The 220,816-nt window shown below is 67.4% G+C and carries 228 protein-coding genes, 1 tRNA gene and 3 pseudogenes (2 of these 232 only partly in view); 107 read left to right on the top strand and 125 right to left on the bottom strand.

Annotation, left to right across the window (positions count from 1 at the left end):
• Positions 1-427, bottom strand: the 5' portion of a protein-coding gene (locus tag A6E15_RS13595; RefSeq protein ID WP_076146979.1) for a hypothetical protein. Its footprint begins 107 nt before the window's first position; the window shows 427 of its 534 coding nt (coding positions 1-427); the start codon lies at positions 425-427; its stop codon lies off the left edge, out of view.
• A 61-nt stretch (positions 428-488) separates the two neighbouring features.
• Positions 489-1,061 (bottom strand): SprT family zinc-dependent metalloprotease, encoded by a 573-nt coding sequence (locus A6E15_RS13590; RefSeq protein WP_076146977.1) that lies wholly within the window; start codon positions 1,059-1,061, stop codon positions 489-491.
• A gap of 79 nt (positions 1,062-1,140) precedes the next feature.
• Between A6E15_RS13590 and A6E15_RS13585 the strand changes: the two genes are divergently transcribed.
• Positions 1,141-2,088 (top strand): phosphorylase family protein, encoded by a 948-nt coding sequence (locus tag A6E15_RS13585; protein WP_076146976.1) that lies wholly within the window; start codon positions 1,141-1,143, stop codon positions 2,086-2,088.
• 17 nt (positions 2,089-2,105) lie between these two features.
• Here the strand turns inward: A6E15_RS13585 and A6E15_RS13580 are convergent, their stop codons facing one another.
• Complete coding sequence (locus tag A6E15_RS13580; protein ID WP_084177371.1) at positions 2,106-2,708, bottom strand: poly-gamma-glutamate hydrolase family protein; 603 nt, start codon at positions 2,706-2,708, stop codon at positions 2,106-2,108.
• 184 nt (positions 2,709-2,892) lie between these two features.
• Between A6E15_RS13580 and A6E15_RS13575 the strand changes: the two genes are divergently transcribed.
• Complete coding sequence (locus tag A6E15_RS13575; RefSeq protein WP_076146973.1) at positions 2,893-3,843, top strand: cation diffusion facilitator family transporter; 951 nt, start codon at positions 2,893-2,895, stop codon at positions 3,841-3,843.
• Positions 3,844-3,996: 153 nt separating this feature from the next.
• Here A6E15_RS13575 and A6E15_RS13570 read toward each other — a convergent pair whose 3' ends face one another.
• The 4 genes from A6E15_RS13570 to trpC are packed head-to-tail and all read right to left on the bottom strand — an operon-like array spanning position 3,997 to position 7,804.
• Complete coding sequence (locus A6E15_RS13570; RefSeq protein ID WP_076146971.1) at positions 3,997-4,791, bottom strand: 2-amino-3,7-dideoxy-D-threo-hept-6-ulosonate synthase; 795 nt, start codon at positions 4,789-4,791, stop codon at positions 3,997-3,999.
• Between the two features lie 24 nt (positions 4,792-4,815).
• The gene (gene trpA / locus A6E15_RS13565; protein WP_076146970.1) at positions 4,816-5,685 is read right to left on the bottom strand and encodes a tryptophan synthase subunit alpha; all 870 of its coding nucleotides are present in this window, start codon (positions 5,683-5,685) and stop codon (positions 4,816-4,818) included.
• Positions 5,682-6,998 (bottom strand): tryptophan synthase subunit beta, encoded by a 1,317-nt coding sequence (gene trpB / locus A6E15_RS13560; protein ID WP_076146968.1) that lies wholly within the window; start codon positions 6,996-6,998, stop codon positions 5,682-5,684. Before trpB ends, trpA begins: the two co-directional genes overlap by 4 nt.
• A gap of 14 nt (positions 6,999-7,012) precedes the next feature.
• The gene (gene trpC, locus A6E15_RS13555) at positions 7,013-7,804 is read right to left on the bottom strand and encodes an indole-3-glycerol phosphate synthase (protein WP_076146966.1); all 792 of its coding nucleotides are present in this window, start codon (positions 7,802-7,804) and stop codon (positions 7,013-7,015) included.
• A gap of 187 nt (positions 7,805-7,991) precedes the next feature.
• Between trpC and A6E15_RS13550 the strand changes: the two genes are divergently transcribed.
• A complete protein-coding gene (locus A6E15_RS13550) occupies positions 7,992-8,462 on the top strand; it encodes an MGMT family protein (protein ID WP_076148363.1) in 471 nt (156 codons plus the stop codon).
• A 15-nt stretch (positions 8,463-8,477) separates the two neighbouring features.
• Here A6E15_RS13550 and A6E15_RS13545 read toward each other — a convergent pair whose 3' ends face one another.
• The 3 genes from A6E15_RS13545 to A6E15_RS13535 form a co-directional block, all read right to left on the bottom strand.
• Positions 8,478-9,068 carry an NUDIX hydrolase gene (locus A6E15_RS13545; protein ID WP_076146964.1) on the bottom strand — a complete coding sequence of 197 codons (591 nt, stop codon included), beginning with the start codon at positions 9,066-9,068 and terminating at the stop codon, positions 8,478-8,480.
• Positions 9,065-9,556 carry a DUF7109 family protein gene (locus tag A6E15_RS13540; protein WP_076146962.1) on the bottom strand — a complete coding sequence of 164 codons (492 nt, stop codon included), beginning with the start codon at positions 9,554-9,556 and terminating at the stop codon, positions 9,065-9,067. The genes A6E15_RS13545 and A6E15_RS13540 overlap by 4 nt, the downstream gene beginning before the upstream one ends.
• 132 nt (positions 9,557-9,688) lie before the next feature.
• Positions 9,689-10,807 carry a glycosyltransferase family protein gene (locus A6E15_RS13535; protein WP_076146960.1) on the bottom strand — a complete coding sequence of 373 codons (1,119 nt, stop codon included), beginning with the start codon at positions 10,805-10,807 and terminating at the stop codon, positions 9,689-9,691.
• Positions 10,808-11,058: 251 nt separating this feature from the next.
• On the opposite strand from A6E15_RS13535, the gene A6E15_RS21035 reads away from it, so the two are divergent.
• Positions 11,059-11,229 carry an HVO_0758 family zinc finger protein gene (locus A6E15_RS21035; RefSeq protein WP_006182537.1) on the top strand — a complete coding sequence of 57 codons (171 nt, stop codon included), beginning with the start codon at positions 11,059-11,061 and terminating at the stop codon, positions 11,227-11,229.
• A 114-nt stretch (positions 11,230-11,343) separates the two neighbouring features.
• Positions 11,344-12,363 carry a carbohydrate kinase family protein gene (locus A6E15_RS13530; RefSeq protein ID WP_076146958.1) on the top strand — a complete coding sequence of 340 codons (1,020 nt, stop codon included), beginning with the start codon at positions 11,344-11,346 and terminating at the stop codon, positions 12,361-12,363.
• Here A6E15_RS13530 and A6E15_RS13525 read toward each other — a convergent pair.
• From A6E15_RS13525 to A6E15_RS13515, 3 genes are all read right to left on the bottom strand, one after another.
• Positions 12,360-13,547: a DHH family phosphoesterase gene (locus A6E15_RS13525; protein ID WP_076146956.1), complete on the bottom strand. Its 1,188-nt coding sequence runs from the start codon at positions 13,545-13,547 to the stop codon at positions 12,360-12,362. The genes A6E15_RS13530 and A6E15_RS13525 overlap by 4 nt on opposite strands.
• A 53-nt stretch (positions 13,548-13,600) precedes the next feature.
• Positions 13,601-14,494: an SDR family oxidoreductase gene (locus A6E15_RS13520; protein WP_076146954.1), complete on the bottom strand. Its 894-nt coding sequence runs from the start codon at positions 14,492-14,494 to the stop codon at positions 13,601-13,603.
• A gap of 92 nt (positions 14,495-14,586) precedes the next feature.
• Positions 14,587-15,012, bottom strand: coding sequence for a DUF5791 family protein (locus A6E15_RS13515; RefSeq protein ID WP_076146952.1), 426 nt, complete (start codon positions 15,010-15,012; stop codon positions 14,587-14,589).
• 160 nt (positions 15,013-15,172) lie between these two features.
• Here A6E15_RS13515 and A6E15_RS13510 point away from each other — a divergent pair, with 160 nt between their 5' ends.
• The 4 genes from A6E15_RS13510 (at position 15,173) to A6E15_RS13495 (ending at position 21,374) form a co-directional block, all read left to right on the top strand.
• Positions 15,173-16,255, top strand: coding sequence for a tubulin/FtsZ family protein (locus A6E15_RS13510; protein ID WP_076146950.1), 1,083 nt, complete (start codon positions 15,173-15,175; stop codon positions 16,253-16,255).
• Between the two features lie 120 nt (positions 16,256-16,375).
• On the top strand, positions 16,376-18,298 hold the full coding sequence (locus A6E15_RS13505) for a glycoside hydrolase family 2 protein (RefSeq protein ID WP_076146948.1): 1,923 nt from the start codon (positions 16,376-16,378) through the stop codon (positions 18,296-18,298).
• A 313-nt stretch (positions 18,299-18,611) separates the two neighbouring features.
• Entirely contained in the window at positions 18,612-19,493 is an 882-nt protein-coding gene (locus A6E15_RS13500) for a coiled-coil protein (RefSeq protein WP_076146946.1), read from the top strand.
• 531 nt (positions 19,494-20,024) lie between these two features.
• Positions 20,025-21,374: a carboxylate--amine ligase gene (locus A6E15_RS13495; RefSeq protein WP_076146944.1), complete on the top strand. Its 1,350-nt coding sequence runs from the start codon at positions 20,025-20,027 to the stop codon at positions 21,372-21,374.
• Between the two features lie 122 nt (positions 21,375-21,496).
• On the opposite strand, the gene A6E15_RS13490 is transcribed toward A6E15_RS13495, so the two are convergent.
• Entirely contained in the window at positions 21,497-21,859 is a 363-nt protein-coding gene (locus A6E15_RS13490) for a hypothetical protein (RefSeq protein WP_245800580.1), read from the bottom strand.
• Between the two features lie 88 nt (positions 21,860-21,947).
• Here A6E15_RS13490 and sppA point away from each other — a divergent pair, with 88 nt between their 5' ends.
• The 3 genes from sppA to A6E15_RS13475 all read left to right on the top strand — a co-directional run bounded on the left by sppA (position 21,948) and on the right by A6E15_RS13475 (position 25,129).
• Positions 21,948-22,940, top strand: coding sequence for a signal peptide peptidase SppA (gene sppA / locus A6E15_RS13485; protein ID WP_076148360.1), 993 nt, complete (start codon positions 21,948-21,950; stop codon positions 22,938-22,940).
• Between the two features lie 105 nt (positions 22,941-23,045).
• Positions 23,046-24,356 (top strand): DUF373 family protein, encoded by a 1,311-nt coding sequence (locus A6E15_RS13480; protein ID WP_076146942.1) that lies wholly within the window; start codon positions 23,046-23,048, stop codon positions 24,354-24,356.
• A gap of 47 nt (positions 24,357-24,403) precedes the next feature.
• Entirely contained in the window at positions 24,404-25,129 is a 726-nt protein-coding gene (locus A6E15_RS13475) for a diphthine--ammonia ligase (protein WP_076146940.1), read from the top strand.
• A 153-nt stretch (positions 25,130-25,282) separates the two neighbouring features.
• On the opposite strand, the pseudogene A6E15_RS13470 reads toward A6E15_RS13475, so the two are convergent.
• Together A6E15_RS13470 and A6E15_RS13465 are read right to left on the bottom strand one after the other, a co-directional pair.
• Positions 25,283-25,932 (bottom strand): annotated as a pseudogene (locus tag A6E15_RS13470) (hypothetical protein).
• A gap of 127 nt (positions 25,933-26,059) precedes the next feature.
• Positions 26,060-27,031: a sugar phosphate nucleotidyltransferase gene (locus tag A6E15_RS13465; RefSeq protein ID WP_076146938.1), complete on the bottom strand. Its 972-nt coding sequence runs from the start codon at positions 27,029-27,031 to the stop codon at positions 26,060-26,062.
• A 134-nt stretch (positions 27,032-27,165) separates the two neighbouring features.
• Here A6E15_RS13465 and A6E15_RS13460 point away from each other — a divergent pair, with 134 nt between their 5' ends.
• Positions 27,166-27,456 (top strand): transcriptional regulator, encoded by a 291-nt coding sequence (locus A6E15_RS13460; protein ID WP_076146936.1) that lies wholly within the window; start codon positions 27,166-27,168, stop codon positions 27,454-27,456.
• Positions 27,457-27,641: 185 nt separating this feature from the next.
• The gene (locus A6E15_RS13455; protein WP_076146934.1) at positions 27,642-28,001 is read left to right on the top strand and encodes a DUF7344 domain-containing protein; all 360 of its coding nucleotides are present in this window, start codon (positions 27,642-27,644) and stop codon (positions 27,999-28,001) included.
• Here A6E15_RS13455 and A6E15_RS13450 read toward each other — a convergent pair.
• Positions 27,998-28,462 carry a Rieske (2Fe-2S) protein gene (locus A6E15_RS13450; protein WP_076146932.1) on the bottom strand — a complete coding sequence of 155 codons (465 nt, stop codon included), beginning with the start codon at positions 28,460-28,462 and terminating at the stop codon, positions 27,998-28,000. The two genes, A6E15_RS13455 and A6E15_RS13450, sit on opposite strands and share 4 nt — an antisense overlap.
• A gap of 96 nt (positions 28,463-28,558) precedes the next feature.
• On the opposite strand from A6E15_RS13450, the gene A6E15_RS13445 reads away from it, so the two are divergent.
• Entirely contained in the window at positions 28,559-29,686 is a 1,128-nt protein-coding gene (locus A6E15_RS13445; RefSeq protein WP_076146930.1) for a saccharopine dehydrogenase family protein, read from the top strand.
• 347 nt (positions 29,687-30,033) lie between these two features.
• The gene (locus A6E15_RS21440; RefSeq protein WP_245800579.1) at positions 30,034-30,195 is read left to right on the top strand and encodes a hypothetical protein; all 162 of its coding nucleotides are present in this window, start codon (positions 30,034-30,036) and stop codon (positions 30,193-30,195) included.
• 9 nt (positions 30,196-30,204) lie between these two features.
• On the opposite strand, the gene A6E15_RS13435 is transcribed toward A6E15_RS21440, so the two are convergent.
• Together A6E15_RS13435 and A6E15_RS20400 are read right to left on the bottom strand one after the other, a co-directional pair.
• Positions 30,205-31,077, bottom strand: a complete 873-nt coding sequence (locus tag A6E15_RS13435) for an aminotransferase class IV (RefSeq protein WP_076146928.1) — start codon at positions 31,075-31,077, stop codon at positions 30,205-30,207.
• A gap of 398 nt (positions 31,078-31,475) precedes the next feature.
• Positions 31,476-32,357, bottom strand: a complete 882-nt coding sequence (locus A6E15_RS20400) for a hypothetical protein (RefSeq protein ID WP_139326595.1) — start codon at positions 32,355-32,357, stop codon at positions 31,476-31,478.
• A 563-nt stretch (positions 32,358-32,920) separates the two neighbouring features.
• Here A6E15_RS20400 and A6E15_RS13420 point away from each other — a divergent pair.
• Positions 32,921-33,139, top strand: coding sequence for a HalOD1 output domain-containing protein (locus A6E15_RS13420; protein ID WP_076146922.1), 219 nt, complete (start codon positions 32,921-32,923; stop codon positions 33,137-33,139).
• Between the two features lie 19 nt (positions 33,140-33,158).
• Here A6E15_RS13420 and A6E15_RS13415 read toward each other — a convergent pair whose 3' ends face one another.
• The 4 genes from A6E15_RS13415 to A6E15_RS13400 all read right to left on the bottom strand — a co-directional run bounded on the left by A6E15_RS13415 (position 33,159) and on the right by A6E15_RS13400 (position 37,169).
• Positions 33,159-33,839 carry an anthranilate synthase component II gene (locus A6E15_RS13415; protein WP_084177370.1) on the bottom strand — a complete coding sequence of 227 codons (681 nt, stop codon included), beginning with the start codon at positions 33,837-33,839 and terminating at the stop codon, positions 33,159-33,161.
• Positions 33,832-35,427 carry an aminodeoxychorismate synthase, component I gene (pabB, locus tag A6E15_RS13410; protein WP_076146919.1) on the bottom strand — a complete coding sequence of 532 codons (1,596 nt, stop codon included), beginning with the start codon at positions 35,425-35,427 and terminating at the stop codon, positions 33,832-33,834. The genes A6E15_RS13415 and pabB overlap by 8 nt, the downstream gene beginning before the upstream one ends.
• 157 nt (positions 35,428-35,584) lie before the next feature.
• Positions 35,585-36,295 (bottom strand): helix-hairpin-helix domain-containing protein, encoded by a 711-nt coding sequence (locus A6E15_RS13405; protein WP_076146917.1) that lies wholly within the window; start codon positions 36,293-36,295, stop codon positions 35,585-35,587.
• Between the two features lie 70 nt (positions 36,296-36,365).
• Positions 36,366-37,169, bottom strand: a complete 804-nt coding sequence (locus A6E15_RS13400; RefSeq protein ID WP_076146916.1) for a shikimate dehydrogenase — start codon at positions 37,167-37,169, stop codon at positions 36,366-36,368.
• 398 nt (positions 37,170-37,567) lie between these two features.
• On the opposite strand from A6E15_RS13400, the gene A6E15_RS13395 reads away from it, so the two are divergent.
• Positions 37,568-38,512, top strand: coding sequence for a calcium/sodium antiporter (locus A6E15_RS13395; protein ID WP_076146915.1), 945 nt, complete (start codon positions 37,568-37,570; stop codon positions 38,510-38,512).
• Positions 38,513-38,599: 87 nt separating this feature from the next.
• Here the strand turns inward: A6E15_RS13395 and A6E15_RS13390 are convergent, their stop codons facing one another.
• Both A6E15_RS13390 and A6E15_RS13385 read right to left on the bottom strand, forming a co-directional pair.
• Positions 38,600-39,934 carry a DUF7344 domain-containing protein gene (locus tag A6E15_RS13390; protein ID WP_076146913.1) on the bottom strand — a complete coding sequence of 445 codons (1,335 nt, stop codon included), beginning with the start codon at positions 39,932-39,934 and terminating at the stop codon, positions 38,600-38,602.
• A 74-nt stretch (positions 39,935-40,008) separates the two neighbouring features.
• Entirely contained in the window at positions 40,009-42,447 is a 2,439-nt protein-coding gene (locus A6E15_RS13385) for a PAS domain S-box protein (RefSeq protein ID WP_076146912.1), read from the bottom strand.
• 152 nt (positions 42,448-42,599) lie between these two features.
• On the opposite strand from A6E15_RS13385, the gene A6E15_RS13380 reads away from it, so the two are divergent.
• Together A6E15_RS13380 and ftsZ are read left to right on the top strand one after the other, a co-directional pair.
• A complete protein-coding gene (locus A6E15_RS13380) occupies positions 42,600-44,042 on the top strand; it encodes a D-aminoacyl-tRNA deacylase (RefSeq protein ID WP_076146911.1) in 1,443 nt (480 codons plus the stop codon).
• Between the two features lie 158 nt (positions 44,043-44,200).
• Positions 44,201-45,367: a cell division protein FtsZ gene (gene ftsZ / locus A6E15_RS13375; protein WP_076146909.1), complete on the top strand. Its 1,167-nt coding sequence runs from the start codon at positions 44,201-44,203 to the stop codon at positions 45,365-45,367.
• Positions 45,368-45,471: 104 nt separating this feature from the next.
• On the opposite strand, the gene A6E15_RS13370 is transcribed toward ftsZ, so the two are convergent.
• On the bottom strand, positions 45,472-46,107 hold the full coding sequence (locus A6E15_RS13370; protein WP_076146908.1) for a rubrerythrin family protein: 636 nt from the start codon (positions 46,105-46,107) through the stop codon (positions 45,472-45,474).
• Positions 46,108-46,190: 83 nt separating this feature from the next.
• On the opposite strand from A6E15_RS13370, the gene A6E15_RS13365 reads away from it, so the two are divergent.
• On the top strand, positions 46,191-47,375 hold the full coding sequence (locus A6E15_RS13365; protein ID WP_076146907.1) for an MBL fold metallo-hydrolase: 1,185 nt from the start codon (positions 46,191-46,193) through the stop codon (positions 47,373-47,375).
• Between the two features lie 4 nt (positions 47,376-47,379).
• Here A6E15_RS13365 and A6E15_RS13360 read toward each other — a convergent pair whose 3' ends face one another.
• On the bottom strand, positions 47,380-47,715 hold the full coding sequence (locus tag A6E15_RS13360; protein ID WP_076146905.1) for a 2Fe-2S iron-sulfur cluster-binding protein: 336 nt from the start codon (positions 47,713-47,715) through the stop codon (positions 47,380-47,382).
• Positions 47,716-47,883: 168 nt separating this feature from the next.
• Between A6E15_RS13360 and A6E15_RS13355 the strand changes: the two genes are divergently transcribed.
• Positions 47,884-49,290 (top strand): geranylgeranyl reductase family protein, encoded by a 1,407-nt coding sequence (locus A6E15_RS13355; RefSeq protein ID WP_076146903.1) that lies wholly within the window; start codon positions 47,884-47,886, stop codon positions 49,288-49,290.
• A gap of 333 nt (positions 49,291-49,623) precedes the next feature.
• Complete coding sequence (locus A6E15_RS13350; RefSeq protein WP_076146902.1) at positions 49,624-50,418, top strand: DUF4397 domain-containing protein; 795 nt, start codon at positions 49,624-49,626, stop codon at positions 50,416-50,418.
• 13 nt (positions 50,419-50,431) lie between these two features.
• On the opposite strand, the gene A6E15_RS13345 is transcribed toward A6E15_RS13350, so the two are convergent.
• From A6E15_RS13345 to A6E15_RS13335, 3 genes are all read right to left on the bottom strand, one after another.
• Positions 50,432-51,616 carry a M48 family metallopeptidase gene (locus tag A6E15_RS13345; RefSeq protein ID WP_394329275.1) on the bottom strand — a complete coding sequence of 395 codons (1,185 nt, stop codon included), beginning with the start codon at positions 51,614-51,616 and terminating at the stop codon, positions 50,432-50,434.
• 171 nt (positions 51,617-51,787) lie between these two features.
• Positions 51,788-53,116, bottom strand: a complete 1,329-nt coding sequence (locus tag A6E15_RS13340) for an amidohydrolase (RefSeq protein ID WP_076146899.1) — start codon at positions 53,114-53,116, stop codon at positions 51,788-51,790.
• 164 nt (positions 53,117-53,280) lie between these two features.
• The gene (locus A6E15_RS13335) at positions 53,281-53,616 is read right to left on the bottom strand and encodes an uS10/mL48 family ribosomal protein (protein ID WP_076146897.1); all 336 of its coding nucleotides are present in this window, start codon (positions 53,614-53,616) and stop codon (positions 53,281-53,283) included.
• 179 nt (positions 53,617-53,795) lie between these two features.
• Here A6E15_RS13335 and A6E15_RS13330 point away from each other — a divergent pair, with 179 nt between their 5' ends.
• Complete coding sequence (locus A6E15_RS13330) at positions 53,796-54,233, top strand: bis(5'-nucleosyl)-tetraphosphatase (RefSeq protein ID WP_076146896.1); 438 nt, start codon at positions 53,796-53,798, stop codon at positions 54,231-54,233.
• Positions 54,234-54,390: 157 nt separating this feature from the next.
• The gene (locus A6E15_RS13325; protein ID WP_076146894.1) at positions 54,391-55,440 is read left to right on the top strand and encodes a DUF5787 family protein; all 1,050 of its coding nucleotides are present in this window, start codon (positions 54,391-54,393) and stop codon (positions 55,438-55,440) included.
• A 380-nt stretch (positions 55,441-55,820) separates the two neighbouring features.
• Here the strand turns inward: A6E15_RS13325 and A6E15_RS13320 are convergent, their stop codons facing one another.
• The 3 genes from A6E15_RS13320 to A6E15_RS13310 form a co-directional block, all read right to left on the bottom strand.
• Positions 55,821-56,324, bottom strand: coding sequence for a DUF5797 family protein (locus A6E15_RS13320; protein ID WP_076146892.1), 504 nt, complete (start codon positions 56,322-56,324; stop codon positions 55,821-55,823).
• Positions 56,325-56,395: 71 nt separating this feature from the next.
• The gene (locus A6E15_RS13315) at positions 56,396-57,559 is read right to left on the bottom strand and encodes an epoxide hydrolase family protein (RefSeq protein WP_076146891.1); all 1,164 of its coding nucleotides are present in this window, start codon (positions 57,557-57,559) and stop codon (positions 56,396-56,398) included.
• A gap of 87 nt (positions 57,560-57,646) precedes the next feature.
• Positions 57,647-58,936: an MFS transporter gene (locus A6E15_RS13310; RefSeq protein WP_076146889.1), complete on the bottom strand. Its 1,290-nt coding sequence runs from the start codon at positions 58,934-58,936 to the stop codon at positions 57,647-57,649.
• 748 nt (positions 58,937-59,684) lie between these two features.
• Between A6E15_RS13310 and A6E15_RS13300 the strand changes: the two genes are divergently transcribed.
• Entirely contained in the window at positions 59,685-59,993 is a 309-nt protein-coding gene (locus tag A6E15_RS13300; protein WP_076146888.1) for a transcription factor S, read from the top strand.
• A 25-nt stretch (positions 59,994-60,018) separates the two neighbouring features.
• On the opposite strand, the gene A6E15_RS13295 is transcribed toward A6E15_RS13300, so the two are convergent.
• The 4 genes from A6E15_RS13295 to A6E15_RS13280 all read right to left on the bottom strand — a co-directional run bounded on the left by A6E15_RS13295 (position 60,019) and on the right by A6E15_RS13280 (position 63,484).
• Positions 60,019-61,092 carry a phosphotransferase family protein gene (locus A6E15_RS13295; protein ID WP_076146886.1) on the bottom strand — a complete coding sequence of 358 codons (1,074 nt, stop codon included), beginning with the start codon at positions 61,090-61,092 and terminating at the stop codon, positions 60,019-60,021.
• Positions 61,093-61,259: 167 nt separating this feature from the next.
• Positions 61,260-62,036 carry a methyltransferase domain-containing protein gene (locus A6E15_RS13290; protein WP_175607263.1) on the bottom strand — a complete coding sequence of 259 codons (777 nt, stop codon included), beginning with the start codon at positions 62,034-62,036 and terminating at the stop codon, positions 61,260-61,262.
• Positions 62,033-62,413, bottom strand: a complete 381-nt coding sequence (locus A6E15_RS13285; RefSeq protein ID WP_076146883.1) for a nascent polypeptide-associated complex protein — start codon at positions 62,411-62,413, stop codon at positions 62,033-62,035. Before A6E15_RS13285 ends, A6E15_RS13290 begins: the two co-directional genes overlap by 4 nt.
• Positions 62,414-62,626: 213 nt before the next feature.
• Positions 62,627-63,484 (bottom strand): SDR family oxidoreductase, encoded by an 858-nt coding sequence (locus A6E15_RS13280; RefSeq protein ID WP_076146881.1) that lies wholly within the window; start codon positions 63,482-63,484, stop codon positions 62,627-62,629.
• A gap of 98 nt (positions 63,485-63,582) precedes the next feature.
• Between A6E15_RS13280 and A6E15_RS13275 the strand changes: the two genes are divergently transcribed.
• Positions 63,583-64,197, top strand: coding sequence for an HD domain-containing protein (locus tag A6E15_RS13275; RefSeq protein WP_076146880.1), 615 nt, complete (start codon positions 63,583-63,585; stop codon positions 64,195-64,197).
• A 35-nt stretch (positions 64,198-64,232) separates the two neighbouring features.
• On the opposite strand, the gene A6E15_RS13270 is transcribed toward A6E15_RS13275, so the two are convergent.
• Entirely contained in the window at positions 64,233-64,721 is a 489-nt protein-coding gene (locus A6E15_RS13270) for a PUA domain-containing protein (RefSeq protein WP_076146878.1), read from the bottom strand.
• Between the two features lie 114 nt (positions 64,722-64,835).
• On the opposite strand from A6E15_RS13270, the gene A6E15_RS21030 reads away from it, so the two are divergent.
• Positions 64,836-65,012, top strand: a complete 177-nt coding sequence (locus tag A6E15_RS21030) for a hypothetical protein (RefSeq protein WP_175607262.1) — start codon at positions 64,836-64,838, stop codon at positions 65,010-65,012.
• A gap of 36 nt (positions 65,013-65,048) precedes the next feature.
• Here the strand turns inward: A6E15_RS21030 and A6E15_RS13265 are convergent, their stop codons facing one another.
• Positions 65,049-65,546: a LabA-like NYN domain-containing protein gene (locus A6E15_RS13265; protein WP_076146877.1), complete on the bottom strand. Its 498-nt coding sequence runs from the start codon at positions 65,544-65,546 to the stop codon at positions 65,049-65,051.
• A 70-nt stretch (positions 65,547-65,616) separates the two neighbouring features.
• Positions 65,617-66,441, bottom strand: a complete 825-nt coding sequence (locus A6E15_RS13260) for a M48 family metallopeptidase (RefSeq protein ID WP_076146876.1) — start codon at positions 66,439-66,441, stop codon at positions 65,617-65,619.
• Between the two features lie 336 nt (positions 66,442-66,777).
• Between A6E15_RS13260 and dapA the strand changes: the two genes are divergently transcribed.
• The 5 genes from dapA (at position 66,778) to A6E15_RS13235 (ending at position 70,046) form a co-directional block, all read left to right on the top strand.
• On the top strand, positions 66,778-67,701 hold the full coding sequence (dapA, locus tag A6E15_RS13255; RefSeq protein ID WP_076146874.1) for a 4-hydroxy-tetrahydrodipicolinate synthase: 924 nt from the start codon (positions 66,778-66,780) through the stop codon (positions 67,699-67,701).
• The gene (gene dapB / locus A6E15_RS13250) at positions 67,698-68,465 is read left to right on the top strand and encodes a 4-hydroxy-tetrahydrodipicolinate reductase (RefSeq protein ID WP_076146873.1); all 768 of its coding nucleotides are present in this window, start codon (positions 67,698-67,700) and stop codon (positions 68,463-68,465) included. The genes dapA and dapB overlap by 4 nt, the downstream gene beginning before the upstream one ends.
• Positions 68,462-69,298, top strand: a complete 837-nt coding sequence (locus A6E15_RS13245) for a 2,3,4,5-tetrahydropyridine-2,6-dicarboxylate N-succinyltransferase (protein WP_076146871.1) — start codon at positions 68,462-68,464, stop codon at positions 69,296-69,298. Before dapB ends, A6E15_RS13245 begins: the two co-directional genes overlap by 4 nt.
• A 109-nt stretch (positions 69,299-69,407) precedes the next feature.
• Entirely contained in the window at positions 69,408-69,659 is a 252-nt protein-coding gene (locus tag A6E15_RS13240) for an AbrB/MazE/SpoVT family DNA-binding domain-containing protein (protein WP_076146869.1), read from the top strand.
• A 6-nt stretch (positions 69,660-69,665) separates the two neighbouring features.
• Positions 69,666-70,046: a type II toxin-antitoxin system VapC family toxin gene (locus A6E15_RS13235; protein ID WP_076146868.1), complete on the top strand. Its 381-nt coding sequence runs from the start codon at positions 69,666-69,668 to the stop codon at positions 70,044-70,046.
• A 151-nt stretch (positions 70,047-70,197) separates the two neighbouring features.
• Here A6E15_RS13235 and A6E15_RS13230 read toward each other — a convergent pair whose 3' ends face one another.
• On the bottom strand, positions 70,198-70,971 hold the full coding sequence (locus A6E15_RS13230; RefSeq protein ID WP_076146866.1) for a hypothetical protein: 774 nt from the start codon (positions 70,969-70,971) through the stop codon (positions 70,198-70,200).
• A 197-nt stretch (positions 70,972-71,168) separates the two neighbouring features.
• On the opposite strand from A6E15_RS13230, the gene lysA reads away from it, so the two are divergent.
• From lysA to A6E15_RS13215, 3 genes are read left to right on the top strand one after another with little or no spacing between them, the layout of a single operon-like run.
• Positions 71,169-72,530, top strand: coding sequence for a diaminopimelate decarboxylase (gene lysA, locus A6E15_RS13225; protein WP_076146864.1), 1,362 nt, complete (start codon positions 71,169-71,171; stop codon positions 72,528-72,530).
• A complete protein-coding gene (dapF, locus tag A6E15_RS13220) occupies positions 72,527-73,408 on the top strand; it encodes a diaminopimelate epimerase (RefSeq protein WP_076146863.1) in 882 nt (293 codons plus the stop codon). Before lysA ends, dapF begins: the two co-directional genes overlap by 4 nt.
• 13 nt (positions 73,409-73,421) lie before the next feature.
• Positions 73,422-74,591 carry a M20 family metallopeptidase gene (locus A6E15_RS13215; RefSeq protein WP_076146861.1) on the top strand — a complete coding sequence of 390 codons (1,170 nt, stop codon included), beginning with the start codon at positions 73,422-73,424 and terminating at the stop codon, positions 74,589-74,591.
• A gap of 39 nt (positions 74,592-74,630) precedes the next feature.
• Here the strand turns inward: A6E15_RS13215 and A6E15_RS13210 are convergent, their stop codons facing one another.
• The 3 genes from A6E15_RS13210 to A6E15_RS13200 all read right to left on the bottom strand — a co-directional run bounded on the left by A6E15_RS13210 (position 74,631) and on the right by A6E15_RS13200 (position 75,812).
• Positions 74,631-74,894, bottom strand: coding sequence for a hypothetical protein (locus A6E15_RS13210; RefSeq protein WP_076146859.1), 264 nt, complete (start codon positions 74,892-74,894; stop codon positions 74,631-74,633).
• A 79-nt stretch (positions 74,895-74,973) separates the two neighbouring features.
• Positions 74,974-75,390, bottom strand: a complete 417-nt coding sequence (locus tag A6E15_RS13205; protein WP_066302916.1) for an EamA family transporter — start codon at positions 75,388-75,390, stop codon at positions 74,974-74,976.
• Positions 75,390-75,812 (bottom strand): EamA family transporter, encoded by a 423-nt coding sequence (locus tag A6E15_RS13200; protein ID WP_076146858.1) that lies wholly within the window; start codon positions 75,810-75,812, stop codon positions 75,390-75,392. Before A6E15_RS13200 ends, A6E15_RS13205 begins: the two co-directional genes overlap by 1 nt.
• Positions 75,813-76,223: 411 nt before the next feature.
• Between A6E15_RS13200 and A6E15_RS13195 the strand changes: the two genes are divergently transcribed.
• From A6E15_RS13195 to A6E15_RS13185, 3 genes are all read left to right on the top strand, one after another.
• On the top strand, positions 76,224-76,817 hold the full coding sequence (locus tag A6E15_RS13195; RefSeq protein WP_076148356.1) for a DUF7344 domain-containing protein: 594 nt from the start codon (positions 76,224-76,226) through the stop codon (positions 76,815-76,817).
• Between the two features lie 11 nt (positions 76,818-76,828).
• Entirely contained in the window at positions 76,829-77,452 is a 624-nt protein-coding gene (locus tag A6E15_RS13190; RefSeq protein ID WP_076146856.1) for a signal peptidase I, read from the top strand.
• 113 nt (positions 77,453-77,565) lie between these two features.
• Positions 77,566-77,871, top strand: a complete 306-nt coding sequence (locus A6E15_RS13185; RefSeq protein WP_139326594.1) for a hypothetical protein — start codon at positions 77,566-77,568, stop codon at positions 77,869-77,871.
• Positions 77,872-78,012: 141 nt separating this feature from the next.
• On the opposite strand, the gene A6E15_RS13180 is transcribed toward A6E15_RS13185, so the two are convergent.
• From A6E15_RS13180 to A6E15_RS21025, 3 genes are all read right to left on the bottom strand, one after another.
• Positions 78,013-78,711, bottom strand: a complete 699-nt coding sequence (locus tag A6E15_RS13180; RefSeq protein ID WP_076146852.1) for a TasA family protein — start codon at positions 78,709-78,711, stop codon at positions 78,013-78,015.
• Positions 78,712-78,744: 33 nt separating this feature from the next.
• A complete protein-coding gene (locus A6E15_RS13175; RefSeq protein WP_076146850.1) occupies positions 78,745-79,287 on the bottom strand; it encodes a TasA family protein in 543 nt (180 codons plus the stop codon).
• A gap of 373 nt (positions 79,288-79,660) precedes the next feature.
• Positions 79,661-79,807: a hypothetical protein gene (locus A6E15_RS21025; RefSeq protein WP_175607260.1), complete on the bottom strand. Its 147-nt coding sequence runs from the start codon at positions 79,805-79,807 to the stop codon at positions 79,661-79,663.
• A gap of 208 nt (positions 79,808-80,015) precedes the next feature.
• On the opposite strand from A6E15_RS21025, the gene A6E15_RS13170 reads away from it, so the two are divergent.
• Complete coding sequence (locus tag A6E15_RS13170) at positions 80,016-80,837, top strand: hypothetical protein (protein WP_139326593.1); 822 nt, start codon at positions 80,016-80,018, stop codon at positions 80,835-80,837.
• An 82-nt stretch (positions 80,838-80,919) separates the two neighbouring features.
• On the opposite strand, the gene purB is transcribed toward A6E15_RS13170, so the two are convergent.
• Complete coding sequence (purB, locus tag A6E15_RS13165; RefSeq protein ID WP_076146847.1) at positions 80,920-82,305, bottom strand: adenylosuccinate lyase; 1,386 nt, start codon at positions 82,303-82,305, stop codon at positions 80,920-80,922.
• Positions 82,306-82,482: 177 nt separating this feature from the next.
• Between purB and purH the strand changes: the two genes are divergently transcribed.
• On the top strand, positions 82,483-84,114 hold the full coding sequence (gene purH / locus A6E15_RS13160) for a bifunctional phosphoribosylaminoimidazolecarboxamide formyltransferase/IMP cyclohydrolase (RefSeq protein WP_076146845.1): 1,632 nt from the start codon (positions 82,483-82,485) through the stop codon (positions 84,112-84,114).
• Between the two features lie 208 nt (positions 84,115-84,322).
• Entirely contained in the window at positions 84,323-85,651 is a 1,329-nt protein-coding gene (locus tag A6E15_RS13155; protein WP_076146844.1) for a glycerate kinase type-2 family protein, read from the top strand.
• A gap of 60 nt (positions 85,652-85,711) precedes the next feature.
• Here A6E15_RS13155 and A6E15_RS13150 read toward each other — a convergent pair whose 3' ends face one another.
• Positions 85,712-86,545: an amidohydrolase family protein gene (locus tag A6E15_RS13150; protein WP_076148354.1), complete on the bottom strand. Its 834-nt coding sequence runs from the start codon at positions 86,543-86,545 to the stop codon at positions 85,712-85,714.
• Positions 86,546-86,732: 187 nt separating this feature from the next.
• Between A6E15_RS13150 and thsA the strand changes: the two genes are divergently transcribed.
• Positions 86,733-88,277 carry a thermosome subunit alpha gene (thsA, locus tag A6E15_RS13145; RefSeq protein WP_076146842.1) on the top strand — a complete coding sequence of 515 codons (1,545 nt, stop codon included), beginning with the start codon at positions 86,733-86,735 and terminating at the stop codon, positions 88,275-88,277.
• 104 nt (positions 88,278-88,381) lie between these two features.
• Positions 88,382-88,753, top strand: coding sequence for a HalOD1 output domain-containing protein (locus A6E15_RS13140; RefSeq protein WP_076146840.1), 372 nt, complete (start codon positions 88,382-88,384; stop codon positions 88,751-88,753).
• Positions 88,754-88,763: 10 nt separating this feature from the next.
• Here the strand turns inward: A6E15_RS13140 and A6E15_RS13135 are convergent, their stop codons facing one another.
• On the bottom strand, positions 88,764-89,600 hold the full coding sequence (locus A6E15_RS13135) for an SAM hydrolase/SAM-dependent halogenase family protein (RefSeq protein WP_076146839.1): 837 nt from the start codon (positions 89,598-89,600) through the stop codon (positions 88,764-88,766).
• Between the two features lie 28 nt (positions 89,601-89,628).
• Positions 89,629-90,147: a nicotinamide-nucleotide adenylyltransferase gene (locus tag A6E15_RS13130; protein ID WP_076146837.1), complete on the bottom strand. Its 519-nt coding sequence runs from the start codon at positions 90,145-90,147 to the stop codon at positions 89,629-89,631.
• A gap of 286 nt (positions 90,148-90,433) precedes the next feature.
• Here A6E15_RS13130 and lonB point away from each other — a divergent pair, with 286 nt between their 5' ends.
• Genes lonB through A6E15_RS13115 form a run of 3 tightly spaced genes read left to right on the top strand, consistent with a single transcriptional unit; the run spans position 90,434 to position 94,042 of the window.
• On the top strand, positions 90,434-92,587 hold the full coding sequence (gene lonB, locus A6E15_RS13125; RefSeq protein WP_076146836.1) for an ATP-dependent protease LonB: 2,154 nt from the start codon (positions 90,434-90,436) through the stop codon (positions 92,585-92,587).
• Complete coding sequence (locus A6E15_RS13120; protein ID WP_076146834.1) at positions 92,588-93,667, top strand: CPBP family glutamic-type intramembrane protease; 1,080 nt, start codon at positions 92,588-92,590, stop codon at positions 93,665-93,667. It abuts the gene before it with no gap.
• 24 nt (positions 93,668-93,691) lie between these two features.
• A complete protein-coding gene (locus A6E15_RS13115; protein WP_076146832.1) occupies positions 93,692-94,042 on the top strand; it encodes a hypothetical protein in 351 nt (116 codons plus the stop codon).
• Between the two features lie 370 nt (positions 94,043-94,412).
• Here A6E15_RS13115 and rnhB read toward each other — a convergent pair whose 3' ends face one another.
• A complete protein-coding gene (gene rnhB / locus A6E15_RS13110) occupies positions 94,413-95,081 on the bottom strand; it encodes a ribonuclease HII (protein WP_076146830.1) in 669 nt (222 codons plus the stop codon).
• 106 nt (positions 95,082-95,187) lie between these two features.
• Between rnhB and A6E15_RS13105 the strand changes: the two genes are divergently transcribed.
• Positions 95,188-95,487 carry a ribbon-helix-helix protein, CopG family gene (locus A6E15_RS13105; protein WP_076146829.1) on the top strand — a complete coding sequence of 100 codons (300 nt, stop codon included), beginning with the start codon at positions 95,188-95,190 and terminating at the stop codon, positions 95,485-95,487.
• Positions 95,488-95,528: 41 nt separating this feature from the next.
• Here A6E15_RS13105 and A6E15_RS13100 read toward each other — a convergent pair whose 3' ends face one another.
• A complete protein-coding gene (locus A6E15_RS13100; RefSeq protein ID WP_076146827.1) occupies positions 95,529-96,902 on the bottom strand; it encodes a tRNA pseudouridine(54/55) synthase Pus10 in 1,374 nt (457 codons plus the stop codon).
• A 154-nt stretch (positions 96,903-97,056) separates the two neighbouring features.
• On the opposite strand from A6E15_RS13100, the gene A6E15_RS13095 reads away from it, so the two are divergent.
• The 3 genes from A6E15_RS13095 to A6E15_RS13085 all read left to right on the top strand — a co-directional run bounded on the left by A6E15_RS13095 (position 97,057) and on the right by A6E15_RS13085 (position 98,841).
• Complete coding sequence (locus tag A6E15_RS13095) at positions 97,057-98,172, top strand: S1C family serine protease (RefSeq protein WP_076148352.1); 1,116 nt, start codon at positions 97,057-97,059, stop codon at positions 98,170-98,172.
• 280 nt (positions 98,173-98,452) lie between these two features.
• Positions 98,453-98,644 (top strand): DUF7511 domain-containing protein, encoded by a 192-nt coding sequence (locus A6E15_RS13090; RefSeq protein WP_076146825.1) that lies wholly within the window; start codon positions 98,453-98,455, stop codon positions 98,642-98,644.
• A gap of 8 nt (positions 98,645-98,652) precedes the next feature.
• Positions 98,653-98,841: a hypothetical protein gene (locus A6E15_RS13085; RefSeq protein ID WP_076146823.1), complete on the top strand. Its 189-nt coding sequence runs from the start codon at positions 98,653-98,655 to the stop codon at positions 98,839-98,841.
• A 30-nt stretch (positions 98,842-98,871) separates the two neighbouring features.
• On the opposite strand, the gene A6E15_RS21020 is transcribed toward A6E15_RS13085, so the two are convergent.
• A complete protein-coding gene (locus A6E15_RS21020; protein WP_175607259.1) occupies positions 98,872-99,048 on the bottom strand; it encodes an HVO_A0556 family zinc finger protein in 177 nt (58 codons plus the stop codon).
• Positions 99,049-99,153: 105 nt separating this feature from the next.
• Here A6E15_RS21020 and A6E15_RS13080 point away from each other — a divergent pair, with 105 nt between their 5' ends.
• From A6E15_RS13080 to A6E15_RS13060, 6 genes and pseudogenes are all read left to right on the top strand, one after another.
• Positions 99,154-99,705: a metal-dependent hydrolase gene (locus A6E15_RS13080; RefSeq protein ID WP_076146822.1), complete on the top strand. Its 552-nt coding sequence runs from the start codon at positions 99,154-99,156 to the stop codon at positions 99,703-99,705.
• 82 nt (positions 99,706-99,787) lie between these two features.
• Complete coding sequence (trmY, locus tag A6E15_RS13075) at positions 99,788-100,390, top strand: tRNA (pseudouridine(54)-N(1))-methyltransferase TrmY (RefSeq protein ID WP_076146820.1); 603 nt, start codon at positions 99,788-99,790, stop codon at positions 100,388-100,390.
• 84 nt (positions 100,391-100,474) lie between these two features.
• Positions 100,475-100,547 (top strand) — tRNA-Pro (locus tag A6E15_RS13070).
• A gap of 294 nt (positions 100,548-100,841) precedes the next feature.
• Positions 100,842-101,069 (top strand): hypothetical protein, encoded by a 228-nt coding sequence (locus A6E15_RS13065; protein ID WP_245800578.1) that lies wholly within the window; start codon positions 100,842-100,844, stop codon positions 101,067-101,069.
• Between the two features lie 20 nt (positions 101,070-101,089).
• A pseudogene (locus A6E15_RS22050) lies at positions 101,090-101,179 on the top strand (DUF7692 domain-containing protein); the annotation flags it as partial.
• Positions 101,180-101,825: 646 nt separating this feature from the next.
• On the top strand, positions 101,826-102,638 hold the full coding sequence (locus tag A6E15_RS13060) for an ion transporter (protein ID WP_076146817.1): 813 nt from the start codon (positions 101,826-101,828) through the stop codon (positions 102,636-102,638).
• 75 nt (positions 102,639-102,713) lie between these two features.
• Here the strand turns inward: A6E15_RS13060 and A6E15_RS13055 are convergent, their stop codons facing one another.
• From A6E15_RS13055 to A6E15_RS13040, 4 genes are all read right to left on the bottom strand, one after another.
• The gene (locus A6E15_RS13055; RefSeq protein ID WP_245800577.1) at positions 102,714-102,962 is read right to left on the bottom strand and encodes a hypothetical protein; all 249 of its coding nucleotides are present in this window, start codon (positions 102,960-102,962) and stop codon (positions 102,714-102,716) included.
• Positions 102,959-103,186 (bottom strand): hypothetical protein, encoded by a 228-nt coding sequence (locus A6E15_RS13050; RefSeq protein WP_076146816.1) that lies wholly within the window; start codon positions 103,184-103,186, stop codon positions 102,959-102,961. Before A6E15_RS13050 ends, A6E15_RS13055 begins: the two co-directional genes overlap by 4 nt.
• Positions 103,183-103,611 carry a DUF5518 domain-containing protein gene (locus A6E15_RS13045; RefSeq protein ID WP_076146815.1) on the bottom strand — a complete coding sequence of 143 codons (429 nt, stop codon included), beginning with the start codon at positions 103,609-103,611 and terminating at the stop codon, positions 103,183-103,185. The genes A6E15_RS13050 and A6E15_RS13045 overlap by 4 nt, the downstream gene beginning before the upstream one ends.
• Positions 103,612-103,720: 109 nt before the next feature.
• On the bottom strand, positions 103,721-104,110 hold the full coding sequence (locus A6E15_RS13040; RefSeq protein WP_076148348.1) for a PPOX class F420-dependent oxidoreductase: 390 nt from the start codon (positions 104,108-104,110) through the stop codon (positions 103,721-103,723).
• A gap of 149 nt (positions 104,111-104,259) precedes the next feature.
• On the opposite strand from A6E15_RS13040, the gene A6E15_RS13035 reads away from it, so the two are divergent.
• The 3 genes from A6E15_RS13035 (at position 104,260) to A6E15_RS13025 (ending at position 105,736) form a co-directional block, all read left to right on the top strand.
• Positions 104,260-104,535: a hypothetical protein gene (locus A6E15_RS13035; RefSeq protein ID WP_076148346.1), complete on the top strand. Its 276-nt coding sequence runs from the start codon at positions 104,260-104,262 to the stop codon at positions 104,533-104,535.
• A 76-nt stretch (positions 104,536-104,611) separates the two neighbouring features.
• Positions 104,612-105,340: a hypothetical protein gene (locus A6E15_RS13030; protein WP_076146813.1), complete on the top strand. Its 729-nt coding sequence runs from the start codon at positions 104,612-104,614 to the stop codon at positions 105,338-105,340.
• Positions 105,341-105,481: 141 nt separating this feature from the next.
• Positions 105,482-105,736 carry a DUF7511 domain-containing protein gene (locus A6E15_RS13025; RefSeq protein WP_076146811.1) on the top strand — a complete coding sequence of 85 codons (255 nt, stop codon included), beginning with the start codon at positions 105,482-105,484 and terminating at the stop codon, positions 105,734-105,736.
• Positions 105,737-105,817: 81 nt separating this feature from the next.
• Here A6E15_RS13025 and A6E15_RS13020 read toward each other — a convergent pair whose 3' ends face one another.
• Complete coding sequence (locus A6E15_RS13020) at positions 105,818-106,093, bottom strand: PadR family transcriptional regulator (protein WP_006181375.1); 276 nt, start codon at positions 106,091-106,093, stop codon at positions 105,818-105,820.
• Between the two features lie 186 nt (positions 106,094-106,279).
• On the opposite strand from A6E15_RS13020, the gene A6E15_RS13015 reads away from it, so the two are divergent.
• Complete coding sequence (locus A6E15_RS13015; RefSeq protein ID WP_076146810.1) at positions 106,280-106,849, top strand: NUDIX hydrolase; 570 nt, start codon at positions 106,280-106,282, stop codon at positions 106,847-106,849.
• Between the two features lie 65 nt (positions 106,850-106,914).
• Here A6E15_RS13015 and A6E15_RS13010 read toward each other — a convergent pair whose 3' ends face one another.
• The 3 genes from A6E15_RS13010 to A6E15_RS13000 form a co-directional block, all read right to left on the bottom strand.
• Positions 106,915-107,949 (bottom strand): hypothetical protein, encoded by a 1,035-nt coding sequence (locus A6E15_RS13010; protein WP_076146808.1) that lies wholly within the window; start codon positions 107,947-107,949, stop codon positions 106,915-106,917.
• A 97-nt stretch (positions 107,950-108,046) separates the two neighbouring features.
• The gene (locus A6E15_RS13005; protein ID WP_076146806.1) at positions 108,047-109,351 is read right to left on the bottom strand and encodes an RNA-guided endonuclease TnpB family protein; all 1,305 of its coding nucleotides are present in this window, start codon (positions 109,349-109,351) and stop codon (positions 108,047-108,049) included.
• A 397-nt stretch (positions 109,352-109,748) separates the two neighbouring features.
• Positions 109,749-109,940: an HVO_0649 family zinc finger protein gene (locus A6E15_RS13000; protein WP_076146805.1), complete on the bottom strand. Its 192-nt coding sequence runs from the start codon at positions 109,938-109,940 to the stop codon at positions 109,749-109,751.
• Between the two features lie 105 nt (positions 109,941-110,045).
• Here A6E15_RS13000 and A6E15_RS12995 point away from each other — a divergent pair, with 105 nt between their 5' ends.
• From A6E15_RS12995 to A6E15_RS12985, 3 genes are all read left to right on the top strand, one after another.
• A complete protein-coding gene (locus A6E15_RS12995; RefSeq protein WP_076146803.1) occupies positions 110,046-111,941 on the top strand; it encodes a bacterio-opsin activator domain-containing protein in 1,896 nt (631 codons plus the stop codon).
• Positions 111,942-112,114: 173 nt separating this feature from the next.
• Positions 112,115-112,300 (top strand): DUF1328 family protein, encoded by a 186-nt coding sequence (locus tag A6E15_RS12990; protein WP_076146801.1) that lies wholly within the window; start codon positions 112,115-112,117, stop codon positions 112,298-112,300.
• A gap of 284 nt (positions 112,301-112,584) precedes the next feature.
• On the top strand, positions 112,585-114,510 hold the full coding sequence (locus A6E15_RS12985) for an aldehyde ferredoxin oxidoreductase family protein (RefSeq protein ID WP_076146799.1): 1,926 nt from the start codon (positions 112,585-112,587) through the stop codon (positions 114,508-114,510).
• A 91-nt stretch (positions 114,511-114,601) separates the two neighbouring features.
• Here the strand turns inward: A6E15_RS12985 and A6E15_RS12980 are convergent, their stop codons facing one another.
• Entirely contained in the window at positions 114,602-115,000 is a 399-nt protein-coding gene (locus A6E15_RS12980) for a winged helix-turn-helix domain-containing protein (RefSeq protein WP_076146798.1), read from the bottom strand.
• 197 nt (positions 115,001-115,197) lie between these two features.
• On the opposite strand from A6E15_RS12980, the gene A6E15_RS12975 reads away from it, so the two are divergent.
• Both A6E15_RS12975 and A6E15_RS12970 read left to right on the top strand, forming a co-directional pair.
• Positions 115,198-115,857 (top strand): helix-turn-helix domain-containing protein, encoded by a 660-nt coding sequence (locus tag A6E15_RS12975; RefSeq protein WP_076146796.1) that lies wholly within the window; start codon positions 115,198-115,200, stop codon positions 115,855-115,857.
• A 175-nt stretch (positions 115,858-116,032) separates the two neighbouring features.
• On the top strand, positions 116,033-116,182 hold the full coding sequence (locus tag A6E15_RS12970) for a DUF7560 family zinc ribbon protein (RefSeq protein ID WP_066300628.1): 150 nt from the start codon (positions 116,033-116,035) through the stop codon (positions 116,180-116,182).
• A 45-nt stretch (positions 116,183-116,227) separates the two neighbouring features.
• Here the strand turns inward: A6E15_RS12970 and A6E15_RS12965 are convergent, their stop codons facing one another.
• The 12 genes from A6E15_RS12965 to A6E15_RS12910 all read right to left on the bottom strand — a co-directional run bounded on the left by A6E15_RS12965 (position 116,228) and on the right by A6E15_RS12910 (position 122,345).
• Positions 116,228-116,680, bottom strand: a complete 453-nt coding sequence (locus A6E15_RS12965) for a pyridoxamine 5'-phosphate oxidase family protein (protein ID WP_076146794.1) — start codon at positions 116,678-116,680, stop codon at positions 116,228-116,230.
• Between the two features lie 94 nt (positions 116,681-116,774).
• On the bottom strand, positions 116,775-117,146 hold the full coding sequence (locus A6E15_RS12960) for a hypothetical protein (RefSeq protein WP_076146792.1): 372 nt from the start codon (positions 117,144-117,146) through the stop codon (positions 116,775-116,777).
• Positions 117,147-117,407 carry a hypothetical protein gene (locus tag A6E15_RS12955; protein WP_076146791.1) on the bottom strand — a complete coding sequence of 87 codons (261 nt, stop codon included), beginning with the start codon at positions 117,405-117,407 and terminating at the stop codon, positions 117,147-117,149.
• Between the two features lie 50 nt (positions 117,408-117,457).
• A complete protein-coding gene (locus A6E15_RS12950; protein WP_076146789.1) occupies positions 117,458-117,778 on the bottom strand; it encodes an AzlD family protein in 321 nt (106 codons plus the stop codon).
• The gene (locus A6E15_RS12945; RefSeq protein WP_076148344.1) at positions 117,768-118,550 is read right to left on the bottom strand and encodes an AzlC family ABC transporter permease; all 783 of its coding nucleotides are present in this window, start codon (positions 118,548-118,550) and stop codon (positions 117,768-117,770) included. Before A6E15_RS12945 ends, A6E15_RS12950 begins: the two co-directional genes overlap by 11 nt.
• A 73-nt stretch (positions 118,551-118,623) precedes the next feature.
• On the bottom strand, positions 118,624-118,833 hold the full coding sequence (locus tag A6E15_RS12940) for a hypothetical protein (protein ID WP_076146787.1): 210 nt from the start codon (positions 118,831-118,833) through the stop codon (positions 118,624-118,626).
• A gap of 56 nt (positions 118,834-118,889) precedes the next feature.
• The gene (locus A6E15_RS12935) at positions 118,890-119,168 is read right to left on the bottom strand and encodes a ubiquitin-like small modifier protein 1 (protein WP_076146786.1); all 279 of its coding nucleotides are present in this window, start codon (positions 119,166-119,168) and stop codon (positions 118,890-118,892) included.
• A gap of 65 nt (positions 119,169-119,233) precedes the next feature.
• The gene (locus A6E15_RS12930; protein WP_076146784.1) at positions 119,234-119,584 is read right to left on the bottom strand and encodes a hypothetical protein; all 351 of its coding nucleotides are present in this window, start codon (positions 119,582-119,584) and stop codon (positions 119,234-119,236) included.
• Between the two features lie 45 nt (positions 119,585-119,629).
• Positions 119,630-120,136, bottom strand: a complete 507-nt coding sequence (locus tag A6E15_RS12925) for a hypothetical protein (protein ID WP_076146782.1) — start codon at positions 120,134-120,136, stop codon at positions 119,630-119,632.
• Between the two features lie 146 nt (positions 120,137-120,282).
• Positions 120,283-120,669: a hypothetical protein gene (locus tag A6E15_RS12920; RefSeq protein ID WP_076146781.1), complete on the bottom strand. Its 387-nt coding sequence runs from the start codon at positions 120,667-120,669 to the stop codon at positions 120,283-120,285.
• A 94-nt stretch (positions 120,670-120,763) separates the two neighbouring features.
• Positions 120,764-121,327 carry a PadR family transcriptional regulator gene (locus A6E15_RS12915; RefSeq protein ID WP_076146779.1) on the bottom strand — a complete coding sequence of 188 codons (564 nt, stop codon included), beginning with the start codon at positions 121,325-121,327 and terminating at the stop codon, positions 120,764-120,766.
• Between the two features lie 175 nt (positions 121,328-121,502).
• The gene (locus A6E15_RS12910; RefSeq protein WP_076148342.1) at positions 121,503-122,345 is read right to left on the bottom strand and encodes a GNAT family N-acetyltransferase; all 843 of its coding nucleotides are present in this window, start codon (positions 122,343-122,345) and stop codon (positions 121,503-121,505) included.
• A 1,754-nt stretch (positions 122,346-124,099) separates the two neighbouring features.
• Here A6E15_RS12910 and A6E15_RS12900 point away from each other — a divergent pair.
• From A6E15_RS12900 to dpsA, 3 genes are all read left to right on the top strand, one after another.
• Complete coding sequence (locus A6E15_RS12900) at positions 124,100-124,564, top strand: response regulator (protein ID WP_076146775.1); 465 nt, start codon at positions 124,100-124,102, stop codon at positions 124,562-124,564.
• A complete protein-coding gene (locus A6E15_RS12895; RefSeq protein ID WP_076146774.1) occupies positions 124,561-126,264 on the top strand; it encodes a bacterio-opsin activator domain-containing protein in 1,704 nt (567 codons plus the stop codon). The genes A6E15_RS12900 and A6E15_RS12895 overlap by 4 nt, the downstream gene beginning before the upstream one ends.
• Before the next feature lie 211 nt (positions 126,265-126,475).
• On the top strand, positions 126,476-127,021 hold the full coding sequence (gene dpsA, locus A6E15_RS12890; protein ID WP_076146772.1) for a DNA starvation/stationary phase protection protein DpsA: 546 nt from the start codon (positions 126,476-126,478) through the stop codon (positions 127,019-127,021).
• Between the two features lie 81 nt (positions 127,022-127,102).
• Here dpsA and A6E15_RS12885 read toward each other — a convergent pair whose 3' ends face one another.
• The 3 genes from A6E15_RS12885 to arcS all read right to left on the bottom strand — a co-directional run bounded on the left by A6E15_RS12885 (position 127,103) and on the right by arcS (position 130,639).
• Positions 127,103-127,489, bottom strand: a complete 387-nt coding sequence (locus A6E15_RS12885; protein ID WP_076146770.1) for a metal-dependent transcriptional regulator — start codon at positions 127,487-127,489, stop codon at positions 127,103-127,105.
• Positions 127,490-127,807: 318 nt separating this feature from the next.
• Entirely contained in the window at positions 127,808-128,410 is a 603-nt protein-coding gene (locus tag A6E15_RS12880; protein WP_076146769.1) for an HdeD family acid-resistance protein, read from the bottom strand.
• A 477-nt stretch (positions 128,411-128,887) separates the two neighbouring features.
• Positions 128,888-130,639 (bottom strand): archaeosine synthase subunit alpha, encoded by a 1,752-nt coding sequence (arcS, locus tag A6E15_RS12875; protein WP_076146767.1) that lies wholly within the window; start codon positions 130,637-130,639, stop codon positions 128,888-128,890.
• Positions 130,640-130,789: 150 nt separating this feature from the next.
• Here arcS and A6E15_RS12870 point away from each other — a divergent pair, with 150 nt between their 5' ends.
• Positions 130,790-132,775 carry a hypothetical protein gene (locus A6E15_RS12870; RefSeq protein ID WP_076146765.1) on the top strand — a complete coding sequence of 662 codons (1,986 nt, stop codon included), beginning with the start codon at positions 130,790-130,792 and terminating at the stop codon, positions 132,773-132,775.
• A gap of 46 nt (positions 132,776-132,821) precedes the next feature.
• Here the strand turns inward: A6E15_RS12870 and A6E15_RS12865 are convergent, their stop codons facing one another.
• On the bottom strand, positions 132,822-133,184 hold the full coding sequence (locus tag A6E15_RS12865) for a TRAM domain-containing protein (protein ID WP_076146764.1): 363 nt from the start codon (positions 133,182-133,184) through the stop codon (positions 132,822-132,824).
• A gap of 127 nt (positions 133,185-133,311) precedes the next feature.
• Positions 133,312-134,790 carry a tRNA guanosine(15) transglycosylase TgtA gene (gene tgtA / locus A6E15_RS12860; RefSeq protein ID WP_076146762.1) on the bottom strand — a complete coding sequence of 493 codons (1,479 nt, stop codon included), beginning with the start codon at positions 134,788-134,790 and terminating at the stop codon, positions 133,312-133,314.
• 120 nt (positions 134,791-134,910) lie between these two features.
• Between tgtA and A6E15_RS12855 the strand changes: the two genes are divergently transcribed.
• Positions 134,911-136,011, top strand: a complete 1,101-nt coding sequence (locus A6E15_RS12855) for an archaeosine biosynthesis radical SAM protein RaSEA (RefSeq protein ID WP_076146760.1) — start codon at positions 134,911-134,913, stop codon at positions 136,009-136,011.
• A gap of 205 nt (positions 136,012-136,216) precedes the next feature.
• Here A6E15_RS12855 and A6E15_RS12850 read toward each other — a convergent pair whose 3' ends face one another.
• From A6E15_RS12850 to A6E15_RS12835, 4 genes are all read right to left on the bottom strand, one after another.
• The gene (locus A6E15_RS12850; protein WP_076146758.1) at positions 136,217-139,396 is read right to left on the bottom strand and encodes a PAS domain S-box protein; all 3,180 of its coding nucleotides are present in this window, start codon (positions 139,394-139,396) and stop codon (positions 136,217-136,219) included.
• 130 nt (positions 139,397-139,526) lie between these two features.
• On the bottom strand, positions 139,527-140,204 hold the full coding sequence (gene purQ / locus A6E15_RS12845; protein WP_076146757.1) for a phosphoribosylformylglycinamidine synthase I: 678 nt from the start codon (positions 140,202-140,204) through the stop codon (positions 139,527-139,529).
• A gap of 59 nt (positions 140,205-140,263) precedes the next feature.
• The gene (gene purS / locus A6E15_RS12840) at positions 140,264-140,515 is read right to left on the bottom strand and encodes a phosphoribosylformylglycinamidine synthase subunit PurS (RefSeq protein ID WP_076146755.1); all 252 of its coding nucleotides are present in this window, start codon (positions 140,513-140,515) and stop codon (positions 140,264-140,266) included.
• 129 nt (positions 140,516-140,644) lie between these two features.
• The gene (locus A6E15_RS12835; RefSeq protein WP_175607258.1) at positions 140,645-140,857 is read right to left on the bottom strand and encodes a HalOD1 output domain-containing protein; all 213 of its coding nucleotides are present in this window, start codon (positions 140,855-140,857) and stop codon (positions 140,645-140,647) included.
• Between the two features lie 277 nt (positions 140,858-141,134).
• On the opposite strand from A6E15_RS12835, the gene A6E15_RS12830 reads away from it, so the two are divergent.
• A complete protein-coding gene (locus A6E15_RS12830; protein ID WP_175607257.1) occupies positions 141,135-142,094 on the top strand; it encodes a formyltetrahydrofolate deformylase in 960 nt (319 codons plus the stop codon).
• Between the two features lie 105 nt (positions 142,095-142,199).
• Here A6E15_RS12830 and A6E15_RS22045 read toward each other — a convergent pair whose 3' ends face one another.
• Positions 142,200-142,367 (bottom strand): DUF7576 family protein, encoded by a 168-nt coding sequence (locus tag A6E15_RS22045; protein ID WP_449406651.1) that lies wholly within the window; start codon positions 142,365-142,367, stop codon positions 142,200-142,202.
• A gap of 189 nt (positions 142,368-142,556) precedes the next feature.
• On the opposite strand from A6E15_RS22045, the gene A6E15_RS12825 reads away from it, so the two are divergent.
• Positions 142,557-143,864, top strand: a complete 1,308-nt coding sequence (locus tag A6E15_RS12825; RefSeq protein WP_076146754.1) for an acetamidase/formamidase family protein — start codon at positions 142,557-142,559, stop codon at positions 143,862-143,864.
• A 324-nt stretch (positions 143,865-144,188) separates the two neighbouring features.
• Here A6E15_RS12825 and A6E15_RS12820 read toward each other — a convergent pair whose 3' ends face one another.
• The 5 genes from A6E15_RS12820 to A6E15_RS12800 form a co-directional block, all read right to left on the bottom strand.
• On the bottom strand, positions 144,189-144,989 hold the full coding sequence (locus tag A6E15_RS12820; RefSeq protein WP_076146752.1) for a hypothetical protein: 801 nt from the start codon (positions 144,987-144,989) through the stop codon (positions 144,189-144,191).
• A gap of 53 nt (positions 144,990-145,042) precedes the next feature.
• On the bottom strand, positions 145,043-145,315 hold the full coding sequence (locus tag A6E15_RS12815) for a MoaD/ThiS family protein (RefSeq protein WP_076146750.1): 273 nt from the start codon (positions 145,313-145,315) through the stop codon (positions 145,043-145,045).
• A gap of 95 nt (positions 145,316-145,410) precedes the next feature.
• Positions 145,411-146,706, bottom strand: a complete 1,296-nt coding sequence (locus A6E15_RS12810; RefSeq protein WP_076146749.1) for an MFS transporter — start codon at positions 146,704-146,706, stop codon at positions 145,411-145,413.
• A gap of 474 nt (positions 146,707-147,180) precedes the next feature.
• The gene (locus tag A6E15_RS12805; RefSeq protein ID WP_076146747.1) at positions 147,181-147,375 is read right to left on the bottom strand and encodes a hypothetical protein; all 195 of its coding nucleotides are present in this window, start codon (positions 147,373-147,375) and stop codon (positions 147,181-147,183) included.
• A gap of 126 nt (positions 147,376-147,501) precedes the next feature.
• Positions 147,502-148,566 carry a phosphoribosylaminoimidazolesuccinocarboxamide synthase gene (locus A6E15_RS12800; RefSeq protein WP_076146746.1) on the bottom strand — a complete coding sequence of 355 codons (1,065 nt, stop codon included), beginning with the start codon at positions 148,564-148,566 and terminating at the stop codon, positions 147,502-147,504.
• A 323-nt stretch (positions 148,567-148,889) separates the two neighbouring features.
• Between A6E15_RS12800 and cofH the strand changes: the two genes are divergently transcribed.
• Positions 148,890-150,269 (top strand): 7,8-didemethyl-8-hydroxy-5-deazariboflavin synthase subunit CofH, encoded by a 1,380-nt coding sequence (gene cofH / locus A6E15_RS12795; RefSeq protein ID WP_076146744.1) that lies wholly within the window; start codon positions 148,890-148,892, stop codon positions 150,267-150,269.
• Positions 150,270-150,433: 164 nt separating this feature from the next.
• Positions 150,434-150,859, top strand: a complete 426-nt coding sequence (locus A6E15_RS12790; protein ID WP_076146743.1) for a DUF7522 family protein — start codon at positions 150,434-150,436, stop codon at positions 150,857-150,859.
• Between the two features lie 151 nt (positions 150,860-151,010).
• Here A6E15_RS12790 and A6E15_RS12785 read toward each other — a convergent pair whose 3' ends face one another.
• Positions 151,011-151,652 (bottom strand): cyclase family protein, encoded by a 642-nt coding sequence (locus A6E15_RS12785; RefSeq protein WP_076146741.1) that lies wholly within the window; start codon positions 151,650-151,652, stop codon positions 151,011-151,013.
• A gap of 112 nt (positions 151,653-151,764) precedes the next feature.
• Here A6E15_RS12785 and A6E15_RS12780 point away from each other — a divergent pair, with 112 nt between their 5' ends.
• The 3 genes from A6E15_RS12780 (at position 151,765) to A6E15_RS21015 (ending at position 153,658) form a co-directional block, all read left to right on the top strand.
• Positions 151,765-152,523: an SDR family NAD(P)-dependent oxidoreductase gene (locus A6E15_RS12780; protein ID WP_076146739.1), complete on the top strand. Its 759-nt coding sequence runs from the start codon at positions 151,765-151,767 to the stop codon at positions 152,521-152,523.
• Positions 152,524-152,569: 46 nt separating this feature from the next.
• Entirely contained in the window at positions 152,570-153,028 is a 459-nt protein-coding gene (locus tag A6E15_RS12775; protein ID WP_076146738.1) for a nucleoside deaminase, read from the top strand.
• A 480-nt stretch (positions 153,029-153,508) separates the two neighbouring features.
• On the top strand, positions 153,509-153,658 hold the full coding sequence (locus tag A6E15_RS21015; protein ID WP_175607255.1) for a hypothetical protein: 150 nt from the start codon (positions 153,509-153,511) through the stop codon (positions 153,656-153,658).
• 75 nt (positions 153,659-153,733) lie between these two features.
• On the opposite strand, the gene cofG is transcribed toward A6E15_RS21015, so the two are convergent.
• From cofG to A6E15_RS12755, 4 genes are all read right to left on the bottom strand, one after another.
• On the bottom strand, positions 153,734-154,894 hold the full coding sequence (gene cofG, locus A6E15_RS12770) for a 7,8-didemethyl-8-hydroxy-5-deazariboflavin synthase subunit CofG (RefSeq protein ID WP_076146736.1): 1,161 nt from the start codon (positions 154,892-154,894) through the stop codon (positions 153,734-153,736).
• A gap of 59 nt (positions 154,895-154,953) precedes the next feature.
• Positions 154,954-155,625 (bottom strand): 2-phospho-L-lactate guanylyltransferase, encoded by a 672-nt coding sequence (gene cofC / locus A6E15_RS12765; RefSeq protein ID WP_076146735.1) that lies wholly within the window; start codon positions 155,623-155,625, stop codon positions 154,954-154,956.
• A 160-nt stretch (positions 155,626-155,785) separates the two neighbouring features.
• Positions 155,786-156,964, bottom strand: a complete 1,179-nt coding sequence (locus A6E15_RS12760; protein WP_076146733.1) for a tubulin/FtsZ family protein — start codon at positions 156,962-156,964, stop codon at positions 155,786-155,788.
• A gap of 241 nt (positions 156,965-157,205) precedes the next feature.
• Positions 157,206-158,126, bottom strand: a complete 921-nt coding sequence (locus A6E15_RS12755) for a complex I NDUFA9 subunit family protein (RefSeq protein WP_076146732.1) — start codon at positions 158,124-158,126, stop codon at positions 157,206-157,208.
• Positions 158,127-158,225: 99 nt separating this feature from the next.
• Between A6E15_RS12755 and tmk the strand changes: the two genes are divergently transcribed.
• From tmk to A6E15_RS12735, 4 genes are all read left to right on the top strand, one after another.
• Positions 158,226-158,831: a dTMP kinase gene (tmk, locus tag A6E15_RS12750; RefSeq protein WP_076146730.1), complete on the top strand. Its 606-nt coding sequence runs from the start codon at positions 158,226-158,228 to the stop codon at positions 158,829-158,831.
• Positions 158,832-158,900: 69 nt separating this feature from the next.
• On the top strand, positions 158,901-159,131 hold the full coding sequence (locus A6E15_RS12745; protein WP_076146729.1) for an Lrp/AsnC family transcriptional regulator: 231 nt from the start codon (positions 158,901-158,903) through the stop codon (positions 159,129-159,131).
• Positions 159,132-159,271: 140 nt separating this feature from the next.
• Complete coding sequence (locus A6E15_RS12740; protein WP_076146727.1) at positions 159,272-160,018, top strand: potassium channel family protein; 747 nt, start codon at positions 159,272-159,274, stop codon at positions 160,016-160,018.
• Positions 160,018-160,248 (top strand): Lrp/AsnC family transcriptional regulator, encoded by a 231-nt coding sequence (locus tag A6E15_RS12735; RefSeq protein WP_076146725.1) that lies wholly within the window; start codon positions 160,018-160,020, stop codon positions 160,246-160,248. Before A6E15_RS12740 ends, A6E15_RS12735 begins: the two co-directional genes overlap by 1 nt.
• Before the next feature lie 583 nt (positions 160,249-160,831).
• Here the strand turns inward: A6E15_RS12735 and A6E15_RS12730 are convergent.
• The gene (locus A6E15_RS12730) at positions 160,832-161,362 is read right to left on the bottom strand and encodes a DUF5813 family protein (RefSeq protein ID WP_076146724.1); all 531 of its coding nucleotides are present in this window, start codon (positions 161,360-161,362) and stop codon (positions 160,832-160,834) included.
• Positions 161,363-161,545: 183 nt separating this feature from the next.
• On the opposite strand from A6E15_RS12730, the gene A6E15_RS12725 reads away from it, so the two are divergent.
• Positions 161,546-161,734: a hypothetical protein gene (locus A6E15_RS12725; RefSeq protein ID WP_076146722.1), complete on the top strand. Its 189-nt coding sequence runs from the start codon at positions 161,546-161,548 to the stop codon at positions 161,732-161,734.
• On the opposite strand, the gene A6E15_RS12720 is transcribed toward A6E15_RS12725, so the two are convergent.
• The 5 genes from A6E15_RS12720 to A6E15_RS12700 form a co-directional block, all read right to left on the bottom strand.
• Positions 161,731-162,120 (bottom strand): DUF7522 family protein, encoded by a 390-nt coding sequence (locus tag A6E15_RS12720; RefSeq protein WP_076146721.1) that lies wholly within the window; start codon positions 162,118-162,120, stop codon positions 161,731-161,733. The genes A6E15_RS12725 and A6E15_RS12720 overlap by 4 nt on opposite strands.
• Before the next feature lie 167 nt (positions 162,121-162,287).
• Positions 162,288-163,580 (bottom strand): O-acetylhomoserine aminocarboxypropyltransferase/cysteine synthase family protein, encoded by a 1,293-nt coding sequence (locus tag A6E15_RS12715; RefSeq protein ID WP_076146719.1) that lies wholly within the window; start codon positions 163,578-163,580, stop codon positions 162,288-162,290.
• Between the two features lie 102 nt (positions 163,581-163,682).
• A complete protein-coding gene (locus tag A6E15_RS12710) occupies positions 163,683-164,693 on the bottom strand; it encodes a sodium:calcium antiporter (protein ID WP_076146717.1) in 1,011 nt (336 codons plus the stop codon).
• Between the two features lie 42 nt (positions 164,694-164,735).
• Positions 164,736-166,256: a 2,3-bisphosphoglycerate-independent phosphoglycerate mutase gene (gpmI, locus tag A6E15_RS12705; RefSeq protein WP_076146715.1), complete on the bottom strand. Its 1,521-nt coding sequence runs from the start codon at positions 166,254-166,256 to the stop codon at positions 164,736-164,738.
• Positions 166,257-166,432: 176 nt separating this feature from the next.
• On the bottom strand, positions 166,433-166,729 hold the full coding sequence (locus A6E15_RS12700; RefSeq protein ID WP_076146714.1) for a hypothetical protein: 297 nt from the start codon (positions 166,727-166,729) through the stop codon (positions 166,433-166,435).
• 92 nt (positions 166,730-166,821) lie between these two features.
• Here A6E15_RS12700 and A6E15_RS12695 point away from each other — a divergent pair, with 92 nt between their 5' ends.
• Positions 166,822-168,099 (top strand): DNA double-strand break repair nuclease NurA, encoded by a 1,278-nt coding sequence (locus A6E15_RS12695; protein WP_076146712.1) that lies wholly within the window; start codon positions 166,822-166,824, stop codon positions 168,097-168,099.
• A gap of 48 nt (positions 168,100-168,147) precedes the next feature.
• Here A6E15_RS12695 and A6E15_RS12690 read toward each other — a convergent pair whose 3' ends face one another.
• Positions 168,148-168,480, bottom strand: coding sequence for a DUF7113 family protein (locus A6E15_RS12690; protein ID WP_076146710.1), 333 nt, complete (start codon positions 168,478-168,480; stop codon positions 168,148-168,150).
• Positions 168,481-168,908: 428 nt separating this feature from the next.
• Here A6E15_RS12690 and A6E15_RS12685 point away from each other — a divergent pair, with 428 nt between their 5' ends.
• The 3 genes from A6E15_RS12685 (at position 168,909) to A6E15_RS12675 (ending at position 172,442) form a co-directional block, all read left to right on the top strand.
• Positions 168,909-169,535 (top strand): DUF7344 domain-containing protein, encoded by a 627-nt coding sequence (locus tag A6E15_RS12685; RefSeq protein ID WP_076146708.1) that lies wholly within the window; start codon positions 168,909-168,911, stop codon positions 169,533-169,535.
• A gap of 163 nt (positions 169,536-169,698) precedes the next feature.
• Positions 169,699-170,481, top strand: a complete 783-nt coding sequence (locus A6E15_RS12680; RefSeq protein WP_076146706.1) for a cohesin domain-containing protein — start codon at positions 169,699-169,701, stop codon at positions 170,479-170,481.
• Between the two features lie 56 nt (positions 170,482-170,537).
• Positions 170,538-172,442 carry an ATP-binding protein gene (locus A6E15_RS12675; protein ID WP_076146704.1) on the top strand — a complete coding sequence of 635 codons (1,905 nt, stop codon included), beginning with the start codon at positions 170,538-170,540 and terminating at the stop codon, positions 172,440-172,442.
• Positions 172,443-172,617: 175 nt separating this feature from the next.
• Here A6E15_RS12675 and A6E15_RS12670 read toward each other — a convergent pair whose 3' ends face one another.
• From A6E15_RS12670 to A6E15_RS12660, 3 genes are all read right to left on the bottom strand, one after another.
• Entirely contained in the window at positions 172,618-172,866 is a 249-nt protein-coding gene (locus tag A6E15_RS12670; RefSeq protein WP_076146702.1) for a hypothetical protein, read from the bottom strand.
• 258 nt (positions 172,867-173,124) lie between these two features.
• Positions 173,125-173,748, bottom strand: a complete 624-nt coding sequence (locus A6E15_RS12665; protein WP_076146701.1) for an alpha/beta hydrolase — start codon at positions 173,746-173,748, stop codon at positions 173,125-173,127.
• Between the two features lie 72 nt (positions 173,749-173,820).
• Positions 173,821-175,341 (bottom strand): peptidoglycan DD-metalloendopeptidase family protein, encoded by a 1,521-nt coding sequence (locus A6E15_RS12660; RefSeq protein ID WP_076146698.1) that lies wholly within the window; start codon positions 175,339-175,341, stop codon positions 173,821-173,823.
• Between the two features lie 123 nt (positions 175,342-175,464).
• Here A6E15_RS12660 and A6E15_RS12655 point away from each other — a divergent pair, with 123 nt between their 5' ends.
• From A6E15_RS12655 to A6E15_RS12645, 3 genes are all read left to right on the top strand, one after another.
• Complete coding sequence (locus tag A6E15_RS12655) at positions 175,465-176,334, top strand: DUF7351 domain-containing protein (protein WP_076146697.1); 870 nt, start codon at positions 175,465-175,467, stop codon at positions 176,332-176,334.
• Between the two features lie 99 nt (positions 176,335-176,433).
• Complete coding sequence (locus A6E15_RS12650) at positions 176,434-177,264, top strand: PspA/IM30 family protein (protein ID WP_076146695.1); 831 nt, start codon at positions 176,434-176,436, stop codon at positions 177,262-177,264.
• A gap of 111 nt (positions 177,265-177,375) precedes the next feature.
• Entirely contained in the window at positions 177,376-177,723 is a 348-nt protein-coding gene (locus tag A6E15_RS12645; protein ID WP_076146693.1) for a hypothetical protein, read from the top strand.
• A gap of 51 nt (positions 177,724-177,774) precedes the next feature.
• Here A6E15_RS12645 and A6E15_RS12640 read toward each other — a convergent pair whose 3' ends face one another.
• Entirely contained in the window at positions 177,775-178,284 is a 510-nt protein-coding gene (locus A6E15_RS12640) for an FxLYD domain-containing protein (RefSeq protein ID WP_076146691.1), read from the bottom strand.
• A gap of 211 nt (positions 178,285-178,495) precedes the next feature.
• On the opposite strand from A6E15_RS12640, the gene A6E15_RS12635 reads away from it, so the two are divergent.
• The gene (locus tag A6E15_RS12635) at positions 178,496-179,542 is read left to right on the top strand and encodes a hypothetical protein (protein ID WP_076146690.1); all 1,047 of its coding nucleotides are present in this window, start codon (positions 178,496-178,498) and stop codon (positions 179,540-179,542) included.
• Between the two features lie 175 nt (positions 179,543-179,717).
• Here the strand turns inward: A6E15_RS12635 and A6E15_RS12630 are convergent.
• The 3 genes and pseudogenes from A6E15_RS12630 to A6E15_RS12620 all read right to left on the bottom strand — a co-directional run bounded on the left by A6E15_RS12630 (position 179,718) and on the right by A6E15_RS12620 (position 182,769).
• A pseudogene (locus A6E15_RS12630) lies at positions 179,718-180,603 on the bottom strand (hypothetical protein).
• 103 nt (positions 180,604-180,706) lie between these two features.
• Complete coding sequence (locus tag A6E15_RS12625) at positions 180,707-181,753, bottom strand: dipeptide epimerase (RefSeq protein ID WP_076146688.1); 1,047 nt, start codon at positions 181,751-181,753, stop codon at positions 180,707-180,709.
• Complete coding sequence (locus A6E15_RS12620) at positions 181,750-182,769, bottom strand: DUF1611 domain-containing protein (RefSeq protein WP_076146687.1); 1,020 nt, start codon at positions 182,767-182,769, stop codon at positions 181,750-181,752. The genes A6E15_RS12625 and A6E15_RS12620 overlap by 4 nt, the downstream gene beginning before the upstream one ends.
• Positions 182,770-183,209: 440 nt before the next feature.
• Here A6E15_RS12620 and A6E15_RS12615 point away from each other — a divergent pair, with 440 nt between their 5' ends.
• Positions 183,210-183,395: a hypothetical protein gene (locus A6E15_RS12615; protein ID WP_076146685.1), complete on the top strand. Its 186-nt coding sequence runs from the start codon at positions 183,210-183,212 to the stop codon at positions 183,393-183,395.
• Here the strand turns inward: A6E15_RS12615 and A6E15_RS12610 are convergent.
• Both A6E15_RS12610 and A6E15_RS12605 read right to left on the bottom strand, forming a co-directional pair.
• Positions 183,392-184,312 (bottom strand): Vms1/Ankzf1 family peptidyl-tRNA hydrolase, encoded by a 921-nt coding sequence (locus tag A6E15_RS12610; protein ID WP_076146684.1) that lies wholly within the window; start codon positions 184,310-184,312, stop codon positions 183,392-183,394. The genes A6E15_RS12615 and A6E15_RS12610 overlap by 4 nt on opposite strands.
• 29 nt (positions 184,313-184,341) lie before the next feature.
• Positions 184,342-184,725: a DUF5802 family protein gene (locus A6E15_RS12605; protein WP_076146682.1), complete on the bottom strand. Its 384-nt coding sequence runs from the start codon at positions 184,723-184,725 to the stop codon at positions 184,342-184,344.
• A gap of 352 nt (positions 184,726-185,077) precedes the next feature.
• Here A6E15_RS12605 and A6E15_RS12600 point away from each other — a divergent pair, with 352 nt between their 5' ends.
• Positions 185,078-185,905: a hypothetical protein gene (locus A6E15_RS12600; protein ID WP_245800575.1), complete on the top strand. Its 828-nt coding sequence runs from the start codon at positions 185,078-185,080 to the stop codon at positions 185,903-185,905.
• A gap of 165 nt (positions 185,906-186,070) precedes the next feature.
• The gene (locus A6E15_RS12595) at positions 186,071-186,730 is read left to right on the top strand and encodes an ArsR/SmtB family transcription factor (protein WP_076146679.1); all 660 of its coding nucleotides are present in this window, start codon (positions 186,071-186,073) and stop codon (positions 186,728-186,730) included.
• On the opposite strand, the gene A6E15_RS12590 is transcribed toward A6E15_RS12595, so the two are convergent.
• Positions 186,727-187,353 carry a hypothetical protein gene (locus A6E15_RS12590; RefSeq protein ID WP_076146677.1) on the bottom strand — a complete coding sequence of 209 codons (627 nt, stop codon included), beginning with the start codon at positions 187,351-187,353 and terminating at the stop codon, positions 186,727-186,729. The genes A6E15_RS12595 and A6E15_RS12590 overlap by 4 nt on opposite strands.
• A gap of 78 nt (positions 187,354-187,431) precedes the next feature.
• Here A6E15_RS12590 and A6E15_RS12585 point away from each other — a divergent pair, with 78 nt between their 5' ends.
• Complete coding sequence (locus A6E15_RS12585; RefSeq protein WP_076146676.1) at positions 187,432-187,641, top strand: hypothetical protein; 210 nt, start codon at positions 187,432-187,434, stop codon at positions 187,639-187,641.
• Between the two features lie 93 nt (positions 187,642-187,734).
• Here A6E15_RS12585 and ppsA read toward each other — a convergent pair whose 3' ends face one another.
• Positions 187,735-190,077, bottom strand: coding sequence for a phosphoenolpyruvate synthase (gene ppsA, locus A6E15_RS12580; protein WP_076146674.1), 2,343 nt, complete (start codon positions 190,075-190,077; stop codon positions 187,735-187,737).
• Between the two features lie 219 nt (positions 190,078-190,296).
• On the opposite strand from ppsA, the gene A6E15_RS12575 reads away from it, so the two are divergent.
• Complete coding sequence (locus A6E15_RS12575; protein ID WP_245800574.1) at positions 190,297-190,932, top strand: hypothetical protein; 636 nt, start codon at positions 190,297-190,299, stop codon at positions 190,930-190,932.
• Here A6E15_RS12575 and A6E15_RS12570 read toward each other — a convergent pair whose 3' ends face one another.
• The 3 genes from A6E15_RS12570 to thiC all read right to left on the bottom strand — a co-directional run bounded on the left by A6E15_RS12570 (position 190,933) and on the right by thiC (position 194,735).
• Entirely contained in the window at positions 190,933-191,832 is a 900-nt protein-coding gene (locus tag A6E15_RS12570; RefSeq protein ID WP_076146673.1) for a PhzF family phenazine biosynthesis protein, read from the bottom strand.
• Between the two features lie 48 nt (positions 191,833-191,880).
• A complete protein-coding gene (locus A6E15_RS12565) occupies positions 191,881-193,215 on the bottom strand; it encodes an alpha/beta hydrolase family protein (RefSeq protein ID WP_076148335.1) in 1,335 nt (444 codons plus the stop codon).
• A 74-nt stretch (positions 193,216-193,289) separates the two neighbouring features.
• Entirely contained in the window at positions 193,290-194,735 is a 1,446-nt protein-coding gene (thiC, locus tag A6E15_RS12560) for a phosphomethylpyrimidine synthase ThiC (RefSeq protein WP_076146671.1), read from the bottom strand.
• A gap of 229 nt (positions 194,736-194,964) precedes the next feature.
• On the opposite strand from thiC, the gene A6E15_RS12555 reads away from it, so the two are divergent.
• Positions 194,965-195,663: a phosphoribosyltransferase gene (locus A6E15_RS12555; RefSeq protein WP_076146669.1), complete on the top strand. Its 699-nt coding sequence runs from the start codon at positions 194,965-194,967 to the stop codon at positions 195,661-195,663.
• A 97-nt stretch (positions 195,664-195,760) separates the two neighbouring features.
• Here the strand turns inward: A6E15_RS12555 and A6E15_RS12550 are convergent, their stop codons facing one another.
• The 5 genes from A6E15_RS12550 to A6E15_RS12530 all read right to left on the bottom strand — a co-directional run bounded on the left by A6E15_RS12550 (position 195,761) and on the right by A6E15_RS12530 (position 203,154).
• On the bottom strand, positions 195,761-197,197 hold the full coding sequence (locus tag A6E15_RS12550) for an MATE family efflux transporter (RefSeq protein ID WP_076146667.1): 1,437 nt from the start codon (positions 197,195-197,197) through the stop codon (positions 195,761-195,763).
• Positions 197,198-197,388: 191 nt separating this feature from the next.
• Positions 197,389-198,006 carry a hypothetical protein gene (locus tag A6E15_RS12545; RefSeq protein ID WP_245800573.1) on the bottom strand — a complete coding sequence of 206 codons (618 nt, stop codon included), beginning with the start codon at positions 198,004-198,006 and terminating at the stop codon, positions 197,389-197,391.
• An 87-nt stretch (positions 198,007-198,093) separates the two neighbouring features.
• On the bottom strand, positions 198,094-199,191 hold the full coding sequence (locus A6E15_RS12540; protein WP_175607254.1) for a segregation and condensation protein A: 1,098 nt from the start codon (positions 199,189-199,191) through the stop codon (positions 198,094-198,096).
• Complete coding sequence (smc, locus tag A6E15_RS12535) at positions 199,184-202,774, bottom strand: chromosome segregation protein SMC (RefSeq protein ID WP_076146665.1); 3,591 nt, start codon at positions 202,772-202,774, stop codon at positions 199,184-199,186. Before smc ends, A6E15_RS12540 begins: the two co-directional genes overlap by 8 nt.
• A gap of 74 nt (positions 202,775-202,848) precedes the next feature.
• Entirely contained in the window at positions 202,849-203,154 is a 306-nt protein-coding gene (locus tag A6E15_RS12530) for a DUF7518 family protein (protein WP_076146664.1), read from the bottom strand.
• A gap of 150 nt (positions 203,155-203,304) precedes the next feature.
• Between A6E15_RS12530 and A6E15_RS12525 the strand changes: the two genes are divergently transcribed.
• The gene (locus tag A6E15_RS12525; protein ID WP_076146662.1) at positions 203,305-204,438 is read left to right on the top strand and encodes a M48 family metallopeptidase; all 1,134 of its coding nucleotides are present in this window, start codon (positions 203,305-203,307) and stop codon (positions 204,436-204,438) included.
• A 3-nt stretch (positions 204,439-204,441) separates the two neighbouring features.
• Here the strand turns inward: A6E15_RS12525 and A6E15_RS12520 are convergent, their stop codons facing one another.
• Positions 204,442-207,471 (bottom strand): PAS domain-containing sensor histidine kinase, encoded by a 3,030-nt coding sequence (locus tag A6E15_RS12520; protein ID WP_076146660.1) that lies wholly within the window; start codon positions 207,469-207,471, stop codon positions 204,442-204,444.
• A gap of 196 nt (positions 207,472-207,667) precedes the next feature.
• Here A6E15_RS12520 and A6E15_RS12515 point away from each other — a divergent pair, with 196 nt between their 5' ends.
• Genes A6E15_RS12515 through A6E15_RS12495 form a run of 5 tightly spaced genes read left to right on the top strand, consistent with a single transcriptional unit; the run spans position 207,668 to position 212,626 of the window.
• The gene (locus tag A6E15_RS12515; protein WP_076146658.1) at positions 207,668-208,996 is read left to right on the top strand and encodes an ABC transporter substrate-binding protein; all 1,329 of its coding nucleotides are present in this window, start codon (positions 207,668-207,670) and stop codon (positions 208,994-208,996) included.
• Between the two features lie 28 nt (positions 208,997-209,024).
• Positions 209,025-209,945 carry a branched-chain amino acid ABC transporter permease gene (locus A6E15_RS12510; protein ID WP_076146656.1) on the top strand — a complete coding sequence of 307 codons (921 nt, stop codon included), beginning with the start codon at positions 209,025-209,027 and terminating at the stop codon, positions 209,943-209,945.
• Positions 209,942-211,084, top strand: coding sequence for a branched-chain amino acid ABC transporter permease (locus A6E15_RS12505; protein ID WP_076146655.1), 1,143 nt, complete (start codon positions 209,942-209,944; stop codon positions 211,082-211,084). Before A6E15_RS12510 ends, A6E15_RS12505 begins: the two co-directional genes overlap by 4 nt.
• A 1-nt stretch (position 211,085) precedes the next feature.
• The gene (locus A6E15_RS12500; RefSeq protein ID WP_076146653.1) at positions 211,086-211,859 is read left to right on the top strand and encodes an ABC transporter ATP-binding protein; all 774 of its coding nucleotides are present in this window, start codon (positions 211,086-211,088) and stop codon (positions 211,857-211,859) included.
• Positions 211,856-212,626 (top strand): ABC transporter ATP-binding protein, encoded by a 771-nt coding sequence (locus A6E15_RS12495; protein ID WP_076146651.1) that lies wholly within the window; start codon positions 211,856-211,858, stop codon positions 212,624-212,626. The genes A6E15_RS12500 and A6E15_RS12495 overlap by 4 nt, the downstream gene beginning before the upstream one ends.
• A 142-nt stretch (positions 212,627-212,768) precedes the next feature.
• Here the strand turns inward: A6E15_RS12495 and A6E15_RS12490 are convergent, their stop codons facing one another.
• Complete coding sequence (locus A6E15_RS12490) at positions 212,769-213,485, bottom strand: helix-turn-helix domain-containing protein (RefSeq protein WP_076146650.1); 717 nt, start codon at positions 213,483-213,485, stop codon at positions 212,769-212,771.
• Positions 213,486-213,710: 225 nt separating this feature from the next.
• On the opposite strand from A6E15_RS12490, the gene A6E15_RS12485 reads away from it, so the two are divergent.
• The 3 genes from A6E15_RS12485 (at position 213,711) to A6E15_RS12475 (ending at position 217,690) form a co-directional block, all read left to right on the top strand.
• Positions 213,711-214,568 carry an SDR family NAD(P)-dependent oxidoreductase gene (locus A6E15_RS12485; protein WP_076148330.1) on the top strand — a complete coding sequence of 286 codons (858 nt, stop codon included), beginning with the start codon at positions 213,711-213,713 and terminating at the stop codon, positions 214,566-214,568.
• A gap of 2 nt (positions 214,569-214,570) precedes the next feature.
• Complete coding sequence (locus A6E15_RS12480) at positions 214,571-216,595, top strand: AMP-binding protein (RefSeq protein ID WP_076146648.1); 2,025 nt, start codon at positions 214,571-214,573, stop codon at positions 216,593-216,595.
• A 120-nt stretch (positions 216,596-216,715) separates the two neighbouring features.
• Positions 216,716-217,690, top strand: coding sequence for a deoxyhypusine synthase (locus A6E15_RS12475; RefSeq protein ID WP_076146646.1), 975 nt, complete (start codon positions 216,716-216,718; stop codon positions 217,688-217,690).
• A 223-nt stretch (positions 217,691-217,913) separates the two neighbouring features.
• Here the strand turns inward: A6E15_RS12475 and A6E15_RS12470 are convergent, their stop codons facing one another.
• Together A6E15_RS12470 and A6E15_RS21010 are read right to left on the bottom strand one after the other, a co-directional pair.
• Entirely contained in the window at positions 217,914-218,666 is a 753-nt protein-coding gene (locus A6E15_RS12470) for a DUF7345 domain-containing protein (protein ID WP_076146645.1), read from the bottom strand.
• Entirely contained in the window at positions 218,663-220,552 is a 1,890-nt protein-coding gene (locus tag A6E15_RS21010; RefSeq protein WP_175607253.1) for a hypothetical protein, read from the bottom strand. The genes A6E15_RS12470 and A6E15_RS21010 overlap by 4 nt, the downstream gene beginning before the upstream one ends.
• 169 nt (positions 220,553-220,721) lie before the next feature.
• On the opposite strand from A6E15_RS21010, the gene A6E15_RS12460 reads away from it, so the two are divergent.
• Positions 220,722-220,816, top strand: the beginning of a protein-coding gene (locus tag A6E15_RS12460) for a DUF7345 domain-containing protein (protein ID WP_084177364.1). The gene runs 1,090 nt beyond the window's last position; the window shows 95 of its 1,185 coding nt (coding positions 1-95); the start codon lies at positions 220,722-220,724; the stop codon falls past the right edge of the window.

Genomic DNA, 220,816 nt, shown 5'->3' with positions numbered 1-220,816 from the left:
TCGTGAACTCGTCGGTCGCGTCGTCGTCGCGTCGCTTGCAGAACTTCACGAACGCCAGCAGGTTCTCGTAGGTGCCCGGCCGGGCGTAGACCACGTCGAGGTCGCCCTCGAGGCGCTCTTGCCAGTCGCCGATCACGGGCTCGACCTCGTCGCGGGGGCCCTGCATCCGCTCGGTCAGTTCCTCGGCGTCGACCGCGCCCTCCTCGATCATGCCGTCTAACACGTCCTGTAGCTCCTCGGACTCGGCCTCGAGTGCCGGGGCGTCGGCCTCGGCCGCGAGCAACTCCGCGAAGGCCTCGACCTCCGCGCGGCGGACCGCAACGGGGTAGACGAAATCGTGGGTTTCCTTCGGCAGCGTGTACGACTTGGCCGAGACGCCCTGTTCGCCCTCACCGGGACTGCCCAGCATGAGATCGAGTATTCCCATACCCGAAACAGGTAGTGTGAGTCGAATAAGCCTTCCGCGCTCGCGCCGGCTCGGGGCCTCGCTACCAGTCGTCGCCCAGCGCCGCCTTCGCGCCGCCGTAGCCGCCCGCGGTCGTCCACGTCCGACCGCTGTCGACGTGTTCGACCTCGTAGGACCCGCCACAGGCCCCACAACGGTAGCCGCCGGGCGATTTGACCGGCTTCGACGCCCGGTGGCGCTTCGCGCGCCAGTCACACCCCGGCTCGAGACACCGCAGGATATAGCGCGGGTCGGCGAACTCCTCGCAGTGCCGCGGTGCCTCGAGCGCGGCGGCCCGCTCTCGAAATCGGGGGCCGTGACCCGACTCGCCGAACCGCTGGAACTCCCAGGCGTGGACGAGCTCGTGCCTGACGATCCCAGCGAAGGCGGGCCAGTCGTACGCCTCGTAGGCCCGCCGCGCCAGCACGATCGTCGCCGTCTCCGTCTCGGCGTCCCACCGACACGCGCCCGCCCGCCGTCTGGCCCGCGTCGAGATCGCCCACTCGAGGGCCTCGAGCGCGACCGGCAGGTCGTACTCGGCGACGACCTCGCGGGCGTGAATCCGCGCCCGGGCGAGGATCTCGTCCGCGAGGGAGAGGTCCGCGTCGTCCGTCACGGGCCGACGGACGACCGGCGAGGCCGAAACCCTTCCGGAACGGCGAAATACTTGCGCCGCCGGCACTGAGTCGAACGCGATGAGCGACCGCGATCTCCCGACGCCCCGCGATCCCGATCCCGACGCGCCCGTCCGGCCGGCCGCGCTCGTGCTGCCGGCCGTCGCCGACCCGCCGCTTACCGAACGCCGCCCGTGGCTCGAGCGCGCCGAGATCACCGACGCCGTCGCGGTCCCCGGGACGGACACGCCGCTGTACGTGGCCGAGGACGGCGTCGCCGTCACGACGACCGGGATCGGCAAGAGCGACGCCGCGACGACCGTCACCGCCCTGCTGGCGGCCCCCAGCGTCGACCTCTCGTCGGCGTACGTCGTCTCGACGGGAATCGCCGGCGGGCCGCCCGCTCGGACCGCGCTCGGCTCGGCCGTCGTCGCCGACGCGATCGTCGACTGGGACCGGAAACACCGCTGGGACCGCGGCGACGGCGACGCGACTCCAGCGGCCGACGAGCCGGCAGACCGGCTCGACCTCCTCGCGTACCGGCCCCGCGACTACGTCCACCGCCTCGAGCCTCGCCTCGTCGAGCGCGCGCGATCGGCCGCCGCGACCGTCGATCTGCGCGAAGCCGACGACGTCCGGGCCTACCAGCGGCGGTATTCCGACGCGCCGAATGCGGGCCCGACCGTCGAGACGGGGACCAGCGTCTGCGGCGACGAGTTCTGGCACGGTCGCGAGCGCGCACGCGAGGTCGCGTGGCTCTGCGAGCAGTACGGCGTCGCCCCCTACCTCGCGACCCAGATGGAGGACGCGGCGACGGCGACCGCCCTCGAGCGGTTCGACCGGTTCGAGCGCTACCTGAGCGTCCGGGCGGTGGCCAACTACGACCGGCCGGCACCCGATCAGTCGGCCGCGGAGAGCTTCGACGGTAGCGACGCGAGCCTCGAGCTGGCGATCGACAACGCCGCCCGGGCCGCCGGTGCGGTCGTCGACGACCTCGTCGCCGCGGACCCGCTCGGACTCGACGGCTGACGCGACGCGCCCGACTCTCAGTCCGGTCGACAGCCGCCGTCTTCGACGAGGGCCTCGAGCGCGGCGACGACCGCCTCGCGCTCGCCGTCGCGGACCGCGGGCCCCTGCTCGAGCTGGAGCCCGCCCCGGTCCCCGTCGGCGAGCCAGTTGACGAAGTTGGCCGGACTGACGCCGGCGTAGGGACCGTCCGACGCCGCCTCGACGGGGGGAGAGACCACGTCCTCGAGGCGGCGGCGCACGCGTCGCTTGACGGCGGCGTCGATCCCGCCGCCGACGACGATCCGATCGTCGGCGAGCCCGTGGAGGCTGATGACGGTCTCGAAGCCGCGGCCGGCGATCGCCGACAACAGCGGGTAGTCGGCCGGTTCGATGGCCGACGAGGGCGGATGCCACGCCTCGAACGCGTCCTCCTCGTCGTAGCCGAGGCAGGCCCAACAACTGGCGTCGGGCAGCCGGGTCGCGAGTTCGAGGGCTTGCTCTCCGGTCCCCGGCTCGACCCCGCCGCCGTGGGCCGCACAGACCAACACGTCGTCGTTCGCGCCGTCGTCGTACAGCAGTTCCGTACAGTGTCCCGTCGCGGTTCGCGCTACGGGCCGCGTCGTGAGCATCGGGTCCGACACGGACGCGGGTTACGACGGGTTCCGGGGTAACTCTTGGCACGCTCGACGAGACCGGGCCCGCCCCAGACCGATCGACGGGGGATCAGTTACTAACTCAATCACAATAGTTTACTAATAATTGCCGTCGAAACGCCGTTTTATAGCAGCTGATTTGATAAGTCGCGCTCCCCGAGACTGACCTACGATGGGTCACAACGAGTCGACCCGCGCTCGCGACTCGAGTTCACACGCGGGTCACGACCACGATCACGGCCACGGCGGCGGTTCCACGAGCAGTCGCAAACTCGCCGCCGTCTCCGTCGTCAACGTCGTCGGTTTCCTCGTCGAACTCGCGGGCGGGCTGGCGTTCGGCTCGGTCGCGCTCGTCAGCGACGCCGTCCACATGCTGTTCGACGCGCTGGCGTACGTGATGGCCTTCGCCGCGGCCCGCGTCGCCGAGGGGTACGGCAACGGCGACCGCTGGTCCTACGGGCTCCACCGCCTCGAGCCGTTCGCCGCGTTCCTGAACGGCCTGCTCCTCCTGCCGATGGTCGGCTTCATTCTCTGGGAGTCCTATCAGCGGTTCCTCGAACCGGTCGCCATCGGGACCGGCCCGACGATCGCCATCGCCGTCGGCGGCCTGCTGATCAACGTCGGCTCGGTCTATATCCTCCACGACGACGCGATGAGCCTCAACGAGAAGGGCGCGTTCTACCACCTGCTGGGCGACGCCGGCGGCTCGATCGCCGTCATCGTCTCCGTCCTCGTGATCGAGGTCACCGGGGTCCGCGTCGTCGACCCCATCACCGCGGGGCTGATCGCGGCCGTGGTCGCGTGGTCGGCGGTTCGGGTCCTGCGGGGCAGCGGCGCGATCTTCTTCCTCAAGACGCCGCTGGCGAGCGAGGCGATCCGGGCGGACCTCGAGGCGATCGACGGCGTCGACCGCGTCGACGACTTCCACGCGTGGCAGATCTGCAGTCGGATCACGGTCGCGACGGTCCACGTCGAGACCGGCGTCGAGACGATGGCCGAGGCCGAGGCGGTCGTCGGGCGGGTCCACGACGAACTCGCCGGCCACGGCGTCGATCACGCCACTGTCGAACTGAGTCCGCGCTATGCCGACCGGGACGTGCATCTGGACACGCACTGTCACTGAAACTGCGCGTCGCAACCGGTCCGACCAGCGCTGTCATACGGATTATCGTCACTGTTTCCCGGTGTCCCCGCAGGACAGTCGCGGGTATACCGGTACTGCCTGACAGTAAACCGTCTCAGACGATCGGACGCGACGGGGAGAGAAAACCGAGAATCAGGCCTCGAGCGCCAGCCCCGCCTCGGCCAGCGCGTCGTCGACCGAGAGATCGTCGTGGACGACCCCCGAGACGGCCCGAGCGATGGCTTCGGGGTCCTCGTGCTGGAAGATCGATCGGCCCATGGAGATGCCGGCACCGCCGGCGTCGATCGTGCCGCGGACCATCTCGATCGTCTCGCGGTCGCTGCCCTTCGAGCCGCCGGCGATGACGACCGGCAGCCGGGTCGATTCGACGACGTGCTGGAAGCTCTCGGCGTCGCCGCTGTAGCCCGTCTTGACGAGATCAGCGCCGAGTTCCTCGGCGAGCCGAACCGCGTGCCCCAGCGCTTCGGGGTCCGTCGAGTCGACGCCGGGGCCGCGGGCGTAGGCCATCGCCAGCACCGGCATCCCGAGCTGGCGGGCCCGCTCGGTAACCTCCGAGAGCTGACTGATCTGATCGGGCTCGTGGTTCGAGCCGACGTTGATGTGGAAGGAGACGGCGTCGGCACCGACTCGGACCGCTTCTTCGACGGTCCCGGTCAGTCGCTTGTCCTGCTCGTCCGGCCCGATCGTCGTCGAGCCGTTGAGATGGACGATGTAGCCCTTCCCGTTTTTGTTCTCGTGAACGCGGGGCGCGATCCCCTTCTGCGTGAGGACGGCGTCGGCCCCGCCGCTGGTTACCCCGTCGATCGTCGATTCGATGTCTTTCAGCCCCTGGACGGGACCCATCGTGATACCGTGGTCCATCGGGACGATCACGTACGAGTCGTCCGTCCCGATTCGCTCGAGTCGTGCGTCGATTCCTGTGGTCATTGCGGGAGTGTAGCAAGCTATCGGTTATGGCTGTTCTGGTTCCGGTGCATCTTCCGGATCGATCGTGACGGTTTCCGCGCCACGGCGTGCGCCCCGCTTGAGTTCCCGGGCTTTGGCCTCGAGTCGGTCCACCGCCGCCTCGGGCGTCTCGCTCGAGGCTACGATGTCGACCAGCGCGCTGCCGACGATGACGCCGTCGGCCCCGGCCTCGACGATCTCCGCGGCGTGGTCGCCCGTACTGACGCCGAACCCGACTGCCTTCGGGACGTCGTACTCGGAGAGGCGCTCGAGGCTCTCGTGGGTCGCGCCCGAGACGTTCTCGCGTGCGCCCGTCGTCCCGAGTCGGGCCTGCACGTAGGCAAAGCCCGAGACGTGTGACATGATCCGATCCAGGCGCTCGCCCTCGGTCGTCGGCGCGATGATGAAGACGAGGTCGAGCCCGTTGTCGTCGCAGGCCCGCCGCAGCGGCTCGGCCTCCTCTGCGGGCAGGTCGGGGACGATGATCCCCGAGAGACCGGCTTCGGCGGCCCGCTCGACGAAGGGCCGAACGTCCGGCTCATCGCCATACTGGAGGATCATGTTATAGTAGGTCATCACCAGCAGCGGGGCCTCGGTCTCGAGGTCGTCGACCAGTTCGAAGAAGCCCTCGGGGGTCGTTCCGGCCGCCAGCGCGCGGTTGATGGCGTCCTGAATCGTCCGGCCCTCCGCGATCGGCTCCGAGAACGGCAGCCCGAGTTCGATCAGGTCCGAGCCGCCGCGATCGAGGGCTTCGACGTAGGCCTCGGTATCCTCGAGCGAGGGGTCGCCCGCGGTGATGTAGGTGATCAGCGCGGGATGGTTCTCGCGGATCGCGGCCTCGACGTCGCTGTCGTACTCGGTCGGCTCGTCGCTCACTGGTCGAACACCTCCACGTCCGGCGCGGCCTCGAGGTCGCGCTTCTCGGTCTCCTCGAGGACGGTCTCGAGGTCCTTGTCGCCGCGGCCGGAGACGTTGACGACGACGAGGTCGCCGAGTTCGTCGTTCGCTTCCGCTCGCGGCTCGTCGCCGCTCGCTCCGTCCGCGGCGGTTCCCGCCGCGCGCTCGAGGTACCCCAGCGCGTGACTCGACTCGAGGGCCGGGATGATCCCCTCGAGCCGCGAGAGCCGGTGGAAGCCGTCGAGCGCGGCCTCGTCGTCGACGTTCGCGGGCGTCACGCGCCCGGTCTCGACGAGATGGGACAGTTCGGGCCCGACGCCGGCGTAGTCGAGCCCCGCGCTGACGCTGTGGGACTCGACGATCTGGCCGTCGCCGGCCTGCAGGAGCTTCGTCATCGCGCCGTGGAGGACGCCGTCGGTACCCGTCGACAGCGTCGCGGAGTTTGGCGCGAGCCCTTCCGCCTCGTCGATCTCGAGGCTCGAGCCGCCGGCCTCGACGGCGACGAGATCCACATCCTCGTCGGGGACGAACGCGTGGAAGGTGCCCATCGTGTTCGAGCCGCCGCCGGCGCAGGCGACGACGCTGTCGGGCAGTCGCCCCGCCGTCTCCCGGATCTGCTCGCGGATCTCGTCGCCGATGACCGCCTGGAAGTCCCGGACCATCTTCGGGAACGGATGCGGGCCGACGACGGAGCCGATGACGTAGTGGGTCCGTTCGACGGTCGTCGCCCAGTCGCGCATCGTCTCGTTGATCGCCTCCTTCAACGTGGCGCTGCCGGCCTCGACGGGGGTGACCTCGGCCCCGTTCATCCGCATCCGGTAGACGTTCGGGCGCTGGCGGTTGACGTCGGTCCGGCCCATGTAGATCTCGCAGGGCATGTCCAGGTGGGCCGCGGCCATCGCCGTCGCGGTGCCGTGTTGGCCCGCGCCGGTCTCGGCGATGATCCGCTCTTTGCCCATGTACTTGGCGAGCAGGACCTGTCCCAGCGCGTTGTTGAGCTTGTGGGCCCCGCCGTGGAGCAGGTCCTCGCGCTTGAGATAGACCTCGCGGTCGTAGCGCTCGCTCAGTCGGTCCGCGCGCTGGAGCGGCGTCGGCCGCCCGCCGAAATCGCGCATCCGCTCGCGGAACTCGTCCATGAAGCCGTCCTCGTTCTCGAGGACGTACCGCTCGTAGGCGTCCTCGAGTTCCTGCAGGGCCGGCATCAACGCTTCGGGGACGTACTGGCCGCCGTAGTCGCCGAAGGTGCCCGTCCGTCCGGAGTCGCCGTCGTCGTGTTCGCGTTCCGTACTCATGTCTGTGTCACTGCTCATATCTGCTCCGTCTCCGTCGATTCCGCCCGCGCGAGCCGCCGCGTGTTCTCGGTCACGTCGCTGTCGCCCGCACCGTGGTCCATGATCGCGCTGCCGACCAGCAGGGCGTCGGCACCCGCCGCGCGCATCCGCCGGGCGTCGGCCGGCGACGAAATCCCGCTCTCGGCGATCAGCGTCACGTCGTCCGGTACCTCGGGCGCGACCGACTCGAAGGTTTCGAGGTCCACCTCGAGCCGCGCCAGATCGCGGTTGTTCACGCCGACGATCTCCGCGCCCGCGTCGATCGCCCGCTCGAGTTCCGCCCGGTCGTGGACCTCGACGAGCGGCTGGAAGCCCCGATCGCGGGCCGCGGCGACCAGCCCATCGAGGTCGTCGACGAACCGCGCGATCAGCAGGAGCAGGTCGGCGTCGACGACGTCCATCCCGTCCTCCTCGAGGACGAAGTCCTTGCGCAACACGGGGACGTCGACGGCTTCACGGACGCGGGTCAGCGCCGCCGGCGAGCCGTCGAAGTGGGTCGGCTCGGTCAGTACCGAGATCGCCGCCGCGCCGCCCGCGACCATCGCCCGCGCGAGTTCGACCGGATCGTCGGCGCGGGTACCCGCCGCCGTCGGACTCGTCGGCTTCACCTCTGCGATCACCGGGACCCGCCCGTCGGCTTCGGCCGCCGCCAGCGCGTCGGGAAGCGAGCGCGCGTCGACGTCGACGACGCCGTCCCCGCCCGACCGGTCCCGAGCGGCCTCGAGGATCGATCGTACTGCCGGGGCGAGTTCCGTATTGGAGTTCATTATTGTACATCGACGTACTCATATGTACATAAGGCTTGCGCCATCCCGACGGCGTCGACGGTCGATGGCGAACGGAACGGCGTCGAGGACGGAGGCGGGCCGGCGTCCGATCGACCGCGATGTCGCGACTCGGCTCCGATCGGTCGGGACCGGCGGCTATTCAAGCCCGGCTCGCCTACGGACGGCTATGGACGACGTCACGGAGGCCGGAATCTACGCGCGGGAATCGTCGTACCTCGATCGCTACGTCCAGCTCGGTGCCGCGAGCGGACGCGTCCTGAGCGTCTCGTTCCCCGAGATATCGGCCGACGACGCCGAGGACGACCACCCCGTCCTCGACCGGATCTTCGAGTACCTCGACACCGTCGAGCAGGTCTCCTTCGAGGACGTCCAGGTCGCGATGACGATGCCCACCGACCGGCGGGCGGTCCTCGAGAGCGTCCAGTCGGTCCCCTACGGCGAGCAGGTCTCCGTCGAGACGCTCGCCCGGATGACCTCGGGGCTCGACCACGAGGACGAGGACGACCTGATCCTCGTCCGGACCGCCCTCGACGAGAACCCGGCCCCGCTGTTGATCCCCGACCACCGCGTCCGCGACGGGCCCAGCGCCGCCCCGCCGGACGTCGAACAGAAGGTCCGCTCGCTCGAGGGCCTCTGAGCGTCGGTCGCCGTCTCAGAACTCCGACCGGTCGACCTTCTCGGGCGCTTCGAAGTCCGTCGCCAGCTCGAGCAGCTGCACCAGAATCCGGCCGGTCGCGCCCCAGACGGTGTAGCCGTTCACGTGGAAGTAGTGAATGACGATCTCGCCGTAGTAGGGATGTGAACGGCGCTCGTACTCGTAGTTCGAGCGGTCGAGCAGCCCCGACAGCGGGAGGACGACGATCTCGGCGACCTCGCTCTCCTCGCGGACGTACTCCCGGTCGGGGACGTGTGCGACGAAGGGGGTGACGGCGTACTCGGTGACCGTTCGGATGTCGTCGAGTTGGCCGACGACCTCGGCCTCGCTTCGCTCGAGGCCGATCTCCTCGTTGGCCTCCCGGAGCGCGGTGTCGAGGATCGTCCCGTCTTTGGGTTCGGCCCCGCCGCCGGGGAAACTCATCTGCCCGGGGTGTTCGCCGAGGTCGTCGGCCCGCCGGGTAAAGAGGAGGTGATCCTCGCCGTCGCGGTCGACGATCGGCGCGAGGACGGCCGCGTCGTACTCCTGATCGGTGATCCCCGTCGGCTCGTAGCTCGCGACCGGACCGAGGGTCAAACGCCGCGTCATTCCTCGAGTCGCGCCTCCAGTCGCCGGCGTTCGTCGGTGCAATCGATCGGGGCCCACGCCTCGAGGTCGTAGGTGACGTCGATCAGGGTCCGGATCCGTTCGGCGTTCTCCGCGTCGACGGCCGAATCGACGGCCTCGCGAAGCCGTTCGCCGGCGGCCTCGCCGAGCGGCTCGCGGTCGGGCCGTCGGCGATCGACCTCGAGGATGTGGGGGACGTCCTCGGCGTACTCCGGAACCGTCGGAAAGGCAGTCGGGCCGGCGACCAGCAGCGCCTCGCCGTCGGGTCCCACGTCGTCCCCGTCGGGCTCGTACCGCACGAGCGCGAACGACTCGAGGGCGTCCTCGATCGCCGTCTCGAGGGCCGCCGCCTCGATCGACCCCCCGTCGGCGCGGTAGGCGGCCTCGGCGAGCGCCCGCTCGAGTTCCGTGCGGGTCAGCCCGCCGAAGAGATCGACCACGCCGGCCAGTTCGTCGGCGGTCGCGTCCATACGGGGTGCAAGGAGCGGTGAGTGGATTAGTCTTGCGAGCGCGAATCGGTACGACGGTCCCGGTATCGTAGCCACTGACAGTCATTGCACACCAGATCGCACGACGCCGTCGCGATCGGCGTGGCAATCGTTTCAGTGGCTACGATAAGGACGGGCCGCTGCCAGCACGTCGGCCGGCGCGAACGGGGCCTCGGTCCAGCGCGGCAGCCGCGCGTCGGCCCCCGGCGGTGCGATCGACTCGGCGTAGCGGGCGAGCTGGTCCCGCTCGGCCGCGGGCTCGTAGTCGAGCCCGTTGAACGCCGCGTCGGCCCGATACTGGGCGATCAGTTCCTCGCCCGCGGCCCGGTAGCGCTCCGACAGGCTCCCGTAAGCGGGCTCGACGCCGTGGTCCTCGAGGACGCCGAGGAGCGTCGCGGCCACCTCCCTGCTCATCCCCTCGAGGCCGGCGTCGCCGGCGACCGCGCGGTGGTCGTGGACGTGCCGGCCCAGATCGACCTGCGCGGAGCCGTCGAACCCGGCGACTCCGAAGGCGTCGCCCAGCGTCCCGACCTCGAGTCCCCACGCCCGCGGGGCGCGCAGTCGGCGGGCCAGCGACGCGGTTGCGGCGAACTCGCCGGCCAGTGCGTAGCGAAACGCTCCGAGATAGTCGAGGATCGGGGCGTCGTGGGCGTCGGCCAGCGCCCGCACGAGCGGCGCGTAGAACAGCCGGAAGAGCCGCCCGTAGAGTCGCCCGTCTTCGACGCGGGCGTAGTACCCCTTCGCGAAGTCGAACTCCAGTTGCAGCGGCGCGAGCAAGCGGCGGACGTGTTCGGCCTCGTAGCTACGGGCGTCGGCGTCGTGGACGACGACCGCGTCGCCGACCTCGGCGGCGGGGCCAAGCGCCAGCCAGACGTCACGGCCCTTACCGAACCCGCCGTCGAGCCCCGCCTCGGCGAACAGCGTCTCCACGCCCGGTGCGTTACACCAGAGGAGCCGGATCGGCAGGGAAAACGAGGCCAGCCACTCCCGGAACGGCCCGATCCGGTTAGGCTCGGCGCGGACCGGAACGAAGACCGCGGCCGGCGCGGGCTCGAGGCGCTCGAGTTCGTCGAGGACACGCGCGGCGGCGGGGCTCTCCAGTTCGCGGCCGGCCATGGGGACGACGACGGCCGTCTCGGCGACCGCGTCGGCCGCGCTCGAGCGGGCCCCCTCGGCCGTCCCCGCCTCGCCGAACTCGTGGAGCGTCGCGATCCGCTCCTGGACGTACTCCATCGGTGAGGTCTTCGGCCGGATCGGTAAAACGGCCACGGATCCGGCCAGGTGTCGTGGCGCCACTGAAACGATTGCCACACCGATCGCGGCGCAGTCGTGCGATCCGGTGGGGAGTGACTCGCAGCGGCTACTATCGGCGAGTCGCGAGCGGGCGACGAACGCCGCCGTCGTCACGGTTTCCGAAGCGGTCGCCGCACCGACACTCGAGAAAGCACGGGTCTTTTTCTTCCCCACCTTCCTACAGGGCGAACATGAAATCTGTCCGGAAGGCACTCCGCGACGGCGAACTCGAGAAGGACACCTACGACCGGCTCGTCTGTGGCGAGTGCGAGAAGCCCCTGAAGACCGAAAACGACCCGGACGAGATCAAGACGGTCCGTATCTGTCCCGACTGTGCGGATGAGTGGAAAGAGATCCGGTAACGGCCGTCACGCGTGCCGTTGCGGCCGGTCCGCGAGGACCGGACGGGCCGCCGTTCGAACCGACCTTCGCCGCGCCGGCCGGTGTCTTTTGGCCGCGGGCGACGAGTTCCGACCGTGAGCGACGACCGTCGCGACCGTCCGGCAACCCTCGAACACGACGACCCCAGACGCGTCGTCGCGCTTCCCGACGGCAGCGTCGATCGCTGGTACGCGCTGGGTGGCTCGGGCGGCGACCGCTTCGAATCGGCCGACGCGTTCGCCGACCGGCTCGCGGCCGGCGACCGCACGTTCTCGCTCGAGCCGACGGCCGTTCGGCCGGGCGGGCAGGCGGTCAACGCGGCGCGGCAGGTACACGCCCTCGGCGATCGGGCGACGCTTATCGGCCACCTCGATCATCCGGTGTTGTCCGACTTTCCGTTCGAGACGCGCTCGATGGGATCGCCGGCGACGGTCCGCGTCGTCGACGTCGGCGGGGACGAACTCCAGCTCGCCGAACCGGGGCCGGCCGAGGACTGGGGACTCGCGGAGCTGCTCGCGGTCGTCGACTGGGACCGGCTCGTCGCCGCGGACGCGCTGTGCTGTACGAACTGGGTTTCGGTCCGGGGCCTCACCACCGTCTTCGACCGGCTGGCGGCGACCCCGCCCGCGGATCCGCTTCCGATCGTCGTCGATCCCGGACCGATCGAGACCGTCGACCCGGCCGCGCTCGAGGGGCTGTTCGACGCGCTCTCGCGGGTCGACCGGGCCGACGGCTCGCTCGAGGTGGTCCTGAGCGTGAACTCGACGGAGTTTCGGGCCGCCGCGCGCGCAGTCGACGTCGACGCCGACCCCATCGCCGAATCGCTGGCCGCGCTTCGCGCTGCGCTCGGTCTCACCGGCGTCGTCTTCCACGGCGCGGACGCGGCCGTCGGCGCGACGCGGGCCGAGACCGCCGTCGCGGAGATGTACGACACCGGCGAGCCGCGCCGAACGACCGGTGCCGGCGACCGGTTCTCGGCCGGGCTGACCTGCGCGCTGGCCCGCGGGTACTCCCTCGAGTCGGCGCTGTCGCTCGCCAACGCCTGTGCGGCACACTTCGTCGGGACGGGCGACACGGCCGACCCGGCGGCCGTCCGGGCGCTGCTCGAGGACTAGCGTTCGCCGGCCATCGCCGAGAAAAGACGTTCTTCGAACTCCTCGCGGCTGATCCCGTCGGAGGGGCCGATCCCGTTCATGTGATCGATCGAGAGCTGGCCGCCACCCATCCGCGCGTGGCCGCCCGCGCTCGCCATCGGAATGTCGCTGATGGCGTGACGAAGCGCCTCGCCCATGTGGACCCGGTCGTCCCGGGAGCGCCCCGAGAGGTGGATCGTGCCGTCGTGTTCGCCGTAGACGACGACGGCCGTCACCCCCTCGAGGTGCATGAGTTCGTCGGCGGCCTGCGGGATGGCGTCGACGTTGCCGATCTCGCCGACGTCGCAGACGGCGAAGGGGCCCTCGATCCGCTTTTCGGTGATCGCCGTCGCCTTGACCCGGAGGACGTCGTCGCTGACCTGCGGGTTGGCGATCCGATCGAGCAGATCCTCGTCGATCCCGGAAAACAGTGTCGCACAGGCGTCGAACTCCGCCCGCGAGCAGCCGTTGGTCAGGTGGTTCGTGTCCGACTGGATGCCGTAGAGCAGCCCGGTCGCGAGTTCCGGCGATACCTCGGGGCCGCTTCCGTCCTCGTCGCCCAGCGTCGCCCCGATCTCCTCTAGGTACTCGACGACGATCGTCGAGGCCGCGCCGTAGTCGGTCCGGACGTCGGTGAACTTCGTGCCGGCACCGTTGCCGGGGTGGTGGTCGACGACCGCGATCGGCTCGACGGTCTGGGCCCCGGTGAAGCCACGCGGCGTGTTGTGATCGACCAGGACGACCGGGTCCGCGGCGAGCTGGGAGCTGGCGTCGATCGCGTCCATCTCCAACTCGAGAACGGTCCGGAACGCCCGGTTCTCCTGATGGCGGATCTCACCGGCGTACTGCAGTTCGGCGTCGGTGTCGACCGAGTCCGCGATCGCCGCGACGCCCATCGCACACGACATGGCGTCGGGGTCCGGGTTCGGGTGCATCAACACCGTCACCTCGTCGTGGGTCGCGAGCAGCCGCTGTAGCTGCGCGCCCGGCGGCCGCCGGAACCACCGTACCACCCACCAACCGCCGACGGCGAGCCCGACGACGGCAAGCACCAGCAAGGAGAGAACGAGCGGCTCGAGGGAGCGGACCGAGTCGCCGATCGACTCGGTCGCGAGCGGTGTCGCCCCGACGACACCACCGTCGATCGGGGCGCTCCGATAGCTCATACCCGGAAATCAGATCGAACCCTCAAGAATTTTCCCCCGATTCCGGCGCGTTGTTACTCGCCGCCGCGATAGCGCTCGATCGCGTCGCGATAGCCCTCGCGGAAGGTCGGATACGCGAACTCGTAGCCGAGATCGCGCAGCTTCCCGTTCGAACAGCGTTTGCTCGTCAGGATCCGCCGCCGTCCCGCCTCGGAGAGATCGGCGTCTTCGAGCCGCTCGGCTTTCGTCCGCTTGGACGGCCGATCGACGCCGCACTCCTCGGCCAGCCAGTCCGCGAACGCCCACTTCGAGGCCGGTTCGTCGTCGACGACCTGGACGACCTCCCCGCGCGCGAGGTCCTCGGTGAGCAGGTACCGGACCGCGCCGGCGGCGTCGTCGCGGTGGACCATGTTGAGATACCCCTCCGTTACCGGTCCCTCGAGGTAGCGCTCGAGGCGATAGCGGTCGGGGCCGTACAGCCCCGCATAGCGGGCGACGGTACCGTCGAACCCGAACTCCGGGGGCAACTCGAGGGCGATCCGCTCGGCCTCGGCCAGTACCTCGGTCTTTGCGGTGGCGGGCTCGAGAGCCGTCTCCTCGTCGACCCAGTCGCCGTCGTGATCGCCGTGAACTCCCGTCGAGGAGGTATAGACCAGCCGATCCGGCGCGTCCTCGCGCTCGCCGAAGGCTTCGATCGCGGTCCGTAGCCCCTCGACGTAGACCTCGCGGGCGGCCTCGGCACCGCGACCGCCGCTGCTGGCGGCGAAGACGACGGCGTCGACGTCGGGCACCGCCGCCAGTGCCTCGGGGTCGGTGACGTCCGCCCGAACACCCTCGAAGCCGGCTGTCTCGACCCGCTCGATGCCCTCGGCCGACCGGCGAACGCCGATCGGCTCGTGGCCGCGGGCCACGAGCTGGCGACCCAGCTCGAGGCCGACGTATCCACAGCCCAGGATTGCGACTTGCATACCTCGACTCGCGGTCGGTCGTACATAATGTCACCGCTCGAGGGTACCCGTCCGTCGGACTGGAATTCTCGACCGAACGACCGCACGCCGAGCTACGGCGCGCCGTCCGCGATCACGTACTGGACGTGGACGAACTCGTCGAACGACATCGGCGCGCGACCCTCTATCTTCTGTTGGATTTCCTTGGCGTCTAAGTCGATCTCGAGTTCGCTCTCGACGGCGTCGACGTCGAGTACCGCCGTCGACATCCCCAAGAGCAGGTGTTCAAGTGCCATCGTCTCCGTCGTCTCGGGATCGGGCGCGCCCTCGGCCAGCGACTGGATCGCCGCGGCCTCCTCGAGGGTCAGTTCCGGCAGGTCGCCCGCGGCGACCGCCTCGAGTCGCTCCCGCTCGAGGCCGGTTTCGGCGGCCGCCTCGGCCGGGCCCCGTTCCTCGACGATCGACGCGAGGTCGTCCGCGTACTCGGCCCGGAGCGCGGCGGGCGAGTCGGGGACGGTCATCCGCTGTTCGTGGAACATACCCGATCCGACGGGAATGCCCCACAAATGTATTGTGAACTGCGGCGATCGGCCCGTCGATATCCCCCGTCTCGGGCGCATCGGTCGCGCGGTCGCCGCACTCCGATCCACGTCTCAAATTACCGGAACGTTAAACAGCCCCCTCCCATATGCAAATGATATGAAAGTAGCCCTGATCGGGGTCGGTCAGGCCGGTGGAAGGATCACCGAGCGGCTCGCGAAGTTCGACGCGAACATGGACTTCGGAGCCGTCCAGGGTGCCCTGGCCGTCAACTCCGCGAAACCCGACCTCCAGTCCCTCCAGTTCGTCGATACGAAGCTGATCGGTGCCGACCGCGTCAACGGCCACGGCGTCGGCGGCGACAACGAACTCGGCACGGACGTGATGCAGGCCGACGTCCAGCAAGTACTCGGCGCGCTCGACGGCCGCGTGACCTCGAGTGCCGAGGCGATCGTCGTCGTCGCCGGACTGGGCGGCGGGACCGGCAGCGGCGGCGCGCCGGTGTTAGTCCACAACCTCCAGCAGGTCTACGACGTGCCGGTCTACGCGCTGGGCGTGTTGCCCGGCCGCAACGAGGGGGCGCTCTATCAGGCAAACGCCGGCCGCTCGCTGAAGACGCTGCTGCGGGAGGCCGACTCGACGCTGCTGATCGACAACGACGCCTGGCACGAACAGGGCGAGAGCGTCGAGGGAGCCTTCGAGACGATCAACGACCGGATCGCCAAGCGGGTCGGCCTGCTGTTCGCTTCGGGGGAGGCCGTCGAGGGCGTCGGCGAAAGCGTCGTCGACTCGAGCGAGGTCATCAACACTCTCCGCGCGGGCGGGGTCGCGGCGCTCGGCTACGCGACCGAGGCGGCCAGCGACGACAGCGCCGAGAACGTAAACACCGCGATGACCGTCTCGCGGCAGGCGCTGTTGACGGGGACGAGTCTGCCCGACGCCACCACGGCCGACTCCGCGCTGCTGGTCATCGCCGGCCGGCCCGACGCCATCCCGCGCAAGGGCGTCGAGCGCGCCCGGCGCTGGCTCGAGGACGAGACCGGCAGCATGCAGGTCCGGGGCGGTGACTTCCCGCTGGACAGCGAGCGACTGGGCGCGCTGGTACTGCTCGGCGGCGCGGAGCGGTCCGACCGAGTGCAGGCGTTCATGGAACGTGCCCGCGAGGCCACGGAGGCCCAGGAGGCGGAGTCGACCGACCACGCCGAGGAGTTCGCCGACGACCGACTCGAGAACCTCTTTTGAGACGGCTCCCTGTACGGGTTCCGGCGCGATCCCGGAGGGTGGGTCGGGCCGGGACCGACCGACAGCGAACCGTCTGAACCGTCGGAACTGCTTTTTACTTCGGGTTCGCTGTCGGGGGTAATGACCGACGAGTGGACTGCCGGGGTCGTCACGGATGCCGGCGGTGGCGATCTCCCGACCGTCGAGGACTGGCGACCGGTGCCGGTCCCCCGCTATCCCGCCGCGTTCGTCGACGCCGACGGGCCGATCGCTTACCGAACGACGTTCGCGGACCCGCGCGTCGACGCCGCCGAACGGGCCGTCCTCGAGATCGGCGGCACGGACGGTCCGGCCGAGGTCTGGCTGAACGGGTCGCGGCTGGGCGCGAGCGACGTCGGGTTCGTCCCGGCCCGCTTCGAGTTCGAGCCCCGCCCGGAGAACGAACTCCTCGTCGTCTGCGAGCGCCCGGACGCGTTCGCGGGGATCCGCGGCACCGACGAGGTCCCCGACCGGCTCGCGGTGCCCGGGATCCGGCGCGGCGTCGCCGTCGAGTCTCGCCCCCGGACCTTTCTGCGGGAGTTCGACGTGCGGCCGCGGCTGGGGCCGGCATCGGAATCCGATGGCGAAACGGACGGGGACGCTCCGTCGGCCGCGAACGCGACCGCGGACGGCGCGGGTGCCGCGATCGACGTGACCCTCGAGGTCGATGCGGGCGCGGCCGTCGACGACGCGGTGACGCTATCGCTGCGGCCCGAGGGCTTTCGCGGTGGCGCGGCCATGGAACGGGTCCCCGTACAGGCCGAGGCCGGCGAGCGGACCACCGTCTCGCGGACGCTTTCGGTTCGGGAGCCGTCGCTGTGGTGGCCCCGCGAGTACGGCCCGCAGGACCGCTACACCGTGCGGGCGAAACTCGAGGGCGACACCCTCGAGCGGACGGTCGGTCTCCGCCACGTCGAGCGCGACGGCGACGGCCTGCTGGTCAACGGCCGGCGGGTTCGGGCCCGCGGGTTCACGCGGCTCCCCGGCGGCGATCCCCGCGCGGACGTCGACCGGGCCGTCGACGCGAACGCGACGCTCCTTCGCGCACGCGGGCACGTCCCGCCGCGGTCGTTCTACGAGGCCTGCGACGAGGCGGGGCTGCTGGTCTGGCAGGACCTGCCCGCGTGCGGCTCCGACCTCCCGATCGACCGGGGGATCGAACTGACGACGGCGCTGGCCGAGACGTACGGCCGCTATCCCAGCCTCGCGATGTACGGCGTCCAGGACCGGCCGACCGACCCGTACGCGGAGCCGGTGGGCAAGGGGCTGCTCGCGAGATTCGCCGTCAGGTACCGAGCGTGGCGGACGTCGGTCGATCGAGAACCTGCGGACGCAGTCGCCGAGCGTCTCCCCGACGACCTGCCGATCGTGCCGGTGGCGGGGCCGCCGGGAACCGACGCCGACGCGGCGCATCTCTTCCCGGGCTGGCGATACCTCGCGGCCGCCGACACCGACTGGCTGCTCGAGACGTACCCGTCGCTCGGTGAGGTCGTCGGTCGGTTCGGCGCTGGATCGCTCGCGGCCGACGACGCCGACCCGGCGACGGTGCCCGGGCTCGAGCCGGCGCTGCTCGCCGACGGGGCCGACGTCGAGGGCTCACAGCGCGAGCAGGCACGGATCCTGAAGACGGTCGCCGAGACGCTTCGCCGGCGAGACTGTGGCGTCCTCGCGGCGTCGACGCTTCGCGACCCCGCACCGGGCGGCGGCATGGGCGTGTACGCCGCCGACGGGGAGCCAAAGCGGGCCGCCGAAGCGATCGCGCAGTCCTACGAGCCGGTCCAGGCCGCCCTCGACGGGCCGCCGACGCCCGGGACCGTCGGGATCACGCTCTGTAACGACCGCAACGAGGCCCTCGAGACCACCGTCGGCTGGCGGGCCGGCGACGAGACGGCCGTGACGACGGTGGATGTCGGCCCACTCGAGACGACCAGCGCCGGGACTGCTCGGATTCCCGCCGACGCCGAACGGGTCGTCCTCGAGGTCGCCGTCGACGATCGGACGGTCCGTAACCGGTACTATTTATAAATACGTTCGTCTCTCCATGCCACGGGCTAACGGGGCGAGAAGAGGGCCCTGCGAACCGTTTTCAGGGGTTGGGGTACCGGTAGCTTTAAATTAGAGGCGACAGTAGTACCAGTCACCAGAACGCCACCGGGGCGCGTATCGCTCGACGATCGATGACAGGAAATCTTATTCACCGAGGTTTCGCAGATCGTGAGCAGTCGCTTCGAACGGCCCGCCGGCTACTGCCGAACCGATCGCCGAATCGCCGGCGATCGGCTCGGACGGCCGGCCGGTCGGCTTCCCGGTGCGGGTATGGCACAGAGGTTTGACTAACATGGTAGACGAATCGAAGAACATCGAACTGACAGAGGACGACCTAGAAAACAAATCGAAAGGACAGCTCATCAAGATGGCCGGTCAACTGCGAGACCGGCGCAACGAGCTGAACCAGATGGCTTCTGACCGGGCTTCCAAACGCGACGAGCTCAACGCGAAGACTCGCGAGAAAGTCGACGAGGCCCAGGAACACCGCGAGAAACGCGACGAGCTCAACGAACAGGTCCAGGAACACAAGGAGAGCCGTAACGAGCTCAACGCCGAGGCCAACGAACTGTTCGACAAGGTCGAACAGCTCAAATCGGACATGGAGCTCGACGAGGGCAAGGACCTCGAGGAACTCGAGGAGGAGATCGAAGACCTCGAGTTCAAACAGCAGACCGAGGTCCTCTCAAGCGAGGAAGAGCAGGAACTGATCGAGAAGATCGAGAGCAAGCGCGAGGAGTACGAGGAGCGCAAGCAGAAACTCGATCAGAACGAGGACTTAGAAGAACTCGTCGAGGAGGCCGAGGAAGTACGATCGGAAGCCTCCCAGCACCACCAGAAGGTCACGGAACTCGCCGACAAGGCCCAGGAACATCACAACCAGATGATCGAGGCCTATCGGGAGGCCGACGACATCCGTGACGAGGCCGACGAGATGCACGAGAAGTTCGTCGAGGCCCAGGAGGCCGCCGACCGCCACCACGAGGACTTCGTCCGCGTCCAGAAGCGCCTGCGCGAACTGGACAAGAAAGAGGAAGAAGAGCGCAAGTCCGAGCGCGACAAGAAGAAAGAGGAGGCCAAGGAAGAGGCCGAAGAGATCTACCAGAAGTTCAAGGAAGGCGAGACCCTCGACACCGAGGACCTGATGAAACTCCAGAAGACGGGACTGCTCTAACCCGATTCCGTCTACCCCGCGGTTTTTCCCCGAGTCTTCGGGGCTCTCGAGCCCATCGAGCGACGGCCACGGCGAGCCGCCATCACAGTTGGCGGTCGCTCGAGAGCGGTGCGAACGGAGCGGTCGAGTCGACAGCATCGCCGGAGTGCCACGAAACGAGTTCCGATCCAAACGCCGTGTGCGAGTAGCTGTCACTGGCCTGTGGTGACGGCGATAGCATCACCGTACCGTCGCTGTAATGCCGTCCTATAGTAGCCACTGAACGTCACTGTACACCTGATCGCACGCTGCCGTTTGGATCACGTGACTCGTTTCAGTGGCTACTATAGCCGGGTTCGTTGCCAGCCAGCCGCCGAGATCGGTGGGCCCGGCCGCGTGGCTCGCCATCGGCGTTCGAGCGAACTGCCCTCATCCTCGAAGGCGGGTAGTCGAGACCTACAGCCGCCGGGCGGGAATCGGTTCGACGGGGACGTCGTCCGAACACTGTACTCGATCTATAACAATGGAACCGGCCGCCCTCAGTCGTTTGTCATGCAACGTCACAGGGAAGACGCGGGCGTTCTCGTGCCGGGAATCGCCGCCCCGAGTACGGTTGCCTGTCTCCGCTCGCTTCGACCGCGCGGCGTTCGGACCGTCGTCGGCTCCGAGTCGCGATCGACGCCGGCAGCGACGTCGGCCTACCGCGACGAGTTCGTGGGGCTGCCCGACCCCGAGAGCGGTCTCACCGCGTACGGCGACGCCCTCCGCTCGCTCGCCGAACGGGCCGATATCGAGACGATCGTCCCCGTCCGCGAGGAAGACGTCTACGTCCTCGCGAACCGCAGGGACGAGTTCGCGACGGACGTCGCGACCCCGTGGCCGACGTTCGAGACGCTCCGTCGCGTCCAGGACCGGGTCGAACTCTTCGCCGCCGCCGACGCGGCCGGCGTCGCGGCCCCCGAGACCGCCCTCCTCGACGAGTGGGACGACTGGGATCGCGAGACGATCGTCAAACCACGTTACACCGTCGCAGCGCCGGCCTACCTCGGCTCGAGCGCGGCGCACGCGACGGTCGGCTCGACCGAGTATCAGCCCCCGAGGACGGAACCGGATCGAGAAGCGGAAATCGCCACTCGCGGGCACGTGCCGCTGGTCCAAGAGCGGATCCCGGACTCGCGAGAGTACGGGTTCTTCGCGCTGTACGACCGCGGCGACCCGGTCGCGACCTTCCAGCACTGCCAGCGACGGGGCTGGAAGTACTGCGGCGGGCCGAGCGCCTACCGGGAGTCGGTCCACATTCCCGAACTCGAGGACGCGGGGCGGGCGCTGCTCGACGAACTCGAGTGGCACGGGCTCGCGATGGTGGAGTTCCTGCGGGATCCGGCCGACGGCGAGTTCAAGCTGATGGAGGTCAACCCGCGGTTCTGGTCCTCGCTGCCGTTTTCGGTTCGGGCGGGCGCGGACTTTCCCTACTACTACTGGCAGCTGGCGACCGGCGAGCCGATCACGTCGGAGTCGACCTACGAGGTCGGAATGGGCGGCCATCTGCTGCGGGGAGAACTCAGCTACCTGCACAGCGTCGCCACCGAGGAGTATCCGCTGGTCGAGCGGCCGGCGCTCGGGGCCGCCGTCCGCGAGGTCGCGACGTCGCTCGTCGCCCACCCGCGGTTCGATTACGCCGTCGCCGACGATCCGGTGCCGTTCGTGCAGGACGGCGTCAACCTCGTTCGGACGTGGCTGGGGGATCGGTCGGCGACGGCCGAGGCGGGAGACGACGCGACGGAGCCGACCGGTTCCACGCCGACGATCGATCGCCCGGCGACGGAGCCGACGGAACCGGCCCAGACCGACGGCGGCCCGACCGGACCGCAGTCCGACAGTTCGGACGGCGGGACGCGGTGACCGACACGCCACCAGAACGAAACGTCGACGTAACTGCATCAGATCGGAAACACATCACAATCCGAACACGGTGTTCGTCGCTGACTCGAGTTCACGGTAAAATAGATCGCGAAGCGGGAGTCTCAGGAGTCAGTCGTGCTCGGTGACGAGTTCGAGCGCCGTACGTCGAGCACGTACAGCGTAATCATGACGAGTAAATCGCCTAAGAAGAACGCAAAAAGGAGTTCGGACCACGTTTCATCGGAAATGAGTACGCCTATCGTCCCGCCGGCTACGACTGCCCATATCGCTTTCAGGATCGGATTCTCTCGTGTGTACTCGATAAGAGCGCCGAGAGTTCCGAGTGCGGCCGCGACGAGTAAGTAATGCAATGGCGTCACGACTTCGACTATCTGCCCCGTAGCGATCGTATATAGCCCCGTTGCCACCAACCCGGATAAAATCACGGTGAACTTAGTGTTTATGTGTGGTGTGTGATCAGTCATCTAGGTTTAACTGACTGTACTTCAGTTTGGACCACCAACGCTTAACGGAGCGCACACGCAGCTATCAATATGACTCGAGGTGTTTCCCGTGGTCAGTAACGAGACCGAGCGACTCTTGACGGTCGCCCTCGGCGGGCTCGCGTCCGCGGCGGTCGCGGTCGCGCTGTTCGTCGTCTATCCGCAGACGCTGACGGATTTGTTCGGCGTGCTGTTCGCGATCGCCGCCGTCCTCGTGGGACTGCGATTCACGAGCAATATCGCCGGCTCGCTGTACCCGAGCTACGATGTCGCCGAGGTCGCCGTCGAGGGGCCGATCAGCCGCGACGGCGGCGGTGGGCCCCTGCCGACGAATCCGGGCGCGACGCCGGCCGACGACGTCGTCGACCAGATCGATCGCGCCGACGAGGACGACAGCGTCGACGCGTTGCTGTTGAAGCTGAACACGCCCGGCGGCGAGGTCGTCCCCAGCGACGACATTCGCCTCGCGGCCGAGCGCTTCGACGGGCCGACCGTCGCCTACGCGACCGACGTCTGTGCCAGCGGCGGCTACTGGATCGCCAGCGGCTGCGACGAACTCTGGGCCCGCGAGGGATCGATCGTCGGCTCGATCGGCGTCATCGGCTCCCGGGTCAACGCCAGTGATCTGGCCGAGAAAGTCGGTCTCTCCTACGAGCGCTTCGCCGCGGGTGAGTTCAAGGACGCCGGTACCCCCCTGAAGGACCTCGAGGACGAGGAACGCGAGTACCTCCAGGGGATCATCGACGACTACTACGACACGTTCGTCGAACGGGTCAGCGACGGCCGCGACTTAGAGCCGGAGTTCGTCCGCGACACGGAGGCGCGGATCTATCTCGGGGAACAGGCCCACGAACTGGAGCTGGTCGATCACCTCGGCACCCGCCAGGAGATCGAGGCCGAACTGGCCGACCGGCTCGATACCGACGAAGTCGTCGTCGAGGAGTTCGAGCCCGAACGCCCGCTAATGGCCCGCGTCGGCGCGGGTGCCCAGAAGGTCGCCTACGCCTTCGGGGCCGGTATCGCCGGCCTCGGTGACGGCCGTGGCTTCCGACTCCGAAGCTAACTGAACGGGTTCGCCCGCTCGAGGCCCCATCTCACGGTCGAGACGGGCCCGGGAGCGGTCGAACGAGTAAGTGGTTTTATCGTTGCACAGAATGCATCGGCTACCGTGACAACGCTGGTCGTCTGTCTCGACCGGACCGACGACGTGGGCCGCAAGACCGGCCTGCGCTCGCCGGTCGTCGGCTGGGAGGCAGTCCGCGCGCTCGTGACCGACGTCGGCCTCGCGGATCCGGAGGACTCGGGAGTCAACACTCTGCTCGAGTCGCTGCGGGTCGCCCAGGACTTGCGCGACGAGAACGAGGAGGTCGTCGTCGCGGTCGTCTCGGGGGACCACGAGTCGATGGTGTCGGCCGATCGGGCGGTCGCCGAGCAGCTCGACGACCTCATCGCGGACTACGACCCGGACTCGGCGGTCGTCGTGACCGACAGTGCGGAGGACGAGCGGCTGATCCCGATCGTCGAAAGTCGCGTGCAGGTCGATTCGGTCGACCGGGTCGTCGTCCGACAGGCCAGAGACATCGAGTCGACCTACTACCTGCTCAAGCAGTTCCTCGCCGACGAGGAACTGCGCCAGACGATCCTCGTCCCGCTCGGGCTGACGCTGCTGGTCTTCCCGCTGCTCGCGACGACCGTCGGTCCGGCGGAGGGCGCGGCCGCGATCACGACCGTCATCGGCCTCTTCCTGCTCTACAAGGGCTTCAACATCGACGAACGCCTGACCCGACTCGCCCGGGGGACCCGCGAGTCGCTGTACTCCGGGCAGGTGTCGGTCGTCACCTACGTCGTCGCGGCCGGGTTGACGTTCGTCGGTCTGTTCGTCGGCGCGCTCGGCGTCTCCGGACTCGAGGATACCTCCGGCGTGGTGATCCCGGCGACCCGGTTCGCGTTCGACAGCGTCCCGTGGCTGGCGATGGCCGCGCTGACGGCCAGCGCCGGTCGCCTGCTCGACGAGGCGATCGGTGACGATCCAATCCGCACCTCCTTTCTCAACCTCCCCTTCATCGTCGTCGCGGTTGGGCTGGTCGTCCGCGGGTTCTCCGCGTACTTCCTCGAGCAACAGGGACAGATGGAGCCTTTCGTCGTCCCGGCCAACGAGTTCCTCATCTTCTCGAACGAGCGGTTCGTGATGGGCGCGGGCGAACGCCTCGCGCTGTTCGTCGTCACCGCGATCGTCGTTAGCCTCGTCGGCGCACAGATCGCGGCCTCGCTCAGCGGCTCGAGCGACGAAGACGAACGCAACGACGGCGGCTCCGACGGGGGACCGCCCGACGGGGCGACGATCGACGCGGCAGACGGCGAGTCCGCGGCCGCGGCCCCCGATCCCGGCGCGGTCCCGGACCGGAGCGATCCCGAACTCACCGACGGCGGTGCGGACGCGGCCGCCGGCTCCGACTCGCCCGCCGATCGCGACCGCTGACCGCTCCGACTCGGTATCCATTTACCCGCGCCGGCCGACGACCGATCATGAGCGACGTAGACGGCGCGTGGGTGAGCCTCTTTTCGGGCGGCAAGGACTCCTCGTGGGCGCTGTACCGGGCCCTCGAGGCGGGACTGCCCGTCGAGCGACTCGTGACCGTCCACCCCGCGGGCGACTCGTACATGTATCACGTCCCCGCGACGGAACTGGCGACGCTGGCGGCCGAGAGCATCGGTATCGAACTGGTCGACGTCGAACCCGACGACTTCGCGGCCGAGGCGGCCACCGATTCGGGCACGCAGGGCGACGCCGAACTCGAACCGCTCGAGGCCGCTCTCGAGGACCTCGACGCCGATCTCCCCGGCGGGATCGCGGGCGTCACCGCCGGTGCCGTCGAGAGCGAGTTCCAGACGAGTCGCATTCAGGGGCTGTGCGACCGCCTCGGCTGTGACCTGTTCGCCCCGCTCTGGCAGGAAGACCCCCGCGAACTCGCCGACGCGATGCTCGAGGCAGGCTTCGAGATCGCGATCATCCAGGTCGCAGCCCGCGGGTTGGACGAGTCGTGGCTCGGGCGGACGCTCGACCGCGAGGCCATCGCGGACCTCGAGGCGCTGCACGAGGAGTACGGCGTCCACATTTTGGGTGAGGGCGGCGAGTTCGAGACGTTCGTCGTGGACGGACCGCACATGGACCGGCGGATCGACCTCGAGTACGAGCGCGAGTGGGAGGGAACGCGGGGCCGGTTGCGGATCACCGATGCGGAGCTGTCGTAAGTACCGCGAGCGAGCGAAGCGAGTGAGCGGCTTTTTGGTCCAGATTTTTTCGCGAGTGGTCAGCCTTCGGCTGACCCGAGAGGAAAAAGGTGGTCGAGCGAGATCCAGTCCGTAGCGGCGGTTCGACGGGGTTCAGCGCGACTTCCGTCGCTTCTACGGACGAGCGACCTCGAGGACCGCCTCCCGTTCGGCCGGTTCCGTCGCTCGCCACCACGCGATCCGATCGATCTCGAGCGGGCGATACCCCGAGACGACGGCGAGCCACTCACAGGAGGCGATCGTCCGCCGGGGCTCGCGGTGTCGATCGACGAGCGCTCGAGGTCGTCGATGGCCGACAGCAGGTTTTCGAGGGTCGGATCCGGTCGCGGGGTATCGACCCTCGCCAGTTATCGCAGGTACTGGAAGGTCCCGGGGCCGACGCCGGCGATCGACCCGATCGGGTCCGACTCGTGGCGGTAGTGATCCGCGGTTTCGGCCCAGTCGATCAGCGCCGCGAGGTCGTCTTCCGCCGGGGAGTCGGCGAGGACGGCCGCGATGTCACAGCAGACTGCGCGCGTGCGCCGAGCACCGAGGGCCGCCACGAGGTCGTCGCCATCGCGCTCGAGGGCGGCGAGGTCGGAAACCGCCGCGACTCGGCCGGTCGCGACGAACGCGTCGCGAAACCGCTCGACGGCCGGCTTGACCCCGTCGAGAAAACGCTGGCCGGTCGCGGCCGCGGCGGCCTCGGCGACGAGCAACGATTGGTCCGAGCCGGTCCAGCGCCGGAACTCGAGGAACGCGGCCGCGAGGTCCGCGGCCGGCACGCCGTCGGCGCGGGACTCGAGGGCTGCCCGAGCAGTCTCGTCGACACACGTGTGCGTTGATCACGGGTGACATACGGAACGTCAATAGATGTCTCGCCCGATTCTCGCGATCGGCGGCCGCCCGACGCTACGTGCCGCCGTTCGTGATCGTCGTGTGGGCTCCGATGAGCGCCCCCGCGAGGTCTAACTCCTCGAGGGTGGTCCCCCGATCGATGATCGAGCGGCGGATGTCGCCGTCGCGAACCGTCGCCTCGGGGAAGATGACGGTGTGATCGAGGTCAGTTCCCTCGAGAGTCACGTCGTCCATGACGTGGACGTTCTCGCCGATCGTGGCGCCTTCAAGCGTCGCGGAGTCGGCGACCAGCGAGTCGCCATCGAGGTGCCAGGCGACGGCGTCGAGATAGCTCTCGGGGGTCCCAATGTCGAACCACGCGCCCTCGAAGGTGTAGGCGTAGGTGGGCTCGCGGTTCTGGAGCCACTGGACGAACCAGCCGGGCTCGTCGGGGTTGTTGCCGTCCTCGAGGTAGGTCGGCAGGAGGTCGAGCGATTCCTTCGGGAACGCGTAGCAGGCGATGGAGACGAGCGTACTCTTGGGATCGTCGGGTTTCTCCTGGAAGTCGACGACGCGGTCGCCCTCGAGTTCGACGAGGCCGTAGGATTTGGCCTTTTCACGGGAGCCGACGTCGTAGGCGGCCAGCGTCGGCGCGTCCCGCGCTTCGAACGCGTCGAGGAAGTCGGCGACGTCGAAGCTAATCAGGTTGTCGCCGGCGATGATCAGCAGGTCGTCGTCGACGTTCTCGCGGTCGATCAACTGGGCGAGCGCGCCGACGACGCCGAACTTGTCGTCTTCCGCGGTCGTCTCCTCGACCGAGAGCTGGGGTTTGTCGAACTCGCTGTCGGCGAGGTGGGCCTCGAAGTCGGGGGCGAACCGCTCGTTGGTGCTGACGTAGACCTCGTCGATCCGCTCGTCGGCCTCGAGTTCCGCGAAGATGCGATCGACGACGGTCGTCTCGCCGATCGGGAGGAACATCTTGGGCCGGTGTTTGGTAATCGGCCACATCCGAGTCGCGTACCCGCCTGCAAGGACGACGGCCTTCATGGGGCGGTGTTCTCCTGCGGGGTCTAAGTCACTTGTCCTTTCACGGACTTTCGGGTAAACGCCGGGCGCGGACGACGCCCTCGAGGCGACGGGCAGAGAGCAAACGGTAAAAGCGAACCCGCCGTTGACTCCGTATGCGCGAGGCCGACGAAACCACCCGACAGAAACTCGCCGACGCCCTCAGGGCCGAACCGGCGACGCCGAGCGAACTCGCGACGCGGTTCGATCTCACGCCCCACGCGGTGGTGGGTCACGTCGAACACGTCTCCCAGTCGGTGGCCGACGGCGACGAGCAGTTCCTCGTCGCCCCGCCGACGTGTCGGGACTGCGGGTTCGACGACTACGACGACCTGCTGAACCTCCCCTCGCGATGTCCCGACTGCAAGAGCGAGTCGATCGACGAACCGACGTTTACGATCGAGTGACCGGACCGTCCACCCTCGAGGACTGTCATCGTCGGTGTATAATTCCGCCCTCGATTCGACACTAATATTTGTCGGGCAGGAGCAAACCCGATAGTCCCCTCGAGCGAGCGGTCGTGTCCCGGTCGACGAACCCCCGCGTGTCCGGGCGTCGTCTCGGCCGTTCGACTCGAGTTCATCGAACAGATATGAGTCCCGAATCACACCCGGAACCCGATCGCGCCGAGTTCGTCCAGACCGTTCTCGAATGGCTCGACGAACCCGACGCGTCGACGGAGACGATCGACGACGCGTTCGCGCTGCTTGCCGACCAGCGTCGCCGACTGCTGTTGCGGGTCATGCGTACCTACGACGAGGAGGTGACACTACCCGACGCCGCGGAAGAGGTCGCCGTCCGCGAGACGGGCCACAGCGTGACGAACATCTCGGCGGAGCGAGTCACCGAGGTCTATCTCTCGCTCTATCACGATCACCTGCCGCGGCTGGTCGACGCCGGCCTGCTCGCGTACGACCAGGAGCGGGACCTCGTCGCGCCCGACGACATCTAGAACTCGACGTTCGAGGTCGACGTCCGGTCGAAGTCGTCGGTCTCGAGCGGGCCGGGGCCGACGAACTCGTAGTCGTCGTCGGTCAGGTAGACGTCGCCGTCCGCGACGGTGATCTCGAGGTCGGTGAGGTAGGCCCCCTCGCAGGGGCCGAAGGTACAGCGGCCGGAGTCGGGTTCGAAGTACGCGCCGTGGTTCGCACAGACGAGTTCGCCGTTCCGAATCGGCGCGCCCGACCCCTTGTCCAGTTTGATGTGCGTGAGATGTTGACAGTAGTTGAGCCAGCAGGCCACGCCGTCGTCGCTCGAGTCGTCGCCGGCGGCCGGCTCGCCGCCGTCGCTCTCGGTCCGCGCGGTCCTGACCAGAATGGCTTCCCGCTCGTCGCCCGCGTCGTCGGCGACGCGAAACAGCACCGTCGAGTCGGCGGGCACGTCCGACAGCGCCGTAATCCGTTCTGCGTCCATCGAGTCTCGATTACCAGTCGGCCGCCCTGAACGTTTCGACAACGAGCGTCCATATGTCTGACGGAGTTTTAACCACCTCTCCGTCCAACGCCGCCTATGGACTCCCTTCTCGTCTACGGCTCCTACGGCTACACCGGCCGGCTGATCGCCCGCGAGGCGGTCGCTCGCGGCGGCTCACCCGTCGTCGCCGGTCGCGACGGCCGCGCGGTCGCAGAGCAGGCCGACGCGCTCCGGGTCGAGGGCCGGACCGTCGATCTCGCGGCCGACGATCTCGCGAGCCGACTCCGCCCCTTCGACGCCGTCCTCAACTGCGCGGGGCCGTTCGTCGACACGGCCGGGCCGCTGGTCGAGGCCTGCCTCGAGACGGGAACCGACTACCTCGACATCACCGGCGAGTTCCCGGTCTTCGAGCGGCTCCGCCAGCGCGACGCGCACGCCCGCGAGGCGGGGATCACGCTGTTGCCCGGCGTCGGCTTCGACGTCGTCCCCTCGGACTGTCTGGCGGCCTTTCTCGGCGAGCAACTGCCCGCAGCCGATCAGTTGCGACTCGGGATCAAAGGCGGGGGCGGCCTCTCGCGGGGGACCGCCCGAACGATGATCGAACACCTCGGTGACGGCGGCGTCGTGCGCCGCAACGGCCGGCTCATTCGGGTGCCGACCGCGTTCCGGAGCCGCGAGATCGACTTCGGCGACGGCCCCGAACACGCCGTCACGATCCCGTGGGGCGACGTCGTCACCGCCGCCCACAGCACCGGCATCGAATCGATCGAGGTCTACGCCGCCGCGCCGCCGTGGGCCGATCGAGCCCTCTCGGCGGTCGACTCGCTGGGCTGGCTCCTCGAGCGCGGTCCCGCCGAACGGCTCCTGAAACGCCTGATCGACGCCCGGCTCGAGGGGCCGGACGAGCGCCAGCTGGCGACCGGCAGCGCCGTCGTCTGGGGCGAGGTCGCCGACGAGGCGACCGGCCGGCGGGCGTGCGCCCGGCTCCGCACACCGAATCCCTACGCCCTGACGGCCGAGTCGGCGGTCGCGGCCGCTCAGCGGGTTCTCGAGGGCGACCGGGTCCCGGCCGGCTTCCAGACGCCCGCGTCGGCCTTCGGCAGCGAGTTCGCCCTCGAGCTGTCGGAGACGGAGCGGGAACTGGTCGATACACCGACCGAACCCGGCGCACACGCGGCGGCGGGCGGCGATTCCGAGCGGCCGTCGCCGGTCGAACCGCGGTGAGAGCGGCTCGGTTCGACGAGGCCGGCGACTCCCGACGGGGCGATCCCGACGACCGCGGACCTCTCGGATACCCAACCACGCTTTTGTGCGTCCGGCTCGAGCCGGTAGCTATCGATGTCCTCCGATCGACCTACCCTTCGCGAGCGGTTTCGGGCGGATATCCGCGCCGGCTCGCTGCCGGTTCTGCTGACCGCGGTGCCGATCGCGATGGCGGTCGGGCTCGGAAGTACGTGGTACTGGGACGAGTTCGCCGGCGGATTCCTGCTGCTCGTGACGATTGGCGTGATACTGCCCTCCGTTCGCGAGGCACACCGGCCACAGGATCGGCCCTGGTCGACCGACGTTCTGTGGACCGTCGCCGCGTCCGCCGTCGCGGCGGGCTGTTCGCCGTCACGTATCTGCTCGTCGGAATCCCGGTCGCCGACCCGACCCATCGCGCGGCGATCGCCTTCGCCGTGACCTGCCTCGGCGGCTGGTCGCTGTCGTGGGCGATTCGACGGGACCGGTGACGACCGCCGTCACTCGTAACAGGTCCGCTCGACCCGCTCGTCGTACAGCCGCGCGAGCCGGTCCGTGACCGGGCCGCCGCCGATCGCGCGGCCGTCCAGCGTCCCGATCGGCCGGAGCTCCCACGTTCGGTTCGTGAGAAACGCCTCGTCGGCCGCGCGGACAGCCGCCGGCTCGTATCGCCCCTCGCGGATCGGAATCCCGGCCTCGCGGGCGAGTTCGAGGACGATCTCGCGGGTGATCCCCGGCAACACCGGGCCGTCGGTCGTCGGCGTGTGGACCGTGCCGTTGCGGACGAAAAACAGGTTGCTCGTCGCGCCCTCGCCGATCCGGCCCTCGAGGTCGCACAGCAGCGCCTCGTCGCTGTCGGCCTCGAGTTCCGCGCGCGCGAGGATCCCGTTCAGGTAGTTGTGGGTCTTGGCGGCGGCGGGGATCGACTCGTCGGGTACCCGACGGGTCTCGACGGTTTCGACGGTCGCCGGGCCGTCCCAGACGGGCTCGCCCTTGAGCCCGCCCCGCGGGAGGGGTTTGGCGTAGACGACGACGGTGGGGTCGACCGCGGGAGCGGGCGTGAGCTTTCCCGGCTGGACGCCGCGGGTGATCGACAGCCGGACGTAGGCGTCCGCGAGGTCGTTGGCCGCCAGCGTCTCGTCGACCCGTTCGCGGAGGTCGGCGGCGGCGAGCCCGTGCTCGAGCGCGAGCGCCTCGCAGGTCCGCTCGAGGCGCTCGAGGTGGGCGTCCCACGCGAAGACCGTCCCGCCGTAGGCCCGCAGCGTCTCGAAGGCGGCGTCGCCGTAGCGAAAGCCCCGGTCGTCGACGCTGACGGTCGCCTCGCTGGCGGGGACGAGGTCGCCGTCGACGTGGTAGATGGGGTCGTCGGTCATGGCAGTGGGCTCGGATTGTCTCGTCGTGGCACTCGGAGGGGTATGAAGCTGCTGGCTGCTGCTCGAGCGCGCCGCTCTCGCGTACGGGGCTTGCGAGGGACTTCACGAAGCGGAGTTTCTGACGTTCGATACCGCTTCTATTTGCCCATCGTTCGGGTTCGTGTTCTCGTACACACGAACGCTCGAGGCGTCGCTTTTGAGTTTTCTCGAGTAGCCTATCGGCCCGTGACTGGAGAGTTTCCCTTGTCCGTTGTCGTAATCGGCTGGGTCGTCGACCCGACCGTCAGTTGAGATGCACACGCGTTTCGCATCTCGTGTGCATATTCGTGGAGCGGTATTCTTCGATGTACAACTAGAGGGGGAGGGAGTGTAGGATATGCAGTGTATTTAACCCAAAATCAATTTTCGAAGAACTCTGCACCAAGTTTCCCGAAGAGATAGTCTCTTCCCATCACAGAGAGTTCATACCGACCATCGTCATACTTTTTAACTAAACCGTGGGAAGAAAGTTCCTGAAGACGTTCGCTAATCTCAGCGGCACCATCAAACGTCCAAAGAATCATCTCAGAAGTCGATTCTGCGTGATATCGAGCATAATAGTGAGTGATGAGCAGAGGGCTTACTGGAAAAGATTTCTGATGGATGATTTTCAGGATAAGCGCATCACCAGAGACCATCCAGTTGGCAGGTCTGTCTGGATTGAGACTACGATCTCCCTCATGAATGTCATATCCGTCCTCGATATTGTCTTCAAGGAAATAAACGGGAAGGAATGCCTTCCATATTATAAAATTCTGCAATAGCCACGCAAATAGTGCAAAATATAGCACCAAGACGGGGAATTCCGGATTCGGTAATTGATTTGGGAGGTTAATCAGTGAGATTCCCACAGATATTATCCAAGATACCGCACCAGTAATTATGATGGATGTTATGATTATGGGTCTTGGCCGTTGATAATATTTAGAATAGGCTTCATAGTTCAGACCAATATCTAAGAAATTGGCAGGGTGGTTCTTTGCAGGCCCAACTCCAAAAAGTAATACAAGAAAGCGCTGCTTTTGTGTTTTCGTCTCAAGAGGATTCTCTTCTGGACCAGCAGGCCCATGAACTGCACGAACTCCCCCATGTAACCCGATAGCACCTAACAGAGAAAGGATGCTGATGGTGAGGTAGGGCCAAGACAACAGCTGTACTCCTATATAAAAGGACAAGAGTGGTGGTAGATAATATCCTGCTGCACGGAGATTAGCAAATTCACCGCTGAGGACATTCGGCATCTTATGAAAGGATATTCATCGGTTGGCAAAAATCTTCATAGAGGTTAATTAGTTTCCGTGAGTGTGTCGCGCTCTGCGCGCCGCGCAATTGCCCTGCCCCCTTAGGGGCACCCCATTTTTGCAGATAGCAAGGACGAACCGTGGCCGCAACCCACCTCTCGAGCCAACACCTACCACCCAATCAGTCAATATCCTAACGTTCTTTAGGATAGATTCCGTAATGTACAGACGCGCACGAAAGTGCGCTGAGCCGGAGTGCTAGGTTGGAGCCACGCACTCCGGCTCGCACATCGCCCCCGCGTCGCGGGAGCAATCCGCCATTGACGTTGGCGAAATAAAGAAGTGCCGACGTCTCGCCGACCAGTCGCGCCCGTCGCCGACTCCCTCGCCGGGTTGTGAACCGCCGCCGTGGGGCCACAGAGAACGACCTATGGTCTCGAGCATCACCATCCACTGCGATTGTGGGACAGACAACCGTATCGTACCGACCGACGGTCCGACCACGTGTCCGGACTGCGAGACGACGTTCGAACTCACGCTCCTCGAGCGCCCCACCGATCACCATGCACCCAGCACTCGCCACGGCACTCACGTATATTGCGGCCCGTGAGGATCGTGCGGTGACGGGCCTGCCGCCCCTCTCCGAGGCGGTCGACGCCGAGGCGCTGGCCGCGGTCCTCGAGTCGAACCGGACCGTCACCGTCCGCTTCGAGTACGCGGGCTATCGCGTCGTGTTGGGTCCCGACCCCGACGCGGTCACGGTGATCGAACGGGAGTGCTGAGGCCGCTCGAGCGGCCCGATCACGCGTCGGCGCGGGCTGCGAACCGACAGAAGTTCGCGATCAGTCGCTTGCCGACCGCCAGCGAGATGCCGTCGCCGTCCGCGGCCCCGCGCTCGCGCGTGAGAATGCTCTCGGGGTGGAACTGCACCCCGAGCTGGGGCCGCTCGCGGTGGCGGACCGCCATCAGGACGCCGCGCTCGTCGGTCGTTCGGGCGGTCTCCTCGAGCGCGTCCGGCAGATCCGCGCGATCGACCGCGAGCGAGTGATACCGGCCCACCTGAAACGTCTCGGGCAGCCCGTCGAAGATCCCCCGGCCGTCGTGGCGGATCGTCGAGGGCTTCCCGTGGACGACCTCGGACGCGTGGCCCACCGGCGCGCCGTGGGCCGCACACAGCGCCTGATGGCCCAGACAGACCCCCAGAATCGGGTACTCGGTCTCGGCGAACAGCGACATCGAGATCCCCGCCTCCTCGGGCGTTCCGGGGCCCGGCGAGACGACGATCCCCGCCGGCTCGAGGGCCCGAACGTCCGCGAGGTCGATCTCGTCGTTCCGGCGGACCACGACGTCGTCCGCGACTTCGCCCACGTCCTGCGGCGACGCCGCAGGGCCTGTCGAAGCGATCGCTTCGGCAACGTACTGGACGAGGTTGTAGGCGAACGAGTCGTAGTTGTCGATCACCAGAACGCGCGTCTCAGTCACTCGCGTCACCTCCGTTCGGGTCCGTTGCGTCGTCGCCGGCCTCGAGCCCCAGCGCGGCCCGCTCGCCCAGCGCCTCGTCGACGGCCGCGATGAGCGCCCGTGCTTTGTCCAGCGTCTCGTCGTACTCGCGCTGTGGGTCGGAGTCGTGGACGATCCCCGCGCCCACCCGGAGGTGGTACTCCTCGGCCTGCCTGACCAGCGTCCGGATGACGATGTTCAGCGTCGCTTTGCCGTCGAAGCCGAAGATCCCCACGCTGCCGGTGTAGGGGCCGCGCCGGGTCGCCTCGAGTTCGTCGATGATCGCCATGGTCCGGGGCTTGGGCGCGCCGGTGATCGTCCCGCCGGGGAAGACCGCCCCGACGGCGTCCGAGAGCGTGGCGTCGGGTCGGAGTTCCCCCGTGACGTTCGAGACGAGGTGCATCACTTCGGAGTAGCGGTCGATCCGGCGATACTCCGCGACGTCGACCGAGCCGTACGCACAGACCTTCCCGAGGTCGTTGCGCTCGAGGTCGACCAACATCGCGTGTTCGGCCCGCTCCTTCTCGTCGGCCAGCAGGTCGGCCTCGAGCGCGTCGTCCTCGGCGGGCGTCTCGCCGCGGGGCCGGGTGCCCGCGATCGGCTCGGTCCGGACGAACTCGCCGTCGCGCGCTAACAGCAACTCGGGGCTCGCACTGACCAGTTCGGCCGCCCGGAACTCGAGCAGACAGGAGTACGGCGCTGGATTCACTCGCCGCAGGGCGTCGTAGGCGGCGACGGGGTGGACCGCGGCGGGCGCGACCAGCCGCTGGGAGACGTTCGCCTGGAAGGTGTCGCCGTCGCGGACGTACGCCTTGACCCGGCGCACGCGGTCGGCGAAGGCCTCGCGGCCGCAGTCGCTCTCGAAGGTCGCCTCGGGGCTCGAGACCGGCGGTTCACCGACTGCCGGATCGCCCTCGAGAATCCGCGCGGCGAGGTCGAGCGCCCGTTCGCGGCCGCGGTCGTAGGCGGCCTCGATGGCGTCGTCGGACGGCGTCCCCTCCGCGTCGTCGGCCCCGACTCGCGGGCAGGCCGTGATCCGCAGCGTCGCCGCGCCGTCGGTCGGGGCCTCCCACGCGGCCAGCCGGTCGTAGACCCCGGCCTCGAGCCGCGGCAGTCCCCGGTCGTCGACGGCCGACTCGGGGAGGCCCTCGAGTTCGCGGGCGACGTCGTAGGAGAGCCAGCCGACGGCCCCGCAGGGGTAGGGCACGTCGCAGTCGCCCCGGACCAGTCGGTCCGTCGCGAGCAGGCCCTCGAGCGCGGCCAGCGTCGGGGAGCCGTCTTCGGATCGCGCCACCGCGTCGGGGCCGACGGTGAGCCGGTCGACCGGGTCGACGCCGAAGTAGCCCCAGCCGGGCTGGCCGCCGGTCGTCTCGAGGAAGGCACCGCCCTCGTCGTCGCGGGCGCGGCGGTAGGCGGCGAAGGGGTCGTCGACGGCGAGTCGCACCTCGACGGGAACGCGGCGTCCGGTGCGCGTCGCCGGGGCGTCACGGGGGGTCGACGCGCCGGGCTCGGGATCTCGAGCGGCGGCGCGAAACGAGTCGAGCGTCGTGACGACGCGCGGATCGCTCATGTGGCCCGGGACGGATCGAGCGGATAATTCGCTTGCGATTCGGGACCCCGGACTCGAGGGGCGGTCGCGGCAGGATCGGCGCTCACGGCCCGGCGGCGGGAACTCGTCGGAGCAGGAAGAAGGGACTCGGGAAACGGCGCGGGGAGAGGTCGGTGGGCTATCTGACTTCGGCGCGGTCGATCCAGCCCTGGATGCGCTTCTCGGAGATGTCGGTCTGCTCGGCCAGGTCGGCGGCGTCGGCGACGGCGAGTTCGCCGACGGTCTCGACGCCCGCGCCGGCCAGCCGGTCGGCGTAGGCCGGGCCGATCCCCTTGATGGAGTCGACCGGTTCCTGGTTCTCCGGTTCGGGCTCGCCCTCGGCGTCGTCGACTTCGTCGTCGGTCTCCGATCCGGCGACCGGCTCCTCGAGTTCGGGTCCGGTGTCGTTTTCGTCCGCAGCGTCGGATTCGGACGACTCGGTCCCCTCGTCTTCGGCGGCGGTTTCGGACTCGGGTTCCGCCGGCTCGGACTCGGCCGTCGCGTCGGCGTCGGGTTCGGCCTCCTCGACGGGCGACGCGGGCTCGGCCGTCGTCTCGGTCGTCGGTGCCGCGTCCTCGGCATCCGGTCCGGTCGCCTCCGCTGGTTCGGCGGCCTCCTCCGGGCGGTCGGGTTCGTCCGTCAGCGACTCCGTCGACCCCGACGCCGTCGAGCCGGTCGCGGCCGACTGGGGCGGCTCGGCGACTCCCTCGTCCGCCGCGCCCGTGTCGTCGCTGCCGTCGTCGTCCGACCGTTCTCGCTCGACCGTGACCCCGACCTCTCGAGCGCCCCTGCGCTCCGAGTCCGACTCGTCGAACCCTAACAGGGACTTCAGTTTTTGGAGGATTGCCATTATCTGGTCGTAGTTGGTTCCGACACTTAAATTCGCCTGATACTGTCGGTCCGGCGGTGCTGGCGCCGCGTTACAGCCGCGAGCGCAGCGCCTCGTTCATCGCCGCGACCGGTGCGTCCCGGCCGGTCCAGATCTCGAACGCCTCGACGCCCTGGTAGAGCAGCATCCACGCGCCGTCGACCGTCGTGGCTCCCGCCTCGGCGGCGTCGCGCAGCAGTCGTGTCTCGAGGGGCCGATACACCGCGTCGAGGACGGCCAGGTCGCCGTGGAGCGCGTCGGCCGGCACCGGCGTCGCGTCCTCCTCCATCCCGACGCTGGTGGCGTTGACCAGCACGTCGGCCTCGGCCAGCAGCCGCTCTACGTCCGCCAGCCCGTGGCCGCTCGCCCGGGGGACCGCCTCGGCCAGCTGGCGGGCCTTCGGCTCGGTCCGGTTGGCGATCGCGACCGTCGCGCCGGCGTCGGCCAGCCCGAACGCGACCGCCCGGCCGGCCCCGCCGGCCCCGACGACGACCGCCCGCGCGTCCTCGAGGTCGACGTCGTGATCCCGGAGCGCGCGCAACGCGCCGACGGCGTCGGTGTTGTAGCCCGTCGGCGGCCCCGAGCCGGAGAAGTCGATCGTGTTGACCGCGCCGATCCGGGTCGCCAGGTCCTCGGGTGCGACGATCTCGAGGGCCTCCTGTTTGAACGGGATCGTCACGTTCAGCCCCGCGACCCCGAGGGCGTCGGCGCCCTCGATCGCGGTCTCGAGAGCGTCCCGACCGGGTTCGAAGGTCACGTAGCGGGCCTCGAGTCCGAGTTCGTCGTAGGCCGCCTCGTGCATCGGCGGGGACAGGGAGTGTCCCACCGGGTTCCCGAGGAGGCCGTACACGTCCATTGCCATCGTTTCCCGGTAGTCGGCGCGGGGGACCTATAATGGGACCGGCTCCGGCAGGGCGTCGTCGGTCCCGTCTCACGTCGGACCGGCCTTCGATCGATGAATTGAGCGGCGAACTCTCACGGGACGACGGACCCGACCGTCCCGCAATCGTGGCAACACGGCGTGGCCACGCCCTCCCCAGCCGATTCGCTCACTCGCTGGCTCACGGCCGCTGGCCGTTCGCTGCCGCTCGCGCGCTCATCCCTCGCGCAAGTCACCGCCCGTCCGAACGATGAGTGAGGACAGGCGACAGCGCGCGCCACCGCAGTGAGGCGGGGTCGATCGTGAGCGATCGATGCCGCCGCGACGACGGGCGTTTCGCGGCGCTTTTAGGCCCCTCGCGAGTAGCCGACTCCATGCTCTCCGGGACGCCGCTGTACGTCCTCCTGCTCGCGGCCGGTATCGTCGCGCTGTACGGCGGTGCCGAACTGTTGGTTTCCGGGGCGGGACGGCTGGCGCTCGGGATCGGGCTGCGAGCGACGACCGTCGGCGTGACCGTCATCGCCTTCGCGACGACCGCGCCCGAACTGTTCGTCTCGACTATCGGTGCGCTGAACGTCTCGAGCGACGTGGGGCTGGGAACGGTCGTCGGTTCGAACGTGGCCAACATCGGACTCGTACTGGGGGTGTCCGCGCTGATCAAACCGCTCCCGATCGGCGAGCGGGTCCTCCGACGGCACGTCCCCACGATGGTACTCGCGGCCCTGCTCCTACTCGGACTGGGCGCGAACGGGCGGATCGGCCGCCTCGAGGGCGCGATCTTCCTGCTGGTGCTGGCCGGCTTTACGGCCTTCCTTCTCTACTACGTGAACGCGGATCCGCCGTCGGTGGCCGACGATCCGGACGCCGGCGCGGGCGTCTCGGCCCGCGACGTGGCGCTCGTCGTCGCCGGCCTGATCGCGCTGGTGGTCGGCTCGCGGTGGCTCGTCGCCGGCGGGACGGGGCTGTTGTCGGCGCTGGGCGTTCCGGATCTCATCATCGGGCTGACGGTGCTGGCCCTGGGGACGTCGTTGCCCGAACTGGCGGCCTCGGTCGTGGGTGCCGTCCGCGGCGAGACGGAGTTCGCGGTCGGGAACGTCGTCGGCTCGAACATCTACAACGTCCTCGCGGTACTCGGGGTCGTGGCGCTGATCACGCCGATCGAGATCGCACCGGCGACGCTCCGGTTCGAACTCCCGGTCATGGTCGCCTTCACGCTCGTGTTGGTCGGCATGATGAGCTACGGCCGGCGGCTCACGCGGCTCGACGGCGCGGTCCTCATCGCCGGCTACGCCGGGTTCATCTCGTTGCTGGTTCTGTGAGACGAACTACCGTGAGTCACCGTCGCGCGGCCGCGACCCGTCCTGCGGACCCAGCGGAGACATCGGGACGGCGAACCGTTTGCGCCGTCACATCGGCAGGGGCGTCCCGTCGGTCTCGTCGCCGGCGGTCGCCAGTCGATCCAGCCGCGGTCCGAGCTTGGCGCGGACGAGCGACACGAGCGCGTTCTCGCGTCCCTCGCCGGTGATCGCGCCCGTTCGTATCGACTCGTCGTCCTCGTCGTCCGCCCCGCTCTCGGCCGTCACGAGCATAGCCGCCTCGCGGTCCGCGAGGAGGACGTACCCGCACTGGGGCGCGTCCACCGGGAAACTGAACCAGTCGAACCGCGGTTCACAGACCGTCGCGGTCGGTATCGTCGACCGAACCGTGTCGCGCACGCGGGGCGACCGCGACGCCGCGTAGACGTCGACCCCGCGGTCGGCGGCGTTCCGCATGTTCTCGAGGCAGGTCGTCCCGAGCAACACGGCGCTTGGCGCCATGACGAACAGTTCCTGGTCGGCTCCGGCGGCGATCTCGTCGCCCCGCTCGGCGACGTTCGCCTCGCCCTCGAGCGTCCAGCAGCTCTCGACGTCCGTCCCCGCACGCCGGCTCTCGTCAGGGTCCCGGGCGATCGCCCGCGCCGGGACCGACGGCTCGCGCTCGAGTCGCGCTCGTCGCGTCGAGTCGGACCGAACGAACGCGGCGGCCTCGGCGAGCGGCCCGTCGGCGAGCCAGTCGACGTCCCAGTGTGGCGCGTCGGTTCCGAGCGCGGCCCGCCCCGACTCGTCGTCGTGGGTCGCGAGCCCCGCGGCCGCGAGCGCGGGGAGCTGTTTGTGGGCCAGTTCCGTCGCCACGGCCGTCCGCTGCGGGTCGGCCGCGTCGGCCGGGCGGTCCGCCTCGCCCTCCCGGACGAGGACGCCGGCGGCGAGGTCGTCGACGGCGATCGATCCGCCCCGACTCGCGAGTTCGGTACACACGGTCAGACGCCGCGGTTCCCGGAGCGCCTCGAGGGTTCGGGTTAGGGTCTCCTCGTCCAGCGGAATGGCGTCCCCGGTCGGATCGGCGAGGAGGGTACGGACCCACTCGAGATCGAGGATCGGGTGGGCGGTGAGCGCGACCGTCGGCTCGTCGCCCTCGGCGTCCCGTGTCAGGACACCGTGGTCGACCAGCCGCGGGACGTGTCGGTGAACCAGTTCGATGTGGCGGCGCTCGCAGTGGTCGTCGGGAACGATCGGAGTGCCCCGTTCCACGGCCGCGACCTCGGTCCCGAGGTCGGCGATCGGCATGGCGGGTCCCACCGCCGTGGCGGCCGCTGGGGACTGCCCCTCGCGGTCGCGCAACACGGCGAGGAGCGCCCGCCGGTGCGGGTCCGCGAGGACGTCCGCCGCGGTCGTCGTCGGCTCGAGGGCCGGGGGTAAACTCATTGGGGGATAGAGACAGCGAGCGGTGGAAAGAACTGTACCAGCATACTCTGGTATCGCTCGGTGGTGCCACCGGGTCACTCCCCGTCGCCGAAGTACGCCGAGAGCAGTTTCGCCTGTGCGACCCGGAGGTGCTGGTGGAAGGTCTGGCGGGCGATGCCGAGCCGATCGGCGATCTCCGAGGCGTCGCTGTTTCGCGTCGGCCACTCGAAGTACCCGCCGTGATAGGCCGTCTCGAGGGCGAGGCGTTGTTTCTCGGTCAGCGCCGACTCGACGGCTCGCCGGAAGTCCCCGCGGGTCCGGACCGGCCGCTCGACGGTCCGTTTCGAGACGAGCCGGGTATCGGGGTAGGCCGAGGTGATCGCGCCGACGAGTTCCCGGAGGTCCGCGTCGGGGCTGGCCTGGACGGTCAACTCGGCCGTCCCGTCCCGGACGACCGTCGACTCGAGGCGCGCCCCGTACTCCCCGAGTAGCTCGGTGATCGTCGAGCCCCGGACGACGACCTCCCAGTAGCTCTCGTCGTCGTCGGCGTCGATGAGACGCAGTTCCGTGATCGCGGTCGATTCGGTCGCCGCCGCCCGGAGCGTTTCGGGGTCGACGCCGGACACGGTGAGATAGTAGACGAACACCTCGTCGGTCAGCGGCAACACGTGGTCGATCGAGAGATCGCAGCCGGCCGCCCGCGAGAGGTCGATACAGACGTCCCCGCGATCGGTCGACTCGAGTTCGAGTTCGACGACGGTGTCGTGATAGAGGAGTCGTCGGACCGCCATCGCGTTGATCGCGTGTCCGATGGTGCCGCCGAACTCCTGTAATACCTCCCGCTCCCGGTCGGCGAACGCCGACGGCTCACGGGCGCCGATCACGAGCGCGCCGAAGGGCCGATCGCTCGCGACGATGGGGACGACCGCGACCGACGCGTACTCGCGGGCCTCCGCGTGGGTTCGCCACGCCTCAACCACGCTCTCCGGGAGGGTCCGGTAGCGCTGGACGGCCCGCGCCTCGAGCGCCGGCGAGCCGTCCGCGTCGGCCGGCGGATCGACGAACGACGAGAGGAGGTCCGCGTCGGCCGTCGCGTCGATCCCCGCCCCCGCCTCCGGCGTCCAGTCGTAGCCGTTCGTCCCGCCGGGATCGGCCCGACCGATGACGGCGAACCGGTAGGCGTCGGCCGCCGCGAACGCCTCGACGATCGCCCGCTCAATCTCGTCGCGGGTCTCGGCGGCGACCATCGTCTCGTCGATCGTCCGGACGATCGCGTTGAGTCGCTCGAGTCGCTCGAGTTCGCGCTCGCGGGCCTTGCGGTCGCTGATGTCGCGGCCGACGCCGGTAAACCCGAGGACGGTGCCGTCGTCGTCGGTGATGCGGGCGCTGTTGAACTCGTATGGGATCCGCTCGCCGTCCGCGGTGAGGAGTCGCCCCTCGGCGGTCACGCGCTCGCCGGCCTCGAGGATGCGATCGATCGCCGCCCCGATGTGGTCCCGGTCAGCCGGCGCGATGAATCGGAGCGGATGCATGCCGACGAGGTCGTCCGATTCGTAGCCGGTCATGCGCCGGAACTGGTCGTTCCACTCGATCAGGTTCCCCTCGGCGTCGTAGGCGTAGAGGATGTCCGGCTGGGCCTCGAGGACGCTCTCGGTGAAGGCCTTCTCCTCGCGGAGTTCGCGCTCGCGGGCCTTGCGGTCGCTGACGTCGCGACCGATGCCGGTAAAACCCAGAACGGTCCCGTCGTCGTCGGTGATGCGGGCGCTGTTGAACTCGTAGGGGATGCGCTCGCCGTCTTTCGTGAGGAGGTCGGCTTCGACGGTGACGGCCGTCTCGCGCTCGAGGACCCGATCGATCGCCGCCTCGACCCGGTCCCGGTCGTCCGGCGCGGCGAACTCGAGGGGGTTCATTTCGAGCAGTTCCAACTCGGTGTAGCCGGTCACGTCCGGCACTCGATCGCTCCACTCGATGAACTCCCCGTCGGTGTCGAACGCGTAGACGACGTCCGGCTGGGCCTCGACGACTCGTTCGGCGACGTGTTTCTCCTCGCGAAGCCGCCGTTCGCGCTCGCGGGCGTCGGTGCGGTCGTCGACGACCCAGACGTAGCCGGCCGGCTCGGCGTCCGCTCCCACTGCGACGCCGACGTCGTCGCCATCGACCGTCGCCAGTACTTCGCGGACCCACACCCGGTCGCCGTCGCTCGCGACGCGCCACCCCTCGGACTCGACGCTCCCGTTCGAACGTGCGGCCTCGAGCAGTCGCTCCGGATCGTCCGCTTCGCGTTCGGCCGCCTGGAAGAGGAGGCGGTACTGCGAGCCGACGACCGTTTCCGCGTCGTATCCGAGCAGCGCCCGCGCGCCGTCGTTCCACGCGGTGAACCGCCCCTCGCCGTCGAGTACCGCGACGGCGACGTCGCTGACGACTCCGCTCAGTTCGCGGATACCGAGTCGGTCGGCGATACGCCGACCCTCCCGTGTCCCGTCGCGGTCGCTTCCGTTCCCCGACCCTGCTTCGTCGGGCGACTCGTCGATCATTGCTCCCCAACCACGGTGTGCCACGCCATCGACACCCACGAACGAAAAGCTACGGGACGCGTTTGCTGCGAACTTTTAAGATCCGAGCGGGACGCACCCTCCGACGGGTCCGAACCGGCGAGGTTAACGGGGTCACCCACCGACGGGACGGTATGACGACGCTCGCGATCGTCGAGAGCCGCGCCGACCGCGCTTCGGAACACATCTGCGAGTACCTCCGCGCGGACGCCGACTGGGAGCGACGCGAGGACGACGCCCGGCCGGCCGAAGACGGCGGCGGCACGTACTACCGGATCGACGGGGCCGAACTCCGCTCGTTCGACGACCTCCACATCGAACTCGAGGCCCCCGCCGAGGCCTTCGACTGCGACCCCGACCTGCTCGTGTTCGCCTCGAGACACTCCGGCGACACCGGCCCGCTGCTGACGGGTCATTTCACGGGCAACTTCGGTCCCGCCGAGTTCGGCGGCGAGCCGGACACGCTGGCCGAGGCCGCCCCGAACGCGCTGGCCCGCCTGCTCGAGGCCTTCGACGAGTACGCACCGGCGGCGTACGAGGTCGGCATGGAGGGGACTCACCACGGCCCCACCGACGTGGGCTGTCCGTCGCTCTTTGCCGAACTCGGCAGCGGCGACGAGCAGTGGGACGATCCAGCCGGTGCCGAGGCCGTCGCCCGGGCCATCCTCGACCTTCGGGGCGTCGACCCCCACCGCCAGCGACGCGAGAGCGACGCTCTCGCGAGCCGTCGGAATCGCGATACGATTCCGAGAAGACAGATCGTCGGCTTCGGCGGCAACCACTACGCCCCGCGGTTCGAGCGGATCGTCCGCGAGACCGACTGGGCGATCGGCCACGTCGCCCCCGACTGGGCCCTCGAGGCGATGGATCACCCGACGGCCCACCGCGCCGTCCTCGAGCGCGCGTTCGACGCAAGCGACGCCGAGATCGCGCTGCTGGACGGCGAGTGGCCGGTCCTCGAGGAGACGCTCGCCGACCTCGACTGCCGGCTCGTCGGCGAGACGTGGCTGCGGGAGGTCGACGACCGGCCGCTCGAACTGGTCGATCGGGTCGAGGCCGACCTCGGCCCGATCGCCGACGGCGTTCGCTTCGGCGACCGTCGCGCGGACGAGATCCGCGTCGTCGATCTCCCGACCGACCTCCTCGAGACCGCACAGGGGATCGACCCCGACCGGGTCCGGGCGGTCGTCGAGGCCCACGCCGTCGCCTTCACGACGGACAACGGCGGGACGCGCGTCGGCTCACGGGCGGCAGTTCCCGCGAGCGCGGACGGACGTGAGAGCGACGCAGCGGACGAACGCGACGCCGCTCGCGACGCCGACTCGGGCGAGCCGCGGCGAGCCATCGTCGACGGGCTGGCCGCGGTCCTCGAGGAGAAGTTCGACGCCGTCCGGCTCGAGAACGAGGCCGTCGTCGCCGAGGAGACGGCCTTCGATCCCCAGTTAGCACGCGAAGCCGGCGTTCCGGAGGGGCCGAAGTTCGGCGCGCTCGCCGACGGCGAGCCGGTGACCGTCGACGGCGAAACGGTCAGTCCCGAGAGAGTTCTGACCGATCGCACGCGACGGTTCCCGATCTGACCGAAACGAAACTCGACAGTAAGAGGATTATATACGCCTCCTGTAGCGGCTTTCGTCGTATCCTGCGTTCGATACGTAAGAATCTATTACCGTGTCAGACGTGTGGCTGACGTGTAGGGGAAAGGTAATTATGCTCCATTGTTTAGACAGGGCCAAGAATGGACTCTATAATCGACGACGCGATCGACGAGGCCGAGGATGGGGCGGCCACGGTCCCTGACGAGGCTCTCGACGACGGGGGGACGGCCGACGACGCCGGGTCGGACGGCCGACAGACCGGCACGATGACCGACGACGAACTCGAGGACGTTCTCCAGGACCTCCAGACCGACATCACCGTCGTCGGCTGTGGCGGTGCCGGTGGGAATACCATCAACCGCATGCACGAGGAGGGGATCCACGGCGCGAAACTCGTCGCGGCCAACACCGACGTCCAGCACCTCGTCGAGATCGAGGCCGACACCAAGATCCTCATGGGCGAGGACAAGACCGGCGGCCGCGGAGCCGGTTCGCTCCCGCAGGTCGGCGAGGAGGCCGCCCTCGAGAGCCAGCAGGACATCTACGACGCCATCGACGGCTCGGACATGGTCTTCGTCACGGCCGGACTGGGCGGGGGTACCGGGACCGGGTCCGCCCCCGTCGTCGCCAAGGCCGCCCGCGAGGCCGGCGCGCTGACGATCTCGATCGTCACGACACCCTTTACCGCGGAGGGCGAGGTCCGGCGAACGAACGCCGAGGCCGGCCTCGAGCGCCTGCGCGACGTCAGCGACACCGTGATCGTCGTCCCCAACGACCGCCTGCTCGATTCCGTCGGCAAACTCCCCGTCCGACAGGCGTTCAAAGTTTCCGACGAGGTGCTGATGCGCTCGGTGAAGGGCATCACGGAACTCATCACGAAGCCCGGCCTCGTCAACCTCGACTTCGCCGACGTCCGGACCGTCATGGAACGGGGCGGCGTCGCCATGATCGGCCTCGGCGAGGCCGACTCCGAAGCGAAAGCCGAGGACTCGGTCAAGACCGCGCTTCGTTCCCCGCTGCTCGACGTCGACATCTCGGGTGCAAGTTCCGCCCTCGTCAACGTCACCGGCGGCAACGACATGGCCATCGAGGAGGCCGAGGGCGTCGTCGAGGAGATCTACGACCGGATCGACCCCGACGCCCGCATCATCTGGGGGACCTCCATCGACGAGAGCCTCGAGGGCAGCATGCGCACCATGATCGTCGTCACGGGCGTCCAGTCGCCCCAGATCTACGGCCGGCCGGACGGCGAGGAGCCGGTTCAGCCCGAGCCCGCACAGGGCAACGACATCGACTTCGTCGAGTGATCGGCCCGTCGCGCTGCGTCGCCGATTCGAGTCCCAGCCGCGGTTCGTCTTTTCGCTTCGCCGGCCCGCCCGCAGCCGCGGGGGCGGTGTCCGCGTGAGCGGCCTCAACAGATCGGTTTCGGATCGAGTCCCAGCTCGTCCAGCGAGTCCGCGTACGCCCCGTACGCGGCGTCGATCACGGCCTCGGCGGCCGCTCGAGCCTCGTCCCACTCGCCCTCGTCCGCGGTGATCTCGGCGAGCAACGCGGCCGCCCGCTCGCCCTGCGCGACCGTCTCGGTTCGCAACTCCCGGAAGCAGTCGGCCCGCGACTCGTCGCCCTCGTTGACGAAGAAACTCACCACCTGCAGGTGGGTCCGGTCCCCGACCAGCGCCCGCCCGGCGAGCCCGCCGAGCCGGGCCGCCGTCGACTCGAGCGAGCGAAGCTCGGCGTGCATCGGATCGATCCCGTCGGTTTCGAACTCGTGATCCCCCTCGAGCAGGTCCGCAATGCGGTCGTAGTGGTCGCGCTCTTGCTCGCCGAACTCGGCGAAGGCCTCGCGCGCCCCGTCGTGGTCCGCTTCGTCGGCCCATCCCTCGAGGGTCTTCGCGGCGGTGTACTCGCTGTCGGCGGCGGACCGGAGGACCCGTTCCTCGCTCAGGTCCGCGTCGGTCAGCGCGACGAGGCGCTTCGACGAGCCGAGCCGCTCGAGTTCGGTGGCCATCGATTCCTCGACCGCGTCACGGAATCCGTCGGCGTCCATACACCGACGACACCGCGGAGCGTGTTGAACGTTGGTGACGATCCGGCCCCGCGTTTAACCGCGGCAATCACGTACCGATCACCATGGCCGACCGGAGCGATGCCGACGAGCCGACCGCCGAGACCCCCTCGATCGATCCCGAGACGCTGGCCGAGCGGCTGCGAGCCGGCGACGATCTGACCGTCCTCGACGTCCGCGACCGCGACGAGTTCGAGCGCTGGCACCTCACGGGCGAGGGCGTCGACGCCGTCCAGATCCCGCACGCGAAGTTCATCCAGGCACAGGCGACCGGCGGGGCGACCGACCTCGCGGCCGACCTCGAGGAGCCGATCCTTGCGGTCTGTGGACACGGCGAGGCGAGTGCCCACGCCGTTTCCCTCCTCAGGGAGGCGGGTATCGACGCGGAAAACCTCGCCGGCGGAATGGACGCCTGGGCGGACCTGTACGTCGCCCGCGAACTGGCCGTCGACGCACCCGCGACGGTCGTCCAGTACGACCGCCCCTCGAGCGGCTGTCTCGCCTACGCGATCTACAGCGACGGCGAAGCCGCGGTGATCGACCCGCTTCGCGCCTTCGCCGACCGATACGCCGCCGACGCCGACGACTGGGGCGCAACCCTCGAGTACGCGATCGACACCCACGTCCACGCCGACCACGTCAGCGGGGTTCGAACGCTCGCGAAGCAGGCCGACGCGACGGCCGTCCTCCCCGCGGGCGCGACCGACCGCGGGCTGACGTTCGACGCCGCGACCGTCGCCGGTGGGGACGAACTGCGAGTCGGCGACGCGACCTTCTCCGTCGTCGCGACGCCCGGTCACACGAGCGAATCGATTTCGATTCGACTCGAGGGCGGCGACGCCGGCACTCTGTTCACCGGCGATACGCTCTTTCTCGAGGGCGTCGGCCGACCGGATCTCGAACGCGGCGACGAGGGCGCGGCCGCCGCTGCCGAGGCGTTGTACGAGACGCTACGGGACCGCGTCCTCGAGTACCCCGACGAGACGACGATCGCGCCGGGCCACTACAGCGACGGCACCGACCCGCGCGAGGACGGGACCTACGCGTCCCGGATCGAGGATCTCCGAGACCGGCTCGAGGCGCTCTCGATAGCCGAAACGGCGTTCGTCGCACACGCGACGGACGACCTGCCGCCCCGGCCCGCCAACCACGAGCGCATCGTGGCGGCGAACCTCGGGCGCGAGGCGATCGACGAGGAAACGGCGTTCGAACTCGAACTGGGGCCGAACAACTGCGCCGTCGCGGACTGATCGGTCAGTCGTCGGCGACCGCGCCGTCGCTCGCTCCCCCGGCCTCGAGGTCGCCCTCGATGCTCGGCGGGTACTTTCCGCGGTCGAGTTTCAGGTCCGACTGCGGGCGCGCCATACAGGTCAGCGCGTAGTTCTCGGCCTCTTCCTCGGTGAATCCGCGGGCGGCGGGCTGGGTGACCTCCCCCTCGACGATCTCGGCCGAACACGCCAGACACATCCCCACTCGGCAGGAGTACTCCTGGGCGATACCCTCCTCGAGGCACCGGCTCAGGATGGTCTCTTTGTCGGTACAGGTGATGGTCTCACCCGTCCCGACGAACTCGATGGTGTACTCAGTCATACGGCCCGATACGCAAGACCTCACTAAAACTCTTTATTTCACTTCGAGAAACGGAGCGGTCGGTTCTTCTCTTCGCTCGAGCGCCGAGCCGATCGCCGATCCGGTTTCCTGGCGGTCGGACAAACCAACCATAAAACGTTTTCTTACCGCGGTGTCCAGAGTGTTGGTATGAGTACGCAGGAGCAGTCGGCCGCGGGTGCGGCGGCGACGACCCGGTCGCCGGACGCCGTCGTCGTCGGTGCCGGAACGTCAGGGTGTTACGCGGCAGCGACCATCGCACGGGCGGGGTACGATGTCGTCGTCCTCGAGCGAAAGGACGAGAAAGAGGCGGGCCACATCGCCTGTGGCGACGCGCTGAAGGGTGCCGACGCCTTCCCCGAAGCGATCCCGAAGTCCAAGCTCGAGCCCGCCTTTACGAACACCGACGTCGACCACGGCCGGTTCGAGATCCCGCAGGAGGATACCGTCCTCGAGATTCCCGTCCCCGGGGAACTCGCCGTCATCGACCGCTGGGAGTACGGCCGCCGGATCATCGACGGGGCCGAGGATCGGGGCGTCGAGTTCCGTTACGATACCGTCGTCCAGAACGTCCTCCAGAACGACGACGGCCGCGTCACGGGCGTCGAGGCGATTCGCAAGGGCGACCCGATCACCTACGAGGCCGACATCGTCATCGACGCCGCCGGCTCGCTGTCGGTGCTGCAGGACCACGTCGACTTCTCGGACTCCACGTTCGACACCAACGTCGACTACAGCCACTTCTGTTCGGCCTACCGCGAGATCGTCGAGGTCGAGGAGCCCGTCGAGTGGGACGACGCGCTGGTCTTCAAGCCGACCGAGCGCGCGGCTGGCTATCTCTGGTACTTCCCGCGGACCGAGACCGAGATCAACGCCGGGCTGGGCTTCCAGATGACCGAGGAGCCGATGAAACTCGTTGACGACCTCAAACGCGACCTCGAGAACCGTCCCGAGTTCGAGGGCGCGACGGTCGAGGACAAACTCGGCGCGGCGCTGCCCACCCGGCGACCCTACGACTCGGCCGTGCATCCGGGCTACATGGCCATCGGCGACGCCGCCGGCCACGTCAACCCCACCACCGGCGGCGGCATCGCCGGGGCCGCCTACGGCGGCAAGTACGCCGCCGAGCGGGCGATCGAGGCCCTCGAGACGGGCGAGTTCGGCGAGGGCGTCCTCTGGGAGTACAACCAGCAGGTGATGGACCACTTCGGTGCGCGCTACGCCGCGCTGGACGTCTACAACATCCTCTCGACGGCCGTCGACGTCGACGACCTGATGAGCCTGCTCGCGGCGATGCCCGGCGACAAACTCGCCGAGGCGCTGTACTCCGGCAGTACCGACATCGGGCTCAAACTCAAGCTCGAGGCGCTGGTCAAGAGCCGGGGTCACTGGGGCACCATCTGGAACCTCTACAAGACCAAGCGCCGCGCCGACGAGCTCCTGGCCCACTACGAGAACTACCCGACCAGCCCCGAGGGGCTGGCGGGCTGGCAGGACCGCCGCGACGAGCTGATGGAGCAGGTCTACGAGACGACCGGGGCCGATCCCAAGTACTAACACCGACCTTTTTTCCGCTCGGGTGGCTCGCTATGCGAGCCACCACTCGCGCAAAAAATCTCGACCAAAAAAGGCCGCTCGCTCCCTTCGGTCGCTCGCGGTCGGCGTCGGGTAGCGGCCTTCCCTCCCCCGGGTCGTGCGTCTCTCGCCGATGCTCGAGACGCACTCCCGGCCGATGACCGTTCGACCCGTCTCCGTCCGACTGATTCCGGGCGATTCGTCCGATTCGGTCGCCGGCGTACAGTTCGGTCAACCGTACTGTCGATTCTCGTGAAAATATCCCTACGTTATTAGGGTATTTTTGCTTTCCTGTTCGCGGGGTAACGAGTTACGATGGTACAGAACCACACGCGCCGACGCGCACTGACACTGATCGGCACCGCGGGCGGCGTCGCGCTCGCCGGCTGTATGGGCGGCGACGGCAACGGCGACGACGACTCGAGCGACGACTCGGGCAACGGGATGGGAGCCGACGACGGCACGGACGACTCCGAGTCGGACGACGATATGGACACCTCGATGTCGAACGTCCGGGTCGCGCACCTCTCGCCCGACGCCCCCGACGTCGACGTCTACGTCGACGGCGACGCCGTCCTCGAGGACGTGCCCTACCGGGCCGTCAGCGACTACCTCGAACTCGAGTCGGGCACCTACGCGGTGATGATCACCGCGGCCGGCGACGCGGACACCGTCGTCTACGACGAGGACCTCGAGGTCGCCGAGGGCTCGTTCACGATCGCCGCGCTGGGCGAACTCGCCGACGAGAACCGGCCCTTCGAGCCCGCGGTCCTCGAGGACGACGTCAGCGACCCCGGCGACGACGCCCGGGTGCGGCTGGTCCACGCCTCGCCGGACGCCCCCGCGGTCGACGTTACGGTCGGCGACGGCGAGACGGTGCTGTTCGAGGACGCCGCCTTCGGCGACGCGGCCGAGACCGAGGTTCCGGGCGGCGAGTACACGCTCGAGGTCCGACCCGCGACCGAGACCAACGACGGCGACGTGGTCGCGACCTTCGACGTCGCCCCGGAGGGCGGTAGCGTCTACAGCGCCTTCGCCGTCGGCTACCTCAAGCCCGGCTCGGCCCCCGCCGACGAGGCGTTCGACCTCGAGGTCGTCGTGGATGCCTGATCGACGCCGCGGGTCAGCACCGGGCCCGGAGCCGTTCGATCCGGCGCGCCGTCGGCGGATGCGTGCCGAACAGCCGCCGGTGGAGGAAGCGACGGGTGCGGTCGAAAAAGCGGTGTTCCTCCCACGGCGGCGGGACGATCGAGAACGCGGTCGTCGAACGATGTTTGCGGAGATCGTTCGAGGGCCGCTCCTCGAGGTCGGAATCGAGTTTCTCGAGGGCGCTGGCCAGCGCCGCAGGGTCGCCGGTGATCGCGACGGCACCGCGGTCGGCGACGTACTCTCGATAGCGGCTGACGACGGCGACGGACCACCGGACGAGAACGATGACCGCACCACACGGTACGGCGACAAACGGGTGGAAATCGTAGCGCTCGATGAGCGCGGCCGCGGAAGCTGCGGGCACTGATAACGCGGTCAGCACCGCCGCGTCCCTGTTTTTCGCGTGGGCGAGTTCGTGTGCGAGGACGGCGTCGAGTTCGCGGTCGTCGACGGCCTCGAGCAGACCCTCGGAGATGACGATCGTCGACGCTCCGGCCTGATAGCCGACGGTCGCTGCTGTCGGCGTCGACGAAACGCCAAGACGGACCGTCAGTGCGGGGAGATCGGCCTGCTTGGCGAGCCGGTCGACACGGCGTTGGACGGCTGTTCGGCGCTCCTCGAGGGTCTCGTCGGGCCGATCGAGGACGCGGACGACGCCTTCGATATCGCGGAGCGCAGCGGCGTCGTCGGTTCGTTCGGAGTAGACGATCCACGCCACGTGTGCGAGGACGACGAGGACGCCGACCGCAGCGGCGGCGGACAGCGGATCGACAATCGAGCGCCACGCGACCGCCTCCGTGAATGCGAACCCGACGAACGACCCGAGAGCCACGCCGCCGAGCAGGCCGAGGATTTTCGGCCAGTTCGCGATCGCCTCCGCGGACAGCAGCGTCTCACCGATGGCTTCGACTGCGTCGGCGGTGCCGTCGTGAGCGAGGCGATCCGAGAGGGTCTGGTCGGGATAGTAGCGGCGGATCACTATCGCGACACCGAGCCAACAAACGAACGCACCAGCGAACAGTAGCGAGAGGACGAAGAAAAAGGAGAGAAACCCCTCGAGCGCCATGAGGAGAAACAGCGCGACGAACCCGCCGACGGTGAACTCGAGTGCGAGGACCGCAAGCTGTGCGGCTCCGACGAGAATTCCGGCGACCGCCATCCGCAACCAGAGTCCGAGTTGGAGGGGCGTCGGACGGCTCACCGAACGAACACCTCGACCGCGGCCGTTCGCGTCGACGATCGCGAACCAGGGACTGGATCAGCGGATTGCACCGTCACCGATCCGTACTGGTAGGATACCCAAGAATATTTGGAGTCCGTCCTCGGTCGGTTACTGGTCGTCGCCGAGCCGCTCGATCGCGCCGGCGAGCGTCTCGATGCCGTGTTGGATGCTGTCCTCGTCGACGTCGAACGTCGCGGTGTGGTGGCCGCCGGGGTGATCGGTCCCGACGCCGACGTAGCAGGCGCTGCCGCCGTTTTCCTGGACCGCCCGCATCAGGTAGGTCGCGTCTTCGCTGCCGCCCAGTTCGTCGCGCTCGAGGACGCGTTCGACGCCGGCCGTCTCGCCGGCGACGTCGGCGACGATCGAGACGAGTTCCTGATCGCTGGTCGCGCTGGGGGCCTCCGCACCGATCCCGATCTCGACCTCGCAGTCGTGCATCGCGGCGGCGCTCCGGAGGACCTGCCGGGTTCGTCCCTTCATGTACTCCATGAGTTCGGTCGTCTCGCCCCGGACTTCGGCGACGATCCGGGCCTCGGCCGGGATGACGTTGGCGGCGCTGCCGCCCTCGACGACGCCGGCGTTGACGCGGGTCTTCCCCTCGCTGTGTCGCGGAATGCCATAGAGGTTCTGTACCGCCGTCGCCATCGCCTGCACGGCGTTGCGGCCCTGCTCGGGGTGGCCCCCCGCGTGGGCCGACGCGCCCGTGAACTCGGCCTCGAGGTGCGAGACGGCCAGAAAGCCGTCGATGCCGGCGACGATCTCGCCGGTCGGATGGTCGAGGCCGATGTGAACCGCGAGCAGGTAGTCGACGTCCCGTATGTGATCGCTTTCCGCCATCGACTTGCCGCCGCCGACGACCTCCTCGGCGGGCTGGAAGAAGAGCTTGAACGTCCCCTCGAAACCTACGTCGGAACGCTGTTCCGACGAGGATCGCGACTCGTCGAGTCCCTCACCGCTCTCGGCGATCCGCTCGAGAACGCCGATCCCGATCGTCGCGTGGGCGTCGTGGCCGCAGGCGTGCATCGCGCCCTCGTGGTCGGAGCGAAAGCCCTCGGCGGCCGGCCGGTGGGTCGGGTCGCCGGACTCCGTCTGGGGCAGGCCGTCGATGTCGACCCGGAGGCCGACGGTCGGCCCCTCGCCGCGCTCTATGACGGCCACTGCACCCGTATACCCGCCCTCGAGTCGCTCGAGGACGTCGTCGTCGACGCCGGCTTCTCGCGCCTGCTCGTACCAGCGGGTGAGTTCCGCGTCGTCGGGGACCGCCAGCCGGTGGTCGCCGGCGATGGCCTCGGGGCCGACGTGGAGTTCGGCGAGGTCGTCGCCCAGTCGGCTCTCGAGTTCGTCGACGATCCGCGCGGTCGTGTAGAACTCCCGCCAGGCGGGTTCGGGTCGACGGTGCAGGTCGCGACGCAGCGTGACGAGGTCGTCCGCGGTCATACCGTCATCTCATCGTGAACGACCAAAAGCCCTCGCGACGGTTTCGGCGCGCGACGATCGGAGAACGCGGCTCGAGGCCCGCTCATGCGGTCTCCTGTAAGTCATTACCGGTGGGACCGCAGGACGGTCGCGGTCCCACCGGGAAACCGTTACAGCAGACCGTATCAGTTGCTGCGGCCGGCCCCGTGGATCTGCTCGACCTCGGCCTCGATGTGGACCGAGTCGGGGAAGTTCTGCGAGGCGATGTTGCGCGCGAGGTCGTCGTGGCCGTGGATCTCGAGTTCGCGGGTGAAGACGGTGTACTCCCAGGAATCGAAGTGACGGTCGTCGTCGGCGTGGAGCCGACAGCGCTGGGGGACCGACAGCTTTTCCGGCGGGTGGGAGTGTGGTCCTTTCAGTGCCGCCCCCTTCCGTTCGGCGGTGGCCTTGATGTCCTCGACGATGCCATCGAGCGCGGCGCGATCGCCGCTCTGGAGGGTGAGACGGGTGACGAAGGTCATGGCTGGTGCTGTCGCATACATCCGCGATGGGGGCCTAAAAACCTGCTGAGACGCGTCGCCGCCCGACGGTGAACGACTGCAGTCGATCGCCCGCTTCGCGCGTGACAATCCGCTCCGATCCGTGTTCGTTGGACGAACAGTCCGATATTCTCTTAACGTCGCACCTGTTATCCCAGTTAATGGCAGTCGAAGCTACGAGCGCAGGCGCGATCCTCTTCCGCGACACGCGGGGCCGGCGCGAGTATCTTCTACTCAAGAGCCGCCCGGGCGATTGGGAGTTTCCCAAGGGCGGTGTCGAAGGAGACGAAGAACTACAGCAGACGGCTATCCGCGAAGTAACGGAAGAGGCAGGTATCGAACAGTTCAGACTACTCGACGGCTTCCGCGAGGACTACGACTACGTCTTCGAGGCGAACGGCAAGACGATTCACAAGACCGTTCACCTCTTCATCGCGAAGTCGTTCGAAGCCAGTGCGGAACTATCGAACGAACATCGCGACCTCCAGTGGCGCGACTACGAACAGGCGGTTAACACCGTCACGCAGGACGGCCCCCGAGAGATCTTGGAGCAGGCCCACGAGTTCATCGACGAGCGCGAGGAGGACGACGAGGAGTAGTCCCGCAGTCAGCGAGACGTCGCTTCTCTCGCCGTTGTGCGACGGGGAATCGCGGCCGGCCCCGAGACCCGGTCAGTAGCGCCGTCCGTAGCGATCGCTTGCGGCAGGCACCGACCGATCGGGCAGCGTTTTTGTCCCGCCGAACCCAACGGGAGGCGTGGACGTACACACCGCCGAGTTCGGGTTCGAACTCCGGACCTGCCGGTGGGCCGAACGCGAGTGGCCGCCCGGCGAAACCGACGGTGCCGACACCGTCACCCTCGTCGCCCGCCAACTCGGGACGACCCGCCGCCGCTGGGACACGATCGTCCTCGAGTGCGACCCCGAGGGCCTGCGCCGCCGCGCCCGGTTCGGCCCCGATCGGCTCGATAGCGACCAGTTACACGTCGTTCGCAACGCCCCCGCGGAGTGGACCTACTATCGCGACGCGCTTCCGGATCCCGGCTACCCGTGGCGGTACGTCCGCGAGTCGATCCACGAGGCTGACGACCGCGGAATCCTCGAGACCCGCAAGCGCGGCAACCGCATCGAGATCCGACGGAACTGGCCCTACCCCGACTGGCTCGAGCGGCTCGTCGCGATCGAGAACAAACCCGACCTAGACGCCAGCGCGGCCCGCGCGCTCGGATCACAGCTCGAGTACGACGTCGCCGTCGGGCTGGCCGATTCGGTCTGGGTCGCGACCCGGCGGACGGACGAGCCGGTCGAACCCGTCCTCTTCGAGGACCTGCCGGTCGAGGCGGGGGTCCTCGCGCTCGAGCCCGACGACCTGACCGCCGAGGTCGCGTGGTATCCCCGCTCGCTCCCGGTGACGGAACCGGGGACCCGCATCCTCGAGCGGCCCGACGGCGGGGCCCGGGACGGCTCGGCGGCCCGATTCGAGTACGCCGATCCCGGCTGGAAGGCCGACAAGCGCCTCGCGATCGCCGAGCGGGCCTACGAGCGCGGCTGGCGGTCCTTTATCGACACGATGCGGCCCGACTGTCGGCGCTTCGAACTGCGCGCCCCCGACGGCTCGCAGGCGCTGCCGTACTGCACCGCCAAGGGGCGGTGCCAGACGGCCGCCGAGTGCGCCGGCTCCTGCCCCGACTTCGAGCCCGAGCCGCCCGCCTGGCGCACCCGCGGCTGGCCGATCGAGGGCGGGCCCGGAAAAGGGCTCCGGCGGTTGCTCGAGGATCGCCGGCGGCGACGGCGGCCGGGGCTGTAGTGCACAGGTAGGCCGTGACGAGTCCGCGAGCGAAGCGAGCGGTTCACCGACGACTCGGCCTTCGGCCTCGTCGTCGGCCTTTTTCATCGAAGTCCGCGAGAGCAAAGCTCTCGCGGGCCCATCAGAAATCTTCGATTTCTGAGGACGTTTTTGCGCCCAGCGCGGGACCGTCGGTCCCGCGAGCCGTGCGAACGGGCAATGCGCGGCGCGTAGCGCCGCGACTGTCGGGACGGCGCAGCCGTCCCGCAGCGCCCGTGAGCAGAGAGTGGTGAGCGAGCGGAGCGCGGTTCGGAGCGAACGGAGTGAGCGAGAACCGCGACGATGCGAACGGCGAAGCCGCGAGCAAAGCGAGCGAACCCGAGGTGGAAAAAGTTCGGTGGTCAGTCGGAGACGGCGACCTCGAGGTCCGCACGCTCGACGGCTAGCCGGAACGTGGGGACGGTGCGGTACTCGACTTCGACGACGCCCTTGCGTCGGAGACTCTGGAGGCCCGACCGGACGTCCTCGGCCTCGGCGTCGACGTCGTACTCGTCCCGGAGTTTGTGTAACACCGAGACGACGCTCTCGGAGCGTTCGTCGGGCCCGGCCAGCACCGCCACGATCCGCGCCTGTAGCTCCGGGACGCGGACCTTCGAGGGGACCCCCTCGTCGTCCGGGTCGCTCTCGATCCCCGGCTCGACGTCGACCAGCTCGGCGGCTTCGGCGGTCGCTCGAATCAGGCTGTTGTCGTCCCGGAAGTAGTAGTCCCCGAGTTCGCTCTCGAGGTACTGGTGGACCTCGCTGCCGCTCTCCATCCCCCACCGCTCCTGCAGTTCGCCGTTCTTCGTCGGCTGTAGCTCCACCACGTCCGCCAACCGGTCCTGGGCCTCCTCCGAGAGCGTCATCGTCGAACCGTATGGGGATCCGGTACTTTTGCGTTGCGTCCCGCCGCGACTCGAGCGACTCCGCCCCGTCCTCAGCCGAACTCGCCGGCGAACGATCGCAGGTCCTCGACGAACAGTTCCGGCACCTCCATCGCAGCGAAGTGGCCGCCTTCGGGCTGTTCGGACCAGTACTCGACGTCGTAGACCGCTTCGGCCCAGCGGCGGGGCGTCTTGTACACCTCCGCCGGATAGCGGGCGTGGCCCGTCGGCACGTCGACCGAATCCGGCGTCGCCGCGCTCACGTCCGTCTCGGCGTAGAGTCGCATCGAAGAGCCGATCGTGCCGGTCAGCCAGTAGACGCTCAGGTTGTCGAGCAGCCGGTCGCGGTCGATCCACGACTCGAGGTCGCCGTCGCAGTCGCTCCAGGCCCGGAACTTCTCGACGATCCAGGCCGCCAGCCCGGCCGGCGAGTCGGTGAGCCCGTAGGCCAGACTCTGTGGTTTGGTCGCCTGGATCTCGTGGTAGGCGGTTTCGGTCTCGCGGAACGCCGCGGTCTCCCGGTAGTCGCCCAGCCCCCGTTCGTCGAGCAGGTCGGTCGGATCGTCGGCCTCGAGCGACGACGGGTTCAGAAAGAGCATGTTCGTGTGAATCGCCGCGACGCGGTCCGGATAGTTCGCGCCAAGCAGGGCGGCGACCAGCGCGCCCCAGTCCCCGCCCTGTGCGACGTAGCGGTCGTAGCCGAGCCGGGCCATCAGCTCGGCGACGGCGTCGGCGATCCGCGGCACGTCGTACCCCCGCTCGCCGGTCGAGCCGGAGAAGCCGAAGCCGGGCAGCGAGGGCGCGACGACGTGGAAGGCGTCGGCCGGATCGCCGCCGTGGGCCGCCGGGTCCGTCAGCGGCCCGAGGACGTCGAGAAACTCCGCGACGGAGCCGGGCCAGCCGTGGCTCAGGACGAGCGGCGTCGCGTCCGGTTCGGGCGAGCGGACGTGATAGAAGTGCAGCCGCTGGCCGTCGATCGTCGTCACGTACTGGTCGAACTCGTTGCACCGGTCCTCGAACGCCGCCCAGTCGAACTCCTCGCGCCAGTACGCACAGAGATCGCGGAGGGACTCGCGTTCGGTCCCGTACTCCCAGCCCGCCTCGGGGAGCTGGTCCGGCCAGCGGGTCCGCTCGAGGCGCGTCCGGAGGTCGTCGATCTCGTCCCGACTGACCGACACCTCGAACGGTCGAATCGAGTCGTCGATCTCCGCCGTCATGTCGCCACCCCGATCCGAGTGCTGCCACTGTGGATGATACCACTGCACATACGGACTTCGACTCGCTCGCGTCACAAAGGCGTATCGTCAGTCGTCACCGATGACCGGAACCGGGACCGTCGTCTCGAGGGTCTCTTCGACCTGCGTGTAGACGAGGATCGTTCCGAGCGCAGCGAGTGCGGTCCCGAAGACGAACGGGACCTCGAAGCCGAACCGCACCAGCGCGCCCGAGGAGAGCGGCCCGATCGCGATTCCGTAGCCGAAGGCCATCGTCAGCACCGACAGCTTCGAGCCGGACTCGCCCTCGCCGGCGAGGTCGCCGGCCAGCGCCAGCGACGGGGCAAAGACCATCGCGGCGGCGACTCCCTGGCACAGGCGCGCGACGAACATCAGCGCCGACGAGAGGAGAAAGCCCTGGACGAGCGTCGTCGGGATCAACAGCGCCATTCCGGTCACGATGAACGGCCGCCGGCCGTACCGATCGCAGGCCCGCCCGATCGGCGTCTGGAGCGCGACCTGTGCGATGATAAACCCCGCGAACTGCAGGCCGAACCAGGTCGCCCCCTGCTCGAGGCGGGCGTTGACCTGCGGCTGGATGGTCGCAAATAGCGCGATGGCGGTCGCCATGAAAAACGACGCGATCCCGAGGGTGAAGATCGGATCGAGCAGGTTCGAGCCCGACCGATCGAGGATCGGGATCGAGAGGTTCGCGCCGGCGTTGGCGGCCGTCGACTCGGGATCGGACACCAGCACCGTCACCATGACGTAGCTGATCGTCGCGGTGATCGTCGCGACGTAGAAGGCGGCGTCGAACCCGGAGACCGCCAGACCGCCGGGGAGCGCGTACGGACCGCGACTGACGACCGCCCCGGCCACCGCCGGCCCGGCCCCGAACCCGACCAGACGGAACGTGTTGTAGACGCCCATGTTCCCGCCGCGGTCGCCCGTCGTCGCGAGTTCGTTGACGAGCGCGACCGACGGCGGGATGATGAAGGCGACGCTGACGCCCTGCAACCCCCGGATGACCAGCAAGGAGAGGTAAGTCTCCGCGAAGACGTACGCGACGTTGGTCATCGCGAGGCCCGCGAGCCCGACCAGAATGAACGGCTTGCGCCGGCCGAGCCGATCCGACAGCCGGCCGGTAAACGGCTGGAACGAACTGTTGAGAAAGCCAAAGAGCGAGAGGATCACCCCGATGAGCAGCGACTCGCCGAGACCGAAGGCCGTCCCGCCGACGACGCCGCTGGTCACGTACAGCGGGATGACGATGATCAGAAACGAGTTGCCGATCCCGTCGGCCATGCGAGCGCCCGCCAGCGCGAGGACCCGTCGATCGACGGCGAAGGGCGCGACGAGTCGCTCGACGACGGTCGGCATTGGCAACACCTGCGTGATCCCGACCGATTATACTTTCGAACGGAACAGCCGGTCGACGGGACAGTCCGCGGGAGCGTCGCTATAGTAACCACTGAGAGTCACTGCACACCCGATCGCGATCCCGACGAGAACGGCCGTACCCGGACAGTGGGCCTTCCAATATCTCTGGGGCCGTATAGTTAGAAATATAATATGACGGGGAGTTTCTAGAGACGATCGACGGTGATCAGGAGACGAACCGGTATCGATATCCTCTCGCTACTCGTCTCTGGATTTTGTGTCATATACGTCAACTCGATCGTAATCGAACTTTCGATAGTCTGGTCTCTCGTTCTCCTCGTACTCGTTTTGGTCAGTGTTCATCGAGCGACCGAACGGATATACGAATCGCTCTCCGGATCCTCGATTCGAGACGACGAGACCGGTGACGGCGAGAAAGCCCTCGCGGATACGTACGACTCGGTCTCCATTCTGGTGGTCGTTTCCACGGTCTGCCTCCACGAATACATCGACGCCAACGTCGTTTCACTCTCCGGTTACCAGACGGTAGTTCTCGTCGTCGGTCTCGTGTTTGCGATCCACGGAGCGATCGAACGGACGTACAGGCTTGCCGTGCGATGACTTCACGCTCGAGTCTTCCGTCGGCCGTCCCGTCGCTTTCCGCCCCGCTCTCGACGCCGTCGTCCTTCCGCTCGCGGGGCGACTTCTTTTCTACACACTTAACCGGGGTGAGCAACAACCGAGTCGTATGGAATTCTGCGACGAATGCGGTTCGATGATGAAGGCCGACGACGGCCTCTGGGAGTGTGGCAGCTGCGGGTACACGGAGCCGAAAGGCGACGCCGACCAGTACACCGTCACCGACGATCAGGAGGTCGGCGAGATCATCGAGTCCTCCGGCGAGACCTCGCTGCCCGAGACCGACGCCATCTGTCCCGAGTGCGGCAACGACCGGGCCCACTGGTACATGCAACAGATCCGCTCGGCCGACGAGTCCGAGACGCGCTTCTTCATCTGCACCGAGTGCGAACACAAGTGGCGCGAGGACGATAATTAGTCCGAGTCGCGACCGCTGACCGCCGTCAGAGCGGTTCGTTCCCGTCGATGATTCGCTTGGCCCAGGCGGCGTACTCGGGAACGCGTTCCTCCATTTTGGGATAGGTCGGGTCGTTGCTGTTGCCCTCCAGGTACCGTCGGAAGAACATCTCCGAGGCCGACGCGATCTTGAAGACGCCGAACGCCCGATAGAACCGGGGATTCTCGAACGACCAGCCCGTCAGATCCTCGTACCGGTCGACCAGTTGACGCCGGGTCGGATACTCCGGATGAGCGAGAAGCGACGGCGTGAGTGCCGTCGTCCGATCGGGATCCTTCTCGTCGGGCCAGTACGCGAGCAGCCAGCCGAGGTCCATGAAGGGGTTTCCCCGAGTACACATCTCCCAGTCGAACACGCCGACGATCTCGGGCGGCGTCTCCGGCGCGAATATCATGTTGTCGAGTTTGAAATCGCCGTGAACGAGGGTGTTCGCGGGGGGCTCGGGAGCGTTGGCAGCCAGCCAGTCGGCCACGTCGAAAAGCGTCGGGACCTCCCGCCGGTCGCTCGTCACCTCTCTCGCCCACTCGATCTGTTTCGTCCAACGGTCGACCTGCCGTTCGGTGTAGCCCGCTGGATGACCGAGGTTCCCCAACCCCATCATCTCGGGCTCGAGCGTGTGGATCTTTGCGCCGACGTCGATGAGTTCCGTTCCGATCCGCCGACGGTACTCGGGGCGTTCGAATCGGGGCGGCTCCGCTTCGCGGATCACGTCGCCCTGAAGCCGCTCCATCACGTAAAAATCGGAACCGATGACGTCGTGATCGTCACACTCGAGGACGGTCTCGGGGAGTGGAACGTCGGTGCCCTGAAGGGCGTTCATCACGCGGTACTCCCGAAGCACGTCGTGAGCGGAGTCGGCGGTCGCTCCCGCCGGCGGTCGGCGGAGGACAAACTCGCGATCGCCCCAATCGACGAACAGCGTTTCGTTCGAGTGGCCTGCCTGGTGATACGTCACTTCGAAGCGGTCGGCGGTGCCGAGTTCCGACTCGAAGTACGCCCGCAGCGAGTCCTCGTCGACGAGTTCCTCGAGATACGCCGTCTCGCTCGCATCGTCCGCCATACCGTTCCCGTGTCCGGCGCCCGTGATAAATATTCACTGGCAAACCGATGGCAACGGCCCGCTCGCTCTCGGCCGCCGCTTGCTCGAGTCGCGACGATATCGAACGAGGACCGCACGAGAGACTGTGACGCGAACACGTCGTCGCGTCGAACGAGGAGAGAACCGCCCTATTCGTTGCGGGCGATCGTCAGATAACCGGTGTGACCGACGGGCGCGGTCGTCGGCCGCGAGCCCCGCTCGTCGAACTGCATTTCGCGTTGAATCGTCTCTCGAGTGGTGACGTTCGCGAGGCCGACCTCGCGGGCCGTCCGTGCGACCTCGCGGGTCGACTCGATGAAGGGGCTGTAGACCGCGACGAACCCGCCGTCGACCAGCAGGTCGGGTGCGTGTTCGACCATCGCGGGCGCGTCGGCCGTATCGAGGGTCATGACGTCGAACGACGACGGCTCGAGGCCGTCGACCTCGTCGGTCACGTCGCCGGTCCGGACGTCGACGGCGCCGGCGACGCCACCAAGTGCCATGTTCTCGCGGGCCACGTCGGCGAACTCGCCGTCCTGCTCGTAGGTCACGACCTCGGCACCGGCCCGGGCCAGCATGGCCGCGAGGACGCCGGTTCCGGTACCGGCGTCGAGGACCCGGTCGCCGCCGGCGATGCCGGTCTCGCCGATGACGAGCCCGATGTCGCGGGGCACCATCGGCGCGCCGGTCCGCTCGAAGTGATGGAAGAGATCGGGGCCGCGCAGCCGACGTACCTGAAACTCGTCGCCCAGATGCGTCTCGATGGTGTCGCCCGACTGCACGTCCTCGGGGACCTCGAGCACGCCGAGGTCGGTCCCCTGTTCGCCGCCGGGTTCGACGAGGTACTCGCGGTCGCCGCGGACGAGCAAGACCGGGACGCGAGCCGTCCCGTCGGCCGCGCTCTCGTCTCCACTCACGCGAGTCACTCGAGGGAGCCGACCGCCGCGGCGAGGTCGCCGTCCGCGTCCTCGAGGGCCTCGCGGGCCTCGTCTTCGCTCACGCCGGCGCGCGTGGCGACGAGTTCGACGTCCTCGTCGGGGATCGACGAGCCGGCGTCGCTGCCGGCCTCGGAACTCCCGCCGGCCGAACCGGCCTCGACCTCCTCGGGCGAGCCGATGACCTGGTAGGTCTCCTGGCCGCGAGCGTCCATCTTGGTGACCTCGGCGTCGCCGAAGACGAGGTCGTACTCGTCGGTGCGGATGATGACCTCCTCGGCGTCGATGTCCTCGACGTCGATGCCCATCTGTTCCATCATCTGTTCCATCTTGCGCGGGTTGAGTCCGCCGCCGCCTCCTCCGAACATACTCGACACGTGGCCGCGGGCGACCTTTTAGTTTGTCGTTCGCCCGAAGCGACCGGACGGACTCCTGCCCGTCGTTGCCGGCGCGACGGCGGGACCCGCGGTCGCGTCGCCGATCGTACAGCAGCCCGTCTCATACGGTTTGCTGTAACGATTTACCGGTGCGACCGCAGGCCGTGTCGCGGTCGCACCGGAAATGACTTACAGCAGACCGTATCAGGCGTCGTCCGGCCGCGAGTAGTCCGGATCGAACAGCTGCGCCGACGTCGGCTCGGGATCGCCCTCGGTGAGGTTGTACCCGGAGAAGTCCTCGACGCCGGCCTCCCGGAGGAAGTCCTCGTCGTAGACGCGGTTCCCGGTGAACTCCGCGGGGTCGCGGGTCAGGATCTCGAGGACGGTGTCCGAGACGATGTCGGGCGTCCGCCAGTCGTCTTCGGTCCCCATCTCGAAGTACCGGGTCGCGCGCGTGTCGATCGCGGTCACCGGCCAGAAGGTGTTACAGCCGATCTCGTCGTCGGCCAGTTCCTGGGCCATCGACAGCGTCACGAACGACATCCCCATCTTCGACCAGGAGTAGGCGGCCGACCCCGGAGCGCGGTCGAGTTCGACCGGCGGCGCGTTCGTCAGGATCCAGGCGTCTTCCTCGACGCCCTTGAGGTGGTCGATGAACGCCCGCGAGACGAGATAGGTGCCGCGCACGTTGACCTCGTTCAGGAGGTCGTAGCGATCGGCCGGCAGGTCCTCGACCGCACCCATCTGGATGGCCGAGGCGTTGTTGATCACGATGTTGATCTCGCCCATCTCGTCGATCGCCTCCTCGACGGCCGCCTCGATGGCGTCCTCGTCGCGGACGTCCAGTTGGATCGCGTGCGTCTCGACGCCCTTCTCGGCGCAGGCCTCGGCGGTCTTGTGGATCGTCCCCTCGAGGTCCGAGTCCGAGTCGTCGACGGTCTTGCCCGTCGACACGATGTCACAGCCTTGTTCGGCCAGCGCGAGTGCGAGTTGCTTCCCGATTCCACGCGTGGTACCCGTTATGAATGCGGCCTGTCCGCTCAGGTCTGGTTTCTGCGGCATTAGTGATCTATACACATACCTGCACCCATAATAGTCCATTCAAACTCCCGGGCCGACGATCGACGTTTTCAATCCCCGGCGGCGCGTGGGAGACCGTAATGGCCGACGAACTCGACGCCCTGCTCGAGGCCCTCGAACTGAAAGACGAGCGCCGGACCGGCTGGGTCCTCCGCGGGATCGATGCCCCGGAGTCGGTCGCGGCCCACACGTGGGGCGTGGCGACGCTGTGTCTGTGCTACGCCGACCGGGCCGCCGACGTCGACCGCGACCGCGCGGTGTCGATGGCGCTGCTCCACGATCTGGGCGAGGCCCGCGTCGGCGACGTCGCGACGCGCGCCGAGGACGGCACCCAGCGGGTCGACGCAGGCGAGAAAGTCGCCCGCGAGCGGGACGCGATCGCGGATCTGCTCGAGCCGTTCGACGGCGACGACGAGTTTCGCTCGCTCTGGGCGGCGTACGAGGCCCGCGAGACGCCGACGGCGCGGTTCGTCAAGGACATGGACCTGATCGACAACTGCCTGCAGGCGCTCAAATACGAGCGCGGGGACCGCTACGACGAGACCGAGCGCAACGAGGCGTTCGACGAGTACGAGGACCTCGACGAGTTCTTCGCGACGGCCGCACCGCGGCTCGGGACGCCCGTCGGCGAGCGACTCTTCGAGGCGATCAAGACGCGGTACGAACGGGAGATCGGCCGGGAGTGCCAGCTGTAGCGGTCCTCGCGAATCGGCTGCCGGTCCGCCGATCCTCAGGTCTCTGCGGGCGCACCCTCGCGTACGTTGACGGCCATCCCCGTCTCGAAGTCCCGGATGGCGTCGGCGTCCAGCTCGGCCGTCCCGACCGCGAGCAACTCGCCGCGCTCGTGGACCACCAGCACCTCGTCGCCCGGCCGGATCTCGTCGCCGACCTCGAGGACGAACTTCGCGAAGACGTTCTTCTCCTCGCGGACGAACGGCTCGCTCTCGTCGTCGACGACGACCCGGTAGGCCGGGTGCTCGAGCGCGGCCGCGAGCCGGCGACCGCCCTCGAGGCCGAGGGTGAACCGGCCGTCGGTGCCGAAGGAGACGATCCGGCCGGCGTCGGCGTGGACTTGCTGGGGGCGGCCCGACGTGGTCCGTTTGACCGTCAGCGATTCCGACGGCGGGAACAGCGCCGCCCCCGCGTCCGCGCCGAACTGGTAGTCCGCGATGGTTCGAAGCTGGGACAGGCCCGCGCTCCCGTCTGCTGACTCGCTCATTGGGCCGGGTTCGAACCGGCGAGTCGAAAGCCCTTCGACCCGCGATCGGCCATCGACGCGACCGAAACGAGATGGAGAACGTTATTATCATTGGTTCAGTAGTATCGCATCCACATGGACGTCACGCAAATCGGTCTCGGGGTCGCCCTGCTGGTCGTCGGGACCCTGACACTGATCGGGCCGGCCGCGATCGTCACCGGTCCGCTCGTCTACCTCATTACCGGCGCGACGCTATTCGTTGCCGGCTACGCGCTGGTAATCGGTCTCTGGCAGACCCGCCAGCCCAACTGATTCTCGGTCCGAACCGGGGACGATTCGATCGCCGCGCTAGAGCAGGAACGTCTCGTGGCGTTCGCCCAGGTCGAGAAAGGAGTCGGCGGCATCGACGAGTTCATCCGCCGTCGAGGACTGGAACGACATCACCTCGACGCGGACGCCCTCGTGGCGCAGGTGCGAACACAGCCGCGAGAAGTCGCCGTCGCCCGTACAGAGGACGATCGTGTCGACGTGGTTGGCAAGCGTCACCGCGTCAAGACTCATCCCGACGTCCCAGTCGGCCTTCTTCGAACCGTCGGCGAAGGTCTTGATGTCCTTGATCTTCGGCTCGAAGCCGATGTCGATCAGCGCCTCGAAGAAGCTCTCCTCCTCCGGCGAGTCCGCGCGGATCACGTACGCGATCGCGCGGGTGAGCTGGCGGTCCTGAACCGCCTTCTCGAGCAGGGCGGAGTAGTCGATGTTCCGGCTGTGCATGCTCTGGGCCGTGTGATAGAGGTTCTGGGCGTCGACGAGGACGGCGACGCGCTGCCCGGGATGAATTTCCGTCATATACTAGCATGTCGCGGGCGGCTATAAAAAATCGCGGCGTTCGGGACGGTCACGATGGGGTGTCGCCGGATTAGTTCCGAAGCTTCCGAATGCGCTTTTCCGTCGGCGGGTGGGTGGCAAACAGCGTCTGCAGCAGGCCCTTCTCGGAGTTGAAGATACACAGCGCGCTCACGCTGTCGTCGAGTTCGGACTCCCGGCCCTGCGAGCCCTGCGAGATCTTCTCGAGGGCGCGGGCGAGCGGGTCGCCGCTGCCGATGTACTGGCGGGCGTCGTCGTCGGCGACGTACTCGCGGTACCGCGAGATCGCCAGCACGAACACCATCACGAGCATCTGGGCGATGTTCGAGATGATCATCCCGACGAAGATGCTGCCGATGCTGCGGTCGTCGCCCATCATGTAGACCATGTAGGCGACCCAGCCGACCATCATCGCGATGGAGCTACCAAGCACCATCGCGAGGACGTCGCGGTTCTTGATGTGGGCGAGTTCGTGGGCGATGACGCCCTCGAGTTCGTCGCGCTGGAGCAGGCGGATGAGTTCGGTCGAGACGACGACGTAGCCGTTGCCCTTCCGGCCGGTCGCGAAGGCGTTGGGGACGCCCATGTCCATGACCATCAGCGTGGGCTTTTCGATGCCCATGTCCCGACAGAGCGACTCCGTCATCTGGTGGACCTCGCGGTACTGGCCGTCTTCGGGCATCTCCTCGGCGCGTCTCGTGGCCGACCAGGTCCCAATCTTGTACTGGATGACGGGCAAGACGAGCAGGCCGAGTCCGACCAACGGCCACGCGCCGACTCCGAACATCGCCAGGCCGAAGGCACCGACGAGCATGTAGAACGCGAACAGGATCGAGCCGACGATCGCCATTCGCACTTTCAATCCGAAATTCGTCATAGCTGACTCTAGACAACGACTCGGCATAAGCTACGTGGATTCGTATGTCAGCTCTCCGCACTCGCGTCGATCAGTCCGGTCGAAGACACAACGGCTAAGTCGGTCCGGCCCAGTCTCTCGGGCATGCGCCACGTCGCTCGCTCGGGACTCGAGTCCGCCGTGAGCGGCGTCGCCCCTCGTTTTTCGAAACGCAAACGCGCCTGCGAGTGCTCGCGGCGGGCGTAGCGCCCCCGTCCCGGGCACGCTTCGACCGCGCGCGATCGATCACCAACGACCGATCGGAACCGATAGGACCTACCGATCGGAGTCCGACACACGACTCAACGACACCAACACATGACTGCTATCGACCTTTCGGGCGTCTTTCCGGCGATGTGTACGCCCTTCGACGAGGACGAACGAATCGACTTCGAAACGCTGCAGGCCGACGCTCAGCGCCTCGAGACAGCGGGCGTCGACGGGCTCGTCCCGGTCGGCTCGACCGGCGAGTCGGCGACGCTGACCCACGACGAACACGTGGAGGTCGTCGAGGCCGTCATCGAGGCCGTCGACGACGTGCCCGTCATCGCGGGCACCGGCTCGAACAACACCCGCGAGGCACTGGAACTGTCCGAGCGGGCCGCAGACGCGGGCGCGGACGGCCTCCTGCTCATCTCGCCGTACTACAACAAGCCCGAACAGCGCGGGCTGATCGAGCATTACCGGACGATCGCCGACGCCGTCGACCTGCCTCAGATCGTCTACAACGTCCCCTCCCGGACGGGCCGGAACATCGAGCCCGACACCGCCGTCGAACTGGCGAGCCACGAGAACGTCGCGGGCTACAAGGCCGCCAGCGGCGATCTGGGCCAGATCAGTGAGGTCGTCGAACGCACGCGCGACGAGGACTTCGCGGTGCTGTCGGGCGACGACGGCATGACCCTGCCGACCCTCTCGGTCGGCGGCACCGGGACGATCAGCGTCGCCGCGAACATCGAACCCGAGCGCACGTGTGCCATGGTCGGTGCGGCGCTGGACGGCGATTACCAACGTGCAAGGGAACTGCACCACGAACTCGGCCCGCTGTTTCGCGAACTGTTCGTCGAGACCAACCCCATTCCGGTCAAGGAGGCCATGGAGATTCGCGGCTACGGCCCGGCTCGCCTGCGCTCGCCGCTCTCCCGCCTGGCCGACGAGTACCGCGCGGACCTCGAGGCAGTGCTGGCCGACCTCGAGCGCGACGAGACGGAACTGGCAGACCCGGCGGAGGGCGATCGATGACGGTCCGACTGGGCGTCACCGGCGCGACCGGGCGAATGGGCCGGGAAGTCATCGCCGCGGCAGCAGGACGGGAGGACTGCGAGGTCGCCGTCGCGGTCAACCGCGATCCGGACGGCGAGACGGTCGAGGGCGTCGAAATCGAGCCCGCGGCCGAGTTCGATGCGCTGGTCGCCGACCGCGAGCCGACCGCCGTGATCGACTTCACCGGCCCCGCGTCGGCCGTCGACTACGCCCGGGCCTGTGCCGACGCCGGCGTCGCGTTCGTCACCGGCACGACCGGCTTCGACGACGATCAGTACGAGGCCCTCGAGGCCGTCAGCGAAGACGTCGCGGTCCTCCACGCGCCGAACTTCGCCCGCGGTGTCCAGGCCCTGCTCAACGTCGTCGGCGAGGCGGTCCGGAACCTGCAGGGCTACGACGTGGAACTCGTCGAGACCCACCACAACGCCAAGCGCGACGCCCCGAGCGGCACCGCCAACCGGCTGCTCGAGGAGATCGAGGACAACGGTGACTTCGGCGAGCGCGTTCACGGCCGCGAGGGCGAGGCCCCTCGAGAGGAGGGAGAGATCGGCGTCCACGCGCTTCGTGCGGGCACCATCACGGGCGAACACGAGATCGTCCTCGCGGACAACCACGAGGAGGTTCGGCTCACCCACCGCGCCGAGGACCGCGGGGTCTTCGCCGCGGGCGCGGTCGACGCGGCGGTCTGGATCGCTGGACAGAAGGCCGGTTGGTACGACTTCGCGGACGTGATCGGAGAATGAGCGCACTCGAAACCGAAATCGGCGAGTTGTGGGAGCGCAAGCAAAGCGGCGAGATCAGTGCGGAGACCGCGGATGAGGACGCCTACGACACCCTCGCGGCCTTCCTCGACGCCCTCGAGTCCGGCGACGTCCGCGCCGCCGAGAAGCAGGGCGGCGAGTGGGAGGCAAACGAGTGGGTCAAACAGGGCATCCTGCTGAACTTCGGCCTCCGCGAGATCCGGCAGTACGACCACGGCGACACGACGTACAACGACGTCCTGCCGCTCGCCGACTCGAGCGAGTACGGCGACCGCGGGAGCCGTAACACGCCCGACGGGACCGTCGTCCGGCAGGGCGCGCACGTCGGCTCGGACTGTATCATGATGAGTCCGTCGTTCGTCAACATCGGGGCCTACGTCGGCGACGGCACGCTCGTCGACTCCTGCGATACGGTGGGCTCCTGCGCCCAGATCGGCGACAACGTCAAGCTCGGCGCGAACACCCTCATCGGCGGCGTCCTCGAGCCGGTCGAGAACGCCCCCGTGATCGTCGAGGACGACGTCTCGCTCGGCGCGGGCTGTCGCGTGACCTCGGGCTTCGTGGTCGGCGAGAACAGCGTCGTCGGCGAGAACACGCTGCTGACCCCGCGCATCCCCGTCTACGACCTCGTCGAGGACGAGGTCGTCTACGGCGAACTGCCCGCGGACCGCCGCGCGTTCACCCGCTTCGTCGAGTCCTCGATCAGCGACCACGACCTCTTCGAGGGCGGCGCGTACAAGCCCGCCGTCGTGGCGACCGATCTGGAGACGGAGACGCTCGAGGCGACCGAGCGCGAGGACGCGCTTCGGGAATAAACGAGCCGTCCCGACGATCCCGTACGAAGTGCGGTGATCGCACTCGATCCGGGGAAATTGCCGTAGATCGTGGGAGGACTTTTGGTCGTTCCCCTCGTAGTCGGTCGTAATGAGCAAACGGGCCGAGGCCGACGATCGGGGTCGCATCGTCATCCCCCACGAGATCCGCGAGAGACACGGCGACCGGTACCGCGTCGTCGAACTCGAGGATCGGATCGAACTGATCCCGTTGAACGACGATCCGATCGAAGGCCTTCGCGATGCCGTCGGTGACGCTTTCGACGGCAAATCGATCGACGAGATCAAGCGTGAGGCACGCGAGGCCGCTCGAACGGACGCGATAGGCGACGCGAGCGAGTAGGAGCCGATGATCTACGCCGATACCGACTTCTTCATCGCGTTGGTGAAAGACGACGATTGGCTGCAGGATCGGGCGGCCGAGATCGCGCTCGAGAACGAGGGGGAAATCTACACCTCGCGAGCGACGCTGCTCGAACTGCTCGTAATCTCGGACCGCTTCGAATTCGATCGAATGGAGGCGCTTACGTCAGCGCTCGAAATCGCGACCGTCCCCGAAGACGAGGACGTCCTGTTCCAGGCGGCGGACTACATGGACGAAGACGGTCTCACCGCGTTCGACGCGTACCACGTCGCCTACGCGGCGGAAGATCCGATCGTCTCGTCGGACAAATCGATCGACGACGTGACGGACGATCGGATCGCGATAGAGGAACGAGGTCCCGAGTAATCGGGCGTCCGGACGCTCGAATACACTCGGCTCCCCGCATCTTCCCGCTGCTCTCGAGGCGGAGACGCTCGAGGCGACCGAGCGCGAGGACGCGCTTCGGGAGTAGGGGACCGGAGCGATCGATACCCGCCGCCGACCGCTCGGCCCCGCGTTAGCGGCGGTGACGACCCCCGACGTAGGTCACTTCGATCCGCCCGAAGAGATGGACGAGCAGCCCGAGTCCCGAAAGCGACGCGAGCGCTGTCAGAACGAGGATCTGGTTGCGAGTCGTCTCCGACGGCTCGATCTCCTCGGCGAGGTACACTCGGTAGTACGTCCCGTCCTCGAGCCGTATCGGTCGGTCGGGAACGGTCGCCTTCCGGAGCGTCGTGGCGTCACCGGTCCGGGCCGCTTCGGCGGCCGTCGACGAAACCTCCCTCGCGGTCACGTCGTGGCTCGCGTGTTCGAGCGCCGCCTCGGGCGAGGACGGGTCGAGTGTCAGGTCGATGCGGTAGCCGTCGTCTCGCGGGGCCGATTCGTTCGCGACGTAGGTCGTCTCGTAGACGGTGCCGTTGAGCGAGACGTACCGGTATCGCTCCGGGTGGAACGGGAGGTCGACGCGGCCGGGTGCCCCGTAGGAGAACTCGGTCGGAACGGTTCCGTTCTCGAGTACCGACTCCTCGAACGTACACGCACGGACCTCCCACGCGTACGGCCCCGATTCCGCACAGGCGATCGCCCCGTCGACCGGCGTTCGGTCCGGCGCGGCGCTCTCGTCCGCGTATTCGACGCTCGAGCCGTCGGTCGTCACTTCGACGCGCTCGTACCGATAGGTGCGCTCGCCCACGTCGAGAAGCACCATCAGGGCCGGGCTGGTGAGTAAGCCGACGGCGACGAGAGCCAGGAAGACGTCCAGGCGCGGCGTCGACGTTCTCGTGGCTGCCATCGGTCCTCGGAATTAACGACAGGAATATAATGGCTTTGTTCGATCCTTCCGGACACCGTCCGCCGGAAAGCCGTCTCGGGCCCCGTCGGTTCTCCCGTCGATGAGTCCCGCCTCGAGCGGGTCGGCGACGGAACTGCTGACTTCCGTCCCGATCCGAACCCAAACGCTTGAATCCTCCCGCTCACTTTGAGGTACCAATGACTGACGCCGCGGCTTCGGTGCCCGTCCGCCGCCTCTCCGACTGGGACGCGGCCGAACTACACACGCTCGTCGAGGACTACGGCTCGCCGCTGTACGTCCTCGACAGAGAGCGGGTCCGGGAGAACTACCGCCGCCTCGAGACCGCCTTTCCCGACGCCGAGATCCTGTATGCGGTGAAAGCGAACGCGCTGGGGGAGGTCCTCTCGACGCTGCGCGAGGCCGGTGCGGGACTGGAGTGTGCCTCCGCCGGCGAGGTCCAGCGGGCGCTCGGGGCCGGCGCGTCCGGGTCCGAGGTCCACTACACGGCGGTCAACCCGCCGGCGCGGGACCTCGACTGGGTCGTCGACGCCTGGGCCGACGGGCCGGAACTGACGGTCACCGCCGGCTCGGAGGACACGATCGACCGCCTCGAGGAACGCGGCTACGACGGCCGGCTCTGCCTGCGCGTGAACCCAGGGATCGGCGCGGGCCACCACGAGAAGGTCGCGACGGGCGCGGCCGCGAAGTTCGGCGTCCCCGCTGAGCGAGCCGTCGACGTACTCGCGGATGCCGCCGACCGCGGTTTCGACGTCGTCGGGATCCACGCCCACGTCGGCTCCGGCGTCTCGAGCGATCAGCTCGAGGCCCACCGGGAGTTCGTCGCGCGGATGGGCGACCTCGCGCGGAACGTTGCGGGGGTCGTCGGCGGCCTCGAGTTCGTCGACGTCGGCGGCGGCTTCGGGGTACCCTACCGCGAGGACGAGGCCCCGCTCGATCTCGAGAGCGTCGCCGAGGCGACCCGCGAGGCGCTGGGCGCGGTCGACGCCGATCTGACGATCGAGCCCGGCCGCTACTTCGTCGCGGACGCGGGCGTGTTGCTGACCGAGGTCAACACCGTCAAGGAAGCCCGCGAGACGACCGTCACCGGCGTCGACGCCGGGATGACGACTCTGCTCCGGCCGGCGATGTACGACGCCTACCATCCGATCCGGAACCTGACCGCCGAGGCGGGGGACGGCTCGATCGAGGCCGAGAACGGTCCCGCCGGTCGCGAGCGCGTCCCCCAGACCGTCGCCGGCCCCATCTGCGAGAGCGGCGACGTTTTCTGTACCGACCGTCAACTACCGGCAAGCAAACGTGGGGACGTACTCGCGATCGGCAATGCGGGGGCCTACGGCTACGAGATGGCGAACCAGTACAACAGCAGACCCCGACCGGCATCGATCGTCCTCGCGGACAGCGAGGCGCGACTCGCCCGCCGCCGCGAGACGGTTACCGACGTGACGCGACCCGAACGCGAGGCGCGAAGCGCCTCGCCGACGGACCGAAAGAACGACCACGACCGAGCGACCGACACCGACAACGACCCAGTACGATGAGTGTCCCATTCCAGAAGTACCACGGCACCGGCAACGACTTTCTAATCATTCAGGCTGACGAGTACGTCCCCGACCGCGGCGCGCTCGCCGAACGCGAGTGCGACCGCGACGACGGCGTCGGTGCCGACGGGATCCTCTATCTCGCCCTCGAGGACCGGTTCGAACCGCCCCGCGTCGTGATGACGCTGGTCCAGCCCGACGGCGCGACCGCGCCGATGTGTGGCAACGGCGCGCGCTGTGCGGCTGACTGGGCGATGGAACGGACCGGAGCCGACAGCGTCATGATCGACACGCAGGCCGGCACCCTGCGGGCGGACCGGGCCGACGGCGGTATCACCGTCGAAATGGGGACGCCGACGTTCGACCCCGACGAAGTCCCCGTCAGGGCGGACGAACCCGTCTTCGAGGAGGAGATCGAAGGCCTCGAGGTGACGATGGTCAACACCGGCGTCCCACACGCCGTGAGCTTCGTCGACGACGTTCCCGACGAGTTCTTCGAGTCGGGGGTCAGTCGGACCTCGTCCGACGCTATCGACGCGGTCGACCTCGAGGCCGTCGCGCCGCGGGTCCGCTACGCCGACGCCTTTCCCGTCGGGACGAACGTCACGATCGCCAGCCCCGACGGCGAGGGCGGCTTCGACCAGCGGACCTACGAACGCGGCGTCGAGGGCGAGACCGAGTCCTGTGGCACCGGCGCGGTCGCCATCGCGGTCGTCGCGCGACGGCTCGGACTGACCGACGCCGACCCGGTCGAGGTCCGGCCCCCGGGCGGGGACCTGCAGGTGAGCTTCAACGACCGGGGGAACGCGACGCTCGCCGGCCCCGTCGAACACGAGTTCGACGGCGAGGTGCCCGTCCGGTCGCCGACCGAACTGTGAACGGGGCCCAGCGATGAGCGGGAGCGAGCCGGCCGCGAGCGGCCCCGACGGCGACGACGAGTTCGATCCCATCGACTTCCTCGAGACGGCGGTGCAACATGCCTCCCACGAGGACGTCGGCCCGATGCGCGACTACCTCCGCGAGACGCTCGCGGCCCGCGGGCTCGAGCCCCGCGTCGACGACGCCGGGAACGTGCTCGCGAGTCGCGGTTCGCCCGCGGCCGAGGCCGAGACCCACGTCGTCTTGAACACCCACATCGACACGGTCTCGCCTCACGTCCCCTGCGAGCGCGCTCCGGATGCGCCCGAGGCCGACGGCGGCGCGGTGATCCGTGGACGGGGCTCCTGTGACGCCAAGGGACCGCTCGCGGCGCTGTTGTCGGCCTTTTTCGCAGTCGAGCCGACCGACGACCGCGTCACGCTCGCGGTCACGCCCGACGAAGAAGTCCTCTCGACGGGCGCGTACGCGCTCGTCTCCGGCGACGAGTCGCCGACCGCTGACGCCGATGCCGTGATCGTCGGCGAACCGACCGACCTCGACGTCTGCACGGCCGCCAAGGGCCGATTTCAGGGAACGATCCACCTCTCGGGAGCCAACGCCCACGCCGCCGAGCCCGAAACCGGAACCAACGCCGTCGCCGCCCTCGAGGGCGTCCTCGAGGCGGTCCGGACGTTCGGCGAGCGCGCGGACGCGCCGCCGGCCCACCCGCAACTCGGCGCGGCGACGCTGACCCCGACCGTCGTCGAGGGCGGCGCGGCCACGAATCAGGTGCCGGCCGACGCCGCACTGACCGTCGACCGCCGGAGCGTCCCGCCCGAGACCGCCGAGGAGTTCCACGAGGCGCTGACCGCGCGCCTCCGGGCCGCGGTCCCCGACGACGTCGGCCTCGAGTTTCGCTTCACCGACCGGCCGACGCCGTTCCTCGAGGCCTGGGACACCGATCCCGACGCGCCGGTCGTGCGGACGCTCGCGGACGCCGCCGGCGGCGAGGTTCGGCCGTTCACCGCGGCGACGGAAGCTTCCTACTTCGCCGCGGACGCCCCCACGGTCGTCTTCGGCCCCGGCGTCCTCGCCGACGACGAGGGCGCGGTCGCACACGCGCCCCGGGAGTACGTTCGGGTCGAGTCGGTTCGAGCAGCGGCGCGGGCGCTCGAGGCGACGCTGGCGGAACTGGTCGGATAAGTCGACGGACGACTCGTCTCAGTTTCGACGGGCGTGGCCTCAGGACAGCAGCGTCAGGAGTCCCCCGAGGACGGTGAGGACCGCGCCGATCGTCACGACGTTCACCAGTCGGTCGTCGGGGATCGTCGGATCGTCGGCCAGCACGACCTCGTAGCCCGTCGCGAGGACCATTCCGACGCCGCCGACCGAGAGCAGGACGGCCGGGACGGACACGGTCCACGACGAGAGCGTGGCCAGTCCCATGAGGGCGAGCGCGCCGCCGATGACGGCCATGGACGCGTGATAGCGGAGGGCGGTTCGCATTAGTGTCACTTGAGCCGGCACGAACAATACTGTTCGCTTCGTGAACTGCTCGACGGCCGGAACGGTCGTCCGGCCGCCGTCAGACCGACATCAGTGCGATCGCGACCACGCTCAGGGCGATGGCGGCGAGCTTTCGCGGGGTGACGGCCTCGTCGAACGCGACGATCCCGAGCAGGGAACTGACCACGATGAACAGGCCGTAGATCGGGACGACGATGCTCACCGGACCGAGCGCGAGCGCCCGGTAGTAGGTCAACAGCCCGATCGTCAGCAGCACGCCCATCGCGAGGATGTAGGGGGTGCGGGGATGGCGCAGGTACGGCCGCACGGGATGTCCGCGATAGCGGACGACGAGGCCGACCGTGACGAACATCACCGAGTTCGAGAGGAACACGGCGAGGGAACTCGGCAGGTCGGTCATCGCGATCGAGAGCAGCGGGGCGACCAGACTGTAGGCCAGACAGGCGAGGACCGACAGCTCGAGGTACCGGCGCATCACTGCTCACCTCCGGCCGCGAGGTAGATCGCAGCCGTCGCGACGGCGATCCCGGCCGCCCGCGTGGCGGTCAACTCCTCGCCCAGTGCGGCGATGCCGACGATCGAACTGCCGACGATAAAGAGGCCGTAGATCGGGACGACGACGCTGACCGGGCCCTGCTCTAGGGCCTGATAGTACGCGAGGATCCCCGTCGAGAGGAAGAGGCCGGCGACGTAGACGATCCCCGCCGACGGCGTCGTCACGTCGGCCAGTTGGCCCGTCCCGGTCACCAGGAGGACGACCGCCGTCAGACAGAGGAAGACCGTCGTCGAGAGAAAGAGCGCGACCGCGGGCGGGACCTCCGCCGTCACGAAACTCGTCAGCGGTGCCATCAGCCCGTAGGCGAGGAGGGCGACGATCACCCAGAGCAGATACTCCATACGAGCCCTCGATTGAGGGCGTCCAATAGTGTCACTATTCCGGTACCGCGATCCGGTATCGCGAAGCGGACGGGCGGCTCGAGGTGAGCCCTCGAACTCGCTCGTTGGTGACCGGGTTTCGGTTCCGATTCGCGCCCAGTACTAATGTCTGGTATCAAACACTATCAGAAATGTCCGAAAGCTACAGTACAGGGGTGAATACGGACGTATTCGCTATAATTCGATAATAGGCCTATCCTCGAGTACGTAATTCTATTATTAATCTCGGCTAGAACGTCTCGCCGAGAGACAACCAGTTAATAACTATTTACCACAGTCGCCACAGGACGGATCACACTATCGTATGAGGGGGAGACTTCGACCGAGAACGGTACAGGGGACCGTTCGCCGCCGACCCCGGTGGTCGAACGGATGAGCGTCGAATCGATCGGCGAGACCGCGATCGAGGAGACTGACGAAAGGATCGACGACGCGAGCGACGGACTGACTCAGGACGTGGCGTTCACCGTGCTGAGTTGTCCGCGACGGCGGTACAGCCTGCACTATCTCATGCGGGAACAGCGGGAAGTGTCTCTCCGCGAGCTATCGAGGGAGCTCGCGGCCTGGGAGAACGATGTCGACGTCGACGCCGTGACCCACAAGCAGCGAATGCGCGTCTATACGGCGCTTCGGCAGTCTCACCTGCCGAAGATGGACGAGAACGACATCGTCGAGTTCGACTCCTCGGCCGGCGTCATCGAACTGACTGACGACGCGTCCGAACTCGAGGTGTACTTGGACGTCGTTCCGCACGACGAGATTCCCTGGAGTACGTACTACCTCGGGCTCGGGGGTCTCTGTGCGGTCGCGGTGACGCTTTCGGGAGTTGGTCTCTTCCCGCTCTCGGAGGTCCCCGGGCTCGGACTCGCCGCCCTCGTCACGCTGTTGTTCGTGGGGTCGGCGATCGCGCATCGGTATCACGAACGAGCGAACCGACTCGGTTCGGCCGGGGACCCGCCGGCGTGAGGTGACCGACGATGAACGATGCCATACGCGAGGCCCTTCCGGAGCGGCGGTCTCTCGTCAACGTCGTCGGCGTCCTCGTGTTGCTCGCGATCGTCGTCCCGTTCCTGATCGTCGGCGTCCCGCAACTGGCGGGTGCCAGCCAGAGCCACGTCGTCCTCTCCGACAGCATGAGCCCGACGTTCGAGTCGGGCGACGTGATCCTCGTTGAGGACGTCGATCCCGCGTCGATCGAGTCGGGCGACGTGATCACGTACGCGGACGGCAGCGGCGAGCGGACTACTCACCGCGTGGTCGAGGTCGTCGAACGCGACGGCGAACGACAGTTCCGGACGCAGGGCGACGCGAACGACGAACCCGACGGTGATCTCGTGTCGGCCAGCGCCGTCGAGGGCCGGCACACGCAGACGCTGCCGCACATCGGTCACGTGGTTCTGTTCGCCGGCTCGAGGCTCGGGATCGCACTGTTCGTGATCGTCCCGGGTACGTTGCTGGCCGTCTCGGAAGTATGGAACCTGTACCGCGCATGGATAAGAGCTGAAGGCGACGATGATACCTCCGACGCGGACGGTAACGGCGATTCTGCGGGGGCTCGAGCGGCGGACCACGGCGCTCCGGAACCGACGGAAGACGATTGATACCAATGCAACCGAACCAACGAACCCGATTCGTGCTGCTAGCGGTGATCGCGTTCGCGCTGACAGGGGCGACGGCGTCGACGACGACGAGCGGGTTAACCGACAAGGAGGTGGTGACGCTCGGCGAGGTCGGGGCCGACTGGAACGAGTCGATGGGTACCGACGACGAACCGCAACCGAACGAACGCAACGAAAACGAATCCGATGGCAATGAGACGAACGACAGCCACACGAGCAGCGACGAGAACGAACGCGAAATGAACGAGAGTGAAACCCAATCAGAATTGGGAGACCCTATTAGTGAAGAATCCGACGCCGACGGTCCGGTGACGGCTGAGACCGCTCAGAACGCGTCGACAACCGAACCGAACGGACAGGGCACCAACGAGACGGCAGCGAACGTGTCGACCCGTCAGTAGCCGTTTCATCGATCGACTTCTGACTGGCGGCTCCCCGTTCGTGTCGCTGACAGATATCTACTCAGTCGCGATAGGCGGTATGTTCGCTTTGTACCCTCTCAGTACCTCGAGTCGCCGAGAAGGATGAGGTGGGAGGGGACGCTACAGGTCCTGGCTGGTGTCCTGATGCAGGGCGTAGGTGACCGTGAGGTCGAACTCGTCGCCCTGATAGTCGTTGTTGGTACCGGATACCGAATTGTCGAACTCGTCGTCGTGAGCCCACCGGAACTGCATCGTCATCGTCTCGGTGCCGCCGTTCGCGCTCGGCGGCGGATTGAGATCGTCGAGCGGTGCGTCGTTCCCAGTCACCAGATCATCGACGTCTACGAGGCCGTTGCCGTTCGCGTCCAACAGGTCCTCGAGGACGTTGGTACCGTTGTACGTGAACACGGTGACCTTGAACTGCTCGGTCATGCCATCGGCACTCGAGGGCATGGTGTCCGCCGCATTGGTCCCTGTCGACCCGTCGGACTCGGTTTCGTCGACCGAGAAGCCGATCTCGACGTGGTCCGCTTCCAGCGAGCCGGCGTTCTGGAGCGAGACGTTGGTCATCACGCTGTCACCGGGCTTTGCGTTCGAGATCGTCCACGAACCGGAGACGCCGTCCCCGAACCCGTCGCCGTCGTCGGAGACTTTCAGATCGAGCGTACCGGCTTCAATGGTGTTTCCGGTACTCTCCTCCGTGTCGCTGAAGTACGCCCACGTTCCGGCACCTGATGCCGCTCCTGTCACGCCGATAGCTGTTAGGACACCGAGCAGACGACGCCGGGTCAGTGGAGTGCTACTGTTGTCGTCAAACATAATTAGAGGATTCCGGCGAGGGAACGGGCTCAGTTAGGGGGAACCGCCGTACTGGACGATTTTCATCGCGACATCGATGTCGACTTCTTCCTCCTGAGCTTCGTTCCCGACACTCTCAGGTAGTGTCGCAGTGAAGGTGCCACTAACAGGGTCGTCCTCTGGGTCGATTCCTCGGTTCGTAGAGATCCAGCCGGTCGGTGTATTCTCGAGGTTGACATCCCCTGAGTTACCACCGGCTACGTCCCAGGACAGATCGAGATCGTCCTCAAGCGCCCCCCCAGAATCGAACTTGAGGTACAGATCTCCGCCGGTATCGCCTTCAACCCCCAGATTGAGCGAGTAAGATTCTGAATCACCAGGGACGAGAGGGCCGATATTCACGCTAGCTCCATCCTGAATGTCATTCCCATTGACCTTCAGATCGAGTGTCCCAGCGGATACGGTGTTGCCTGTACTTTCCTCAGTGTCGCTGAAATACGCCATCGTCCCTGCGCCTGCAACCGCGCTGCCAGCGCCGATGAGGCCGATACTTCCGAGTACCTTGCGCCGCGAGAGGTCGAATTTCTTGTCCGTCATAGTCGTATTCTCCGTAGCCGCTCCATCGCGTTCGGCGGCCGGACCCACCGTCCGTCACCTCCCCACGTCCGGAGCGACTCGAGAACGGCTATGCTACACACCCCAGTATATATACACCACCTGACAATACGAGAGGGGGACCCTCAATTCGTCTGAGAGTCCGTATAAGATCGATAAACAGATCGTTGAAACGTAGATCTCGTCAATATACGACGTCTATAGGAACAACTGAAACGATTTACACACCGATCGCACAGCCGTCGTGCGATCGGGTGTACAATGACTTTCAGTGGCTACTATAGTTCCGACGAGACCGCTCATGCTATCCGATCTCTGTCTCCAAGACGTCCGATCTCCAGAACGCGTCGACCGCCTACTCGAGGCCGTCGACTACCTCGCTCGACACGCCCGTGTACCCGGCCAGCGTCAACGCCCGCAGTTCCTCGCGGATATCCGCAGGGGCGACCTCGTCGAAGTTGGTGACGGCTCCGACGCGCTCGAGAAACCGCAGATGCACCACGGTTCGATTCCTGCGGTCGTCAGGCTATTGCGTACGCGATCGCAACCGGGTATGGTCGTTAAACCGCTGACCGGCGTCCCCGCGTAACGACGGGTTCGGGATCGTCAGCGGACAAATTATATGTAGCTGTGATAAATTTTATCCGACTGATCAACTGATGCTGTCCGGATTCGATCCATACCCGTCGAACTGGACGCACAGACTCCTCGTGCGAAAGACGGACGCGACCGACCGGAGCTACAATGCTCGACTGATCGAGGCCGAAAACGCGGTCCTCGAGTGGGCCGTCGAACACGGAACGGCGCTTCGCGTCCTCGTGTGGGAAGACGAACTCGCCACTCGGGCCCCGGGAGCGCTCGAGGCGCTTCGAACCGACTTCCGACGCGTTTCCGACGAGCGTCGGACGTGGGCACCGAATCTCGGAACCGAGTTCCACCGATCGCTCGAGGGCGACGGGCGGACGGCGATGGTCCCGTTCTCGATCTCTTCCGAACCGGAGCGGACGTGGCGGCTCTACGACGTCAAACAGATTTTGGTCGTCGACGACGACGAGTGGCGGTATCACTCGACGCCGGACGAGGCACACGTCAGAAACGCCAATCTCCGAGGTCTCGATGCGACCACGAAAGCCGAGTTACGGGAGTCCGTTCGTTCGCTCACCGAAACGTGCCTGCTCGCCCGGTCGGACCTGCACTCCTGGGCCGTCGGTGAACGACGGTACGAACTGCGGGCGGGGACGACCTGCGTCGAACTCGTCATCGACGACTCCACGCGGTCTCGAGCGTACGATCTCGAGGCGATCGCAGCTATCGAATTCGACGAGACGGACCTGACCGCCGTCGTCACTTGGTCGACCCCGGACGGAGCGGCATCGACGCGGCTACGCCGACGACTCGACCGGCTACTCGGCCGACATCGACCGTCCGAACTACGGTTTCCCGACGCGGAAACGATGGCAGCCGTCAGGGAGTCCCTGAATCGAATCTCGACGGCGTGTGAGTACGACGTTCGACTCCGAAGCCGCCGGTAGCGACCGAGATAGGTGCCTGAAACGTAATTTTACTACCGGCTTCGTCGACGCGGCGGGCGATGCAGATCCCGCCGGAACCCGTCTACTCGAGGCCGTCGACCAACTCGCTCGCCACGCCCGTGTACCCGGCCGGCGTCAGCGCGCGCAGCTCCTCGAGAACGCTCTCGTCGATCTCGAGGTCGTCGAACATGTCGCGGAAGTCCTCGAGGGTGACGTCCTTGCCCCGGGTGACGGCCTTGACGCGCTCGTAGGCGTCTTCTTGGCCCTCGCGCCGGAGGATCGTCTGGACGGCTTCGCCGATGATCTCGGGCGTGTTCGCGAGGTCGTCGCGCATGACCTGCTCGTTCGGCACGACCTTCGAGAGGCCGGCGGCGGTCTTCCCGTAGGCGATCAGGCAGTGGGCGAAGGCCCCGCCGATGTTGCGCTTGACCGTCGAGTCCGAGAGGTCCCGCTGGAGCCGGGAAGTGGTGACGTAGTCGGCGAGGAAGGTCAGATCGGAGTTCGCTTTCGAGAGGTTCCCCTCGCTGTTCTCGAAGTCGATCGGGTTGACCTTGTGGGGCATCGTCGAGGAGCCGGTTTCGCCCTCGACGGCCTCCTGGCCGAGGTAGCGGTCGGAGACGTAGAGCCACATGTCGAGATCGAGGTCGAGCAGCACGTCGTTGGCCCCGCGGACGGCGTCGAACAGCGCCGCCAGATCGTCACACGGGTTGACCTGCGTGGTGAGGGGTTCGAACTCGAGGCCCAACTCCCGAACGAAACTCTCCGCGAAGTCCTGCCAGTCGACGTCGGGATAGGCGGCGACGTGGGCCGCGTAGGTGCCCGACGCGCCGCCGAGTTTGCCGCGCAGGTCGTCTGTCGCCCGTCGGATCCGGCCGGTCGCGCGACCCAGCCGCGCGGCGTAGACGGCCATCTCCTTCCCGAAGGTCGTCGGCGTCGCGGGCTGGCCGTGGGTGCGAGCCAGCATCGGCAGGTCCCGGTACTCCCGCGCCATCTCCGCGAGGGCGTCGCGGACGTCGTACAGCTCGGGCAGCAGCACTTCGTCGACGGCGTCGCGGACCAGCAGCCGGTGGGCGAGGTTGTTCACGTCCTCGCTCGTCAGCCCGAAGTGGATCCAGGCCGAGGCGTCGCTGCCGTCGGGCAGCCGGTGGCGGACGAAGTACTCGACGGCCTTGACGTCGTGGTTGGTCGCCTCGAAGCCGGCGTGGCCCTCGGTCTCGAGTTTCTTGATCAGTTCGGCGTCCTCCTCGGCGAAGTGCTTGTAGAGGCCCCGTAGCTCCTCGCGGTCCTCGAGGCCGAGTTCCAGCGGCGTCGCCTCGAGGTCGGCCAGCGCGATCAGGTACTCGACCTCGACGCGAACGCGGGCCCGCATCAGGGCGGCCTCGCTCGCGTACGGCGACAGCGGTGCGGTCCGGCCGTCGTACCGGCCGTCCAGCGGCGAGACGGCGTACAGGGCGTCGGTGTCGGTCATCGTGCGAGTCTTTCCAGCGCGGTGCAAAAGCGTATCGAAACCGCGACCCGCACGGAGTCACGAGCGTGCATATCTCGAGCGTCCGATTCGGAAATACTGTCCGAACGATACACAGTTGTGCATAACTCGGGGATCGAGACCGCAACGGCTTTGCCCCTCGCGGGCGGGCGTACGACCATGACGCGAATCGCCGGGATGGCCGGCAACCGAGGGCGCAACCTGTTGAACATCGTCGACCGAGCGCCGGGCGGGGCCGAGTTCGCCGTGATCCTCGCGACCGATCCGGACGCGCCGGTGCTGGAGGGCGCGGCCGAGCGGGGGATTCCGACCGAAATCGTCCCGCTCGAGGACGACATGAACCGCACCGAACACGAGGAAGCGGTTCTCGAGGCCCTCTCGGGCTACGAGTTCGACCTCGTCTGCCTGGACGGCTACATGCGGATCCTCTCGGACACCTTCCTCGAGGCGGCCCCCACGACGCTGAACGTCCACCCCGCGCTGCTGCCGTCGTTCCCCGGGATGGACGCCTGGGGCGACGCGCTCGAGGCGGGCGTCTCGGTCACGGGCTGTACGGTCCACGTCGTCACGGACGCGACCGACGCCGACGGCAACGTGATCGAAGACGACGTCGACGCCGGCCCGATCGTCACGCAGGAGCCGCTCCCGGTCTACGAGGGCGACGACGAGGACGACCTCAAAGAGCGGGTCCTCCACGAGGGCGAGTTCCGCGCCTATCCCCGGGCCGTGAAGTGGTTCGCCGAGGACGCGGTCGATATCGACCTCGAGGCCGGCGACGTGACGGTCGACGCCGATACCCCGACCGCGCCGGATTCGGAGGGGCTGCCCGCCCGTCGACTCGTCTCGGACGACCGCGCCGACGAACTCCGTTACGGGGAGAACCCCCATCAGGACGCCGCGGTCTACGCCGACTACACCGCCGACGAGGCCAGCGTCGTCCACGCCGACCAGTTGAACGAGGGCGCGAAGGCGCTGTCGTACAACAACTACAACGACGCCGACGGCGCGCTCAATCTCATCAAGGAGTTCGACGAGCCCGCCGCGGCGGTCATCAAACACACCAACCCGGCGGGCTGTGCGACCGCCGACGACCTCGCGACGGCCTACGAGAAGGCCCTCTCGACGGACCCGATGAGCGCCTTCGGCGGCATCGTCGCGCTGAACCGCGAGTGCGACGCCGCGACCGCCGAGCAGGTCGTCGACTCCTTCAAAGAGGTCGTCGTCGCCCCCGGTTACACCGACGACGCCCTCGAGGTGCTCTGCGAGAAGGACAACCTCCGCGTCCTCGATGTGGGCGAACTCGGCGAACGAACAGAGCGCTTCACCGAGAAGCCGCTGGTCGGCGGCCGCCTCGTTCAGGAACGGGACCTCCAGTCGATTTCGACCGACGACCTCGAGGTCGTCACCGAGCGCGAGCCCACCGACGAGGAACTCGAGACGATGGTCTTCGCGTGGCAGACCCTGAAACACGTCAAGTCCAACGGCATCCTCTTCGCGGACGGCACGGAGACGGTCGGTATCGGCATGGGACAGGTCTCTCGCGTCGACGCGGTCCGACTGGCGGCGATGAAGGCCGACGAACACGCGGAGGGGAAAGACGCCGAGGGCGCGGTGATGGCCTCGGACGCGTTCTTCCCGTTCCCGGACGGCATCGAGGAGGCCGTCGAGGCGGGCATCGAGGCGGTGATTCAGCCCGGCGGCTCGGTCAACGACGAGGACGTGATCGAGGCCGCGGACGAACACGGGATGGCGATGGCGTTTACGGGTCAGCGGAGTTTTCGACACGACTGAGCGGGCGGTTTTCCGCCTCTATTTCGTTCGACGCGTTTCCCACCCGACTCCTGCGAGCGTCCTGACACGAAGCGCGCCGACCCCGCGAGTTTTAGCCGGTCGCGACTGACCGCTCACACATGACGGCGACGGGAGCCGCCGATCGAACCGCGACCGACTCGAGCGCCGACGCCGGTCCGCGACCGCACGCCGCCCGGGGTGGGAAGGCGTGATCGCGGACCGCGACCGACTCGCGACGAGCGACGCCCGCGAGACCGCGCTCGCCTGCGTCGAAGCCGGCATCGAGGCGGGGCATCCACGCACTGTCGTCCGCGAGGCCGTCTCGCTCGAGGGCGAGACCCTTCGCGTCGCCGACGCGACCTACGACCTCGAGGCGTACGCCGAGATCGTCGTCCTCGGGGGCGGCAACGCCGCGGCCCACGTCGCCGCGGCGCTCGAGGAGATCCTGGGCGATCGGATCGACGGGGGCGTGGTCGTCACGGACGACCCCGTCGAGACCGAGCGCGTGACGGTCCGCGAGGGCGACCATCCGACGCCGAGCGAGCGCGGGGTCGCGGGAACGCGGGCCCTGCTCGAGGCGGCGGCCGCGGCCGGCGAGGACGCGCTCGTGCTGGCGGCGATCACCGGCGGCGGCAGCGCGCTCATGGCCGCGCCCGCCGGCGACGTGTCGCTGGCCGCCCTGCAGTCGACGACCGAGGCCTTGCTCGAGAGCGGGGCCGACATCGGCGAGATCAACGCGGTCCGCAAGCACCTCTCGGCGCTGAAGGGCGGCCGACTGGCCCGCCGGGCCGCCCCCGCGACGGTCGCCGGCGTGATCCTCAGCGACGTGGTCGGGAACGACCCGAGCGTGCTCGCCAGCGGCCCGGCCGCCCCCGACGAGTCGACGTTCACCGACGCGCGCTCCGTCCTCGAGCGCTACGGGATCGACGTGCCCGAGGCCGTCCGCGAGCGCCTCGAGCGCGGCGCGGCCGGCGAGATCGACGAGACGCCGGGGCCGGCCGATCCGGCGTTCGAGCGCGTCTCGAATCACGTCGTCGCGGACGGGATGACCGTCCTCGAGGCGGCGCGGGACGCGGCGGCCGAGCGGGGGTACGAGCCGCTGGTTCTCTCCTCGCGCGTCCGCGGCGAGGCCCGCGAGGCGGCGACGACCCACGTCGCGATCGCAGAGGAGATCCGGGCCACCGGGACGCCGATCGAACCGCCGGCCGCGGTCCTTTCCGGCGGCGAGACGACGGTGACGGTCCGCGGCGACGGGGCGGGCGGTCCGAACCAGGAGTTCGCGACGAGCGCGGCGCTGTCGCTCGCGGCGAGCGGAACCGACGCCGCGGTCGCCGCGGTCGACACCGACGGTATCGACGGGGCGACCGACGCGGCCGGCGCGCTGGTCGACGGGGCGACCGTCGAGGACCCCGACGCGGCGCGGGCGGCGCTGGCCGACAACGACGTCTGTCCGTACCTCGAGTCCGGAAACGGCCTCGTTCTCACGGGGCCGACGGGGACGAACCTGAACGATCTGCGGGTGCTGGTCGTTCAGTAGAACGGTAGGGGACCAGTCCCGCGACGGTTCGGAGGACGACGGGCGACGAGTGTGGCGCGCTCAGTTCCAGTTGTCCGCTTCCGGCGCGAGCGCGTCGATCACGCGGCAGGCGTTCTTCGAGAACGCGCGGCGCAGCATGTCCTCGGAGACGTCCAGCGTGAGGATCTCCATGACCGCGACGTTGGGGTGACAGTCCGGGGCACCGCTGCCGAAGAAGACGCGGTCCGGATGCTCGAGTACGGCGCGCTCGAGTTGCTCGCGGTAGCGGACGAAACTCGTCTCGAGGTAGCAGTCGTCGTACTCGTCGAGGAGGTCGATCATCTCGTCCATCAGCTCCCGATTCAGCGGGTGGCCGCCGAACCGGCCGACGACGACGGGGAACGACCGGCCGAGCAGCGTCTCGGCGAGCGTCTCGGGGGGCGCGTCGACGCCGCCGCGGACGATCACGGGGAGGTCGACGTTCTCGAGCGCCGCCAGCACGTCCTCGTCGGGGTAGCCGTCGACGGCGGGGTCGAGGACGAACCCGTGAAAGCGGTCGTCGTAGGCGAACTTCTCGACGTCGCTCGGCGAGGTGTGGCGGTCCTCGCGGCCGGAGACGGCGTTGCGCAGCCGGTCGGTGGCCGTTTGGCCCGGCGTCTCGGTGCCGTTGATCCGGGCGAAAGCGACGAACGGCCGGTCGACGCTGCGTCTGGCGACGCCGTTGTTCGGCGCGAGATAGTCCGCTTCGGGGAGCGAGGGCGGGAAGACGATCGACCCCGTGATCCCCGCCTGATGCATCTCCCGCTCGAGGCGGTCCGCGGTGATCGTCGGCACGCCGGGGCCCCCCGTACCGTCGGCCGGCGGCAGCCGCGTCGCGACGTCGACGACGCGGAACCCGTGTTCCAGCTCCAGCATTCGTCCGGTCATTCCGAGCGGACCCATATTTCCCTACCGGCTCGTCGCCGACCCGTCGTGTCGACGGTTCACACGGGCAATCGCAAGACGGAGTGGCGGTGGGAGGGAAATACTTATATAGAAGTGCTAACGACATAGGTAGTGAGGATCAACGATGGCACAACAGCGACGCATGGGTGGGCAGCCCATGTTCATTATGAGCGAGGACAGTCAGCGAACGCAGGGTCGGGACGCCCAGTCGTCCAACATCATGGCCGGCAAGGCCGTGGCCGAGTCGGTACGGACGACGCTCGGGCCCCGCGGCATGGACAAGATGCTCGTCGACTCCGGCGGGGACGTCGTCATCACCAACGACGGCGCGACCATTCTCAACGAGATGGACATCGAACACCCCGCGGCCCAGATGATCGTCGAAGTCTCCGACACCCAGGAGGAGGAAGTCGGCGACGGGACGACCACCGCCGCGGTACTGGCCGGCAACCTGCTGGGTGAGGCCGAGGACCTGATCGAACAGGACGTCCACGCGACGACGATCGTCGAGGGCTACCACGAGGCCGCCGAGATCGCCCTCGAGGCGATCGACGAGCAGGTCAACGAGGCCGACGTCGACGACGAAATCCTCCGACAGGTCGCCCAGTCGAGCATGACCGGCAAGGGCACCGGCGGACTCACCGCCGAGTCCCTGGCCGAGACCGTCGTCGAGGCGATTCGCCACGTCGATACCGACGAGGGCGTCGCCCGCGACAACGTCACCGTTCACACCCAGATCGGTGCGTCCTCGAACGCGACCGAACTCGTCCCCGGGATCGTCGTCGACGAGGAGCCCGCCCACGACGGCATGCCGAGCGCGGTCGAGGACGCGTCGATCGCCATCCTGGACGTCGAACTCGACGTCCGGACCGGCGACGTCGACGCCGAGTACGCCATCGACTCGATCGACCAGCTCAACGCCGCCATCGACGCCGAGGAGGGCGAACTCGAGGGTTACGCCGAGACCGTCGCCGCCAGCGGGGCCGACGTCGTCTTCACGACCGAAGACGTCCACGACCGCGTCGCGAACGCGCTGGCCAACGAAGGCGTTCTCGTCTTCGAAGGGCTGGGCGACAGCGACGCGCGACAGGTCGCGTCGGCGACCGGCGCGCGCCGCGTCGGCGATCTCGACGACCTCGAGGACGAGGACCTCGGCGCCGCCGACCGGATCCGCACCGAGAACTTCGGCGACGACGACCTGGCGTTCGTCGAGGGCGGCGCGGCCGCCGAGACGGTCACCGTCTTCGTCCGCGGCGGCACCGAACACGTCGTCGACGAACTCGAGCGCGCCATCGGCGACGCCTTAGACGTCGTCGCGACGGCGCTCGAGTCGGGCGAGGTCGTCCCCGGCGCGGGCGCGACCGAGATCGCGATCGCGGACATGATCCGCGAGGAAGCCGCCGGTATCGAGGGCCGCAAACAGCTCGCCGTGACGGCCTTCGCCGACGCGGTCGACATCGTCCCGCGGACGCTCGCGGCCAACACCGGCCGCGACCCCATCGACGCGCTCGTGGACCTCCGTGCCGCCCACGACTCCGAGGGTCGTGCGGGCCTGATCACCGACGCTGACGAGGTCACGATCGACGACCCCTTCGAGTACGGCGTCGTCGATCCCGCCGACGTCAAGCGCGAGGCCGTCGAGAGCGCGACCGAGGCCGCGACGATGATCGCCCGTATCGACGACGTCATCGCCGCCGAGTAACGTCGCTATTTCCCGCGTTCGCGTTTTTTCGTGTCGCTTGCTGCCGGTTCCGGTCGATCATGGCCGACACTGTTAAGTGTTAACAAACCTCAGATTCGTCTAGTATGTCCGGAACCGCTCCGCGAGACGCCCTGACGCCGATCGGTGACTCTGACGGTCGGACGGTCTACTACGACGAGGACCGCGAGACCTACCACACCTGGTGTGACGATCGCGTCTACGAACCGGTGAGTACGGCCCTGCTCGTGACCGTCTCGTCGGTTCTCGGCGTCGAACCCGACGATCTCGAGGCGCTCTCGGAGTGTATCGATCCGGACGCGCTGAACGCCCTGTTCGTCCACTGGCAGGGGAACGAGTCACGGGTCGGTGACGGCTCGGTGTCGTTTACGTTCTCGCAGTGTGGCGTGACGGTGTATGCCGACGGTGAGATCGTGATCGATCCGGCGCGACAGCAACCGCGGCCGGCCGACGGCTGACGGCCCCGTCTCACTCGTTGCCCTCGGGTTCGAGGACCACCCGATCGCCGGGTTCGAGGCCGAACGCGTCGTCGCCGCGGCCGCGATTGACGTCGAGTTCGACGTAGCCGTGGCTCCCGACGGTCGCGAGTCGCTCACCCGCCGGCACCGCGGCGAACGTCTCGCCGACCGGGACCGAACCGCCGTTCGCGACGATCCGCTCCCGCCCCTCGAGATAGGAGCCCGGAACGTTCGTAATGACGTTCCCGAAGCCGTCGACTACCAGCACCTCGCCGACCGCCCGCTCGTCTTCCAGCGTCGGCGTCGGCAACGTCAACTCGACGCCGACCGTCGTCGGCTCGAGCCACTCGAGCGAACCCAACTCGTCCGGAGCCATATCGTGGACGGCCGCGGCAGCGGGCGCGAAGACGTCCCGACCGTGGAACGTGTTGCTCCGGCCATCCGGCGGTCGCTGTGGGCTCGCGCCGTCGGTCGACTCGACGGGTGCAGTCGGTTCGACCGGCTCGAGCGCCGCCTCGTCGACGGCGTAGCACTCGGGGTCCTCGGCACCGGCGAGTCGGTTCGCCGCGGGCACCAGGACGCCGTTGTCGGGGCCGACGAGTACGTGATCGCCCGCGCGGAGAACGATCGCGTCGCGGTCGGTTCCGACGCCGGGGTCGACGACGACCAGATGGGTCGCCGGCGGAAAGTAGGGCAACACTTCTCGGAGCCAGAAGGCGGCCGTACGGACGTCCTGTCGAGGGAAACCGTGCGCGACATCGACCAGTCGAGCGTCGGTGCGCTGCAACAGTACACCCTTCATCGCCGCGGGATAGGGCGAACCGAAGTCGGACGCGAGCGTGAGCATGGTCGCGGCTACGGCCTTCGAGGCCAAATCAGTCCCCGTTCGAGTCCGAATCGCTGACCATCTGTATCCGCTCGATACCGTTCATCTCCTCGACGACCTCGACGACGGCGTCGGGCACGAGCGACTCCCAGTCGCCGTCGGTGATCATCCGTTCGCGGACCTCCGATCCCTCCAAGACGTCGCGGTTGAACATCGGGGACTGGCGGATCTCGATGCCGGCCTCCCGAAAGAGTTGGATGACCAGCGGATTGTTCGAGTAGGCCACGTCGAAATCGGGACTCATGCTCTGGACGTGGCTCACCCATACCGAGTTCCGTTCCAGGTCCTCGATCGGGACGGCGTAGGTGACCAGATCGTAGTCGACCAGCGACTTCGTGATCATCATGATGCGTTCGCCCGCAGTGAACGGATTGCGCACGGTGTGTGAGTCGTCGGCGCTCCCGATCCCGAGGACGAGTTCGTCGACGTCTTCGGCGATCTGCTTGACCATGTTCAGATGGCCGTTGTGAAACGGCTGGAACCGACCGATGTAGAACCCCCGAGTCATGCCGGAAACTGCTCGGGCACGGCGCTTAAGCGTGGCGAGTCGTCTCGAGCGCGGAATACCGGCCGGCAGCGAACCGTCGATTTCCGCTCGTCCCGCGTCGGTCACACTGACCGATCACCGAACGATACATTCGAGATTTTCTATATCGAATTAAAACTGCGACGGTCACGTCCTGATCAGCCACGTCGGGCGCTGTTCCGTCCGGTATCAGCAACTGACACCATCCTCCGCATGGAGAAAGTATATCAGTCCCAATCCCTTCGAAACAGATACCGAACAGAGTTCTATGAGTAACGATACGAACGTTGACGATCCTCCCGAAGACGCTTCGGACGCTGCTCCCGACGAGGGCGGGCGCGAGCAGTCCCCCGAGCGTCAGGGAGACCGGCCGCCGCTCGAGGACGAGGGCGACCGCGGCGACGACGTCGACGACCCGATCGACGACTTCGAGCCGTCGTCCGACGAGGACGACCTCGAGACGGTCGAGGACCTCGGCAGCACGGTCGAGGTCGATCCGGGCGTCGAGGTCGACGAGGAGATCGCCGAGGACGACCTCCTGGGCGGGCTACAGATCGACTCGACCGAGGACATCGAGGTCCCCGATCGGCTCGTCGATCAGGTCATCGGCCAGGACGAAGCACGCGACATCATCATCAAGGCGGCCAAACAGCGCCGCCACGTCATGATGATCGGCTCGCCCGGGACCGGCAAGTCGATGCTGGCCAAGGCGATGAGCCAGCTGCTCCCCAAGGAGGACCTCCAGGACGTCCTGGTCTATCACAACCCAGACGACGGCAACGAGCCGAAGGTCCGGACCGTTCCCGCTGGCAAGGGCGAACAGATCATCGACGCACACAAGGAAGAGGCCCGCAAGCGCAACCAGATGCGGTCGATCCTGATGTGGATCATCATCGCGATCGTCATCGGGTACGCGATCCTCAGTCCCGCGAGTATCCTGCTGGGCATCCTCGCGGCCGGGATCATCTGGCTGATCTTCCGCTACACCTCCCGGGGCTCGGACGCGATGGTGCCCAACATGATCGTCAACAACGGCGATCAGCGCGTCGCTCCCTTCGAGGACGCGACGGGTGCCCACGCCGGCGCGCTGCTGGGCGACGTCCGCCACGACCCCTTCCAGTCCGGCGGCATGGAGACGCCGAGCCACGACCGCGTCGAACCCGGCGCGATCCACAAGTCCAACAAGGGCGTGCTGTTCGTCGACGAGATCAACACGCTCGACATCCGCACCCAGCAGAAGCTGATGACGGCCATCCAGGAAGGCGAGTTCGCGATCACGGGCCAGTCCGAGCGCTCCTCGGGCGCGATGGTCCAGACCGAGCCCGTCCCCTGTGACTTCATCATGGTCGCCGCCGGGAACCTCGACGCCATGGAGAACATGCACCCCGCGCTCCGCAACCGCATCAAAGGGTACGGCTACGAGGTCTACATGGACGACACCATCGAGGACACCCCCGAGATGCGGCGCAAGTACGCCCGCTTCATCGCCCAGGAGGTCGAACGCGACGGCCGCCTCCCCCACTTCACCGACGACGCCGTCGAGGAACTCATCCTCGAGGCCAAGCGCCGCTCGGGCCGCAAGAACCACCTCACGCTGCACTTCCGCAGCCTCGGTGGTCTCGTGCGGGTCGCCGGCGACATCGCCCGCGCCGAGGACCGCGACCGCACGACTCGCGAGGACGTCCTGCAGGCCAAGCAGCGATCCCGGTCGATCGAGCAACAGCTCGCCGACGACTACATCGAGCGCCGCAAGGACTACGAACTGCAGGTCAACGAGGGCGGCGTCGAGGGACGGGTCAACGGCCTCGCCGTCATGGGCGAGGACTCGGGCATCATGCTCCCGGTCATGGCCGAGATCGCCCCCGCACAGGGCGGCGGGCAGGTCATCGCCACCGGGAAGCTCCAGGAGATGGCCGAGGAATCGGTTCAGAACGTCTCCGCGATCATCAAGAAGTTCTCCGACGTCGACCTCTCGGAGAAGGACATCCACATCCAGTTCGTCCAGGCCGGCCAACAGGGCGTGGACGGCGACTCCGCCTCGATCACCGTGGCGACCGCCGTTATCTCGGCGCTCGAGAACATCCCGGTCGACCAGTCGGTCGCGATGACCGGCTCGCTGTCGGTCCGCGGTGACGTGTTGCCGGTCGGCGGCGTCACCCACAAGATCGAGGCCGCCGCCAAGGCCGGTTGCACGAAGGTCATCATCCCCGAGGCGAACGAACAGGACGTGATGATCGAAGACGAGTACGAGGAGATGATCGAGATCGTCCCCTGCTCGAACATCAGCGAAGTCCTCGACGTCGCCCTGATGGGCGAACCCAAGAAGGACTCGCTGGTCGATCGACTCAAATCGATCACCGGCACCGCGTTCGATCAGGGCACCGTCGGCTCCGCCGGCGGCTCGAATCCGAGCCCGCAGTAGATGCCTCAGTGGGCGACGTTCCTCGGTCTCACGGGCGTCGTCCTCGCATTGTTGCTCGTTTTATCCCATCTTACCCAGTCGGCGTTTACCGACGGGATCGACGGTTCCTCCGACGGCGTCGCTGATCCGACCGCCGGCGACTCGACGGCGGGACGCGACCCGCCCACTGACGCCGGTTTGCGGTCGTCGACCGACGCTTCCCCCGAGTCGCCCGCGGACGACGCGAATCCGACGTCCCGGACCGATACCGATTCGCGCTCGCGCGACGGTCGCGATCGGCCCGGTTCGACGCCCGAACGGGACGCGAGCGACGGTGCCAGCGCCGACGGGCAGTCACCGACGACCCCGCCCACCGCCACCGACGACGATCCCGCCCCCGATTCGGAACGCGACCGCACCTCGAGTCGCGCGCCCGGCCCCGCCCTCGAGGGTGGCCAACTCGGCCCGGCGGATCGCGGCGTCGATCCGGACTCGCTCTCGACGGGGATGGTCCTCGCGAACGTCGCGTTCTCGCAGGGGCTGTTCGCGCTCCTCTTGCTCGGCGCGGCGATCTATACGGCGATTCCGGCGTCGGCACTGGGCGTCGAGTTCTCGCTCGGATACCTCGAGTCGGGCCTGCTTTTGGGGACCGTCGCCGGGCTCGCGTTCTACGTCGCGAACGAACTCGCCGCGGCGGGGGCGACCCGGTTCGGGTTCGATCACGACGAGGCGTTGCGGGAGTTGCTCTCGCCGGACTCGCTCGGCGGGTGGATCGTCCTGCTGGTCGGGGTGTTGCCGATCATCGCCGGCTTCGAGGAACTGCTCTTCCGAGCGGCGCTGATCGGCGTCCCGGCGGCCGGCTACGGCGTCTCGCCGTGGCTGCTCGCGGTCGGCTCTTCGATCGCTTTCGCCCTCGGCCACGGGATGCAGGGCTCGGTCGGCGTCGTCGTCACCGGCCTGCTCGGGTTCGGCCTCGCGGCCGTCTACGTCCTCACCGGCAGCCTGCTGGTCGTCGTCGTCGCTCACTACCTCGTCAACGCCCTCGAGTTCGTCGTCCACGAGGGGCTGGGACTCGAGTGGGCCGAAACCCTCGAAGGCTAAGGGCGGGGAGTCCCTCGACCGGACATGGACCTGCACGCCGGCTCACCGGCCCGCTCTCGAGCGGTCACCGCCATGATTCTGAGCTACTTCGCCGTCTTCGCCTACGCGACGGCCACGAACGACCCGCGGGCGGTGACGCTCACGGAACTCGGTTTCGGCGTCATCGCGATCGCCGTGGGGGTGATGCTGTACGGGCAGCGGTCGACGGCGGGACCGAGATCGGTACTGAGCGTGGGTGCGGGCAGTCTCGTCGCGGGCGGCCTGTTGAACATCGCGGCCGTCCTCGCGCGCTCGAGCGCCCTCGAGACGCTCTCCTCGCTGCTGGTCTTTCTCGGCGTCGGCTGCTACGTCTACGTGGTCTGGCGGTCTCGGTGACGACTGTTCCGGACGAATTAGTGCTGATACCGTTCGGGCGGAGCTCCGCAGTTATCAGTCGTGAACTTATCGTGTCGAGGGGTGGAAGGATATACAGCGGAAGCGCTCTGCTATCGTGGCAACACTGAATAGCCACGCCCTCCCCAGCCGATTTCTCCTCACGGGGCGAAGCCCCGTTCGGATGGTTCGCGGAACGGAGGTTCCGCGCTAACGCTCGGACTACGTCCTCGCTCATCCCTCACACAGTATCGTCGGGCGTCCTCACTGTCGTTCGGCCGACCGACAGCGCGTGCCACCGCACATCGGGAGATCAATTCAGGACGAGACAGACCTCGACCGTGCTGTCTGCGCGCAGTCCGTACCGGACCCGCTAGAACTGCTCGAGCCCGGTCTGTTCGGCGTCCGCGAGGAGGTCCTCGCAGGTGGCCCACGACGCGCGCGCGAACGGCGGCAGCTCGCCGTGGTCGTCGACGTACGTCGCGAGGAACTCGCGGGTCGTCGAATCGCCCGGGTAGCCGCTGCCGATCGGGCCGTACTCGTCGGCCAGCGCGGCGACGTGGGCGTCGCGTTCGACCTTGGCGACGACGCTGGCCGCGCCGACCAGCGGCGACTCGTCGTCGGCCCCGTGGCGCGCGTCGACGGCGAGGGCCTCGAGCGAGCAGGCGTCGGCGACCCGCCGAGCGAACCGATCGGCGTCGGTGTCGCAGGCGTCACAGAGCCCCGAGAACGGCTCGCCCGAGGCGTCGCGCTCGCGGTCGGCGAGCGCGGCCTCGATGGCGTCGGCGTGGGCCGCGACCGCCAGCGAGTTCATGTCGGTCTCGGGGTCGTCGATCCGCGCCGGCGTGATCTCGGCGACGCCGACCGCGATACGGTCGTCGCCGCGCAGGGTCGCCGCCAGTTCCTCGCGGCGCTCGGGCGAGAGCCGCTTCGAGTCCCTGATCCCGTCGGGGAGGTCGTCGGGCGCTTCGCAGTGGACGGCCGCGGCGAACATCGATCCCAGCGCGGGGCCCTTGCCGGCCTCGTCGACGCCGAATGGCATACGACGTGGATCCGTCGCCGGGCGCTAAATCGTTGCGTTGTCGGTCCCCGACTCGCCGCGTCGCGTGTCGCACGATATTTGTCCGTGGACTCGAAACCGGCGCGTCGTGCAATCCGACAGCGAGGGAATCGAGGTCGACGCGCCCGACCGGCTCCTCGAGCGGGCCGACGTTCTCGCGACCGCGCTCGGGACGAGCCGGTCCGAACTGCTCGTCGCCGCGCTTCGGGACTACGTAGAGAACGCGCGGGAGGGGCCGCTCGAAGGGGAGGTCGCCGCGGCCTACTACGACGACGAGATCACGTTCGAGGAACTGACCGCTCTGGTCGGAACGCGGCGCGCGGCCGACTTCCGGCTCCTCAAGGGACAACTCGAGTCGGCGTCCGTCGACGGCGTCCCCGAACGCTAATCGCGGCGTACAGCGGCGTCGAGCGCTCGAGCCGTCGCGTCTCAGGCGTCTCCCGCCGCCGTCTCGGTGCCGTCGCGCGGCTCGTCCAGGAAGTACGCCTCGTGCTCGAACGGTTCGGTTTCCCCTTCGACGCCGGTCACGTCAAGCGCCGTCACCTCGGCGTCGGTCTCGAGCAGGCCCGCGAGGCTGGGCACGGTCCGGCCGCCGTCGCTGCTGATCAGTTCCTTCACGTAGAGCCCGCCCTCGCCGTGGAGTCGCACCTCCGCCTCGGTCGGGGATCGCAGGTCGCCGTCGATGGCGTAGACGGTCCGCTCGCGGGTCAGCCCCGCCCGGCGGTGGTCGACCCGCTCGGGCGTGTACTGCTCGACGGTCGTCCCCTCGAGTTCGGCGAGGGCGGTCTCGAAGGCGTCCTCGTCGACCGGCTCGGCGAACGCGACGTCGGCGCGGTAGCGCTTGCTCGCGTCGTGTTCCTTGACGCGCTCGACCATCTCGTAGGTCGCCAGCCGCAGGCCGTCGACCTCGACCGCGCCGTCGGCGGCGTCGTTGATCTCGGCCTCGAGTTCGGCCGGGTCGGGGTCGCGCACCGCGGGGCGTTTCACCTCGAGGACGAACGGCCGACCCTCCTCGAGCATGCGGGCGTCGACGTCTTCCCGTCCCGCGCCGTGGAAGGTGCCCTCGTCGCCCTCCATGGCGTCGACGACGTGGGGACGGACGACCTGTTCGACGCTGGTGTCGTACATGTAGCCCGAGCCGCCGCAGTAGTCACAGGGCTCCTCGCCGTCGTCGCCCAGCTGGACGCCGCTGCCGCCACACTCCCGGCAGGGCCACTCGGTCTGGGGGATGTCCCGCTCGAGCTTGCGGTAGCGGCCGTAGACGAACGCGGGGTTGATCTGGACGTCGACCGCGTGGCTCGTGACGGTGTCCGACTCGAGCGCTTCGAGCGGGTCGAACCCCTCGAGATCGACGATCGCGAGGACGTCCGGGCGGTCGAAGTCGACCTCTGTGCCGGTCGTCGCGCCGACGCGCCGGCCGACTTCGCGGTTCATCTCGCGTTTCATCGACTCGCCGGCGTCGGGCTCGAGGCCGGCGTCCTCCCGGAGCAGGCGTTCGTTCTCCTCGACCAGCGGCGGGACGCGGGTCCCGACCTGGTAGGTGGCGAACTCGGTTCCCTCGAGGGCGTCGGCGATCGTCTCGGCGACGGCGTCGAACGCGCCGCAGTAGCCCTCACAGACCCAGCAGTCCGCCGGGTCGGTCGGCTCGAAGTCCTCGTCGTCTTCTAGCGCGATCGTCGTCCGCAGCGCCCGGCCGCGTTCGGCGTTGGTCAGCCCGAAACTGCGATCGGCGAATGGCCGCCCGAGACAGGAGTCGCAGACGGCACCCGTCGACAGCAGCGCGCGGGCGTCTTCCGTGATCATGTCTCGGGACTCGGGGAGCCGCGGGTAACACGTTTTCCCTTCGCGGGGCCGACGACGGCGTCGGCGGTAATCACGACGACCCGGTCGGAGCCGTCGCTCGAACGCGCGGATCGCTAGCCCCGGTGTTGAAATGGGTCGGGTCCAAGTCCCCGACATGGACGATTCCCGACTGAATCGACGCTCCTTTCTCGCGGCCGCGAGTGCGGGGATCGCCGCGGTCGCCGGCTGTGCCGAACCCCGTGCCGACAGTTCTATCGAGGGGGCTTCCTCGTACGACATCGATCGGGAGAACATCGCCGACGGCTCGGCGTTTACCGACCTCTACGATGCGATCATCGAATCGGTGACGCAGGTCCGTGCCTTCGGCGTCGAGGACCCGTCGACGGGCGAACGGGGACGGGGCCAGGGATCGGGCTTTCTCTACGACGCGGACCACGTCGTCACCAACCACCACGTCGTCGCCGGTGCCGAGGACGCTGACCTCCAGTACGTCACCGGCGACTGGGCCGGTACCACGCTCGTCGGGAGCGACTACCACAGCGACCTGGCCGTCCTCGAGGTCGACTACGTCCCCGACTCGGCGACGCCGCTGTCGCTGACCGACGACCGGCCCGTCGTCGGCCAGCAGGTGGCCGCGGTCGGTAACCCCTACGGCCTCGAGGGGTCGATGTCCGCGGGGATCGTCAGCGGCGTCGATCGGACGCTGGACGTCCCGCAGCGGGAGTTCTCGTTCCCGAACGTCGTCCAGACCGACGCCGCGGTCAATCCCGGCAACAGCGGCGGGCCGCTCGCGAACCTCGACGGCGAGGTCGTCGGCGTCGTCAACTCCGGCGGCGGCGACAACATCGGCTTCGCCATCTCCGCCGCGCTCACCGAGCGCGTGGTTCCGTCGCTGCTTGCGGACGGCTCCTACGATCACTCCTACACGGGAATCGGGCTCCGATCCGTCGACCGGCTCGTCGCCGAGGAAAACGACCTCGAGGAGGCCAGCGGCGTCCTCGTCACCGCCGTCGTCGACGGCTCGGCGGCCGACGGCGTCCTCGAGCCGGCCACGGGGACCGTCGAGCGCCGCGGCGAGGCCATCCCCGTCGGCGGCGACGTGATCCGCGCGTTCGACGGAACGCCGATCCCCGACCGCCACGCCCTCTCGACGTATCTCGCGCTCGAGACCAGCCCCGGCGAGACCCTCGAGGTGCGGTTCCGCCGGAACGGGCGCACCGAGACAACGCGACTCACGCTCGACGCCCGGCCGGAGCCCGCCTCCGCGTAGGCCCGGCCGTCGGAGTCGCGGCGTCCCCGCGGCCGTTCGACGGCGCGCGATCGGCGGAAACAACCTCTTATTGCGTTGAGACGGCGGTGACTGTCCGGAGTTCGTGCCATAGCAGCGTCGTACACGTCAGCCCTCGTTGCGGTCGGTTTCGCGGCAGTGAACGATCTACAATCGGGTGAACCGAACGCTATCGCCCGAGTTCGAGGCGTTACACACTCGATAACAATAGTAGGGGATCGGATAGGAGCCATCGGCGCGCGTACCCGTCGCCTGATCCCGAATGACCGACGCCGATGTCCACCGCTCCGACAGCGAGGAACCGCCCGTCGAACTCGAACACGTCACCGTCGAAAACGACGACGCGCCCGACGAGTGTGCCATCTTCCCGCGTCACGCCAGCGGTAGCGTGTTGACGACGACCTGGATATCCGCCCACGAAGCGGGGTTCGTCGACCTCGAAACGATGCGCTGATCGTGCCGATGCATCTGCACAGCTCCGTTACCGCGGCGGGCTTCTGGCTCGGGACCCTGCTCCCGATCGTCTACGTCCCCGTCATCGTCGCTGGGATCGACTCGTTCGGCCGACTCACGATGTTCCTCGGGCTCATCGCGGTCCACGCGCTCGCGCTCGTCGTCGGCCACGACTACCCCGGCTCGCGCTCGCGGTGAGCCGGTCCCGGCCGGGCCGGTTCGCACGGCCTAGCCCGTCCAGACCTGCGCCCGCGGCGTGCCACAGCTGTCACAGACGACCGCTCGCTTGTCCTTGTAGCTGTCCCGCTCGAGTTCGCCGTCGACGCAGTCCGGACAGGGCCGCCCCTCGAGGATCGCGAGCAACTGCCGACTACCGCCGGACTGCGACGACTCTGATTTCGCCATATACGCACCCCATACTCGAGACGGGGGAAACGGTTGGCCATGCCTATGCAGCCCGACGGCGGCGAGTCGAAGCGCCTATGCCGGTTTCCGGAGTAAACCCGCAGGATGTGGCCCTGGGGACACCTCGCCGTCGCCTACCTGCTGTATACCGCCGTCGTTCACCGCCGGTTCGGTCGACCGCCGCGTGCCCTGCCGGCGATCGCTCTCGCGGTCGGCTCGCAGACGCCGGACCTGATCGACAAGCCCCTCGCGTGGAACGCCGGGCTCTTGCCCGGCGGGCGGACCCTCTCGCACTCGGTGTTCGCCCTCGCCGCCCTCGCGGTGGCGGTGCTGGCCGTCGCGACGCGGCTGCGCCGTCGCCCGCTCGGCGGCGGCTTTCTCGCGGGCTACGGCTCGCACCTGCTGGCCGACGTTCCGCCGGCAGTACTGAGCGGTGACGTCTCCGGCGCGACCTACCTCCTGTGGCCGGCCCTCGAGCCGCCGCCGGAGGAACCGGTCGCCGGCATCCTCGATGCGTTCCTCAACTACTACGAGCTGGGGACCTTCGAGTGGGTCCAGTTCGGCCTCTTCGCCGTCGCGGCCCTCGTCTGGTACCGCGACGGCATGCCGGGACTGGGGCTCGTGGTCACCCCCCTCGAGCGGTGGACGAGCGCGTAGGCGCGTTCGCGACCGCTCGCGCCGGCTCGACCCAGCCGTCGCGAATCGTGGCAGCTATTCGGCTCGTCCCCGTCGCTCCGGTATGCGCCAGTTCGTGTTGCTCGGTCACGACGTCCCGACCGAGCCCGACTTCTCGCTGGACGACCTCGCGGGCGGAGCCGGCCGCCTCGACGCGCTCTGTCGGTCGATCACCGCCGCGTTCGTCACCTCCCACGGCATCCGGGAGGCCGTCCGCGTCCACCTGATCGCACGGGACGAACTCACGATCACGTTCGACGGGCGCGAGCTGCAGCGGCTCAACCCTGACGAGCGCAGCACAGCCGCGCTGGTCCGCAACGCCCTCGAGCATCGCGCGGACGCCATCGGTGCCCTTCCCGCCGAGCCGAGCCCCGGAGTGGAGCTGTACCGGCGCGGATTCGAGGGGACCCTCGAGGCGATCGCCGACGACGGTCCGGTGGTCCAGCTCCACGAGGACGGCGACGCGGTCGTCGACGTCGACCCCGAGGGACTCGCCGACGGGATCTTCGTACTGTCCGACCATCGGGACTTCACCGCCGACGAAGCGGCGCTGCTCGAGGACGTTGCGGACCAGCGACTGCGGCTCGGCCCCGAACTCCTCCACGCCGATCAGGCGATCACGATCGCGCATCACTATCTGGACACCGACGGCTACGGGCGGTTCTGAGGCGCGCGGGGACCGACTCCCTTCGGGCGGTCCGACGGCGGCTTTCGCAAGCGTTAAACGCCCGGCCGCGTACGATTCGAATGCGGGCCGGTGGGGTAGCTTGGTATCCTTCGGCCTTCGGGTGGCCGTAACCGCAGTTCGAATCTGCGCCGGCCCACTTTTCCCGCACCGCAACACGAGGAACGGAGTAACAAGTCTGCGGTGCGGGTAAATGGAACTAAGCAGATTCGAATCAGACCGAGGTTCTGCGCGTAGTGCAGGTTCTCCCAGCCATTCTACTCACTGTCGTTGTTTAAATGCCAGCTGAATATAATAAAGGTGTTCAGACATTTATCTATCTGATCGTCTCACAGTCAATAGATGGATATAGTTTCAGATTTGAATGTACAAGTGATTCTCAAACCTTACTCTACGAGAATTTATTTATACCCTGTCTCACATGTTTACAGCTATGACTATTGATCGTCTCCGTGATGACCTAATGATCGCTGTGGCCTTGGCGGAGTTTTCATACCGTCATCAAGACACTGATGCTGAATTAGCGAGAAGGGCATGGGTTCTTGCCGACAAAATTCGAGAGACATATGATCTTGATTCGTATCAGAGTATCGACGCGCTTAGAGTAGTTGACGAACTCGATTCTGCTGATGGATTCGAGCCACCTATCGACGTGGAGTAGGTGTAGTTTTTGTTATGTTTGTCGAGCAGCGCCGGGAGATTGCCGAGACGCTGTCGACGCGAGCGATGACGTTCGATATCGAAGACGAGATCGTCGTCACTACAGAGTGAATCAGTCCCTCGAGAAACGCTGGCGGGAGCCAGCGTTTGAGCCCCCTTTCGATGGTGGGAATCAATCGGTGGGTTCTGAGATCGCTGTCAATGTGGCCATTGGCGTCGGACTGATCTCATCGGCGAGGTGCCGCTTGTCTCGGAGTCGGCGGATTCTGTCGGGAACGACTGAATCGTGCCTCGCCATCCATGGCTTCGAATTAGACGACAATAGCCCTGTTGGCCAACTGGATCTGAAACAAGCAAGCGGTGGCAGTTGGACGCTCTCTCCGAAAAGATCGAGTCGATCGAAACCGTCGCCAATTCGGTCAGGGAGCGGTAGTCACCGCGTTTTCCCAGACCGTCGCTGATCGATTGTTATGGACTCTGACCCCTCGTATTTTCTCTCCCTGGTGATCTGTGCCGCTGTCGTGTTGGCGGTCGCGTACGGGGCGAGAGACGTTCTCGCCGACTACTACGGGTGGTCGTTGTAGCGCCGGTAGCACGGGGCAGTCCGCGATCGCGTCGAACGCCTCGCGGACGCCTACGGGTACGGCCGACGGTCGGCGATGGTTCGAGTCGGTTCCCGGCCACGGTGAGAAACCGAACTCGAGGCATCCGATCGCTTCCGATTGGTTTCTTTACCGTTCACTCGCAGATAGCGGTCATGGCGACATCCAGTACGAGGGGCAAAGCGCATCGACTGTTGGATCCCCAACGGGGCGGGCGAGTCGGGCGAGCGATAGATCTGGCGATCATGACACTGATCCTGCTGTCGATCGTCGCGATCGTCCTCCGGACCGTCGATCCGGTGGCAGCCCGGTACGGGGCAGTTTTCACCCAGTTCGAACGGGTCACGGTCGCGATGTTTACGCTCGAGTATCTCGGCCGACTCTGGAGCATCACGACCGCGGAGAAGTATCGCCATCCGGTGACTGGCCGGCTCAAGTACGCCGCGACCCCGTACATGCTGATCGACCTGCTGGCTATTCTCCCGTTTTACCTCGGCGGCGTCGTCGATCTCCGATTCATCCGGGTTCTCCGACTGCTCCGGATCTTCCGGGTGATGAAGGTCGCACGATACTCGAACGCGTTGCGGACGATCGGGACCGTACTTCGAAAGAAGCGGCCGGATCTGGTCATCACGGTCGTCGTCACCTCGATGCTGCTCGTGTTGACCAGTAGCGCGATGTACTACGTCGAACACGCCGCACAGCCCGAGGCCTTCTCGAGTATTCCCGCGACGTTCTGGTGGGGGTTCGTAACGCTCACCACAGTCGGCTACGGCGACGTGTTTCCGATCACACCGCTTGGTCAGGTTCTGGCGGGCTTTTCCGCCTTCCTCGGGGTCGGACTGTTCGCCCTTCCAGCGTCGATACTCGCCTCGGGCTTCATCGAGGAGGCCTCGGAACCGAACGACGAGGAGTGGGACTACTGCCCCCACTGCGGCGAACCCCTCCAAAACGACCGTTCCCACTAATCGATCTCGCAGTGGACGGGACCGCCCGTTGAACGGTCGACCCCAGTACCGGTGCCCCGTGGCCACTCGAGGCGGTCACACCCCGGGATGTGCCGTTCCGTTTTCGTCCGAGTCCGCGTCGTCGTCCTCGAAGACCTCGCCCCCGTCGATGACCCGCGGCGACGGGTCCGTACACGAACAGGCGTTGTGTGGGCTTACCGGCCGGACGGTCCCGTCGTTGGAGTCCCACACGGTAAAGAGGTCCCCACAGCGTCGGCAGATACCGGCCGCTTTCTCCCGCTCGTCGTCGGATTTCGTCACAGAACGGATCTCCTCTTCGATCATTGGTAACGCTCCCTAATCGGAAAACCCTCGCGGTCGAACGGCCGCTCGGGTGCCGTCCGAACGAGGCGCTTCTCGGTCGCCCGCGAGAGCGATACGGGCACGTCCTCTTCCGCCGCGGTCAGCCGCTCGCTGGCCCGCTCGAGGCCGGTGACGGTGGTCGACGAACCGTCGTCATCGTCGTCGGTATCACCTTCGGATTCGACCGCGACCGACCGACGCGTCACCTCGCGACGGGCTCCGATCGGGGCCCGTCGATCCAGTTCGCCAGCCAGCCGCCGACGAGTCCCCCGAGCCCGCCGACGAGCCCGAAGTAGCCGGCGTAGAGGACGACGACGAGGACCGTGTAGAGTCCCGCGAGGACCGAGAGACCGATCGGGAACGAGTACTCGGGGATGTCCGTGAGGTACCGGACCCCGTCCCCAAGCAGGGCGAGTCCGCCGACCAGTCCGGCTCGCGTCCCGGCCCGGCGGCTCGAGGGCGGGCGCTCGGCGAACAGATACCCGACGAGCAGCCCCGCGAGAAGCACGGGTACGAAGACGTAGGTGCCGGCGGACCGCCACTGGCAGACGAGCGTGACCGGCACCGAGGCGACCCCCGCGACGATCGGCTCGCGCCACTGCGGTTCGGCGATCGCTCCCGGCACCTCCATACCGGATACTTGATAGCTACGCAACATAACTGTTCCGGGACTCACACTCCCGATCGAGACTCCGCCACAGCGATCGCTGGCGCTCGAGAGCGATCCGTCCCGCGGCCGGCTACAGGACGTGATCCGCCCGGATTCGCAGTATCACGCGCTCGGTTTCGATCGTCGGCTGGTACTCGTCGACGTCCTGATAGCGCCGGGCCAGTTCGTCGATGTGGGCTCGAGCGCCGTCGGTCGTGACTTCCTCGACCTCGCCGATCACCGAGAGGAACCGGTAGGGGTCGTCGGGGTCGGTCATGCTGACGCCGACGCCGGGGTTGTTCTGTACGTTTCGCTCCTTCTGTCGGCCCCGCTCGGTGTTGACGAGCAGCCGGTCGTCGGCCTCGTCGTAGTCGATCCAGACCGGCGTGACGTGGGGCAGTCCCCCGTCGGTCAGCGTCGCGACGTGGGCGAACGTTTCCTTCTCGAACAGGTCGTGGAACTTCTCGGGGATCGAGACCATGGGGACCGGTTCACCGGCCTCGTGCTTGGGCGTGATGCCTACATCGACCGGGGCCGAGATGTCGCGGTCCGGCGGTGCGCGGTCGTAAACGGTGTCGACACGCACATGCCGCCTGACAGCTTATGCCGGTCGCTGTCGACTCGGTCCGTATGACCGACGACTCACCGACGACTCGCCGACGCGTACTGCAACTGACCGGCGCAGCGGCCTCGACGGCCTTCATCGCCGGCTGTGGCGGGCCGGGCGCCGACAACGAGACCGATAACGAGACCGAGGAAAACGAGACGGTCGACGACGAAACGACGGCGAACGAGACAGAGGAGAACGAGGCGACCGGCAACGAAACGGCGGCGAACGAGACCGCAGGCAACGAGACCGGGAACGCGACCAACGAGACCGAGAACGCCACCAACGAAAGCGAGTAACTCGCTCGCCGGGATCGCTTCTCGTCCCCGCTTCCGTGGCGAAACGGTTACCGGCCCTCGACTCCTCCCTCGAGTGATGACCGACGGACTCGAGGCGGACGTCGAAGGGGCCGATGAGATCGCCCGACAGCGCGACGAGCTGGCGGCCCGCGTCCGGACCCACGCCGGACGGATCGCGCGGGAGTTGGCCGTCCTGCAGGGCGGCGATTACGGCCAGAAGACGTTCACCACCGACGCCGGCAGCTGGACGCTCAAGTACGAGGCCGGCGACGTGCAGTACCTGCGGTACGAGCCCCAGTCGGGGTCGGAGATCTACGCCGTCTCGAGCAAGCAGCCGCCCGAGCCCGACGCGCTCGAGCGGGCGATGACCGACTACGACGCCTTCGTCGCGGCGTTCAACGAGTACGTCCGGTCGTTCGCGGACCTCTTCGCGGACGTGCCCGACGAGTTCCCCGAAGTCGAGTCGACCGCGGAGTTGGCCGCCAAGCGGGATCGGACCCTCGAGCGGATCCGCGAGGTCTGTACCGCGATGGCGGGTCAACTCCACCGCTACGACGGCGATTACGGCACCTACGCGACGACGATCGACGGGACCCGCTGGGAGCTGAAGTGGGACGGCGACGCCGTCTCCTACCTGCGCGTCGGCGGCGAGGACGGGATCTATCTCCTCTCGCAGTACGGGCCGCCGCCGGCCCCGGAAGTCCGTCGGCTGGTCGAGGACGTTCCTGCGTTCGTCACCGCGTTCAACGACCACGTACGGGATCTCGAGGCCGACCTCGAGACGGTCGATTTCGAGGCCAACTGAGGCCGTCGCGGGGGAGTCGTCGTATCGAGGCTCGGTGAGCGGCCGGCGCGCTCGGGGCTATTTTCGAACGGTACCGAGTCCACGTGACCTCTCTATACTCCAACTAGTAGCCGTTTTGTACTGACCGGCCCCTAGTCACCGGTGGCGACGACGCTCGCCGAGATCACCATGGACGGCGCTACTGATGGGACCGACGGGGGCACTGGCAACGAGGACGCGATCGGCGACGGAGCCGGGCCCGCCGATACGGCCCTGTTCGAGGCCGTCGTGGTCCGCTACGAGTCGGGAAGCGACCGCTGTACGCTCGTGCCACGCGACGGATCGACCGAGGCGAAACTCAACGCCTGGCTCGCGGCGGACCTCGAGACGGTCGTCGACCTCGACGACGCCCGGTGAGTGCCGACCGGCGGCCGCCCAGAGTATTGCCGGGGATAGCCGTGGCTCCCGGGCTGGGTAGAACGATCACGGCGTCAGAAGTCAGACGTCGACGTACTGGTCGACCCACTCCTGACGGCGCTGGAGCGCGCGTCGGCCCTTGGGCGTCAGCGCGTAGTAGTTCGTCCGGCGGTCGAGTTGCCCCTTTTCGACGAGGTCTTTCTCGACGAGCGTATCCAGGTTCGGATACAGCCGGCCGTGTGTCACCGGCTGCTCGATGTAGTCGTTGATGTCGTCGAGAATGGCCTGTCCGGACGGCCGGTCTTTTCCTGCGATCACGTACAACAGGTCACGTTGGAAGCCAGTTAGCTGGTCCATGGATCACCCTCTGAGTGACGACGTTCACCGTGCTGTGGCTTTGTTATAGAACGGGTACGTCGGCCGGGAAACCCCGAACGGACCGCGTAGAATCGGTCTCTGCCGTAACCGGCGTCTGACCGTGACCTCGCTGCCCGACGGCCGCGTGACGCGGCGTTTTTGACCCGGTCGGCCGTAGTCGCGGCTGTGCCAACCGATCCGCTCGAGTGGGAGACCCGCGACCGTCGCGTAGCCTACTCCTGTCCGGGGTTCGACATCGTTAACGAGTCCGTTCGACTCCCCGACGGGACCGAAACCGACTTCGACTACCTCTCGGAGCCGGCCAGCGTCTGTGTGCTGCCGTTGACCCCCGACGGCGACGTCGTCTGTATCGACGAGTGGCGACAGGCCGTCTCCCGGGTCAGTCACGGACTCCCCGTCGGCGGCACCGAACCCCAGGACGACGACCTCGAGGCGGCGGCGCGTCGCGAACTCGCCGAGGAGACCGGCCACGAGGCCGACGAGTTGGAGCCGCTGGTGACCGTCGAACCGGCCAACGGGATCGCCGACATCGTGTTGCATTGCTTCGTCGCCCGGGGCTGTCGACCGACCGCCGAACAGCGCCTCGATCACAACGAGAGCATCCGCGTCCGGACCCGATCGCTCGAGGCCCTGACCGACGCGGTGGCCGACGGCGAGATCCGCGACGGTCGGACCGTCCTCGCGCTCTCGTACTATCGGCTGTTCGGGGCGGACCGCGACTCGGACGAGGCGTAGTCTCCGGAGACCGGCGGGCGGAGTCGCGAAGCGGCTACCGGGACCGGGGTGGCCGCCGTCCCGCGTCAGCCGGTTTCGTCGTCGCTTTCGTTAGCTGCTGTCTCGTTTCCACTCTCGTTGGCGACCGTCTCGTTCTCGCCCTGTGGCTGTTCGAGGGCGGCCTGTAACCCGTCGGTTTCACCGAGGGTGACGCTGCCCGCGGCGACGTCGTCGATCGTCATCGACCCGGCCTCGAGCGACGGGATCGTCTCGCCCATCGCCGTCTCGGCGTCGGTGGTGTCGTTCGCCGCCGTTTCGCTGCCAGCGGTCTCGTCGTCGACCGTCTCGTTCCCGTCGGCCCGCGTCTCGAGGCTGCCGACGGTCATCGAGGTCACCGTGACCTCGTCGACGTCGAATTCCTCGACGGTCAGTTCCTCGATCTCCTGCGTGCTGGCGTTCTCGCTCTCGTTGGCCTCGCCGTCGCCGTCACCGCCGAACAGGCCGCCGATGAAGTCGGAGAGTCCCGAGAGGATGCCGCCGCCGCCCTCGACGGTCAGGTCCTCGACGGTCAGTTGCCCGGTGGTCATCGACTCGATCGTCATGTTTCCGACCGTGACGTTCGTGGTTCCCTCGTCGATCGCCTGCCCGATGCCGGCCGACGAGGCGTTCTCGCCGGCGGCACTCTCGTCGTCGGTCGCGTTGGCGCCGTCGGTTCCGCCGAAGTCCTCGATCGAGACGTCCTCGAGCGCGAGCGACTCGAACGCGACGTTCGAGATCGTGGCTTCGCCGTCGGCGGACTCGTTGCCGGCCGTCGTGTCGTTTCCGGCGGACTGGTCGTTCGCGGACTCGTTCAGTTCGCCCTCGAGCCCCTCGCTGTTCTGTACGTCCAACCGCTGGACGCCGAGTGCTTCGATCGTTGCGTTTCGAACCGTGACGTTCTCGAGTTCGAGCGTTCCGACCTGGACGTTTTCCAGCGTTGCGCTCGTGTCGCTCGTGTCGCTCGTGTCTCCGGGGTCGTCGTTCGCAGCCGGGGCGGTCGCCCCTGCGAGGGCGGGACCCCCCGAGAGCGCGACCAGCACGGCGACGAACGCGACACCGAGTGTTCGTGGTCGTGAAACCATACGGACAGACGTAGGAGCGGTCCCCGGCTAAAACGGGTCGACTGTTACGGGAGTAAACGGCCTTGGGCGCGGTGGCCCGAGGCTTTTATGCGTTCCCTCAGCCGTGCGCTAGCACTCCCTGTTCCGCGAGGGAACGGGATGAGGGTGGGCGGCTTACGCGCCCCGACCCGGACAGACGCACCAACCGAACTTGCGGCTGGGTTTTGTGAGTCCGGTAATTCGTATCCGTATCGCCGAGTTTCGCCTTCTCGCGCCACGCGATGTTCACCGATGCGTTCCGATCGGCGTGGTCTTGCGCCACGTCACACTCGTCGTTCGGACACCGGAACCGCCGCCCCTGCCGACTGCCACGCTCGCCACAGCACGAACACGTCCGCGAGTTGTAGTAGGCATCCACCGTGTCCGTGGGTATCTCTCGCCACGTCGCCTTGTACGACACAAACCTCTCGAACTGGTGAAACGGCAGTTTGTGCAACCGACGGTTCATGTACGACCCGTACTGCATTTCGTTGCGGATACCACTCATATCCTCGAACACGATGACCGGGTTCGAGAACTGCTCTGCAAACTTCACGACAGCACGGGAGAGACGATGCAATACCCACTCGATGAACCTTTCTTCCCTCTCACCGAATTGCCGATGAATAGTCGTTTTACCGTGTTCCTGACAGCGAGTAGTGATGGTGTGGTAGCGTTGGCGTTCCTGCTTGACTCGTCCGTAGTCGAGGACGAGCGTACCCTTCGTCTGCATCGTCTCGCGGTCGAGGGCGGTGAGAGCGACGTTGCGCTCGTTGATGTCCACACCGACTACCGTGTCGCTAGTATCGGGTTCAGGAATGTTGAACACGCGTGTGACCGTGACGTGTAGGTAATACACGCCATCGCGGTACAGGAGTTCGGCCTGCCCCACGTCCACCTCATTCGACGTGAGAGCGTCCCGAAGTTCGTCCATCGCGTCCGACTCACCGCGCAGATTCCCCTTCACCTTCTTGTAGGGCTTCGGGCTGATACGAAACTGGACGCGGTTCGTGTTGTCATCAACGGTGAGCCGGTAGCCTTCCGTGTGCGCCATCACAAGCGGGTACGCACCAGATTTATCGGTACTCGGTGGCGTCGGCTTCCCTCCGTCGGGATCGTCCTGTTCGTGCCACCAGTCGAGAAGTGACTGACAGGAGTCCCACGTCTGGAGGGCCTTGCCGACGACTGCGCACTTGTTGTGCCGCAAGAAGTCGTCGCGGTCAACCTCTTTCTGTATCTCGGTGCGAGTGTACCCTTGTTGTTTCAGGCGGATGGTTTGGTTGAATATCTCGCGTGAGGCGAGGCGGGCGTCGTGGAGCCACGATCGGTCACCAGACGCTATGTGTAGGCGCGTCTGAATCGTCTTCGTGGCTTCCTCACCCATACTTCGATTTGGCATTCACTCTCTCAAAAATGTGGGTATGTCTCCTGACGGCAGTCGAGCGCACGCGCTTCACCCCCGCCCACGGTGGGGCGGGGAACTCGCGCTGTTTTTCGTTTAGACCGGGGAAAACAGCCCTTTCGAGCCCGGCACTGATCGATAGCGGTCGAACGACTCTCGTTCGACTGCGTCGGCCGCGACCGACCGCAAGCGGTCGGCGGTGGCCGCCGGATCGCCGCCGCGACGACGGACACGGTGTTTTCGCACCGTCTCGTCGGTCTCAGTTCCTCGTTACTGACGGCTCCCGTCGAAAAAGACCGGTTTCCGTCCGAAACTGAGCGGTCGACGATCGGTGCCGTCGCTCGCGAACGGTCGCGGCCGCTCGAGCCCCGGCGGGAGATCACTCGAGTCGGAGTTCCCTGGTTTCGATGGCGTCGCAGGTGGGACAGACGAACTGGTATCGGACCCGGTCGCCGGACGTGGTCACGCGCCAGCCGCCCTCGGTGTCGACGTAGCCACACGCCGAACACCGAAGTTCGGACTCGTCGAACTTCTCCCGGAGCCGCTCGAACGGCGATCGATACACCGACATATGATACCACACAACGTGGCGGTATTTAATAGTCCGGCCTGCGACGAGGCGGCGACGCTCCGTCCGATCGCAACCGTTCTTAGGGATCCGTCCGTATACGAGCGTATGGACGATGTGGATGCGGACCGGCGTGGCAACGTCGGCGACCCCGCGGCCGCAGCGCGTGCCCTCGAACACGTCGTCGATCCGCTCGTAGCGGTCGCCGACGGGACGATCACGTACGCGAACGAGGCCGCGCGTGACGCCTTCGGGATCGGTGAAGCCGACCGCGACGCCGCGACCGCACTCCCCGGTTACTGGGACCGACTCGCGACGGCGATCGACGAGACGACGGTCGGAACCGTTCGGCGGGTCGATTTCGACGACGACCGGCAGGGCGCTCGGATCCACCGCGGCGTCGACGGCGCGACGGTCACGTTCGACCGCGGGGCGACCGACGCCGACGACGAGGGGGCACTGGCCGGTACCCGGGACCGACTCGTCAAGGACCGCGCGCTCGAGGAGGCGCCGGTCGGGGTCACCATCTCCGATCCCGACATGGAGGACAACCCGCTGGTGTACGTCAACGAGGCCTACGAGGAGATGACCGGCTACGAGTACGACGAAGTGGTCGGTCGGAACTGCCGGTTCCTCCAGGGCGAGGACTCGAGCGAGGCGGCCATCGCGGAGATGGCGGCGGCCGTCGCGGAGGACCACCCGGTGACCGTCGAACTCAAGAACTACCGGAAAGACGGCACCGAGTTCTGGAACGAGGTGACCATCGCGCCCGTCCGCAACGAGGACGGCGAGGTCACCAACTACGTCGGCTTCCAGAACGACATCACCGCGCGCAAGGAGGCCGAACTCGCGCTCGGGGAACGGACCGAGGAACTCGAGTATATCCTCGACCGCGTCGAGGGGCTAATCCAGGACGTGACCGGGGTCGTCGCCGGCTCGACGGATCGCTCGGAACTCGAGAGCGAGGTCTGTGACCGGATCGCCACCGAGGCGGGCTACGACGGGGCCTGGATCGGGGAACGAAACCCGGCGACCGGCACGATCGACGTCCGCTCGAGCGCGGGGACCGGGCCCGATCGCCAGCGGATCGAAACCGGAGCGGACCATCCCGCCGTCGAGACCCTCGAGGCGACCGAGCCCACCGTCGGCACGGTCGACGGCCGCACCTGCGTCGCCCTCCCGCTGTCGTACAACGGTATCGAGTACGGCGTGCTGGCGGTCCGAGCCGACCGGGACCGGGACGTCGACGAGCGAGAGACGGTCATCCTCTCCGCGCTGGCCCGATCGATCGCCAGCGGTATCAACGCTCGTGAGACGAGTCGCGTCCTCGCGACCGACGCCGTCGTCGCCGTCGAACTCGAGCTGGCCGACCGGTCGTTCGCTCCGACGGCCCTCTCGTCGGCGGCCGACTGTCGCCTCGAGTACCGCCGCTCGGTCCACCGCACCGGCGACGAGACGGCCTCGCTGTTTACCGTCACCGGCGCGACCGGCGAGGAACTCACCGCGTCGGCCGCGGACCTCGACGGTGTCGACTGCCGGGTCGTCGTCGAGCGCGATGACGGGTGTCTGGTCGAACTGACCGGCGATTCTGGCCTCGTCGGCTGGCTCTCCGAACGGGGTGCCCGCACGCAGGCGATCGAGGCCGAGGACGGCCGGGCCCGGGTCACCCTCGAGATCCCCCGCTCGGCGAACGTCCGCTCGATCGTCGAGGCCCTCGAGGACCGCTACGCCGGCACCGACATCCGCTCGTTCCGGCAACGCGAGCGCGACGGCGAGACTCGCCAGGAGTTCGCCGCCCGACTCGAGGAGGAACTGACCGACCGCCAGTTCGGGGCGCTACAGCGGGCCTATCTCGGCGGCTACTTCGAGTGGCCCCGGCCGACGACCGGCGAGGAACTCGCCCAGTCGATGGGCGTCTCTCGGCCGACCTTCCACGAACACCTGCGGACGGCGGAGGCGAAGCTCTGTCGCGCGTTCTTCGGGGACGCGTATAGTAGCTCTTGAAAGTCAATGCATACTCGATCGCAGGACAGCGTTGCGATCGGTGTGTAAATCGTTGCAGCGGCTACTATACTACAGCCGCCCGTCTGGACCGCTTTCGATCGTGACCTGTAGCCACGGCTTAGTACCCAGAACGGTCGCAGAGGTTTATGTGAGCGGTCGTGGGATCGACGATCATGTTCGCGTTCACGATGCCGCTGCAGACCGGTGGTGGCTTCCTGTACTGGGCGATCGTCTTCTTCGTCCTCGCGATCGTCGCCGCCGCCGTCGGCGCCCGCGGCGTCGCCGGAATCTCGATGGAGATCGCGCGGATCTTCGTGTTGATCTTTATCATCCTCGCGGTGGTCGCGTTGCTGTTGTGATAGGGTTTGCTGTACCGATTTACCGGAGCAACTGCAGAGTTCGCAGTTGCACCGGTAATGACTTACAGTAGACCGTATGAACCGGTCACCACGCCGGTTACACCGGTGACACTATCGGTGGTTACGGGTTCGCAGGATTTGCCAACCCGGTTACCGGTTCGGGACGGGACAATGTCTGCCTATTTTCACTCGGACCGTCTGCCTCGAGACGTAACTCGTTACGGTTACGTATGGTTGAGAACTCCTAACACCTTGGGCGTCGTAGATAACACGGAACGGTTACCATGACTGAACTCGGCGGATTTCAAGACAGGGTCGCCCGCATCGATCTCTCGGACGGGGAGGTCGCATACGAGTCGATCGACGACGAGGATGCAAAGCAGTACATCGGTGCGCGGGGACTCGGGGTAAAGTACGTCTTCGATCAGGGACCGGACGTCGATCCGCTTGGACCCGACAACCTGCTGGCCTTTATGAACGGCCCGCTGTCGGGCACGCAGGTAACGATGAGCGGCCGGATCGCCATCTGCACCAAATCGCCGCTGACCGGCACGGTCACCGACAGCCACCACGGCGGCTGGTCCGGCGCTCGACTCAAGTGGGCCGGCTTCGACGGCCTGTGTTTCGAAGGCGAGGCCGACGAACCGGTCTACGCCTTCGTCGAGGACGGCGAAGTCGAACTGCGCGACGCCTCTCACCTCTGGGGAGAGGGCTTCCACGGCACGCGCGATACGATCGAGGAGGAAGTCGAGGGATCCTACGGCAAGAACCTCTCGATCATGGGGATCGGCCCCGGCGGCGAGAACGGCGTCAAGTACGCCTCCATTATGAACGAGGACGACCGGGCCTCCGGCCGCGGCGGCACCGGCTGTGTCATGGGGTCGAAGAACCTCAAGGCCGTCGTCGTCAAGTCCTCGACGAAGATGCCGAAGCCGGCCGACCCGGAGACGTTCAAGGAGGGCCACCAGCAGGCCATGCAGGCCATCCAGGAGTCGGATGTCACCGCGCCCAACGAGGGCGGTCTCTCGATGTACGGCACCAACGTCCTGATGAACATCGGCGAGGAGATGGACGGCCTCCCGACCAAGAACGGCAAGTACACCTCGACCAAGAGCATGCGCGAGGCCGAGGGCGTCGACATCGACGCCGAGCGCGTCTCCGGCGAGAACGTCCGCGAGAACATCCTCGTCGACGAGCCGACCTGTCACTCCTGTCCCGTCGCCTGCAAGAAGGAAGTCGAGGTGACGGCGATGCACAAGGGCGAGGAGATGAACGTCCGCACCGAGTCCTACGAGTACGAGTCGGCCTACGCGCTCGGCCCGAACTCCGGTCACACCGACCGCGACAAGATCGCGCTCATGCTCGAGCGCTGTAACGACATGGGCGTCGACACCATCGACGCGGGTAACATGATGGCGATGGCCATGGAGATGACCGAGGAGGGCAAACTCGAGGGCGTCGGCGAGTTAGAGTGGGGCGACACCGAGACGATGATCGACATGATCGAGCGCATCGCCCACCGCGAGGACGAGTTCGCGGACCTGCTCGCGGAGGGGCCACGCCGCGTCGCCGAGGCGAAAGATGCCCACGACAACTCGCTGGCGGTCAAGGGCCAGACCATCGCGGCCTACGACCCGCGCTGCATGAAGGGGATGGGCATCGGCTACGCCACCTCGAACCGCGGGGCCTGCCACCTGCGCGGGTACACGCCCGCCGCCGAAATCCTCGGCGTCCCCGAGAAGGTCGACCCCTACGAGTACGAGGGCAAGGGCGAACTCACCGCCCAGTTCCAGGACCTCCACGCCATCAGCGACTCCTTCGACATCTGCAAGTTCAACGCCTTCGCGGAGGGCATCGAGGAGTACGTCCTACAGTACAACGGCATGACCGGCCGCGACGTCAGCGAGGAAGAACTGCTCGAGGCCGGCGAGCGCATCTACAACCTCGAGCGCTACTACAACAACCTCGTCGGGTTCGACGGGAGCGACGACTCCCTGCCCGCACGCTTCCTCGAGGACGGCATCCGTGGCCAGGGCGCGAGCGAGGGCGAGTACTGCGAACTCGAGGAGATGAAAGCGGAATACTACGACCACCGCGGCTGGGTCGACGGGGTCGTCCCCGACGAGAAACTCGACGAACTCGGCATCGACATCGGTCCCGGCACCGGCGTCAGCAGCGAGGGTGGTGCCGCGGCGCCGAGCGACGACTGAGACGGTTTCCCGTCATACGGACCGCTGTCAGTCAGTACCGGCGCGACCGCGAACGTTTGCGGTCTCCGGGACCCAGTGACAGGGAACCGTCTCAGTCGTCGGCGACCGCCGGCGTCGACCCGTAACTCGACTGACCGTTCGGGTCGGCCTCGGGCTTGGTCAGTTCGATCTCGAACCCGTCGTCGCCGACGGCGACGCGGACGTCGTCGAAGTTCTTGGCGTACTCGGTCGCGTGCTTGCCGGTGGTGTTGATCCGGACCTGCTCTTCGACCAGGTCGGCGTCGGTCAGCAGTTCGACCTTTCGGTAGGCGGTCGACATCGGGATATCACAACGGTCGGAGAGTTCCGTCGCGGTCAGTGCCTCCTCGGTCGTCTCCTCGAGAATGGCCCGACAGGCATCGTCGTCAAGGGCGGCCAACACGGCCTGCGTATCGACGTGATCGTCGCAGTGCCAGCCTCGCTTCCCGGCGTCGGCGTTCGTAGCGGACATCTGTTACACCTCGTGGTATTCACCGAGCCCCCTCCAAACGAGTCCCAATAAATACAGGGCCCTTTATATCGGGTCGGATACGGGCGGCGGGATCGCCTCCCGGGAGTTCGGCCGGTCACGGAGTCGCGACTGTCGTCGCACTCGAGACACGGTCGCGGACACAGGGTTTAGGGGGTCGGCCCCCCGAGTACCGGTCGATGGCTTCGGGGATTCGCGCGGAGATAACGATCGACGATCCGCCGGACTGCATCGTCGCGCAGGCCGCCGCGGCGGCCAGCGGGCGGGTCCACTCGGTCTCGAAGAGTACCAGCCCGTCCGCGCCCGAGCGTGTGACCGAGGAGTTCATGCTCGAGGCCGACGCCTCCCCCGCGGCGTTCGACGTCGACGCCGAGATCGAGTCGATCTTCTCCTACGGCTCGAGCGAGGTCTACCGGTTCGAGCGCGAACTGGACCACGGCTGTCCCTGTGAGCGTATCGAGGCTCACGGCTGTCCGGTCGTCGATGTCCGGGCACACGGCAGCGCGTTGTATCTCACGTTCCACACTCCGGATATGCACGTCTTGCAGACGGTTATCGGCGACCTGCGCGAGCGGTATTCGGGGCTCGACGTCCAGCGACTGCTCCAGTCCCAGCAGGACCACGACGAGCGACACCTCGTCTTCGTCGACCGAAGCACGCTGACCGATCGTCAGACCGAGGTGTTGGAGACGGCCCACCGGATGGGCTACTTCGAACACCCAAAGCGAGCCAACGCCGGCGAGGTCGCCGCGGAACTCGATATTACCAGTACGACCTTTACCGAACACCTCTCGGCGGCCCAGACAAAACTCCTCGGTGCGATCCTCGACCACGAGTGATCGACGACGCGGCGGCCGCCGGTCGGAGAAAACGGGGCGAGTACGGCGGCCACTGACTCGAGCCCTATGAACGTAACGGGACCTACAGGCCGGCGGCACCGAACCGCAATCCTATATATACCGGCCGCACAGCTATACGGTAGACAACTGACGGTTCACGCGAGTTCCCCCCGACATGAGTAGATACGAGTTTACGTGCCCCGAGTGCGGGCAGGAGATCGAGGTCAACGAATCGATGCGCGAGGCCACGCTCACACACGGCTGTCCGGTCTGTGGCGCGTCGGTCTCGTCGGCGGATTTCGTTCCAGAACAGCAGCCGGATTAGACTCGATTCCCCCGTCGTGTTTTCACCCCCCTCGATCGTCCGATCTCACTCCTCGCGATCGACTTCGGTCCGCCGTCCGTTCAGCGTCGCGGGCTCGAATCGATAGAGTTCGATGTTCAGCGCGTCCTTCCCCTCGGCCCAGATCTCGAACAGCGGTCGCTTCGTGTCCCCGTACTGGGCGATCTGATCGGGGGTCAGCTCCGCGGGCTCGATGCTCTGCAGTTCGCCGGTCGCGATAACGCTCCGGTAGGTCGAATCGGCTTCGTCGTAGACGACGAGTCGCGCCGCAGGCGTGGACTCGAGGAACTGGCGCTTCTCGCTGTCGGGCGTCGATACCATCCGCATGTAGAACTCCCGGGCATCGTCGTCGTAACCGTACGAGATCGGAATTGCGTACGGATCGTCCGTCCGCGCGAGCGACAACACCCCCGTCTCGTGACGACTGAGGAAGTCGTCGATCTCCGCGTCGGTCATCTCGGTTTCCTGGTCGATAGCCATCGTCTGGGTGGTTCTGCAAAGGTGAAACACGATCTTTATAGTTGCCATCGACAGTGACGCGACCACGACGCCCTCGAGCGTCCGTCGGCGGGCGCTACTCCCCGTTTTCCGGCGTGGCGATGACGACTGGTTCGCGGATCTCCAGTGCCGTCTCGAACTCCGCCTCGCGGTCGGTCCGTCGGCCGATCCGCAGGAGTTGCTCCTCGTGTGCGCGACGAACGGCCGACAGTTCGCGGTCGGTCAGCCCGATCTCCTCGCCGATCGCCTCCCAGTGGCCCCAGCCGACCAGGAATGCCTCGAGGTCGTCGTCGGCGTAACACCGCTCGAACTCCCGCCGGTACCGCTCGCGTTCGGGGCCCAACTTCGCCTGCGCCCGCTCGACGAGGTCCGGCAGGCGAGTGGCCGGGACGCTCGCCTTGGCGGCCGTCAGCAGGAGGACCTGCCCCTCGATCGGCTCGCCCGACATCTATCCGCCCGCGCGCATCGCCTTCTGTGCGAAGTTCTCGACGAGCGGCTCGAGGGTCTCCTCGTCGCCCTCGAAGACGATCGTCACCTCGGTCAGCTGCAGCGACGGGCCGATTCCGACCGTCTCCGAGGAGAACGTCGCGGTCCAGTCTTCGCCGTCGATCGTATGATCATCGACCTGCTCGCCGCCCAGATTCGTCAGGTAACGGACGACGAGCCGCTCGGAGATGCCGCGAAAGGAACGCTCGATACGGGTTGCCATACGCCCGATTCGATGCCCCGACGGATAAAGTCGCGTTCGGCGGCACCGGATCACAGGAGCGCCCGAAACGCGACGACGGCCCCGATTCCGCCACACAGCGATAGCAGGATGTTCTCGGTGCGCCACATGATCGCCAGTACGACGCCGGCCGCGCCCCACTCGGCGGGCCCGCCCGCCGCCAGCTCCGGCCCGAGGATCGCGATCACGATCGCGCCCGGCAGGACCGAGAGCCCGGCCTCGAGGCGCTCGCTCACCTCGATCCGCGAGAGGAGCCAGAAGCCGCCGACCTTCGTGAGGGCGGTCACGATCGCCATCGCGAGGACGACGCCGACGACGAGCGGGTCGAGCGCGAGCGGTCCCTCACCGATCATGGCGACCCACCTCGACGGCGGCGGCCGCGAACCCGCCAAGCAGGATGTACCACTGGCCGGACAGTAACGCGTCGGCGACGACGGCGGTCGCGAGCGCGACGAGCCACGGCACCAGGGTCGCTCGCCCCTCCCAGAGTTCGAGCGCGAGCGCGGCGAAGACCGCCGCGAGGACGAAGTCGAGGCCGTACCGGGCCGGATCGCCGATGACGCCGCCGGCGGCCGCGCCCACGATCGTCGCCGCGACCCAGAAGAGCCAGATCGCGATCCCGGTCCCCAGCAGGAACGCGCCCCGGCCGCCTCCGCCTTTGAGTTCGCGCATCGTCAGCGCCCAGTTCTCGTCGGCCATCAGCAGGAGGCTGCCGTAGCTCCGCAGCGAGGAGAGCCGCTCGAGCCACGGGCGAAGCGCCGCGCCCATCAGCGAGTACCGGAGGTTGATCGCCAGCGTCGCGAGGAGGACGGTCGCGACGGGTATCGGCTCTGCCCAGAGTTCGACGGCGACGATCTGGGCCGCGCCGGCCAGCACCGTCGCGCTCATCAGCGCGGCCTCGGCGACGCTCAGGCCCGCCTGGCGCGCGAGCATCCCGAAGGCGATCCCGTAGCCGCCGACGCCGATGGCGACCGGGAGACAGGTCAGAAAGCCGGCGCGGATTCCCTCGCGATCGAACGTGACCGACTCGGCCTCGACCGCCGCGGGTCGGCTCCCGTCGACGGCGTCCGGCGGCCGCTCGCCGGCGGCACCGCGCTCCGCGTCACTGCTGTCGGTTTCCGTCACGTTCGACTCGAGTCCGACGAGGCCTAAAGCGTTCTCGAAATCGCCCGCAGCTGCCGCGGGCGTCCGCTCGGAATCACGCACCGTAGAGCAGCAGCGCCACCGCGATAACGCCGGCTGCGACACCGTACAGGAGGCCGCTGACGGCCGCCAGCGCGACCGCGACCAGCGCGGCGACGACGCCGAGGAACAGACAGGCCTGCTGGGTCCGGGACCGATCGTCGGTCCGCTCGATGAGCCGGTCGACCCCCAACTCGAGGACGAGTTCGGCGGCGTCGTCGAGCATACGCGATAGTTTCGTCCGACCAACAAAAACGTCGGGGTCGTCGCTCGACTCCCGTCCTACCCGCCGGCAACCGGCGGGAACACCGACACCACGTCGCCGTCCGCGAGCGTCGTCTCGACGCCGGCCATGTGGACCACGTTGCGGCCGTTCTTCAGTACACTCAGTTGCGGCCGGACCTCGCCGTCGGCGAGCAATCGCCCCTCGAGACCCTCGTACTCGGCCTCGAGGCTCGCGAGGACGTCGCCGACGGTGGCGTCGTCCGCCACGGTTCGCGTTCGCTCCTTTTCGCCGACGGCCTCCCGGAACGTGGCGAAAAATCGGAGATCGATGTCCATACCCCGTACTCGTCGTCCGGCGACATAAGTCCGACCGCTAACGCGGCGTCGGGCGTGGCGGTCGCTCAGATTGACGCGACCGTCGGCGACGACGCGTAGTCGACGGGCTCGGCGTCGGTCTCGGCGAGCGCCGCCTCGATCGCGGCCGTCCCCGCCTCTGCCGCCGCGTCGGCGTCGGCGGCGTCGACGGTCACCGTCACCTCGACCTCGAGCGCGATGGTGTAGGGATCGAACGGCGCGGTCGGGTGTTCGTACACCTCGGTGTCGGCGATTGCCCAGTCGGTCAGTCGGCCATCGGCGGTGAGCGAGTTGAGGGTCCCGGCGAGGTCGGCCTCGGCCTCGTTGCAGGCGGTGGTATCGGACCCCCCGTGGAGGGTGAGACGCGTCGTTCCGGCGCGGGAGACGGCGAATTCCATACCGTTTCCTACGCTCGCCCGAAGTTTCAACGCTTGGGAACGGCGCTAGTCGGCAGCGGTCGTCGCCGATCCGTCGCGTCGGTACGACACGTTCCGGGCCGACAGCAGCGCTCGCATCCGTTCGACGCCGCCGCGGCTGTCCCACCCGTCTTGCGTGTAGTGCTTGTAGGGGTGGCGTAGCCACGAGTACTCGCGGTGGGCGAACACCTCGATCGCCCCCGATTCGGCCCGAAACAGCGTCACGTGGAGCTGTCGCGTCGCCAGCGGCGAATCGCGTCGGACCCAACTGCCCGCCGAGCGCCGGCCGTCGTCGCGGATCTTCAGCGACGCGATCGGCTCCCGCTCGAAGTCCAACTCGACGAGCAGCGACCGGACCGCGTCCAGATCGCGCTCGAGCGTCCCGACGAACTCCGACGGGTGCTGCCGACAGATCGCGTACCCGCCGAGCGGTTCCTTGACTCGATGGAGCGCGGGGAGGACGCGACGCCGAACGCGGGTCGTCAGATCGAGCGCGTCGATGCCGTTTGCCGTCCCGTCGGTCGTCGTCGCCACGCGACGTTCTCTCGAGCGAGACTATAAAATACTACCTGTTCGTCACCTTCGAAACACACTATATCGGCCCGAGACACTCCTTACTGGTCGTATAGTGGCATATATGAATACATATGTATATACTATGTGCGTTTACTGTCCGGCCGTCATAGGTCCTGCAACCGAATGCCGTCCTCGACCAGTCGCGCGTTTCGCTCCCGGTCGAGGTGATCGGCGAGGTCGTCGTGGTCGTACAGCTGGGCGATCACGTCGGCGTACAGCGTCCGCCACGCGATCGCGTAGATCGGCGACTGGCCCCACGCCCGCAGCTCGGGGACGAACGCGTCGTAGGTCTCGTAGCGCTCCTCGAACCGCTCGATGGCCTCGAGTATCCGGCCGGCCGCCTCGCGGTCGTCCTCGGCCTCCTCGCGGACCCGGTTGAGCTGGTCCTCCCAGCCCGCGACGGCCTTGTGCATGTCCGCCGCCGCGCTCTCGTCGTCGTCCGGCAGTCGCTCGAGGATCGGTTCCGGCACGCCAAGGGAAATTTCCTCCATGCGACGTGATATGGGATCGACTGGCAAGAAGATGGTCCTCCGTCCCCGCGGTGGCGTCGGCGTCCGGCGCTTGACGCGTACCGATGGGATGCGGTCACGACCGGCGCTGCGGCTCGGCCCCCAATTCGTCTCGCAGGTCGGTCAGCCACCGACAGTACGTGTCGATGAGCCGGATCGCGAGATCCTGCAGGTCGCGCCGGTACCCGGTCGGCTCCGCCAGCGTCTCTTCGTGGGTCGCTTTGATGTCGGTCCATCGACTCCGGGCCCGCTCGAACCGATCGACAAGCGCCGCGAGTCGCTCGCTCCGTTCGTCGGCGGGGAGGTGGTGGAGAAAGCCGAGCGTCAGGACGAGTCGCGGACCGCCCATCGGAATCTCGTCGTCCGGGATGGGTTCGTTCAGCAGCGTTCGGAGCCGTTCGCGACCGTCGTCCGTGATCTCGTACTCCGTTTCTCGCCGTCCCGCCTCCGTGACCGACGTGACCGCCGCGACGTGACCGGCCTCCCGGAGTCGCTCGACGGTCGGCTCGAGCGCTCCGTATCCCGCTGTCCAGTACCGGCTGAAGTTGTGCCGGAGCCGCTCGCGGACGGTGTCCGTGTCGGCGGGCTCCTCTGCGAGTACTCCCAGGACGCCGAGTTCGGCGAGTCCGTTCGATTCCATGCGTCCGAATCCAACACGAACCTGTATAGTGGTATCGCCAAACACGAACCGGGTCGAGACCGGTGGGACCGAGTGACTCATACGGTTTGCCGCCCCGATTTCCCGGCGGGACCGCGACCGTCCTGCAGTCCCACTGGTACTGACGGACAGGAAATCGTATCACACCGGCGGCGTGCTACGGCCAGACCGCCAGCATAATTTCGTCGACGTACTCGCCGTCGAGACAGTACTGGCCCTCGTGAGTTCCCTCGCGCTCCCAGCCGTTCTCCTCGAGGAAGGCGATCGCCCCCTCGTTGGTCGCGGGAACGTGCTGGTAGCACTTCTCGTAGCCCGCGTCGACCGCCCACTCGAGGCCGTACGCGAGCAGTTCGGTCCCGATCTCCTGGCGCCGGTGGTCGGGGTCGACGCCGACGGTCACCTCGGCGGTGTGACGGAGCGCCCGGCGTTCGGGCGCATCGACGTGGAGCCAGCCGACGACGTCGCCGTCCGTCGAGTCGCTCGGCTCCTCTCCGTCTTCATCGTCGGCCGCGTCTCCCTCGAGGATCGCGACGAAGACGACCCGCGATCGATCCTCGTTGGCCCGTACGAGCGCTCGGTCGCGCTCGAGGTCCGTCGCGACGTGGTCGGCGACGACGTACGGCCCATCGGTCGCGACCGTCCGCATCGTCTCGATGATCCCCGCCCGGTCCCGCCCCCGTGCCGGCCGGATGGTGACGCGCCCGTCCTCGCAGTCGAGGTCCGTCGTCGTCGCTGCGAGCGCGACCCGAAGCTCGCCGTCGGTCTCGGTCAGATGGCCTTCCGTCTGTAACGCCTCGAGACACGTCCGGAGTTCGTCCGGCGTCGGCGGCACCGACTCGGTGTAGGTCCCCGACCGCGCGGGTTTGGAGGTGGCCCGGCCGTCGTCGACCGTGATCGAGCGAGCCAACTCGTCGCGAGTAACGGAGCCGTTACGTTCGACGTACTCGTAGACGCGCCGCTGGAGGTCGGTCGCGAACGACCCCGCCGGGTCCGGTATCATATCTACGCCCGCGCCGACCGCCGCCATTAGTATGCGATCCGTATCGCCCGCCCCGCGGGACCGCGCGAGGCGACGCCGCGGTTTCGATTCCGTTTCGGACCGTCTATCACTCTGTTCCGTCCGGTCAATCTCCGATTAGACTCGCTCCGGCACAGCCGCTGTCCGTACGGCCAGCTTCCGAATTGCTATATCGAAATGTGATATATACTGCCGTCCTGATGGACGAACCACCGTTTCGCTCCGGAACCGCCGGCTCGAGCCGACCGCTCATCTCCCAGCCTTCGTCTTGCCCGGTTCGCGCGGATTCCACGAGACGACGACACGACGTCACTCACGGCCGAACCGGACCTCGACACCAGGCCGCGATGCCGAAGCCCAGTCGCCGGCATCGGACGCTCGAGTTCCTACCGGGGAGTCGGTGTCGGCCCGTTCGGAACGGCCGGTTTTCGGGCCGTGACCCCCTGGGTAAGAGGCTGGTAACGGCGGGATCGATCATCGAACGAAGGCCCGGATCCCGATCGGACTCGAGTGGCGACGGAGCGTTCGGCCGCGGCCGATCGATCGCTGCCGACGAGTCGCCTGCGATCTGCCGAACGCGTGAGGGGTCGGTCGTCGTCGTCGGATCCGGTCGAGTCCTCGGGGTCGGCAACGACCGCCGCCGTCGATTCGATCCTTGCCTCTCGACTTCGGTTGGTGCGTCCGGGGCCGTTTCGAACTGTCGTTACTCGCGGAAACCGCGACGTGCCTCCTGGTGGTAGTCGTTCGGTCCCGGCCTGTCAGTGCCGGCGGCCGAGCGACTCCCGAACGGACTGCGACGCGTCGCTACCGGCCCGAGCCCCTGTGTTTCGGCAGCCGGTTCGCCCGAGCGATCGCATGTGGGGCCCGGAAGTCGACGGGATTCTCCCCTGATACGGACTGCTATCAGTCAGTTTCGGTGTGATCGCGAGCTGTCCTGCAGTCCCACCGGAAATAATTGATGGGAAGATCGTATGAGCGTGTCTGATAAATCACATAGGGCAATACAAAATCGAGATCGGTTCCTGGTCCCGAACGAGCCGGTGTTCGGCTGAGAGAACCAGTCCGGACGCGAGCCTATCGTAGCCACTGAGACGGTCTACTGTAACTGGCAGGTTCTACTGAGAGTTACCACCGCCGGAGAGTCCCTCTCGAGGGACATTCCGGCGCTAGGTTTACGCCTATCGCCGGCCTTCCGAACGGTAGTATGGCTGCTGGCGATCCCACGTCGGGCGCGCGCTCGACTCTCGAGTATCAAGAGGCCATCGCGACACTCGGCCAGCGGACGCTCGAGTCGGCCGCCTACGTGCGGATCGAGAAGGTCGACGCCGAGACTGAGGTCGGATCCCCGCCCCGCATCGACGGCGATCCCGGACGGCCTCGGCAACTGTTCCGGAACCCGCTGGATAACGCGAGTACCCGTACTGACGACCGGACCCGACGTATATCCGTATTCGCCGAGTACGATGGCCTAACATGGAAGGGGCCGGTTCGCGATCGGGATCGATCCGAGCGAGACGGATCGTCTCGTCCGGGCATCCGATCGACTCCACGGTCGCGAGGAGTACGCCGGTACCGGCATCGGGCTCGCGCTCTGTCGGCACGTCGCCGAGCGCCACGGCGGTCGAGCGAGCGAAGCGAGTCTACGCGCGGCGCGATCAGCGTCGATTCGGATCCGAGCGCGGGGCCGACGTTCCCCGTCGCGGTACCCACCTCACCGGACCACGACTCACCGAGCGATGACTGAAACAGCACACACCCAGTCCGAGCCGGCTCGAATCCTGCTCGTCGAGGACAACCCCGGCGACGTTCGACTGACCAAGGAGGCGTTCGAACAGGGGCGCATCGAGAACGATCTGTCCGTCGTCTCGAACGGGGCCGAGGCGCTCGACTACCTCTCTCGGCGTGGTGAGTACGCCGACGCACCCCGTCCGGATCTGATCCTGTTGGATCTCAACCTCCCCGGCAAGGACGGCGAGGACGTCCTCGAAGATCTCAAGGACGATCCGAAACTGCGGTCGATCCCGGTGATCGTGCTGACGAGTTCCCGGGCGGAAGAGGACATCGCCCAGTCCTACGAGCTCCACGCGAACGCCTACCTCACGAAGCCGGTCGATCCGGACGAGTTCATCGAGACCGTTCGGGCCTTCGAGAAGTTCTGGTTCTCGGTCGTTCGGTTGCCACCGGAGGTCGATTCCCGATGAGCGAGACCGACACCAGAGCGGAGGCGGGTAGAGAGGGCGACGCGGCCGATTCCCTCCGCGTCCTCCTGATCGAGGACAACCCCGGAGACGCCCGGTTGATCCAGGAGATGCTCCGGGACACCGAGGAGTTGGCCCAGCGGGTCAGCCCCGGCGACGCGGCCCGCGGGGCTCCCCAGATCGACCGCGAAACCCGCCTCGAGGACGGACTCGCGACCGCCGAGGCCGACCCGACCGACGTCGTGTTGCTCGATCTGAACCTCCCCGACAGCGAGGGACTCGAGACCCTCGAGACGGTCCACGAGGAGACCGGCGAGACGCCGATCGTCGTGCTGACCGGCGTCCGCGACCAGCAGGTCGGGGTCAAGGCGATCCAGCGGGGCGCACAGGACTTCCTCGTCAAGGACGAGGTGACCAGCGAACTGCTGGTGCGAACGATCCATCACGCGATCGAGCGCGCCCATCAGGAGCGACAGCGCCGCCAACAACGCGAGCAACTCGAGGCGCTGAACCGCCTCAATCGGATCGGCCACGACATCGGTCACGCGGTGATCACGACCGAGACGCGCACGGAACTCGAGCAGCAGGTCTGCGATCGGCTCGCCGACTCCGACGCTTACCGGTTCGCGTGGATCGGCGGCGTCAATCCGGGCAGCGACCGCGTCGTGCCGAAGGCGGCCGCCGGCGTCGAGGAGGGTTACCTCGACGAGATCGACGTCTCCGTCGACGAGGACGACGAGGCCGGACGGGGACCGGCCGGGACGGCCGTCCGGACCGGCGAGGTGCAGGTCATGAACGACGCGCAGGCGGATCCGGCGTTCGGACCGTGGCGGGAGGCCGCACGCTCTCGCGGTTACCGGTCGTCGGCCGCGGTCCCGATCGTCCACGAGGATCTCGTCTACGGCGTGTTGAACGTCTACTCGTCGTCGCCGCGGGCGTTCGTGGGGGCCGAGACCGAGGTCCTCGCCCGGACCGGCGACGTTATCGCCCACGCGATCACGGCGATCGAACGCAAGGACGCCCTCGTCAGCGACGCCGTCGTCGAACTCGAGTTCCGCGTCGAGGACATGGCGGAGGAACTGGTCGAACTCTCGGCGGGGGAGTCGTGTACGATCGAGTTCGAACAGCTGGTCGGCGGCGGCGAGGCGCTGTTGGCATACGGCACGGCACGCGGCGTCTCACAGGAGGAGTTCGAAGACAGCATCGACGACACCGACGGGATCGGCAACGTTCGGTTCCTCTCGGTCAGGCGCGACGAACTCGAGTTCGAACTCGTCGCTCCGGCGGCGGTGTCGCTGTTCGAGACGATCGCGACCCACGGCGGTCGCGTCGCGTCGGCGACGATCGCCGACGGCGAGTTCCGGTTCGTCGTCGAACTGCCGCGGGGCCGGGACACGCGCCGGATGATCGAACTCATTCAGGACCAGCGCGACGACGCGACCTACCTCGCCCAGCGGACCACCGAACGGGGCGAGCGCAACGACGCCGGCCCGCTGTCGATCCTCGCGGACGAACTGACCGACAAACAGCGGGCGGCCCTCGAGACGGCCTACTTCGCTGGCTACTTCGACTGGCCGCGGGAGAGTACGGGCGAGGAGATCGCCGAGCGCCTCGGTATCGCGCCCGCGACGTTCAACCAGCACCTGCGGACGGCCGAGCGAAAGTTCTTCGAGTCGGTCATCGGCGAGTACAGTAGCCACTGAAGGTCCCTGCACACCCGATCGCACAGTCGTCGTGCGATCGGTGTGTAAATCGTTTCAGTTGTTACGATAGCGTGGCTGCAACGCTAGCCCGGTGCCGGCCGATCGGGACGGGAACTCGGACACGATCGCCGTGTACCCGCGACGCGGTTTTAGGCAATACGAAAAACATAAGATAAGTTATATGAGTGTGGGTGCCCTACCGACTACTGTGATGAACTCTCAGAAGTCCGTCCAACAGGAAGCCGGTACCGTCGAGGAGAACGCGCTCAGGCTCGAGCCCGAGAAGGCCGAGCAGATCGTCGAGGCGCTCAACCGCGATCTCGCGGACGCGTACGTCCTCTACCACCAGCTCCACAAGCACCACTGGAACGTCGAAGGCGCCGAGTTCCTCGACGTTCACGTCTTCCTCCAGGAGGTCTACGAGGACGTCGAGGACGCCGCCGACGAGATCGCCGAACGACTGCAGGCGCTCGGCGGCGTTCCGCACGCGAACATGACGACCCTCGCCGAGAACGCGACCGTCGAACCCGAAGACGAAGACGTATACGACATCCGGACGTCGCTGGCCAACGACCTCGAGATGATGGGCGACATCATCGAGAGTACGCGCGAACACATCGAACTCGCCGAGAACCTCGGCGATCACGTCACCGCCGAACTGCTCCGCGAACAGCTCGTGACGATCGAGGAACACACCCACCACATCGAACACTACCTCGAGGACGACACGCTGGTCCTCGAGTCGGCGACGAACTGACGGTCGCTCGCACGGGGTTTCTCCCGTCCGCTCGCGAATCGCTCTCCCGACGCCGGTTTCGGTTTTCTTTCGATCGTTGCGTCAGACCGAGACGTCGGTCGCTTCCACGCCCTCGGCCTCGAGCAGCGTTTCGGCCACCCGGTCGGTCACGAGCGAACTGACGCTGCCGGCCAGCGCCATCGCCTCGCGGTCGGGCTCCGCGAGATCGAGGACCTCCCGGAAGAACGTCGCCAGGACGACGTAGCGCTCGTGGAGATCGGCAGCCGTCTCGCGTCCCCGCTCGGTCAGCGTCGCTCCCTCGTACGGCTGGTAGCGCACGTACCCTCGCTTCTCGAGGCGCTGGAGCGTCTCGGTCGTGACCGACGGCGACCGCTCGAGTTCGTCGGCGACGGAGCCCGGCGACACCGGCTCGCCCTCTTTCCGTGCTATGTGATAGCACGCGAGCAGGTACTGGGATGCGTCCGTCATCCCCGCCGGGCGGACCGAGTACGGTCGAGTCGCTGACGGGCCTCACGAGCGACAGCGGAGCGGGTCTCCGGTGACGACGCGACGGACTGCCGCGTCGACCCGCGATCCCCGCGCGGATCGTCGTCCATATGATTTAGGCTTGCCTAAAACAGTAAAGTAGTTGCGGCTCGGACTCCGTCGGTACGGCGAACGTCGGCCGATTCCGGACTGAGACGGATTGCCGTACCGATGTACCGGCGCAACCGCCGCCGGAGTCGCGGTTGCGCCGGCAATGGCTGACAGGAGACCGTCCGAGCCGTCCCGTCGTTCGACCCGGGGTCACGCCCCTCGAGGTTCGGTCGCAGACGGGGTTACGTCCTCGAGCGGGCGACGAGCGGCCGCGGCGACGGCTACCATCGCGATCCCGGTCACGAGGAGGTTCGCGCCGACGAGCAGGCCGATCGCCCACGCGGCGGTCGCCGGGAAGCCGGCCCACAGGAGGCCCGCGAGGACGAGCGCGGCGACGCCGCTGACGGCGATCGAGGTCCGGCCGCGGGAGGCGGGTAGCCGCGTCGCCGCCACGAGTTCCGCGATACCCTCGACGGCCAGATACGCAACGAGCGCGACCGTCAGGGTGACGAGCGCGATGGCCGGAGCCGCGAGGACCGCCGCTCCGGCGACGATCGAAACGACCGCCAGCGCCGCCTGCCAGACCGAGCCGCGCCAGCCCCGCACCGCGACCGCGTGGCCCGCGTGGACGATCCCGCCCGCGATCAGGAGCAGTCCCAACGCGAGCGTGACCGAGAGTCCAGTTACTGCCGGCGCGGCCATCGCGAGCAGCCCGAGCAGTCCGACGATCCCCCCTGCGATCGCGAGCCGCTGCCAGTCGTTCTCGAGGGCCGTGCCCTCGCCGTGTCCGGTGATTGCTGTGATACTGTTCATCTCATTCACCGCCTTCCCCTACGTCGCGGACGGCAATAAAACGAGTTTACGGTTTGACAGTCTCTCTCGGCTTCGGACCGATCCGAACGGATCCCGGGCGGCTCGAGCTCGTGCCGCCGTCGGTCCGTCGAAACGCCCATTTTCGTTCGAGCCTCATCTCGAGGCGTGACCGACGACCGCGACGATCTCGAGTGTGATCTCTGTGGGGAATCGGTTCCGACCGCCGTTTATCACGAACACCTGCTCAAGGAGTGTCCGGGCCGGTAGCGGCGTCGACGGTCGTCGTTTTCTCGCGGTGAGATCAAGGGAAACGCCTATGCGGCTCGTCGGAATCAGGGCGAGACAGTGATGGGGGCGTTCGACGCGAGCATCTGGGAGTGTCCGGCGTGTGGTCGATCCGTCAACCGATTCGTGAACGGCCGTCAGTGTCCGTCCTGTCGGGCGGACGGCCGCGACTGTGAGTCCGACGCGACGTGACTACGTCTCCTCGACGTGGCGGATCTCGCAGGCGATCCCGCGCGTGCTCTCGGCCATCTCCCGGCCGAACATCTCGGCGCGGCCGACGGCGAAGGCCCGCGGCCCCTCGACGATCACCTCGTCGCCGACGCGGATGTCCTCGTCCGCGTCGACGACCCCCGGTGCGAGGACGCTGCCGTGGGGGACGAAGCCGTCGATCTCGACGCGTTTGGTCGGCGCTGCGCTCTCGAGCCAGCGGCGAGCGCCCGCGAGCGTAAAAGACAGCGTGCCGTACTGGGGGACCATCGTCGCGAGCTGGGTGTCCTCGCGATCCCGGACCTGGATCTTGGGGTAGCGACTCGTCGTCTGGATGTCCTCGAAGAGGTCGTCGCCGGCCCCGTCACCGAGCAGGTAATCGGCGAGCGCGCGGACGGTGTTGTGTTCGCGCTCGCGCTTGGAGTACTTGAGTTCGCCCGACAGCGCCTCGGCGAGGTTCGAGAGCGACTCGTCGTCGGTCGGGTGGTCGGCGACGGTGTAGGTGATCTCGAGGCCGAGCCGTTCCTCGACGCGTTCGACGATGTCGCGGTAGCCCTCGTCGGGGACGTGGGCGACGATCTTCGGGTACTCGTTGCGCTCGAGGTATCGCTGTAGCACTTCCGCGACGAACTCCTTCTCGTCTTCCGTCCAGCGGCCGGTCACGACGGTGTCGTAGTGCTGGGCCGGGTAGGTCGTCTCGAGTTCCTGCGGCACGACGCCGATCGGCGAGGTCATCGAGACCAGATGGCCGCGCCACTGGATCGCGTCGTGGAACTGGCGGTGACTCTGTGACTCGCTGTAGGGCTTGGCCGCCGAACAGGGCACCAGCACCAGCGGGTTGTCGAAGCGGTTGCGATAGCGCGTGGTCACCCGGTCGGCGAAGCGCTGGATCTCGACGCGTCGGAGGGTGTCGCCCGTCGCGGCGTCGATTCGCGCGTCCCGCAGGATCGGCGTCCGCTCCTCGAGATAACCCCACTGGTCGTCGAGTTCGCGCACGGCCGCGGTGAGCCACTGGTCGTGGCGGGCCTGCCCCTCGAGGTAGTCCCGTAGCCGCCCGTCGCGGATCCGTCGGCGGACGATCGCCAGTTCGGATTCGAGGGCGTTCCGGTTGTGGTCGGCACAGTCCTCGCGGGTGAACTCCTCGCGGGGCCCCTGACAGGCGGGACACGAACAGGGGAGTTCCTCGAGGTCCTCGAGGAAGTAGGCCTCGTCGGTCGTCAGATAGCGCCCCTCGGTGCCCTTCACGACCGCCGCGGTCGCGTCGAACAGGTCGACGCCGGCGTAAGCGAGCAGGGCGACGTTTCGGGGCGTCGCGACCCCGGAGAACAACAGGGCAGTGTCGGCCGGGATCGCCTCGCGGACGTCGACGACTGCCTCGACCAGCGCCGCCCCGTGGCCCGTCACCGACTGGACGTCCGAGAGGGCGTAGGCGTCCGTTCCCTGCGGTTCGACTGCCTCGCTCGAGACGACCGCGACACTGGGGTAGTCGACGTCGGGGGCGTCGACGGCGAACGACTCCTGGACTTCCTCGGGGGTGCCGCCGGGGAACGCCCGGTGGGGCAACACGGTGAGTTTCGACTCGTCGCCGTCGGAGAGATCGCGGTCCGCGCTCCAGAGCGAGCCCGCGTCCTCGAGGACGTCGTCGACGAGCGCGGGCGTCGTTCGGGGCGGGGAGAGGCGGAGTTCGCCCACGCGCGCGGCCCCGTCGCGCTCGTGAATTTCGAAGTACTCGGTCATACTCGATATGGCCGCGGCGAGCGAAAGAGGTTGTCGATAGCGAGCGGTCGGTTCGGCCGCCGACGGCCGTGGCGCAGGGCTTCCCGGTCGACCATTGATAGACACGTGTGAAAATCAACCTTTATGACCACTCGGTCGGATGTCATTCGTATGGAAGCGAAATCGAACCTCCGCTCTACGGATGGGTTCAGGGCGTTCCTGATCCTGTCCGTGGTCGCTGCAGTCGCCCTCGCAACCATCGGTCTGCCGGTCATCTACGGCGGGTCGACGACGACTGCCTCGGCAGCGGAACCGACCGTCGAATCGTATCAGACTGCCTCCCAGGCCGGCTCCGAACTCGGCGCGGCCGACGAGGTCTATCTCGGCGAAAACGGCAGTGCAGTCCTCGAGTACGAGGACGAGATGAACGACCTCGAGCAACTCGAGGTCGGCATGGACGTCAGCGAAGGGCTCGCATACATGCTGGCCGAGGGCAGCTACGAGGAGACCGACGAGTTCGAGAGCGGTTCCTTCTCGGCGGTCCTCGATCAGGACGGCTTCTCCGGGAACGGATCGATGGTGATGCAACAGCCCGAAGACCTCGAGCGACTCGACCTCGACGTCTCCGGTGAGGTCAGCGACGAGGCCAACGAGTTCGACGCGACCGCGACCGGCGCGTTCACCAGCGAGGACTCGACCCCGATGTCGGTCGATTCCGACGGGCAGGTCACGATGTCCGGAGACCGCTTCGAGACGAGTGGTTCCGCGACCGTCGCGACCGAGAGCCCGACGGGCACGACGAGTGACGGGCAGACGCTCGACGTCGCCCTCGAGGAGACGTCCGACGGCTACGTCCTCGACGTGACCGACGAACGGACCGTCTCCAGCTTCGCCGCGTCCGACTGGGAGACTCGAGAGCAGGCCAAACAGACGCTCACCGAACAGTACGCCAGCGTCGCCACGCAGCTCGGTGGAAGCAGCGAGGTCACGATCGAGAACTACGACTTCGACGAGGAGACCAACCGCCTCGAACTCGAGTTCACGATCGAGTACACCGGCATCGACAGCGGGATCGAACAGATGCTCCCGGTGGCGCTGATGAACGACGACACCGCCGGACTGGACCAGGAGGAGGCCCAGGCGATCGCCACCGGCGTCACCGATATGCAGATCGAGACCGTCGATTTCCGAGTCGAGGACCGCGGTGACTCGATGAACGCCGAGTGGGACGTTCAGATCGCGAACTACGACGAACTCACGCTGGCGATGCTCGATGCGGCCGAATCGGTCGCCTCGGAGGAAGAACTCGAGCAGATGAACATCGAGCAGACCAGAGCGGCCATCGAAGCACAGCAGGCCGCGGACCTCGAGACGACGTTCGACTGGGACGCGTCGGTCGAGCAGACCGCCGGTCAGGAGGTGACGTTCGACGCCGAGGTCTCGGGCGACACCGAGAACTGGGAAGCCTACCTCGACGAACTCGAGTCGCGTGACGTCCAGCGTCCTAACGATGTCCGCTTCGATCTGTCGGCCGAAACCGCCGATGGACAGCTCTCGCTCGACGGCACGTTCGAGATCGGCGGTGAGGATCTGGCCGGCCAGACCCTCGATACGATGGCTCAGTCGGCTCAGACGAGCCCGGCCGGAACGGCACCCGAGACCACCCGGTACGTCGAGGCGCTGTCCGACGCCGACCTGCAGGTCGCCCGCGTCGACGCCGACATGAGCGACGGGACGGTGCGCCTCGAGGGCGGTGCGAAGTTCGAGAACATGAGCGAACTGACCGACACCGTCACGGGGAGCATGGCCGTCAGCGGCGTCTCCACCGCGACGTCCGGTGACACCGCGTCGATGTACGTCCACGTCGAGGATATGGGCGACGTCGACACCGCGTCGGCCACGAAGGCCGACGTCGACCACCTCGAGGTCGTCGGCGACGAGACGACCGTCCACGAGGCCGGCGAGTGGGACGAGGAGTTCTCCGAGGTCCCCACCGACACGATGAGCGAGTATCTCAGCACCGAAAGCACCGAGACGAGTAACGAGACCGACGACGGCGAGGACGAAGACGACAGCACCCCCGGCTTCGGTCCGGGGATCGCGCTCGCGTCGGTCGCGGGACTGCTGACGGCACTGCTGCTCCGTCAGCGGAACTGAGACGATCGCTTTTTTTTCGGCCGTTCGACCGGTAGCGACGCGACGCTCAGGCGCGCTCGAGATACGTCGCCGTCGCGGAGGTGTGGCCGCGGTTGAACGAGAGGATCTTGATCCGGATCGCGTCGGTCGGCTCGCAGTCGTCGGGGACGTCCTCGACGAAGACGACGAACCCCTCGACCTTGCCGACGGCCTGTCGCTCGCCGGAGTGGTGATCGGTGAACTCCCGGATGGCGACGGTTTCGACATCGCCCATGTCGACCGGCGGATCGCGGTCCTGTGCCTCCTCGTGGCGCTTTCGGGAGCGGCGAGCGGACGCCGACCGCCCGCGGCCGCGAATCCGTCTGAACAGCCACGTTCCGATTACGAACGTAACGAGCAGGCCGACGCCGAGTACGGCTGGGCCGAACATACCGGGAACGGGCGGCGCTGCCGGCTTCGGTGTTCCGATTCCGACCGCCAGTCGTCTACCGGGTTGGAGTACTTTCGACCCGCGGTCCGAGGAACAACTCCGACAGTCGCGTTCGGACGGCCCCGTGTTATGTCTCGTCGGCGAGATCGACGAGCGCCACCCCGTCGGGAAGCCGCTCGAGGACGTCGGCGGGCCAGTCCCGGTGGGCGAGGGTCACGTCGGTCCCCGGGTTCGTCTCGACGAGCCGGGCGACGCCGTCGGCGGCGGCCTCGAGGGCGGCCCGGTCGGTCCGCGATGGGGTTTCGGCGGTGAGCGGATACGTCTTCGAGAGCGCTCGCGGGAAGGGGCCGAACGGCGGCTGGACCCGCCAGACGTCGTCGTACCCCGCGTCGGGCGCGGAGCGATCGACGGTGAGCAACAGCGAGTTGGGAACCGCGAGCCGCTCGAGGCGTTGGTGATGGCGGACGACTTCGGGGCGGCGGGCACTCTCGTGGGAGGTGTAGAAAAAGGAGCCCTTCGAGACGGGGTCGGAGCGCTCGAGTTGGGCGGCGTGATCGAGCAGCGTGCGGTAGCCGTCGAGCATCGCCGGATGGGAGCGGGCGCGTTGCTCGACGAGTTCGAGCAGGTTCCCGGCGCGGATCGCCTGCTTGATCCGGCGGATCTCCGCGAAGGTGACGTGGAGGTTGTGGGCGGCAAGCTCCGACTCGCGTTCGGCGTCCGGTAACGCGCGCAGTTCCGCCGGCGAATGGTCGGTACAGACGGCACACGAACAGGGGAGGTAGTCCAGATCCGCGAGGTGTCTGGTCCCTCGGACCGTCAGGTAGCGGTCGTCGCGGGCGTACAGCGCGTAGGCAGCCGAGTCGAACAGATCACAGCCCGCGGCGACGGCCAGCGCGAACATCATGGGGTGGCCGGCCCCGAACAGGTGGACCGGCGCGTCGGCGCCCAGTCCCCGCTTGGCGGCGGCGACGACGTCGATCATGTCGTCGTACCGGTAGTCGTTCATCAGCGGGACGACCGCGCCGACCGGGAAGACGTCGAGGTCGGTGCCCGCGGCGTGGCCGCCGGCTCGCTCGCGCAGGTCCGGGTGCGTCGAGCCCTGGACCGGGGCGCTGACGAGCATCTCGCCCGTGTCGGCGTCCTCGGCGATCTCGAGTCGGTCCTGTGTCGTCTCGAGGTCGCTTTCGGCCCGGCCGTGGGAGACGTCCGGTGGGGTCGGAATGTCGACTGGCGTGGCGATGTCCGAGCCGATCTCGCGCTGGAAGGCGAGGATCTCCTCGGTGGTGACGTCGATGGAACCGTATTCCGACAGCTGGAACGAGCCGGAGTCGGTCATGATCGCGCCGGGGAAATCCAGCAGGTCGTGCAGCCCCTCCTCGAGGGCCCGCTCGCGGAGGTCGTCGTCGCCGTGGATGATGTAGGAGTTGGTGATGAGGATCTCGGCGCCGAACTCGTCGGCGAGCCGACGGGGGCTGATCGTGTCCAGGTTCGGGTTGATGACCGGTAGCAGGGCCGGGGTCTCGACGGTCGTCCCGGCGCGGGGAACGGTTAGCTCCCCGATGCGGCCGCCGGCGTCGGTGTCCCGGATCTCGAAGGACTCGCGCATTGCCTTCGGGTTGGCCCGTCGGACGTAAGTCGTGACGGTTTTCGATCGGTCGAGCGGGCGGTTCCGGTCGGACAGCCATAGACGAAGGCGCTTTACGCTCCGGGCCGCTTGCGTCTCCTAATGAGCAAACCGAGCCCCGAGGTCTACGAGCAGGGCAAGGGTATGGACGCCCACAACCAGGCGATGCGGGAGATCCGCTCGCGAAAGGAGGCCAGCTACGACCCCCACGAGCCGACCCGCGTCTGGCTCGACGAGGACAATACGCCCGACGGCGTCAAGACGAGCTTGACGATCATCTTAAACACCGGCGGTTGCCGGTGGGCTCGCGCCGGCGGCTGTACGATGTGTGGCTACGTCGCCGAGAGCGTCGACGGCGGCTCGGTCTCCCACGACGCCCTGATGGACCAGATCGACGTCTGTCTCGACCACGAGGCCGAGAACGCAGACGAGCCCGCCGACCTCATCAAGATCTACACCTCCGGCTCCTTCCTCGACGAGCGCGAGGTCGGCGCGGAGAGCCGTCGCGCGATCGCCGACACCTTCGCGGATCGCGATCGGATCGTCGTCGAGTCGCTGCCCGACTTCGTCGACCGCGAGAAGATTGCCGACTTCACCCAACACGGGCTCGACACGGACGTGGCGATCGGCCTCGAGACGGCCACCGACCGGGTCCGTCACGACTGCGTGAACAAGTACTTCGACTTCGCGGACTTCGAGGACGCCTGCGCCGAAGCCGCCGCGGCGGACGAGAAAGCGGGCAGCGGCATCGAGGCCGGTATCAAGGCCTACCTCCTGATGAAGCCCCCGTTCCTCACCGAGTCCGAGGCGGTCGAAGACATGATCTCCTCGGTCGAGCGCTGTGCCGCCGTCTCCGGCTGTCACACCGTCTCGATGAACCCCTGTAACGTCCAGCGCTACACCATGGTCGACGACCTCTACTTCGAGGACGGCTACCGGCCGCCGTGGCTCTGGTCGGTGGCGCAGGTCTTAGCGGAAACGGCAGACGCCGACGCGATCGTCGTCTCGGATCCGGTCGGCCACGGTTCCGACCGCGGTCCGCACAACTGCGGGGAGTGTGACGACCGCGTTCAGAAGGCGATCAAGGACTTCGATCTCCGGCAGGACCCGTCGGTCTTCGAGCAGGTCACCTGCGAGTGCGAACTGACCTGGGAGACGATCCTCGAGCGCGAACGGAGCTTCAACCAGCCGCTGACGCGATAACGTCGGCAGTCGCAGGACGATCCGTTTTCGCGCCGTCGCGGGTCGGTGACGTCTGGTGCTTCGAGTGCCACCCGGAACGTCAACGAACTCGAGCCGCCGTCCTGATCGTCATCGGCATTCTCCTCGTCGCTTCCCACGACCCCGTCCGCGTTCGGCGCGGGGTTGCTGGTGGTTCGACGGTAGGGTCGGTAGCTGGACCGCCGTCTCAGTCCCCGGTGGCCGTCTCGTCCGACACCGAGCGGATCGGCTCCGCGTCCGCGCGCGGAATCTCGAGCGTGACGACGGTCCCGCGGGGGTCGTTGTTGGCGAAGGAGAGTTGGCCGCCGGTCTGGGTGACGACCCAGTTGACGAGCCAGAGGCCGAGCCCGCTGCCGTGGCGCAGTTGGGTGATCTCCCGTTCGCCCTCGAGCAGTGCCCGCTCCTCGTCGGGGATCCCGGGGCCGTCGTCGGCGATCGAGAGCGCGAGCAGGTCCTCGTCCGGTCGGTCCCGAAGGGTCACGTCGACGGTTGGCCGATCGCGATCGCTGTGTTCGACGGCGTTCTCGAGGACCTGATAGATCGCCGTCTCGAGGTACTTGTCGGCGCGCGCATAGACCCGATCCGGCACCGTTCGGGTGACCTCGACGTCGGGCCCGGCGTCCTCGAGGCGGTCGATCGCGCGGTCGATCGCCGCCGAGGCGTCGAGCGGGCCGGTCGGGGACTCATCGCAGTCGAGGACGCGCTCGACGGCGCGGGTTTTCTCCGCGAGCCCGACGAGTTCGTCCGTCCGGTTTCGAATGGTTTCGACGTACTCGTCCTCGCCGATGGCGTCGGCGAGCATCTCGGTACAGCCCTCGATGATGTTCATCCCGTTTCGCAGGTCGTGTCGCAGGACGCGATTGAGGATCTCGAGGCGCTTCTGGCGCTGTTTCCGTTCGGTGATGTCGGTGTACAGGCCGAAAGCACGGTCCGACGAGCCGTCCATCTCGATCGGGACGACCCGAAGCCGGAAATCGCGCAGGCCGTTTGCGGTCCGCCGTTTGACCTCGGCCTCGCCGACCTTCCCTCGGCTGCCGCGTTGGTTGAGTATCTCGGCCTCGTCCGTCCTGTCGGTCGGGACGGCGAACTCATCGAGCGGTTCGCCGACGAGGGTCGACTCCTGGTAGCCGAAGAGCCGCTCGAACGCCGGGTTGACCGCCTCGACGATCGGCCCAGCCGAGAGGTTGCTGACGCTGACGACGCCGTCGGGGACGTTCTCGAATAGGGCGGCGAACCGGTCGCGCTCGGTTCGCAGTCGCTTCTCGAACGCGATCCGATCGAGCGCGTCGGCGACGTGAGAGAGCAACAGCTCCGCCAGCTCCTCGTCGGTCGGAGAAAACGCCGACAGCTCCCGCGAGACGGCCTGGAACACGGCGCGATCGCCGATCGGGGCACACAGAACCGACCGGTAGTCCTCGATCCGTGGGGCCCGTTCGTCCGTGATGTCGTCCAGCCGGAGCAACTGGCCGGTGCGATAGGTCCGGCCGGCGAGACAGTCTTCGACTGGGGCTCCGTCCTCGAGGTCGGCCGTGAGGTCCGCGGACGCGGCTTCCGTGATGAGTTCGTCCCCGCTGACGGTGTCGACGACACAACCGTCGAAATCGAGGACGGTCTCCGCGGCCTCGATAGCCACGTCGTAGATCTCCGCGCGACTCTCACAATCGTCGAGTTGAGAGGCGACGCCGTGAAGTCCCTGAATCTTCGCCTTCCGGTCGACCAGCTGTCGCTCCATGCGCTTGCGGTCGCTGATGTCGCGGGCGATGCCGACCGTTCCCTCGAGTTCGCCGTCGGTCGTCAGCAGCGCCATATTGACCTCGACTGGCGTTTCCGTCCCGTCGGTGTCCGTCAGCGTGATCTCGTAGGTCGCGACGAGGCGATCGTCGGTCAGCAACTCCTCGACGTAGCGCTCACCGCGCGCGACGCTCTCGTCGGTGAGTACCGTCGAGACGTGTTCGCCGAGGAGGTCCTCGCGGCCGTAGCCCGTCGTCTTCGCCATCGTATCGTTGACGGTCACGAACCGGCCCTCGGTGTCGAGTTGATAGACGCAGTCGCCGACCGTCTCGACGACCGTCTTCGTCCGCTCGAGTTCGCGTTCTCGGACGGCCCGATCGAGCGCCGCTTCAGCCGTCGTCGCGAGGACGTCGAGGAGGTTTCGTTCGGCGGCGTCGAGTTCGGTTCCCCCCGAGGACGCGACCGACAGCGTTCCGTGATCGCCGAGCGGCTGTACGACTGCGTTCCCCACGCCGGTCCCGATGTCGTAGGGGACTCGCTCGGGGGACGGTTCCTCGACGAATATCGGTTCGCCCTCGGTGTAGGCGTCCCAGAGCGTGGTATACTCGCCTCTGACCGACGAAATGTCGTCGGTTCGTCGGTCGAGTTCGGACGTGATCCCGGCGAGTTCGAGGCGGTCGGTCTCCTCGTCGTAGATCCTGATCGCGCCCAGCGGCCGGTCGATCACGTCCTCGGTCGCCGCCATGATGACGTCGGCTATCTCGTCGGTCGATCCCGCCCGGAGCAGCTCCCGGGTCGTCTTCTGAAGCGCCTCGAGCGCGGTCGCGCGCTTGACATCCGCGGTGACGTCCTGCCCGAACGAGAGGATGCTGACGACCTCGCCGTCTTCGACGATCGGCGTGTTGAACCACTCGCAGGTTATCGGCGTCCCGTCCTCGCACCGGTTGCGGGTGACCTGTCGAGAGGGCAACTCGTCCGGATCGCCGTCGACGAGCCGATCCCAGTACTCCCGGACCTCTTTGCGTTCCCCCTCGGGAACGAGGAAGTCGGGCGCGGCCCGTCCCATCGCCTCGTCGGCGGTGTATCCGAACAGTTCCGTCGCCGTCGGGTTCCAGTTTTTGACCCTGAACTCGAGGTCCCACTCGACGATCGCGAGCGGTGACTGTTCGACGAGTAGTTCGAGTCGGCTCGAGGGGTCGGCCGTCGATGTCGGAGCGACCGCGAACGGACGCTCGCGTCCGGTGTCCGACGGGTCCCGGTTCCCGGTCTCTCGGTCCGCAAGCAGTTCTCGAAGCCGCTCGAGGAGCGTTTGCGGCCTCTGCGATCGGGGGACGTAGCCGTCGGCTCCCGCCGCAACGACGTCGCCTGCGAGCCGTTCGCTGCCGTCGTCGGGGGAGACGACCAGCGGGATCTCGGGTCGCCGATCACGGAGTCGTCGACAGCACGTGACCGGATCGACATCCAGACCCGAGTCGCCGATCACGACGCAGTCGGCCGTCGGTAGCCGGTCGAAGCACTCGGCCACCGTTCGAACCGGCGTGACCGAGACGCCGCGCTCCTCGAGGGTGCGTTCGATGTCGCCGGTGTCGGCACCGACGAGGACGGCTCGGGTGTGCGGTCCGATGATTGTACCCATGCCTCGGTAGTCCGGTCGGCTTCAACGAACCCACTCCCTATTACTGTTTCACTCGGTTCACGAACTGAGTCGCGGTTCTCATCGTTCACGAAGGAAGGCGAAACGACTCGAGAGGTCGCGACGCTGCGAATTACCGGTCGAAGCCGCGCAACACACCCTGCCCGTCGGTCGGGCCGATATCGGGGAGGGTCGCGCGTTCGGGATGGGGCATCAACACCGCGACGGACTCGCGTTCGCCGAGGACGCCCGCGATGGCGTGTTTCGAGCCGTTGGGATTGGCCTCGGGGCTCGTCTCGCCGTCCGCGTCGCAGTACCGGAAGAGGACCCGACCCTCGTCCTCGAGGTCGGCCAGTCGATCGTCGGCGATCTCGTAGCGGCCCTCGCCGTGGGCGATCGGGAGTTCGATGACCTCGCCCTCGTCGTAGGTGGCGGTCCAGGGGGTGTCGGCCCGCTCGACGCGCAGGTGAACGCGTTCACACTGGAACCGCGCGCTCTCGTTGGTCGTAAAGGCGCCCTCGGTGAGCCCGGACTCGCAGCCGATCTGCGCGCCGTTACAGACCCCGAGGACGGGGACGCCGTCCGCGGCGGCTTCCCGAACCTCGGCCATGATCGGCGACCGGGCCGCCATCGCGCCGGCCCGCAGGTAGTCGCCGTAGGAGAACCCGCCGGGCAGGACGACGCCCGTCGTGTCCGCCGGGAGTCCGTCCTCGTGCCAGACGATTTCGGCGTCGATGCCGAGGTGCTCGAGCGCGCGCTCGGCGTCGCGGTCGCAGTTCGAGCCGCCGAATCTGACGATCGAGACCGTCACAGGCGACACCCCGCAGTGTTGTGACCGACGGTTTCGATCGGTGTGGTGGCGACTGTCATCTACCGTTCGGCGACCTCCACGTCGTAGTCGTGGATGGTCGGGTTCGCGAGCAGCCGTTCGGCCATCTCCTCGGCACGCTCGCGCGCGGCCTCGGCGCTCTCGGCCTCGAGGTCGACCTCGAAGCGGTCGGCCGAGCGCAGGTCCTCGAGTTCGAAGCCCAGCCGCTCCAAGGCCCGTGCAGTCGTCTCGGCCTCCGGATCTAGGACGCCACGTTTGAGTCGAACCGTCACCGTCGCGGTGTAGGCGGTCATCACCTGATACCCCGTAACCGTGCTCAAAAACGCTTTCGCCTTGGCTCCGTAATACACGTTCGTGGATATCACCACGAGACGGCGGCTCGACCCGAGACCCTGCCGCCGCAGCCGATCCCTCCCGTTCGGTCACCCTTCCCGCGCGACGATGATGTCGCCGGTCGCGTGGACGGTCACCGTGTCGGCGTCCAGCCGGAACGACACCTGTCCGGCGGCCCGATCCGTCGCGTCGCCCGTCGGCGCGAACAACGCCTCGAGGCCGTCGGGATCGATGCAGTCGTGGGGCCGCTCGATCTCGGTCGGATCGCTCCCGGCCAGTTCCGCGACGCTCGAGCGTGTCATACGCCAGCGAGAGCGGGGAGGAGCCGGTTCGGCCCGCCTCACTGACTCGAATTCCCGCGCCGTTCTCTCGGTTCCAACGGCGTTCCCGCCCGAGAGAGCAGTCTCGCTGTCGGCAGTGCAGTCACCCACTTGCTCCGGTTCGAGCGGAAATGTCGACCCGCCGGACCGCTCCGAAACGGAATGCGGGACATTCTCACACACTCGGTCGGAAAGCAGGACTTTTAGCCGCTCGTAGACTGGGATCCGTCGTGATGAATCGCGAATCGCTCGAGCGGAGGTGGCAGCGTTGACGACCGACGTAACCGAGATCACGGTGATCGGAGAGGACGACACGGGACTGATCGCGAACGTGACCAGCCTCCTGTTCGAGCGCGGAATCAACATCGAGGACCTCGACCAGGCGGTCCGGGACGGCGTCTTCCGGATGTATCTGGCCGTCGATACCTCGGAGATGGTCTGTACCGAGTCGACGCTCCGCGAGGACCTCCACGACCTCGGCGACGACCTCGGACTCGACGTCCAGGTCCGGTTCCCCGCCGACCGCGAGAGCCAGCAGATCGCCGTCCTCGTCACCAAGGAGAGCCACTGCCTCGAGGCGCTGTTCGAGGCCTGGGCCAACGACGAACTCGGGGCCGACATCGGGGTCGTCATCGGCAACCACGACGACTTACAGCCGCTGGCCGAACACTACGACGTCCCCTTCCACGACATCGGCGACGAGGGCGGCCAGCAAAACGAGGACCGACTCCTCGAACTCCTCGCGGAGTACGACGTCGACCTAATCGTCCTCGCGCGGTACATGCGGATCCTCAGCCCGAACGTCGTCTTCCGCTACGAGGACCGCATCATCAACGTCCACCCCTCCCTGCTGCCGGCCTTCCCCGGCGCGGAGGCCTACCGGCAGGCCGTCGAGGAAGGCGTCCGCGTCGCGGGCGTCACCGCCCACTACGTGACGACCGACCTCGATCAGGGGCCGATCATCACCCAGCGCGCGTTCGACGTCCCCGACGACGCCGACGTCGACGAGATGAAACGCCGCGGCCAGCCGCTCGAGGCCGACGCCCTGCTCGAGGCCGTCCAGCTTCACTTAAACGGCGACGTCTCGGTCCACCGCGGCCGGACCTCGGTCCGGGAGAACGGCACCCAGTACCAGCTCGGGCTTCCCGACGAGATCGACGAGTTCACGCCCGATCGCCCGGTCGACGGGATCGGCAGCGCGGTCGCAGAAGATCGGTAAGACGACGCGCCGTTCGGGAGACCGGCCCGAATCGCTGCGATTCGGCCGCGGGAAGTGTCCGTGGCCCCCTCCTGTCCGCACCGTGGGCGGATCGGCCGGAGTCGGTCAGGCTGCGTTGGACTCCCACCGGTCGCGGCAGTCGTCGCTACAGAAATGGCGGTGGACGGCGGTGCCGTCCTCGACGGTCGTGATCACGCGCTGTTCGGAAGACGATTCCACTGGACTCCCACACTGTCGACACGTGGGCGAATCCGCGTCCGTCGAGTCAGTCATCGCTTGACAGGTAACACGAGAGCCACTTGAACGAATCTGTTGCGGCGGATTCGGCCACGGCCGACCGAACAGGTTCGCTCGATCCGACGGGCGGTCTCTCTCGATATCGGTCGGCGTCGCGCGATATAGTTCCCCGCCGGTTCCGTGAGCGGCACCCTTATCGACGCCAGCGACCAAGCTTGGAATGGTATGTCGCAGCAAGATGTTCAACGGGAGCTTCACGTCGACCAGTACACGCTCGGGCTCGTCGGCCCCGATCAGGAGTGGGCGGGGACCGTCGCGGACGGCGGGACGATCGAGACCTACACCCCGCCGGGCTGTTGGGGGCCGATGGTGACGCCGGCGTTCCACGGCGGCCACGAGGTGACCCGGCCGATCCGCGTCGAGGGGGCCGAGGTCGGCGACGCGGTCGCCTTGCACATCCGCGACGTCGAGGTCACGAGCATGGCGACGAGTACGGGCTCGATGGCCGAACGCGAGGAGGCCTTCGGCGACGACCCGTTCGTCGACCACCGCTGTCCGGAGTGCGGAACGAAGTGGCCCGACTCGGTCGTCGAGGGGACCGGCGAGGACGCGATCAAGTGCGCCGAGTGTGGCGCGAACGCCTCCTCGTTCGGCTTCGAGTACGGCTACACCGTCGCCTTCGACGACGACGATACCGTCGGAATCACCCTCGACGAGGACGCGGCCCACGAACTCGCCGAGAACGCCGCGGAGGTAATGGACCTCCCCGAAAACTCCCGACAGCACCCGATCCTGCTGTACGAACCCGGCGAGATGCCCGGCACGCTGGGCCGGCTGCGCCCGTTCATCGGCAACGTCGGGACGACGCCGCCGGTCACGATGCCCGACTCGCACAACGCCGGCGACTTCGGCCAGTTCCTCATCGGGGCCGACCACGACTACGGCGTCGACAGCGAGGCCGACCTCGAGGCCCGCACCGACGGCCACATGGACATCCCGCAGGTCCGCGAGGGCGCGACGCTGATCTGTCCCGTCAAGGTCGACGGGGGCGGGGTCTACGTCGGCGACCTCCACGCCAACCAGGGCGACGGCGAACTCTCGCTGCACACGACCGACGTCAGCGGCACCGTCCGGATGGACGTCGAGGTCATCGACGGTCTCGAGATCGACGGCCCCGTCCTGCTCCCGCCGGAGGAGGACCTGCCGTTTATCAGCAAGCCCTACAGCGACGCGGAACGCGAGGCGGGCCGCGACCTCGGCGCGGAACACGGCGTCGACGTCGAGACGGACATGGGCCCCATCCAGGTCGTCGGCTCCGGCGCGACGGTCAACGACGCCACGCAGAACGCCTTCGACCGCGCCGGGAAGCTGCTCGAGATGAGCGAGGGAGAGGTCCGCTCGCGGTGTACGTTCACCGGCGGCGTCCAGATCGGCCGGCTCCCCGGCGTCGTCCAACTGGACATGCTCGCCCCGATGGACGTCCTCGAGGACCGCGGGATGGACCACCTCGTGCGCGAGCAGTACGGGCTGTAGGTCCGGAACGGACACGGCCCGGACTTCGATTGCGGTGGCGCGCGCTGTGGCGCGGTGAGCCGACGGCGAACCGCGCAACAAACTTGCTCGAGGTCTTCGTGAGTGAAACGAGCGAAGGCTTGGAAGACGCTCCGGGTTTTCCAGTGGATGAGCGAACGACCGAAGGGAGAGAGCGAATCGGTTGGGGAGGGTGTGGCCATTCCCTGTTGCCACGATAGCAGCAAACCCGTTTCACCTCGTTCACCGGTACTGACTGACAGTAAAGCGTACCAGGATCGCAACGTCCCGTCGCGGACACCCGCAATCGGTCTGCAACGGCCCGTTCTATATCTCGCGTCCATCGTAGGCCACGACCAACTCCTGCAGATGTGTCTTCACTGCCGTTGCTCGCTCGGCCGTCTCGCAGGGCAGCGCCGGCGGCGGAGTGTACAGTTTGTCCATGATCCACGAGAGCAACTTCCCCACGGCATCATCCGGTAGCTCTCCCGGCTCCCAGACGAGCGCGAGAACCGTCCCGTCGTCGGTGATCGTCGCCTGCTCGAGATTCGTCAATCCGTAGCACGTCGCTTTCCGACCGTCGAGCGTCTCGATGCAGAGCGAACCGCCCTCTATTCTCCACTGGCGATCCTCGGCGACCCATTCGAACTGGCACCCGGTGGGAACCAGACATGCATCGTGCCCACGTAGCCCGGCGATGTCGCCGGGTTGGATCTCAGCACCGAGCAGCGTCGCATCGATTCTCGCATCCGAATGATGGGGGATCGCCTCGAGTACCGCCGTTCCCTCGTCGCGACACTCGAGTTGCCACACGAAGTGCGCGCCGGCGATCCCGTCCGTCAGTGCGACCAGTTCGAACAGCGCCTCCCGTCCCGGGTCGGTCGTCGTCGAGACGCGCCACGCGGTGGCTCCGTTTCGGTCCCTTTCGGGGACTCGCTCCAGTCGATCCCGAACGGCGTTCCACGTCCGCCGACAGTCCTCGCCGTCCGGGTTCGTCTCCATCTCGTCCTCGCGGAGGCGAACGACCGCAGTCGTCGTGTCGGGAAGGACCAGCTCGAGGAGAGCCCGGAACTCCGTGGCGAATCCCTCACACTCGAGGCGGTGCGTTCGGCTCAGCTCGGCGGGCATATCCTGACGTAGCTCAGCGCCAGAAATAACTGTTCTCGACCTCGGACGCGACGCTACTCGCTGGATCCCCCCTGTACGGCGGGAACGACAGCCAGCGCCGCGCCTTCCGGAACCCGGTCTTCGAACTCGACTCGGTCACCGTCGATCGAGACCCTGACGCTCGCGCGCACCGCGTCGCCGTCGTAGAGCTGCGACTCGGCGCGCGGATAGGCCTCGACGAAGGCCGCGAGCGCGTCGGCGACGGTGCCGCCCGCCCACTCGAGGACCACCGTCTTGTCGCCGGTCGCGCTCCGGATCGGGCCGTACACCGTGACTTCGGTCTCCATACCGACTACTGGGGCGACCGGCCACATATACCGACCGCCGCCCGCCGCTCGAGGCCGTCGTGGCGCTCCGCACGGTGGGGATCGAAGCGATCCCGTTACGGTTCGGGTCGCTCCGTCTCGGTCCGGAGATCGAAGTCGTCCGGAGTCGCGGCCTCGGCCGCGGGGAGGCGGCGGAGCCGCGGCCGCAGAAGGACGTAGACGGCCGTGAAGCCGAAGCCGCCCGCGGCCAGTGTCATGGTCGTCGTCGTTCCCAGCGCTTCGGCGACGACCCCGCCGACGAGCGAGCCAAGCGGGAGCGTCGCCCCCGAAGCGGTTCCCTTCGTCGCCGAGATCCGGCCCAGTAGGTCGGCCGGAAACAGTCGCTGGTTCAGCGTCGCCGTGAGTACGCCCGATGCGCCGATCGGTACCCACGCGAGGCCGAACAGCGCGACCGTGAGCGCCGGCGACGGCGCGACGGCCGCCGCGACCCAGCACCCCGCACCGAGCCCGTGCGAGAGCAGTACCGTTCCGTAGGGGACGCCGGCCACGTACGGGCCGAGGATCGATCCGACGAGCCGACCGATGCCGAGCGCTCCCAGCAGCAGGCCGTAGATCGCGGGGCCGCCCAGTCCGTCGCCGAACGCCGGCAGAATCGCCAGCGCGATCCCGGTCGCGAAGTTCGCCACCGCGGTCATCAGAATCAGTTCGACGAAGAGGGTCCCGCGGAGGACCTCGATACCCGCTCGGAGGTCCGAACCGTACGACCGGAGTACCGATCCGACGGACGGTGCGGACTCGGCGGCCTCACCGCTCTCGTTCGAACTCCCGGGCGTTCCGATCGTGATTCCGGCGAAGAGTGCCGCTGCGACGGCGAACGTGAGCGAGTCGGCGAGAAACAGCGTCGCCGCGCCGAAGACGGCGATGAACCCGCCCCCGATCGCGTCGAACACCATGTCCAGCCCGAGCGTCACCGTCGCCAGCGCGGAGTTGGCCTCGGAGAGCCGGTCCTCGTCGACGATCCGGGGGAGCAGCGCGGACTCCATCGGTCCCATCACCAGCGTCGCGAGCATCAACACGGGGGCGACGACGAACAGGAGACCGATGCGGAGCCGTCCGGTCACCGCTGCGAGCGGCAGGACGAGTACGACGACGCCCTGAACCACCTGTGAACCGACGAGGACGGATCTGAGCGGCAGCCGGTCGACGAGCGGGCCGGCGAACACCTGCAACAGCCACGGGAGCAGCAGTATCGCGTTCAGCGCGCCGGTGACGAGGGTCGACCCGGTCAGTTCGAAGGCGAGCCAGAGTACGGCGACCGTGTAGAGACTGTCCCCGGCGTTCGTCGCGAACTGACCGGCGACGAAGCGGCGAAAGTCCCGGTTCCGCCGCAGCAAGCGCCCGGCGGCGATCATCGCGGACCACCCCCGCGGAGCGTCGGCGCGGCTCCGGGCGACTCGAGCGAGCGGGTCGGCGGCGATTCGAATATCGAGACGCGGTCGTGCGAGCCCCGGTCGGTGACCGGTGGCTCGGTGGATGTCGGCATGTGCGTGTTCGGTCGAGAGAAAGTGCGGCTACCGCGGCGGTAGCGAAACGAACCCGAGTGCTGCGGCTATCGGGCCCGTCACGCGGCGGGGGGCGAGAGGGGGTCGAACACCGGACGAACCGAGATCCGGCGGGTCATAGAACGAATCGTTGAGAGGGACCGCACGATCCGTCAAAAGTGTACTGATTCCGTACGGTCCGGAACTCCGTCGCGGTTCGGCGGCGAGCGCAGGCGGGTGCAACCGCAGGAACCGCATCCGATCGAGTCGTCGACGCTCGAGCCATCGGTTCGTCTCGAGCGGCGAGCGAGCTGATGCGAGCGGAACGGGCGACGGACGAGGTAGTCAGTCGTCGCTCGGTTCGGCACTCGCCGCCGCGGTCGCGTCCTCCCGGCCCGCCCACTCGCTCGAGCGAAGCGGCGCGAACGTCAGAAACAGGATGGCCAACATGAAGACGCTCAGCATGACGGTCGCGACCATCGCGATACCGGACGTGAAACTGAACAGGACGATACCCGCTGTGGTGGCTGTGAGACTCATTCGTCTTCGTTCGACCGTCGCTACTCCCGCCATATGAGGGTTACTTTGTTCGGCGGTGAGTGTGGAATGATAGCAATGGCCACGTGACCGGACCGACAGCGGCGCTCGCACCGATTCGAGCCCGCGTCAGAGCCGCCGGACCGCGCCGATCGCGCTCGAGAGCGGCGGCGCGTCGAAGAACTCGCGGCCGGTGTAGGCGTTCGCACCGCTGCGGTAGAGCTCACTCGCGGTCTCGAGGACCGACTCCTCGAGGGGCTCGGGCGCTTCCTCGCAGAGCGATTTCCAGTCGGCGACGTCCTCGGCTTTGGCCTCGGCCTTGGCGTCGTCGACGGCCCGGACCCAGTCGGGCTGGGTGCGCTTGTGGTACTGGCGCAGCACCTCCTTCGAGAGCTGGGTCCCCTCGTAGCTGAAGCGGTTCTCGTCGAAGGTCCCGACGACGTCGGCGACCCGGATCTCGCCCCGGTAGTAGAGACACTCGATCTTGCCGTCCTCGTGGGTCAATCCGGCAGTGTCAGCCTGCTCGGTGACGATCCGGTTGACCTCGCGGGCCAGCGCCTCGAGGTCGTCGATCGCCGCCTTGCCGGCGATGGCGTCGGCTTCCGACCGCTCGAGGTAGCGGTCGCCCTCCTCGTACTTCGTGGAGAACTCGACGATCGGCTCCGTGAGGTCGACGGCCTCGTCGGGCCACTCGTCGAACCCGAGCCCGTGGTCCGCGGGGACGGTTCGCGTACGCAGACTCGAGCCGACCGGGACCCGGTTGCGGAAGACGATCTCGAGGGGGATCAGGTAGTTCTCGCCGGCCGCCTCGTGGTAGCTGTCGTAGTCGTACTCGCGGCCTTCGTGGGGGAGATCGGGCACCTGTGTGAGGTCGATGGCCATCTCCCAGGGCGGGTGGGAGGCGTCCGCGAGATCGACGACGTCGCCGTTTTCCACGTCGTCGTCGGACGAAGTCCGACGGTCTGTCGAGCTACGCTCGACAACACCGCGGTAGTGGGTGGGGATGCCCTCGGACTCGAGCAGTTCGAAGTTGAACGCGCCCATAGTACAGAGGCTCGCGCCCTTTTGGGGGATCTGGTCGGGCATCTTCCCCCAGTCGAACACCGAGTAGTCGTCGGTGAAGACGAACGAGCCGCGGCCGAGATCGTCGTCGGTCGCGTCCTCCTCGATGCGGAACTCTTTGACGCTGGTCATCGGTACCACCTCGCGCTGATTCCGTCACGGTCGAACCGGTTCGCTGCGAGTGGAGTCACGCGAGACACCTCAGGACGTGTTCGCCCCCGTCGCTCATACCCCAGTTGCCGTGGCCGGAGCGTAAGAAGGTTTCAATATCCGGTCGGCGGTCGGGAGCCGGAGCGACCGGGGCGACGGTCGACGCCAGCGGCTCGGCGATCGGTATCGGCTCCGCTTCGCCCATCTCGCGTCATCGGTAGCGGCAACTCTCGACGCGGCCGATTCTGACGGGGTGGGGTCCGGATCCAGTACCCTTTTCTCGCTGTGTGGGCATCGTTACGTCGATGGAGCGACCGGTGACCGAGGCCGACCTGGCGTTCGAACACGTTCCCGAGACCGACCAGTCGTTCGAGAACGCACTGACGAAAGCGCTCGACGGCGACCGACTCGACGTCGACGACGCCATCGAGTTACTCACGACCGGAACGGACAGCGACGGCATCGACCGACGACGCAAGGAACGCGTCCTCGAGGCGGCCGACCGCCGCCGCGCCGAACAGGTCGGCGAGGAGGTCACCTTTATCGCGAACCTGAACAACAACGTCACGACGGCCTGTAACGTGGGCTGTCTGTTCTGCAACTTCAAAGACGCCGCCCACACCTTCGAGAGCGACACGGAGATCGAGACGGCCGGCTTCACGAAGACGCCCGCCGAATCCCGCGAGATCGTCGCCGACGCCGTCGAGCGGGGCATCTACGAAGTGACCTCGGTCTCGGGCCTGCACCCCGCGTTCGCGCTCGACGACGAACATCGGGAGATCCTCGGCGCCCATCCCAATCCCAAGGAAGTCAACTACAAACCCCCTGAACGCTACGACACCAGCCCCGGAACCTACGCGGCCCAGCTCTCGGCGATGAGCGTCGACGGCGTCCACGTCCACTCGATGACGCCGGAGGAGGCCTACCACGCCCGGCGGGGCACCGACTGGTCCTACGAGGAGGTCTACCGCCGACTGCGGGACGCGGGACTCGACACCGTTCCCGGTACCGCCGCCGAGATCCTCGTCGAGGAGGTCCGCGAGGTCATCTGCCCCGGCAAGATCAGCACGGAGGGGTGGCTCGAGGCGATGGAGGCCGCCGCGAACGTCGGCCTGGGGATGACGGCGACGATCATGTACGGCCACGTCGAGAACGAGGCCCACCGCGCAATGCACTTAAAACGGATCCGGGACTTGCAGGATCGGACCGGCAACATCACGGAGTTCGTCCCGCTCTCGTTCATCCACCAGAACACGCCGCTTTACGAACACGACGTGGTCTCGGGCGGGGCCAGTATCGACGAGGACGAACTGCTGATCGCCGTCTCGCGGCTGTTCCTCGATAACGTCGATCACATCCAGGCCTCGTGGGTCAAGTACGGCGACGAGCAGGGGTTGAAGATGCTCTCGTGTGGGGCCGACGATTACATGGGAACGATCCTCTCGGAGGAGATCACCAAACGCGCCGGCGGCGGCTTCGGCGAATTCCGCTCGTTCGAGGACTACGTCGAGATGATCGCCTCGATCGGCCGCGTCCCGGTCGAGCGCTCGACCGACTACGAGAAGCGCCGCGTCATCGACCCCGACGACCCGCCCTTCGGCCCTCGACTCGGGCCGAAGGCCGACGGGACGCCGCTGCTGACTCGAGAAGAACGGGAAGAGCGGGCGGTTCCGATCGACGACTGAGACGGGAGACGGTCTGAGCGGGGCGAACGGGTGCAGTTCGCCGGGGATCGACGACCGCTCGTCGGCCGCGTGATCGGTCCGTCCTCGAAACGATCGACGGGCGACATCCCAGAGCGACTGCGACGACCGATATGCTTGATACCACGCCGCGCCTATCGCGTTCGATGAGCCCCGACGTACGCAGAACGGAAATCGACGACGACCTGGCGACCGGTATCGTCAGCGCCGCCCGCACCAGCCTCGGCGACACTCTCAGGAGCGTCGTGTATTTCACGCCGTCGGCGCTCGAGATCCTGTACCTCCGTCAGGGGCTCTACGACGCAACGGCGGACGCTCAGCCGGCGAAGGCCCAGCTCGTCGAACTCGAGCGGGTCGGGTTCGCGGAGAGTCCGATCCGAACGGCGGTCACGAACCAGGGAGCTGGGTCGGAGATCGGGCCCTACGAGTTCACCGTCCGGTTCCACGAGGACGGCTTCGTCGTCAGAGTGTTGCAGGGCGACGCCGGAGTCCTCCTGACGACCGATAGCATGGACGTCAACGCGTTCGAAGACGCAGCCACCGCCGTTCGACGACTGCTCCGCGACGCGTAGTCCCGGGCTTCGATCGGACTGTCGCGAGCAGCGAACGGCCGCTCCGCGTCGGCCGAACGCTTCCCGGCGTCTATCGACGACGTCGGTAGCCGATTCGTCACCACGCAGTCGTCGCTTCGAAACTGTGAACTGCGCGATGGGGGTGGCACTGCTATTCCATGTACTCGACGCCGACGGCCCGCACCGGCGCACCGTCGCTCGCGAGGGCCATCGGGTAGGCCCGGAGTTCGAACCGATCCCCGACCGCCTCGAGGTTCGTCAGGTTCTCGAGGATCAGCAGGTCGTTCCCGAGCAGCGCGTGGTGGACCTGGAACCCCTCGGGCTCGTCCGCAGTGGCGTCGTCCGTCGGCGTGGGATCGGGGTTGAGCGCGTCCACGGCCACGTCGTAGCCCCGTTCGACGCACGTCTCGGCCGCAGCGGGCGAAAGATAGGGGTGATCGAGGTACCGATCGGTCCCCCAGTGGGCGTCCCAGCCGGTCCAGCAGGCCACGAGGTCGGCGTCGCCGTCCGGAATTCGGTCCGCCGGAATCGGCTCGCGGGCCCCGAGGTCGCGGCAATCGATCCGAACCGCGTCGAAAACGAAGCGCTCGATCGGGTACGACTCGAGCGGTTTGCCGTCTGCTTCGGTGTGTGCCGGCGCGTCGACGTGAGTACCGGTGTGACTGCCACACTCGAGGCTCGAGACGCGAGCGCCGTCCGCCGCGTGGGTCGCGTGGGGGCGGACGGCGACCGCGAGGTCGCCTGGGTAGGTCTGCATCCCCGTCTCGATCGGCTGGGTGAGATCGACGTGCATGCGAGATAGCCGTCGGCGAAGGTGCATAACGCTGTTCGGTCCTCGAGCCGATCGACGGTCGATGTCCAGAATCGGTGACAATCATTATACGGTATCCCGATAACGTGTGGGTATGCGACTCGAAGGCAAGACAGCGTTTATCACGGGTGCAGGATCCGGCCTCGGGCGGGAAGCAGCGCAACTGTTCGCCGAGGAAGGAGCGACGATCGTCGCGGCCGACATCGATCACGAGAGCGCCGCGGAGACCGTCGCTCGCGTCGAGGAGGCGGGGCAAGCGGGCACCGCCGTCGAGTTGGACGTTCGGGACGCCGACGCGGTCCACGCGGCCGTCGACGAGGCGGTCGCCGAGTTCGGCCTCGATATCATGCTGAACAACGCCGGCGTGAGCCACGAGCGAGCGACGGTCGAGGAGATCGCCGAGGGCGAGCGCGACCGGGTCATGGACGTCAACGTCAAGGGCGTCTGGAACGGCTGTCACGCCGTGATTCCCCACTTCAAGGAGCAGGGGTCGGGCGCGATCGTCAACACGGCGTCGCTGGCGGGCGTTATCGGCGCGCCGCAACTGGGTGCCTACTCGCTGTCGAAGGGGGCGGTCGTCAACTTCACGCGGACCGTCGCGGCGGAGGTCGGCCCGGCCGGCGTCCGGGCGAACGCGGTCTGTCCGGGCGTCACCGACACGGCGATGCCTCGACAGAACCGCACCGAGGAGGAGTGGGAAGCGACCAAAGCGGAGATGTCCCGTCACTACCCGCTCAAGCGGCTGGGCGAGCCCGAGGACATCGCCAACGCCATGCTGTTCCTGGCCAGCGACGAGGCCGACTGGATCACCGGGCAGGCGCTGGTCGTCGACGGCGGCTTCTCCTGCACGTAACTCCTCGAGGGGGAAGCGTTTCGGGACCGGCGGCCGAACGGCCGCTATGGCAACCGACGACTCGTACGTGCGGCAGGCGATCGATCTCGCGGAATCGGCGGTCGAGAACGGCAACACGCCCTTCGGTTCCCTGCTCGTCGTCGACGATGCGGTCGTCCGGACCGCGGAGAACACCACCCTGACTGACGACGACGTGTCGGCCCACCCCGAGTTCAAGCTTGCTCGGTGGGCCGCACGCGAACTCGAGCCGAGCGAACGGGCGACCTGTACGATGTATACCAGCACCGAACCCTGCCCGATGTGTACGAGCGCGATCGTCTACGCCGGGCTCGGACGAGTCGTCTACAGCGTGTCCGTCGACTCGCTCGCCGAGATCCGGGACGACGGCGTGATCGAGATCCCCTGCGCGGAGGTGATCGAGCGCGCCGACGCCGAGACGATCGTCGAGGGACCGGTCCTCGAGGACGAGGGACTGGCGCTTCACGAGGACTACTTCGCCGAGTGACGGCGTGACGAACTGCCTCAGTTTCGGCACTGATCTCAACTGCAGTCGAGGGACCGGCCGCGAGTGCCTTGGCAATTCCGATCTATACCATGAAAATTTATCACCAAGGAAGTAATAATACTCTACATGGAGAATAGAGATATTATACTCTCGGTTCTTGGATTGCAGATCACGGTATTTTTTGGAATCTTGTCTTTGACAGCCCAAATAGGATCAATCGTATGGACAGACGTTCTGTACATGGGTATCGGTGTGTTTGTGACACTCTTCGCGTTAGTCTCGTGAAACCGCGTATACTGTCGCCACAGCGATGGTTTTCTTCGCCCCTGATTATAATTTCAGGATCCATCTCGTGGTGAACCCACTCTTTTTTCTCATCGGAGGTGCTAAATAAACGTCCCGCGCGACGGTGGAACCAACCCCGACGAGCAGCGACGCCCCTCGAGTCACCACTCCAACCCACAAGCACCGGTGATCACGATGCCTGACGACGACCCCATCGAGTCGTCGCTCCCCGACTGTCCACACTGTGGCCGCCCCGTCTGGGTCGTGACCGTCAGCGGCCCCGGCGACGGCACCGCCGCCCCCTGTGGCTATGCCGCGGTGCCGGACCGCCTCGAGCGGGAGTAGCCGGCTCACGGCTCGAGATTCGAGGCGACGACGGCCGTGGACTCACCGCGTCTCGCTCCTTTGCGTTCGGCGAACTCACGCCTGCGGTGCGGCCCCGTCCCGAAGCACCGTTCGATACCGATTGCCGGCCGCGTCGTCGGCCGCGAGCGCGTCCCGAATCGTCTCCGAGATCCACTCCCGGTCGCCGTCCGCGCCGTCGGCAAGTCGGCCGTCGAAGCCGTCGGTCCGGAGGCCGGACGGCAGGAACCGCTCGTAGACCGGTAGCCGTTCGCCGAGCGGCACGCCCGCGCTCGCGGCGATCTCCTCGAGTTCGCGCAGGGCGGGCCACGTGTACTCTGGGTTGATGTGGTCGTCGGTGACCGGCGAGACGCCGCCCAGATCGTCGACGCCGCAGTCGATCAGGTCCTTTGCGGGGGCGAGGTTCGGCGGCACCTGGACCGAGACCTCCTCGGGTAAGGCGGCCCGCGCCATCGCCGTCACCTGCCGCATCGTCGCGAGGTCGGGCGAGCCGCCGGACCAGCGTTCGTTCTCCACCACGGGCTGGACGATCACCTCCTGGATGTGGTCGTAGCGCTCGTGGAGGTCCCGGATGGCAAGCAGGCTCTCGGCGCGGTCGCGCCAGTTTTCGCCGATCCCCACCAGAATCCCGGTCGTGAAGGCCACGTCGAGTTCGCCCGCGTTTTGGAGGGTGCGCAGGCGCTGGCCGGGCACCTTGCGCCGCGGCCCGGCGTGGGCCCCGACCTCGGCGGTCGTCTCGAGCATCACGCCCATGCTGGCGTTGACGTCGGCGACTTCGGACATCTGCTCGCGGGTCTGATCGCCCGGATTGGCGTGCGGGAGCAGCCCCTCCTCGAGCGCCACCTTGCAGGCTTCCCGCAGGTAGGTGTGGATCGAGTCGTGGCCCCACGCCTCGAGTTGCGCGTGAATCTCGGTGTAGCGGTCGTCCGGATCGTCACCGAAGGTAAACAGCGCCTCCGTACAGCCGGCGTCGGCTCCGCGCCGACAGATCTCGCGGACCTCCTCGAGCGAGAGCAACTCGGCCTGACCCGGCGGGTCGAAGTAGGTGCAGTAGGTACAGGTGTAACGACAAGCCGTCGTCAGCGGCACGAAGACGTTCCGCGAGAACGTAAGCGCCGGCGGCGCGTCGACATCGCTCGGGCTGACCTGGAGGAGATCGTCGACGGCCCCCTCCTCGACCGCGACGTCGACGCCGTACTCGCTGGCCCCGGAAACCATTACCTCCGATTGTCGTGGCTCGGCACATAAGGCCTTCACTTCGCGGCAACTATGGGCCGTCACGCCGTCGGGCCACCGTCGCGGACCGCGGCGACCCGGCCGTCGCGGCGCTCGAGTTCGAAGCCGAACTCGCGGAGGACGGCGGGCGCGCGGTCGCTCTCGCGGCCGTGGACGAGGACCTCGACGAGGTCGGCAGGCTCGTCGATGTCGCTCCCGAGCCGGAAGGAATCGACCGTCTCGAGGGTCGCGCCGATCTCGCGGGCGATCCCGCGGTGGTCGAGATAGGAGAGGCCGTGATAGTCGACGCGGAACGCGGGGTGGTCGACGACGAGGGCGTTAGTGCCGCCGCCACGACCGGGCGCGATCGCGACGTCGGCCGCGGCGGTTGTGAGGGCCTCGAGCGCGTCGGGCGTCGCGAGGGCGAGATCGGCCATGACAACGGCGACGGGGTCGGCCCCGTCGTCGGTCGGGAGCCGAGCGTTGACCGCCTCGGTCAGCGGGCGGTCGTCGACCGTCAGCGACGCCGCCGCGGCGACCTCGCCCGGCGTCTCGAGCGCCGCGAGGTCCAGCGGCGCGGTCGAGACGACGGCGGGCTCGTGGCCCGCGCGGACGATCGCACGAAGCACGTCCGCGAGCATGGCGCGGGCGAACGCCGAGCGCTCGGCCGGGGAGAGGACGGACTCGAGCCGCGTCTTCGGCGTCTCGGCGGCGAACGGAACCACGACGCGCATGTGAGTCTAGTTGCGGTAGCCGGGGCGGCCTCAAAAACACGTCGGAGCGAAGATCGAGGGCGGCCGACGGTGGCCATCGGCGCTCGAGAACGCTGGCGATCGACTGTCCCCTCCCGGCGAGCGCGGCGCTCGCCCCGTCGGTCGTCGAAAGAGCGGCGGCCTAGAACAGCGGCTCGAGTTCGTCCTCGTCGTCCTCGACGAGTTCCTCGAGGTTCTCCTCGCTCTCCTGCTGGATGTCGTCGATGTTGTCCTGTGCCTCGATGGCGACCTGCTGCAGTCGCTTGATCCGGGGGACGTTGGTCACGCCGGAGAGCAAGATCGCAGCGGACACCTCGGGCTCCGATCGCGGGAAGTCGCCGCCGCGAACTTCCATGCTACCCGTTTCCTCCTCGAGCCACTTGCGGCCGCGTTCGATACCTTTCCGGTTGAGATACTCGGAGGGACCGGAGAGGACGAGCAAGGCGCGCTCGGTGCCCTCGATCTCACAGGGGAGCGTGAGCCGGCCGAGCGCGGCCTTGCGGACGAGGCTCGTGATGCGGTTGGTCGTGTTCGCGGCGTCCAAGTCGTCCTCGCTTCCGCCTTCGCCGGTAAAGCGAGAGAGGAGGCCGCCGCCCGTGTTCATCTCGACCTCCTCCGAAGCGAAGCCGACGGTCGAGACGCCACCGCCGGAAAGCGTGTTGATGATCTCCGAGGAGTCGACGACGCTCTCGGCGACCTCCTGGCCGTCGCCGACTTCGCCGGCGCCAAAGAGGATGCCGAAGCGGCGGACGATCTCCTCGTTGATCTGCTCGTAGCCGCCCTCGACGGACTCGCCGGTCTGTCGCCAGGAGTCGTTGTCGAAGACGAGCAGGTTGTCGACCTCGCGGACGAACGTCTGGAAGGATCGCGCCGCGTTGAGCGTGTAGATCCCGCCCTCGTCGGTACCCGGAAGGACGCCGAGGCCGTAGACGGGGATCGTGTAGATCCGCTGGAGGTGTTTCGCGAGGACCGGCGCGCCGCCGCTCCCGGTGCCGCCGCCCATCCCGGCGACGATGAGGAAGGCGTCGACCTCGTGGGTCGGGATCGCGTCGATCGCGTTCTGGACCTCGTCGATGTCCTCCTCGGCGACTTCCGCGCCGAGTTCGTTGTCAGCACCCACGCCGTGGCCCTTCACGCGGGCCTGGCCGATGAGTACGCGATTCTCCTGTGGAATATTCTCCAGGCCCATGAGGTCCGCTTTCGCGGAGTTGACAGCGATCGCTGCCCGGACGATTCCGCTTCCCGTCCGATCGTCGTAATCGAGGAACCGATCGACGATTTTGCCACCGGCCTGTCCGAATCCGATCATCGCCAGCTTCATTGTTTATCAGGGGGCTCCGTTGGATTGGTAACAGTGGGATAGAGGATATAAGTCTTGTGCTAATCTGAAATTCTCGATTAATACACTATTGCTCGAGAGCGCCGCGTAGAAGCAGCGAAACACCCGATATTACGAGGTGTGAACGAAATTTTACCTCGCCCAATGGTGTTTTTTATATTACGTTTCGGGCGTGATCGCCGCCGAACGGGACCGGGGCCGACCCGGTCGAGGAGGCACGCGATCAGGCAGTTCCCGCCGGCCGCTCCCGGCGGCCGGTTCCCGCGAGGCCGAGATACGAGGCGAGCGTCGTCAGGTCGGCCGGATCGCGACCGAACGCGGTCACGTCGTTGTCGGCGACGGTGTTGTCGAAGTTCAGGGAACGCGCCTGATCCGGGCCGAAGGGCAGGAACGGGACCGGGCCGATCGCCGAGAGGCCGACCTTCGCCAGCCCCATCGGAATCGGGACGATCGTCACCTCCTTGCCCTCGGCCGCGTAGGCCAGTTCGGTCACGTCCGCGAGGGTCAGCACCTCCGGTCCGCCGAGTTCGTAGGTCTCGTCGGCGTGGGCCTCGTCCCCGAGCGCGTCGGCCAGCATCGGGGCGAGATCGCCGACCCAGATCGGCTGGAATCGCGTCTTCCCGCCGCCGGGGAGCCCCGTTACGTACGGCGTCGTCAGCGCCTTCGTGAACTCGACGAACTCGCCGCCATCCCCGAAGACGACGGAGGGGCGGACGATCGTCCACTCGAGGTCGGACGACCGGACGACCGCCTCGGCCCGCCCCTTCGCGCGGATGTAGGCGGTCGTCCCGTCGGGGTCGGCCCCGAGCGCGCTCAACTGGAGGAATCGGTCGACGTCGCCGGCCTCGGCGGCCCGCACGAGGTTCTCGGTGCCCTCGAGGTGGACGTCCTCGTGGCTCTTCCCGCCGCGGGGCTTGAACAGCGGCGAGAGCGCGACGAGGTTGACGACCGCGTCGTGGCCCGCGACGGTGTCGGCGATCGAGTCGTAGGCGCTCACGTCGCCCATCGCGACCTCGACGCCGTCTGCCAGCCCGCCGCCGTCGGGCGAGCGCGACAGCGCCGTCACCTTGTGGCCGCGCTCGGCCAGTTCCGCACACAGGTTCGTCCCGATGAAGCCGGTGCCGCCGGCGACGAGGATCTCCATACCCGAAACGTGATCCCGGAGCGATAAATACCTAGTCGGCTACGCAGTAAGGTCGGCCGTCTCGACAGATTGTAGTAGCCGTCACGCCGAGGTCCGGGCATGCTCGTCACGCTCGAGGGGTTAGACGGCAGCGGCAAGACGACGCTCGTGGAAGCCTTGCGCGAGCGCTATCCGGACGCCACGTTCACTCGCGAGCCGACCGACGACTCCTGGTACGGCGAGGCCGTCTACCGCTCGATCGAAGACGACGATGCCGACCCCCTCGCGGAACTCTTCCTCTACACCGCCGACCACGCCGCCCACCTCTCGCGGGTGGTCCGCCCCGCCCTCGAGGCCGGCGACCTCGTGATCTCCGACCGCTACTCCGACTCCCGCTTCGCCTACCAGGGCGCGACCCTCGCGAACGCCCCGGCCTACGACCTCGCGGACCCCCTCGAGTACGTCGTCGACCTCCACCGGCCGTTCTCGACCGAGCCGGATTTGACGATCTATCTCGACCTCGACCCCGAGACCGCCGCCGAGCGCGCGGGCACGACGAACAAGTTCGAGCACGCCGCCTACCTCGAGTCGGTCCGTGACAACTACGAACGCCTGCTCGAGCGCGACCCCGACCGGTTCGTCCGCGTCGACGCGACTCGATCGCCCGATGCGGTCCTCGAGGCCGTCGTCGACGCGCTCGAGGACGCGCGGTCGCACGACCGCTGAACGGGCACGGCCGCGTCTCGGCGGATTCGGGCAAAGGCTTTAGTCGTGGCAGGGTGTACCACACCGCCGATGGTCCACGCCTTCATCATGGTGAAGACTGCCGCCGGGAAGTCCGAGCGCCTGCTCGCGGAGATCGGCGACCTCGAGTCGATCACCGACGCCCACATCGTCGCGGGCAACTACGACATCATCGCCGAGGTCGACACCCCGGAGGTCTACGACGTTCTTCGGACCGTCTCCTCTGGCCTGCAGGCCCTCGACGGCGTCACCGACACGAAGACCTACATCGCGATGGGCTAGGGCCGCTCGAGCGCCGTCCGTCTCGTGGGCCAGCCGCCGTTTCTCGCCGCCCTCGCATCGCGCCCTCGAGTCCTCCGACCGAACGAGTGCCATGGTAAACTGGGACAAGCTTATTGACCGGGGCCGGCGTATCCCCCTGCATGCGGTTCGTGATTATCGGGGCCGGACGGGTCGGGCTGCGCACCGCGCGCGTCCTGCGCGACGAGGACCACGACGTGACGATGGTCGAGCGCGACGAGCCGACGCGCAGACGCGCCCGTGAACAGGGGTTCACCGTCGTCGACGGCGACGGCTCCCGCGAAGACGTCCTCGAGGAAGCCGGGATCGCCGAGGCCGACGCTCTCGGCGCGCTGACGGGCGATCTGAACGTCAACTTCACCGCCTGCATGATCGGGAACCACCACGGCTGTCGGACGGTGATGCGGATCGACGAGGCCTACCGCGAGGGCATCTACCGCAAGTACGCCGATCAGGTCGACGAGGTGATCTACCCGGAACGACTCGGCGCGATCGGCGCGAAAAACGCCTTATTGGGCGGGACGATCCGCGCCATCGCCGACGTCGCACCCAATCTGCAGGTGGTCGAACTCACGATCACCGCCGACGCCCCCGTCAACGGCTACACGATCAGCGAACTGCACCTGCCAGCCGACGCGACCGTCCTCGCGTTCGGCAAGGGCGAGGACCCACTCGAGATTCCGACCGAGGACCTCTCGCTCGAGGACGGCGACCGGCTCGTCGTCCTCGCTGACTTCGACGTGTTGAGCGAGGTCCGACAGCTGCTGGTGGGCGAGACCGCGGAACGAGCGGCCGCCAACGCCGGGACGGGGACGAGTTCGGCCGCGACCGAACTGCTCGAGGGCGATTCCGACGGAGGTGCCAACTGATGGTTACGGCATTCGTCATGATCAAGGCGAACACGGGCGAGGCGGATCGGCTCAGAGACAGCATCGAATCGATCGCGGGCGTGGAGTCGGCTCACATCGTCGCCGGCGACGTCGACCTCATCGCCAAGGCCAGCGTCGAGACGCCCGCGAAGGTCAAGGAGATCACCGCCACCCACATTCAGGCTATCGAGGGCGTCGAGGACACGCAGACGTACATCGCGATGGACTAAGATCCACCTTTTACGCTGTCGTTCGGAAGACGCGTAGCGTCTTCCGTGATCACGAGACGGCTTCGCCGTCTCGAACGACGGTCTGCCGCGCTGACGGCAGCGGAGCTGCCGCACAGCGCGGCGTCCCTCGGTAAAAGCTGGACCAAAAGCACTCCTCCTTCCGTTCGTTCCTTTCAGTCACTCACATCAGTCGTCGGCCCGCTCGCTCCCTGCGGTCGCTCGCGGTGAGTATAGGTAAGGGCCTGCCTTCCCCCGCTGAGCGGAAGCTTCGCTTCCGCGAGGTCGTCGGCGCTTCGCGCCGACTGCTCGAGGGACCTTTGGTCCCTCGCCGCTCGGAAGAGCTTGCTCTTCCGTCGGGTCGCAGGGCTCTCGCGTCTGCTCGAGCCCCGCTCCCGGCTGCTAAACTACACTGAACCGTTCCACGAATAGTATATCGGCGAGCGAGCGGTTCGGAGAACCCGAGCGACGCCGTTCACCGAGCGCTGTGCGCTCGGGCCGACGAGCGACCATCGGGAGCGAGGAGGCTTTTATACTAAATTTTGCCGAGGGCCGCCTACGGCGGCCCGCAGAGCAAAATTTAGGTTCACATCGGCATCCCGCCGCTATTTCCGTCGCCGTCCGCGGCCTGCTGGCCCCTGTTCTGGGCGTTCTCGAGCAGCGTCGCCGCTTCGGCCTGATACTCGTAGCCGGGGATGATCCCCTGTGCGAACGTGCCCTCGACGAACTCGATGAGGGCCTTGGCGTCCGCGACGCCCTCGGCGGCGTCCCAGGCGGTGTACTCGAGGCGGACCCTGACTTCGTTGTCGTCGCGTTCGACGACCGGCTCGTCGTGGGTGTCCGTGTGGGCGACGGTAAAGACGTCCGCGAGCCGTCGCTCGAGCGTTTCGAACCAGCCGTCCTCGACGGGAGGCGCGACGACTTCGTCGGCGACGGCCGCGTCCAGCGTCGGGAGGACGACGGTGATCGCGAACCGGCCGTCGCGTTTTCCGTCGGCCTCGTCGGCCGTGACAGTCGTTTCGAAGACGGTCGTCTCGAGGTCGTAGGCGTCTTCGCGGGCCGTAAACGCGTCGTGGGACGCGAGCGCGTCGGCGACGGGATTGGGACAGTCGGTCATTGGGGGACCAACGGGCGTGGCGGAAAAGGGTGTTACGCTGTCCGACGCGGCGCGTTCGACACGTCGGCGACCGTTTCGAGCGAAATCGCACGACTGCGCGGGGATCGTTTCACCCGGGAAGCGCGGCGTTTCGAGCGCAAACGGCCCCTATTACTACAAGGGAGACCCCCATCTGTCGTCGGCATGAGTCTCGATAGACACGCCGCCGATCGCCGTCGGTTCGCTCGTCTCCTCGGGACGGACGGTGACCGCGGTTCCGGCCTGCCGATCGGCGGCGACGACAGCGACGGGGCGGATGCCGACGCCGATGCGGACGCGGACGACCGTCCCGAGGCCGACGATACCGACGCCGACGACTCGAGCGCGGATTAGTCGATTTCGCGCTCGCTGAGGAACGTATCGAGCGCCGTCGCGACTTCTTCGAAGTCCTTGACCGTGAGGCCGTCAGTCGTGGCGAAGACCCCCTCGCTGTCGTTCGTTACGCGGATGAGAAACCCGTTCTCGAAGACCCGGATCGTGTAGTCGTACCCGCCCAGCTCCGACCCCTCGTAGGCTGTCTGAGTCGTCTTGAAGCCGCGCCACTCGTGGCCGATGAACGTCGAGAGGTCGGCGTCGCGCTCGAGGTCCTCCCGCAGGTAGACCTGCTCGAAGTCGTCACGGGTGAAGTAGGTGACCGACCGGAGACTGTCGCCGATGGCCGTCCGACAGGTCGCGACGATCTGCTCCGCCGCATCGTCTGTGAGTATCCCGGTTGCCATGTCCGACCAGTCGAACGCCGATCCCTTAACCGCGGGGGCTATCGTAGCCGCTGAAACGATTCACACACTGATCGCAACGCTGTCGTGCGATCAGGTGTGCAATGACTTTCAGCGGCTACGATAGCCGTGGCGCAGTGAAAACGCCGGTCGGCCGCAGCGGCGGTCGCTTACGCCTGCTCGATCGCGCGATCGAGGTCCGCGATCACGTCGTCGACGTCCTCGATCCCGACCGAGAGCCGCACGAGGTCGTCGGTGACGCCGCTTGCCAGCTTCTCCTCCTCGGTGAGCTGCTGGTGGGTCGTACTCGCGGGGTGGATGATCAGCGTCTTCGCGTCGCCGACGTTTGCCAGCAGGCTCGCGAGGTTCACCTCGTTACAGACCGTCTCGGCGGCGTCGTAGCCGCCCTCGAGGCCGAAGGTGATCATGCCGCCGTAGCCGCCCTCGAGGTACTTTTCGGCGTTCTCGTGAGTCTCGTGGCTCTCGAGGCCGGGGTAGTTGACCCACGAGACCTTCTCGTGGTCCTCTAAGTACTCCGCGACGGCCATGGCGTTCTCGCAGTGTTTCTCCATGCGCAGCGGCAGGGACTCGAGTTTCTGCAGCGTGACCCAGGCGTCGAACGGCGACTGCTGGTTGCCCAAGTCGCGCAGCCCGCGGGTGCGGGCGGTGAAGGCGAACGCCGCGTCGCCGAACGCCTCGCGGAAGTTGATGCCGTGATAGGCCGGATTCGGCTCGGTGATCTCGGGGTAGTCGCCGTCCTCCCAGGGGAAGGAGCCGCCGTCGACGAGGACCCCGCCGACGGTCGAACCCGCGCCGTGGATCCACTTGGTCGTGGAGTTCCAGACCAGGTCCGCGCCGTGTTCGAGCGGCCGGCAGAGATACGGCGTCGCGAAGGTGTTGTCGACGAACAACGGCACGTCGTGATCGTGAGCGATGTCGGCGATGCGTTCGATATCCGGCGTCACCAAGGCGGGGTTGCCGATCGTCTCGAGGTGGACGAACGCGGTGTCGTCGTCGATGGCCTCGGCGTAGGCCTCGTAGTCCAGCGTGTCGACGAACGTGGTCTCGACGCCGCGTTTTGCGACGGTGTGGGTGAGGTAGGTGTAGGTCCCGCCGTACAGCGCCGACGAGGAGACGATGTTGTCGCCGACGTCGGCGAGGATGAAGGTCGCCAGATCGAACGCGGCCATCCCCGACGCGGTCGCGAGGGCACCGACGCCCCCCTCGAGCGTCGCGATGCGTTCCTCTAACATCGCGTTCGTCGGGTTCATGATCCGCGAGTAGATGTTCCCCGTCTCCTCTAAGCCGAACAGGGCGGCGGCGTGGCCGGTGTCGTCGAACTCGTAGGAGGTGGTCTGATACAGCGGCGGCGCGCGGGCCCCGGTCGTCGGATCGGGTTCCTGTCCGGCGTGGACGCTGTCCGTGGCGAATCGGTTCCCCTCGGAGTCTGAATCGTCGCTCATACCCGCCCCGTCGCAGGCGGCCTAAGTAAAACCACTAGACGTGTGGTTTCGGCGGGCGAGCAACGGCGCGGTCGCTCCGGGACCCAGTGACAGCGGGCCGTATCAGAGAACGCTGACGACGCCGAGGCTTTCGACGAGCAGCCAGCAGACGAACGCTCCGTACAGCCCCAAGAGCAGCCACCCCTCGCGTCTGGTGAGGACCATCCCGGTTCGGGAAATCGCGAAGAACGCGACCGTCGCCAGGACGAGGAACCCCATCATCGGGACGATATTGGCGAAGTTCACGGTCAGTGCCCCCTTGACGACGACGCCGACCGGCACGGCCACGAGCAGGTCGAACGTGTTGCTGCCAAGGACGTTCGCCAGCGTGACCGTCGGTCGGTCGGCCCGCGCGGCCGTCAGGCTGACGAACGTATCCGGCAGACTCGAGCCGGCGGCGACGACGGTCATCCCCCAGAGAAAGGAGGGGGTCCCGAAGGCCTCTCCCAGCCCGATCGCCGCCCGGACGAGCGCCTCCACGCCGACGACGATGAACGCCAGCCCGACGACGAACCAGAACCACGTGCGTGCGATCGCGATCGATCCGTCCGCTCGCTGCTCGGACTCCGCGGCGTCCAAGTACTGCGTGAACAGGTAGAGTCCGTACAGGGCGAGCGGGAACAGGGCGAGCGGTCTCGAGACGACGCCGCCGATGTGGCCGCCGGCCGCGTCGGCGGGGTTGTAGATGACCGCCAGCGAGAACGTCAACAACAGCGCCGCGACCGCGAGCATGTAGAACAGCGACTCCTTGTAGACCAGTTCTCGCGTCGTGTCGACTCCGCCGTCGGCGACGACGACCGCGAGCCCCGGAATCACGAGGAGGTTGAACACCGCCGAGCCGACGATCGATCCCACCCCGAGTTCGAACTCCCCGTGTACCAGCGTCGCGAGCAACACGCTCGCCAGTTCCGGCGCACTCGAGCCGACAGCGGCGATGACGGCACCCTGAACGATCGCCGGCAGCCCGTACGCGATCGCGAGCTTGTTCGCCGAGTCCTCGAGCCAGCTACTGCCTTTCCAGACGATCGCCGTGCCGACGGCGGCCAGTCCCAACAGCGTCGCGACCGCGAACATGACGGCCCGTTCAGACGAGCGACTGATAAAACGATCGACGGACTACTCGAGCAGCGACTCGCCGGTCATCTCCGGCGGCTGCTCGAGGCCGATGACCTCGAGGATGCTGGGTGCGATGTCGGCGAGCGTGCCGCCCTCGCGGACGGTTCGGCCCCCGTCGGTACCGTCGGGGGAGAGATAGATCAGCGGCACCTCGTTGTACGTGTGGGCGGTGTGGGGGTCGTCCTCGGTTCCCATATCATCGGCGTTGCCGTGATCGGCGGTGATCAGGACGTGCGCGCCGGCGTCCTCGAGCGTCTCGACGAGCCGACCCAGTTGCGCGTCGACGGCTTCGACGGCTTCGATCGCGGCCTCGTAGTCGCCCGTGTGGCCGACCATGTCGGGGTTGGCGTAGTTGAGGACGAGGACGTCCGGATCGTCGGCCGTAATCGCGTCGATCGCCGTGTCGGTGACTTCGGGCGCGCGCATCTCCGGCTGCAGGTCGTAGGTCGGCACGTCGGGGCTCTCGACGATCTCCCGGATCTCGCCGTCGAACTCGACCTCGCGGCCGCCGTTCAGGAAGTAGGTGACGTGGGCGTACTTCTCGGACTCGGCGATCCGCAGTTGGGTTCGGCCCGCGTCGGCCAGTACCTCGCCCAGCACCTGCTCGGGCTGGTTCGGCGGGTAGGCCACGGGGAGGTCGAACGTCTTGTCGTACTGGGTCATCATCACGACCTCGGCGTCCGGTGGGCTGGTCTCGACCTCGTCGGCCCAGTCCTCCGGCCGGATGTCAGCGAGCATCCGGGTTAGCTGCCGCGCTCGATCGGAGCGGAAATTGAACCAGACGACCGAATCGCCGTCCTCGAGCGCGGGCTGGTCCCGAATCAGCGTCGGCTCGACGAACTCGTCGGTCACGTCCCGCCCGTAAGAGGCCTCGACGGCCTCGACGGCCGATTCGGCGGTCCACTCTGCCTCGCGGTCGACGATGGCGTCGTAAGCTCGCTTCGTCCGCTCCCAGTTCTGGTCGCGATCCATCGCGTAGTAGCGGCCCGACACCGTCGCGACGTGGCCGGTGCCGTGGTCGTCGACGACGTCCTCGAGCGTCGAGAGAGACGCCCGCCCGCCGGTCGGCGAGGTGTCGCGGCCGTCCGTGATCGCGTGGGTGACCGCCTCCACGTCCCGGTCGCCCGCGAGTTCGATCAGCGCGTGCAGGTGTTCCTGGTCCGAGTGGACGCCGCCGTCGCTGACGAGGCCGACGAAGTGGACGCGACCGTCGTTCTCGCGGGCGCGGTCGAAGGCCGCGTTGATCGCGTCGTTCTCGCGGAAGGAGCCGTCCGCGATCGAGTCCGAGATGCGGGTGTACTCCTGATAGACGACCCGTCCCGCACCGATGTTGAGGTGGCCGACCTCGCTGTTGCCCATCTGGCCTTCCGGGAGCCCGACGCGTCGGCCCGCGACCTCGAGTCCGCCGTACGCACCCGATTCCGCGAGCCGGTCGAAGACCGGCGTTTCGGCCGCCGCGACCGCGTCTCTGCCGCCGTCACCGAGTCCCCAGCCGTCGAGGACGATCAGCGCAGCTTCCATACGAAATCGCAACTCGGCGTCCCGTAACTAGCTGTCGTTGTTCGCCGTCGCCACGACGCCGGTTTCGACGGACCACTCAGAACAGTGCCAGTCGACGGAGCCGACTCGAGCGGACGCCGTCCGCACCCGTCCCGCCTCGACTCGGAGCGTCGCTCGAGCGGTCCGCGCCCGTTCGATCAGTCCCGCGTGGCGTGATCGAACGCCGTGCCGCAGTCGCCACAGACGGTGCCGTTGCCGGGTTTGCTCCGCTGGGCGAACACCGCGCCACACTCGTCACAGACCATGAACAGCCGGTGTTCGGGATCGACTCCGGCCTCGAACTCGGCGTGGATCCAGGCGTCGGCGTTGCCCTCCTCGTAGAGGGTGACGCCGGAGCTGGTCTGTCGCCAGTTGACTGGGCTGTCCCCGCGGTCGACCGCCGCCGACTCTCGCTCGGACATCGAGATATGCCGACCCTCGAACCGCCCATACATACGCTTTCTGATAGTAATTTACACGGGCTCGAGTGAACGTCTGCGCCGCTGTGACCACTGGCTTTTTCCCGGTCGGGTCGGTCCCACCGTGCATGACGCTCGATCCGGTCCACTTCGACGGTATCGCGCGACTCGCCGGACGGATCGACCACGGGACCGACGAACGCGACCGCCGCGCCTTCGCCGAGACCGTCTGGGAGGAGTTTCTCGACCCGCTGGTCGTCGACGGACGGCCGATCCTCGAGCCGCTTGCGGACCGAGCGCGACGGCTCGTCGACTGCGAGGCCGTCGCCTTGCGCGACCGTGAGTTTCCGACCGAACACGGCCTCGACGCGGGGACGATCAATCCGACGACGTTCAAGAACGGGCTCGTGATCGACATCGCGCAGGCGGCGATGAGCGCCACCCCGAGCGACCTCGACCTCCACCGGTCGCGGACGACCGTGATGACGGTCCACTCCAACGACGAGACGATGACCGTCGACGAGTCCTGGGGGAAATTCGACGCGGGATACAGCCGGAGCCGGGCCGTCAAGGTCCCGCCGCTGCCGCGCTTTGCCGAGGGGGTCGTCCACGCGCTGGCGCTCTATCTCGCCGAGAGCAAACACGCCCGCGACCACGCCGACGCGGTCTCGGACCTGCTCGTCCTCGACGGCCCGCTCTACCCCCGCGGCCTGTTGCGCTGGGCCGACCAACACCCCGACCTCGCGGACTTCCTGCTCGAGGACCCCCGGCCGACGACGGTACTCGAGAACTACGTCCGGCTGGTCGAGGAGTTCGTCAACCGCTCGGTGCCGCTGGTCGGCTTCGTCAAGAACCCCGCGACGCGGGTCATCACGCGCTCGCTCAAGTCGAACCGCGACGTCGACGTCAGCGTCCCGTGGGCCGACGATTCGGCGCTGTTCACCCGTCTACTCGAGCGCGGCGAGTACGTCGACGACGTCGACGGCGACCGCTGGGAGCGGGACGACTCGGCGCTTTCCTACACCAACTGGTTCCGATCGCGGGGCGGCGTCGATCGGCCGCTGTCGACCGACGGCGACGCCCTCGGCGTCGAACGCCGCCTCGAGCGCGCGGCCTACGAGGTTACGTTCTTCGTGATCTACGACCCCCGCGACGACCTGCTGTACCGGATCGAGGCCCCCTACGCGTTCACGAAGGATCCCGACACCCGCGAGCGGCTGACGATGCAGCTGTTACAGGACGTCGCCGTCGCCCACGGCCCGCCGACCATCGTCGAGAAGGCCGACGAACTCGCCCGGATCAGCAACGCCGAGAAGGCGTCGCTCCGGGACACCCTCGAGGAGCGGTTCGACGCCGCACAGGATCGAACGTACGACGACCATCGGTGGGACGAGCAGCCCTACTGACGAGGTCTCGCGCCTCGGGGCTCGCCCGTCGGTCCGATCGAGCGGGCGCTAGCCGTCGCTTTTCTCGACCTCGAGGTCGACGTCTTCGGGATCGACGCCGATCCGGGCGAACTGCGTCCGAATGTGTTCCTTGGCTCCCTCGAGGGCCTGCTCGCGGGTATCGAACCCCCGCGGCATCGGCGACTCGAAGGCGAGGTTGACCTCCCGGCCGTCGACCAGCTGGGTCGTTCCGCCGCTGTCGACCTCGTAGAACTCGTCACAGACCCAGACGTACGCGGCGTCCTCGTCGGGCGCACCGCTGAAGGTCGGGGCCCGCTCACCCCGTTCGTACAGCGTCCCGGTGAGTTCCGTTCCGCCCGCGCGACCGCGTACCAGTAACATGACCGACTCTAGGGCTCGTGGCGGCAAAAACACGACGCATCGGGATTCGTACTTGTTTACCCGAGCGCCGTCCGCCCCTCGCGAGCGGTCGGCCGAGAGTCGGGCCTCGAGCGACCGCTTGTGGGTCGACCCGTCTTATAAGTCTGTTACTAGGGTAGTAATTATGTGATGCGGTGACACTGACTTCGGTCCGAACGCCGTAATACTCACCTACCGTTCCGATCGATCGACAGTAGCCGGTTCGTGAATCAACTATCGCTGCGGTAGTTTTTGAACCCATAGACTCGTATTTTCACCACAGGTCCGCCTTCCCTGCCGTTTTCGGGCGTCTCAACCTATTACTACGAGGTTGCGGGAGTAACAGCTGACTTGCGTCCCAAATCGTTTTGGAAACGGGCTTATCCCCGTTGCAGGGGTTGGTGTGGGTAATGAGTTCGGACGCTCACCTCGGCGGCGACGACGTATCCCACCCACTCGCGACCGTCCCGACGGAGTGCTACGAGGTCCTTCGCCATCCCCGTCGGCTCCGCGTCCTCGAGATTCTCGGCTCTCACGAGACGCGACTCTCCCTGTCGGAACTGACGACCGAACTGCTCGAGCGGGCCGCGACGGACGACACTGACCGGGGGCGACGCGAGGTTCGGGTCAGCCTCGTCCACAACCACCTGCCGCGGCTCGCGGACTACGACGTCCTCGAGTGGGACGGGGACGGCGTCGCGCTCGTCGACGAGTCGCCGGTTCACCCCGCCGACCTCACGGTGTTGCTCGATCTCTGCGGGGACGGCGACGGCGCGGAACTGCTCGAGACGCTCGTCGACCCCGTCCGGATGCGCCTGCTGTCGGTCCTCGCCGACGGCGACCGTCCGCAGTCGGTCGAGCAGTTGGCGGGCCGACTCGCTACCCCCGACGGCGGCCCCTTCGCCGACCCCGACCGCGCGGCGATCGCGTTGCATCACTCCCACTTCCCCGCGATGGCGGCGGTCGGCGTCCTCAACTACGACCCCGAGTCGGGGCTGGTGACCCGATACGACGACGCCGTCTCGATCGTCCAGTAACCGCCGATTCGGCCGCGTCCGATCCCGACCGTTTCTCGCCGTCTCTACTGCGTACCGATTGCTTTCCCGGCGTCGAGCGGCGTTTCGTCGCTCCCCGCTCGGTACTGCCGGCCGCGACATCCGGAACCTGTAAGCGGGCCTCGACCGTAGCACCGGTCGATTCATGACGCCGGCCGACGACGGCGACCGCGCTCGCGGACCGCCGGGCGACGCCCGCAGGGCCGTCGCCGTCCTCGTCGTCGCGCTCGCGCTCGCGTCGGTCACTGCCGTCCCGAGCGTCGCCGCGATCGATCAGGTCGCTTTCGTCTCCCCGGACCGGACCGACCTCGAGGCCGATCCCGGCGAGACGGTCGAGCTCACCGTCGCGCTCGAGAGCCGGGGCGGCCACGGCGGTGAAGGTGTCACGGCGGTCGCGCTGATCGCCCAGTACGACCCCGAGTACCTCACCGTCACCGACGTCGAGCGGGGGCCGTGGCTCGAGGGCGAGGGCACCGAGGTCGAAGCGCGGTCGACGCTCGCCGACGAGGCTGGGACGGCGATCCTCGAGCAGCGCCGCGAGCCGGCCGCCGGCGGGACGACCGGCTCGGGGACGATCGCGACGCTGACGGTGCGGGTCGCAGAGGACGCCCCGGCGGGCACCACGCCGATCTCGTTCGGCGAAACCGACGTGACGCTGACCGGGGACTATCCGCCCGCCGTCGCCGACGAGTCCGCGACCGTCGCCATCGCCGGCGGGAACGAATCGCTCGGCTCGTTCGACCACCCCGACCCCGACGGCCTCGAGCGCGACGGCGAGTTCGACTCGAGCGGAGACGCGGACGATACCGACGCCGCCGCGAGCGACGGCGGCGAGTCGGTTCCGGGCATGACGATCGGGGCCGTGCTCGCGGCCCTCGCGCTGGGAACGGCGGCTCTGGCGGTCGCCCGTGACCGTCGGCGCGGATAAACAGTCCGTCCGACTGGAGGGAAACGCGTTTGGGGACCCGGTTTGATGGGCATGATATGAGCGATCTGGGAGACTTCGGCGATTTCGATGCCGACGCCGACACCGACGACACCGACGACGGCGCGGCGGACGCGGCGGACGCGGCGGACTCGTCGCCGGCGTCGTCGGAGACCGAGCGCGCGGCGACGAGTTCGACGACCGACGAGTTCGAACCGACGAGCGTCGAGCCCAGCGGCGAGGACGTCGGCATCGGGACCATCTGCGTCTCGCAGGGACTGCGCGTCGCCGAGGACGGCGACGACACCACCCTCCGGGCCTACGTCACCCGCGGCAACCGATCGTCGGTCCGCATCGGGAGCTACCTGCTCGCGCCCTACCCCGACGGCGAGACGCTGTTCTGCCGGATCGTCGGCCTCGAGTACGCCCAGCAGTACCACGCCGACGACGCGACCGAGATCCACGCCCGCCGGGCGATGCGGACCGACGACATCGACGAGTCCGACTACAAGTTCGTCGCCGAACTCGAGCCCGTCGCCGTCCTCTACGACGACGGTGGGGAACTGAAACGACGGATGACCGACCGCGTGCCGAAACCCCAGACGGTGATCCGGCAGGCCGACGACACCGCCGAGATCAAGACCGGGCTGAAGATGCCCGACGACGGGGTCTTCCTGGGCCACCTCTCGGTCGGCGGCGAGAAGGTCCGGACCGCCGCCTCGCCGCCCACCATCGATTACCGGCTCAAAGACGACTACGACGCGGGCGATCCGCTGGTCTTCCGGCACACGCTGATCGCCGGCGGGACCGGATCGGGGAAGACCCACGGCGCGAAAAACATCCTGCGACAGTACCTCGCGGACGAGCGGACCTACCCGATGGCCGACGGCCGCGAGGTCACCCCCGCCGTCGTCCAGTTCGACCCCCAGGACGAGTACGCCCAGATGCACGACGACAACCCCGACCTGGACGACGAGTTCGCGCGCCGCCTCGATCGCGAAGCCATCGCCTACGGCGGCCACGACGACACGACCGCGTTCGTCCCGAAGGTCGGGTCGGCGTCGTACGCGGCGGGCCACCACCGCGCCCGGCAGGTCGAGTTCACCATCCCGTTCTCGATGGTCCACGACAACCCGTGGCTGGTCGCGGGCAGCGGACTGAACGACAACCAGTACGGCGCGTTAGTCAGCGTGCTCCTGCCGCGATTTCGCAAGCAGTACGGGGGTGGCGCGGAACGTAGTTCCGCGGACAATGCGAGCGGACGGAGTCCGCGAGCGGACGGCACCTACGACGAGTTCACGACCTTCCTCGACGATCCGGCCCTGCGCGAGGAACTCGACGAGTCCGGCCGGGTCCACGAGGCGACCTTCGACGCCGTCCGCCGGCGCGTGCTGGGCTTCGATACCGTCTTCGATCAGGACGCCCGTCCGATCACCGACCTGGTCAGTGACTTCGTCCGCCCCGGCGGGCTGACCGTCGTCCCGACCTACCACATCAACGACAGCCGGGCGACGGAGACGGTCGTCCTCGCTGTCTCCTCGCTGCTCATCGACCAGAAGCTCTCGAACGACCCCGAGTACGACCGGATCAAGGAGACCCCACTCTTGCTGGGGATGGACGAGGCCCACAACTTCCTGACCGACGCGGACTCGGTCCAGGCGGGCAAGGTCATCAGCAAGTTCACCGAGGCCGCCAAACAGGGCCGCAAGGAACGGCTCGGCCTCTTTCTCATCACGCAGGACCCCCAGGACATCCACGACGCCGTCTTCAAGCAGATCAACACCACCGTCGTCCTCAATCTCGGCGACGAGGACGCCATCAAGAGCGTCAACATTCCGAGCAACCTCGAGTCCAAAGTCCCCTACATGGAGAAAGGGCAGATGGTCGTCTACTCGCCGGACAACTCCGAACCGGTCGAACTGATCGGGCTCCCGAAATGTCTGACCCGGCACGGCAGGGACTGACCGACTACTATCGGATTTCACCCGATTGTAGAGTCGGTGCGGAGCGCCGTGTGGGGGATCAAGCACGACTCGCTCGTACGATCTCCTGTACCGCGGTCCCGGCACAGTCGCGGCCCGTCTTGCGGTCGCATCGCACCGACTGACAGTGGTCCGCGTCAGTCGTCGCCGGGGAAGGTCACGCTTCCGTGGCGCCCTCGAGTTCGTCGGAGTCGCTCGCCCCGTCCGGTTCGGAAGCGACCCGTTCCATGGCGAAGCCGGCGATCCCGGCGGCAGCCAGGCCGATCCCGAGTGCCCGAAGCTGTCGGAGGTACGCTGGTTTCGCACTGAGCGTCTCCGCGTTCTCGAAGTTATTCCCGATCATTCGCTTCATCATCCGTACGCAGAGCTGTGGGACGAGTGCGGTCAGCAGTCCCTGTCCGATCATCCATAGCGATCCGAATCTGCGGCATTTCGAACTGTCCATATGAGACGTTGGGAAGTGTAGACGAATGAACCTTCCGTCGGATCCTACCCGTTGAGACCGTCGGCCGAACCTCGACGTCGGTCATCACTCGGTGATGCGCTCGCATCCCGTCTCGGGCGCGCCGTTTCTGCCGAGAAGCGGGGATATCACGACCTCTCGCGATCGTCCGACGCCCGTACGTCTCGCCGGAATCTCACGAGCCGCTTTCGATTCCACCCGTCAGGCCGCCTCGAGCAGCGTCCGCTCGAAGAACGACCGAACGGTGGTCGCGATCTCGTCGCGCGTGCCGAGGAAGAAGTGGTCGGCGGGCAGCGACGTGGTCTCGTCGCCGCGTTCCCGCGCCCGTTCCACGACCGACTCCCAGTCGACGGTGGTGTCGCGCTCGCCGTAGAGGACGTGAACCGGGCGCTCGATCCGGTCCAGCGCCGCGAGCGCGTCGAGGTCGTCGGCGAGTCGCGCGGTCGGCGCGAGGACGGCGACGGCGTCGGGATCGGCCTCGGCCGCGGCGAGCAGCGCCAGCGACGCGCCGAAGCTGTAGCCGAAGAGGCCGACCGGGAGATCGTCGCCGTCGCCGCCGCCGTACTCCTCGCGGGCCCACCGGACGGCGTTGCGGACGTCTTTCCGCTCGCCGTCGCCCTCGTCCCACGCGCCGTAATCGAACCGCAGGCAGGCGATCCCGGCCTCGACGAGTGCGTCCGAGACCGCGCGGAGTCGCCCGTCGCTGCGCGAGCCGCCCTGCTGTGGATGGGGCGAGCAGGCGACGACGATCGCCCGCGGTTCCGCTGGCGGTTCCTCGAGCGTGCCCCGGACGTCGCGACCGCCCGGGACCAACACGTCGCTCATGGCGGGTTGTTCCGAACCGGCGCTAATCAATCCCCGGCGTCGACGGCGGCCTCGAGCCGGTGGTTCGACCGTTCAGGGCCGGATCCGCAAAGCGGGGAACGACTCGCGCAGGCAGTACCGTTCGAACTCGCCGAGGGCGGCGTAGGCGACGAAGCCGCCGAGGATGGCGAGAGCGCCGAGCGTCTGGGTGCCGACCTCGAGGGGCGTGCCGGCCCCGGTGGCCCGGACGGCCGCGGCGACGAGTCCGAGGCCGACCGCAATGCCGAGGCCGCCGGGACGGCGCTCGGCTGTCCGGCGGACCGCGACCCAGCCGTGCCAGCCCGCCGCGAGCGCGACCCCGGCGACCAGCAGGAGCGCGACGGCGGCCCGTGAAACGACGATCGGCCCCAAGACGGCGACGGCGCCGCCGACGCAGGTCCCGAACGCGGCGCGTTGCACCGCGGCGAGTCGCCCGCCGCTCCCGGCGGCCGGCCGCGCCGCGTCGTTTTCGACCGCGTCGCTCCGATCCGGACTCGGGGCCGTGTCGGCCGGCTCGAGGGGGGCGACGCGCTGGCCGGCGCTGAGGTACGTGCGGCCGTCGTCGGTGGCGTCCCCGGTCCCGTCGGGGCGTGGCTCGTCGATGTCCGCTCGAGCGCCCGGCCACTCGGCGTCGACGGCGTCGAAGGCGATCGGGAGCCCCGCCGCGAGTTCGAACCGGGGGTGATCCTGCAGCTGGAAGTGGAGGTGCGGCTCCGAGGAGTTCCCGGAGTGGCCACAGCGGCCGATCTCTTGGCCCCGCTCGACGCGGTCCCCGAGGGCGACCGCCGCGCTGCCGGGGACCAGATGCGCGAGACAGCTGTACTCGTCGGGAGCGTGCTGGATCACGACGTAGCTCCCCCGGATGTCCCGTTTCAGCGGATGGGAGAGGCCGCCGCCGCGGGGCGACTCGAAGTCAGTGTCGAAGACGTCGACCACGACGCCGTCGGCGGGAGCGAGGATCGGCTCGTCGTAGCAGTAGTACGAGCCCACCGCCGATCCGGAGCCGGCGGGGGAGGTCCGGCCGTCCGCGTCGGTGATCACAAAGTCGTAGGCGTATCGCTGGGTGGCCGGGAGCCACGAGTGGGAGTAGTCGTGGTCGTAGCTCCCGTTGACGACGGTCCAGGTGCCGTCGAACGGCAGCCGGTAGGACACCCGCTGATCGTCGCTGTCGACGTCGGGAAACGATCCGCGGTGGCGAACGTACGCGACGCCGGTCCCGAACCACTGCGAGAGGTCCTGGGCCAGCACGAGCGGGTTGAGAAACGTCAGCGGCATCGTCAGGAACCACGCCGCGTACTCCCGCCAGTTCCCCATGTGAATCCAGTCGGTCGGCTCCTCGCGCCTCTCGTCCGTTCCCCGTCGCAGCGCCAGATCAAGCAGCGGCGAGACGAGCGGCCAGAGAAAAAAGAGGAAAAAGACCTCGAAGACCTCGAGGACGGCCAGCGAGTCGACGACGTAGCTGGGAACCGCAAGCAGGCCGAGCAGGGCCAGATACAGCGGTTCGAAGGACCGCAGGCGACGCCGAACGCGCGCGGCGATCGTCGTCGATTCGGCGGTGTGAATCCGTTCGATCATGGGAGTAACGATGGTGACGGGAACACGTAATCGCTTTGTGAAGTGGAGTTCATGAGTGGGGTTGTCACGGGGACCGGTGGCGCAACCGGAACGGTCAATGCGGTGTCGAGACAACGGGGAACCATGCGTCCGGACGACGAGTCGGCGGCCGCGGTTCGGGACGCGTTCTCCCTGCTCGGTCACGAGATCCGCCTCGAGATCCTGCTCGCCTTGCTCGAGGACTGGCACGCGGTCTACACGGAGCCGCGGTCGTACGCGGAGCTGATGGACGCGGTGGGCATGCGCGACAGCGGGAAATTCAACTACCACCTCGACAAGCTCCGGGGGGTCTACGTCCGCGAGGTCGAGGACGGCTACGTCCCGACGGCGGCCGTGACGGCGCTGTACCGGGCCGTCCTCGCTCACCGGCCGGCCGAAGGGGCCGCGGGTCGGACGCCGTCCGAACCGTCGCCGATCGACTCCGAGTGCCCGCAGTGTGGCGCGGGGGCGGTCCTGCGGTACGAACGGGGGTTCGTCACCGTCGCGTGTCCGGACTGCGAGGCGTGGCCCGGCTTCACGTACCCGTTCCCGACGAACGGCTTCGCGGGGCGGAGCGCGGACGCCGTCGCGCGCGAAACCGCGCGCCGCGCCCGCTTTCACGTCGGGCTGGCCCGCACCGGCCAGTGTCCCTTCTGTGCCGGGACGACGACCGTCGACCCGCGCCTCGAGAGCGAGGCGGGCGACGACATCGTCGAGATCACGTGTGACACCTGTACGTTCCTCGTCGGCGTGGACCCGCTCTCGGCGCTGCTCCGTGACGGTCGCGTCGCCGCGGCCCTTACCGACGTCGGGATCGACCTCGAGCGCCCGGACTGGGAACTCCCCGCGCCGACGACCAGGGTCGAGTCCCGGGATCCGGCCCGGTTCGCGCTCGCGGTCGAGGGCGACGCGGGGACGGCGACGATCGTCGTCGACGACTCACTCGCCGTCAGTTCGGTCGATATCGACCGATAGCTCGCGGCGCGTGTCGCCGGCGACGCCGAGCCCGCGCTCGCCAACATTGGATATTCCTGAAGTGACATTTTTAAGGCCCGCGAGCAATACGTAGCGAGTATGGGCATCCTCTCTCGGGCTTCCTACGTCATCCGGTCGAAACTCAACTCGGTACTCAACCGGGCCGAGGATCCGACCGAGACGCTCGACTACTCCTACGAGCAGATGCGCGACCAGCTCCAGCAGGTCAAACGCGGCATCGCCGATCTCACCACGCAGAAAAAGCGCCTCGAGATGCAAAAGCGCCGCCTCGAGGAGAACGTCGAGAAACACAACGATCAGGCACGGACGGCGGTCCAGCAGGGTCGGGAGGACCTGGCGCGACGCGCCTTAGAGAAGAAGAAGACGAAGATGAACCAGATCGAGGACTTGGAGCGCCAGATCTCGGACCTGCAGAACCAGCAGGACCGGCTGATCGACCAGAAGAACGAACTCCAGAGCCGCATCGAGGAGTTCCGCACCAAGAAGGAGACGATGAAGGCCCGCCACGAGGCCGCCAAGGCCAGTTCCACGGTCTCGGAGGCCATGACCGCGACCGGCGAGGAGTTCGAGGACGTCGGCCGCGCCATCGAACGCGCCGAGGAGCAGACCGAGGACATGGAGGCCCGGGCCGCCGCGATGGACGAACTCCACGAGTCGGGCGCGTTCGACGACGTCCTCTCTGACAAAGACAACATCGACCGCGAACTCGAGCAGCTCTCGACCGACAGCGGCGTCGAGGCCGAACTCGAGACGCTGAAGTCCGACGTGGGGGCCGACGAGTCCGACACCGATTCGGAGGCCGAGGCGGCCAGCGAGATCGACGAGGCGGAGCTGACCGACCTCGAAGGCGAGGACCGGGACGAGGTCGAGGCCGAACTCGCGGAGCTGCAGGACGAAGAGAGCACTTGAGCAACGGGGAGTCACAGCGGTACCGCGACCGCGAGCGTCTCGAGCCGACGCTCGATCTCCGCTGCTGTAGTCGGGAGAAACTGTTACCATCGTTCACGATCAAAGACCGGTATGGGCAACGCCTCGCGGTTCGAATCGATTTCCCTGACCAATCAGGCCGTCTTGCTGGGTCTCGCTGACCTCGCCAGCGAGGGAGAGACGCCGGTCCAGACCCACAACGTGAGACAACACTGTAAACAGCGGCTCTCGGGCGTCGATACGGAGGTCGTCGGGACGATCTCCGAGGCCGACGTCATCCGATCGCTCTACCGACTCGAGGAGGAGGAACTGGTCGAAGAGGTTCCGGCCGCGGAGACGTCGCCGACGGGGAAGGGGCGGCCGGCCTACGCGCTCGCCGTCGAGTCCGACACGGTCCACGACGGCGTCGCCGACGACCTGGTCGAGGGGGCTCGGGACTGACACCGCGGCGATCGGGGGAGCGACGGTCGCGGTCGCCGGTCCCAGCGCCGGTCACGAGGGGGTTCCAAGCACCGTGATGTCGTAGTCGGCCACGTCGCCGGGAGCCTCGAGGACGACGACCTGAAACTCCCAGGCGTCGCCGGCCCCGAGGTCGCCGGTGCTGGCGAAATACCGACCGAGGAGGTTGCCGGCGGCGTTGTAGATCCGGGTCCGGACCTCGACGGTCTGGAGCCGGTCCGATCCCGTGTTGGTCACGACCCCTTGGACCGTCGAGCCGAGGTAGCCGTCCTCGAGGACGAACTCGTGTTCGACCAACTCGAGGGAATCGAGCGGCGTCACCGAGTTGGTCGGTTGCTGTTGGGCCAGCGACGAGGCCGTGGACATCTCGCTTGCGGTCCTGCTCGAGGCGTTGCTGGCGTTTATCGGGCCGACGTTACCGCTCTCGTAGCTGGGATCACCGCCGAGCGCGTCGCTGCCGGTGCAGCCGGCGGCCGCAGTCGCCATTCCGACGCCGAGCGACGCGAGCAGTCGCCGTCTGCTCGTCGTCTCCGAGCGCGTCATCGCGACCTGCCCGTCGTCCGCGAGTCGATTCCGGTGCCGAGCATGTCTTCGGGGACATCGCCGACGCATTTCAGTGTAGGCCCTGAAGCGACGGCGCTCGGACCGCTCGGGTCCCACCACGGACCGGCCCGCCCGGCTCGAGGGTGCGACACGGCGCTCGGCGGTGTGTGCAACGCAGGCCCTTATCCTCGGGTCGATTGAACGTGACTCCATGTCCGCCGAGACCGACGAGACGCTCGAGTCCTACGGGGCCGACGTGGACGGCCGAGGGGGGCCGTTGACGCGGCTTCGCGAGTGGGTTCTGATTCGGGGGAACCGGTTGACCGTCGCGGCGTTGCTCTCGATCGTCGTCTTCGCGCTCGTCGTCGGCCTGTACGAACTCGGCGTGATCAACTTCGTCAACGGGAGTTCCGTGACGAGCGTGGCAAGCGGCATGATCGCGGGCACGTTCTCGCTGGTGACGCTCGTCGTCTCGGTCAACCAGCTCATCCTCTCCCAGGAGTTCGGCGCGGCGGGGAAGGCCCGCGACCGATTCGAGAGCGTCGTGGCGTTCCGCGAGGACGTCGCCGAAAAGGCGGCCGTTCCCGCGACGCCGACCGCGCCCACGAGCGTCCTCGAACTGCTCGTCGAGTCGATCCGACGCGACGCGGCCGAACTCGCCGACGGGGTCGCCGATCACGACGACGAGGTCCGGGAGACGGTCGTTCGGTACACGAACAGCGTCAGGGAGCGGGCCGACCGGGTCGACGAGACGCTCGAGCAGTCCGATTTTAGTACCTTCTCAGCCGTGTCGGCGGCGATCCACTACGACGAAGCCTGGCAGCTGTACGTCGCGACCCAGTTGCGCAACGACTACGACGAGTCGCTGTCGCCGACGGCGAAAGAGCAGTTCGACGACCTGATCGGCACGTTGAAACTGTTCAGGGTGGCCCGCGAGCAGTTCAAGACGACCTATCTGCAACGGGAACTCACCCGGTTCTCGCAGCTGACGGTCTACTGCGGCGTCCCGTCGATCCTGTCGGCGATCGTCGTCGGCCTCCTCTACGCCGACTTCGCCGGGCCGAGTCTCAGCGTCGTTGCGCTCCCCTACGTCGTCGCCGTCCTGATCGTCGTCGTCCTCTCGCCGCTTTCCCTGCTGGCCTCCTACATCCTCCGGACCGCGACCGTCACCCGCCGGACCGCGTCGGTCGGGCCGTTCATCCCCCAGAAAGACCCCGACGAAGATCCCTTCGATGCGATCTACGGCGAGGACCGCTGATTCCTCCCGGTCCACGTCGGCTCCGCGAGCGGTCTCCCGGCGGATGAACGTGATCGTCGGCGCGGGCAAAGCCACCGTGACGGCTCGCGTCCGCGACCGCCTCGCGGCGCGCTCGATCCCCCTCCGGACCGTCCACTCCGACGACTTCTCGAGTCGGAGAGTCGTCTCGAGACGATTACAGCCCGAGATCGATGCCGAACGGGTCGAAGCCGGACGGATCGACCGCGGCGAGGTCGGCGGGCAGTTCGTCGGGAACGACGTCCTCCGGGAGCGCCTCCCAGCCGAGGTCGTCCTCGCCGGGGACCGCGTCGGTGTCGAACGTCGGCTCGTCGGCGGGGTCGACGTCGCGGTACTCCCGCGGCGGCGCGTCGTGGGCGTAGACGCTCTCGGGGTGGTCGACGGTACAGACGTGGTGCATACAGGGGGTTCGACAGGGGAACTCGAGGTGGCCGTCCGCGGCCGCCCCCTCGTAGGTCCGCCGGTAGAACCACCACGCGAACCGCCCGGGGAGGCCGGTGTGGACGTGCCACGGCGAACACAACTCGGCGTCCTCGCCGTACACCGCCGGCGGGTCGACGGCCGCTCCGTCCTGCGTCGCGATGAACATGACGCCGATCGAGCGCCACGTCTCGTTGTCGACCAGCACCGATTCCGGTCGCTCCGGGTTCAGGAGGTCGTCGTCGCCGATAAATGCCGGGTTGAGCCAGTGCGACCAGCTGTCGTCGCCGGTCTCGAGCGTTTCGAAGTACGGTTTGTAGCCCGCCTCGAGCAGCGCGTCGACGGCCGGGTACTGGATCTCGAGGGCCGCTGTGACCGCCGACCGCAACTCGACCGTCGCCGGATGAGTCCGCACTGCCCCCCGCGCTCGTCCCCTCGCAGTGGGCCGTGCCGGGCTCGATCGTCGCGTCGGGACAGTCGCTCCCGAACCGTCGGGCGAGGTCGGTCCCGCGACCGCTGTCGTCGGCGCGAGCGCTGCCGACGGCCGAGAGCGCGGCCGTTCCGGCTGAATCCCGCAGGAGCCGTCGTCGGGAGACGGTCCGCTCGTCGTCGCTATCAGACATCCTCACGTCCCACACCGACGACCGGTATGAAACCCCGTTCGGGTTTCCCCGACAGTCGCCGACAGTGGGAGGACGAGTCAGCTGAACGCGGACTCGAGGGCGGTCACGACGGGCCGAAGCCGGCACCCGTTCCCGATCGCTCGAGGGCGGCGAGGTCGATCCGGCCGTCCGTGAGGGGGACGCCGTCGACGGGGTCGTCGGCGAGCAACAGCGAGCCGTCGAGGTCGGCGTAGTCGAGCAGCGGCGCGAGGTGACAGGCCGCGGCGATCGAGGCGTTCGACTCGGTCATACAGCCGCACATGACCTCGAGGCCGTGGGCGCGGGCGGCGCTGATCAGCCGTCTTGCCTCCCGGAGCCCGCCGCATTTCATCAGTTTCAGGTTCGCGATGTCACAGCGGTCCGCGATACGGGGGATATCCGCGAGCGTCCGGCAGGACTCGTCGGCGGCGATCGGCAGCGCCGATCGCTCGGAGACGAACCGAAGCCCCTCGGGATCCTCCGCGGCGACCGGCTGCTCGACGAACGCGGGATCGAACTCGGCGAGCCGGTCGATCTTTCGGACCGCCTCGCGGGGGGTCCAGGCCTCGTTCGCGTCGACGAACAGCCGCACGTCGGGCGCGACCGACCGGATCGTCCGGACGATCTCGAGGTCGCGATCGGTGCCGAGTTTGACTTTCAGAGTCTCGAACCCGCGCTCGAGGGCCGTTTCGGTCTTTGCTCGCATCGTCTCCGTATCGTCGAGGCCGATCGTATACGAGGTCGAGAGCGTCTCGGTCGGGTCGAGCCCCCAGTAGCGATAGAGGGGCACCTCGAGCCGCTTCGCGACGAGGTCGTGGAGCGCGATGCTCACCGCGGCGCGGGCGGCCGGGTTCTTTCGGACCGTCTCGCGCATGCGGCGTTCGATCCGCTCGAGTTGGTGGGGATCGCCGACCGACTCGACGACCGCGAGCAGGTCGGGCAGGACGGCCGCGACGGTGGCCGCGGTCTCGCCGTAGTGTGTCGCCGGGGCGGCGGCTCCGAGGCCGGTCGTCCCCTCGTCGTCTTCGATCCGGACGTAGACGACCTCGGTCTCGGTCGTCGTGCCGCGGGCGATTCCGAACGGGTACTCGAGCGGCAGCGACCGCCGCTCGAACGAGGTCTCGAGGCTCATAGCAGCGCCTCGAGGACGTCGTCGGTTCCGAACCGGATGACGTCGTCGGCCGGCGCGCCGAGGGTGTCGGCGTACGCGGCGACCGCGTCGCTGGCGGCCGCGTCGTCCGCGAGCCCCGACGTGTTGAGCGCGCCGGCGACGACCCGCCCCTCCGCGACCGGCGCGGCGACGCTCTCGTAGAGGTCGACGTAGGTCGGGATCGACGGCAGCGCGAACGACTCGTAGCCGTGAATCGCCTCCCGGCCGGCCTCGTGACAGAGGACGAGCTTGTCGGCCATCGAGCCGTGGAGGATGCCCAGCGTGACCGGCGAGTACGCCGGGTGGACGATGCTGCCCTGTCCCTCGACGAAGAGGTAGTCGTGGTCGTCGCCGATCTCGAGGATCATCTCCTCGACCGCGCCGGCGGTGAAGTCGCTGACGACGCGGTCGATCGGGGTGCCCCAGCCCTCGATCATGATGCCGGTCTGGCCGGTCGGGACGACGGCGGCGTCGTGGCCGGCCGCGCGGGCGTCCCGGGCCAGCTCCATCGTCGTCGTCATCTTGCCGACCGAGCAGTCCGTGCCGACGGTGAGGATCACTTCGGCGTCGACCTCGTCGGCGACGCCGTCGGCCACTGTGAGGCCCTCGGGCGGGTTCCGGACGTCCCGCAACTCGCAGTCGTGTTCCGCCGCCAGTCGGGCGAACTCCTCGTCGTCGGCCAAAAAGTAGTGCAGCCCGGAGATCACGTCACAGCCGTGCTCGAGCGCGGTCCGGATATCGTCACGCCAACTCTCTTCCAAGCCGCCGCCGATCGGTGCGATCCCGATCAGCAGGGCGTCGGCGGTCCCGGGCTCGAGGTCGTCCATGCCCGCGACGATCGGCGCGTCCTGGACGTCCGGGACGAAGTCCGAAACCCGTCGGCCGGCGCGGTCGCGGTCGAGGACGGCGACGACGTCGTGGTCGGCGTAGCGGAGAACCCCGAGGGCGGTCTTGGCTCGGTCGGGAAACTGCTCGTGGGCAAGAATTGCGACGCGCATACCGGGATCTAGACGGGGGTTAAGTAAAGTGGCGCGATCGGTGGACGGGAATCGGAACCGGCCGGCAAACATCAGGGCTTAACGGGTCGCGGGTAAGCGACTCCCCGCCTCGAGTGTCCCGAAAGAACGAGCCGGATCGGAATCAGTTCGCCTCGAGCGCACAGGCGGGACTGCAGAACCCGCGTTCGGCCGCGTTGGAGTCCGGATACACCTTGAAATCGTCGCCACACTGATCACAGGTGACGGTTTCGAAGTCGGACACACCCGTTCGCAAGGACGGCTTCGAACGTCAAAACGTGTCGGGGCGCTCCGGCGACCGTCCGTAAGCCGCCCTTTCGATCCCGATTCCGTTCGCGGACTGACCGTTTCGTTCCTCGGGCCGACCGATCGATCGACAACGGTCGGTAGACTTATGCCTGTGTGGTGTGGCACCGTATGCCATGAATGGTGTCCTCAACGAGACGACGAACAAGATCCACAAGCACGAACACGGTCGGTCGGACTTCCAGACGGCCTGTGGTGCGACCGCCCACGTCGCCCACGACGACCTCCGGCTGGTCCCCGTCGAACGGGCCGACGACGCGAACCGCTGCGGTCGCTGCTTCGAGGACGGCGGCGGCTACTAGAGGACTCGCAGCTCCGTCGTCCAGAACGACCGATAGGCGTCCGTGAGCGCGGATTCCGGATCACCGGTCGCGTCGACCGCGGCGGTTCCCGTCGGCTCGAGGCCGGCCTCTTCGACGAGCGTGTCGACGACGCCGCGCTGGCCGACGACGAACAGCCGGTCGACTCCGTCGCGGGCCGTCGAGATGGCCTCCCGACAGCGCTCGAGGTGGTCGTCGATCTGTTCGTCGCGGATCCGTTCGAACCGGGCCTGTGAGAACCCGCCCTTCGAGTGACTGCCCTTGACGTCGCTTTCGAACCCGCGGTAGTCGACCCGTTCGTCGCCGTCGTAGACACCGAGTGCGAACAGATCCGTCCGGACCAGCGCGAGGGCGTGGCGGCCGGTCGGAAGGAAGTTCTCGCGGTCGAGGACGAACCCGTCGTCCCACGTCGGCTCGCGAGTCGGCTCGACCGGCGGCGACAGGGCCACCGCGAGCAGACCGGCGTCGTCGACACAGCACAGACACGGCGCGGCGTCCTCGAGCAGCGCGATCCGGTCGCCGAGCGCCCCCTCGAGATCTGACCGGATCGATTCGGGCAGCCCCGTCTCGTCGATCGCGGCGGTCAGTGCGCCCTCCGGCCCCGTCCGGAACGAGTCCAGTCGGTCGAGGACCGCCTCGAGACGCCGCCCCCGTACCTGCCTGCGGCGGCGGACGGTGACGCCGTCGTCGGCGTCGTCGACCTGCTCGAGTTCCCCTTCGAGCTGGGCGATCCGATCCTCGAGGCGGTTGACCCGCTGTTCGGCCTCCTGTCTCGCCGTGGCCGCCTCGGCCCGGCGGTCGGACTCGGCCTCGTAGCGCTTGCGTAACCGCTCGTTTTCGTCCTCGAGGTCCTCGATGCGCTCCTTGAGCGACGCGCGGCCGAGCAACTCGTCGATCATTCGGCGGAAAACGGGAAGCGAGCCTACTTCTAGGTTCCGGCGTTGGACAGGTTCCCACCGACGTGGTCGGGGTGCCACCCGCCGGCGAACGCGAGCAACTGGCGGGCGCGGTCGCGCCGGGCGAGAAACACCTCCCGGAGCGACGGCGGGTTCCGTACGTCGATTCCCTCGAGCATCGACTCGGGGAGCGCGAGCGTGTTCGTCGGGACGTTCTCTCCCCCGTGAACCGCGAAGTGTCGCGACTCGAGTTTCATCACGAGCGGGGTATCGAGCGGCTCGAGACCCTCGCCGCTGGCGTACACTTCCTCGTTGAGCCGCTCGTGTTGGTCGCTGTGCATGAGTGCGTGATCCCCGTCGGTGGGAGTCACGTAGAGTCGTCCGAGATAGTAGCTCTGCGAAAACACCTCGAACATGGTACTTGGTGACAGGGGACGCAGTTGTATAACCCTTTTCGGATAGGTTTAAACCGTCGCGCTAACAGACCGTTTCGTCGGCGACACGTGGTGCGATCTCGGGTCGCGTCCGCTCCGCGATTCGGGAGGGATATCGACGCCGCTGCCGACGGTTCCGGTGTCGGTGAAACGGTTCGAACGGTCGGTGACCGAACCGTTCGTGCCACCGGATCGACGGCGGCGATCGACCGGAAACGACGACGATTCCGCCCGCCTTGAACGCTCAAACGGTATCTCGAACGACGACGCGATCGATTAAACGGTCCGAACGAAGGTTCGTCTTTTTACTATGTTCCCGCAGACGACACACGCGATGACAACCACTCGGTCGGTCGCCCTCCTGGTGGCCCTCGCAGTCGGCCTCACGGTCGCGCCGCTCGCGAGCGGTGCCGTCGTGAGTCCGTTCGCCGAGCCCGCTGTCGGCCAGAACGAGTCGGTAGCGGGGAACGCCTCCGTCGGAACGCTTCTGCAGGCGAGTGCGGCCGATACGGAAAGTACAGTCGATTCCGAGCAGTTCGAAGCCGCCCTCGAGAACGCGGACAACGAGAGCCGGTTGCTCACCGACCGGGCGGCCGAACTCGAGTCGCGGTCGGCCGACCTCGAGGCCGAACGCGAGCGTCTCGAGGCCGACTACGAGAACGGCACCGTCACGAAGGGAGCCTATCGATCTCGAATGTCGAAGCTAACGATCGAACTCGCCAGTCTCGAGCGGTCGATCGAACGGACCGAACGCCACGCCGCCGAGGCCGGCGTCGCGACCGACCGCCTCGCGGAACTCCGCGGAAACGTCACTGCAGCCCGGGAGGCCGCGTCTGAACGCGGCGGGCCCGGCGTCCGCGGCGTCGCCCGCGGGCTGGCAAACGGCGGTGGACCGCCGGACGACGCCGGTCCGCCGGGCGAAGGCGGCGGTCCGAACGGTCCGGCGACCGACCCGGGCGAGGAGGCAGCGGGAAACGGACCGGATAATGTCGGTTCCGATGGGAAGCCGACTGCGAACGGTTCCGGCGGCCCGGACGATCGGCCCGCCGGATCCGACTCCGGCGGCGAGTCGTCCGGAACGACGCCACCGGCGTCCGATCCGGGAGCGACTCCCGACGGGGAAACCGCGGGCGATTCGGTGCCGACTGATTCCGACGACTGATACGGTCTCCGGTCCCTGTTTTCGGTGTCCCCGCGAGACGGTACGGTTGCGCCGGAACTGACGGACAGCAGTCCGTACGAGCGTCGTCGCTCCGTCCTGACCCGCCTCCGTCTCTGACCCGGCGAGCAGACACGCTTTTCAGCGGTGACCACTTACCCACGCTCGATGGATTCCGCCGCGTTGTTGGACTTACTCGGGAACGAAAACCGGAGACGGATCCTTCGGTTGCTCGCCCGCAAACCGTGTTACGTGACCGAGATTTCGGAGTACATCGGCGTGAGTCCCAAGGCGGTCATCGAACACCTGCGGAAACTCGAGGAGGCGGGGTTAGTCGAGAGCCGGGTCGACGACCAGCGGCGAAAGTACTTTCACATCGCTCGGAACGTTCGGCTGGAGGTGAACGTCTCCCCGTACGGCTTCGCCAGCAAGAGCGCGTATCCGGCCAACAGTAGCTTCGATATCGCTACCTGTCGGCACCTCTCGACGGACGTCTCCTGGGACGAAACGGACGACCTCGACGACCTGCTCGCGACGCTGGAGGACCTCGAACAACTGGAGAACGAACTCTCGTTGGCCCAGCGCTGGGTGCAGGGCCAGCTCTACGAGGTTCTCGATCGCGTCTCGGAAACCGTCGGCGCCGGTCCGGAAAGCCGGATCTACGCCGACCTGCTCGCGAGCATCCGGACCGAACCCAAGTCGGTCGGCGAACTCAGCGACGCCATCGACGCTCCGCGGGAGGTCGTCGCCGAACTCCTCGAGGTGATGGCCGACAACGGCGTGGTCCGGCGGACCGAACGCGGCTGGGAGCTGACGACCAACGGTTAGACGTCCCGCGCGAGCCCGTCGCGCAGGTCGCGACCGAAGTAGTAGCCGACGACGGCCGCAAGCAGCCCGACTGTCGCGCCGACGGCGACCAGCGACTGGCCCGAGCCGACCGCCGCGAGAACGGCGTTGTTCAGCACCGCGGCGACGCCACCGACCGAAACACCGGCGATCCCCACCTCGAGGTAGCGCCGCTTCGACGCGACGAGACCGACGAAGAAGGCGACGGCGAACATCCCGATCAGGCGGCCGGCGACGGGCAGCACGGTCGCACCGCCCAGCAGGCCGGTCCCCAGCAGCGCGACGAGCGCGAGGTATTCCTTCGGCGAGAAATACCGACCCAGCGAGAGCCGCGACGTGACGGGGGCGAGCCACGACCGCGAGTCGTCGCCGTCGTCGGCCGCTGGCTCGGCATCGCGGTCGACTTCGGTGCCGGAACCGAACGACGAGTCGCTCAACGGATCGTCGATCGGGGCCGACGGCTCGTTCCCGGCGGCGTCGCCCGCCGCCCGCGCGCCGCCGACATCCGCGTCCGACTCCGAGAGCAGTCGGTCCGTCTCCTCGAGGAGGTCGTCGGTGGCGGCGGGATCCCGGCTCTCGGTCACCTCGTCCGAGCGATCGCTCATAGCCGAACGGAGGGCGGCCGTCGGCATGGGCCTTTCCCCGGCCACAGGCTATAGGTCGCCGGCCGCCCCACCGAGCCTATGAGCTGGCTCGGCCCGGCGATCGCCGGCCTGTGTGGCCTCGGAGTCGGCGCGTTCGTCTCGGTCCTCGTCGCGAACCTCGAGCCCCAGCCGGAGTACCCGACGCTGCTGACGGATCTGGTTCGGCTTCTAGGGACCGCGATCGCGGTCGCAGCCCTCGGCGTCGGCCTCGGGTTTTTCGTCGTCGCGGGGCAGGCGTACTCGTGGTGACGACGGCCGTCGGTGGCTGCTGGTGGCGTCGCTAGAGCGGCTGCTCGCGGCGCGAACGGCAGATGATCAGCGATACTCGGAAGCCCGCGGCCGTTAGCGGACCGAATCGAGCAGGAGTTTCTGTTCGACGCGTTTGACCTCGTGTTGGACGTCGCGGACGGCGTCGATGTTCGCGGAGATCGACGTGATTCCCTCGTTGGCGAGGAACTTGACCATCTCGGGCTTGGAGCCGGCCTGCCCGCAGATGCTCGTGTCGACGCCGTGTTCGCGGCAGGTCTCGATGACGTCGCCGATCAGGCGCAACACTGCAGGGTGGAGTTCGTCGAATCGGTCGGCGACGTTCTCGTTGTTGCGGTCGACCGCCAGCGTGTACTGAGTGAGGTCGTTCGTCCCGAAGGAGGCGAAGTCGATGCCGGCCTCGGCCAGTTCCTCGACCGACAGCGCGGCCGCCGGCGTCTCGATCATCGCCCCCCACTTGCGCTTCTCGGGGTCGATGCCGGCCTCTTTCATGCACGCTTTGGCCCGATAGACGTCTTCGGCGTCGTTGACCAGCGGCAGCATGATCTCGACGTTGTCGTAGCCCATCTCGTAGAGCCGCCGGAACGCCTCGAGTTCGTGGGCGAAGACGTCGGGTCGATCGAGCGAGCGCCGGATGCCTCGATACCCAAGCATCGGGTTGTGTTCGTCGGGCTCGTCGGCCCCGCCCTCGAGCTGGCGGAACTCGTCGGTGGGGGCGTCCAGCGTTCGCACGCGGACGGGACGAGGGTAGAACTCGTCTGCGACGCCGCGGATCCCGTCGACGAGTTCCTTCGTGTAGGCGTCCGTGCCGTTTTCCGCGATGAACTTCTCGGGGGTCTGGTTCAGCGAGAGGATCATGTGTTCCGTCCGGAGGAGGCCGACGCCGTCGGCACCCGTCGCGGCCGCGCGTTCGGCCGCTTCCGGGATCGAGACGTTGACCTTCACCTCGGTCGCGGTCATCGGCTTGACCGGCGACTGCGGGCGGACCTCCTCGACCGGTTCGGTCTCCTCGTCGGGTTCGACCGTCGAGCCCTCGAGGACCGAGCCCTTGTCGCCGTCGAGGGTGACGACCTGGCCGTCCTCGAGGACGGTCGTGGCGTTGGTCGTGCCGACGATGGCGGGCACGCCCAGTTCGCGCGAAACGATGGCGGCGTGGCTGGTCATGCCGCCCTCGTCGGTGATGATCCCCGAGGCCCGCTTCATCGCGGGTACCATGTCGGGCATCGTCATCTCGGTGACGATGATATCGCCCTCGCCGACCTTCGCCAGGTCGTCGAGCTTGGTGACGATCTTCGCGGGTCCGCTGACCGTGCCCGGACTCGAGCCGAGCCCGTCGACCAGCACCTCGCCCGAGTCGTCGGGACTCGTGCCCGAGTCGCCGCCTGCAGCCTCCGCGCTCCCGACGCTCCCGCTGCCGTCGGTCAGTCCGGCCGCGGCGTCGACGCTGCCGGTCGCGTCGGCGGCGTCGCTGCCGCTCTCGTCGATGGTCGTGATCGGCCGGGACTGAAGCATGTAGACGTCGCCGCCGACGATGGCCCACTCGACGTCCTGGGGCTCGCCGTAGTGGTCCTCGACGCGCTCGCCTAAGTCCATCAGCGCGTCGATCTCGTCGTCGGAAAGCACTCGCTCGTTGCGTTTGTCCTGGGGCACCTCGCGCTCGACGGTCTCGCCGGTCGCCTCGTCTTTCTCGTGTTTGACCTTCTTTTCGGCGACGGTGACGTCGACGTCGCGGTCCTCGCGGTCGACGACGTAGTTGTCCGGCGAGACGGCGCCGGAGACGACGGCCTCGCCGAGCCCCCACGCGGCCTCGATGATCATCGTCGGGTCGCCAGTCGAGGGGTGGCTCGTGAACATCACGCCGGACTTCTCGGCGTCGACCATCTGCTGGACGACGACGGCGATGTTGACCGCCGAGTGGTCGAAGCCCTGCTCCTGGCGGTAGTAGATCGCTCGCTGGGTAAAGAGCGAGGCCCAACACTCCCGGACCCGATCGAGCAGGGCCTCCTCGGTAACGTTGAGGAACGTCTCCTGCTGGCCGGCGAAGGAGGCGTCGGGCAGGTCTTCGGCCGTCGCCGAAGACCGGACGGCGACGAAGGCCTCGCCGTCGCCGACCTCCGCGTAGCTCGCGAGGATCTCCTCGCGAAGCTCGTCGGGGAAGGGGGTCTCGAGAATGAGTTCCTGTGCGCGGTCGGCGGCCTCGGCCAGCGCACTGGAGTCGTCGACGTCGACGTCGACGGCTGCGAACAGTTCCTCGTCGATTTCGGCCTCTTCGATGAACGATCGATAGGTCCCGGCAGTTACGACGAATCCCGGCGGAACGGGCAGCCCCGCACCCGTCAGCTCGCCCAGGGAAGCACCTTTACCGCCGACCTTCTCGAGGTCGCCGGCACTGATCTCGTCCAGCCAGAGTACAGCCATCTCTAGTGAGTCACTCGCCGGAACCGATAAAGAAGGTTGCGAACAGTCGCTCCGGATCGGAACTCGCCCGCGAGGTAATTTCCGGGACGGTCGCTCGAGCGGCGGTCAGGAGTCACGAGAGACGGGGAGACACGCGATTGGCGGCCCGACTGCGGATACAGTCGACGCTCGGGACAGTCCTGCCACAGCGGTTATACAACTTCGGTAACTGTCCCCGATATGGGGCTTCGAAACTCGTTCAAGTGGACGATCGTGTACCGGGGGATCAGTGTCGGCTCGCTGGTGCTTGGACTGGCACTCGTCGGCGTCGGGCTCGTCGTCGGGTTCAGCAACGCCGTGACGACGCTGTTTACCGACCCGCGAAACTTCGAATCCGCCGTCGCGCAGTCCGACCCGGTCATCACCCTGCTGTTCGCGGCCGCGGGGATCGTCGTCTGGCAACTCGGCAAGACCTACGCGCTGTTCGTGACCCTGCCCCGTGCTGCGGGTCGGGCCGCCGGCCGGCAACTCGAGACGACGAAGATCGCAAGCGAGGTACGGGACGGGCTCGACGACCGCCTCTCGGACCTCGAGGACGACCTCGCCGAGACGAAACGCGCCGTTCGGGCCCTCGAGGCGGAGGGGGACCACACGGCGACGTTCGACGAGACCGACCGCCTCGAGGGCGAGACGGACCGGCCCTCGGAACTGGAGTCGGCGGCCGTTGAGACGAACCCGCCGCCGTCGAGCCCGTCCGACGGCTCGGGAACGGAGTCCACGGACGATGGCCCTGCGAACGACCGGTCCGCGACGGAGTTCGACGACGACGAGCCAGCGGACGGACCCGGCGACGACGCGGACGATCCGCTGGCCTGATCAGGCCTCGAGGATGTCGTCTTCCTCCGCGTCGGGAACGGCGATCGAGCCGTCGAGGACGGTCACGCCCCGGCCCCCCACCTGCACGTCGTCCGCGAGCCGCACGCGGACCGTGCCGGGCCGGTCGACGTAGTGACCCTGCTCGAGGCGAAGTTCGTCGGGGAGGTCGTCGTCGAACGCACCGAACCGATCGAGGTAGGCGGCGACGGCCCCGCTGGCGGTGCCCGTGACCGGGTCCTCCGGGACGCCGGCCCCCGGCGCGAACATGCGGCCGTGCAGCGTCGATTCGGGCTCGAGCGCGTCGAAGGTAAAGAGATAGACGCCGGTCGCGTCGACCTCGTCGGTCAACGCCTCGATCGCGGCCATGTCGGGTTCCGCGTCCCCGACGTCCGAGAGGTACGTGATCGGGACGATCAGGAACGCGAGCCCGGTCGAGGCGACCGCGAGCGGGATGTCGGCGCTCGCCCCCTCGAGCGCGGCCCGATCGACGCCGAGCGCGTCGGCTACCCGTTCGTATCCCACGCCGACCTCGCGGATCGTCGGCGCGTCCTGTCGCATCCAGACCGTGCCGTCCTCGTCGAGGTCGATATCGAGAGTCCCGACGTTCGTCTCGAGGGTCGTCGTGCCGGGCTCGAGCCCCTCGTCGTAGAGGTGTGCAAACGTTCCGATAGTCGCGTGGCCGCAGAGATCGACCTCCTGTGTCGGCGTGAAGTACCGGATTCGACGGTCGGCGGTCTCGCTCGAGCGCAGGAAGGCGGTCTCGCTGACGGCCATCTCCGCGGCGATCGCCCCCATCTGGTCGGCCGAGAGCCCGTCGGCGTCGGGGACGACGCCGGCCGGGTTCCCCGCGTGCGGTTCGTCGGTGAAAGCATCGACCTGCAAGACTCGCGTCGTCTCCATACGACGTGGATCGGGCGAGCGGCGTATGAATCCTCGGACCCGCGGCGGCTACAGACCGCGCACCCACGCCGCGATGTCGTCGACAACCGCTTCGTCGACGTTGTTCCGGACGGCGTAGGCGACCGCCACCGACTCGCCCTCGCCGGGCATGAACAGGTGATTGCAGTCCGCGTAGGTCTCGACGGTGGTCGCGCCCGCGAACCCCCCGTCCCACCGTTCGAGGTCGTCGGACGCGGACACCTGAAAGTCGCGCTCGCCCTGACACAGCAGGACCGGGACGTCGGTCTCGGCCGCGGTCTCGAGGTGATCGTAGCCGCCGACGCTGTCCCAGAACGCACCGGGTTTGCCGAGGAGTCGTTCGGCGGGTTCGTACTCGCCGGATCGGACCCGGTCGATCTCGTCGCGCCAGGTCTCGTAGGTGGCCGTCAGGTCCGCCCACTCGTGAGTCCCGACCGAAACCTTGTGTTCGAGTTGGGCGAACGTGAAATCGGGATAGGGCCGCGCCGGCGCTGCGAGCCCGACGACGCCGGCCAGGCCCCCGTCTCGATTTGCGATTCGCGGGGCGGCCCGGCCGCCGAGTCCGTGGCCGACGACGACGATCCGATTCGGGTCGACGCCGTCGACGTTCCGGAGTCGGTCGATCGCGACCGCGGCGTCGTCGACGGTGACGCGATCGAGGGTGTACTCCTCGGGCGCGACCTCACAGGCCGGGACGCGCTTGTCGTATCGCAGCGTCGCGACCCCGTCCGTCGCGAGCCCCTCGGCCAGATCGGCGAACGTCTTGGTACCGCCGCGGGGGGTATCAGCCGTCATCGGACCGTCGTCGTGGACGAGGACGACCCCCGGGACGTCGTCGCCCTCCGCGGGCGTCGTCACCGTTCCCGGCAGCGAGCAGTCGGGCACCGAGAGAGTCACCGACTGCGTCGTTATCGCGTCCGGATCGACGTACGACGGCCGCTCGTACTCGTCGCTGAGTCCGCAATTTCGCACCTGCGTCTCGCCGTCGACGACGACGGTACAGTCGTGGTCGCCGCGCTCGAACGCCGCCGTCACCTCGACCGCTCGCAGCTGCTGTTCCTCCGTCACCGACGTCTCGAGGATCTCCTCGAACGAACCACTGGTCGTCGTCAGCGCCAGCCAGAGCCGCTCGAGGCGACCGGGATCGCCGTATCTCGAGCGCTGGTTCGACCGGAACCGCTCGCTTGCCCGCTCGAACCGCTCGTTCCCGAGGTCCTCCACGAGCGCCGTCGCGACGTCGGTCGCGGCCGTCGGATCGTCCCTGTCGTCGTCCGTCTCGTCGGCGAGGAAGCCGGCACAGCCGGCCACCGCCGACGCTGTCGCAGTCGATACCGCCGCCAGTAGGGTCCGCCGTCGGGGTGCCATCGATACCGAACCGACCACAGTCCGTCGGATAAGCACACTGTCGATTCTCCGTGACTGTAACGGGACTCGATCGGTCAGTCGTCGCCCGGCTCCTCGAGCGGCTCGTCGCCCCCGTGATCGGCCGTCGGCGGCAGGTCGCCCGATCGATGGGTCCCCACGGGCGGACGGTTGACCTCGGCGGCCGGCGACGCCTCGAGGTCGGTGCCGTCCTCGGCCTCGATGGCCGCCATCTCGCCGTCCTCGCGCGCATCCTGGTCGATTCGCATCGAACAGAACTCCGCGCCGCACATCGAGCAAAAGCGAGCTTCCTTGTAGTTGTCACCGGGCAGGGTCTGGTCGTGAAAGGAGCGAGCGCGGTCGGGGTCGAGCGCGAGGTCGAACTGCTCGCGCCACTCGAACGCGTAGCGCGCCTCCGAGAGCGCGTCGTCCCAGTCGCGCGCGCCCGGCCGCTCGTTGCCCACGTCGGCGGCGTGGGCGGCGATCCGGTAGGCCGCGAGGCCGTCGCGGACGTCACTCTCCTCGGGGAGGCCGAGGTGTTCCTTGGGGGTGACGTAACACAGCATCGCCGCCCCCGCTCGCGCGGCCATGGCGGCACCGATGGCGCTCGTGATGTGATCGTAGCCCGGCGCGACGTCGGTGACCAGCGGGCCGAGGACGTAAAAGGGCGCGCCGTTACAGACCTCCTGCTGGCGCTCGACGGTCTCCGCTACCTTGTGCATCGGGACGTGGCCTGGCCCTTCGACCATCACCTGCACGCCGTGATCCCAGCCGACGCGGGTCAGCTCGCCCAGCGTGTCGAGTTCGGCGTACTGAGCCTCGTCGCAGGCGTCGGCCAGCGAACCCGGTCGGAGGCTGTCGCCGAGGCTGAACGTGACGTCGTGTTCGGCGAAAATCTCGCAGATCTCGGGGAAGATCTGATACAGCGGGTTCTGCTCGCCGTTCTCCTCCATCCACGTTGCCACGATCGAACCGCCCCGCGAGACGATTCCCGTCGTCCGGCCGTCGGTCAACGGCAGGTGTTCGGCGAGGATCCCCGCGTGGATCGTCATGTAGTCGACGCCCTGTTCGGCCTGTTTCTCGATGATCTCGAGCAGCAGGTCCTTCGTCATGGCCTCGGGGCTGCCCGCTCGCTTGACCGCCTCGTACAGCGGTACCGTCCCGATCGGCACGGGCGAGTGCTCGACGTGCGCCTCGCGGATCTCGTCGAGATCGCTTCCGGTGCCCAGATCCATCACCGTGTCCGCGCCGTAGTGGACCGCGGTGTGGAGCTTCTCGAGTTCCGTCTCGCGGTCGCTCGTCGTCTCGCTGTTGCCGATGTTGGCGTTGACCTTCGTCGCGAACTCCCGTCCGATGATCATCGGATCGAGGGCATCGTGGTGTCGGTTTGCCGGGACGACGGCCTGTCCCGCGGCGACTTGCTCGCGGACGTACTCCGGAGCGCGGTTCTCACGCTCGGCGACCCGCTCCATCTCGGGCGTGACCGTCCCGTTACGGGCGGCCTGCATCTGTGTTTGCGGCATCGATAACTAGGTTGTACTACTAGGTTATAAACCTCTCCCGCTCCCGACTGCTCGGCGCGGTCGTCCGTCGCAGCCCGCTCGCTGAGGGCCGATTCCATCGCGTTCCTCGATTCGGACGATGCTCACGCGGTCCCCGGTCACGGGGCCGCGGCTCCGCGATCTGGACGCGAAACCGGTTTCAGCCGACTTAAGGGGCGCGGGCGCGAGACACCGCGTAGGTGGCCATCAGATGTCCGACTTACCGGACGACTTCGACTGTACGATAACCAACTGGGAGTACATCTACGGGCTGTGTCGGGACGTCGCCGACGACGTGCGCGACGACGAGTTCGAGCCCGACGTGGTCGTCGCACTGGCTCGCGGCGGCTGGTTCGCGGGCCGGTGTCTCTGTGACTTCCTCGGACTCGACGACCTGACGAGCCTGAAGATGGAACACTACGTCGGTGCCGCCGAGAAGTCCGACGAGCCGAGCGTCCGCTATCCGATGCCCGAAGGCAGCGTCAAGGACAAGGACGTGCTGATCATCGACGACATCGCCGACACCGGCGGCTCGATCAGTCGCGCCTACGAGTACGTCGACGACCGCGACGCCGGCGAGGTCCGCACCGCGACGCTGCAGTTGCTCGGCACCAGCGAGTTCCAGCCGGACTACGTCGGCGAGCGCCTGGAGGAGTGGACCTGGGTCGTCTACCCGTGGAACTTCATCGAGGACATGGTCGATCTGATCGCCGGCGCCATGGAGGCCAGCGACCGCGAGACGTTCACGGACGAGGCGATCCGCCGCGCCCTGACCGACCACCACGGCATCGAACGCATCGAGATGGAGATCGCCCAGCCCGACCGCCTGCCCGAGGTCCTCGCCGAGATGGAGCGCCGCGAGGTCCTCGAGTCGGTCGGGGACGACCGGTGGGCGCTGGCCGGCGAGTAACGCTGCTCGAGCCCCGGTTCACTCGGCGGTCGATTCCGAGTCGGCCGGGGACGACCGGTGGGCGCTGGCCGGCGAGTAACGCTGCTCGAGCCCCGGTTCACTCGGCGGTCGATTCCGAGTCGGCCGACCGTTCCGCTTTCTCCTCGCGATCGACGAGCGCCGTTTTCCAGGTGCCGCGAGCGAACCACGCGACGGCCGCGAGCGCGCCGACGACGTCGCCGACGAGGATCCCGGTCCAGACGCCGGTCGGCCCCCACTCGGCGACGAAGACCAGATAGCAGGTGACCGGAACGCGCACCAGCCACAGCCCGATCACCGCGAAGGCGAGCGCCGTCTTCGTGTTGCCCGCTCCGCGGAACGCCCCCTGAACGACCTGCAACACGCCCATGAACGCGAAGCCGACCGCGGCGATCCGCAGGTAGGCCACGCCGTAGTCGATCGTCGCGGCCGCCCCCGCCGCGTCGGCCGTGACGAACACCGAGACGAACGGCCGCGGGAAGGCCACCGCGAGGACGCTCGCCGCGAGCATGACTGCCGCGATCACGCCCGCCGCGAGCCGGACCGCCCGCGCCGCGCGATCCGGTTCGCCCGCGCCGAGGTTCTGCCCGACGATCGTGTCAGTCGCCTGTCCGAGCCCCAGCGCCGGCAGGAAGGCAAGCGAGATCAGCCGGTTGCCCAGCCCGTAGGCCGCGACGACCGCCGGCGGGAAGGTCACGACGACCGCCGTCATCGCGACCAGCGCCAGCGCGGTCATCGACTGCTCGAGGGCCGTCGGCACGCCCAGTCGCGTGATCTGCGCGACGTACTTCCGGCGCGGCCGGAGATGGGACAACTCGACGTCGGGTCCCACGGGGGTGTAGTACAGCAGGTAGCAGCCGATCCCCGTCGCGAGGCCCCGCGAGACGAGCGTCGCGACCGCCGCACCGACCACCTCGAGGCGGGGCAGCGGGCCGACGCCGAAGATCAGCAGGGGATCGAGCGCGAGGTTGAGAACGACGCTGACGAGCATGACCCGCATCGGGACGCGGGTGCTGCCGTGGCCCCGCATGAGCGCGACGAAGACGAAGAAGCCAAAGAGGAACGGAAGGCCGAGGAAGAACACCCGCAGATAGTCGGCGGCCAGCGGCAGGATCACGGCCCGCGTCTCGGCGTCGGCGGGCAGCACCGCGAGCATCGGCCCGGTCGCGAAAAAGCCGAGCGCGCTCAGGCCGACGGCGACCAGCGCGACGAACGAGAGCGTCTGGCCGGCGATCAGACCCGTCTCGTCGCTCTCCGCGCCGGTGTGCTGGGCGACCAGGATCGCGCCGGCGGTCGTGAACCCGCTGCCGACCGCGATCAACAGAAAGAGGAGGGGAAAAGCGAGGCTCACCGCCCCGACCGCCGCCGGGGAGAGCGCGCCCAGCCAGAAGGTGTCGCCGACGTTGTAGGCGACCTGCAGGAGTTGGATGACGACCAGCGGCCACGCAAGCCGGACCATCGGCCGGACGAGGGGCCCTTCCGTGAGCGTCCCGTCGGTCGGCCCCTCGAGTGCCATACTCGACCCCTCGCGGCGGCTCCACTTGGGCTCTCCTGAGATGTGATACCGACGGCCACTGACACCGGCGCTTCCGATACCGATCACGCGGACGGCGAGGTCACGCTCGCGGCGGTCCTCGAGAGCGCCGCGGCGGATCGGGACGCGGTCCTCGAGGCGACCGGAACGCGCGTCGACTCGCCAGTCGGGAACTACCGCGACCGATCGAAGGCGCGGCCGAGTTCCAGCGCGGTGGTCTCGTCGTTCGGTTCGACCCGTCGCGCCCGCTCGGGGCCGTCGTCGCCCTCGTCGGTGTGTTCGGCGGCCGATCCCTGCCGGTTCCGTGGGCCGTCGGTGTTGGACGACCCGTTCGCGGCCGACGCCGGACTCGCTGCTCTGTCCGTAGTCGAACCCGCGACCCCGGTCACCGGGGAACAGCCGTCACAGAAGTCGTTAGCTCCCCACTCGAGGGTGTACAGCGGAATCCCGAGGACGACGACCTGCCGCGCGTACCGGCGGTGGGTCCCCGTCTCCGCGAGCGCACCACACCGAACGCAGTCGCGTCGCCCGTCCGGGAGCGACTCGTCCTCGTACCGGTACTCGATCCCGAAGATGTGAGCCGGATACAGCGGCAGGCCGTTCACGAGGTGGATCCCGGCCAACACGCCCAGCAACAGTACCGGCGACACCCACATCGCGATCGACGCCTCGAGCCGGTACAGCGGGCCGACCAGCGCCCCCGCGAGCGAGGCGACCGGCAGCAGTTTCCGGAGCAGCGCGAACGTCTCGACGCGCAGGCGAAAGAACACGTCGTCCGGCCTCGTCGACATCGACCCTGGGTTTCGGCGGCGCGGGCTAAACGCTTGTGGGCGACGACGATTTCGGCGTCTTCGACACCGTCTCGATCCGACCGACGCTCAGTCGGCGATCGCCTCGCTCGCGTCCGCTTCCACCGCGGCCTCCTTGACCCAGAGGTCGTCGAACAGGTCGTCCTGCTCGAGGGTCACCCGACCGCGATGAGCCAGAAAGAGCAGCGCCAGATAGCTCATCACGCGCGAGCCGCCGACCGAATCGATCTCGGCGAACAGCACCTCCTCGCGCCCGTTCTCGTAGTGGGTCTCGAGTTCGCCCTCGACGTCGTCGATGACCGCCTCGATGTCCTCCTCGTGGGTGGTGTGGGTGACGTCGTCGCTGGTCGGCTCGTCGTCGACCCGGAAATCGTCGCCCGAGCGGTAGTCCAGCTCCTGCATCCCCCGATCGTACCCCGACGGCGAGTCGCTCGTGTCGTAACTGCGTGACTCCTTCCACCAGGTGTCTCGCTCGGCGGTCCGGAGCTCCCGGACCAGTTCGTCCAGCGTCTCGGGCTTCCCGCGGGCGTGTTTGCGCTCGAGGCGTCGTTCCATCTCCGCCTCGAGGCTCTCGACGGGGTCGAACCCCGTCGGGTGGCCCGCCTCGCCCTCGGCGTCCATCGCGGGGTCGTCGGCGAACGGTGCCTCCCAGGGCGGCAACTCCTCTTCCTCGGGTTCGTCGGTCGCGAACAGTTCGTCGCTTTTCAGCCGCAGGAGGACGCTCGCGTAGAACAGCGCCCGGCCCGACGTCCGGAGGTCGGCGTCCTCGATCGCCTCGAGGAACTTGTCGGTGACCCGGACGACGTCGATGTCCCAGGGGTCGATCTCGCCCTCCTCGGCGAGTTGGACCAGCAGTTCGACGGGTTCGACCTCCTCGTCGTCCGTCCCATCGGCGGCACCGGTGACCTCCGCGTCCACCTCGTCCTCGGAGAACTCGAGGACGGAGTCACTGGTCTCGGGCGCGTAGCTCCCGGTGTCCGTCTCGTCGTCGCCACTCGAGTCCGCGTTTCCTGGCCGCTCGCGGTCCTCGTGGCCCGCGATGTCGAGTGGGATCTCGTCGCCGCCGTCGGTGTAGAACTCGTCGCGATCGGCGTCGTCGCTTTTCCCCGGCGCGTCGCGCCGCGCTCCGCTCGGCTCTCCGGAGTCGCTTCGCGACTCCCTAGTCACTCGCGGGCACCTCCTCACCGCCGTCGCCGCCGTCGCTGAGATCGATCCCGGTCACCGCGCTGACGTTGTCCCGTTGCATCGTCACGCCGATGGCCCGCTCGGAGCGATCGAGCATGGCCGAGCGGTGGGAAACGACGACGAACTGCGCCTCGCCGGCCAGTTCCTCGACCATCTCGCCGACCCGCTCGGCGTTGACCGCGTCGAGGAAGGCGTCGATCTCGTCTAACGCGTAGAACGGGGCCGGGTTGTGCCGCTGGATCGCGAAGATGAACGCGAGTGCGGTCAGGGACTTCTCGCCGCCGGACATCGCGTCCAGTCGCTGAATGGGCTTGTCCCCCGGCTGGGCCTTCATCGTCAGCCCGCCGTCGAAGGGGTCGTCTTCGTCCTCGAGATGGAGGCTCCCGGTCCCCTCCGAGAGCTGCTCGAAGATCTCGGTGAAGTGGCCGGCGATCGCCTCGTAGGCGTCCATGAACGTCCGTTTCTTCTGGGTCTCGTACTGTTCGATCCGGTCGCGGATACCGTCGGCCTCCTCGACCAGCGTCTCCCTGCCCTCCTCGAGGTCGTCGAGAGCCGACCGCACCTCGTCGTACTCCTCGATCGCGAGCATGTTGACCGGCTCCATCGCGCCCATGTCGGACTGCAGGAGATCGATGGTCTCGAGGACGGTCTCGTGGTCGGGCACGTCCTCGGGGTCGTAGTCGCCGACCGCCGATTCCAGCGACTCGATCTCCCACTCGAGGCCGTCGGCCCGCTCGCGGGCGTCCTCGAGCTTGCTCTCGACGGTGTTGACCCGATCCTGCTGCCTGTCCCGTTCGGTCCGGGCCTCGGCAAGTTCCTCCTTGCGATCGCTGCGTTCGGCTTTCAGCTCCGTCAGCTCCTCCTCGAGTTCCGCGACGGCCGCGCGTTTGGCCTCGAGGTCCTCGCGCTTGCCCTCGATGTCGATCTCGTACTCCTCGATCCGCTCCTCGTGGTCGGCCTTGCGGTTCTGGGCGGCCTCGATGTCGTCGTGGCGGTCCTCGATGGCGTCCTCGGCGTACTCCTTCTCGAGGGCGAGTTCGTTGATCTCGCTGTCGATCTCGGCGATTCGGTCCTCGCGCTCGTCGATCTCGGCCTCGAGAACCTCGATCCGATCGGTCAGTTCGGGAATCTTCGAGTCCGCGAGTTCGGCCTCGAGGTCGTCGATCTCGGCCTCGATCTCCTCGATCGCGGCCGTCTTTTCGTCGATCGTCGCCGAGATCTCGTTCATCCGCTCGTCGACCGACTCCCGCTCCTCGCGTAACTCTTCGAGTTCGGCCTCGAGGTCGTCGATCTCGGCCTCGATCCGCTCGCGTTTCTCGTCGAGGCCCTCGAGTTCGGCCTCGATCGAGCGCACCTCGTCGGCGGCGTCGGTCTTGCGGTCGCGGGCGTCGTCGAGTCGCTCCTCGACGCCGCGCAGTTCCTCGCGCAGTTCCTCGCGTTCCTCCTGGAGCTCGGTGATCCGTTTGGCGACGCGCTCGAGTTGGCCCTCGCCGCCGCCGGTGAAGGAGTACCGGGAGCCGCCGCCGGAGCCGCCGGTCATCGCGCCGCTTTTCTCGACTACGTCGCCGTCGACGGTGACCATCCGGTAGTCGCCCATATAGGAGCGGGCGGTCTCGATGTCCTCGACGACCAGCGTGTCGCCGAGGACGTAGGAGAAGACGCCGGCGTACTCCTCGTCGAAGTCGACGAGGTTGTACGCGAAGTCCACGACGCCGGGATCGCTGGGGGCGTTGGGCAGCCGGCGCTGGCTCATGTCCGTCAGCGGCAGGAACGTCGCCCGACCGGCGTTGCGCGATTTGAGGTGTTCGATACACTGCTGGCCGACGACGTCGTCGTCGACGACCACGTTCGCCAGCCGCCCGCCGGCGGCGGTCTCGCAGGCGACCGCGTACTCGCCGGGCACCGTGCCGAGCTGGGCGACCGCGCCGTGGACGCCGCCGATCCCCGCGTTCAGGATCGTCGTCACCGCGCGGCCGAACGAGGAGTCGCCGCTCTCGCCGGCCTTTGCCTCGAGTTCGGCGTACTCCTGTTGTTTGGCCTGAATCTCGTCGTCGAGGTCGTCGAGGGCTTCCTGAAGCCGGCGCTTCTCGCCTTTCAGATCGTCGACGACGTCGGCGATGTTCGCCCGGTTCTGCTCGGCCTTCTCGAGTTCCCGCTCTAAGTCGGCCCGCTGGTTCTCGATCTCGGGAAGTGACTCCCGCTTTTCCTCGATCGTCTCCTCGGTCTCCTCGATGGTGGTCGAGCGCCGCCGGGCCTCGTCGAGCAGGCGGTCCTGCTCGCGCTGGCGGTCGTTCTTCTCGGTTTTGGCCGCCTCGAGATCGTCCTTGCGGTCGGCGAGATCGGCCTTGAGTTCGTCGAACTCGGTGTCGACGGCCTCGATCTCGGCCTCGAGGTCGTCGCGCTCGGCCTCGCGCTCCTGAATTTCGGTCTTGATCGAGGCCTTCTCGAGTTTGTGTTCCCGGATCTCGCCCTCGAGGTCGTCGATCTGCTCTTGCTTGCGGTCGATCTCCACGAAGGCCTCGCGGCGGTCGGCCTCGGCGGCCTCGATCTCGGCCTCGCTGGACTCGATCTTGTCCTCGAGCCGCGAGATGTCGCCTTTGAGTTCCTCGATCTCGCTTTTGATCCGGAGCTGTTCGTCCTCGCCTTTGCGCTCGATCTCGTCGTTGATGTCCTCGAGGTCCTCCTGAAGCCGGACGACTTTCCCCTCGCGTTCGTCGAGTTCGCGCTGTCGTTCCCGGAGTTCGTCCTCGCGGTCGTCGATCTTGCCCTCGACCGACTCGAGTTCGTCGCGTTTCTCTTCGAGCTCGCTGGCTTTCTTGTAGCCCTCGTACTCCTCTTTCTCGCGGCGCAGGCGACGATACCGCATCGCCTCGCGGCGCTCGTCGGCGAGTTGCTCGAGCCGGTCGCGTTTCTCCTCGATGCGGAGTTCGGCCTCGTCGATCCGTTCTTGGACCGTCTCGAGTTCCTCGAAGGCGTCTTCTTTCTTCGCGTCGAACTCGGCGACGCCCGCGATCTCGTCGATGATCTCCCGGCGGGCGTAGGGGGTCATGTTGATGATCTCGGTGACGTCGCCCTGCATGACGACGTTGTACCCCTCGGGAGTAATTCCGGCCTGAGCCAGCAGGTCCTGGATGTCCGAGAGGTTGACCGAGCGGTCGTTGAGATAGTAGTAGGAGTAGTAGTTGTCCTCGGTCTCTTTGACCCGGCGACGGATGCGGATCTCGTCGACGTCGCCGACATCCTCGCTGCCCGCGGCGTTGACGACCTGCGAGCGGGTCAGCGTCCCGTCGGCGTTGTCGAGGACGACCTCGACGGTCGCCTCCCGAGGGCCGCTGGAGCCGCCGTCACCGTCTTCGTGACCGGGGTTGTAGATGAGATCGGTCAACTTCTCCGCACGGATCCCCCGCGTTCGGGCCAACCCGAGCGCGAACAACACGGCATCGATGATGTTGGACTTGCCGGAGCCGTTGGGCCCGGTCACGACCGTGAAGTCCTCGTAGAACGGGATCTTCGTCTTTCGGCCGAAGCTCTTGAAATTATCGAGAACGATCGACTTGATGTACATTCTTTGTCCGAGCCCTCCTCACGCACGCGGCCGCCGGAGGCCGCCGTGTCCCCCGACCGCGGCCGCTGTTGCAGTTACGCGACGATGATGTCGTCGCTACCTGAGTCTTCCGCTTCCTCCTCGGTCGTCTCCCCGTCGCCCTCGGCGTCGGCCGCCGCCTCGGCGACTTCGCCGGGCTCGGCCTCCGGCGTCTCGTTCGTCGCCGCTCCCGCCTCGTCGCCCCGGCGGTCGGGGACCCGTGTCGGCGTCTCGGCGTCGAGTTCGGCCTCGAGGACCCGAATCCGCTCCTTGGCCTCGATGAGTTCGTCCGTCAGGCCCTCTACCGTCGACTCGAGTTCCGCGACCGTCGATTCGAGCTGCTCGACGCGATCGTTCGACATATCAACTAGGGGTCCGGCCGGCCACATAAACGTACGTCAGACTCACATAGAGAATCTTATATGTGGGTCGGCTCCAGAAGCGGCCGGTCGCCCCTCGGTCCGACGACGACGACCGCAACACTGTTGAAAACACGGTATCGAACTGACAGTATGGCACTCTCGCCGGATCGACGGCTCCAGTTCCGGATCGTCGGTGCCCTCGCGCTGGTGGTCGGCGTCAACGTCGGCGTCCTCTCGGTTCTCGCCTGGAGCGGGCTCCGCGTGGCGGCGGCGAGCGGCTGGTCCCGCCCGGCCGTCGTCGGCGTTCCGGCCGTCGTCGGAGCGGTCCTCCTCGGAGCGGTCGGTCTCGTCGCCCTGCAGGCGGGATACGGCTCGCGATCCGCCGTCGCCGGGCTCGAGGTGACGGTGCCCGAGGGGGACGGCCCGAGAAACGTCGCCGGACGCGTCCGACGGCTGGCGACGCAGGCGGCCGTTCCGGTGCCCTCGGTGGCCGTCGCCGAGCGCGCCGAACCGACCTGTCTGACCGTCGGGAGCCGCCGCTCGCCGACGATCGTGGTGACGAGGGGGCTGCTCGCGGAACTCGATGACGACGAACTCGACGCGGCCCTCGCCCACGAGGTCGCACACGTCGCGAACCGGGACCTCCCGGTCGTCACGGCCGTCGCCGCGACCGTCGCGATCGGCGATCGATTGCTCGATCGCGAGCGGTTGCTCCGTCGCGTCCTCGAGAACGCGGTGTTGCTCGGCCTCTTCACCGGGGTCGGTATCTTCGTCCTCGCGGTGCCGATCCTCGCGATCGGGGTCGCGTGCCTCGTCGTGAGCGCGGTCGCGCGGGGGCTGCTCGGCGTGAACGCGATCGCGCTCGGCCTGTTCGCGAAGGCCCGCGAGTACGCCGCCGACCGCGGCGCGAGTCGGCTCACCGGCGATCCGGCCGCGCTGGCGAGCGCCCTCGAGACGCTCGCGGATCCGCGCCCCGAACGGGACGCCCGACTGCACGCGAGCGCGACGCTGGGGATCGTGTCGCGACCGTTGCCCGTCGCGGAAGACGATGACGACGGCGAGGCCCACTGGGTCGAACGGTATCTGCCGCCGGTCTCGCTCGAGGGGCCGGCGGAACCGCGCGGGCTGAACCGGGGGCTAGTGTGGCTCCACGTGCGGCTCGTTCGCCCGACGGCCGCGGCCGTCCGTCGGCTGCTCCGGTGGCGGCCCGCGACGCATCCGTCGACCGAGGCCCGGGTCGAGGAGCTACGGGCGCTCGAGCGGCGTCGGCACGAGGACGCGTGAGACTCACTCGGTGTCCGCCGCGGGCAGTACGACCGAGAACGTCGACCCCTCGCCCGGTTCGGAGTCGACGCGGATCTCGCCGCCGTGGCGTTCGGCGATGCGCTGACAGAGCGCGAGCCCGATCCCGGTACCGGAGTGGGCCTCGCGGCTGTGGAGTCGCTCGAAGACTTCGAAGATGCGGTCCTGCGCGTCGGGGTCGATTCCGATCCCCTCGTCGCGGACCGAAATTACCTGCTGCTCGCCGCGTCGTTCGGCCGAGATCTCGATCCGCGGCGGGTCGTCGCCGCTGTACTCGAGGGCGTTACCCAAGAGGTTCTGGAACACCTGTCGCAACTGGCTGGCGTCGCCTTCGACCCGTGGCAGCTCCCCGACCTCGACCGTCGCGTCGGTCTCCTCGAGCCGTAACTGTAGGTCCTCGAGGACGTCGTCGAAGACGGTCTCGAGGGCGACGGGCTCGAGCGGGTCGCCCTGGGTTTCGACCCGCGAGTACGCCAGCAGCCCGTCGATCATGTCGCGCATCCGTTCGGCACCGTCGACGGCGTACTCGAGGAACTCCCGGCCGTCCGAATCGAGCGCGTCGGCGTAGCGGCCCTCGATCAGCTGGAGGTAGCTCGAGACCATCCGCAGAGGTTCCTGTAAGTCGTGGGAGGCGGCGTAGGCGAACTGCTCGAGGCGTTTGTTCGACTCCTCGAGGCGATCGACGGTCTCCTCGAGTCTGCGCTGGTACTCCTTGCGCTCGGTGATGTCGTGGGCCATCGTCACGCCGGCGAAGACGTCGCCGCGGGTGTCGGTGATCGGGACCGTGTAGACGACCCACTCGCGACCGGCGTACTCGAGCTCGACCGTCCGCTGCTCGCCCGCGAGCGCGCCACGGAGCGCCGGCTCGAGCGCGTCGCCGGTCGTCTCGCCCCAGGCGCCCCTGTAGTGGTTGCCCTCGATGTCGGCCGGATCGACCTGAATCTTCTCGAAGCCCTGGCCCGCCGCCAGCGTGTACTCGAGATCGTGGTCGAACAGCGTGACGACGCCGTTCGGGAAGTTCTCGGCCAGGGTGCGATAGCGCTGTTCGGACTCCTCGAGTTCGCGCTCGCGTTTCTTGCGCTCCGTGATGTCACGGTCCGAGACGACGATCGAGACGACGTCGCCGTCGTCGTCCGTGACCGGCCGGAAGACGCCCTTGAGGGTGTATCGCTCCCCGTCCGGTCGGGCGAGATCGGCCTCGAAGGTGACGTACTCGCCGTCGGCGGCCCGTTCGGTCCACTCCCTGACGTCCGGTCGAACGTCCGCGGACTCCCCGCCCCACCACGGCGTCTCACAGAACTGTTCGCCGATCACGTCCGTCAGGTCCGCGTCGACGTACTCCATGGCCGTCCCGTTGACGTCGATCACCGTCCCGTCGGGCTCGAGCAGCCCCACGAGGATGTTCGGGTCCTCGAAGATGGCCTCGAAGCGCCGCTCGGTCCGCTCGAGTTCGCGTTTCCGTTCCCGGCGCTCGGTGATGTCCCGGAAGTAAACCGAGATACCCGTCTCTGAGGGGTAGAGGTTCGCCTCGACGCGGAAATCGAGCGTTTCGTAGTAGAGTTCGTAGCTGGTCGGTTCCTGGGTCTCCAGCGCCGCGTGGAAGGCGTCCCAGACCTCGTCGATCTCGCGGAGGTCGGGGAACACGTCCCAGAGGCACTCCCCGAGCAGTTCCTCCTCGGAGCGTTGCAGCAGTTCCGCCGCGCGATCGTTGACGTGGGTGAACCGGAACTCGTCGTCGACCGCGTAGAAGGCGTCTGAGATTCGCCCGAGGATGCGCTGGAGTTCGCTCTCGAGTTCGCGTTCGCGCTCCCGGCGGTCCGTCATGTCGCGGGTCACCTTCAGATAGCCCCGATGGGTGCCGTCGTCGTCCCGGACCGACGTGATCGTGGCGGTCGCCCAGAACCGCGTGCCGTCCGCGCGAACGCGCCACCCCTCGTCTTCGACGGAGCCGTTCTCGAGGGCCCGCTCGAGGTTCCGCTCGGGAACGCCCGCGGCCCGGTCCGCGTCGGTGTAGAACCGCGAGAAGTGTTCGCTCAGGATCGTCGCGCGCTCGTAGCCCTTGATCTGGCGCGCGCCCTCGTTCCAGCTGACGACGCGCCCGTCCGTATCGAGTCGGAAGATGGCGTACTCCTCGACGGCGTCGACCAGCGACCGGAACGCCGCTTCGCGCTCCCGGAGCGCGCCCTCCGACTCCTTCTGGTCGGTGACGTCGTAGTAGAACTCGACCCGTCCGCCGGCGAACGCCCCCGATTCGATCGGCTTACTCCGGTAGGAAAGCCAGCGCTCCTCCCGGTCGCCGTCGCCGGTGACCCGACACTCGAACCCGTCGACGTAACAGCCGTCGTGGTACGACGAACGGACCGTCGTCGCGAACGATTCGGGGTCCTCGACGCTGGACGCGAGATCGTCGACGACCGATCGGCCGTCCCGCCCGATGAGGGTCGCGCGATCGACGCCGAAGTACTCCTCGACGCTCTCGTCGGCCCACTCGACCTCGCCCCCGTCGCCGAGGACGACGACGCCGATGTCGGCCCCGTCGATGATACTCGTGATCGACTCGTAGGACGCGATCGCCGACGCGAGCGTGTCCTGTCGACGGCGCTTCTCGGAGCGGTCGCGGGCGACGCCGAGCGTCCCCCGGAACTCGCCGTCCTCGAGCAGCGGGTTGACGCGGAGTTCGAAGGGGATCGCGTCGCCGTCGGCGGTTCGAACGGCCAGTTCGAACGTCGCGATCACGTCGTCGTCCGCGTCGATCCGGGCCGCGACCTCGCGTTCGATACGGGCCACGTCGGCGTCGGCGAAGACGAGCGAGACGTGTTCACCGAGGAGGTCCTCGCGGGCGTAGCCGGTCGCCTCGACGATCACGTCGTTGACCGCGACGAAGCGACCGTCGGCGTCGAGCTGGTAGATCGCGTCGTCGATCGTGTTCACGAGCGTCCGATAGCGCTCGAGCGCGACGCCGTCGTCGGCGTCGCCCCAGAAGGCGTCCCCGTCAGCACCCGCTCGCGTACTCATGCTACGTCGAACACCGTAGAACGGCAAAAAACGCTCGCCGGCTCGCGTCGCTCGATGCGAACCTCGAGGACAGGTCCGTCAACCGGCCACGCACCCGGTAGCGAGCCCGCTGTTAACATGTACACGTTCGCCTATTTGGATTGGTAGTGTTTCTCATAGGTATGGCGAGACAGCCACTGAACGGTGAATACTATCGATGACGACTGGACTAACCGACGCGATGGAGACCGGTGGAATCGATCGACGAACGCTTCTGAAAACCGTCGGCGGCTCGGCGCTTGCGGTCGCACTGGCCGGGTGTACGGAACTCCTCGAGGGCGAGGACGATCCGCTGGCGGACGCCGACGTTCCGGACGAACCGGTCGAATCCGGACTGCAGACGTTCACCGAGGGCGCGCCGTCGGTACTCGGCGTTCAGGCCCGGTACGGTGCCGAAACCGCGGTCAGACGGATCAACGAAAACGACGGGATCGCCGGGCGGCAGATGAACCTCGACGTCGTCGAGGAGAGCGACGCGTATCTCACCAACTATCAGCAGTTCGTCGACGACGGGAAAGACGTAACCTTCGGTCCGATCTCGAGCAGCGGTCACGCGGAGATGGTTCCGGAGATCGAAGCCCAGGAAGTCATCAACGTCTCCACCGACGGGACGGTGACGACGCTCTACGAGGAGGACTTCCCGGACGTGACCTACTCGTTCCGGTTCCAGAATCACGACGTGATGGAGGCGCTCGCGGCGGTCGAGCAGGCGGTCGAAGTCCTCGGCGCGGACTCGATCGACACGTACGCCGGAATCAACCCCAACTACGCGTTCGGACAGGACGAGATGGAGCTGTTCTCGGCGGGAATCGAACAGCTCACCGGGGCCGAAGAGGTATACAGTGGCTTTCCGGATCTGGGGACAGGTGACATGTCAACTCACATCACCGAGGTCAACAGTGAGGCCCCCGACGTCGTCTTCTCGAGTTGCTGGGGCGGCGACGCGACGCTGCTGCTCGAGCAGGGCCACGCCAACGACATGTTCGACGCCATCGACGTGCTGGTCGGACCGGTCCTCTATGGCTCGGCCAACGACCTGAGCGAGGACCTGGTTCGGGGACCGATCTACTCGGGATCGCGGAACTTCTACTGGGGCGAGCCCTCGACCGACCGGTGGAGCCCGGCCGCGGACCTGGTCGACGAGGTTCAAAGCGAGTACGGCGTCGTCCCGACGGCCCACTTCATGAGCGGCTACGGCGCGGTGACGGCGTGGGCCACGGCCGCCGAGAAGGCCGTCCGTCTCCTCGGCCGCTGGCCGGAACAGGAGGAACTCGCCATGGTCCTCGAGAATCACGGCTTCTTCACGCCGGCGGGGTACCACACCATCGGCGCGGACCATCAGGGCTACTCCAACGCCCACTTCGGCGAACTGACCTGGTCGGACGAACACGACGCCGCGGCGCTCGCGAACGTGAACGTCTTCGCCGCGAAGAACGTGTCGCCGCCGCCGGGCGAGATCTCCGCCGACTGGATCGGGAGCTGGTAACCGCCGTGCGAAATCGCTTCCAGTAACTATGCTCGAACACGTACTCAACGGGCTCTACTACGGCTCGGTGCTGTTCATGATCGCGTCGGGGATGACGATCATCTTCGGCGTGCTTGGCATCCTCAACCTCGCACACGGCGAACTGTACGCGCTGGGTGCGTTCTGTGCCTTCAGTATCGTCGGCTTCTTCGCCGGACAGGTCGCGGCACCGACCGGACCCGTGACGGCGATCGTCTTCGCTCTCGTCGTCCTCGCCGGCTCGCTCGCGGCCGCGGCCGTGTTGTTACCGGTCGGCGGCGCGCTCGAGGCGACGTTCGTCAGACCGATCTACGACCGGGACGAGGTTTACCAGCTCCTGTTGACCTACGGACTCCTGCTGGTCCTCACCGACGTGATGAAGTTCGTCTGGGGGCCGTCGCCGGTCGACGTGGGGGTTTTCAGCGGTATCAACGAGATCCCGACGACCGAACTCGTCGGGTTCAGCTACCCCTCGTACAACGTCCTCGTCATCCTGATCGGCGTCGCGGTGTTTGGCTGGCTCGTCTGGTTCTTCGATCGGACGAAGACCGGCCGTATCGTGCGGGCAACTGCAATCAATCGCGAGATGTCGACGGCGATCGGCGTCAGCACGGACCGCATGTTCACGCTCGTGTTCGCGATCGGTGCGTTCTTCGCCGGGTTCGGCGGCGCGATGGTCAGTATCGGCCCGGGCAGCGCCTCCCTCGGTATGGGTCTCAGGTGGCTGGTGCTGTCGTTCGTCGTGATCGTCATCGGCGGGCTCGGCAGCCTGCGGGGCGCGTTCGTCGGTGCGCTGCTGGTCGGCGTCTCCAGCCGGATCGTGACGCCGTACTTCCCGCAACTCGAGTTGGCTGTCCCGTTCTTGCTGATGGTGCTCGTCCTGCTGGTCAGGCCCGAGGGCCTGTACGGAACGTGGGGTGAGATACAATGAGCCGCTTCCTCGTCGACCGGGACGGCGAGACCCGCGTCCGGCTGTCGGAGGGGATGGAACTCACCAAGACGCAGTCGGTGCTGGCTGTCGTCGGGCTCGTCGTCCTCTTTGCGGTACCCGACATCACGCGGCTCACCGGCCTCTCGTTCCAGGCGATCCACCGCGGGATCCTCTTCGGCCTCGCCGCGGTCGGTTTGAACCTGCTGTTGCGCCACACCGAACTGGTTTCGTTCGGCCACGCGGCGTTCTTCGGCGTCGGCGCCTACGGTGCCGCGGTGCTGGCGTCGCACTTCGAGGTCTCGAGCGGCCTCCTGTTGCTGCTCGGCGGCGTCCTGGCGGCGACCACGATCGCGGTGCTGATCGGGTACTTCGTCTCCGGCTACCTCGACATCTACTTCGCGCTGCTGACGCTCGCGTTCAACCAGGTCCTGTACGCGTTCGTCCTGCAGAGCGGCTACTTCAATTACAGCGACGGGCTCAGCGTCCGCCCCGACGGGCTGAATCCGCCGACGCTGTTCGGCCTTCAGTGGACGTCGACGGGGTACGACCTGATCCTGTACTACTTTACGGTCGTCGTCCTCGTCGGCTCGCTGCTGGTGATGTGGAAGCTCGTCAACTCGCCGTTCGGCCGGGCGCTGGATGCGATCGGACAGGACCGAACGCGGGCCAGGTTCGTCGGTATCCCCGTCGAGAAGTACGTCTGGATCGCGTTCGTGATCTCGGGGATCTACGGCGGGCTCGCCGGCGGGCTGTTCGCGCTCCTGCAGTTACACGTCAGTCCGGATCCGACCCTCTACGCGTTCGTCTCCGGCGAGATCCTGTTCATGGCGATCCTCGGCGGGTTCGGAACGCTCGTCGGGCCCGTCGTCGGCGGTGTCGTCCTCGTCTACCTGCTGATTCAGGCGCCGTTCTACGTGGAGTATTACAACGCCGTGACCGGACTGGTGTTGATCGGAGTCGTCCTCTTCCTGCCCGAGGGAATTCTGGGGTCGGTCCCGAAGATCGGCACCGGACTGGCACGACGCCGTCGCGACCCCGGACTGCTCCGGGACGACATTGCGGCGATCGGGTCGTCGATCCGGCGAGGCGTGACTCGCGCCGTAACTACCGTTCGAATCATCGTTTTCGGGGTGAACTGAGATGCTCGAAGCACGAGACCTTCGCAAGGAGTTCGGAGAACTGCGCGCCACCGACGACGTCTCGCTGACGTTCGGCGAGACCGCCGGCGAAATGGTGTTCATCGTCGGCCCCAACGGGGCCGGCAAGACGACGCTGATCAACCTGTTGACCGGGCTGCTCGAGCCCGATCAGGGGTCGGTCGTCGTCCACGGCGAAGAAAACGGCACGCCCGTCGAGGAGGACATTACCGAGATGGCTCCCGAAGACCGAGTCAAACAGGGGCTCGTCAGGAGCTTCCAGATCGTCCACGTCTTCGAGGAGATGACCGTCCGGGAGAACCTCCGCGTCGCGGTCCTCTCCCGCCACGGGAAGACGTTGAGCATGCGCTCGGTCGACGACGGTCACGAGGGGGTCGAACGCGAGATCGACCACCTCCTCGCGCAGTTCCGCCTCGAGGACGTCCAACACGAGGTGGCCGAGACGCTCCCCCACGGCGACCGGAAACTGCTGGACGTGGCGATGTCGTTCGGCCTCGATCCGACGTACCTGCTGCTCGACGAGCCGACGGCCGGCGTCGCGACTCGTGAGAAGGAGTACGTCATCGAGACGATCGTCGAGGCCAGCGAGGCCGACGGCGTGACTACGGTGACGATCGAACACGATATGGACCTCGTCAAGGAGTACGCGGACCGCCTCGTGGTCCTCCACGAGGGCGCGGTCTTCCGGGAGGGCGACCCCTCCCTGCTCGAGACCGACTCGGAACTCCGGCGCGTCCTGCTTGGGGTGGACGAATGAGTACGCTCGGCCCCGGCTCCGACGCCGGACCCGGTGGGTCCGACCCGCTGCTCGAGGTGTCGAACCTCACGGCGACCGTCGAGGGGTTCGAGGTCACCCACGGGATCGACCTCGAGGTCAACGAGGGCGAAGCCGTCGCGCTCGTCGGCCGCAACGGTGCCGGGAAGACCTCGACGTTCCGATCGATCATGGGACTCACGCCGGTCGCGAACGGATCGATCCGACTGCGCGGCGAGGAACTGCTCGATATGCGGCCCGAGCGGATCCCCAAGCGGGGGATCGGCTATCAGCCGGAGAGCCGAGACCTCTTTACCGGGATGACCGTCGAGGAGAACTTCCGGCTCCCGGTCTGGACCGCGGGGAAGGCCCGCGGAATCGAGGACGAAGACGCCGTCGTCGAGGACGTCTTCGACCTCTTCGACGAACTCGAGGAGCGACGCGACGCCGAAGTACAGAACCTGAGCGGCGGTCAGGGGAAGATGACGGCGATCGGCCGGGCGCTCGCGCTCCGGCCGGACCTGCTCATCCTCGACGAGCCGCTCGAGGGGCTCGCGCCGGTGGTCGTCGAGAACGTCAAGTCCTACATCCGCGAGATCATCGACCGTGACATCTCGGTACTCATCGCCGAGTCGAACGCGAGTCACGTCCCGGAGATTGTCGACCGAATGTACGTGATCGAACGCGGCGAGATCGTCGACAGCGGCGATCCCGAGGCGCTCTCGTCCGACGAGGAGATCCAGATGCTGATGCAAGGCGGCGGCGAGTGATCGCGCCGCCGTACTGACCCCGTTCGATTGGTCGTCCCGTTTTCTCCGGTGCCGTCGACGGTCGAAGCGGTACCGGATCCGCAGCACTAGAGTGACTGACGGTCCGCGACGGATCGCAAGCGACGAGTCAGAACTGTCGGTCTTAGAGCCGCTCGTCGTCGTCCATTCGATCGATCGCACCCATCGCCGCCTCGAGGACCTTCCGTTCGCTCCGGCGGAGGTTCATCGAGACGGCCGTCTTCGAGATATCGAAGTGGTCGGCGAGTTCCTCGAGCGTCGTCTCCCGCGGCGTCTCGTAGTAGCCCTCTCTGGACGCGACTTCGAACGTTTCACGTTCGGTTTCGGTCAGTGAACGACACCCCTCGAGCAGGCTCATCGCGCTCTCGGAGTGTTCGAGGAGATCGAACAGCGTCGAGGGGCCGACCCGATCGCGGTTCTCGACGCTGAAGTCGTTGTGGCGCTCGAGTTCGGCGAGGGTCCGGTCCTCGTCGTCGTCCGCGTCGAAGCCGACGTGCCACCGTTCCCGTCCGTTCTCGATTCGGAAGGGGCCGGTGATGTAGCCGCCGTTCCGCTGGATCGTCCGCATCGCGTTGGTCTGCTCGATCTTCGTCCCGATCTCGGCGACGTTGTCCCGCTTCGAGAGGATATAGCAGTTCGCCATGTTCGGGTGGGCTCTGAGCGCGCGGAGGCCGTCGTCGAGCGCCCCCCTCGACCCCGCCTTGGCGATGAGCCGCGTCTCGAGTTTGGCGGCGTCAGTGTCGAGCTGCCACTGGACGGCCGAGAACCCGACGTCTACATCGTCGGTCGTGTCGATAAACGGACAATCATACTGCCGCATATCGAGATCGAGATCGATCATCGCTAGGGAGACATAGACTCCCATACAAGGTCTTAATAGTTGCTATAATACATCATGATCAAACGAACGTTCGCCAATATATTGTCCATCTAGCGTTGCGCATCCGCAGTGTAGTTCGATAATTCGATTGCGAGCCTTTCCGAGACACGACCGTCCGAAACGTGTTGTTGACATGTGAACAGCGATGTTTTAGAATGAGACTGAGTAACAGGTGTGAGTGTGACGATGTCCCAGAATCAACTTTCACCACCGACGGTCTCCGACGAGGAGATCTACCGGTTCCCCGACGATTCGTTCACCGACCGCAACGTCTGTCTCGTGACGGGTGCCGCCTCCGGCATCGGCCGAGCGACCGCGCTGGCCGCCGCCGGAAACGGCCTCACCGTCGCGGCGACCGACGTCGACGAGGACGGCCTCGCCGGGACGATAGCTCGCGGCGAGGACCTCGGTCTCGAGGGCGAGATCGAGGCGATCCCCGGCGATCTCACGGTCGACGACGACATCGAGCGGATCGTCGACGAGGCCGCGCAGGTTGGCGATCTCAAGTACCTCGCGAACGTCGCCGGGATGCAACACATCGACCCCATCGACGAGTTCCCGATGGAGACCTACGACACGATGCATCGGATCATGCTCCGGGCCCCGCTGTATCTCTCGAAGCTGTGTCTCCCTCACTTCCGGGAGACCGCGGACGGCCGGGGCTGTGTCGGCAACATGGCGTCGGTCCACGGCCACTACGTCACCAGCGACAAGGTCGCGTACAACGTCTCGAAGTTCGGCCTGCGGGGACTGACCCAGTCGATCGCCGCCGAGGGCGACGGGAAGATCCGGGCGTTCTCGCTCAGCACCGGCTACGTGAAGACGCCGCTGGTGACCGCCCAACTCGAGGACACCGCCGAACAGCGCGGCATCTCGGTCGACGAAGTGATCGAGGACGTGATGCTCGGCCAGTCCCGGGTCACGGAGATGATGGAACCCATCGACGTCGCCAATCTCTTTCTGCTCGGCTTCTCGGATCTCGGCCGGCATCTCGACGGCGGCGACCTGTTGTTTGATGGTGGCATGACGCTAACCTACGAGTGACAATGTCCGGGAACACGAGCCCCAGCCTCGAGGACATCGACGAGATCGCCCACGAACCGAGCCGGGAGTTCCTCGAGTCGACGAACGTCTACGAGTTCATGCAGACGTACGGGATCGACGACTACGAGGAACTCATCGAGCGAACGACGACCGATCTCGAGGACGAACCCGAAAGCGGCGTCGACTGGTTCTGGGACGAACTGGTCGATTACCTCGGGATCGAGTTCTACGAGGACTACGACGAAATCCGGGACGACAGCGAGGGTCCGCAGTTCACCGACTGGTACCCCGGCGGCGAACTCAACGTCGCCCACAACGTCGTGGACCGCCACGCCGCCCTCGAGGAGGAGCGCCGAAACAAAGTCGCCACGATCTGGGAAGGCGAACACGGCGAGGTCCGCGAGGTCACGTACCACGAACTCCACCGAGGGGCGAATCAGGTCGCGAACGCGCTCGAGGAACGCGGCATTGGCACCGGCGACACGGTCGGGCTCTACATGCCGATGGTGCCGGAGGTCGTCTCGATCCTCTATGGCTGTTTCAAGGTCGGCGCCATCGCGGTGCCGATCTTCTCGGGCTTCGGCGTCGACGCGGCCGCGACCCGACTCGCGGATTCGGAACCGACCGTCCTCTTCACCGGCGACGGCTTCTATCGGCGCGGCGACCCGGTCTTCCTCAAGTCCGCCGCCGACGAGGCCATCGACGAGGCCGGTCACGTCGAACACACGATCGTCTTCGATCGACTCGGCTCGAGCGACGACCGGAGCGAACGCGAGATCCCCTGGGACGACGACCGCGACGAGTGGTGGGCCGACGCCGTCGAGACGGCCGACGACGAGTACGAGACGAAGTCGCTGCCCTCGAGTCAGGAGTCGATGCTGCTGTACTCGTCGGGCACCACGGGCAAGCCCAAGGGGATCGTCCACACCCACGCGGGGGTCCAGGTCCAGTGTCCCAAGGAGGTCCACTTCGGGATGGATCTCGAGCCCGCCGATCGGTTCTTCTGGGTCTCCGACATCGGCTGGATGATGGGGCCCTGGAGCCTGATCGGGACCCACACCTTCGGCGGCACCGTCTTCATGTACGAGGGCGCGCCGGACTACCCCGAACCGGATCGCTTCTGGGAGATGATCGACCGCCACAAGCTCACCCAGTTCGGGATCTCGCCGACCGCGATCCGCGCGCTGCGCAAACACGGGGACGAGTGGCTCTCCGGCCACGACCTCTCCTCGCTGCGGATCCTCGGCTCGACGGGCGAGCCCTGGGACCCCGAATCCTGGCACTGGTTCTACGAGAACGTCGGCGACGGCGAGGCCCCGATCGTCAATATCTCCGGCGGCACCGAGATCTGTGGCTGTTTCCTGATGCCGCTGCCGACCGAACCGCTCAAGCCCTGTACGCTCGGCGGCCCCGGCCTCGGGATGGACATCGACGTCGTCGACCGCGAGGGGAATTCGGTCAAAGAGGACAACGAACGCGGCTACCTCGTCGCCCGTGACTCCTGTCCGTCGATGACCAAGTCGCTGTGGTCCGGCGACGAGCGCTACCTCGAGGAGTACTGGTCGACCTTCGAGGACATGTGGGACCACGGCGACTGGGCCCAGAAGGACGCGGACGGCTTCTGGTTCCTCCACGGTCGGGCCGACGACGCACTCAACGTGGCCGGCCGCAAGGTCGGCCCCGCGGAGGTCGAAGGCGCGCTCATCGACCACGAGGCCGTCAACCAGGCCGCCGCGATCGGCGCGCCCGACGACACCACCGGGACCGCCGTCGTCGCCTACGTCGTCCTCGAGGACGGCGTCACGGAGGCGGACGACCTCCGCGAGGAACTGCGCGCGCAAGTCGGCGAGGAGTTGGGCAAGCCGTTCCGCCCGCGCGAGGTCCTGTTCGTCGACGAGTTCCCCAAAACGCAGTCGGGCAAGATCATCCGCCGGGCCATCCAGGCGACCTACACCGGCGAGGACTTAGGCGACATGAGCAGCATCGAGAATCCAAGTGCGCTCGAGGAACTCGAGGACGCGCGGTAGCGCCACCGACGCGACGCGGCTCGAGGCGGCCACGACGAGACCGCACTCTCCGTGTGACACGCGGTCCCGTTCCGAGATCGATCTCGAGTCATTCAAACCCCTGTCCGAGTATCTGGGGATATGACCGACGACGAGTCACGCGATCACGTCGTGCCCGGCAGCGAGGAGGAGCTGTCGACGGCCGACGTTCGCGGCTACGACTTCCGCGGCGAGTTCGACTTCGGTGAACTGCTCGAGTCCTACGAGACGACCGGCTTTCAGGCGACCCAGCTCGCGGAAGCGATCGACATCGCAAAGCGAATGCGAGACGAAGACGCGACGATCTATCTGACCTGTACGTCGAACATCATCTCCTCGGGGCTGCGCGAGGTCGTCGCCGCGCTCGTCCGCGAGGGGTACGTCGACGTGTTGATCACGACCTCCGGATCGCTCACCGAGGACGTCATCAAGACGGCCAAGCCGTTCAAGATGGGCGAATGGGATGCCGACGAGGTCGAACTCCGCGAACGCGGGATCAACCGCCTCGGCAACATCTTCGTTCCCTCCGACCGGTACGTCTGGCTCGAGGAGTACCTCTATGACTTCTTCGACGACTTCTTCGCGGAGGAGAAGATCCGGACCCCGACGGCCTTCGCCCGCGAACTCGGCGAGACGCTCGAGGACGAGGACTCGGTGCTGAAACAGGCCGCCGACAACGACGTCCCGGTGTACTGTCCGGCGCTGACCGACGCCGAGGTCGGCAACTTCCTGTACTACTACCGCCAGGGGTACGACTCGGAGGTCGGCATCGAAATTCTGGACGACTACGATTCCCTGATCGAGGACGGCCTGTTGGCCGACACCACCGGTCTCATCGCGGTCGGCGGCGGCGTGCCGAAACACCACGCGATCATGACGAACCTCTTCCGCGGCGGCGCCGACTACGTCGTCTACATCTCGACCGGTATGGAAGGCGACGGCTCGCTGTCGGGCGCGCCGCCGAACGAGGCCGTCTCGTGGGGCAAAATCAAGGAGGCCGAGAAGAACTACACCCAGATCGAGGCCGAGGCGACGCTCGTCTTCCCGCTGCTTGTCGCCGGTGCGTTCGACTTCTGAGGGCCCGTCCTCGAGTTGCGGTACCGACGGACTCCGTCCCTCACGTTCAAACCGCGTGTTTCTACTGTCGCAGTAGCGCCGGGGAGTCGTCGTCGAGGACGCTCGCTAGCCAGATAACTCGAGTCGGGCGGGCGGCCGGCAGCCGGCAGCGTCGCGATCGGGTCCGCGCGGATCCGATCGGCTCCCGAGAACCGGCGTCGACCGGAGCCGTGCATCGCTGCGCTTACCGGCGGCGGTACAGCCACGCGCTCCCGGCGATCGCCGCAACTGCTGCCCCGAGGCCGAATCCAGGCTGTTCGTCGGTCCCCTCATCCGCCGATTCGTCCGCGGGAGTAACGACCGCCTCGTATCCCTCGAGCGACGTGTTCGCGTCCCAGACGATGCGTCCGTCCGTTCGCTCGCTCGGCTCCGGCGTGGACGCCGAGAGCGAGTAGCCCTCGGGGAGAGCCATCACGACGGGCCGCTCCGACGTGAAGCCACTGGCGAACGGCTCGGTGACAGTCAGCCGATCGTCGTCGGTAGCCGCGAATTCGGTCCAGGTCGCCGAGACGGAAACGATACCGCGATCGGTCCCTTCGTCTGTCTCGAAGGACGTGCGCGTGTCTTCGATCGCCATCTCGCGACCGGTCTCGTTGGCCGCGCTCGTCGCGACCGTCTGCAATCGCCGTTCAGTGCGGGTTTCGAGTTGACTCCGTTTCGTCTCGTTCGCCTCGAGCGATTCGAAGGCCGCCCGATCCGCCTCGTCGCTCAGGTCGAACGTGACGTGGACGATCACCGTCGCGTCGCCGTCGGAATCGAGAGCGACCTCGAACGCTGAGTCGGCGTCGGTTTCCTGCGAGCGAGCAGTGCTGTGCGCGCCGTCGAGGGACGCAGCGACGCTCCCCGTCAGGAGCAGTCCGACGAGGACGACTGACAGGAGTCCCGCTCGATACGTGCCGTTCGGCAGCAGTCGGTCCCGGTCAGTTCCACGCCTCATCGATCAAGTTCGTCGTCTTCGTCGTCGTCCTCGTCGTCATCTTCTTCGTCCTCGTCCTCGTCGTCCGCTTCGTCATCTTCTTCGTCCTCGTCTTCGTCGTCCGCTTCGTCATCTTCTTCGTCCTCGTCTTCGTCGTCCGCTTCGTCATCTTCTTCGTCCTCGTCTTCGTCGTCCGCTTCGTCATCTTCTTCGTCCTCGTCTTCGTCGTCCGCTTCGTCATCTTCTTCGTCCTCGTCTTCGTCGTCCGCTTCGTCATCTTCTTCGTCCTCGTCTTCGTCGTCCGCTTCGTCATCTTCTTCGTCCTCGTCCTCGTCGTCCGCTTCGTCATCTTCTTCGTCCTCGTCTTCGTCGTCCGCTTCGTCATCCCCGTCACTCTCGAGGTCGAACTCGAGTTCGGACTCGAGTTCGCCACGGAGTACCTCGATCTCGAGTTCGTCGGTATCGTCGTCGAGAGCGAACGACATCGTGCCGTCCTCGCCCGTCGTCCCGACCGTCTCGTCGTTCGCGACGACGGTCGCGCCTGCGACCGGGCTCTCGTCGAACGTCGCAGAGACGGTGACGGTACCGTTGTCGACGGTCGCGTCGGCGTCGAACTGTGAGTCGTCGTTCTCGTCGTCGTTCTCGTCGTCGGACTCTTCGGCGAACTCGAACTCGAGTTCGCTCTCGGCGTCTCCGCGTTCGGCTTCGATCTCGGCCTCGTCGCGCGGCAGGGTGATCGTGAGTTCCCCGTCGCCATCGGCCTCGCCGACTGACTGGTCGTTGACGGTGACCGACACGTTCGCTGCCGGCTGGCCGTTCGCGAGCAACTGCAGCGTCACCTCCTCGCCGGGTCCGGGTGAACCGGACGCGACGAGAACGACGAGGCGCTCGTCGTCCTCGTCGTCCGCATCGTCTGCTTCGTCTTCGTCTGCTTCGTCTTCGTCTGCTTCGTCGTCCGCATCGTCTGCTTCGTCGTCCGCATCGTCTGCTTCGTCGTCGCCTCGAGTTTCGATCTCCTCCTCGAGTTCGAAGACGGTACCCGTCTCGCCGTCGACGCTCGCCTCGGCCTCGCCGGCCTCGGTTCCAGTCAGGACGAACTCGAACTCGTAGACGCCGTCGTCTTCGTCGGTTTCCGCTTCCGCGAGCGTCCAACTACTGTTTCCGTCCGCCGCGGAGAGAGCGTCGGTGGCCGCGGCGAGCGCGTCCGTCTGGGAGATCGCCAGCGATCCGTTCCCGTCCCGAGGTCGCTCGTATTCCCGACTCCGTTCGCCGTCGTCGGTCTCGACCTCGATCGAGACGCCATCGTCGGTCTCGATCTCCGCGTTCCCGCCCGCTTCGCCGGTGAACTGTCGGAGTAGCGCGTCGGTACCCGAACTCGTGAGATCGGCGACCGTCGCCCGCTGGTCGGCGATCTCGTCGCTCGTCACGTTGGCGGCACGCCGGTCGACTTCCTCGACCGATGCGACGCGTTCCTCGAACCGATCGTAGCTCGAGACGACGTTTTGCGCCCGCGTGTTCAGCGACGCGAGCCGCTGGGCGTATGCCGACTCGTCGATCTCGCCGGCCTCGTACGCTTCGGTCGCGCTCTCGTACTCGGCTCGGAGCGTCGCCGACCGGTTCTCGAGAGCCGCCGCACGCTCGGCGATCGCGGTCGCGCGGTCGGTGTCGTTACTCCGGTTCATGCGTTCGTCGAACGCGGTGTTCTCGAAGTCACTGCGCACGTCGTCGCTGGTCGCGGTGACGACCGTCGACAGCTGCGCACCGGTCGTGACGGTCACGGAGGTGTCGTTCGGTTCGTCTTGACTCGATTCCGTCTGGGTCGCCGTTCCCACGACGACCGCCGGGCCGAGAACACTCGTACAGAGTACCACGGCCATCGCGACGATCAGTAGTCGTCGATTTCTCATCGATCGTATCACGGGCCATCGGCCACATAAACCGGGCCGATACTGGGCTCGATTCCCGCCGAGTTGCACTGACGAAGACCACGTCCCCCGCCCGTTTGCACCGATTTGCACTCGTTTGCGGCGCTGGGACAGTACGCTTATGTAACGACTCTCGAAAGCGTGACTGAACGTGCGTCACTCACTCGATCGAGTCACCGTCGTGGTCTTCGCGGCGATGCTTACGATCGGTGCCGTCCCGATCGCGGCCGGGTCGGCGGTCGGCCA

Source organism: Natrinema saccharevitans, from assembly GCF_001953745.1.
Lineage (GTDB): Archaea > Halobacteriota > Halobacteria > Halobacteriales > Natrialbaceae > Natrinema > Natrinema saccharevitans.
This window is presented reverse-complemented; position numbering and strand designations above follow the sequence as displayed.

Bases quoted from the DNA above. Each gene is read 5' to 3' on its own strand.
- A6E15_RS13195 (WP_076148356.1), top strand. From the start codon at position 76,224: ATGAGCGTCGAATCGATCGGCGAGACCGCGATCGAGGAGACTGACGAA.
- A6E15_RS13460 (WP_076146936.1), top strand. From the start codon at position 27,166: ATGCGCGAGGCCGACGAAACCACCCGACAGAAACTCGCCGACGCCCTC.
- A6E15_RS21020 (WP_175607259.1), bottom strand. From the start codon at position 99,048: ATGGCGAAATCAGAGTCGTCGCAGTCCGGCGGTAGTCGGCAGTTGCTC.
- A6E15_RS12555 (WP_076146669.1), top strand. From the start codon at position 194,965: ATGTCCGACTTACCGGACGACTTCGACTGTACGATAACCAACTGGGAG.
- A6E15_RS12490 (WP_076146650.1), bottom strand. From the start codon at position 213,485: ATGATCGATCTCGATCTCGATATGCGGCAGTATGATTGTCCGTTTATC.
- A6E15_RS13385 (WP_076146912.1), bottom strand. From the start codon at position 42,447: ATGATCGACGAGTCGCCCGACGAAGCAGGGTCGGGGAACGGAAGCGAC.
- A6E15_RS12755 (WP_076146732.1), bottom strand. From the start codon at position 158,126: ATGGAGATCCTCGTCGCCGGCGGCACCGGCTTCATCGGGACGAACCTG.
- A6E15_RS13320 (WP_076146892.1), bottom strand. From the start codon at position 56,324: ATGACGCTCTCGGAGGAGGCCCAGGACCGGTTGGCGGACGTGGTGGAG.
- A6E15_RS12965 (WP_076146794.1), bottom strand. From the start codon at position 116,680: ATGGCTATCGACCAGGAAACCGAGATGACCGACGCGGAGATCGACGAC.
- A6E15_RS13065 (WP_245800578.1), top strand. From the start codon at position 100,842: ATGACTATTGATCGTCTCCGTGATGACCTAATGATCGCTGTGGCCTTG.
- A6E15_RS13405 (WP_076146917.1), bottom strand. From the start codon at position 36,295: ATGGCAATCCTCCAAAAACTGAAGTCCCTGTTAGGGTTCGACGAGTCG.
- A6E15_RS13400 (WP_076146916.1), bottom strand. From the start codon at position 37,169: ATGGACGTGTACGGCCTCCTCGGGAACCCGGTGGGACACTCCCTGTCC.
- tgtA (WP_076146762.1), bottom strand. From the start codon at position 134,790: ATGCGCGAGTCCTTCGAGATCCGGGACACCGACGCCGGCGGCCGCATC.
- A6E15_RS12900 (WP_076146775.1), top strand. From the start codon at position 124,100: ATGACTGAAACAGCACACACCCAGTCCGAGCCGGCTCGAATCCTGCTC.
- cofC (WP_076146735.1), bottom strand. From the start codon at position 155,625: ATGCGCGTCGTGGTTCCGTTCGCCGCCGAGACGCCGAAGACGCGGCTC.
- gpmI (WP_076146715.1), bottom strand. From the start codon at position 166,256: ATGGAAGCTGCGCTGATCGTCCTCGACGGCTGGGGACTCGGTGACGGC.
- A6E15_RS12685 (WP_076146708.1), top strand. From the start codon at position 168,909: ATGAGTTCGGACGCTCACCTCGGCGGCGACGACGTATCCCACCCACTC.
- A6E15_RS21015 (WP_175607255.1), top strand. From the start codon at position 153,509: ATGCCTGACGACGACCCCATCGAGTCGTCGCTCCCCGACTGTCCACAC.
- A6E15_RS12935 (WP_076146786.1), bottom strand. From the start codon at position 119,168: ATGGACATCGATCTCCGATTTTTCGCCACGTTCCGGGAGGCCGTCGGC.
- A6E15_RS12570 (WP_076146673.1), bottom strand. From the start codon at position 191,832: ATGGAGACGACGCGAGTCTTGCAGGTCGATGCTTTCACCGACGAACCG.
- A6E15_RS13035 (WP_076148346.1), top strand. From the start codon at position 104,260: ATGACCGACGACTCACCGACGACTCGCCGACGCGTACTGCAACTGACC.
- A6E15_RS12985 (WP_076146799.1), top strand. From the start codon at position 112,585: ATGACTGAACTCGGCGGATTTCAAGACAGGGTCGCCCGCATCGATCTC.
- A6E15_RS12990 (WP_076146801.1), top strand. From the start codon at position 112,115: ATGTTCGCGTTCACGATGCCGCTGCAGACCGGTGGTGGCTTCCTGTAC.
- A6E15_RS13490 (WP_245800580.1), bottom strand. From the start codon at position 21,859: ATGACTGATCACACACCACACATAAACACTAAGTTCACCGTGATTTTA.
- A6E15_RS13350 (WP_076146902.1), top strand. From the start codon at position 49,624: ATGGTACAGAACCACACGCGCCGACGCGCACTGACACTGATCGGCACC.
- A6E15_RS13510 (WP_076146950.1), top strand. From the start codon at position 15,173: ATGAAAGTAGCCCTGATCGGGGTCGGTCAGGCCGGTGGAAGGATCACC.
- A6E15_RS12975 (WP_076146796.1), top strand. From the start codon at position 115,198: ATGGCTTCGGGGATTCGCGCGGAGATAACGATCGACGATCCGCCGGAC.
- A6E15_RS12995 (WP_076146803.1), top strand. From the start codon at position 110,046: ATGGACGATGTGGATGCGGACCGGCGTGGCAACGTCGGCGACCCCGCG.
- A6E15_RS13550 (WP_076148363.1), top strand. From the start codon at position 7,992: ATGGACGACGTCACGGAGGCCGGAATCTACGCGCGGGAATCGTCGTAC.
- A6E15_RS12510 (WP_076146656.1), top strand. From the start codon at position 209,025: ATGCTCGAACACGTACTCAACGGGCTCTACTACGGCTCGGTGCTGTTC.
- dapF (WP_076146863.1), top strand. From the start codon at position 72,527: ATGAGTGTCCCATTCCAGAAGTACCACGGCACCGGCAACGACTTTCTA.
- trmY (WP_076146820.1), top strand. From the start codon at position 99,788: ATGCGCCAGTTCGTGTTGCTCGGTCACGACGTCCCGACCGAGCCCGAC.
- A6E15_RS12835 (WP_175607258.1), bottom strand. From the start codon at position 140,857: ATGACACGCTCGAGCGTCGCGGAACTGGCCGGGAGCGATCCGACCGAG.
- A6E15_RS13520 (WP_076146954.1), bottom strand. From the start codon at position 14,494: ATGCAAGTCGCAATCCTGGGCTGTGGATACGTCGGCCTCGAGCTGGGT.
- A6E15_RS21035 (WP_006182537.1), top strand. From the start codon at position 11,059: ATGAAATCTGTCCGGAAGGCACTCCGCGACGGCGAACTCGAGAAGGAC.
- lonB (WP_076146836.1), top strand. From the start codon at position 90,434: ATGAGTAACGATACGAACGTTGACGATCCTCCCGAAGACGCTTCGGAC.
- A6E15_RS13180 (WP_076146852.1), bottom strand. From the start codon at position 78,711: ATGTTTGACGACAACAGTAGCACTCCACTGACCCGGCGTCGTCTGCTC.
- A6E15_RS13300 (WP_076146888.1), top strand. From the start codon at position 59,685: ATGGAATTCTGCGACGAATGCGGTTCGATGATGAAGGCCGACGACGGC.
- A6E15_RS13335 (WP_076146897.1), bottom strand. From the start codon at position 53,616: ATGACCTTCGTCACCCGTCTCACCCTCCAGAGCGGCGATCGCGCCGCG.
- A6E15_RS12785 (WP_076146741.1), bottom strand. From the start codon at position 151,652: ATGCACGTCGATCTCACCCAGCCGATCGAGACGGGGATGCAGACCTAC.
- A6E15_RS12655 (WP_076146697.1), top strand. From the start codon at position 175,465: ATGCGTCCGGACGACGAGTCGGCGGCCGCGGTTCGGGACGCGTTCTCC.
- dapA (WP_076146874.1), top strand. From the start codon at position 66,778: ATGACTGCTATCGACCTTTCGGGCGTCTTTCCGGCGATGTGTACGCCC.
- A6E15_RS20400 (WP_139326595.1), bottom strand. From the start codon at position 32,357: ATGCCGAATGTCCTCAGCGGTGAATTTGCTAATCTCCGTGCAGCAGGA.
- A6E15_RS13130 (WP_076146837.1), bottom strand. From the start codon at position 90,147: ATGACTCGGGGGTTCTACATCGGTCGGTTCCAGCCGTTTCACAACGGC.
- A6E15_RS13265 (WP_076146877.1), bottom strand. From the start codon at position 65,546: ATGACGGAAATTCATCCCGGGCAGCGCGTCGCCGTCCTCGTCGACGCC.
- A6E15_RS12600 (WP_245800575.1), top strand. From the start codon at position 185,078: ATGACAACCACTCGGTCGGTCGCCCTCCTGGTGGCCCTCGCAGTCGGC.
- A6E15_RS13235 (WP_076146868.1), top strand. From the start codon at position 69,666: ATGATCTACGCCGATACCGACTTCTTCATCGCGTTGGTGAAAGACGAC.
- A6E15_RS12545 (WP_245800573.1), bottom strand. From the start codon at position 198,006: ATGTCGACGAGGCCGGACGACGTGTTCTTTCGCCTGCGCGTCGAGACG.
- A6E15_RS12710 (WP_076146717.1), bottom strand. From the start codon at position 164,693: ATGTTCGCGGTCGCGACGCTGTTGGGACTGGCCGCCGTCGGCACGGCG.
- A6E15_RS13275 (WP_076146880.1), top strand. From the start codon at position 63,583: ATGGCCGACGAACTCGACGCCCTGCTCGAGGCCCTCGAACTGAAAGAC.
- A6E15_RS12870 (WP_076146765.1), top strand. From the start codon at position 130,790: ATGGAAGCGAAATCGAACCTCCGCTCTACGGATGGGTTCAGGGCGTTC.
- A6E15_RS13540 (WP_076146962.1), bottom strand. From the start codon at position 9,556: ATGGACGCGACCGCCGACGAACTGGCCGGCGTGGTCGATCTCTTCGGC.
- A6E15_RS13100 (WP_076146827.1), bottom strand. From the start codon at position 96,902: ATGATCACGGAAGACGCCCGCGCGCTGCTGTCGACGGGTGCCGTCTGC.
- A6E15_RS12565 (WP_076148335.1), bottom strand. From the start codon at position 193,215: ATGGCACCCCGACGGCGGACCCTACTGGCGGCGGTATCGACTGCGACA.
- A6E15_RS12915 (WP_076146779.1), bottom strand. From the start codon at position 121,327: ATGGAATCGAACGGACTCGCCGAACTCGGCGTCCTGGGAGTACTCGCA.
- A6E15_RS12575 (WP_245800574.1), top strand. From the start codon at position 190,297: ATGGGGCTTCGAAACTCGTTCAAGTGGACGATCGTGTACCGGGGGATC.
- A6E15_RS13245 (WP_076146871.1), top strand. From the start codon at position 68,462: ATGAGCGCACTCGAAACCGAAATCGGCGAGTTGTGGGAGCGCAAGCAA.
- tmk (WP_076146730.1), top strand. From the start codon at position 158,226: ATGCTCGTCACGCTCGAGGGGTTAGACGGCAGCGGCAAGACGACGCTC.
- A6E15_RS12950 (WP_076146789.1), bottom strand. From the start codon at position 117,778: ATGATCGGTGAGGGACCGCTCGCGCTCGACCCGCTCGTCGTCGGCGTC.
- A6E15_RS13120 (WP_076146834.1), top strand. From the start codon at position 92,588: ATGCCTCAGTGGGCGACGTTCCTCGGTCTCACGGGCGTCGTCCTCGCA.
- A6E15_RS12700 (WP_076146714.1), bottom strand. From the start codon at position 166,729: ATGTATGGGCGGTTCGAGGGTCGGCATATCTCGATGTCCGAGCGAGAG.
- A6E15_RS12690 (WP_076146710.1), bottom strand. From the start codon at position 168,480: ATGTTACTGGTACGCGGTCGCGCGGGCGGAACGGAACTCACCGGGACG.
- smc (WP_076146665.1), bottom strand. From the start codon at position 202,774: ATGTACATCAAGTCGATCGTTCTCGATAATTTCAAGAGCTTCGGCCGA.
- A6E15_RS13475 (WP_076146940.1), top strand. From the start codon at position 24,404: ATGAGCGACGTAGACGGCGCGTGGGTGAGCCTCTTTTCGGGCGGCAAG.
- A6E15_RS12590 (WP_076146677.1), bottom strand. From the start codon at position 187,353: ATGAGCGATCGCTCGGACGAGGTGACCGAGAGCCGGGATCCCGCCGCC.
- A6E15_RS12495 (WP_076146651.1), top strand. From the start codon at position 211,856: ATGAGTACGCTCGGCCCCGGCTCCGACGCCGGACCCGGTGGGTCCGAC.
- A6E15_RS12815 (WP_076146750.1), bottom strand. From the start codon at position 145,315: ATGGAGACCGAAGTCACGGTGTACGGCCCGATCCGGAGCGCGACCGGC.
- A6E15_RS12920 (WP_076146781.1), bottom strand. From the start codon at position 120,669: ATGGAGGAAATTTCCCTTGGCGTGCCGGAACCGATCCTCGAGCGACTG.
- A6E15_RS13055 (WP_245800577.1), bottom strand. From the start codon at position 102,962: ATGATCGAAGAGGAGATCCGTTCTGTGACGAAATCCGACGACGAGCGG.
- A6E15_RS12680 (WP_076146706.1), top strand. From the start codon at position 169,699: ATGACGCCGGCCGACGACGGCGACCGCGCTCGCGGACCGCCGGGCGAC.
- A6E15_RS13205 (WP_066302916.1), bottom strand. From the start codon at position 75,390: ATGCGCCGGTACCTCGAGCTGTCGGTCCTCGCCTGTCTGGCCTACAGT.
- A6E15_RS13280 (WP_076146881.1), bottom strand. From the start codon at position 63,484: ATGCCGCAGAAACCAGACCTGAGCGGACAGGCCGCATTCATAACGGGT.
- A6E15_RS12760 (WP_076146733.1), bottom strand. From the start codon at position 156,964: ATGAAGCTGGCGATGATCGGATTCGGACAGGCCGGTGGCAAAATCGTC.
- A6E15_RS12595 (WP_076146679.1), top strand. From the start codon at position 186,071: ATGGATTCCGCCGCGTTGTTGGACTTACTCGGGAACGAAAACCGGAGA.
- A6E15_RS13270 (WP_076146878.1), bottom strand. From the start codon at position 64,721: ATGAGCGAGTCAGCAGACGGGAGCGCGGGCCTGTCCCAGCTTCGAACC.
- A6E15_RS13435 (WP_076146928.1), bottom strand. From the start codon at position 31,077: ATGACCGACGACCCCATCTACCACGTCGACGGCGACCTCGTCCCCGCC.
- A6E15_RS21010 (WP_175607253.1), bottom strand. From the start codon at position 220,552: ATGAGAAATCGACGACTACTGATCGTCGCGATGGCCGTGGTACTCTGT.
- A6E15_RS13000 (WP_076146805.1), bottom strand. From the start codon at position 109,940: ATGTCGGTGTATCGATCGCCGTTCGAGCGGCTCCGGGAGAAGTTCGAC.
- A6E15_RS12520 (WP_076146660.1), bottom strand. From the start codon at position 207,471: ATGAGTACGCGAGCGGGTGCTGACGGGGACGCCTTCTGGGGCGACGCC.
- ppsA (WP_076146674.1), bottom strand. From the start codon at position 190,077: ATGGCTGTACTCTGGCTGGACGAGATCAGTGCCGGCGACCTCGAGAAG.
- A6E15_RS12825 (WP_076146754.1), top strand. From the start codon at position 142,557: ATGTCGCAGCAAGATGTTCAACGGGAGCTTCACGTCGACCAGTACACG.
- A6E15_RS13020 (WP_006181375.1), bottom strand. From the start codon at position 106,093: ATGGACCAGCTAACTGGCTTCCAACGTGACCTGTTGTACGTGATCGCA.
- A6E15_RS13135 (WP_076146839.1), bottom strand. From the start codon at position 89,600: ATGCTCACGCTCGCGTCCGACTTCGGTTCGCCCTATCCCGCGGCGATG.
- A6E15_RS13115 (WP_076146832.1), top strand. From the start codon at position 93,692: ATGGACCTGCACGCCGGCTCACCGGCCCGCTCTCGAGCGGTCACCGCC.
- ftsZ (WP_076146909.1), top strand. From the start codon at position 44,201: ATGGACTCTATAATCGACGACGCGATCGACGAGGCCGAGGATGGGGCG.
- A6E15_RS13525 (WP_076146956.1), bottom strand. From the start codon at position 13,547: ATGAGCTATCGGAGCGCCCCGATCGACGGTGGTGTCGTCGGGGCGACA.
- A6E15_RS12775 (WP_076146738.1), top strand. From the start codon at position 152,570: ATGGCAACCGACGACTCGTACGTGCGGCAGGCGATCGATCTCGCGGAA.
- A6E15_RS12665 (WP_076146701.1), bottom strand. From the start codon at position 173,748: ATGAGCGACGTGTTGGTCCCGGGCGGTCGCGACGTCCGGGGCACGCTC.
- A6E15_RS13210 (WP_076146859.1), bottom strand. From the start codon at position 74,894: ATGCGAACCGCCCTCCGCTATCACGCGTCCATGGCCGTCATCGGCGGC.
- A6E15_RS12780 (WP_076146739.1), top strand. From the start codon at position 151,765: ATGCGACTCGAAGGCAAGACAGCGTTTATCACGGGTGCAGGATCCGGC.
- A6E15_RS13420 (WP_076146922.1), top strand. From the start codon at position 32,921: ATGCACCCAGCACTCGCCACGGCACTCACGTATATTGCGGCCCGTGAG.
- A6E15_RS13040 (WP_076148348.1), bottom strand. From the start codon at position 104,110: ATGGTCTCGATCCCCGAGAAGTTCCACGACCTGTTCGAGAAGGAAACG.
- A6E15_RS12675 (WP_076146704.1), top strand. From the start codon at position 170,538: ATGAGCGATCTGGGAGACTTCGGCGATTTCGATGCCGACGCCGACACC.
- A6E15_RS12970 (WP_066300628.1), top strand. From the start codon at position 116,033: ATGAGTAGATACGAGTTTACGTGCCCCGAGTGCGGGCAGGAGATCGAG.
- A6E15_RS13285 (WP_076146883.1), bottom strand. From the start codon at position 62,413: ATGTTCGGAGGAGGCGGCGGCGGACTCAACCCGCGCAAGATGGAACAG.
- A6E15_RS12885 (WP_076146770.1), bottom strand. From the start codon at position 127,489: ATGACGGACGCATCCCAGTACCTGCTCGCGTGCTATCACATAGCACGG.
- A6E15_RS12735 (WP_076146725.1), top strand. From the start codon at position 160,018: ATGGTTACGGCATTCGTCATGATCAAGGCGAACACGGGCGAGGCGGAT.
- A6E15_RS12790 (WP_076146743.1), top strand. From the start codon at position 150,434: ATGAGCCCCGACGTACGCAGAACGGAAATCGACGACGACCTGGCGACC.
- A6E15_RS13200 (WP_076146858.1), bottom strand. From the start codon at position 75,812: ATGGAGTATCTGCTCTGGGTGATCGTCGCCCTCCTCGCCTACGGGCTG.
- lysA (WP_076146864.1), top strand. From the start codon at position 71,169: ATGACTGACGCCGCGGCTTCGGTGCCCGTCCGCCGCCTCTCCGACTGG.
- A6E15_RS13535 (WP_076146960.1), bottom strand. From the start codon at position 10,807: ATGGAGTACGTCCAGGAGCGGATCGCGACGCTCCACGAGTTCGGCGAG.
- A6E15_RS13295 (WP_076146886.1), bottom strand. From the start codon at position 61,092: ATGGCGGACGATGCGAGCGAGACGGCGTATCTCGAGGAACTCGTCGAC.
- rnhB (WP_076146830.1), bottom strand. From the start codon at position 95,081: ATGCCATTCGGCGTCGACGAGGCCGGCAAGGGCCCCGCGCTGGGATCG.
- thiC (WP_076146671.1), bottom strand. From the start codon at position 194,735: ATGCCGCAAACACAGATGCAGGCCGCCCGTAACGGGACGGTCACGCCC.
- A6E15_RS12480 (WP_076146648.1), top strand. From the start codon at position 214,571: ATGTCCGGGAACACGAGCCCCAGCCTCGAGGACATCGACGAGATCGCC.
- A6E15_RS12505 (WP_076146655.1), top strand. From the start codon at position 209,942: ATGAGCCGCTTCCTCGTCGACCGGGACGGCGAGACCCGCGTCCGGCTG.
- pabB (WP_076146919.1), bottom strand. From the start codon at position 35,427: ATGAGCGATCCGCGCGTCGTCACGACGCTCGACTCGTTTCGCGCCGCC.
- A6E15_RS13575 (WP_076146973.1), top strand. From the start codon at position 2,893: ATGGGTCACAACGAGTCGACCCGCGCTCGCGACTCGAGTTCACACGCG.
- A6E15_RS12620 (WP_076146687.1), bottom strand. From the start codon at position 182,769: ATGCGCGTCGCAATTCTTGCCCACGAGCAGTTTCCCGACCGAGCCAAG.
- A6E15_RS13455 (WP_076146934.1), top strand. From the start codon at position 27,642: ATGAGTCCCGAATCACACCCGGAACCCGATCGCGCCGAGTTCGTCCAG.
- A6E15_RS12695 (WP_076146712.1), top strand. From the start codon at position 166,822: ATGACGCTCGATCCGGTCCACTTCGACGGTATCGCGCGACTCGCCGGA.
- A6E15_RS12800 (WP_076146746.1), bottom strand. From the start codon at position 148,566: ATGACCAGCGTCAAAGAGTTCCGCATCGAGGAGGACGCGACCGACGAC.
- A6E15_RS12715 (WP_076146719.1), bottom strand. From the start codon at position 163,580: ATGAGCGACGATTCAGACTCCGAGGGGAACCGATTCGCCACGGACAGC.
- A6E15_RS13330 (WP_076146896.1), top strand. From the start codon at position 53,796: ATGGCAGTCGAAGCTACGAGCGCAGGCGCGATCCTCTTCCGCGACACG.
- A6E15_RS13390 (WP_076146913.1), bottom strand. From the start codon at position 39,934: ATGAGTTTACCCCCGGCCCTCGAGCCGACGACGACCGCGGCGGACGTC.
- A6E15_RS12585 (WP_076146676.1), top strand. From the start codon at position 187,432: ATGAGCTGGCTCGGCCCGGCGATCGCCGGCCTGTGTGGCCTCGGAGTC.
- A6E15_RS13315 (WP_076146891.1), bottom strand. From the start codon at position 57,559: ATGACGGCGGAGATCGACGACTCGATTCGACCGTTCGAGGTGTCGGTC.
- A6E15_RS13495 (WP_076146944.1), top strand. From the start codon at position 20,025: ATGCAACGTCACAGGGAAGACGCGGGCGTTCTCGTGCCGGGAATCGCC.
- A6E15_RS13060 (WP_076146817.1), top strand. From the start codon at position 101,826: ATGGCGACATCCAGTACGAGGGGCAAAGCGCATCGACTGTTGGATCCC.
- A6E15_RS13030 (WP_076146813.1), top strand. From the start codon at position 104,612: ATGACCGACGGACTCGAGGCGGACGTCGAAGGGGCCGATGAGATCGCC.
- A6E15_RS12855 (WP_076146760.1), top strand. From the start codon at position 134,911: ATGAGCAAACCGAGCCCCGAGGTCTACGAGCAGGGCAAGGGTATGGAC.
- A6E15_RS13380 (WP_076146911.1), top strand. From the start codon at position 42,600: ATGACGACGCTCGCGATCGTCGAGAGCCGCGCCGACCGCGCTTCGGAA.
- A6E15_RS12525 (WP_076146662.1), top strand. From the start codon at position 203,305: ATGGCACTCTCGCCGGATCGACGGCTCCAGTTCCGGATCGTCGGTGCC.
- A6E15_RS13150 (WP_076148354.1), bottom strand. From the start codon at position 86,545: ATGCTGGAGCTGGAACACGGGTTCCGCGTCGTCGACGTCGCGACGCGG.
- A6E15_RS12635 (WP_076146690.1), top strand. From the start codon at position 178,496: ATGTCCGCCGAGACCGACGAGACGCTCGAGTCCTACGGGGCCGACGTG.
- A6E15_RS13240 (WP_076146869.1), top strand. From the start codon at position 69,408: ATGAGCAAACGGGCCGAGGCCGACGATCGGGGTCGCATCGTCATCCCC.
- A6E15_RS12865 (WP_076146764.1), bottom strand. From the start codon at position 133,184: ATGTTCGGCCCAGCCGTACTCGGCGTCGGCCTGCTCGTTACGTTCGTA.
- A6E15_RS12615 (WP_076146685.1), top strand. From the start codon at position 183,210: ATGAATGGTGTCCTCAACGAGACGACGAACAAGATCCACAAGCACGAA.
- A6E15_RS13370 (WP_076146908.1), bottom strand. From the start codon at position 46,107: ATGGACGCCGACGGATTCCGTGACGCGGTCGAGGAATCGATGGCCACC.
- A6E15_RS13080 (WP_076146822.1), top strand. From the start codon at position 99,154: ATGTGGCCCTGGGGACACCTCGCCGTCGCCTACCTGCTGTATACCGCC.
- A6E15_RS12980 (WP_076146798.1), bottom strand. From the start codon at position 115,000: ATGTCCGCTACGAACGCCGACGCCGGGAAGCGAGGCTGGCACTGCGAC.
- A6E15_RS13340 (WP_076146899.1), bottom strand. From the start codon at position 53,116: ATGACCGCGGACGACCTCGTCACGCTGCGTCGCGACCTGCACCGTCGA.
- A6E15_RS13230 (WP_076146866.1), bottom strand. From the start codon at position 70,971: ATGGCAGCCACGAGAACGTCGACGCCGCGCCTGGACGTCTTCCTGGCT.
- A6E15_RS12670 (WP_076146702.1), bottom strand. From the start codon at position 172,866: ATGATCGGACAGGGACTGCTGACCGCACTCGTCCCACAGCTCTGCGTA.
- A6E15_RS12850 (WP_076146758.1), bottom strand. From the start codon at position 139,396: ATGGGTACAATCATCGGACCGCACACCCGAGCCGTCCTCGTCGGTGCC.
- A6E15_RS12745 (WP_076146729.1), top strand. From the start codon at position 158,901: ATGGTCCACGCCTTCATCATGGTGAAGACTGCCGCCGGGAAGTCCGAG.
- A6E15_RS12960 (WP_076146792.1), bottom strand. From the start codon at position 117,146: ATGTCGGGCGAGCCGATCGAGGGGCAGGTCCTCCTGCTGACGGCCGCC.
- A6E15_RS13215 (WP_076146861.1), top strand. From the start codon at position 73,422: ATGAGCGGGAGCGAGCCGGCCGCGAGCGGCCCCGACGGCGACGACGAG.
- A6E15_RS13585 (WP_076146976.1), top strand. From the start codon at position 1,141: ATGAGCGACCGCGATCTCCCGACGCCCCGCGATCCCGATCCCGACGCG.
- dpsA (WP_076146772.1), top strand. From the start codon at position 126,476: ATGAACTCTCAGAAGTCCGTCCAACAGGAAGCCGGTACCGTCGAGGAG.
- trpC (WP_076146966.1), bottom strand. From the start codon at position 7,804: ATGAACTCCAATACGGAACTCGCCCCGGCAGTACGATCGATCCTCGAG.
- A6E15_RS13465 (WP_076146938.1), bottom strand. From the start codon at position 27,031: ATGAAGGCCGTCGTCCTTGCAGGCGGGTACGCGACTCGGATGTGGCCG.
- A6E15_RS12550 (WP_076146667.1), bottom strand. From the start codon at position 197,197: ATGGCACTCGAGGGGCCGACCGACGGGACGCTCACGGAAGGGCCCCTC.
- purB (WP_076146847.1), bottom strand. From the start codon at position 82,305: ATGACCGACACCGACGCCCTGTACGCCGTCTCGCCGCTGGACGGCCGG.
- A6E15_RS12740 (WP_076146727.1), top strand. From the start codon at position 159,272: ATGCGGTTCGTGATTATCGGGGCCGGACGGGTCGGGCTGCGCACCGCG.
- A6E15_RS12650 (WP_076146695.1), top strand. From the start codon at position 176,434: ATGGGCATCCTCTCTCGGGCTTCCTACGTCATCCGGTCGAAACTCAAC.
- A6E15_RS13085 (WP_076146823.1), top strand. From the start codon at position 98,653: ATGCATCTGCACAGCTCCGTTACCGCGGCGGGCTTCTGGCTCGGGACC.
- A6E15_RS13355 (WP_076146903.1), top strand. From the start codon at position 47,884: ATGAGTACGCAGGAGCAGTCGGCCGCGGGTGCGGCGGCGACGACCCGG.
- A6E15_RS12880 (WP_076146769.1), bottom strand. From the start codon at position 128,410: ATGAACAGTATCACAGCAATCACCGGACACGGCGAGGGCACGGCCCTC.
- A6E15_RS12475 (WP_076146646.1), top strand. From the start codon at position 216,716: ATGACCGACGACGAGTCACGCGATCACGTCGTGCCCGGCAGCGAGGAG.
- A6E15_RS13095 (WP_076148352.1), top strand. From the start codon at position 97,057: ATGGACGATTCCCGACTGAATCGACGCTCCTTTCTCGCGGCCGCGAGT.
- A6E15_RS13570 (WP_076146971.1), bottom strand. From the start codon at position 4,791: ATGACCACAGGAATCGACGCACGACTCGAGCGAATCGGGACGGACGAC.
- A6E15_RS12640 (WP_076146691.1), bottom strand. From the start codon at position 178,284: ATGACGCGCTCGGAGACGACGAGCAGACGGCGACTGCTCGCGTCGCTC.
- A6E15_RS12530 (WP_076146664.1), bottom strand. From the start codon at position 203,154: ATGTCGAACGATCGCGTCGAGCAGCTCGAATCGACGGTCGCGGAACTC.
- A6E15_RS12955 (WP_076146791.1), bottom strand. From the start codon at position 117,407: ATGGCAACCCGTATCGAGCGTTCCTTTCGCGGCATCTCCGAGCGGCTC.
- purS (WP_076146755.1), bottom strand. From the start codon at position 140,515: ATGACCGCCTACACCGCGACGGTGACGGTTCGACTCAAACGTGGCGTC.
- A6E15_RS13090 (WP_076146825.1), top strand. From the start codon at position 98,453: ATGACCGACGCCGATGTCCACCGCTCCGACAGCGAGGAACCGCCCGTC.
- A6E15_RS13190 (WP_076146856.1), top strand. From the start codon at position 76,829: ATGAACGATGCCATACGCGAGGCCCTTCCGGAGCGGCGGTCTCTCGTC.
- A6E15_RS12625 (WP_076146688.1), bottom strand. From the start codon at position 181,753: ATGAGCCTCGAGACCTCGTTCGAGCGGCGGTCGCTGCCGCTCGAGTAC.
- A6E15_RS12720 (WP_076146721.1), bottom strand. From the start codon at position 162,120: ATGGCAACCGGGATACTCACAGACGATGCGGCGGAGCAGATCGTCGCG.
- A6E15_RS13360 (WP_076146905.1), bottom strand. From the start codon at position 47,715: ATGACTGAGTACACCATCGAGTTCGTCGGGACGGGTGAGACCATCACC.
- arcS (WP_076146767.1), bottom strand. From the start codon at position 130,639: ATGACCGAGTACTTCGAAATTCACGAGCGCGACGGGGCCGCGCGCGTG.
- A6E15_RS12805 (WP_076146747.1), bottom strand. From the start codon at position 147,375: ATGAGTCTCACAGCCACCACAGCGGGTATCGTCCTGTTCAGTTTCACG.
- A6E15_RS12515 (WP_076146658.1), top strand. From the start codon at position 207,668: ATGACGACTGGACTAACCGACGCGATGGAGACCGGTGGAATCGATCGA.
- A6E15_RS12930 (WP_076146784.1), bottom strand. From the start codon at position 119,584: ATGGAATTCGCCGTCTCCCGCGCCGGAACGACGCGTCTCACCCTCCAC.
- A6E15_RS13365 (WP_076146907.1), top strand. From the start codon at position 46,191: ATGGCCGACCGGAGCGATGCCGACGAGCCGACCGCCGAGACCCCCTCG.
- A6E15_RS13450 (WP_076146932.1), bottom strand. From the start codon at position 28,462: ATGGACGCAGAACGGATTACGGCGCTGTCGGACGTGCCCGCCGACTCG.
- A6E15_RS12485 (WP_076148330.1), top strand. From the start codon at position 213,711: ATGTCCCAGAATCAACTTTCACCACCGACGGTCTCCGACGAGGAGATC.
- A6E15_RS12910 (WP_076148342.1), bottom strand. From the start codon at position 122,345: ATGATACCGGACCCGGCGGGGTCGTTCGCGACCGACCTCCAGCGGCGC.
- A6E15_RS12500 (WP_076146653.1), top strand. From the start codon at position 211,086: ATGCTCGAAGCACGAGACCTTCGCAAGGAGTTCGGAGAACTGCGCGCC.
- A6E15_RS13175 (WP_076146850.1), bottom strand. From the start codon at position 79,287: ATGACGGACAAGAAATTCGACCTCTCGCGGCGCAAGGTACTCGGAAGT.
- A6E15_RS13140 (WP_076146840.1), top strand. From the start codon at position 88,382: ATGTCCGGAACCGCTCCGCGAGACGCCCTGACGCCGATCGGTGACTCT.
- A6E15_RS12940 (WP_076146787.1), bottom strand. From the start codon at position 118,833: ATGCTCGACGACGCCGCCGAACTCGTCCTCGAGTTGGGGGTCGACCGG.
- A6E15_RS12610 (WP_076146684.1), bottom strand. From the start codon at position 184,312: ATGATCGACGAGTTGCTCGGCCGCGCGTCGCTCAAGGAGCGCATCGAG.
- A6E15_RS12730 (WP_076146724.1), bottom strand. From the start codon at position 161,362: ATGACCGACTGTCCCAATCCCGTCGCCGACGCGCTCGCGTCCCACGAC.
- A6E15_RS13445 (WP_076146930.1), top strand. From the start codon at position 28,559: ATGGACTCCCTTCTCGTCTACGGCTCCTACGGCTACACCGGCCGGCTG.
- A6E15_RS13505 (WP_076146948.1), top strand. From the start codon at position 16,376: ATGACCGACGAGTGGACTGCCGGGGTCGTCACGGATGCCGGCGGTGGC.
- A6E15_RS12820 (WP_076146752.1), bottom strand. From the start codon at position 144,989: ATGCCCGCCGAGCTGAGCCGAACGCACCGCCTCGAGTGTGAGGGATTC.
- A6E15_RS12605 (WP_076146682.1), bottom strand. From the start codon at position 184,725: ATGTTCGAGGTGTTTTCGCAGAGCTACTATCTCGGACGACTCTACGTG.
- A6E15_RS13005 (WP_076146806.1), bottom strand. From the start codon at position 109,351: ATGGGTGAGGAAGCCACGAAGACGATTCAGACGCGCCTACACATAGCG.
- A6E15_RS13045 (WP_076146815.1), bottom strand. From the start codon at position 103,611: ATGGAGGTGCCGGGAGCGATCGCCGAACCGCAGTGGCGCGAGCCGATC.
- purH (WP_076146845.1), top strand. From the start codon at position 82,483: ATGACGCGAATCGCCGGGATGGCCGGCAACCGAGGGCGCAACCTGTTG.
- cofG (WP_076146736.1), bottom strand. From the start codon at position 154,894: ATGGTTTCCGGGGCCAGCGAGTACGGCGTCGACGTCGCGGTCGAGGAG.
- A6E15_RS12660 (WP_076146698.1), bottom strand. From the start codon at position 175,341: ATGATCGAACGGATTCACACCGCCGAATCGACGACGATCGCCGCGCGC.
- A6E15_RS13395 (WP_076146915.1), top strand. From the start codon at position 37,568: ATGCTCTCCGGGACGCCGCTGTACGTCCTCCTGCTCGCGGCCGGTATC.
- A6E15_RS12725 (WP_076146722.1), top strand. From the start codon at position 161,546: ATGAGTCTCGATAGACACGCCGCCGATCGCCGTCGGTTCGCTCGTCTC.
- A6E15_RS21030 (WP_175607262.1), top strand. From the start codon at position 64,836: ATGGACGTCACGCAAATCGGTCTCGGGGTCGCCCTGCTGGTCGTCGGG.
- A6E15_RS22045 (WP_449406651.1), bottom strand. From the start codon at position 142,367: ATGACTGACTCGACGGACGCGGATTCGCCCACGTGTCGACAGTGTGGG.
- A6E15_RS12895 (WP_076146774.1), top strand. From the start codon at position 124,561: ATGAGCGAGACCGACACCAGAGCGGAGGCGGGTAGAGAGGGCGACGCG.
- A6E15_RS13260 (WP_076146876.1), bottom strand. From the start codon at position 66,441: ATGACGAATTTCGGATTGAAAGTGCGAATGGCGATCGTCGGCTCGATC.
- thsA (WP_076146842.1), top strand. From the start codon at position 86,733: ATGTTCATTATGAGCGAGGACAGTCAGCGAACGCAGGGTCGGGACGCC.
- A6E15_RS13310 (WP_076146889.1), bottom strand. From the start codon at position 58,936: ATGCCGACCGTCGTCGAGCGACTCGTCGCGCCCTTCGCCGTCGATCGA.
- A6E15_RS12810 (WP_076146749.1), bottom strand. From the start codon at position 146,706: ATGATCGCCGCCGGGCGCTTGCTGCGGCGGAACCGGGACTTTCGCCGC.
- A6E15_RS13345 (WP_394329275.1), bottom strand. From the start codon at position 51,616: ATGGCGGTCGCCGGAATTCTCGTCGGAGCCGCACAGCTTGCGGTCCTC.
- A6E15_RS13500 (WP_076146946.1), top strand. From the start codon at position 18,612: ATGGTAGACGAATCGAAGAACATCGAACTGACAGAGGACGACCTAGAA.
- cofH (WP_076146744.1), top strand. From the start codon at position 148,890: ATGGAGCGACCGGTGACCGAGGCCGACCTGGCGTTCGAACACGTTCCC.
- dapB (WP_076146873.1), top strand. From the start codon at position 67,698: ATGACGGTCCGACTGGGCGTCACCGGCGCGACCGGGCGAATGGGCCGG.
- A6E15_RS13545 (WP_076146964.1), bottom strand. From the start codon at position 9,068: ATGACGCGGCGTTTGACCCTCGGTCCGGTCGCGAGCTACGAGCCGACG.
- A6E15_RS12645 (WP_076146693.1), top strand. From the start codon at position 177,376: ATGGGCAACGCCTCGCGGTTCGAATCGATTTCCCTGACCAATCAGGCC.
- A6E15_RS13515 (WP_076146952.1), bottom strand. From the start codon at position 15,012: ATGTTCCACGAACAGCGGATGACCGTCCCCGACTCGCCCGCCGCGCTC.
- trpB (WP_076146968.1), bottom strand. From the start codon at position 6,998: ATGAGTACGGAACGCGAACACGACGACGGCGACTCCGGACGGACGGGC.
- A6E15_RS13010 (WP_076146808.1), bottom strand. From the start codon at position 107,949: ATGGTTTCACGACCACGAACACTCGGTGTCGCGTTCGTCGCCGTGCTG.
- A6E15_RS12470 (WP_076146645.1), bottom strand. From the start codon at position 218,666: ATGAGGCGTGGAACTGACCGGGACCGACTGCTGCCGAACGGCACGTAT.